Annotated in this window: 136 protein-coding genes, 1 tRNA gene and 1 pseudogene (1 of these 138 cut by a window edge); 58 read left to right on the top strand and 80 right to left on the bottom strand. The window is 47.6% G+C overall.

Translation table 11 applies throughout. The annotated features are described in order from the left end of the window. Positions 1 to 102 precede the first annotated feature (102 nt). The 7 genes from DW039_RS05250 to DW039_RS05220 form a co-directional block, all read right to left on the bottom strand. On the bottom strand, positions 103 to 1026 hold the full coding sequence (locus DW039_RS05250) for a relaxase/mobilization nuclease domain-containing protein (RefSeq protein ID WP_120381768.1): 924 nt from the start codon (positions 1024 to 1026) through the stop codon (positions 103 to 105). Then, positions 992 to 1375 carry a MobC family plasmid mobilization relaxosome protein gene (locus tag DW039_RS05245; RefSeq protein WP_004310825.1) on the bottom strand — a complete coding sequence of 128 codons (384 nt, stop codon included), beginning with the start codon at positions 1373 to 1375 and terminating at the stop codon, positions 992 to 994. Before DW039_RS05245 ends, DW039_RS05250 begins: the two co-directional genes overlap by 35 nt. A gap of 147 nt (positions 1376 to 1522) precedes the next feature. Then, positions 1523 to 2488, bottom strand: a complete 966-nt coding sequence (locus tag DW039_RS05240; protein ID WP_120381767.1) for a toprim domain-containing protein — start codon at positions 2486 to 2488, stop codon at positions 1523 to 1525. A gap of 163 nt (positions 2489 to 2651) precedes the next feature. Further along, the gene (locus DW039_RS05235) at positions 2652 to 3725 is read right to left on the bottom strand and encodes an AAA family ATPase (RefSeq protein WP_057098942.1); all 1074 of its coding nucleotides are present in this window, start codon (positions 3723 to 3725) and stop codon (positions 2652 to 2654) included. 5 nt (positions 3726 to 3730) lie between these two features. Beyond that, the gene (locus DW039_RS05230; protein ID WP_120381766.1) at positions 3731 to 4018 is read right to left on the bottom strand and encodes a helix-turn-helix domain-containing protein; all 288 of its coding nucleotides are present in this window, start codon (positions 4016 to 4018) and stop codon (positions 3731 to 3733) included. Positions 4019 to 4142: 124 nt separating this feature from the next. Beyond that, a complete protein-coding gene (locus DW039_RS05225) occupies positions 4143 to 5051 on the bottom strand; it encodes a hypothetical protein (RefSeq protein ID WP_120381765.1) in 909 nt (302 codons plus the stop codon). Positions 5052 to 5287: 236 nt separating this feature from the next. After that, positions 5288 to 5371: transfer RNA gene (locus tag DW039_RS05220), tRNA-Leu, on the bottom strand. Positions 5372 to 5528: 157 nt separating this feature from the next. Here DW039_RS05220 and DW039_RS05215 point away from each other — a divergent pair. Continuing rightward, positions 5529 to 6614 (top strand): mannose-1-phosphate guanylyltransferase, encoded by a 1086-nt coding sequence (locus DW039_RS05215; RefSeq protein ID WP_005824399.1) that lies wholly within the window; start codon positions 5529 to 5531, stop codon positions 6612 to 6614. A 100-nt stretch (positions 6615 to 6714) separates the two neighbouring features. On the opposite strand, the gene DW039_RS05210 is transcribed toward DW039_RS05215, so the two are convergent. The 3 genes from DW039_RS05210 to DW039_RS05200 form a co-directional block, all read right to left on the bottom strand. Beyond that, complete coding sequence (locus DW039_RS05210) at positions 6715 to 7107, bottom strand: HIT family protein (protein WP_005824396.1); 393 nt, start codon at positions 7105 to 7107, stop codon at positions 6715 to 6717. 49 nt (positions 7108 to 7156) lie between these two features. Beyond that, positions 7157 to 7621, bottom strand: a complete 465-nt coding sequence (gene greA, locus DW039_RS05205; RefSeq protein WP_005824394.1) for a transcription elongation factor GreA — start codon at positions 7619 to 7621, stop codon at positions 7157 to 7159. A gap of 190 nt (positions 7622 to 7811) precedes the next feature. Further along, positions 7812 to 8963 carry a thioredoxin-like domain-containing protein gene (locus DW039_RS05200; protein WP_044468761.1) on the bottom strand — a complete coding sequence of 384 codons (1152 nt, stop codon included), beginning with the start codon at positions 8961 to 8963 and terminating at the stop codon, positions 7812 to 7814. Positions 8964 to 9170: 207 nt separating this feature from the next. Between DW039_RS05200 and pnp the strand changes: the two genes are divergently transcribed. The 5 genes from pnp to DW039_RS05175 all read left to right on the top strand — a co-directional run bounded on the left by pnp (position 9171) and on the right by DW039_RS05175 (position 18219). Then, positions 9171 to 11315, top strand: a complete 2145-nt coding sequence (pnp, locus tag DW039_RS05195) for a polyribonucleotide nucleotidyltransferase (protein ID WP_008661979.1) — start codon at positions 9171 to 9173, stop codon at positions 11313 to 11315. A 172-nt stretch (positions 11316 to 11487) separates the two neighbouring features. Beyond that, positions 11488 to 12060 (top strand): RNA polymerase sigma-70 factor, encoded by a 573-nt coding sequence (locus DW039_RS05190; RefSeq protein WP_005833682.1) that lies wholly within the window; start codon positions 11488 to 11490, stop codon positions 12058 to 12060. 96 nt (positions 12061 to 12156) lie between these two features. Further along, positions 12157 to 13092 carry a FecR family protein gene (locus tag DW039_RS05185; RefSeq protein ID WP_005824380.1) on the top strand — a complete coding sequence of 312 codons (936 nt, stop codon included), beginning with the start codon at positions 12157 to 12159 and terminating at the stop codon, positions 13090 to 13092. Between the two features lie 165 nt (positions 13093 to 13257). Further along, positions 13258 to 16605, top strand: a complete 3348-nt coding sequence (locus tag DW039_RS05180) for a SusC/RagA family TonB-linked outer membrane protein (RefSeq protein WP_120381764.1) — start codon at positions 13258 to 13260, stop codon at positions 16603 to 16605. Between the two features lie 12 nt (positions 16606 to 16617). Beyond that, positions 16618 to 18219, top strand: a complete 1602-nt coding sequence (locus DW039_RS05175) for a SusD/RagB family nutrient-binding outer membrane lipoprotein (protein WP_087332883.1) — start codon at positions 16618 to 16620, stop codon at positions 18217 to 18219. Here the strand turns inward: DW039_RS05175 and DW039_RS05170 are convergent. After that, a complete protein-coding gene (locus DW039_RS05170; protein WP_044468114.1) occupies positions 18216 to 20420 on the bottom strand; it encodes a sodium-translocating pyrophosphatase in 2205 nt (734 codons plus the stop codon). The two genes, DW039_RS05175 and DW039_RS05170, sit on opposite strands and share 4 nt — an antisense overlap. A 66-nt stretch (positions 20421 to 20486) precedes the next feature. On the opposite strand from DW039_RS05170, the gene DW039_RS05165 reads away from it, so the two are divergent. Beyond that, positions 20487 to 22568 (top strand): LruC domain-containing protein, encoded by a 2082-nt coding sequence (locus tag DW039_RS05165; protein ID WP_016272032.1) that lies wholly within the window; start codon positions 20487 to 20489, stop codon positions 22566 to 22568. Positions 22569 to 22661: 93 nt separating this feature from the next. Here the strand turns inward: DW039_RS05165 and DW039_RS05160 are convergent, their stop codons facing one another. The 19 genes from DW039_RS05160 to DW039_RS05070 all read right to left on the bottom strand — a co-directional run bounded on the left by DW039_RS05160 (position 22662) and on the right by DW039_RS05070 (position 52414). Beyond that, on the bottom strand, positions 22662 to 22982 hold the full coding sequence (locus tag DW039_RS05160) for a heavy metal-binding domain-containing protein (protein ID WP_005824368.1): 321 nt from the start codon (positions 22980 to 22982) through the stop codon (positions 22662 to 22664). A 70-nt stretch (positions 22983 to 23052) separates the two neighbouring features. After that, positions 23053 to 24273 (bottom strand): cysteine desulfurase, encoded by a 1221-nt coding sequence (locus DW039_RS05155; protein WP_120381773.1) that lies wholly within the window; start codon positions 24271 to 24273, stop codon positions 23053 to 23055. Positions 24274 to 24340: 67 nt separating this feature from the next. Next, positions 24341 to 25684 (bottom strand): Fe-S cluster assembly protein SufD, encoded by a 1344-nt coding sequence (gene sufD, locus DW039_RS05150; protein WP_022401832.1) that lies wholly within the window; start codon positions 25682 to 25684, stop codon positions 24341 to 24343. Positions 25685 to 25701: 17 nt separating this feature from the next. Further along, a complete protein-coding gene (gene sufC, locus DW039_RS05145; protein WP_005824362.1) occupies positions 25702 to 26457 on the bottom strand; it encodes a Fe-S cluster assembly ATPase SufC in 756 nt (251 codons plus the stop codon). A 44-nt stretch (positions 26458 to 26501) separates the two neighbouring features. Then, entirely contained in the window at positions 26502 to 27956 is a 1455-nt protein-coding gene (gene sufB, locus DW039_RS05140) for a Fe-S cluster assembly protein SufB (protein ID WP_005824359.1), read from the bottom strand. A gap of 48 nt (positions 27957 to 28004) precedes the next feature. Next, positions 28005 to 28517, bottom strand: a complete 513-nt coding sequence (locus DW039_RS05135) for a CvpA family protein (RefSeq protein ID WP_008661989.1) — start codon at positions 28515 to 28517, stop codon at positions 28005 to 28007. A gap of 153 nt (positions 28518 to 28670) precedes the next feature. Then, on the bottom strand, positions 28671 to 31718 hold the full coding sequence (infB, locus tag DW039_RS05130) for a translation initiation factor IF-2 (protein ID WP_118930954.1): 3048 nt from the start codon (positions 31716 to 31718) through the stop codon (positions 28671 to 28673). 118 nt (positions 31719 to 31836) lie between these two features. Next, entirely contained in the window at positions 31837 to 33102 is a 1266-nt protein-coding gene (gene nusA, locus DW039_RS05125) for a transcription termination factor NusA (protein ID WP_005833693.1), read from the bottom strand. Between the two features lie 4 nt (positions 33103 to 33106). Further along, on the bottom strand, positions 33107 to 33574 hold the full coding sequence (rimP, locus tag DW039_RS05120) for a ribosome assembly cofactor RimP (protein ID WP_005824352.1): 468 nt from the start codon (positions 33572 to 33574) through the stop codon (positions 33107 to 33109). Between the two features lie 470 nt (positions 33575 to 34044). After that, positions 34045 to 36534: a glycoside hydrolase family 3 N-terminal domain-containing protein gene (locus DW039_RS05115; protein WP_118930955.1), complete on the bottom strand. Its 2490-nt coding sequence runs from the start codon at positions 36532 to 36534 to the stop codon at positions 34045 to 34047. Between the two features lie 136 nt (positions 36535 to 36670). Beyond that, a complete protein-coding gene (locus DW039_RS05110; protein ID WP_118930956.1) occupies positions 36671 to 38995 on the bottom strand; it encodes a glycoside hydrolase family 3 C-terminal domain-containing protein in 2325 nt (774 codons plus the stop codon). Positions 38996 to 38999: 4 nt separating this feature from the next. After that, the gene (locus DW039_RS05105; RefSeq protein ID WP_016272040.1) at positions 39000 to 40196 is read right to left on the bottom strand and encodes an esterase; all 1197 of its coding nucleotides are present in this window, start codon (positions 40194 to 40196) and stop codon (positions 39000 to 39002) included. An 89-nt stretch (positions 40197 to 40285) separates the two neighbouring features. Then, positions 40286 to 41488, bottom strand: a complete 1203-nt coding sequence (locus DW039_RS05100) for an esterase (protein WP_120381772.1) — start codon at positions 41486 to 41488, stop codon at positions 40286 to 40288. Between the two features lie 50 nt (positions 41489 to 41538). Next, the gene (locus DW039_RS05095) at positions 41539 to 42423 is read right to left on the bottom strand and encodes an esterase family protein (RefSeq protein ID WP_044468431.1); all 885 of its coding nucleotides are present in this window, start codon (positions 42421 to 42423) and stop codon (positions 41539 to 41541) included. Between the two features lie 95 nt (positions 42424 to 42518). Further along, positions 42519 to 44885: a glycoside hydrolase family 3 C-terminal domain-containing protein gene (locus tag DW039_RS05090; RefSeq protein ID WP_119957687.1), complete on the bottom strand. Its 2367-nt coding sequence runs from the start codon at positions 44883 to 44885 to the stop codon at positions 42519 to 42521. A gap of 12 nt (positions 44886 to 44897) precedes the next feature. Further along, positions 44898 to 46544 carry a RagB/SusD family nutrient uptake outer membrane protein gene (locus tag DW039_RS05085; RefSeq protein WP_044468430.1) on the bottom strand — a complete coding sequence of 549 codons (1647 nt, stop codon included), beginning with the start codon at positions 46542 to 46544 and terminating at the stop codon, positions 44898 to 44900. Positions 46545 to 46568: 24 nt separating this feature from the next. Continuing rightward, the gene (locus DW039_RS05080; RefSeq protein WP_117703786.1) at positions 46569 to 49649 is read right to left on the bottom strand and encodes a TonB-dependent receptor; all 3081 of its coding nucleotides are present in this window, start codon (positions 49647 to 49649) and stop codon (positions 46569 to 46571) included. Between the two features lie 147 nt (positions 49650 to 49796). Continuing rightward, entirely contained in the window at positions 49797 to 50651 is an 855-nt protein-coding gene (locus DW039_RS05075; RefSeq protein ID WP_052573186.1) for a DUF4469 domain-containing protein, read from the bottom strand. 101 nt (positions 50652 to 50752) lie between these two features. Beyond that, positions 50753 to 52414, bottom strand: a complete 1662-nt coding sequence (locus DW039_RS05070) for a carboxylesterase/lipase family protein (RefSeq protein ID WP_181979444.1) — start codon at positions 52412 to 52414, stop codon at positions 50753 to 50755. Positions 52415 to 52687: 273 nt separating this feature from the next. On the opposite strand from DW039_RS05070, the gene DW039_RS05065 reads away from it, so the two are divergent. Beyond that, entirely contained in the window at positions 52688 to 56770 is a 4083-nt protein-coding gene (locus tag DW039_RS05065; protein ID WP_044467446.1) for a two-component regulator propeller domain-containing protein, read from the top strand. Between the two features lie 157 nt (positions 56771 to 56927). Here DW039_RS05065 and DW039_RS05060 read toward each other — a convergent pair whose 3' ends face one another. From DW039_RS05060 to DW039_RS05050, 3 genes are read right to left on the bottom strand one after another with little or no spacing between them, the layout of a single operon-like run. Next, a complete protein-coding gene (locus DW039_RS05060; protein WP_005833720.1) occupies positions 56928 to 57755 on the bottom strand; it encodes an MBL fold metallo-hydrolase in 828 nt (275 codons plus the stop codon). Between the two features lie 50 nt (positions 57756 to 57805). After that, complete coding sequence (locus DW039_RS05055; RefSeq protein ID WP_005833721.1) at positions 57806 to 59467, bottom strand: RagB/SusD family nutrient uptake outer membrane protein; 1662 nt, start codon at positions 59465 to 59467, stop codon at positions 57806 to 57808. A gap of 18 nt (positions 59468 to 59485) precedes the next feature. Beyond that, the gene (locus DW039_RS05050) at positions 59486 to 62578 is read right to left on the bottom strand and encodes a TonB-dependent receptor (protein WP_120381763.1); all 3093 of its coding nucleotides are present in this window, start codon (positions 62576 to 62578) and stop codon (positions 59486 to 59488) included. A 307-nt stretch (positions 62579 to 62885) separates the two neighbouring features. Between DW039_RS05050 and DW039_RS05045 the strand changes: the two genes are divergently transcribed. Beyond that, on the top strand, positions 62886 to 66932 hold the full coding sequence (locus tag DW039_RS05045) for a hybrid sensor histidine kinase/response regulator transcription factor (RefSeq protein ID WP_120381762.1): 4047 nt from the start codon (positions 62886 to 62888) through the stop codon (positions 66930 to 66932). A gap of 99 nt (positions 66933 to 67031) precedes the next feature. On the opposite strand, the gene DW039_RS05040 is transcribed toward DW039_RS05045, so the two are convergent. Continuing rightward, positions 67032 to 68720 (bottom strand): PHB depolymerase family esterase, encoded by a 1689-nt coding sequence (locus DW039_RS05040; RefSeq protein ID WP_044468376.1) that lies wholly within the window; start codon positions 68718 to 68720, stop codon positions 67032 to 67034. Between the two features lie 138 nt (positions 68721 to 68858). On the opposite strand from DW039_RS05040, the gene DW039_RS05035 reads away from it, so the two are divergent. Further along, complete coding sequence (locus DW039_RS05035) at positions 68859 to 69257, top strand: hypothetical protein (RefSeq protein ID WP_005833728.1); 399 nt, start codon at positions 68859 to 68861, stop codon at positions 69255 to 69257. A 22-nt stretch (positions 69258 to 69279) separates the two neighbouring features. Here DW039_RS05035 and DW039_RS05030 read toward each other — a convergent pair whose 3' ends face one another. Further along, positions 69280 to 69717 (bottom strand): hypothetical protein, encoded by a 438-nt coding sequence (locus DW039_RS05030; RefSeq protein WP_008662017.1) that lies wholly within the window; start codon positions 69715 to 69717, stop codon positions 69280 to 69282. Positions 69718 to 69807: 90 nt separating this feature from the next. Next, positions 69808 to 70512, bottom strand: a complete 705-nt coding sequence (locus tag DW039_RS05025) for a SprT family zinc-dependent metalloprotease (RefSeq protein ID WP_034522882.1) — start codon at positions 70510 to 70512, stop codon at positions 69808 to 69810. 287 nt (positions 70513 to 70799) lie between these two features. Here DW039_RS05025 and DW039_RS05020 point away from each other — a divergent pair, with 287 nt between their 5' ends. Then, a complete protein-coding gene (locus DW039_RS05020) occupies positions 70800 to 71660 on the top strand; it encodes a head GIN domain-containing protein (RefSeq protein WP_120381761.1) in 861 nt (286 codons plus the stop codon). 149 nt (positions 71661 to 71809) lie between these two features. Here the strand turns inward: DW039_RS05020 and DW039_RS05015 are convergent, their stop codons facing one another. The 9 genes from DW039_RS05015 to DW039_RS04975 all read right to left on the bottom strand — a co-directional run bounded on the left by DW039_RS05015 (position 71810) and on the right by DW039_RS04975 (position 81711). Next, the gene (locus DW039_RS05015; protein ID WP_005833736.1) at positions 71810 to 74146 is read right to left on the bottom strand and encodes a TonB-dependent receptor; all 2337 of its coding nucleotides are present in this window, start codon (positions 74144 to 74146) and stop codon (positions 71810 to 71812) included. A 12-nt stretch (positions 74147 to 74158) separates the two neighbouring features. Beyond that, a complete protein-coding gene (locus DW039_RS05010) occupies positions 74159 to 74563 on the bottom strand; it encodes a hypothetical protein (RefSeq protein WP_057281895.1) in 405 nt (134 codons plus the stop codon). A gap of 154 nt (positions 74564 to 74717) precedes the next feature. Further along, complete coding sequence (locus tag DW039_RS05005) at positions 74718 to 76388, bottom strand: LuxR C-terminal-related transcriptional regulator (RefSeq protein WP_243635015.1); 1671 nt, start codon at positions 76386 to 76388, stop codon at positions 74718 to 74720. Between the two features lie 288 nt (positions 76389 to 76676). Next, entirely contained in the window at positions 76677 to 77159 is a 483-nt protein-coding gene (locus DW039_RS05000; RefSeq protein ID WP_005833742.1) for a hypothetical protein, read from the bottom strand. Next, positions 77149 to 77658: an RNA polymerase sigma factor gene (locus DW039_RS04995; protein ID WP_044468419.1), complete on the bottom strand. Its 510-nt coding sequence runs from the start codon at positions 77656 to 77658 to the stop codon at positions 77149 to 77151. Before DW039_RS04995 ends, DW039_RS05000 begins: the two co-directional genes overlap by 11 nt. A 60-nt stretch (positions 77659 to 77718) precedes the next feature. Beyond that, positions 77719 to 78489 (bottom strand): acetylglutamate kinase, encoded by a 771-nt coding sequence (argB, locus tag DW039_RS04990; RefSeq protein ID WP_044468418.1) that lies wholly within the window; start codon positions 78487 to 78489, stop codon positions 77719 to 77721. Position 78490: 1 nt separating this feature from the next. Further along, the gene (speA, locus tag DW039_RS04985; protein ID WP_005825878.1) at positions 78491 to 80383 is read right to left on the bottom strand and encodes a biosynthetic arginine decarboxylase; all 1893 of its coding nucleotides are present in this window, start codon (positions 80381 to 80383) and stop codon (positions 78491 to 78493) included. Between the two features lie 135 nt (positions 80384 to 80518). After that, complete coding sequence (locus tag DW039_RS04980; protein ID WP_005825881.1) at positions 80519 to 81046, bottom strand: shikimate kinase; 528 nt, start codon at positions 81044 to 81046, stop codon at positions 80519 to 80521. A gap of 62 nt (positions 81047 to 81108) precedes the next feature. Further along, positions 81109 to 81711 carry a nitroreductase family protein gene (locus tag DW039_RS04975; RefSeq protein ID WP_005833749.1) on the bottom strand — a complete coding sequence of 201 codons (603 nt, stop codon included), beginning with the start codon at positions 81709 to 81711 and terminating at the stop codon, positions 81109 to 81111. 117 nt (positions 81712 to 81828) lie between these two features. Here DW039_RS04975 and DW039_RS04970 point away from each other — a divergent pair, with 117 nt between their 5' ends. After that, positions 81829 to 82464 (top strand): viroplasmin family protein, encoded by a 636-nt coding sequence (locus DW039_RS04970; RefSeq protein WP_117866471.1) that lies wholly within the window; start codon positions 81829 to 81831, stop codon positions 82462 to 82464. A 93-nt stretch (positions 82465 to 82557) separates the two neighbouring features. Here the strand turns inward: DW039_RS04970 and DW039_RS04965 are convergent, their stop codons facing one another. From DW039_RS04965 to DW039_RS04945, 5 genes are all read right to left on the bottom strand, one after another. Then, the gene (locus DW039_RS04965; RefSeq protein ID WP_005833753.1) at positions 82558 to 83460 is read right to left on the bottom strand and encodes a sugar phosphate isomerase/epimerase; all 903 of its coding nucleotides are present in this window, start codon (positions 83458 to 83460) and stop codon (positions 82558 to 82560) included. Between the two features lie 22 nt (positions 83461 to 83482). After that, complete coding sequence (locus DW039_RS04960; protein WP_005825897.1) at positions 83483 to 84358, bottom strand: DUF1080 domain-containing protein; 876 nt, start codon at positions 84356 to 84358, stop codon at positions 83483 to 83485. Positions 84359 to 84429: 71 nt separating this feature from the next. Next, positions 84430 to 85917, bottom strand: a complete 1488-nt coding sequence (locus tag DW039_RS04955) for a Gfo/Idh/MocA family protein (protein WP_005825899.1) — start codon at positions 85915 to 85917, stop codon at positions 84430 to 84432. Between the two features lie 66 nt (positions 85918 to 85983). Next, positions 85984 to 87063, bottom strand: coding sequence for a Gfo/Idh/MocA family protein (locus DW039_RS04950; protein ID WP_120381759.1), 1080 nt, complete (start codon positions 87061 to 87063; stop codon positions 85984 to 85986). A 425-nt stretch (positions 87064 to 87488) separates the two neighbouring features. Next, positions 87489 to 89327 carry an ABC transporter ATP-binding protein gene (locus DW039_RS04945; RefSeq protein WP_005825904.1) on the bottom strand — a complete coding sequence of 613 codons (1839 nt, stop codon included), beginning with the start codon at positions 89325 to 89327 and terminating at the stop codon, positions 87489 to 87491. Between the two features lie 311 nt (positions 89328 to 89638). Between DW039_RS04945 and DW039_RS04940 the strand changes: the two genes are divergently transcribed. The 4 genes from DW039_RS04940 to DW039_RS21210 all read left to right on the top strand — a co-directional run bounded on the left by DW039_RS04940 (position 89639) and on the right by DW039_RS21210 (position 93390). Next, on the top strand, positions 89639 to 91219 hold the full coding sequence (locus DW039_RS04940; RefSeq protein ID WP_117703792.1) for a lipopolysaccharide assembly protein LapB: 1581 nt from the start codon (positions 89639 to 89641) through the stop codon (positions 91217 to 91219). A 182-nt stretch (positions 91220 to 91401) separates the two neighbouring features. Beyond that, positions 91402 to 91743, top strand: coding sequence for a DUF3244 domain-containing protein (locus DW039_RS04935; protein WP_225982637.1), 342 nt, complete (start codon positions 91402 to 91404; stop codon positions 91741 to 91743). Between the two features lie 121 nt (positions 91744 to 91864). Then, positions 91865 to 92389, top strand: coding sequence for a hypothetical protein (locus DW039_RS21215; protein ID WP_243635014.1), 525 nt, complete (start codon positions 91865 to 91867; stop codon positions 92387 to 92389). Positions 92390 to 92421: 32 nt separating this feature from the next. Next, positions 92422 to 93390 (top strand): MAC/perforin domain-containing protein, encoded by a 969-nt coding sequence (locus DW039_RS21210; RefSeq protein ID WP_243635013.1) that lies wholly within the window; start codon positions 92422 to 92424, stop codon positions 93388 to 93390. 223 nt (positions 93391 to 93613) lie between these two features. On the opposite strand, the gene DW039_RS04925 is transcribed toward DW039_RS21210, so the two are convergent. After that, positions 93614 to 94411: a DUF5672 family protein gene (locus DW039_RS04925; RefSeq protein WP_005833769.1), complete on the bottom strand. Its 798-nt coding sequence runs from the start codon at positions 94409 to 94411 to the stop codon at positions 93614 to 93616. A 118-nt stretch (positions 94412 to 94529) separates the two neighbouring features. On the opposite strand from DW039_RS04925, the gene DW039_RS04920 reads away from it, so the two are divergent. Then, positions 94530 to 95633 (top strand): glycosyltransferase family 1 protein, encoded by a 1104-nt coding sequence (locus DW039_RS04920; RefSeq protein WP_005833771.1) that lies wholly within the window; start codon positions 94530 to 94532, stop codon positions 95631 to 95633. Between the two features lie 4 nt (positions 95634 to 95637). On the opposite strand, the gene DW039_RS04915 is transcribed toward DW039_RS04920, so the two are convergent. From DW039_RS04915 to DW039_RS04895, 5 genes are all read right to left on the bottom strand, one after another. After that, the gene (locus DW039_RS04915) at positions 95638 to 96456 is read right to left on the bottom strand and encodes a glycosyltransferase family 2 protein (RefSeq protein WP_005833773.1); all 819 of its coding nucleotides are present in this window, start codon (positions 96454 to 96456) and stop codon (positions 95638 to 95640) included. After that, positions 96453 to 97289 (bottom strand): glycosyltransferase family A protein, encoded by an 837-nt coding sequence (locus DW039_RS04910; protein WP_005833775.1) that lies wholly within the window; start codon positions 97287 to 97289, stop codon positions 96453 to 96455. The genes DW039_RS04915 and DW039_RS04910 overlap by 4 nt, the downstream gene beginning before the upstream one ends. 59 nt (positions 97290 to 97348) lie before the next feature. After that, positions 97349 to 98233, bottom strand: a complete 885-nt coding sequence (locus tag DW039_RS04905) for a glycosyltransferase (RefSeq protein ID WP_005833777.1) — start codon at positions 98231 to 98233, stop codon at positions 97349 to 97351. A gap of 29 nt (positions 98234 to 98262) precedes the next feature. Further along, positions 98263 to 99228 (bottom strand): glycosyltransferase, encoded by a 966-nt coding sequence (locus tag DW039_RS04900; protein ID WP_016272069.1) that lies wholly within the window; start codon positions 99226 to 99228, stop codon positions 98263 to 98265. 62 nt (positions 99229 to 99290) lie between these two features. Beyond that, the gene (locus DW039_RS04895; RefSeq protein ID WP_117680846.1) at positions 99291 to 100355 is read right to left on the bottom strand and encodes a CDP-glycerol glycerophosphotransferase family protein; all 1065 of its coding nucleotides are present in this window, start codon (positions 100353 to 100355) and stop codon (positions 99291 to 99293) included. Between the two features lie 261 nt (positions 100356 to 100616). Between DW039_RS04895 and DW039_RS04890 the strand changes: the two genes are divergently transcribed. From DW039_RS04890 to hldE, 5 genes are all read left to right on the top strand, one after another. Then, positions 100617 to 102431, top strand: coding sequence for an LTA synthase family protein (locus DW039_RS04890; protein WP_120381758.1), 1815 nt, complete (start codon positions 100617 to 100619; stop codon positions 102429 to 102431). Between the two features lie 83 nt (positions 102432 to 102514). Continuing rightward, a complete protein-coding gene (locus DW039_RS04885; RefSeq protein ID WP_005825949.1) occupies positions 102515 to 103264 on the top strand; it encodes a lipopolysaccharide kinase InaA family protein in 750 nt (249 codons plus the stop codon). Between the two features lie 36 nt (positions 103265 to 103300). Continuing rightward, positions 103301 to 103882 carry a D-sedoheptulose 7-phosphate isomerase gene (gene gmhA / locus DW039_RS04880; protein ID WP_057281889.1) on the top strand — a complete coding sequence of 194 codons (582 nt, stop codon included), beginning with the start codon at positions 103301 to 103303 and terminating at the stop codon, positions 103880 to 103882. Further along, the gene (locus tag DW039_RS04875) at positions 103875 to 104363 is read left to right on the top strand and encodes a D-glycero-beta-D-manno-heptose 1,7-bisphosphate 7-phosphatase (protein WP_016272073.1); all 489 of its coding nucleotides are present in this window, start codon (positions 103875 to 103877) and stop codon (positions 104361 to 104363) included. Before gmhA ends, DW039_RS04875 begins: the two co-directional genes overlap by 8 nt. Continuing rightward, positions 104360 to 105790, top strand: coding sequence for a bifunctional D-glycero-beta-D-manno-heptose-7-phosphate kinase/D-glycero-beta-D-manno-heptose 1-phosphate adenylyltransferase HldE (hldE, locus tag DW039_RS04870; RefSeq protein ID WP_057087401.1), 1431 nt, complete (start codon positions 104360 to 104362; stop codon positions 105788 to 105790). Before DW039_RS04875 ends, hldE begins: the two co-directional genes overlap by 4 nt. Here hldE and DW039_RS04865 read toward each other — a convergent pair. Next, positions 105771 to 106769, bottom strand: coding sequence for a glycosyltransferase family 9 protein (locus DW039_RS04865; RefSeq protein WP_005833792.1), 999 nt, complete (start codon positions 106767 to 106769; stop codon positions 105771 to 105773). The genes hldE and DW039_RS04865 overlap by 20 nt on opposite strands. 308 nt (positions 106770 to 107077) lie before the next feature. Here DW039_RS04865 and DW039_RS04860 point away from each other — a divergent pair, with 308 nt between their 5' ends. Beyond that, positions 107078 to 107995 carry a glycosyltransferase family 2 protein gene (locus DW039_RS04860; protein ID WP_005825959.1) on the top strand — a complete coding sequence of 306 codons (918 nt, stop codon included), beginning with the start codon at positions 107078 to 107080 and terminating at the stop codon, positions 107993 to 107995. A 21-nt stretch (positions 107996 to 108016) separates the two neighbouring features. Here the strand turns inward: DW039_RS04860 and DW039_RS04855 are convergent, their stop codons facing one another. From DW039_RS04855 to DW039_RS04840, 4 genes are read right to left on the bottom strand one after another with little or no spacing between them, the layout of a single operon-like run. Further along, positions 108017 to 108844 carry a phosphorylcholine transferase LicD gene (locus DW039_RS04855; protein ID WP_120381757.1) on the bottom strand — a complete coding sequence of 276 codons (828 nt, stop codon included), beginning with the start codon at positions 108842 to 108844 and terminating at the stop codon, positions 108017 to 108019. Between the two features lie 17 nt (positions 108845 to 108861). Next, the gene (locus DW039_RS04850; RefSeq protein WP_005825963.1) at positions 108862 to 109593 is read right to left on the bottom strand and encodes an NTP transferase domain-containing protein; all 732 of its coding nucleotides are present in this window, start codon (positions 109591 to 109593) and stop codon (positions 108862 to 108864) included. Then, positions 109590 to 110627 (bottom strand): histidinol-phosphate transaminase, encoded by a 1038-nt coding sequence (locus tag DW039_RS04845; protein ID WP_022401857.1) that lies wholly within the window; start codon positions 110625 to 110627, stop codon positions 109590 to 109592. The genes DW039_RS04850 and DW039_RS04845 overlap by 4 nt, the downstream gene beginning before the upstream one ends. 3 nt (positions 110628 to 110630) lie before the next feature. Beyond that, positions 110631 to 111776, bottom strand: a complete 1146-nt coding sequence (locus DW039_RS04840) for a glycosyltransferase family 1 protein (RefSeq protein WP_098031934.1) — start codon at positions 111774 to 111776, stop codon at positions 110631 to 110633. Positions 111777 to 112143: 367 nt separating this feature from the next. On the opposite strand from DW039_RS04840, the gene DW039_RS04835 reads away from it, so the two are divergent. The 4 genes from DW039_RS04835 to DW039_RS21200 all read left to right on the top strand — a co-directional run bounded on the left by DW039_RS04835 (position 112144) and on the right by DW039_RS21200 (position 115418). Further along, positions 112144 to 112359: a hypothetical protein gene (locus tag DW039_RS04835; RefSeq protein WP_229075254.1), complete on the top strand. Its 216-nt coding sequence runs from the start codon at positions 112144 to 112146 to the stop codon at positions 112357 to 112359. A 46-nt stretch (positions 112360 to 112405) separates the two neighbouring features. Continuing rightward, entirely contained in the window at positions 112406 to 113449 is a 1044-nt protein-coding gene (pdxB, locus tag DW039_RS04830) for a 4-phosphoerythronate dehydrogenase PdxB (RefSeq protein ID WP_120381756.1), read from the top strand. A 116-nt stretch (positions 113450 to 113565) separates the two neighbouring features. After that, positions 113566 to 114444: a DUF3413 domain-containing protein gene (locus DW039_RS21205; protein WP_243635012.1), complete on the top strand. Its 879-nt coding sequence runs from the start codon at positions 113566 to 113568 to the stop codon at positions 114442 to 114444. A gap of 26 nt (positions 114445 to 114470) precedes the next feature. After that, the gene (locus DW039_RS21200; protein ID WP_371682745.1) at positions 114471 to 115418 is read left to right on the top strand and encodes a sulfatase-like hydrolase/transferase; all 948 of its coding nucleotides are present in this window, start codon (positions 114471 to 114473) and stop codon (positions 115416 to 115418) included. Here the strand turns inward: DW039_RS21200 and purN are convergent. Beyond that, positions 115409 to 115996, bottom strand: coding sequence for a phosphoribosylglycinamide formyltransferase (gene purN / locus DW039_RS04820; RefSeq protein ID WP_034529165.1), 588 nt, complete (start codon positions 115994 to 115996; stop codon positions 115409 to 115411). The genes DW039_RS21200 and purN overlap by 10 nt on opposite strands. 149 nt (positions 115997 to 116145) lie before the next feature. Here purN and DW039_RS04815 point away from each other — a divergent pair, with 149 nt between their 5' ends. Genes DW039_RS04815 through rnc form a run of 3 tightly spaced genes read left to right on the top strand, consistent with a single transcriptional unit; the run spans position 116146 to position 118555 of the window. Further along, positions 116146 to 116382 carry an acyl carrier protein gene (locus DW039_RS04815; protein WP_004291965.1) on the top strand — a complete coding sequence of 79 codons (237 nt, stop codon included), beginning with the start codon at positions 116146 to 116148 and terminating at the stop codon, positions 116380 to 116382. A gap of 21 nt (positions 116383 to 116403) precedes the next feature. Continuing rightward, positions 116404 to 117669: a beta-ketoacyl-ACP synthase II gene (gene fabF, locus DW039_RS04810; protein ID WP_005825984.1), complete on the top strand. Its 1266-nt coding sequence runs from the start codon at positions 116404 to 116406 to the stop codon at positions 117667 to 117669. 7 nt (positions 117670 to 117676) lie between these two features. After that, on the top strand, positions 117677 to 118555 hold the full coding sequence (gene rnc, locus DW039_RS04805) for a ribonuclease III (protein ID WP_172679983.1): 879 nt from the start codon (positions 117677 to 117679) through the stop codon (positions 118553 to 118555). Here rnc and DW039_RS04800 read toward each other — a convergent pair. Next, complete coding sequence (locus DW039_RS04800) at positions 118514 to 119524, bottom strand: ATP-dependent 6-phosphofructokinase (protein ID WP_035447667.1); 1011 nt, start codon at positions 119522 to 119524, stop codon at positions 118514 to 118516. The genes rnc and DW039_RS04800 overlap by 42 nt on opposite strands. A 122-nt stretch (positions 119525 to 119646) precedes the next feature. Here DW039_RS04800 and DW039_RS04795 point away from each other — a divergent pair, with 122 nt between their 5' ends. Further along, the gene (locus tag DW039_RS04795) at positions 119647 to 121158 is read left to right on the top strand and encodes a GH3 auxin-responsive promoter family protein (RefSeq protein WP_005833815.1); all 1512 of its coding nucleotides are present in this window, start codon (positions 119647 to 119649) and stop codon (positions 121156 to 121158) included. Positions 121159 to 121303: 145 nt separating this feature from the next. On the opposite strand, the gene DW039_RS04790 is transcribed toward DW039_RS04795, so the two are convergent. Then, positions 121304 to 122185, bottom strand: coding sequence for a DUF3078 domain-containing protein (locus tag DW039_RS04790; RefSeq protein WP_005825995.1), 882 nt, complete (start codon positions 122183 to 122185; stop codon positions 121304 to 121306). Between the two features lie 99 nt (positions 122186 to 122284). Continuing rightward, positions 122285 to 123337, bottom strand: coding sequence for a tRNA 2-thiouridine(34) synthase MnmA (mnmA, locus tag DW039_RS04785; protein ID WP_117588605.1), 1053 nt, complete (start codon positions 123335 to 123337; stop codon positions 122285 to 122287). 125 nt (positions 123338 to 123462) lie between these two features. Here mnmA and cysS point away from each other — a divergent pair, with 125 nt between their 5' ends. After that, positions 123463 to 124938, top strand: coding sequence for a cysteine--tRNA ligase (cysS, locus tag DW039_RS04780; RefSeq protein ID WP_120381755.1), 1476 nt, complete (start codon positions 123463 to 123465; stop codon positions 124936 to 124938). A gap of 158 nt (positions 124939 to 125096) precedes the next feature. Here cysS and DW039_RS04775 read toward each other — a convergent pair whose 3' ends face one another. From DW039_RS04775 to DW039_RS04765, 3 genes are all read right to left on the bottom strand, one after another. After that, positions 125097 to 127127: a patatin-like phospholipase family protein gene (locus DW039_RS04775; RefSeq protein ID WP_207810770.1), complete on the bottom strand. Its 2031-nt coding sequence runs from the start codon at positions 127125 to 127127 to the stop codon at positions 125097 to 125099. 145 nt (positions 127128 to 127272) lie between these two features. After that, a complete protein-coding gene (locus DW039_RS04770; RefSeq protein WP_120381753.1) occupies positions 127273 to 128817 on the bottom strand; it encodes a sulfatase in 1545 nt (514 codons plus the stop codon). After that, on the bottom strand, positions 128814 to 130013 hold the full coding sequence (locus tag DW039_RS04765) for a glycoside hydrolase family 88 protein (protein WP_035447660.1): 1200 nt from the start codon (positions 130011 to 130013) through the stop codon (positions 128814 to 128816). Before DW039_RS04765 ends, DW039_RS04770 begins: the two co-directional genes overlap by 4 nt. Before the next feature lie 178 nt (positions 130014 to 130191). On the opposite strand from DW039_RS04765, the gene DW039_RS04760 reads away from it, so the two are divergent. Beyond that, complete coding sequence (locus DW039_RS04760; RefSeq protein WP_005826009.1) at positions 130192 to 130635, top strand: PaaI family thioesterase; 444 nt, start codon at positions 130192 to 130194, stop codon at positions 130633 to 130635. On the opposite strand, the gene DW039_RS04755 is transcribed toward DW039_RS04760, so the two are convergent. Both DW039_RS04755 and DW039_RS04750 read right to left on the bottom strand, forming a co-directional pair. Then, on the bottom strand, positions 130580 to 131494 hold the full coding sequence (locus DW039_RS04755) for a DUF3108 domain-containing protein (RefSeq protein ID WP_080545834.1): 915 nt from the start codon (positions 131492 to 131494) through the stop codon (positions 130580 to 130582). The genes DW039_RS04760 and DW039_RS04755 overlap by 56 nt on opposite strands. Next, on the bottom strand, positions 131409 to 133391 hold the full coding sequence (locus DW039_RS04750) for an Ig-like domain-containing domain (protein ID WP_005826015.1): 1983 nt from the start codon (positions 133389 to 133391) through the stop codon (positions 131409 to 131411). Before DW039_RS04750 ends, DW039_RS04755 begins: the two co-directional genes overlap by 86 nt. A gap of 281 nt (positions 133392 to 133672) precedes the next feature. Here DW039_RS04750 and DW039_RS04745 point away from each other — a divergent pair, with 281 nt between their 5' ends. The 4 genes from DW039_RS04745 (at position 133673) to lpxA (ending at position 140594) form a co-directional block, all read left to right on the top strand. Further along, positions 133673 to 134848, top strand: a complete 1176-nt coding sequence (locus DW039_RS04745) for an efflux RND transporter periplasmic adaptor subunit (RefSeq protein ID WP_005833830.1) — start codon at positions 133673 to 133675, stop codon at positions 134846 to 134848. A gap of 54 nt (positions 134849 to 134902) precedes the next feature. Then, complete coding sequence (locus DW039_RS04740) at positions 134903 to 138322, top strand: efflux RND transporter permease subunit (protein WP_005833831.1); 3420 nt, start codon at positions 134903 to 134905, stop codon at positions 138320 to 138322. A 19-nt stretch (positions 138323 to 138341) separates the two neighbouring features. Beyond that, on the top strand, positions 138342 to 139727 hold the full coding sequence (locus tag DW039_RS04735; protein WP_057097415.1) for a TolC family protein: 1386 nt from the start codon (positions 138342 to 138344) through the stop codon (positions 139725 to 139727). A 99-nt stretch (positions 139728 to 139826) separates the two neighbouring features. After that, on the top strand, positions 139827 to 140594 hold the full coding sequence (gene lpxA / locus DW039_RS04730) for an acyl-ACP--UDP-N-acetylglucosamine O-acyltransferase (RefSeq protein ID WP_005833833.1): 768 nt from the start codon (positions 139827 to 139829) through the stop codon (positions 140592 to 140594). A gap of 563 nt (positions 140595 to 141157) precedes the next feature. Here lpxA and DW039_RS04715 read toward each other — a convergent pair. Then, positions 141158 to 141892 carry a carbohydrate-binding family 9-like protein gene (locus DW039_RS04715; protein ID WP_005826029.1) on the bottom strand — a complete coding sequence of 245 codons (735 nt, stop codon included), beginning with the start codon at positions 141890 to 141892 and terminating at the stop codon, positions 141158 to 141160. After that, positions 141883 to 142965 (bottom strand): phosphotransferase enzyme family protein, encoded by a 1083-nt coding sequence (locus DW039_RS04710; RefSeq protein ID WP_120381752.1) that lies wholly within the window; start codon positions 142963 to 142965, stop codon positions 141883 to 141885. The genes DW039_RS04715 and DW039_RS04710 overlap by 10 nt, the downstream gene beginning before the upstream one ends. A gap of 189 nt (positions 142966 to 143154) precedes the next feature. On the opposite strand from DW039_RS04710, the gene DW039_RS04705 reads away from it, so the two are divergent. The 6 genes from DW039_RS04705 to DW039_RS04680 all read left to right on the top strand — a co-directional run bounded on the left by DW039_RS04705 (position 143155) and on the right by DW039_RS04680 (position 158144). Then, on the top strand, positions 143155 to 147228 hold the full coding sequence (locus DW039_RS04705) for a hybrid sensor histidine kinase/response regulator transcription factor (RefSeq protein WP_120381751.1): 4074 nt from the start codon (positions 143155 to 143157) through the stop codon (positions 147226 to 147228). A 129-nt stretch (positions 147229 to 147357) separates the two neighbouring features. Further along, positions 147358 to 148902, top strand: a complete 1545-nt coding sequence (locus DW039_RS04700) for an arylsulfatase (RefSeq protein ID WP_120381750.1) — start codon at positions 147358 to 147360, stop codon at positions 148900 to 148902. Between the two features lie 264 nt (positions 148903 to 149166). Continuing rightward, positions 149167 to 152349 (top strand): TonB-dependent receptor, encoded by a 3183-nt coding sequence (locus tag DW039_RS04695; RefSeq protein WP_120381749.1) that lies wholly within the window; start codon positions 149167 to 149169, stop codon positions 152347 to 152349. Positions 152350 to 152376: 27 nt separating this feature from the next. Then, a complete protein-coding gene (locus DW039_RS04690; RefSeq protein WP_057281930.1) occupies positions 152377 to 153993 on the top strand; it encodes a RagB/SusD family nutrient uptake outer membrane protein in 1617 nt (538 codons plus the stop codon). A 220-nt stretch (positions 153994 to 154213) separates the two neighbouring features. Then, on the top strand, positions 154214 to 157096 hold the full coding sequence (locus tag DW039_RS04685) for a chondroitinase family polysaccharide lyase (protein ID WP_057281881.1): 2883 nt from the start codon (positions 154214 to 154216) through the stop codon (positions 157094 to 157096). Between the two features lie 97 nt (positions 157097 to 157193). Further along, on the top strand, positions 157194 to 158144 hold the full coding sequence (locus tag DW039_RS04680; protein WP_057281929.1) for a tRNA-dihydrouridine synthase family protein: 951 nt from the start codon (positions 157194 to 157196) through the stop codon (positions 158142 to 158144). Positions 158145 to 158209: 65 nt separating this feature from the next. Here the strand turns inward: DW039_RS04680 and DW039_RS04675 are convergent, their stop codons facing one another. From DW039_RS04675 to DW039_RS04655, 5 genes are all read right to left on the bottom strand, one after another. Then, entirely contained in the window at positions 158210 to 159562 is a 1353-nt protein-coding gene (locus DW039_RS04675; protein WP_371682743.1) for a sulfatase, read from the bottom strand. Between the two features lie 42 nt (positions 159563 to 159604). Continuing rightward, positions 159605 to 162691 carry a chondroitinase family polysaccharide lyase gene (locus tag DW039_RS04670; protein WP_120381747.1) on the bottom strand — a complete coding sequence of 1029 codons (3087 nt, stop codon included), beginning with the start codon at positions 162689 to 162691 and terminating at the stop codon, positions 159605 to 159607. 6 nt (positions 162692 to 162697) lie between these two features. Continuing rightward, positions 162698 to 163387, bottom strand: a complete 690-nt coding sequence (locus DW039_RS04665; RefSeq protein WP_005826049.1) for a DUF6250 domain-containing protein — start codon at positions 163385 to 163387, stop codon at positions 162698 to 162700. A 114-nt stretch (positions 163388 to 163501) separates the two neighbouring features. Further along, complete coding sequence (locus DW039_RS04660) at positions 163502 to 164014, bottom strand: hypothetical protein (protein WP_005826053.1); 513 nt, start codon at positions 164012 to 164014, stop codon at positions 163502 to 163504. 77 nt (positions 164015 to 164091) lie between these two features. After that, complete coding sequence (locus tag DW039_RS04655) at positions 164092 to 165366, bottom strand: DUF2851 family protein (RefSeq protein ID WP_005826054.1); 1275 nt, start codon at positions 165364 to 165366, stop codon at positions 164092 to 164094. 96 nt (positions 165367 to 165462) lie between these two features. On the opposite strand from DW039_RS04655, the gene dapB reads away from it, so the two are divergent. From dapB to DW039_RS04635, 4 genes are all read left to right on the top strand, one after another. Then, positions 165463 to 166227 carry a 4-hydroxy-tetrahydrodipicolinate reductase gene (gene dapB, locus DW039_RS04650; RefSeq protein WP_120381746.1) on the top strand — a complete coding sequence of 255 codons (765 nt, stop codon included), beginning with the start codon at positions 165463 to 165465 and terminating at the stop codon, positions 166225 to 166227. Between the two features lie 6 nt (positions 166228 to 166233). Continuing rightward, a complete protein-coding gene (lepB, locus tag DW039_RS04645; RefSeq protein WP_057281868.1) occupies positions 166234 to 167727 on the top strand; it encodes a signal peptidase I in 1494 nt (497 codons plus the stop codon). Next, positions 167724 to 168659, top strand: coding sequence for a signal peptidase I (gene lepB, locus DW039_RS04640; protein WP_005833856.1), 936 nt, complete (start codon positions 167724 to 167726; stop codon positions 168657 to 168659). The genes lepB (DW039_RS04645) and lepB (DW039_RS04640) overlap by 4 nt, the downstream gene beginning before the upstream one ends. Positions 168660 to 168748: 89 nt before the next feature. After that, a complete protein-coding gene (locus DW039_RS04635; protein ID WP_005833857.1) occupies positions 168749 to 169369 on the top strand; it encodes a WbqC family protein in 621 nt (206 codons plus the stop codon). Positions 169370 to 169800: 431 nt separating this feature from the next. On the opposite strand, the gene DW039_RS04630 is transcribed toward DW039_RS04635, so the two are convergent. Further along, positions 169801 to 172686 (bottom strand): transcriptional regulator, encoded by a 2886-nt coding sequence (locus DW039_RS04630; RefSeq protein WP_120381745.1) that lies wholly within the window; start codon positions 172684 to 172686, stop codon positions 169801 to 169803. Between the two features lie 285 nt (positions 172687 to 172971). Here DW039_RS04630 and DW039_RS04625 point away from each other — a divergent pair, with 285 nt between their 5' ends. The 11 genes from DW039_RS04625 (at position 172972) to uxuA (ending at position 194298) form a co-directional block, all read left to right on the top strand. Further along, the gene (locus tag DW039_RS04625) at positions 172972 to 174783 is read left to right on the top strand and encodes a glycoside hydrolase family 2 protein (RefSeq protein ID WP_016272112.1); all 1812 of its coding nucleotides are present in this window, start codon (positions 172972 to 172974) and stop codon (positions 174781 to 174783) included. 183 nt (positions 174784 to 174966) lie between these two features. Beyond that, positions 174967 to 178005 (top strand): TonB-dependent receptor, encoded by a 3039-nt coding sequence (locus DW039_RS04620; protein ID WP_016272113.1) that lies wholly within the window; start codon positions 174967 to 174969, stop codon positions 178003 to 178005. Between the two features lie 23 nt (positions 178006 to 178028). Beyond that, entirely contained in the window at positions 178029 to 179783 is a 1755-nt protein-coding gene (locus tag DW039_RS04615) for a RagB/SusD family nutrient uptake outer membrane protein (RefSeq protein ID WP_005833865.1), read from the top strand. Positions 179784 to 179822: 39 nt separating this feature from the next. Then, positions 179823 to 180215 (top strand): hypothetical protein, encoded by a 393-nt coding sequence (locus tag DW039_RS04610; protein WP_005833867.1) that lies wholly within the window; start codon positions 179823 to 179825, stop codon positions 180213 to 180215. A gap of 37 nt (positions 180216 to 180252) precedes the next feature. Further along, entirely contained in the window at positions 180253 to 181302 is a 1050-nt protein-coding gene (locus DW039_RS04605; RefSeq protein ID WP_009037427.1) for a DUF4466 family protein, read from the top strand. 18 nt (positions 181303 to 181320) lie between these two features. Then, the gene (locus DW039_RS04600; protein WP_120381744.1) at positions 181321 to 184296 is read left to right on the top strand and encodes a glycosyl hydrolase family 28-related protein; all 2976 of its coding nucleotides are present in this window, start codon (positions 181321 to 181323) and stop codon (positions 184294 to 184296) included. 193 nt (positions 184297 to 184489) lie between these two features. Continuing rightward, positions 184490 to 187150, top strand: a complete 2661-nt coding sequence (locus DW039_RS04595) for a glycoside hydrolase family 2 TIM barrel-domain containing protein (protein ID WP_016272116.1) — start codon at positions 184490 to 184492, stop codon at positions 187148 to 187150. Between the two features lie 18 nt (positions 187151 to 187168). Beyond that, entirely contained in the window at positions 187169 to 189532 is a 2364-nt protein-coding gene (locus DW039_RS04590) for an alginate lyase family protein (RefSeq protein ID WP_120381743.1), read from the top strand. A 208-nt stretch (positions 189533 to 189740) separates the two neighbouring features. Beyond that, complete coding sequence (locus DW039_RS04585; protein WP_016272117.1) at positions 189741 to 192185, top strand: glycoside hydrolase family 2 protein; 2445 nt, start codon at positions 189741 to 189743, stop codon at positions 192183 to 192185. Positions 192186 to 192278: 93 nt separating this feature from the next. Further along, entirely contained in the window at positions 192279 to 193091 is an 813-nt protein-coding gene (locus tag DW039_RS04580; protein ID WP_120381742.1) for an SDR family oxidoreductase, read from the top strand. A 34-nt stretch (positions 193092 to 193125) separates the two neighbouring features. After that, positions 193126 to 194298 (top strand): mannonate dehydratase, encoded by a 1173-nt coding sequence (gene uxuA, locus DW039_RS04575; RefSeq protein WP_120381741.1) that lies wholly within the window; start codon positions 193126 to 193128, stop codon positions 194296 to 194298. 134 nt (positions 194299 to 194432) lie between these two features. Here uxuA and DW039_RS04570 read toward each other — a convergent pair. Together DW039_RS04570 and DW039_RS04565 are read right to left on the bottom strand one after the other, a co-directional pair. Further along, positions 194433 to 195119, bottom strand: a pseudogene (locus DW039_RS04570) (MIP family channel protein). A 282-nt stretch (positions 195120 to 195401) separates the two neighbouring features. Then, positions 195402 to 195443 carry the 3' end of a glycoside hydrolase family 3 C-terminal domain-containing protein gene (locus DW039_RS04565; RefSeq protein WP_044468250.1) on the bottom strand. 2184 nt of this gene lie beyond the right edge of the window, so only the last 42 of its 2226 coding nucleotides appear in the window; its start codon lies off the right edge, out of view — the gene reads right to left on this strand; the stop codon is at positions 195402 to 195404.

The following is a 195443-nucleotide window of genomic DNA, read 5'->3' as shown; positions in this document are numbered from 1 at the left end:
GAGAGGACGTTTAGACGCAAGAAGGACGCTGAAGAGCTTAGTTGCGGATTTGAGGTAACCATTGAGAGAAGCCCCTCTAAAATCAAATTTTCCTCCATACGCTTATAACTTTAGTTGCTTTTTCTTTTTTTTCTTCTTTCTCAAAAAGGAATCATCGGGCATTTCATCAGCCGGGGCTGACAAACCGGAAAACAGACCGCCTAAACCTGTTATAAAAGAATTATCCGCTTTGTCGGGTGCTGATACTGGTTTCTGAACAGGTGCGGTAACCGTCTGTTTATTGCTTCCGACTGTCGTCTGCCCTACATCCCCAAAACATTTATCCAGTTTGGAGAAACTGAAACTGCGGTCTATCTCCGAGCCCTTGAACGTGTATTCACCTTTGGAAAAGGATATGCCCTGCACTTCGTTTGTCTGCCCCTTGTACTTGAACCGGATAGTAATACCCTTTTCCGCTAACCGCTCCTGTAACTGCTGCCAGTTCTTGGACTTCCCGATTTCATTCTTTACAGCGTTGTAAATCTCGTATTTCGATTTGTCCGGCTCTTTCAAGCGGTGCTGCTTTACCTGTTCTTTTCCACCAGCGAAATAAAGCCCGTGCTTGGCTTTCAGCTTCTTGCATACCTGCTCGTTACGGTACATATCGTTCCTGTCCGAAATGGTCTTGCCGTTATTGTCAATACGGTTGAATACGATATGCACATGTGGGTGTTCCCGGTCTTGATGGCGCACGATGATATACTGCGTATCGGTGATTTTCATCTCACGCATATACTCCTGCGCAAACTGTATCATCTTCTCGTCTGTCAATTTGGGTGCATCCACTGCCGAATAGCTTAATGCAATGTGTCCGACTGGCTTTTTTAAGTCGGGATTCATCCCGGTCTGCATACAGAAGCTACGGATTATATCTCCCCGGCTTTCTGTCAGTACCCCGTCCGCATAGAGCAAAGCCGCCTGTTCCTTGCCCAACACATAGTTCACGCAGCCCTTAAACCCGCTTCCCTTTTTTATTTTTCCAATCATCCGACAACTGGTTTATAATTTCGACAATCCTGTTTTTGAGTTTCACCAGTTCCACCGCCACCAGTGCGAAACCTCCAGCATTCGCTCGGTGCGCCAGTTGGTTGATGTTGTTGGCTTCCCCTGCCAGCTTGCGGATGGTGTCCGCATCCTGCCTGTTCAGCCGGGGTATGACCTCTGCCGAAACAACCGCCTGCCGGACATACTCACTGACACGCAACCCGGCTTCCCCGGCTCGCTTCCTGATGGCATAATACTGCAACTCGGTCAGCTTCGTACTGACTACCCGTTGCTGCTTCTCTATCCGTTTCTTTGCCGGACGTCCCCCCGGCTTATCCTTTATATTCGTCATAGGTTTTTACATTTAAATGGTATCTTAAAAATTGCGACCAACGGGAGAAATTTTCTTTGCTGTCAAGCAAAGCAAGGTAGTTTCGGTTTACCGAAACATAACCTTGCTCTCCAAATTAAACCGCCTGCCGCTGGTAATCCTGCCGGACTAAATGCCCCTGCCCCTTTTCTGTCTTGGGGTGGCACGTTGTCCGGTTTCCTGCTTTATCGCCTGCGCTTGGCTGGTACTGTTCTTCTGTTCCTGCTTCCTGCCGCACAGGTAATCGTTCAAGTCCGAATACCCCCTGTAATTGTCCGAGAAGTCACGCACACGATAGGTATATTCCAACGTAATAGCCTGTGTCGCCTTATACCCCGTCTCGTCATTGTCAAGCATACAGTGGATGCGTTCATACGGGTACAGCACGTCAATGGCTTTCGGCACATTGACAGTAGAGTTGAGTATGACATAATCCTGCCTGTCAAGGTCGGGCATGGTCGGGCAGTTCTTCATCCGGAGCGTGAGGAAAGAAAGATAGTCCATAAAACCCTCGAATACCAAACACTTCTCTCTCGGCTCTCCCTGCTGCCGTATATGGGTGATGTCTTTCGGGGCGATGCAGCCTTTGAAAAAGGAATTGCGAACCTCGTAACCTCCTGCCATGTTCGGGAAACCGATAGCAAAGAAGGGTCTGCTGTTATTGGTAAAGTGGAGTTCCTTACATTCTCTTTTTGCCAGTTCGACATTGATACCCCGTCCCTGCAAGTAACGGAGTAATGCCGGATGGGTAAGGTCACGGACTTCCAAATGTTGGAAACTCGGTTCTGTCCTACGCTGGGGAAAAGAAAAACTGACCGAGCGGACGTGCGGTGTCTGTTCCGCTATCCGGTTTAAAAGGTATGGCAGGCTGTCGGAGCAATAGAGTTCCTTTGCCAGTGCGATGATGTTGCCGCCTTTGCCTGCGCCAAAGTCATACCAAAGGTTGCGGTCAGTGTTCACCTTGAAAGACGGTTCGTGTTCCTCCCTTAACGGTGATTTGTACCATAAGCCGTTGCCCTGCTGCTTGACAGGAGAGTAGCCTAAACTGTGCAGATAGTCTGCGATGGGTATTTGTTTCACATCTTCGATGTTCATAATATTTTCTTTTTTAGGGATTAAGAAATAGTTGAAAAGTGCGCCAGTCCTGTTTAGTCCGTTATATATATACCCGTACCATACTAAACCTGCTTGTTCCGATACAGGGAAATAGTAAGTCCGTTCCTCTTATATATACCCCCGGACTAAACCAAACTGACTTTTAATAATGGAAATCGGGATTATAGCGGTAGCCCTTGCCCTCTTTCACAATCATGCGCTTGTTCACAAGGAACTTGTTAAGTGACACAAGGACATTGCGTCCACGCTCGTAGCCAATACTCGCATAACCCTGCTTCAATGCCGCTATGACATTGGAATAGCCTTGTACCACCTGCTTGCCGAAACCGTTCTCCAACGCTTCCCGGTGTTGCTGTTCAGTCAGTTCCGTAAGCGGAAAATTCCTGTCCTGCTTAGGTTGTTGGAATACATAATCATCCACGATTTCGGGTAAAGCGTTGTCATTGATACGGAATGCGAACGGGTCAAATTCCCGGTCACGTATGTGCATCGCCTTTACCTCGCTTATGTTGCCGTCCTGCTGGCTTTTCGTGATTTGCAGGACGGTTTCAGCCTTGTTGTTCAGTTCCGTACCGATATGTCCTCTTGTGTTGTCATCCCCCTTGTTCAAATGTAGAACAGTGTGGATATGCAGGTTATATCCGCTTGACCAGCGCATCAAGAGGTTGATTAGGTCGGTTGATTCGCTGGGGCTGTTGATGTCATACATCAAGTCACGGATTCCGTCAATGATGAGTAACCCCACATCGGGCATATTTTCAAGCATATAGCCGATAATCTGTTTCCGCTTATCGGGGGTCTGCTCCCTTAACACAATGAAAACAAAATCGTCCCTGTCCTTGTCGGTAGGCAGTCCGGCAAGGCGCAAAATACGCTCCATGACCTTATGGCAATGGTATTTGCTCTGCTCGGTATCTACATAGAGAATTTTCCGTTTGTTCGGTGGCAGGTATGCCGAATACTTCAGTACCTCGTCATTCTTCAACGCTGCCGCAACGATAGCGGAAATGTTGAATGTCTTTTTGCTTTTGGCTTTACCCGTGGATGCGCTGAAATTACCCAGCGTGCCAATGGTAGAGCCGTTCACCCAAAGTATTTCGGGCGGTACCTCGTAAGTGTCCGTCACCTTTAGATGAATGGTTTTCCAAAGGGCTGCGAAATCCTCTTTCTGCATGGTGATGTCCTGCCCAGCTTCTGTCGCTTTTCTATTTTCCATAGCCGTTATTTCTTTAGAGGACGGTTAAGGATATACTTCTGCGCTTCCTGCTCTATCTGCGCCTGCGTCCTGACCGGGTTCTGACGTAACCATACTTCCAATTCCGCTTTCTCAAAATAAAGCATTTTGCCCTGCGGCTTGTAATGGGGTATCAAGTTACCCGAAGTCAACTTGTACAGGTAACTTTTAGAAAGGTTCAAAAACTTGCTCGCTTCATCGAAGCTAAGCACGTTCTTTGAAAGGAACAACATTTTTTCGAGTTCGGAAACTCTTAACTCTAAATCTCTTTCCATATTGTTTAGGAATTTAGGTGAAACAATATGAAGGTGCGCACCCTCGTTTTTTTGTTAACGGGGGCAAAGTTAAGAGCTTGAAAATGAACTCTAATTGACCTTTGTTTGAGCGTTCAATCTATGCTCAACCTTTTTTCAGTTGTTTGATGTACTTGTCTATGATTTCATATCCTTTCGGATAGATGTTTTTTGCTTGGTCTGTCGCACTGGATAAGTCAGTACGTGTAAGTGGTTCTCCTTTTATCTTTCCTAATATCAGCTTGTTATTTGCTATGACAGACTGCCATTCATAAACAATGTAATTATAGCAGCCAAGCTGCATCATAAGATAGGCAAACAAACGTGTATTATTAACTTTTAGAACCCCGTCAAGTTTACAGTTGAAAAAATCGGTAAGTATTCTTGCATTTATAGTGGTAGTAAAAACATGAGCTTCATTGATACAGTCGGTAAGCAGACTGATTTCCTTTTGGGTAAGTACGGATTTAAAAGGATTACTTTTACCTACAATCTTAACTGGTTTATTTTCCGTACTCGCTTCTTTCTCTTTTGGCAAGGCTTGTTCTTGGATGGCAACCGCATCTGTATAGTAATTGCTTTCCTGTTCTTGAAGATGACACAAATACTTGGAAAGCACGACAAGATTAACGATAATGGACAAATAGGGAAGCCGCCCATCATAACAGGACGGTTCATGCAAATATGCGTCCATATCAAAATCAGAGCAACGGAAACCGATATACTTTTTTCTTTCATCAGAATTCAAGTCCTCAAAATAACCGCTTTCCCACAAAAAATCGGGAATATCCATATCCAATACAATGTTACGCACGACACGGTATTTTTGTTGGATGGCTACAATATTTTCAGTCACACGGAAAATTTCTTGCCGCAAATAATCCTTTAGCTGGGCTTGCGTCAAATACTCACGTTTTAAGAATAGTGCATCTACTTTAGTTTTATAGTCATGCGCTATACAACTATCTAATATCTTCTGTATTTCTCTGAAATTGGTTTCTATATGATTTTCCATAATCGTGTGCCTTTAAACGTTCTTACTACAAATATAAGGTAAGAATCTCACTTTTCCCGAAAACATCGGCAATAATAAGGAAGAAAAGATAAGGTAATAGTTAAGAAATTATAAAGAGACAGGGAGAAAAATTATAAAAGTACACCTTTTCTTTGTATTCGTCATTCAGTACACATTTAGTACGCCCTGTAAAAGCAGAAAACCCTGATAATCAGGTGATTATCAGGGTTTTTTCGTACCCAGACCCGGGGTCGAACCGGGATGGAAGTGAATCCACTGGTGTTTGAGACCAGCGCGTCTACCGATTCCGCCATCTGGGCATGTTTGACTTCTCAAATGCGGTGCAAAGATACAGCTTTTTTCTAAACCTGCAATACTTTTCCTAAAAAAAGGCGAAAAAAACGATAAAACCTGCTTGAATCATTCCTTGTTTGTAAAATATGCAGTACATTAGCAGAAACTTTTAAAATCAATAGCATGGTAACCAATAAGGATAATTTCTGTGTAATTATGGGCGGAGGAATCGGCAGCCGTTTCTGGCCATTCAGCCGCAAGACACTTCCAAAACAGTTTCTGGATTTCTTCGGTACAGGACGTTCCTTGCTGCAGCAAACCTTCGACCGCTTCAAGCAGGTAATCCCCATGGAAAATATACTTATCGTAACAAATGACTTGTATGCCGACCTTGTAAAAGAACAGCTTCCCGAACTTAAACCCGAACAGATTCTACTGGAGCCGACACGCAGGAATACAGCCCCCTGCATTGCGTGGGCTTCCTATCATATCCGCGCCTTGAATCCGAACGCCAATATAGTGGTAGCTCCTTCGGACCACTTAATCCTGAAGGAAGGCGAATTTCTGGCAGCTATCGAAAAAGGGCTGGACTTCGTTTCCCAATCGGACAATCTGCTGACACTCGGCATCAAGCCCAACCGTCCGGAAACCGGATATGGCTATATACAAATAGCCGAAGCCGCCGGTGATAATTTCTACAAGGTAAAAACCTTCACTGAAAAGCCCGAACTGGAACTGGCAAAAGTATTCGTGGAAAGTGGAGAATTCTATTGGAACTCTGGTCTGTTCATGTGGAACGTAAATACCATCATCAAGGCAAACGAAGCCCTGCTGCCCGAGCTGACTTCCAAACTGGCCCCCGGCAAAGATGTGTATGGAACAGTCCAAGAGAAACAATTCATTGATGAGAACTTCCCTGCTTGCCCCAATGTCTCCATAGACTTCGGCATCATGGAAAAGGCAGACAATGTATATGTGTCATTAGGCGATTTCGGCTGGTCTGATTTAGGAACCTGGGGGTCTTTGTATGATTTGTCTCCCAAAGATGAAGCAGGCAATGTAGCCTTAAAATGTAAATCCCTCATCTATAATAGCAAAGACAATATCGTGGTGCTGCCCGACAACAAACTTGCAGTTATCGACGGTTTGGAAGGTTATCTCATAGCCGAGTCGGACAATGTATTACTGATTTGCAAGAAAGATGAAGAACATACCATCCGCAAATATGTGAATGATGCCCAGATAAAACTGGGAGAGGAATACATTTAAATTAAAAATTAAAGGATAGGTGCCGAAGGCAAAAAAATAGCGGGAGCTGGATGAAGTCCAACTCCCGCTTCCGTTTATTTAGGGGAGGAAAATAAACCGATTAAAGCACTGCACGGATAGCTTCTGCCACAGCCTTGAATTCTTCGTCCGTCAGTTTCAGTTTGGGATTGGAGAAAAGCATATCTTTTTCGTTCTGCATAGGAATCAAATGTATGTGCGCATGAGGCACTTCCAGCCCCAATACCGCTTCTCCTACCTTTCTACACGGAAAGGCCTTGCCGATGGCAAGCGCCACTCTCTTGGCGAAAACATGCATCGCCGCCAAATCCTCATCGTTCAAATCGAAGATATAATCCACTTCCTGCTTGGGAATGACCAATGTATGACCTTTTACCAACGGATTGATGTCAAGGAACGCAAAGAATCTGTCATCCTCCGCCACCTTGTAGCAAGGTATTTCACCTGCGATAATTCTACTGAATATTGTTGCCATAGCTATAAATTATAAAATAAGGCAAGCCCGTATGCGGACCTGCCTTCCTTTAAAAGGATATGTTCACTACTTCCAGGTTAATCATGCCCTGCGGAACTTTAATTTCTGCGATGTCACCTACTTTCTTGCCAAGCAGACCTTGTGCAATCGGAGTATTGACGGAAATCTTTCCTTCCTTCAGATTGGCTTCACTTTCGGAAACGATAGTATAAACCATCTTCATGCCATTCTTCACGTTCTTAAGCTCTACCTTATTGAGAATCTGTACAGAATCGGTTTTCAACTTCGACTCATCAATAATCTTAGCGTCGGCAATGGTCAGCTTCAAGTTGTTAATTTTCATCTCAAGCATACCTTGAGCTTCCTTGGCAGCGTCATACTCTGCATTTTCCGACAAATCACCTTTGTCACGCGCTTCGGCAATGGCAGCCGATATTTTGGGACGTTCCACCGTCTCCAGGTGTTTCAATTCGGCCATCAATTTCTTGTAGCCGTCTTCTGACATATAAGCCATACTTTTTCCTCCTTAAATGTTATGTTAGTTTTTAATGGTACTATAAACAAAAAAGAATTCCAACATGGTCAGCATGCTGGAACCCTCTTTCCGATTTTCCTTTGCAAAGATAGCCTTTTATACAATGCGTGTCAAGCATAAAAGGCTGCTTTGTAACATATTTAAACGAAAACTTCTTATTTATAACATGTTACAGCAATGCTTTCACTGCCGCCTCCAGGTCTTTAATGCTCTCTCCACGGGCACTCAACTCATTGTTCTTGTTGACCAGGAACACAGAAGGCACATTCTTCACATTATAAGAAGCCGCTATAGACGAATAAATTCCATTGCCGTCGCGCACACAAATCCAAGGCAGATTGTCGGCAGTTGTTTTCCAATAGTGCTCGTCTGCATCCAGAGAAACCTGATAGATTTCCAATCCCTGGGCGGCATACTTGTCGTACAAGTCGCGCAACATATAATTATGTGTAGCAGAAACGGCACTCTGATAAACAGTGAAGTCCACAATAACAGCCTTGCCCTTCAGTTCGCTCAACTTACGTGTATTGCCCTTCATGTCACGCAGGTTAATGTCGATGATGCCGGTTTCGGAAATTGCCTCTTCGGGGATTTCCACCACCTTCTGCTGCGGAGTACGGGTATTCTTCATTCCCTTTATCACAATATTGTAGAGGTTCTTGGAGCGGTCGGCATCCGGATAATAATTGTTCAGGCTGGTTGCCACGGCTGCAAAACACTTAATGTCTTCCTTATTGTTCAGAGGGTCGAAAATCAAATAATTATTCAACTTCTGGAACAAGGCGAAATAGGCAGCAGCCGTATTGGGAGCGGCAAAAATATAGCTGATTTTCACTTCATCCTTATAGTTCTTCAATAAAGAGGCAAGACTGTCCTCAAAAACATCGGCACCTATCTTATGTGCCTGCACCGACTGCAGCAATGCATTCACATTATCCTGAAGCTTCATCAGCTTCAGCGTCAAGTCCTTTATCTTCGAGCTATTCGGAGAACCTTCCACTGTATAGGCAGTGGCGAAATCGGTATAAGGTGCCTTTACCAAAACCGTTTCCGTCGAATCTACCGAGAAATTAATAACCTTGTCGTCTACCCGCAGACGGTAAAATTCCGGAGACACCGGACGTACCTGCTTGAAGTGGAAAGAGCCATCCCCTTCCAGTTTTACAGAATCCAAAGGAACAATACCTTCCAATGCCGAGGCTTCCAAATAAAGCATCTTGCCGTCGGCACCAGACACTTCACCCTCTACTTTGAATTTCGGTTCGGAATTACATGCACCCAATGCTATTGCAGCAAGTGCCATAAAAAAGATTTTCTTCATATCGTATCTTCAGTTTTGTTTTGCAAACGTGCCTGCAAATATACTTCTTTTCAAGTTCAGTCAAAGCATTTTCCCTCGTTCTTCCATATAGAAAACTGCAAAAAACAACTAAATACAAACTTTTTATCTCATTCCCACCATTTTACATGAATAAATTATGTATCTTTGCACGAATTTTGAAAGAAAATTAGATATAAAACATTTTTTATGATTAACCCAATTGTTAAGACGATCGAGCTTCCTGATGGCAGAACCATCACGCTCGAAACGGGAAAGCTGGCAAAACAGGCAGACGGTTCTGTAATGCTTCGTATGGGCAACACCATGCTTTTAGCTACTGTTTGTGCCGCCAAGGACGCAGTTCCCGGAACAGATTTCATGCCATTACAGGTAGAGTACAAAGAAAAATTCTCCGCATTCGGACGTTTCCCCGGCGGTTTCACAAAGCGCGAAGGACGCGCTTCTGACTACGAAATCCTCACTTGCCGCCTCGTTGACCGTGCTCTCCGCCCCTTATTCCCTGATAATTTCCATGCAGAGGTATACGTAAACATCATTCTTTTCTCAGCAGACGGCGTAGATATGCCCGACGCTCTGGCCGGACTCGCAGCTTCTGCCGCACTTGCAGTTTCAGATATCCCCTTCAACGGACCTATTTCCGAAGTACGCGTAGCACGCATCAACGGACAATTCGTCATCAACCCTACCTTCGAACAACTAGAACAAGCCGATATGGACTTGATGGTGGGCGCCACTTATGAAAACATCATGATGGTGGAAGGCGAAATGGACGAGGTTTCCGAGCAGGACTTGCTGGAAGCGATGAAGGCCGCACACGAAGCCATTAAGATTCAGTGCAAGGCACAGATGGAACTGGCAGAAGAAGTAGGCTCTACCGTGAAACGCGAATATTGCCACGAAGTGAACGACGAAGAACTCCGTAAGGCCGTTCACAACGCTTGCTACGACAAGGCTTATGCCATTGCCGCTTCCGGAAACAAGAACAAGCACGAACGCATGGATGCTTTCGATGCCATCCGCGAAGAATTCAAGGCACAGTTCTCCGAAGAAGAACTGGAAGAAAAGGCAGCCCTCATCGACCGTTACTATCACGATGTGGAAAAAGAGGCGATGCGCCGTTCCATTCTGGACGAAGGCAAGCGCCTTGACGGACGTAAGACGACCGAAATCCGTCCTATCTGGTGTGAGACCAGCTACCTGCCCGGCCCTCACGGTTCCGCTATCTTTACACGTGGCGAAACACAGTCTTTGTCTACTGTGACTTTAGGCACCAAGTTGGACGAGAAGATTATCGACGACGTATTGGAACACGGAAAAGAACGTTTCCTTCTGCACTACAACTTCCCTCCGTTCTCTACGGGCGAAGCCAAGGCACAGCGCGGTGTAGGCCGTCGTGAAATCGGCCACGGCCATCTGGCATGGCGTGCATTGAAGGGTCAGATTCCTGCAAACTATCCGTATGTAGTACGCGTGGTATCCGATATCCTCGAATCAAACGGTTCTTCTTCCATGGCTACCGTATGTGCCGGAACTCTGGCATTGATGGATGCAGGTGTGAAAATAAAGAAACCGGTATCAGGTATCGCCATGGGATTGATTAAGAATGCAGGCGAAGACAAATATGCCGTATTGTCCGATATCCTCGGTGATGAGGACCACTTGGGCGACATGGACTTCAAGGTGACCGGAACAAAAGACGGTATCACCGCCACTCAGATGGACATCAAAGTGGACGGTCTGTCATACGAAATCCTCGAAAAGGCATTGCTGCAGGCTAAAGAAGGCCGCGAATATATCTTGGGCAAAATCACCGAGTGCATTGCCGAGCCTCGCGAAGACCTGAAACCTCACGCTCCGCGTATCGAGACAATGACCATTCCCAAGGAATTCATCGGTGCTGTCATCGGCCCTGGTGGAAAGATTATCCAAGGTATGCAGGAAGAAACCGGTGCTACCATTACTATTGAAGAAGTGGACAACATCGGTAGAATCGAAATCGCCGGTACCAACAAGAAGAGCATCGATGATGCTATGCGTATCATCAAAGGGATTGTAGCTGTCCCCGAAGTAGGCGAAGTCTACAAAGGCAAGGTACGCTCCATTATGCCTTACGGTGCATTCGTTGAATTCCTGCCGGGTAAGGACGGCTTGCTCCATATCTCCGAAATCGACTGGAAACGTCTGGAAACAGTAGAAGAAGCCGGTATCAAGGAAGGTGATGAAATTGACGTAAAACTTCTCGACATCGACCCGAAGACCGGAAAATTTAAGCTGTCACGCAAAGTATTGCTTCCGAGACCGGAAAGACAAGAAAGACCGGAAAAGAAATAAGAAATTTCTTATTCTTTAAGTATATAAAGCCTGGTGGAACCCCATCAGGCTTTCTTTTTGTCAATACTGCCAGAAATGGCTCTGAAAAAACAAGGCATAATGCTTGCATATTCCAAAAAGATTATGTTTTTTTGCTATGTAAAGCCTTATATTCCATAAAGAACCTCAATTAATGTCCGGTTTAAGGAGCCTACATACTATGAATCTTTTCTCACGCTTTTTCCAGGAAAACCAAGAAAAGTTTTTGGCTTTTGCTTATTCTTATCTCAGGGATAAAGCAGAAGCGGAAGACGTTGTGATGGAATCCATGATTGCCTTATGGGAAAACCGAGACCGCTGGGAAGAAAACAGTAACCTGCATGCCCTGCTGCTGACCATCATAAAGAACAAAGCCCTGCACGTACTCGAGCACAAGCAGGTGCGTCTGCGAGCGGAAGAAACCATCAGCAGCCACAACCTGCGCGAACTGGACTTACGCATCTCCACCTTGAAAGCCTGCGAACCGGACCAGATATTCAACACGGAAATACAGCATATCGTAAATAAGACCTTACAGGAAATGCCCGAGCAAAGCCGGAAGATATTCATGTTGAGCCGATACCAGAACCTGGCAAACAAGCAGATTGCCGATAGTCTGGACATATCACTTAAAACCGTAGAGGCACACATCACCAAAGTGCTGCGGATTCTCCGGCTGAGACTGAAAGATTATCTTGTTACCATACTCATAATATTAATATCCTAAAAAATGCTTCTACGGAATAGGGTTACCGCCCACTTTCCGGTTATATATACAAAAGGTAAAAAGAGCACGTTTTAGAAAAGAAATAAATTATTGACAATGAACCAAGAGCTATTATATAAATATTTCAAAGGTATTACTTCCGTTGAAGAAGAAAAGATGATACTCGACTGGATAGACGCCTCGGATGAAAACCGGGACATCTTCCTGAAAGAGCGCATGATATACGACATTTCCTTGTTCTCGGACAAGCAGGGAAACAATGAAAAGAAAACGGTGCACATCATGCCGATGCTCCGCTGGGCGGCCCGTATAGCCGCCGTCACCATTGTCGCCATTGCCGGTTATTTCATCACCTCCGACTTTTTATATAACAAGGAGGTGCAGTTGCAAACAGTCACTGTGCCTGCCGGACAACGGGCCCAAATTATCCTCGCCGATGGAACACGCGTATGGCTGAACTCCAAGTCCACCATGAAATATGCCGCCAACTTCGGACGCAACGAACGAAATGTGGAATTGGACGGAGAGGCCTACTTTGAAGTAGCCAAAAACAAGAATATCCCATTCTATGTACATACAGAAACGAACAAGGTAAAAGTTGTAGGAACGAGTTTCAACGTCTGTGCCTACAGTGGGAGCCATGAGTTCGGAACCACATTGGTGGAAGGTATCGTCGATATCTATCCGGCCAACAGCAGCCAGATAATCACCAGGTTGCAGAAAGACGAGGTATTTCTCAATGAAAACGGAAAATGTAGAAAGGCCGTCCTTCCTTCCTATGAATATCTACGCTGGAAAGAGGGACTATACTGTTTTGACGACGCTCCATTCAGCGGTATCCTCGGTAGACTGGAGAAATACTATAATGTAAAGATAACCGTTGCCAGTCCTCAACTGCTGAACTACGGCAGCTTTACCGGCAAGTTCAGAGAGCAGGACGGCATCGAACATATACTGCGGACCATCTCGAAAGACCATCCTTTCAAGTTCCGCATCAACGAAGAAAAGGATTCAATTGTTATATATGAGTAAGAAAAAAAGATCGGAAAGTACCCCCATACTTTCCGATCCGAAACAGTCAAAAATCGACCTTAATCAATTTATTAACTTAACACAGTGACAAAGATATGAGAAAAATTTTGTTGATGAGGCTTTTTTATCTAAAAAAATTAGATTTTAAGCAATTATTGCAAACCTATGAAAATCACATTATTCCTTCTCCTGCTTGTTATATTTCAGGTGTACAGCGGGAACTGCTACTCTCAGAATGCCAGGGTCAGCATTCAAAATGCCCGGCTGAGGGTAGGGCAAGTTCTCGAGCAAATTGAATCGCAAACAGAATACTTATTTGTATATAACAAACAGAACGTCGATGTACGCCGTACCGTCGACATCAATGCAAGCAACCAAACTGTTTCCGAAGTACTTGACCAAATGTTCAAAGGGACAGACATCAAGTATGTGATGGAAGGCAAAAACATCGTTTTAACCAAAAACAGCAGGAGTGCTGAGGATAAGACAGACACTCTGCAGGAAATGGCTATTGTAAGAGGAAAGGTGACGGACTCCAAAGGCGAACCGATTATCGGTGCCAACATTCTTGAAAAAGGGACCGCCAATGGTGTTATCACCAATACCGAAGGAGAATTTAGTATGAATATCCCTCCTTATGCCACTATTGTCGTATCCTACATCAGTTATGAGCCGCAAACCATTGCCCTGAACGGTAGAAATAATCTCCACATCCGGATGGAAGAAAAGAACCTCGCCCTGGAGCAAGTAGTGGTAACCGCCATGGGTATCCAGAAGAAAATGTCCTCATTGACCTATTCTACCCAACAGATAAGCAGCAATGAGCTGACCCGTGCCAAAGAGCCGAACATGATTAATACACTAGCAGGAAAGACGGCCGGAGTACAAATCAATAAAACCGCCAATTTAGGAGGTTCTGCCAAAGTCGTCATTCGCGGTGCACGCTCTGCATTTGCCAGCGGCAACAACCAGCCCTTGTACGTAATTGACGGTGTTCCTATGCTGAACAGCTCAACAGAATCCACCTCCACCGTAATCGGCGGTAACTACGATGGATTGAACCGTGATGCCGGTGACGGGATTTCCAACTTGAATCCGGACGACATAGAAAGCATCAACATCCTGAAAGGTTCTTCTGCCGCCGCGCTTTATGGTTCGCAGGCAGCTAATGGCGTCATTCTGATCACCACTAAAAAGGGAAAGGCCGGACTGCAGCGCGTTACATTCTCCTCCAACCTGACCGTAAGTCACGCCATCAGTACCCCCGAATTCCAAAATACATACGGCCGGAACGAAGATGGCGGTACGGCAAGCTGGGGTACAAAAGGCAATGTAACGGACTATGACAACATAGGCGAGTTCTTCAGCAATGGCATCACCACTTTCAATTCGCTGGCTATCACTACCGGAAATGAAAAGGTACAAACTTATTTCTCATACGCCAACACCACGGCTAAAGGAATTGTGGACAATAACAAACTACAGAAGAATAACCTGAACCTACACGAAACGGCCAGCCTCTTCAACAACAAGCTGAAACTGGACGGCATTGCAACACTAATGACCCAAACCGTCAAGAACTCCCCTGCTACCGGCGGCTATTATCTGAATCCGCTGGTCAGCTTGTACAGTTTCCCACGTGGCGTAGACATGAGCACTTACAGAGAAAACTTTGAAACGTGGAATGCCGACCGCAATATGATGACACAAAACTGGATTGAAAAGAATGGAGATGGTACCGTCAGTGAATGGGGACAGAATCCCTACTGGCTGAAAAACCGCGTGCTCAGTGGCTACAAGCGTTATCGCGCTGTGGCATCGGCCAGAGCCAATCTGCACATTACGGACTACTTCAGCCTGCAGGTACGGGGTAATGTGGATTATATCAGTGATAAATTCGACAATAAGATGTATGCCACTACAGCTCCCAACATCGCCGGCAAATACGAGGACAAGGAAAACGGACGTTACATCTGGTCGGACAGCCAGGAAATCCAAGTCTACGGTGACGCAATGGTCTTGTTCAACAAGGAATTTGATGACTTTTCCCTCAATACGGCACTGGGAGCCAGCATCAACATGAGTAAAGTCAATTCACTGACGATAGACTCAAGGCTTGCTTCCCTCTACAAACCGAATGTATTTACCGTCCCCAATGTAGTGATGGACTCCAAAGCAGCCGTAAATCAGAGCATCGACAGCAAACGCACGCTCCAATCAGTATTTGCCACCATGCAGTGGGGCTGGAAAGGACTACTATACTTGGACATTACCGCACGTAACGACTGGTCATCCACATTAGCCCACACAGACAGCAAGAATACCGGATTCTTCTATCCCTCCATAGGAGCTACCTGGATTCTTAACAAAACCTGCTCCCTGCCCAAATGGATAAGTTTTGCAAAAGTGCGCGCTTCATGGGCGGAAGTCGGTAATGACCTCCCGATAGGAATCACCAATCCGGTAGACATCATCATGGTAGGCGGCAGTATCAATGTAAATACCGTAGAACAGCGCGGTGACCTGAAACCGGAAATCAGCAGCTCCATCGAATTCGGTACAGAATGGCGCTTCTTCCATCACCGCTTCGGAATAGACTTCACTTGGTATCAGACCAATACCAAGAACCAGTTGTTGAGAATGGACAATCCTACGGGCTCCACCTATAAATACCGGTATGTCAATGCCGGAAAAATACGTAACCAGGGTTTTGAACTGACGGTAGACGCCACTCCGCTACTATACAGAAACTTTTCGTGGAAGAGTCTCATCAACATGTCCGCCAACAAGAACAAAGTAGTGACCCTGCATCCTGACTATCCAGAATTTTCCTACTACGAAGAAGGTTTCAACGCAGGCTATCAGATGCGCGTCAAAGAAGGAGGCAGCCTGGGGGATATTTATGGAAATGCTTTCCGCCGTAACGAGGATGGCAGCATCATGGTTGATGAAACCAGCAAAAGGCCTTTAGGAAATACCGGAAACAAGGATTTGCTTGGGAATGCCAATCCTGACTTCACCATGGGATGGAGCAACACACTTACCTACAAGAACCTGGAGCTCTATTTCCTGATAGATTTCCGCTTTGGCGGCGAAGTCATGTCACTGACACAGTCTGAGTTGGATGCCAACGGCGTGACCAAAGTCACCGAAGATGCCCGCACCCGGGGATATGTAGAATACCAGGGACAGAAGTTCAACGACCCGAGAGCATTTTACAGCGCAGTAGGCGGCAGAAATGCCATCTCCGAATATTATATGTACGACGCAACCTGCATCAGACTCCGTGAAGTATCACTGAGCTATTCTTTCCCGAAAACGATACTGGAAAACAGTAGATTCATAAAGGGAATCGACGTATCATTGGCAGCGCGCAACTTGTGTTTCTTAAAGAAGGAAGCACCGTTCGACCCCGATGCAGTAATGTCCGTAGGCAACAACAATCAAGGAGTAGACGTGTTTGGCATGCCTACTACCCGGAATATCGGCTTTAACCTAAGATTAACCTTTTAAAATGAATACCTTATGAAAAACAAGTGCATCATATTCCTTTTCTGCCATAGCATATTGCTGCTTGCAGCTTGCACCGGCGGTTTTGAGAACGACAACGAAATCAAGGGAGGTTTCTCGGACGACAAAAAGGAAATAGATTTCCAGAACCTAACTGCTCCATTCGAACCCATACAGTCGGGTATCTACTTCAATATAGGTTCTGTTGGCTTAAATTGGGTATGGCAGATGACACAATCCCTGAACCATGACATGTTCTCCGGCTACTTCATGGACCCTATTCCTAAATTCATGAAATCCAACGCCTGCTACAACCTGAACTCAGGCTGGACCAATGCCGCATGGCAATGTACTTACGGATATGTCTACACGGAGGTGCAGAAGGCAGAAAAGAACTTTTATGGCAATGACAACTTGAAAGGCTACCTCGGCATTACCGAAATTTTGAAAGTGGAACTGATGCACCGCATTGCCGATACATACGGTCCGCTGGTCTACCATCAACTGGGTGAGACACCCCGGGTTTACGGACTGCAAGAAGCCTATACACGCTTCTTTGCAGACCTGGACGAAGGGCAGCAATTGATAAGGGAATACCTGGACGAGGGCGGTGACAACAACAAATTCAAAGAGTATGATATGCTGACCAACGGCAAGACCTTGAAGGAGTGGTTAAAGTTTGCCAACTCACTACGTTTGCGCCTTGCCATGCGCATCTCCAATGTGGATGCAACACTTGCCAAAGACCAAGCAACCAAAGCACTGAATGACAATCAAGGTGTACTGGAAGGTGCAAGGGAAACCATCGCTGTAATGGGCAAGAACTATATCAATCCTTTGTGTGCCGTTGCCGGTTGGGGTGAAGTCTACATGAATGCCTCGATGGAATCCATTGTCAACGGTTATGAGGACCCGCGTGGCAAGAAATGGTATAACACCGCCCTTCTCGAAGGTTATCAAAAACAGTTGTTAGGCATTCCCATCGGCTTACCCATGAAAGACGGTGACGCCAACATTTACAGTTCTTGCTCTTCCCTCAACACAAGTACCATCGGCGAAAAGACCGGAGCCGTATTGATGAGTGCGGCGGAAGTCTGGCTGCTCAGGGCCGAAGCAGCCCTCCGCGGCTATACCAAAGAGAATCCCCGCACATGCTATGAATACGGGGTAAGTACTTCATTTACACAGTGGGACTGTGCTGGTGCCTCCGAATATCTGGAAAGCGACAAAACCCCTGCCGATTATAAAGATGTAGTCTCGGGCGGTAAGGTAGGCAAGGACATGAAAGCCTTGATTACCATATCCCCCAAATGGGAAGAAGATGCAGACATAGAGACGAAACTCGAAAAGATTATTACCCAGAAGTGGCTGGCATGCTGGCCCGAAAGTTATGAGGCATGGGCTGAGCAACGCCGTACCGGATACCCCAAACTTTTCAAGGTCCAAAACAACACCGGAAAAGTGATTGATACGGATATCATGATCCGCCGCCTTCCGTTCTCGACGGACGCCGCCACTGCCGACCCGGCACAATACGCCACCCTCACGGAAAAACTGGGTGGCGCAGATAACGGCGCCACCCGCCTTTGGTGGGATACGGGGAAAAACTCTTTCTAGAACAGACTCCACGCAACCGTAAGCCCTGCCATCACAATGGCTACCATGCTCATCAGCTTGATTAGGATATTCAAGCTCGGACCGGATGTGTCCTTGAACGGGTCTCCTACGGTGTCACCCACGACTGTAGCCTTGTGGACTTCACTGCCTTTGCCGCCAAAGTTGCCTTCTTCCACATACTTTTTGGCATTATCCCATGCACCACCGGCATTTGCCATGAAGATGGCAAGCACGAAACCACTGCTCAATCCGCCAATCAGCAGGCCGAGCACACCGGGAACACCGAAAATAAGTCCCGTAGCAATCGGAACAATGATAGCTATCAGTGACGGAACCACCATCTCGCGTTGCGCCCCTTTCGTCGAGATTGCCACACAACGCTCATAATCAGGTTCCGTCTCTCCCGTAAGGATTCCCTTGATTTCGCGGAACTGGCGGCGCACTTCGTCTACCATATGGGCCGCTGCACGCCCTACCGCATTCATCGTCAGTCCACAGAAAAGAAATGCCATCATCGAGCCCAGGAACATACCGGAAAGAACTTTCGGATTCATCAGCGTCACATCGTAGTGATGCATAAAGTCGAAGAAAGTGGCATCTTGAAGAGCCACGGCATCGCCATGAGGAAGCGACAGTTCGGTAGTCCCGAGGCGGGTCAGCCCGATACGGATTTCCTCGACATAAGAGGCCAGCAAAGCCAATCCCGTCAAAGCGGCGGAACCGATGGCAAAGCCTTTGCCCGTAGCGGCTGTAGTATTGCCCAAGGAGTCAAGCGCATCGGTACGCTTACGCACCTCTTCACCCAGACCGGACATTTCCGCATTGCCACCCGCGTTGTCAGCTATCGGTCCGTAAGCATCTGTAGCAAGCGTGATGCCCAATGTAGAAAGCATACCTACTGCGGCAATGCCAATACCATAGAGCCCCAGACCCACATTAGAGAAGTCGAAGCCCGAAGCAAAGAGATAAGAAGCAATGATACCTATCACCACGGCAATCACCGGAATAGCCGTAGAAAGCATTCCCAAGCCTATACCGGAAATTATGACTGTCGCCGGACCGGTCTTTCCGCTTTCACTCAGCTTTTGGGTAGGACGGTAGGATTGGGAAGTATAGTACTCCGTAGACCGCCCGATGATGATACCTACTATCAAACCCACTATCACGGAGCAGGAAATCCACAGCCAGTTGTCCAACTTCAGCAACCACAGGATAAAGAAAGTGGCGACAACTATCAAAATAGAGCTGAGATTAGTACCGAAAGCCAGTGAGTTCAGCAAGTCCTTCATCTTCGCATTCTCTTTGGTACGCACGGAGAAGATACCGATAATGGAAAGCAATATTCCGACGGCTGCAATCAGCATCGGAGCGATTACGGCCTTGAACTGCATCAGCGTATCACCCGAGTGGATAAAAGCCGCAGCACCGAGGGCAGCCGTAGCAAGGATAGAACCGCAATAACTTTCGTACAAATCAGCCCCCATACCTGCCACGTCGCCTACATTGTCGCCTACATTATCCGCAATCGTGGCAGGATTACGCGGGTCGTCTTCAGGAATACCGGCTTCCACCTTTCCCACAAGGTCGGCACCTACATCGGCAGCTTTTGTATAGATACCGCCACCTACGCGTGCAAACAATGCCTGCGTGGAAGCGCCCATACCGAAAGTCAGCATGGTAGTGGTAATGATGCAGAGTTTATGGGTGGGAGTCATTACATCTTCCGGAATTACAGCATTCAGCAACAGATACCAGAAAGATATATCAAGCAAGCCAAGGCCAACCACTACCAGTCCCATCACCGCACCGCTACGGAAAGCCACGCGTAGTCCGGCATTCAGCGATGTGCGTGCCGCATTGGCAGTGCGAGCCGATGCGTAGGTGGCCGTCTTCATACCCAAAAAGCCGGAAAGTCCGGAAAAGAATCCTCCGGTAAGGAAAGCAATCGGCACCCAGGAGTTCTGCACTCCGAAACCGTATGCCATAATGGAGAAAAGGATAACCAGCCCCAGAAATACCCAGCCCACAATCTTGTATTGTTGACGAAGGTAAGACATAGCACCTTTGCGCACAGCAGCGGCAATCTTAATCATCTGAGGCGTACCCTCACTCTCTTTCATCATCTGACGATGGAAATACCAGGCAAAACAAAGTGCCATAATAGAAGCGGCTGGAACCAGCCAGAATAGGATTTGGTCCATAGCATTTATTCGTATTAAAAGGTTGAACGAAAGCCTAAAAATATTGATTTGAAACGAAATAAGCAAATGAAAAAGAAAAGAAATCCAAGCAAGCATGTATTTATACTGGCGAATAAAACAACAAGCAGTACCCTTTTTTACCTATTTTTTGTATTTAATGAGAAGAATAGAGCACATATAGATATATATTACAACTTTTATAGTACCTTTGCAACAAGTAAACAAGCTAAAAACAAAGGCATTATGAAACCAATCTATTCTAACCTGACATGCAAGATGCTGGCTTTGACATTATGCAGCATTATGCTGGCATTCCTATCCATAGGATGCGAACATGACGTCTACAATCCCGATAATGGAAAAGACGATGAGAAGACTCCCAACTCTTTTGATTTTTCTACGACATCTTCCATCCAAGTAAACGTAAAGTATGATGTCCCCGAAGGCTATAAAGTACTTTTTGAAATCTATCTTGAAGACCCGTTCACGATTGACAAAGATGGCCAGATTATAAAACGCACAGACCTGGAACCGGTCATCAGACGCATGACAGACGGTAACGGTGCATATAGCGGCAAGGAAATCATCAATTCGGACCATGGGGACGAAGCATATATCTATACTTCTTATATAGGGGTCCCCACCCTCTTCAAAACAGTTATTGCAGGAGATGCCATTACTGCCGACATCAAATGGGATTCCACCGATGATAATCCGCAAACACGGGCGGAGGGATGGCAGGCACCCAAAGGATACCATGTATTAGGAACATGGAGCTCCAAAGGATATCCTCATTATTTAGACACAGACAACAAAATCACAATTCCCGGTGATGTATTGACAATCATCAATACGACCTTGAAGGAAGGAGGCACATGCCCTAAGCAATACCGACAAGCCATAGATTTTGAAATCAATGATCCGGAAGGGCGCAATGCGGAAGTATCCATCCGGATAATTGGAGGAACCAGCGGTGCAGCGAGCGCCTTTGGCTATTATTGCTATAGGGCAGACGCATCTTTAAGTGAAATTAAAAAAGCCCCCAAATGCATTGTTTTTCCAAACACTCTGATGGATAATTATTATAATAAAAAGGCTTCCGGACTACAAGGCGGTGAAAGTGTAAAGCTTCATTACATAGACCCCGACGGAGTGGACCAAGGCACCGTATTTCCCAATGGAGTAAAAATCGGATGGTTCCTATTGAATGACAGCTTCTATGGCGGAAACAATAAGCCTTTCTACTCTACTACAAAGCTGAATGGGGACGGCCGTACACATACAGCTGCATTCCGCATCGATGATTTTGTCGTATTGTCCTTTGAAGATTGGACAGACCAAGACTATAATGATATACAATTCAACGTATGGTCCAACCCCATCGAAGCCATCATCAATCCGGATATTCCTGATATCAAACCTGACGGTGGCAACGAGGATAAGAAATACAGTCTGGAATACAAAGGAATCATCGCTTTCGAAGATAATTGGCCCAGAAAGGGTGACTATGACTTGAATGATGTTATTGTAAAATACCAGTCCGTATTGAACTTCAATGATGCCAATCAGGTCCTTTCTACAGAAGACACCTATGAGTTGCTTTGGTCCGGTGCCACTTTCAAAAATGGTTTCGCTTACCAACTGAATACAGAACGCAGCAATATGTCAACTGAAATATTGGAAGCCCCCACAACTTTCAACGGACAAGGACTGGATACAGACCTTTCCAAAGCTACCGTCAATGTATTTCTAAGTGCGCTCGATGTAACAGAGAGAAATACAAAAACCGCTACATATAAGATAAAGAACACCTTCAAGACTCCACTATCACACGAAACGCTTGGAATTCCCCCTTATAATCCATTCATCATGGTACATGACGAATTGAAAGAATCACGCATCGAAGTGCATTTGGTCAACTATCCTCCTACTGAAAAGGCAGACATGGCTCTATTCCATACCGAAGAGGATTTGTCCTCTGTACCGACAAGCTATTATGTAGCCAATGGCAACTATCCTTTTGCCATTCATCTAAGTGGAGCCACAAACTTCAATACTCCTGAAACCCACCCGATAGACAAGAGCTTTGAACATTTTATGGATTGGGTCAATTCCAATGGAACAGATTATAAGGATTGGTACAAATAACCGATAAAAGATACTCCTTATAAAGAAAATGGCAACCATTCACAGGGTTGCCATTTCTTATATCTTCCTATGTTGTAATATAGTAGAGCGAACTTATTCCACCGTTACAGCCGTACCGCATGCCGTAACCATCAACATGCTGCCACTGCCTCCTACCGTTTCATAGTCCAAGTCTACACCAATCACGGCATTGGCACCCATAGCACGGGCATGTTCTTGCATCTCGCGCAAGGCTATATCTTTAGCTTCGCGCAGCACTTCTTCATAAGAGCCACTTCGCCCACCCACCACGTCGCGGATGCTGGCAAAGAAATCGCGGAATACATTGGCACCGATAATCGTTTCACCGGAAACGATGCCATAATAGCGGGTGATACGTCCACCCTCAATAGTCGGGGTTGTTGTTACTAACATAATTCATTTTTTTAGTTGTTGACATATTAGACGCAAGGAATGAAAGAAAGGTTGCAAAGCTTTGCTTTGGTCAGAACATCCGGCTGACACGAACTATACCTGCCACCAGCACATCTATCTCCTCCCGGGTATTGTAAAGCCCGAAAGATGCACGCACTGTTCCTTCGATGCCAAGACGCTGCATCAATGGTTGGGCACAGTGATGTCCCGTGCGTACGGCAATGCCAAGACGGTCGAGCAATGTACCCATATCAAAATGATGGATATCACCTACCAGAAACGATATGACACTACCCTTGTCTTCTGCCTCGCCGAAGATACGCATACCGGGAATCTCTTTCAGCCGTTGCATGGCATACTGGGTCAATTCGTGTTCATAGGCGGCAATCTTGTCCATCCCAACCAGCGAAACGTAGTCCAAAGCTTTGGCAAATCCGGTAGTACCGATATAATCCGGCGTACCGGCTTCAAACTTGAAGGGCAATTCATTGAAGGTAGTCTTTTCAAAAGATACATGCTGAATCATCTCTCCACCGCCCTGATAGGGAGGTATCCTATCCAGCCACTCCTCTTTACCATAAAGCACCCCTACCCCCGTAGGACCATACACCTTGTGCGCGGAGAAAACGAAGAAATCGGCATCCAGATCCTGCACATCTACCGGCATGTGGGGAATGGACTGGGCACCGTCCACAAGCACCGGAACACCCTGCTCATGGGCAAAAGCAATCATCTCCTTGACGGGATTGACCGTACCCAGCACATTGGAAACATGCGCCACACTGACAATCCTGGTACGTTCGGAGAACAACTGCCTATATTCGTCCAATAAGAGTTCGCCCTTGTCATTCATCGGAATCACCTTGATGGTAATTCCACGCTTGGCGGCAAGCAGCTGCCAGGGAACAATGTTGCTATGGTGTTCCATCACAGAAAGAATCACCTCATCCCCCTCCTGCATAAATTCCTCACCGAAGCTGGAGACAAGCAGGTTGATACTCTCCGTCGTACCACGGGTGAAGACAATCTCATTCGTGCTGCGGGCATTGATGAAACGTCTCACCGTCTCACGCGAGGCCTCGTGCAGCTCTGTAGCCTGCTGCGACAGGAAGTGCACTCCGCGATGCACATTGGCATTCACCGAATAATATTCGTCCGTAATGGCATTTACTACCTGGCGAGGTTTCTGCGTAGTCGCGCCGTTGTCCAGATAGACCAACGGCTTGCCATATACCTCACGGGAAAGGATAGGGAAATCAGCTCGAAGCCTCTCCCCCAGCCCCTCTCCCATAGGGAGGGGAGCCAAGATACTACTCTTATTTATATCGTTGTTCATAATGAATCGAAATTATAAGCTATCACTTGCAGATGGCGCACCCCTGGCATTTGTTCAGTTCCCCCCGGAAACGCTTCTCTACCAGCAGATGCAGACGGTCTTTCAAAGCATCCAAACGGATGGTGTCGATAACTTCGTTGACAAAAGCGAACATCAGCAGCAGGCGCGCCTCGCGCACCGGAATACCACGCTGCCGCATATAGAAGAGAGCGCTTTCATCGAGCTGCCCCACCGTAGCGCCGTGACTGCACTTCACGTCATCTGCATAAATCTCCAGCTGAGGCTGGGTGTACATATGTGCATCTCGGGTGGCACAAAGATTGCGGTTGGTCTGTTGCGAACTGGTGTGCTGTGCGTCAGGGCGCACTAAAACCAGACCGGCAAAGGCACCTACAGCCTGCTCGTCAAGGACATACTTATAAAGCTCATTGCTGGTACAGTTGGGCACGGCATGGTCGATTGTCGTATGATTGTCCACATGCTGATTCTTGTCTGCAATGGCCATACCGCACAGATTCAGCTCCGCATGTTCACCGGCAAGCGTCACACGGGTTGTATTCCGTGTAGTTCCGTTGTGCAAGGTCATACCATTCAGCAATACATTACTATTGGCTTCCTGCCTTACATACATATTGCTGATACGTACCGTACTGGTGTGTGTCTCTTCGAGTTCATAAAAATCGAAAATGGCATTCTCACCGGCAAAGATTTCTATCACCTGCGTTGCCAGGAAGTTCACGCCGTCCATCGCATGGTCACACACCAACAAGCGGGCTTGTGCACCCTCCTCCAGAATAATCAGCACACGGCGGTTCACCATAAAATTGACGTCACCACGCAGGATATTCACCAGCTGAATAGGTTTCTCTACCACCACGTTCTTAGGAACATAAAACAGAACGCCGTCTTGTGCAAAAGCGGTGTTGAACGCCGTCACCCCATCCTCTGCCGTATCAGCCAACTTGCCATAATATTTCTTCACCAAATCGGGATGTTTCTCGGCCACCTCCTTCAGGCTGCCGAAGATAACCCCTTCAGGCAGATGGGACTTAGGCAAAGCCCTGCCATAAAAAGCATCGTTCACCACAAAATAAAGAGCAGTGCTCATATTGGGAACATCGCACTTGAACACTTCATAAGGATTCACCGGAATTTCCAACCGGTTCAAGTTCAAGCCATAATCCGGCTCAAAGAACTTGCTGATATCCGTATATTTGTATTTCTCCTCCTTACGGGTGGGAAAGCCCAAGCGCTCAAAGTCAGCAAAAGCAGCGGCACGCGGCGCATTCAGCACCTCGGCACTATGCCGGCATATCATCGCCTCCGTTTGGGAGAAAAGGTCTATGTATTGTTGCTCTACACTCATGTTTTCAGATTATGAGTTTATAATTCACCTGCTTCTTTCCTTATCCAATCGAAGCCACGTGTTTCAATCTCCTTCGCCAATTCCGGTCCACCGGTCTTTACGATACGTCCACCCAGCAGTACATGTACCGTATCGGGTTTGATATAGTCCAACAACCGCTGGTAGTGGGTAATGACCATAGCACTGGTTTCCGCAGTCTTGAGTTTGTTGAAACCGTCGGCCACAATACGCAAAGCATCCACATCCAATCCGGAATCCGTCTCGTCCAAAATAGCAAAAGTCGGTTCCAACATCGCCATCTGGAATATCTCGTTACGCTTCTTTTCACCGCCGCTGAAACCTTCGTTCACGCTACGGTTGGCCAGCTTGTTGTCCAACTCCACAATGGCACGCTTCTCGCGCATCAGCTTCAGGAACTCACTGGCCGACAAAGCAGGCAGATGGCGGTACTTGCGTTGCTCATTCACAGCCGCACGCATGAAGTTCACCATCGACACGCCCGGAATCTCTACCGGAGCCTGGAAAGAAAGAAAGATTCCTTCATGTGCACGGTCCTCAGGACTCATGGCAAGCAAGTCCTTGCCATTAAAGGTAATTGAGCCGCGCGTCACTTCGTAAGCAGGATGGCCAACCAACACATTACTCAACGTACTTTTACCAGCACCGTTCTGTCCCATCAGTGCATGTACTTCTCCATCACGTATGGTCAAGTTGATGCCTTTCAATATTTCTTTGCCATTGATGCTGGCATGCAGGTCTTTTATCTCTAACATCTTTATATTTACTATTTGACTATTTACAATTTACTATTTATAAATCACCCCACGCTTCCTTCCAGCGAAATGGCAAGCAATTTCTGCGCTTCTACGGCAAACTCCATCGGAAGTTTATTCAAAACCTCTTTGGCATAACCGTTCACAATCAGCCCCACGGCATCTTCCGTAGAAATACCGCGCTGATTGCAGTAGAATATCTGGTCCTCACTGATTTTGCTGGTAGTGGCCTCATGCTCCACGATGGCCGTTTCATTGTGAATATCCATGTAGGGGAAAGTATGCGCGCCGCATTTGTCACCAAGTAGCAAGGAGTCGCACTGGCTGTAATTACGAGCATTGTCCGCTTTCTGTGCCACGCGCACCAAGCCGCGGTAAGAGTTTTCGCTCTTTCCGGCAGAAATGCCTTTGCTCACAATGGTGCTCCGGGTATTCTTGCCCAGATGAATCATCTTTGTTCCCGTGTCTGCCTGCTGATGGTTATTGGTTACTGCCACACTATAGAACTCCGCTGTCGAATTGTCGCCGGAAAGGATGCAAGACGGATACTTCCAGGTAATGGCCGAACCTGTTTCCACTTGTGTCCAAGACAGTTTACTGTCCACCCCTTTACAATGGCCACGCTTCGTCACAAAGTTATAGACACCACCCCGGCCCTCGGCATCACCGGGATACCAGTTCTGCACGGTGCTGTATTTCACTTCTGCACGGTCGTGCACCACAATTTCCACAATGGCCGCGTGCAACTGGTTCTCGTCACGCATCGGAGCCGTACACCCTTCCAGATAAGAAACGTACGAATCATCATCCGCCACAATCAAGGTTCTTTCGAACTGCCCCGTATTGCGGGCATTGATGCGGAAATAGGTGGACAACTCCATCGGACAACGTACCCCCTTCGGGATATAGACAAAAGAACCGTCGGAGAACACCGCCGAGTTCAGTGCCGCAAAGAAGTTGTCACGATAAGGCACCACCGAACCGAGATATTTCTGTACCAAGTCGGGATGCTCGCGTACAGCCTCGCTGAACGAGCAGAAGATGATTCCTTTCTCCATCAGCGTCTCCTTGAAGGTAGTCTTTACAGACACCGAGTCCATAACGGCATCCACAGCCATACCGCTTAACGCCATCTGCTCTTCCAGCGGAATGCCCAGCTTATTGAAAGTCTTTATCAACTCAGGGTCTACCTCATCCATGCTTTTCGGTCCTTCCTTCTTCTTCGTAGGGTCGGCATAGTAGGATATGGCCTGATAATCTATTTCGGGAATGCGGAGATGTGCCCATGTAGGCATCTCCAATGTCAGCCAGTGGCGATATGCCTTCAGGCGGAACTCCAGCAACCATTCCGGTTCTCCCTTCTTCTCAGAGATAAGCCGCACTACATCTTCATTCAGCCCGCGCTCAATGATGTCTGTATGCACGTCGGTCGTGAAACCGTACTTATACTTCTCCTGAGTGAGTTCCTTTACATATTTATTGGGTTCTTCTTGTTGCATCACTTCTATAATTACAAATTATGAATTACAAAATCACGGTTCACGGTATCAGTCAAAGTCTCCGTTTACAATCTGCTCCGTAACCGCCTTTGCTGCGGGAAAGAATATCCCGGCAAACTCTTCCATAGGATAATATAACACTGATTCTTTCTTTTTTGTTTTGCTAATCAGCGTATTGTCTCCGTCTATAAATTCGATGACACCAATCAGCAGGCTCGTCAGCAGGAGGTACTTCAAAGCCCCTAGACCAGCCCCCAACCAATGATTGAGCCAGCCCAGCGAGACGGCCTCCATTGCCCGGGTCAGCAGAGAAGCCACCAGGGAGAAGAGCAAAGGAACAGCCAGCCAGATGAAGACAAATGCCAGTACTTGCGCCACTGTCATAGAGTCTGTCAACATGGGGCACAGCTTCACTGCCAACGAGGCATACAAAGCCTTTGCCGCCAGCAGACCGACAATCAGCCCCAGCAGAGAGGCCAATTGCTTCACAAAACCTTTCATGAAGCCGATGATTGCGCCCAAGCCGAAAGCAGCCAATATGATGATATCTATAATTGCCATAAAATTAATGTACCAATGTGACAATATGCTAATGTGCCAATATGCTAATGGGTCAATGAGCAAATAACTAATATGCAAAATGTGCCAATTGCCCTGCGGCATTTTCTGTACGCGCAGCCAATTGGCACATTAGCATATTTGCACATTATTCAATTATAATGTTTGCTTCACTTCTATTTCTTCGTAAGATTCGATAATATCGCCCACCTTGATGTCGTTGCAGTTTGTCAGGCTGATACCGCACTCGAAATTGGTACCTACCTCCTTCACGTCGTCCTTGAAGCGCTTCAGGGCATTGATGGCACCCGTAAAGATTACGATACCGTCGCGTATCAAACGGGCCTTGTCGCTGCGTTTCACCTTTCCGGTCTTGACCATGGCACCTGCCACCAGTCCCACCTTCGTGATGTTGAACACTTCGCGCACCTCGATGGTTGCCGTTATCTGCTCCTTCAATGTCGGTGCCAGCATACCTTCCATGGCAGCCTTCACCTCTTCGATGGCATCGTAGATGACGGAGTACTTGCGGATATCCACACCCTCCTGCTCTGCCATCTTGGCGGCAGCACCCGAAGGACGTACCTGGAAACCGACGATAATCGCATCCGAAGCGGCAGCCAGCGAGACATCCGATTCGGAAATCTGACCGACACCCTTGTGGATTACGTTTACCTGCACCTGCTCCGTAGACAGCTTGATTAAAGAGTCGCTCAACGCTTCCACAGAACCGTCCACGTCACCCTTCACAATCACGTTCAGCTCATGGAAGTCACCCAGCGCCAGACGGCGGCCCACTTCGTCGAGCGTCAGCATCTTCTGCGTACGCAAACCTTGTTCACGCTGCAACTGTTCGCGTTTGTTGGCAATCTCGCGTGCTTCCTGCTCCGTTTCGATTACGTGGAACGTGTCGCCAGCAGCAGGTGCACCGTTCAAGCCCAATATCAGGGCAGGTGTAGAAGGACCAGCCTCCTGCATGCGTTGGTTACGCTCATTGAACATAGCCTTCACCTTACCGTAGCTGGTACCCGCCAGCACGATGTCGCCCATTTTCAAGGTACCGTTGGAAACGAGTACCGTAGCCACATAGCCACGACCCTTATCCAATGAGGACTCGATAATGGAACCGGTAGCACGGCGGTTCGGGTTTGCTTTCAGCTCCAGCATTTCTGCTTCGAGCAGCACTTTCTCCATCAACTCGGGTACACCGATACCCTTTTTGGCAGAGATATCTTGCGACTGATACTTACCGCCCCACTCTTCCACCAAGAAGTTCATGGCAGCCAGCTCTTCCTTAATCTTGTCGGGGTTGGCAGTCGGTTTATCAATCTTATTGATTGCAAATACAATAGGAACACCCGCAGCCATGGCATGGTTGATGGCTTCCTTTGTCTGCGGCATCACGTTGTCGTCAGCAGCCACAATGATGATGGCAATATCCGTAGCTTTGGCACCACGGGCACGCATGGCGGTAAACGCCTCGTGGCCCGGAGTATCGAGGAATGTAATCTTACGTCCGTCGTCCAGCGACACGTGGTAGGCACCGATGTGCTGTGTGATACCACCCGCTTCACCGGCAATCACATTCGCCTTACGGATATAGTCGAGCAATGAAGTCTTACCGTGGTCTACGTGACCCATCACCGTTACAATCGGAGCGCGAGGTTCCAAATCTTCCTCATCATCCTCTTCCTCTACGATGGCCTGCGCCACTTCTGCGCTTACATATTCTGTCTTGAAGCCGAATTCTTCAGCCACCAAGTTGATGGTCTCGGCATCCAGACGCTGGTTGATGGATACCATCATACCAATGCTCATACAAGTGGCGATGACCTGAGTAACAGAAACATCCATCATGCTTGCCAACTCGTTGGCCGTCACGAATTCCGTAATCTTCAGTACCTTGCTTTCTGCCATTTCCATGTCTTCCAATTCCTGCATACGGCTGGAAGCCATGTCACGTTTTTCCTTACGATACTTGGCACCTTTGTTCTTTCCTTTGGAAGTGAGGCGTGCCAAAGTTTCCTTTACCTGCTTTGCTACATCTTCCTCGCTAACCTCCTGCTTGATGACCGGCTTCTTGAAGCGGTCCTTATTGCGGTTGCGGTTATTATTGGCATTGTTTCCACCAGGCTGGTTTCCACCTTGCGGGCGGGCACCCTGACCTTGCTGGGCACCTGCGTGTCCACGGTCGTTGCCACCACGCTGGAAGTTGGAAGCATTGTTGATGTCCACTTTCTCCTTATTGATACGGACACGTTTCTTCTTGCCGTTGGCATCGCCGGCAGCGGTATCCTTCAACTTGCTGTCATCACGGCGGATTTCCTTGATGATAGCTTCCTTCATCTGCTTCTTCTGATCCTGACGAATCTTTTCCTTCTCTTCACGCTCCCTGCGTTTCTCCTCTTTCGATTTCTTCTTTGGGCGTGTGGATTGGTTCAGGGCCGCCAAGTCTATCTGTCCGATAACATTAATCTTCGAAACAAACTCAGGCTGATGTATCTTGAAGATTTCTTCTCCTTCTTCTTTCCCCTCTTTTTCAACCGGTGCTTCTTCAGCTGCCGGTGCGGGAGCAGGCGCTTCTATCATTTCTTCCTTTTTAGATTCTTGTTGAGCCTCTACAACCGGAGCAGGCTCTTCCTTGACAACGGGTTGTGGCTGCGGTTCCGAAACGGGCTGCGGCTCGGACTCAGATGCCGGCTGTACCTCCGGTTGCGGCTGTGGTTCCGGTTGGGGAGCAGGAGCAGGTTCCGGTTTCGGCGTTTCTACAACTGCCGGTTCCTCCACCTTCTTCTCCTCTACCGCTTTTTCCGCTTCTTTCTCTTTTTCCTGAGCAGGAGCAGGTCTACGGTTCAGTTTGTCCAAATCAATCTTGCCTACCGGCTTGAACTTCGGACGTGCGTCTTCCGGAACAACCGTCTTAATCTCCTCGGGCTTCGCTTTCTCCTGCGTTTCCCTATAGCCGTCAATAGACACGGACGCCTTGTTGCGGTCCTTGCTCTGACGTTCCTGGCTGAAACGCTCCGACTTTATCTTAAGGTCCTTATCTGTACTAAACTCCTTTTTGAGCAGTTCGAACTGTTCATCCGTAATTTTTGTGTTCGGATTTGCCTCAACGGTAAATCCCTTCTTTTGCAGGAACTCGACAGCCGTCGTAATCCCTACATTTAAATCTCTTGTTACTTTGTTTAACCTTATCGTCATCAATTTTTTCTATTTACGATTTAACCATTTACGATTTACGATTGATAATACTCGGAGCGGAACGACTTACATTTACAATCAAACTCTAATCGTAAATCGTAAATCGTAAAATCGTAAATCATTCATTCTCCTCTTCAAACTCCTGTTTCAAAATGCGCAATACCTCGTCCACCGTCTCTTCTTCGAGGTCCGTCTTCTCAATCAACATCTCACGGGGAGCGTTCAACACAGCCTTAGCCGTATCGATACCGATAGCCTTGATGGCATCGATAACCCAACCGTCTATTTCATCACGGAATTCGTCCAAGTAGATGTCTTCATCCTCTATGGCCTCATCCAACTCGCGGAACACGTCGATGGTGTACTCAGTCAACATACTGGCAAGCTTGATATTCAAACCTCCTTTACCGATAGCCAGCGACACCTCTTCGGGTTTCAAGAACACTTCAGCCTTGCGTTCTTCCTCGTTCAAGCGGATGGAAGAAATTTTGGCAGGGCTCAAGGCACGCTGTATAAACAACTGGATATTGGACGTATAGTTGATAACGTCGATATTCTCGTTGCGAAGCTCGCGGACAATACCATGAATACGGCTACCCTTCACACCCACGCAGGCACCTACCGGGTCGATACGGTCATCGTAGCTCTCAACGGCAATCTTGGCACGCTCGCCGGGGATGCGGGCAATCTTCTTGATGGTAATCAGTCCGTCATTGATTTCGGGTACTTCCATTTCGAACAGACGTTGCAGGAAGACGGGCGACGTACGGCTCAGGATAATCTTCGGATTATTATTCTTGTTGTCCACACGTGCCACTACGGCGCGGGCGGTCTCGCCCTTGCGGTAGAAGTCACTCGGTATCTGTTCGGTCTTGGGCAGCAACAGTTCGTTGCCTTCATCATCGAGCAGCAGCATCTCTTTCTTCCAAATCTGGTAGACTTCCGCATTGATGATGGTACCCACTTTATCAATGTATTTGTTGTAAATACTATCTTTCTCCAGTTCCAATATCTTGGAGGCCAGTGTCTGGCGCAAGTTCAAGATGGCACGGCGACCGAAGTTCGCGAAGATAACTTCATCCGTCACTTCCTCGCCCACTTCATAAGAAGCATCAATCTTTTGTGCTTCGGACAATGCAATCTGCAGGTTCGGGTTTTCCAAATCCTCGTCTGCCACTACCTCACGGTTACGCCATATTTCGAAGTCACCCTTGTCCGGGTTTACAATTACGTCGTAATTCTCATCGGTACCGAACATTTTCGCAATCACACTACGGAACGACTCCTCGAGTACGCTTACCATCGTGGTTCTGTCGATATTCTTCAGTTCCTTAAATTCCGAAAATGTATCTATCAAGCTGACAGTTTCTACTTTTTTGGCCATAGTCTTATTTAAAACTGATTAAGTATTTAGTGTATTTTATCTCTTCATACGTAAAGGTCAAGTCCTCGTCCACCAGCTTGGGACGCTTGGCACCTTCCTCTTTCACTTTCTTCTGAATGGTCACGACGAAATGCTGTTCGTCGGCTTCCTTCAACACGCCGCTGAGCTTGCGGCCGTCCTTTGCCAGCACTTCCACTTCCTTGCCGATGTGGTTAATGTACTGCTGCAGTACCTTGAAGGGCTGTCCGATGCCGGCCGAACCGACTTCCAACTCATAATCCTCATCCTCACGGTTCAACTTGGACTCGATGTAGCGGCTCAGCTCTACGCAGTCCTCAATCCAAACACCTTCTTTGTGGTCTATTTCCACCAAAATCTTGTCATCCGGGCTGATTGTCACCTCCACAAGGAAGTAGTCCTTTCCTGCCAGCCACTCGTCAACAATCTGACAAACAGTTTTCTTTTCTATCATAGATTAACCATTAGGAACAAAAAAGAGGAGCTTAATCGCCCCTCCACCTTTCATCCGTTTTCGGTTGCAAAGATATAAATAATCTGTTCGACTACAAAATATTAGAGAAAAAAAGATTGATTTAACGGTTCAAACGGGAATTATATTACAGACACGCCCTTTCAACACTTCAAGATAAGGGGTAAAACATATAATCTTATGAGACAGAAGCTTATACTTTATGAAATGAATTATCACGTTCCATACTGCATGAGATGCACATGTCAAGCACAACGAGATGCGCATCTCGGACAACATGAGATGTACATCTCATGCATACAATCTCTATTGTTTCAAGAAAAGAAGTAAGGAGGTACAAGCGGAAAGAAGATACTGTTGAAAGACAACGCGGAAAAATAAAAGGCCGATAGCTTGTTTCATGCTATCGGCCCTTTTACTATGGTTCTAAAGGTCTAAAAGACCTTGTCGTATCACTTATTCGGAGTCTCCCACTTCTTGGTATCCGTACAAACCACGTTCACTGTCTGGTCACCCGTCTGGATGCGGAAGTCACCTTTCTCCAGAATCCACTTGCCGTCATAGCCTACAAAAGCAAGGTCGGAGCCTTTCAGTTTCAGTGTCACGGTCTTTGTCTCGCCCGGTTTCAGTTCCACCTTTTCGAAAGCGCGAAGACGGCGGGTATCGGGAGTAAGGGAGGCAACGAGGTCGCTGCTGAAGAGCAGCACGCTTTCCTTACCAATGCGGTTGCCGGTATTCTTCACATCAACGGTGAAAGTAAGCACATCATCAGCGGTAAAGTCCGACTTATCCACCTTGAGGTTGCTGTATGCAAAAGTGGTATAGCTCAATCCATAACCGAACGCCCACTGTACGGACACTTGCGCATCGTAGTTATAAGCACCTTCCATCTGCTTGCCGATGTGTTCGCACGGTTTGTAGTCGTACGTAATCAGTGAGTTGATTTCTTTCGGATAAGTGAAAGGCATCTTTCCGCTGAAGTTGGCGTCGCCGGCAATGAGGTTTGCCAACGCATCGCCACCATAGTTACCCGGAAGCATAGTATTGACAACCGCTTTAGCCAGTGGCTCGATGTCGGCAATCAGACGGGGACGGCCTTCGTTCAGTATCAGGACGATGGGTTTGCCGGTCTTGGCAAGAGCTTTCACCAAGTCAAGCTGATTCTGGGAGAGGGTAAGGTTTGTCAAATTACCCGGAGTCTCGCAGTAAGAGTTCTCACCGATGCAAGCCACGATGTAGTCGGCAGCCGCAGCGGCAGCTACAGCTTTCTCTATCTCCGGAGTGTTTTCTTCCCACCAGTTGCCACCTTGCTTATAAGTGACGCCAGCTTCGTAGATGATATTCTCCGCACCGAATTTATTGGTGAAGGCCTCGAGGATGGTATTATATTGGCCTGCATGCTCATCGGCCTTGTCACCCTGCCAAGAGTAGGACCAGCCGCCGTTGAGGCAACGCATGGAGTTGGCATTCGGACCTGTAACCAGCAACTTCTTGCCTTTTGCCAGCGGCAATATACCGTCTGTATTCTTCAGGAGTACCAAAGATTCCTCGGCAGCCTGGAGGGCGGCGGCGGCATGTTCTGCACCACCGAACAAGGGGAAGTCTTTCAAATCGTAATAGGGCTTTTCAAACAGATTGAGACGGTACTTCAGGCGCAGTACACGGCGAACAGCATCGTCAATGCGGCTCATGGGGACTTCTCCTTCTTCCACCAGCTCCTTCAAGAGTGTACAGAACTTCCAGTCGTACGGGTCCATAGACATGTCGATACCGGCATTGATGGCAAGCTTGATGGCTTCCTTCTTATCCTTGGCTATGTGGTCGCGGCTATAAAGGTTGTTGATGTCCGCCCAGTCAGTCACAATCATACCGTCCCAGTTGAGGTCTTCTTTCAGCCACTTGGTCAGCAGCTCATAGTTGGCATGGAAAGGCAGACCGTTGTTCATGGCGGAGTTCACCATCACGGAGAGGGCACCTGCTTTCACCATTTCCAGATAAGGAGCGAAATGCTTCTCACGCATATCCTGCTCGGTGATGGAAGACGGCGTACGGTCCTTACCGGAAACGGGAACACCATAACCCATATAGTGCTTCATACAAGCGGCAACGTTGTTCTCGCCAATCAGGTTGGGGTTCTCGCCCTGGAAACCGATAACTGCTTCACGTCCCATTTCGGCATTGACGTAGGCGTCTTCACCATAGTTTTCCCACATACGCGGCCAGCGGGGGTCGCGTCCGAGGTCGGTCACCGGGGCATACGTCCAGGGAATGCTTCCCGCCTTTGTTTCATAAGCGGAGATGCGTGCACCTTCACGTGTCAGTTCACGGTTGAAGGTAGCTCCCATATTGACGCCTTGCGGGAAGAAAGTACCACCCAGCGTATAGGTAGTTCCGTGTATCTGGTCTACACCGTACACACAAGGAATACCCATCACCTCCATGGATTTCTCCTGAATGCGTTTGATGATTTCCTGCCACTTCTCCACGCTTTGTGCCACACCGTTAGGCACGTTCAAGATGGAGCCTACTTTGTATTTTCCGATGACAGAGTCGAGCATCGCCTCGTCCAACTGGAAGCCCTTGGCATTCTCAATACCCTGGATACGCATATAGAGCTGCATCATCACTTCTTGCGAAGGCATCTCCTTACCCAGCTTGAACTCTTTCTCTAACTTATACCTCTTGACGATTTTCTTCAAATCATCTACAGTTATATCTTTCGGATTGAGACCGGCGAAAGGATTGGCGCGTTTCTGCAGGAGGTCTATGGTGAGTTCGCACATCTGACCGACTTTCTCGTCAAGCGTCATCTTCTTCAGCAAAGTCTCAATCTGCTGTTCTATTTTCTCGTCTCTTGGAATGGCAGGCGCAACAGTGGTCTGCGCCGTAGAAGCAAGTACTAACCCTGATAGGGCTAAAGATAAGATTAACTTTTTACTCATGGTTGTGATATTGGTTTATAATAGTTGCACTATCTGTTTATACGAGGTACAAAGATAAGAACATCCTGCCATACCAAAGGGTACAACAGGATGTTTTTTAGGGTATGATTTGTTATTTTTTCAGACAATCCTACTCTCATCTCTTCAAGAGACTCATCGGTTCCTGAAGTTTCAGGATGTCGTTCGTCTTCTGCGTTGCGGCAGCTACTTCAGCCTCCAGCATAGCCTTGATGTCGCGTGAGGAAGCTCCGACGAGGAACTTGTAGTTTCCGGGAGTTACCACCCATGCCGATGCAGCCTCATCGTAGGAAGCCAGGTCATCAGCATTCACTTTCAGCGTCACCACAGTAGTTTCGCCCGGTTTCAGCTCCTTGGTCTTGGCAAAAGCCTTCAGTTCCTTTTCGGGCTTGTTGGCAGCAACATCGGGAGCGGATACATAAAGCTGAACCACTTCCTTGCCTGCTACCTTACCGGTGTTCTTCACTTCTACAGACACGGTATAGACACCGTTGTCTGCCTTGACAGCAGCCTTGTCGTAAGCAAAAGTGGTATAGGAAAGACCGTAACCGAAAGGATAGGAAACCTGCTTGCCAAAGGTGTCGAAGTAACGGTAACCCACGTAAATGTCCTCTTCGTAATTGGTATAGTCCACGTTCTTCACGTCGTTCTTCTTCCCGCCTTTGTTCATGAGGTCGGTGCTCACACGCATGTCTATCGGGAAGTTGTCGGAAGAAGCGGCATCTTCAAACTTCACCGGGAAAGTCATTGTCAGCTTGCCCGAAGGAGAAGCCTTGCCACTCAGCACGTCGGCCACACTGTTTCCTCCCTCCTGGCCTGCCTGCCATGCACAAAGGATGGCATCGGGAACAGATTTCCAAGAAGCGGTTTCAATCACCCCGCCGATGTTGAGTACCACCACTACCTTCTTTCCGGCAGCATGGAAAGCATCGGACACGGCTTTCAGCATGTCCTGCTCTTCTTTGGTAAGGTTGAAGTCAGCTACCATACGGTCGAGGAACTCACCAGAGGTACGTCCCAGCGTCACCAGTGCCACATCGGCCTTGGCAGCCTGCTCGCGGATGACCTGTGCGGACACAGCCATCTCAGCCGGACGGGTATCGGGCATGAACCACTCTTTCTTATCTTTGGACAGACGTTCTTTCTCGGCTTTCAGGTAAGCTTCATAGCTATTCTTCAGCGCTTCATCCACCACATAGCCGGCATTCTTCAAGCCGTCCAATAGCGAAACGGTATAAGCGCGGTTCACGTTGCCCGAACCTGTACCGCCTGCAATGAAATCGTAGGAAGTGCAACCGAAGAGTGCCACGTTCTTCACGTCGGCAGCCAGCGGCAGAGCACCGTTATCGTTCTTCAGCAATACCATGCCTTCCGTTGCCGACTGGCGAGTAACGGCAGCATGCGCCTTCAAATCAGGCTTGTTGGAGTATTTATATCCCTTGAAGTGGGGAGTCTGGAGAATCATCTCCAGAATACGCTTCACATTCTGATTGAGGATGGCTTCATCTAACGCTCCGTCCTGCACACCCTTCACGATGGCTTCGTACTGCTTGGGCAGACCGGGCTGCAACATGTCGTTGCCTGCCACCATCTGTGCCACGGCATCCTTGCCGCCAAACCAGTCGGTCATCACCATGCCCTTGAAGCCCCATTCGTCGCGCAACATGGTTGTCTGCAACTCCTTGTTTTCCGAAGTGTAGACACCGTTCAGGTAGTTGTATGAGGACATCACGGTCCAAGGAGCGGATTCCTTCACGGCAATCTCGAACCCTTTCAAGTAGATTTCGCGCAAGGCGCGTGGAGATACATGCGCATCCGTAGCCATACGGTTGGTTTCCTGGTTGTTCACAGCAAAGTGCTTGATACTGGTACCCACACCGTTGCTCTGCACACCACGTACGTAGGCGGCGGCAATCTTACCCGACACCAACGGGTCTTCAGAATAATACTCGAAGTTACGTCCGCAAAGCGGGTTACGGTGAATGTTCAGCGCCGGAGCCAACAGCACGTCCGCACCGTATTCCAGCACTTCGTTACCGATGGACTGACCTACACTTTCCACCAGTTCCTGGTCCCAGGTAGAGGCGAGCAAAGTTCCGATAGGGAAATGAGTACAATAGTACGTAGCCGAATCCCCCTCACGCTTGGGGTCGATACGCAGTCCGGCGGGACCATCAGCCAGCACCACAGCGGGAATGCCGAGGCGTTCAATCGGGTATGTGGTTCCTGCCGCACCCGGCACTAGCTTTCTCGTTGCACCGATTACGGCACTGTCACCCGAGAAACCTGCCATACCGGTACCCACTACCAGATGCGCCTTTTCTTCCAAGGTCATGGCGCCAATCACCTCATCCAGAGAGGACTTTCCAAGCTGCGGCACACCCGGTCCGCAAGCTGACAAAACAGCCATTGCTGCTGCCATGGATATGATATTCTTCTTCATAATCTTATTTAAATATCTTCGGTGCGAATTCTGTCAGGTAAATACGCCAGTTCTTCCAGATATGACCTTCTCCGGTTTCATAATATTCATATTTGTAACCCTTCTCGTCCAACATCTTGCGGTAGTCGTTATTGGCCTGGAACAAGAAGTCTTTATTACCGATAGCGATGTAATAGAGTGACGGTTTCTTGGCAAACTGGGTTTTCAGTTTGGCTTCAAGGTTGTCATAAATCGGAGACTTCACATCTTTGTTGGGCATGATGGCAGCCGAGAACAGCCCTACATAGTCGAACATGTCCGGATATTGCTTGGAGATGTGCATGGAGTGGAAACCTCCCATAGAGAGACCAGCAATGGCACGCCCCTTCTTGTTGGCCTGTGTACGGTAAGTCTTATCAATGAATTTCACCACGTCGGGGAAAGCCGTTTCGAAAGAGCCTTCCATCGTCTTGGGCAGATTCATGTTGGGAGCGGCAAAGCCCAGTGAAGATTCACCCGGAGCTGCTTCCAATGCGGCGTTGCCGTTGGTCATCACTACAATCATCGGCTTGGCCTTGCCTTGGGCGATGAGGTTATCCAGAATCTGTGCCGTACGTCCCAGTTCGCTCCATGCGTTCTCGTCGCCACCCATGCCGTGCAGCAGGTAGAAGACGGGGTAGCGCTTGCCGCTTGTCTCATATCCGGCAGGCGTATAGACAGTCAGGCGGCGGTCCATACCCAGCGTGGGGCTGTTGTACCATACCTTAGATACCGTTCCATGAGGAACCTTATTCACTTTGTAGAGATCGATGCGCTCGTCACCACCGATGATGAATACATTCGTCACGCTTGCCACGTCTCGAATCATATAGACGTTGGCAGGGTCGTTAATCTTCAGTCCGTCTACCAGGAAAGTGTAGCTGTAGAGTTCTGGTTTCAGCGGTTCGGGAGTAGTGAATTCCCACACACCGTCCTTGTTCTCTTTCAAATCTGCCACACCCGGACCATCAAACTCACCAAAAGGAGTCTTGATTTTCTGCGTAGGCAGGAAGTCGCCGGTTACTTGCACCTTTACGGCTTTCGGCGCCTTCAAGCGGAAAGTTACTGTATTGTTGTCGTGTATCTCAGGTGATACCACGGGGGCACCGCCCCAGAGAGCTTGTTGCGCGAAAGTCATCGCACACATCAGCAACAGAGCTGATAAAATAGAAATTCTTTTCATAATGAGTTTGTTATTTTGTTATTAAACAGATAGTCTATAATCCTGCACTTCGGATTGGCGAAGTGCAGGGTGAATCAATCGGCACGAAGTCACTTGAACAACTTCGGCGCGAACTCCGTCAGATAGATGCGCCAGTTCCTCCAGATATGTCCCTCGCCCGTTTCCAGATACTCGTACTTGCAACCGTTGTCATCGAGCAGTTTGCGGAAGTCCGTCACGCTCTTGAAGACAAAGTCACGGTTGCCGCAAGCGATGAAATAGAGTGCCGGTTTCTTGGCAAACTGCGTCTTCAGTTTACCCTCGAAGTCGGTATAGACCGGACAAGTGGACTTATCGTTCCTGGAAGCAGTACCCGAGAACAAGCCCACATAGTCGAACATATCCGGATAGTACTTCGAGATGCTGCAAGAGTGGAAGCCACCCATCGAGAGGCCTGCAATGGCACGGTGCTTCTTGTCCGGCAATGTGCGGAAGTTCTTCTCCACGAATTTCACGATTTCCGGGAAAGAAAGTTCGAAGCCTCCTTCCGGAGCGGAAGCACGTTCCTTCGGACTCATGGAAGGGACAGTGAAACCTTTGGGCGATTCACCGGGAGCGGCATCCTGCCAGGCATTGCCGTTGGTCATCACTACAATCATCGGTTCTGCCTTGCCCTGCGCTATCAGGTTATCCAGGATTTGTGAAGTACGGCCCAAGGCAATCCATGCCTCTTCGTCACCTCCGGCGCCATGCAGCAGGTAGAAGACGGGATAACGCTTCTTGCCGTTCTCGTAGCCGGCGGGTGTATAAACCGTCAGGCGGCGGTCCATACCCAGCGTGGGACTATTGTACCACATACGTCTCACTGTTCCGTGAGGCACTTTGTTCACCTTGTAGAGGTCGGCACGGTCACCGCTGATGATGAACACATTCGTCACAGTTGCCACATCACGAATCATATAGACGTTGCCGGGATCCATTATTTTCAGCCCGTCCACAAAGAAAGCATAGCCATAAAGTTCGGGTTTCAGCGGTTCGGCAGTGGTATATTCCCACACGCCGTCCTTGCCCTCCTTCATATCGACGATGCCCGGAGCGTCATACTCGCCCCTCGGTGTCTGGATGGTGTGCGGCGGCAGGAAGTCACCCGTCAACTGCACCTTCACGGCTTTCGGCGCCTTCAGGCGGAAAGTGACCGTATTGTCATCGTGAATCTCCGGCGAAACTACCGGAGCACCGCCCCACAAGGCTTGTTGCGCAAAGCTCATTGCACACATCAGCAACAAAGTAAATAAAAGTGTAAATTTCTTCATAATCATTTTAATTGTTTAAGGAGTTGGAGAAAGTTGAAGGGAATCAAATCTCATTTCTCAAAGCACCGGCTCACAAAAGGCAAACACATATACAATGCCGAATGCCAGTATTCACTGGTGTGCCCTCCGTCGCGCACGCGGAACTGGCAAGGAATGCCGGCATTGCGCATCGCCTGGAAGAACTCGATGTTACGGTCGAGCAGGAAATCATCGTCACCGCAATCCACAAACCACTGCACGGTGCGCAGAGCAGCTTTACGGGCCTCATCAGCCTCCAGCACATACTTGATGCAACTATGCTCCTGCACCGAACGGGTCAGCACAGCCATCTTGTTTGTGGGGTCGGGGTCTTTTCCCGCCGCCTCACCACTGACGGGGATGTTCATCAAGGCACTCATGGCGTATGCCGCACAATAGAGGTCGGGATAGCGCTGCGCGTAGCTCGTGGTTCCGCCTCCACCCATCGAAAGGCCCGCAACGGCACGATGCTGACGGTCGCCCACCACACGGTAGGTCTTCTCGATATAGGGCATGAACTCCTTGTAGAAGAAATCCTCGTAAGCCCATCCCGGCATGTTGAAGTAACCGTTCCAGCACGTGGCCGGATTGCCTCCGGCGTTGGGGCTGACGATAATCATCTCGCACGCCTCGCCCGATGCCGTCAACTGGTCCATCACGTCCTTCACACGCTGGTCCGTAAACCAGCTGGTATTCACCCCCGACATGCCGTGCAGCAGGTAGAGAATGGGATACTTCCTGTCTGCCTCCTTGTCATAGCTCTGAGGCAGATAGATGGTATAGGCGCGGTGCGTCTTCAGCACCGTGCTGTAGATGCTGTCGGTCACGACCTTGCTTTGTGGTCCCCATGCAGGATTCTGTGCATTTGCCATCCACAACGAGCAGACGGCAAAAAGAGAAAGTATCAATCTTTTCATGGCATAGATTTTAAAAATGTACTACAAAATAAGTGCTTTCCATTCTAAAACGGATTGATATATATCAGTTTTTTCAGGTGATGTATATGCACACCTCATCTCTTCACCATGGGATGCACAGCCACCGGCACTTGTGCCCGCATGGCATCGTGCACTTTCTGCTTGCGTGCCTTTGCCACCTTCTGCACCGTGGTGCAACGCACGTCGGCCGAAGAGGCGGCAGCCATCCATTGATATTCACCCTTGGCCAACTCCCAAGAGCTGCTTTTCTCGTTGAAGGAGGCCATGTCCATCACGTTCCACTCCAATGTCAGGGTCTGGCTCTCGCCGGGTTTCAGCAGGCGGGTCTTGCCGAAGGCTTTCAGTTCCTTGGCGGGCTTGTCCATGCCGCCCTCGGGAGCCTTGACATAGAGCTGCACGGCTTCACGGCCTGCCACCTTGCCGGTGTTCTTCACGCTCACTTTCATGCGGCAGCGGTCACCGTCGATGGCAGCCTCTTCCACCGCATATTCAAAGGTGGTATAGCTCAGTCCGTGGCCGAAGGGGTAAGACACCTCTTTACCAAAGGTATCGAAGTAACGGTAACCCACGTAGATGCCCTCCTCGTAGAGGGTGAAATCGACGTTGCGTTCCGGCTCTTTCGGCTTCTCCTCTTTCTTGTCGGACTTGAAGTTCATGCCGGTACCCATGGCGAACGACGGCATCTTGAACTCATAGTCGAAAGGGAAATTGGCATCCGACGGCGCGTCGCCATACTTCACGGCAAACGTCATAGGCAGCTTGCCGCTGGGGTTCACCTTACCCGTCAACACGTCGGCAATGCAGTTGCCCACTTCCTGCCCGGGCTGGAAAGCGCATACCAAGGCATCTGCCAGCTCTTTCCATGAAGCGGTCTCCACGGGGCTGCAGATGTTGAGAACCACCACCAGCTTCTTGCCTGCGGCACGATAGGCGGCAGACACTTGCTTTATCAGAGCCAGTTCGTTCTCCTTCAAGAGGAAATCTTCCACACGGCGGTCGCAGCCTTCACCACTGACACGTCCCAGCGTAAGCACGGCGATATCATTGGCTTTCACTTGTGCGGCCAGTTCCTCGGCAGTGGGCAGGAACTCTTCGGCACGAGGCAGCGGAGTGAACGAGAAAGGAGGACGACCGTGGGGGAAGAGACGTTTCTGCTCGTCGGCCATGTGCTTCTTGTAGCGGTTCAGCAAATCCTTATCTACCGTATAGCCCGCATTGCGCAAACCTTCTACCATAGACACCGTGTAGTAGCCGAAACCCGTACTGCCGAATCCCATACCGGCAGGAACCATGTCGTAGGAAGTAGTGCCGTAAAGGCCTACCTTCCTGATGCCGGCAGCCATAGGCAGCGCATTCTTGTTATCCAGCAGCACGATGCCCTCGGCACCTACCCGGCGGTCCACTTGCGCGTGGGCTTTGAGGTCGGTCTCGTTGGGATAATTGTAACCGGCAAAGGTGTGGCTCTTCACCACAAACTCCAGCACACGCTTCACGCTGAGGTTGAGGAGCGCCTCATCCAGCGTGCCGTTCTTCACGGCTTCCAGAATGGCGTTGTACTGGCGTTCCTGCCCCGGCTGCAACATGTCGTTGCCTGCCGCGATGGAAGTCACGGCATCTTTTCCGGCATTCCAGTCGGACATCACCAGTCCCTTGAATCCCCATTCGTCGCGGAGGATATCTTCGGTCAGTTCGCGGTCTTCGCAAGTGTATTTGCCGTTCACCTTGTTGTAGGCGGTCATCACGCTCCAGGGCTGAGCCTCCTTGACGGCTATCTCGAAGCATTTCAGATAAAGCTCGCGCAAGGGGCGCTGCGTCAGTCGGGAGTCGTTGTTGTTGCGGTTGGTTTCCTGGTTGTTCACGGCGAAGTGCTTCAGGCAGGTGCCGGTACCTTCGCTCTGGATGCCGTTGATGTAGGCGGCGGCTATCTTGCCCACCAGCACGGGGTCTTCGGCATAGTACTCGTGGTTTCGTCCGCAGAGGGCGTTACGCATCAGGTTGACACCGGGAGCGAGGAGCACGTCCATACCGTAGTCTTTCACTTCGGTGCCCAGAGCCCGGCCTACACGGTAAGCGGCATCAGGGTCGAACGTAGCTGCCACTGTGGTGCTCGAAGGGAATTCGGTGGCGTGATAGGTGCGGCTGTCGAACTCTCGTTTGGAAGCCATCGCCAGGCGGTGCGGTCCGTCAGCAAGGAAAGCCGATGGGATGCCCAGGCGTGGAATGTCATAGGTACGTCCGGCGGTACCGGGGAACTTGGAGTCACTGCCCATCGACATGCCGCAACCGATGACGAGGTGCACCTTCTCCTCAAGGGTCAGGGCGCTGACCACTTCGTCGATGTTGTCGGCACGCAGTACAGGCGAACCGGTGGCGGGCACCGGCTGTGCATTCACAGCCAGCGCCACGCAAAAGGTGAAAAGGGGAGTTAAGAATCTTTTCATGTTTTATTAGAATTACCAACCTGTATTTTGCTTGATATTGGGATTCACATTCAATTCTGTGTAAGGAATAGGCAACAGCATGTGTTTGTCTTGGAAGCCATATACAGAATTTTTGGTATTTTCCGGTTCCAATTTAAATTCAAATATCGGATTACCTTGAGCATCCTTCATCACTTCACCTGTGGAAGGATCAATTTTCGGGAAATATCCATAAGCCGGAATAAACTTACCTTGCTCACCCAACACAGCTTTTGCATCCCCCCAACGAACCAAATCTTGGAATCGGACACTCTCCAAACAGAGTTCCAGACGTTTCTCCTTCTTCACATCATCCAATGTCACGGAAGAAAGTGGGGCAAGCTTGGCACGAGTACGGATTTCATTAATATACTTCACAGCCTTGTCGGCAGAGCCACCACCCATTACATGAGCCTCAGCGGCCATGAGTAATACTTCGGCATAACGCATCACACGCAGGTTAGTATATTGAAGACTTTGGAACCAACTTTGGTCGATAATGTTGTCTGAGCCCAAAAGACGGGTTTTCCAAAAGAAATAACCTTCGTTACCAACTAAATAAAGACCCGGATTGATAGCCATTTCCACTTCATTCATTTGTTCGTAAGTACGCATCGTACTTTTCAGACGATAACCGTCCACGCCTTCTCTTTCAACAAAAGCGTCATACAATGACTTAGTAGGATTGAAAAATCCATAAGTACCCATTGCAATGCCTTCTTCAAACAATGCCTTGGGGCCGTATGACATGTGACTTGTACGCCAGCCCAACATGATATAGAATTGAACGAACTGATTCCAAGCTTGTTCGCTGTTTTTGCGACGTTGCACTTCAAGCATAGATTCACTACAATTGTTGGTCACAGCATGTCCCAACATGTCAAAGCTGCCTTGATATAACTCATATTTCTTAGAATCAATGACTTCGTCCAAAACAGTAGCAGCATCAGAATATTTACCTTGGAAAAGATAAGCTTTGCCAAGATAAGCTTTAGCAGTTTCAAGCGTAACACGTGAAGTAGCATCCGCATCGTCCACATTAGCTTTGGAAGGCAAAGCCCCTGAAGAAATAGCCTCTTCAAGATTCTGTTCCACAAAAGCCCACAAAGCTTCAGGCGTGCTGTTGCTTACATGATACTCAGACGGAGCCAATAAGTGATCCACCAAAGGCGCATTCCCCCACAAAGTCACCAACTCAAAATAAGCCCATGCACGATAGAATTTTGCCTCAGCTACGGCACGTCTCATGACCGATGAATCTCCTGTGACATTCTCTATAATCAGATTGGCTTTATAAACCACAGCATAAAGCCCGGAATACAAACCAGAAATCAAACCGTTATCCGTAAAGAACGTAAATTCATTCAACTGCTCCATCATAGCATTATCACCACGAGAGCCACCGCCCGTATAGGCATCGTCAGAAAGACAGTTTTTTACATAAAACCAGTTAGAATACATATCACGCCAAGAGATAAGCATAGAAGCCACGGCAGCCTCAGCTTCCTCGTCAGTTTGGTAGTAATTTTCAGGACCTCCCAAACTACCATGCTTTTCAATATTCAAGCGATCTTCACAACCGGCACATACCAAAGTGAACAAGGCTGCAAAAAGTACATATATATAATGTGTTGCTTTCATTGTTTTATACATTAAATTTAAAAGTTAGAATTCTATATTGAAGCCAAGCACCACTTTCTTGGAAGCAGGATAACCGCCCATATCAATACCCATGCCTGTAGTAGCGTTAGCTGAAGATTCTGGGTCGAAACCGGGATATTTAGTGAAAGTGATAAAATCATCGAGTGAACAATAAAGGCGCATGTTATTGATAAACACTTTCTTCAACAATGATTTCGGCAAAGTATAACCCAACTGAATCTGCTTGATACGGAAGAAAGAAGCATCATAAACCATGGCATCCGACTGAATGTATTGGTCTATATTGTTGGCATTTGCCAAAGGCTTCGTACCGGTTGGATTGTTGGCAGACCAATGATTATCATACCAAACCTCTTTCAGGCGGTTACTTGTCTTATAATCGGGACGATAGTAACAATGAAAAATATCGTTACCTTGTGAACCAGTACCGAATATTGTCAGGTCAAGTCCCTTGTAAGCTGCCGTCAAGGTTATACCATACGTGAAGTCAGGAATAGCATCGCCAATGTAAGTCAAGTCACCTTCGTTGAGGCCGCCACTGTTATCAAGGTCTTTGAAAGTAGGATTGCCTTGCTCGTCCAAACCATTGAACTGATAGCCACGGAAATAGTACACCGGATATCCCTTCTCAAAGAAACTGAGCTGGTAAGTATGGAAAGAAGCTCCATTCAGACGAGGTTGCGAAGGGTCAAGATAAGTTACTTCATTCTTCAACGTAGCCAGGTTAGCACGAATGCTGTAGCTGAAATCCTTGATATTATCGCGCCAGCCCAGTTCAAATTCCCAACCTTTATTGCTTACGTTACCGGCATTCATCGGAGAAGTCTTTCCACCGATACTGAGAGAAGGTTTTGTATCTAAAACCAACAAATCTTTCGTCTTCTTTTCATAATAGTCCACACTGAAGGTCAAGCGGTCACGCAAAAAGCGAGCATCCAAACCAAAGTCAATCTGTTCGGAAGTTTCCCACTTCAATTCATCGTTACCCAATGAAGCAGGATTTACTCCGGTAGTAAAGCCATTGCCGCCAGTCAACGGATAAATGCCGCTGGAAGCCATATCCGTGCTATAGGCATAACCGCTCAATGCGGAAAGGCTACCGTTCTGTCCCCAGCTGGCACGCAACTTCAAGCTATTGACACTTTCCTTTACAGGCTCAAAGAACTTTTCTTCTGAAACCGTCCATCCCAAAGAGACTGCGGGGAAGTAACCCCAACGGTTCGTAACAGGCAATTGCGACATATCGGCTGCATCGGCACGCAAGGAGAATTGCGCCATGTAGCGACCCATGTAGTCATAGCTTGCACGACCGAAGTAAGACATTTTGGCAGAACGGGTCTTTTCACCATTCAGACCTTTGACTGCTGAGGAAGCAGCGTAATTCAGATAAAAGAATAACGGATTGTTCTGAAGTACGGCATGTTCACCATCCGGATCGAGAGATCCCTTTACATAGTCGTAAGAAGATTCCTGGAACGACATACCCAACATGGCATTGATGGTATGACCGTTGAATGACTTCACATAATTGGCAAAGTTTTCCCACTGATAGTAAATGCTTGTAGCAGACTGACTATTGATACTTACATAGTCACGTCTTTGGGTCGAATTGCCATAGAAAGGCAGGCTTGTGTTGGCAGAGCGAGTGCCTCCCAAACGATAACCGAAACGAGAAGTAAAGGTAAAGCCTTTGATAGGTGTGAAATCCGCATAGATAGAACCATTGACATTGAATCCGCTGTTACGGCCAATGGTGCTCTTACGCATCACAGTAGGATGGTAGTTTTCACCTTCATAGAAAAGAGAAGAGGCATAATAATTGCCGTTCTCGTCCTGCAACAATGTGCTGCCCTGATTCAAAGCGTTCTGCATGTGGGCAGGCAATTTATCGGGTGCGTAAGTATCAGGAGTCAAGGGATCCATCATCAGAACGGATTGCAGGAAGCTACCATACGCATTCTGCGTAGATACGCCACGGGTGTTATACTTCTCAATCTGGTTTGTCGTACCTACCTTCAACCAAGGCTTTATGTTGTATTCGGCATTAATGGTAGCCGTCATACGTTGGTAAACATCGTCTTTCCCTTTTACAATACCGTCATTGTCCAGATAAGTCAGCGACAAATAATAATTGCCCTGCTCGCCACCTCCGGCAAAAGCCAAGTTATGCTTCATCATCAATGAATTTTCAAAGGCAATATCCAGCCAGTCCGTACTGGTCTTTCCATCCCAATTGGCTTTTATGAAATTGGGGTCGAAAGCACTGCTTTCCGACATGTAATCAACGTATTCTTCTGCATTAAGCAACTTGGGCATACGGGCAATGGATTGCGTGGAAAGCTGGAAGTCATACGTAATTTTTCCTTGTCCGGCTTTACCTTTCTTTGTTGATATAAGGATAACACCGTTACCGGCCTCAGCACCATAGATAGCAGCGGAAGCAGCATCTTTCAGCACTTCCATACTGGCAATGTCATTGGGGTCGATACCGGCAATGCTGCTCATGCGTACGCCATCCACCACATAAAGCGGACTGGAAGCCGCATTGGACGAATAACCGCGCACACGTACCGTAGGTGAGGAACCCGGAGCGGCAGAAGTCGTAATCAACTGCACACCGGCTGTCTTACCCTGCAAGGCTTGTGAAGCATCACTGATAGTACGGTTTTGCATGTCTTCGGCCTTCACCTGCGAAATGGCTCCTGTCACGGAGCTTTTCTTCTGCACACCGTAACCTACTACCACCACTTCGTCCAGCGTCTCGCTGTCTTCTTTCAAGACAATGTTCATCACACCGGCAACGGCTTGTTTCTCTTGGGTTACGTAGCCGATGTAAGAGAAAATGATTGTCGCTCCCTGATTCACATTCAATGTATAATTACCGTCAATATCGGTAATACAACCGTTGGTAGTACCTTTCTCTACGATACTTACACCAATCATCGGTTCATTCAGGTTGTCAGTCACCTTGCCGGTCACTTTCACGGTCTGGGCTTGTGCCAGAGAGAAAGGAAGGCAGATTAAGAGAAAGAGTGCCATAGCGGCAAGTCTCTTTCGGGCTGCTTGATTCATGATTCGTTTCATTTTAGTTAGTTTAAAATTAGATTTATAGTTACATTATTGGTTACAAGTCGATGGTTATTAATAGGGTTGACACCAACCGTATTACATTCCCACGTCAGCAAAGCAACGCCGCCCCCCGTCAGCGGGGCAACGTGCCCCCTCGTCAGGTTATCCCAAAGGATATTCGTTCTGGTCGCCGTCCTCACCGGAGCCGCTGTCCCCGCTTCCGCTGCCGGAACCGCTGTCCGGCACCTGATAGGCGGAGCCTACGCCCATAGGCTCGTCCAGCTCATAGACACGCGGTTTCACCACATTGTGACCGCCGCTGCCATACTGGGTACAAATCTTCACACGCCACAACCCGTCGGTAACCCCTGCGGGGAGGACGAAAATAAGCTGCTTCGGCTCGTTCACCGTCACATCTTCCAGGGGGACGAACACCTTCTTCGAAGGCGTTTCCACCGAGGTGAACGTTACGCCCACGGAAGCGTCCGCACCTGCCAGCTTGATGTTGCGACCGGTCAGGCGGATGTTCTTTCCTGCCTGCGGCGCACGGGTGGAAACCGTTCCATCGGCGGCACGGGTCTGCGCCACGGCACCGTTCAGCAACGGCCCTACCACGGCAGGCTGGGTGAAGAGTTCCACACGGCAGCCTTCCATCTCCGTGCGGAGCAGCGGCCCCATGCTGAGCGTGGCATACACCTTTACCTTCTTGCGGTCGATGGCCTGCGAAAGGTCGCTTTTCAGTACCGTGCCACCGGCGCAGGGGCGCATCAGGGCTGTGGGAGTGGAAACGATGTAGGAACTTGCCACGGCATCGGCCTTGACACGTTCGGCATCGTTGAGGACAGCGAAGATTTCGTCTTCGTTACGGTTCAGCCGCGTGGCCACCTCGGCTGCGATGTCGCGCAGGCTCACGGTGTCGGGCATGGTTTTGGCACGAAGATAGAAATCGTCTGTGCGCTCGGTCAGCGTGGCGTCGTATGCCACGAGGCTGACCAGTTTGGTAAATGTTTTTGCCATAATATTGAGTTGTTTTAATGTCGGTCCGATGAATGGGGAAACCGTTCACCGGACCGGCTCTATTATTTAAAGCCAACAATTCGGTTCTGCATCGGAAAGCCTCAGAATCCCCGTGTAGGGAACGCCCGTACCACCTCCAGCAGTTCCTTGTCGTGGTGGTGCTTCACCTCGCAACGGTTGTTGAAGAACATCGTGGCTCCTCCTTCTTCGGTATAGGCATCCCACTGGGGCAGGCCCTCTGCATTGGGATTGCCCGTGCGGGCGAAGTTCAGCCAGGCACCGCTCATCTTCTCGGCCAGGGCCTGCGCTTCGGCGCCACCGCCCGTCATGGAAGCATGAAGTACGGCATTGTTGAAGGCGAAAGGTATCTCCATGCAGTGCGTGCTGCGGAACATGCCATCGAGCACCGGAGATTCCCAGGCGAACATGTACATATAGACCGGAGCACCCTGCTGTGCAGCTTTCAGTCTGGCTTGCTCCACCGCACCGGGACGGAATACGAAATCCACATCCACCAAATCCTTGGGCCGGTAGCCGGGGTAAGCCTTCTCGAAGGCGGCGAGGAAGTCGTCCGTGCGGTCACCGTAGCGTTGTTTCAGGAATTCCACGGCTTTTTCTTTGGTGATGGTGCGGAAAGCGGGCACGTAGGTGCTCATGGTGAACTCGTGCAAGGTGGTTCCTATCATCACGGGCACGTCCTTGCTCTGTGCAGGCGCCTGCGGGTCGAAAGGTTGTGCGGGCAGCACGTCGCCATCCACAGTGGGCGCCCATCCGAAGATGAAGGTAGAGATGCCATTCTCTTTCTCAACCTCGGCCTTCACCTTGGCAACGGCTTTCTCACCGGCAGCAAGCAGCCGTTCGTAAGGCATCTTCTGCAGCTCGTCTATCTGCGAGGCTTTCAATCCCAACTCGTCCATCACGGCAGCGCCGATGCGACGTGAATACTTGGCATCCATCGTGCGAAGCATGGAGCCGCTCTGAACGATGGCCTTGTGGTAGAGCCCTTTTGCAGATGGAGTGGCAAGCAATGTGGAAACCTTTCCGCCGCCGCCCGACTGTCCGAAAATCGTTACGTTCTGTGCGTCGCCGCCAAACGCGGCTATATTCTTGTTTACCCATTGAAGTGCTGCCACGAGGTCGAGCAGGCCGGCATTGCCGGATTTGGCGTATTTGTCGCCGTAGGCGGAAAGGTCGAGGAAGCCGAGGACGTTGAGACGGTGGTTGAGCGTGACTACCACCGCATCACCTTTCTTGGCAAGGTTGAAACCGTCGTAGGAGGGAAGTTCCTGTCCGCTGCCTGCCGCATAGCCGCCGCCGTGAAGCCACACCATGACGGGACGCTTCTTGCCGTCGTTCAGGCCCGGAGTCCAGATGTTGACCCGCAGGCAGTCTTCGCCGGGATAGCCGTCGTCCCAGTGGAAGGCGAAAGCGTGCTCGTCGGCACCCCAGCCCATACGCACCGCCTGGGGGCAGGTGGGACCGAACATGCGGCTGCTGCGCACGCCTTCCCATTTGTCGGCAGGCTGGGGCGGCATGAAGCGCTCTGCCTTGGCGTAGGGAATACCTTTATATATATAGATACCGTCTTGCAGGAATCCTCCCACTTTGCCCGATTCGGTCTGGGCGACGGCGGTCTCGGAAGAGGCGATGATTTCGCCCGTGGCTTGTTGCGCGCCGGCGGTCTTCACGCCCGCTGTCTGTCCGCAAGAGGATAGAATCAGCAGGGAGGCCAACGCAAGCATGGATAAAGGTTGTCTTTTCATGGTTATATCTCGTTTTTTTAAGTTGATAATTTGTCTTTGACTTGCTTTCAGCGAACGAGTTGACAAGTTGTTCACTTGTTCACTTTTTCCGGTTGCAATATTACGCCGATTGCGCCGGAGAGGCTGGCCGGCATGTAAAAAGGATTTGCCCAGAGGTTTAAAAGCGCTTGCCCATAGGTTCAAATGTTTGCCTTTTTGTTCAAAACATGCTGCAAAGCAACTTATATTCAATTTTTTATCCTTATTTTCGCACATCATTCAAAACCTTTTAATATGACCTTGTCTAACCGGAAAATCCTCCGCACCCTGTTCCGCCTGCTGGCCGGAATTCTGTATGCCGTCTGCCTGTCGGCATGCGATGCCAAAGAGCCTTTACCCGAAAACCGGGATGCCGAAATCGAAAGCCCCGTCATAGCCAACGACCTCTCCAACCAGAAAGTCACCGCCATAGCCGAAGACACGCAAGGCCATATATGGATAGGCACGTTCCGCGGGCTGAACAAGAACAACGTGCACGACTACCACCAGTACTTCTGCACCGACGACTCGCTGGGACTGCCCGACAACCAGATTACCCACCTGCTGCGCGACTCGAAGAACCGCTTCTGGGTGGGCACCGTGAACGGCGTGTGCCTATACACCGACAAGGACAACTTCCGCATCATCCCCATCGAGGCCGACAACAAGAACGTGAGGCAGATTCTGGAAGACCGCAACGGGCGCATCTTCCTCAGCACCGGCTTCCAGCTCTACGCCTACCACCCCCGGGAGGAAAAGATTACCTGCGTGCTGCCCGAAATCTGCACCGGAAATACCTTCTACGCACAGTGCCACATCGCCCCCGACAACAACCTCTGGGTAATGACCTCCACCGGGCTCCGCTGCTACGACCTATCTACCCTGCAGCTGAAAGAGTCTGTCGCCCTCAGCGGCTATCCCTACTACTCGTACCTGCACAACAACGAGCTGTGGATAACCGGCAACCACACCCTCAGCATCTTCGACACCCGCACGCGCAGCTTCAAGCCGTTGCCGCAGCCCATCGCCCGAAACACCACGCTGTGCAACGCCGACATCGACTACATACACCCCTACGGCAACAACGGCCTGCTGCTGAACACCGCCAGACACGGCATGTTCTACTACAACCCGGGCACCGGCAGCGTGACCCGCCAGGGCGAGAACGGATTCCCCTTCGAGATGCCCCGCTTCCGAATCAGCCGGATGTTCACCGACTCGCAGCAGAACCTTTGGATAGGCTCCGTGGACCAGGGGTACACCGTGTGCTACCACTACAAGGAGCGGTTCAACAACGACAACTACCTGCGCTCCGAGCTGAACAACAAGTCCGTGGTGTCGCTAAGCGCCGGCAAGGACCACAAGCTGTGGATTTCCACCCTGATGGACGGCATCTACGTGTATGACACGAAGAGCAGCGAAATCAGGCACATCGACCCCGAAACGTTCTGGGGGCAAGAGAAACAGAAAGCCATCTACGTGAACCAGCTGATGGTGGACAGCGACAACAACCTCTGGATGACAAGCACCGACAGCGAAGTGCTGAAAGCCCGCTACACGCCCGACGGGCAGCTGAAGATAGAGGAACGGCACCGGATTTTCCTGCCCATGTCCATCGCCCAGTCGCCCGACGGAACCATCTGGATAGGCACCGCCACGGTCAACGTCTATGCCCTGCGCCCCGGCAAGAAGGAATTCGAGGCGATGAAGCTCTTCGAGGGGTTCACCTTCGTGCCCGGCCTGGCGATGATGGATAACCGCCGGCTGATGGTGACGGGCTTCTACCAACCCATCAAGCATATCGACATCGAAAACCTGGAGACGGGCACAGCGGACATCGCGGAAGAGGACCTGAAAGCCTGCATACGCCGCTCCGTATTCGTCCCCACGGCCTTGTACAAAGACACGTACGGCATTCTCTGGATAGGTACCGTAGGCAACGGGCTGATGTGCTACCATCCCGAAACGGGACGGATGACACCCATGCCCGGCACCTCCTGCCTCGACATATCGGGCATCGAGGAAGACCTGCAAGGCAACCTCTGGATAAGCACCCAATACGGACTGAGCAAATATGACCGGACAGCCGGACGCTTCACCAACTATTATGCCGCCGACGGCATAGGCGGAAACCAGTTCTACGACCGCGCCTCGTGCCGTCTGCCCGACGGGACGCTGGCATTCGGCGGCACGCACGGGCTCACGCTCTTCAACCCCATCGACGTGCCCATCAAGCGCAACATCCCGCTGCTGTTCAGCGACCTGAAGATACACAACAAGCTGATACGTCCGCAATTGCACGGAGGAACCATCGGCAAGCACCTCTCCTACTGCCCCGACATACACCTGGAGCACGACCAGAACAGTTTCAGCATCTCCTTCTCTGCCCTGAACTACAGCGAGTACGGACGAGTGCACTACCAATACCACCTGGAGGGTTTCGACAACTACTGGGTAGACGCCCGCAACAACCACGAGGCCTACTACGCCAACCTGCCTGCCGGAGAGTATGTGTTCCACGTGAAAATCACCAACAACGACCGGAGCATCGTGGAGGCCGAGAACTCCATCCGCATCCGCGTATATCCGGCCCCCTGGCGCACGTGGTGGGCCTACTGCATCTACTTCTTGTTGGCAACCGCCCTCGCCCTTCTCTTCCTGCGTGCCCTGCTCCGCGTCCGCGCCGAAAAGGAGGCCGCCCGCCGCGCCCGCCTGGAGAAAGAGCAGGAGCAACGGGTGAACCGGATGAACATGAGCTTCTTCGCCAACGTCTCGCACGAGTTCCGCACACCGCTCACCATGATTTCCGGTCCCGTGAACCAGCTCTGCGCCAATCCGCGGATAGAGGGTGCGGACAAGAACCTGCTGCACATCGTGCAACGCAGCGTGAACCGCATGCTGAGGCTCGTCAACCAGATGATGGACTTCAACAAGCTGGAGAACGACACCCTGCGCCTGCAAGTGAAGCGCGCCGACCTCATCGCCTGCCTGCAACGCCAGGTGGGCATCTTCCGGGTGAACGCCGACGACAAGGGCATCGACCTGAACACCTACGGACTGGAAGACACCTTCCTGATGTGGCTGGACGAGGACAAGGTGGAAAAGATATTCAACAACCTAATGTCCAATGCCCTGAAGTTCACGCCCCAAGGCGGTAAAATCAGTGTCGGCTTCGACGTAATAGACCGTGAGAAAGCCGCGCGGCTCTTCGGCCTGTCCGCCGACGGGCGCATCACGCAGTACGTCAAAGTGTCCGTGGCCAACACGGGACAGAGCATCCCCGAAGACAAGATAGAGAAGATATTCGAACGCTATTACCAGATAGGCAACCAAGCCGAAGGTACCTACAACTGGGGAACGGGCATCGGCCTGTACTACGCCCGCAGCCTGGCCGTACTGCACCACGGGCAACTGAAAGCCAGCCAGTCCGAAGAGGGAAGCGGCGCCGTGTTCACCTTCGTCCTGCCCGTGAACGACGCCGCGTATGCCGAAGACGAACGGGCAACGGAACAGAGCAACCAGTCGGAAGCCTTCCCGCTGGCCGCCGCCTCGCAGCCTGCCGAGAACAAGACCGGCACCGGCGAGAAGCAACCCACCCTGCTGGTGGTGGACGACGACACCGAAGTGGCACACTACCTGCGCACCCTCCTCTCCGCCCACTACAAGGTAATCTGCCGCTTCAATGCCGACGATGCGCTGAAGGCGCTGCATGAGGAGTCACCCGACCTGGTTCTGAGTGACGTGGTGATGCCCGGCAAGGACGGTTACCAGCTCTGCCGGGAGATAAAGGAGGACTTGCAACTCTGCCACCTGCCCGTGATTCTGGTTACGGCCAAAGCCACCGTGGAAAACCAGGTGGAAGGACTGGACACGGGAGCCGACGCCTACGTGACCAAGCCTTTCGACCCTGCCTACCTGCTGGCGCTCGTCAAGTCGCTGCTCAAGAACCGCGAGAAAGCGCGCAACATGCTGGGAAAGGCCACGCAGACGGACAAGATAGAAGAGAACATCCTCTCCCCGCAAGACAACGTCTTCATGACCGAACTCTACCACCTGATGGAGAGCGAGCTCTCCAACCCCGAACTGGATATTGCCCGCATGACCGAGCTGCTGAGAATATCACGCACCAAGTTCTACTATAAAGTAAAAGGACTGACCGGCGAAAGCCCCAGCACCTTCTTCAAGACATACAAGCTGAACCGTGCCGCCGAACTGATAACGGAAGGGAAACATACCGTCTCGGAAATTGCGGACATGACGGGATTCAGCACGCTGTCCCACTTCTCGAAGAGCTTCAAGAAGCAGTTCGGAGTGAGTCCGAGCGAATACGGCAAATAGAAGGACGGGCTACTTGGCTTGTTGTATGAGGGTTATGCCTTTCAGGAGTGAAGGTATAACCCTCATGCTTTTAACAGCCGGCCCTTGTATGCACGAGATGCACATCTCGTGCATACAAGGACTACGCCTTAAAGTGAGAGAGGAATAGCCATGTGTGTTACCGGGCTTCCGGAATATTAGTCGAATCATATACAATCATCGCCCGGCCTTCGGCCAACTTCCTCGCAGTGGGAGGCATCTTGATGAAATAGTTGGAATAAGGTTCCGAACCTTCCTGGTCTCCATTCATCAGCCTGTGGGAAATACGTATCATCGTCTGAATATAGGCCAGCGGCAAAGAAGATTTCAGATAAGGATAATGTCCGCACCAGATATCCTTGATGTGCCCTTCCTTCATGAGCTTTTCCATACGGCAACACGACTCATGGAAAGTGGCGATGGGAGACATCGGCACACACTGCAGCCATACTTCACCCGAGCCGAACGCATCACCCGAATAACAGTCTCCGTTTGCCTTGTCCAGGAGTACCACCGAGCCGGGCGTATGCCCGGGCATCCATGCCACTTCCAGCTTGCGTCCACCCAAGTCGAACACTTGTCCTTCTTCCATATAGAGGAATTCTCCTTGATAATCCGCCGCATGCTGGGGCACCAGCACCGTATCGGCCCGATGCATCCATACTTTATCGAAATACTTGATGCAGCCGGCATGGTCGGGGTGCATGTGGGTGACGATTACTTCCAGCGGTTTCCCGGTTATCTGTCCCACAATCTTATCCAAATCCGCACAACGCGTGCCGGTATCAATCAGCACGGCCTTGTCTTCGCCCTCTATCAGATACATGGTAGTATAGTCCCAAGTGGAAAATACCCAAGTCTTCTCTTTCAACAAGGAAACCTCTACCTCTTCATTCTTGAATACCGTTTGCGCCCCTATAGCCATACAAACAAACAGCAGGGCAAATATCACTAAGTTTCTTTTCATGTTTTTCTTCTTTATATAGTTAAACCGAATTGTGAATTTCTCAAGATAAATCAATAACCGGGATTCTGTTTCAGGTTGCTGTTCACCTCCAATTCATTTTCAGGAAACGGCAGCCACTCGTCGCGATTGGGAGTCCAACCCGCCAACGACTTTTCATTATCGACATAGGTGGTTTTGGTCGTATAACGGGCGTTGTAGATGCCTGCCGCCGTAGTGAGGTCATTATTCGGGTCAGGTACAATCTGGAAAGTCGGTAACTTTTTCCCTTTATCCGCCAATACCGCCGGAGCATCCCCCCAACGCTTCAGGTCCTGGAAGCGCATGCCTTCCATAGCAAGTTCCAAGCGGCGCTCCAGCTTTATATCGGAAAGCGTCACATGACTCTTTCTGGGAAGACGGGCCCTGTCGCGCACTCTGCCCAGATATTCGTCGGCACCGGCTTGGTCTCCCGCCTGGAGGCAAGCCTCGGCAGCCATCAGCAACACATCCGCATATCTGATGACCGGAGTATTGCTCTGGTTTCCACACCAATACCCTACAAATTCGTCATCGGTGCTTGCCAGCCATTTCAGACGGAAATAGCCTTCGCTGGCATATTTGTTGGTAGTCGTGTTCACCGCAATGTTCATGGCAATCACCTGCTCCCAGGTCCTGATCCAGGCATTCAAGCGATACCCGTCGGCACCCTCCTCAGCCACAAAGGCATCGTACAAAGACTTCGACGGATTGAAGTAGCTGTAACCGCTGGTAGTGTTGAACTTATAGTGCATGGACGCTTCCGGACCGGCTATAAAGCCATAGCCGAATCCCCAATTGGCCAAGATGCCGAACCAGCCCTCCTGAGAATACATGTTGGAAGGGTCGTAATGGCGCACACACTCCAGCACATACTCCTTGCAGCCTGCAGAGGCCGGATGATAGAATGTGCTGACATCGGCTATCAAATCATATTTGCCGGAAGAAATGACCTTCTCCAACTCACTTTTGGCATCGGCATATTTCTCCTGATACAGATAAATCTTTCCCAACAAGCAGCGGGCAGCCTCCAACGTGGCGCGGGTTCCCCCGTCCCTGTCTTCCAAACTCGTTTTCGAAGTGAGTTTCCCGGAAGTTATAGCTTCCGTAAGGTCTGTCTCCATGAATTTCCACAACTGTTCGGCAGTGGAGTTGGGCACCTTATACTCTTCCGAATTCTTCAATACCCTATCTACCAAAGGAGGAGTCCCCCACAAAGTGGTCAACTCGAAATAGCAGATGGCTCTGAAGAATTTGGCCTCGGCAATGTTTCTTGCCTTCACTTCACTTTCAGCGGCATCGAACCGCTCAATCACCAGATTGGCCAGATAAATCGTGGCATACAACCTCTTATAATAGTTTTCCACCCAACCGTTCGTGGCCACTATCGCACTTTCGTATATCTCCTGCGCATACACCTGGTCGGAGCGGGCACCACCCGAATTGAAATCGTCTGCCAAGAAATTTTTCAGGAAGAAACCGTTGGCATACTGCGAGGCTTTCTCACCACGCCCGGAATAAGCATTCCGCCAGGACGCATAGACAGCAGCGATGGCAGACTCACACTGTTCATCCGTCTGATAATAATTCTCTTCATTCTCTACACCTTTCTGGGGAATATCCAGCAAATCGACATCGCATGCGGAAAATGTAAGTGCACACGCCAACAGTCCGGACAAGATATATTTTCTTTTCATATTTCTTCTATTTATTATTTAAAATGTAACTGATAAACCGAACACCACCTTCTTCGTTGTGGGATAATTTCCGTAATCCACGCCCATACCGCTGGTAGCCGTGGAGGAAACCTCCGGGTCGAGTCCCGGATACTTGGTGAACAAGAAGAAATTATCCAACGAGGCATATACTCTCAGCTTGTCGACCAGGAACTTCTTCGTAACCGTCCGGGGCAACGTATATCCCAGCTGTATCTGCTTGATGCGGAAATAAGAGCCGTCAAAAATATAAGCATCGGACAAGCCATACTTGTCTGCATTCGTATTCTGCGGCCGTGCAAACTTACGGCTGGTAGTCCCGTCCGCCGTCCAGCGCTGGTCGTACATCTCCTTCAGCGTATAGGATATGGAGTTATAACTGTAGGACATGAATACGTCATTGCCCACGGAGCCGTTGCCGAAAATCAGAAAATCAAAATTCTTGTAGTTGGCGGTCAACGTGATTCCATATGTGAAGTCCGGCATCGGTTTACCAATCATCGCCTTGTCACTGGCATCAATGGTACCGTCACCCGTATTATCCCTGAATACGGGATTGCCCTTGTCATCCAGATGATCGACCTGATAGCCTCTGAAATACCACACCGGATAGCCTACCTCGAATGCGGAGAACGAACCGTTCGAAGCCATTGTAGTGGCGCCTTCTATGCGTCCGCCGCTGACATGCGGATCCAGATAAGTGACCTCGTTCTTCAAAGTGGCCAGATTGGCGGTCACAGAATAGTTGAAATCACCGGCTTTGTCTTTCCATCCGGCCTCAAACTCAAAACCCTTATTCGTCACATTACCGGCATTCATCGGAGCCGATGAGTTTCCCGCCTCATAAGGAATGACAATGTTGGAAACAATCAAGTCTTTTGTCTTCTTCTGATACCAGTCCATACCAAACGAGAAGCGGTCGTTGAAAGCGCGCAAATCCATACCCAAATCCAGCTGTTCGGAGGTTTCCCACTTCAAGTCAGGATTATAGAGCTGCGAAGGTTTGGCAGAAGTGACATATTTCATCGCCGTATTGCTGAAAGAGTACCCGGCAGCCGAAGTCACCAGGGAATTGGAATACTTGTAACCGCTCAGATTGCTTGTGCTGCCATTCTGCCCCCAGCTTGCACGCAACTTCAGGAATGTGAGAGGGGTATTGTTCTTTTCCGTGAAAAAGCGCTCGTTGGAAATGACCCAACCGGCTGATACCGACGGGAAATAGCCCCAGCGATTGGTACCCGGAAGCACGGAAGTATCGGCTGCATCGGCACGCATGGCCGCTTGCAGCATATAGCGGTTCTGGTAATCGTAAGCCAAACGGCCGAAATAGGACAGCTTACGATTAATCAGATTATAACCGGCGGTACTCTTCACGGCATCTCCGGCAGGATACGAAACGTCGGCATACAAAGGATCGTGCTTGGCAGTCTTGTCTACACCGGCAGAAACATAAGTGAAGTTATTCTCGCTGTAGGACATACCCAGCATGGCAGACACATGATGCTTGTCCCACAAATCCGTACTATAATTCACAAAGTTCTCCCACTGATAATAGGTAGTAGAGGAGTTGGAGCGGCTGGCCCCGTTCTTATCCTTATTATTGGCGGAAGCCGAACCGTAATAGAGATTGTTATACTGATAAGTGTTTGCGTTCAGTTCCCTGTAACCCAGCCGGGTAGTAAACACAAATCCTTTGAAAGGAGTCAGGTTGGCATAGAGCGTTCCCATCAGACTGTTGCCGAAGTTTTTCTTGTCGCTCATGCGGATGGCTACCATAGGATGTATCTGTTCCATAGAACCCAGACAGCTGTAATAATCGCCCTTGTCATTGCGCAGCAAAGTAAAGCCGTTGGCAATCAATGCCTCCATTTGTTTAGGAAGCGCATCGGCTGCATAAGTGTCCGCATAATAAGGAGCCATGGTCATCACGGTAGCAATCATACTGGAATATGAATTGCCCGCACTACCGTCATTGATGGATTTCTGCGTATATTTTGCATAATTGGCAGTAACACCTACCTTCAACCAAGGTTTAATGTTATAGTCGGCATTCAGCATGACGGAAAGCCGCTTGTAGGTATCCTTGTTTTCACGAAGAATACCATTGTCATACAGATTGTTTAATGACAGGAAGAAAGAGCCCTTGTCATTCGCTCCCTGAAAGTTGACCGTATGATGGGAGGATGGCGAAGCATTAAAAGCCACATCATACCAATCGGTAGTCGATACACCGTCCCATGTGCCGCTGGTAATAAGCTCCTGGATATTATCATCTGTAAAAGTAGGGTCTTGCTCCTTCTTTTGCAATAAAGCTTCTTGTGAATTAATCAGCTTGGGACGTTGCGCCAGGCTACTGATGGAATATTGAAAGTCGTAGGAAATGCTGCTGGTTCCTTTGCTTCCGCTCTTTGTGGTAATAAGCACTACGCCATTACCGGCCTGCGCACCATAAATGGCAGCGGATGCGGCATCTTTCAGGACTTCCATGCTTTTTATATTATTAGGATCCACAGCACTCAAGTCGGATACTATCAATCCGTCTACCACATAGAGGGGATCGGAAGTACCATTCGATGAAAAACCACGGACACGAATGGTAGGCGAAGCACCCGGTTGCGAAGTTGTGGATATCAGTTGTACACCGGCTGTCTTGCCCTGCAGGGCTTCTTCCACCCGGGTAATAGAGCGGTTCTGGATGTCTTCTGCCTTCACGGAAGAAATGGCGCCTGTCAGGTCGCTCTTCTTCTGTACACCATAGCCCACCACTACCACTTCATCCAGCGTCCGGGTGTCTTCTTCCATCGTTATATTCATTCTCTCTGATACGGCTTTCAGTTCTTGTGTCACATATCCGATGTACGAATAGACAATGACGGCACCTTGCTTTACCTTTAAGGAATAATTTCCCTCCATATTCGTAATCACTCCATTAGAGGTGCCCTTTTCAAGTACACTCACACCAATCATCGGTTCTCCCAAATCATCTGTAATCCGTCCCGATATCATCATCGGACTTTGCGCCAGCATAAAAGGTATTCCCACCCAAAGGAACAGCCAGAATGCCATCAGCTTTCTTTTAAAGTTGTTTTCCATAATGCTTAAATAATTAGATTTGTTAATAAAAAAGCTACATTCACTTATTGTAGGATTTCCGATACAATTTTATCAAAAGAGGAGATAAGAGGATATTGAGAAAATACAAAAACATTTCCTATATGTTCAGATATTGTTTCTTGTACGTTCAAAAGATTATCAATATGTTCAAAACATGCCATACAGCATATTCCAAGCGGAAAAATCACTGTTACAGCAAATATCACCTACTTATTTTCTTTCTACTTTTGTCTGCTCCATTGTAAAAAAACACTCTCCGCGGAACATACCTTAATACACTTCATATATGAAAAAAATCATTCTTTCCCTCATAGCTTTATCTGCAATAGCGGTGTCTTCGTGCCAACCGACAACCGCCAAAGCAGAAGCGGAAAAACAGGATGTTTATAGAATTTCGGCAACCATTTCCAACCAAAACATTACGGATTTCCAAGAAGACGCGCAAGGCTATATCTGGATAGGAACCACACGAGGACTGAACAGATTCAACGCACACGAATACCGGCAATATTACAGTTCCAACGACTCACTGCAACTGCCCGGAGATAGAATCCAGGATATTTTCATGGACTCACGCAAACGCTTATGGATAGCGACAACCAACGGAACATGCCGATATACCGACCAAGACAACTTCTGCCAGATACCCATAAACGTGCCCTATAACAATAGGAACGGACATCAGTTCATAGAAAGCAAGGATGGAAAAATCTTCCTAAACATGGTGGTACATCTCTGCGTCTATAACCCTGAAACAGACACTTTCAACCGTATTTTCATCAACTTTGACCCGGACAAGACCTATAAACAGACCTGCTACATAGATAACAACAACTGTCTGTGGGCCGTCAACCCCGTATCCATCCGATGCTACGACTCCCGAAACATGCAACTGACAGACTCCATACCCATGCCGCAGAAGATTACCTACTCTTACATGCACAACCATACCTCCCTATGGCTGGCAAGCAAGAACCGACTCTTCATATTCGATACCGAAAGCAAAAGATTCAAAACGACTCCCGAAGCAATAAGTAATCATCCCATCTTATCGAAAGCCGCCATCACCTATATACACCCGTACGACAAGAACAGGCTACTGATTTGCACGCAAAAGCATACGTTCCTTTACAACCACATAGAAAACACCGTCATACATGAAAAGGAAAACGGATTTCCATTTGAAGTCCCGCAACATGGCATCAAATGCATGTACACCGACTCGCACAAGAATCTGTGGATAGGCTCGCCGGACCAAGGCTATACCGTACGCTATCATTATAAGGAGCGTTTCAACAGCAACAATTATCTGCGTTCGTTCTTCCATCAAAAATCCATCATAGCCCTCGATGCCGACTCCTGCAACTTGTATATATCCACCCTGAAAGACGGAATGTATATCTACAACCTGAATACCAAGCATATAGAAGCTGTGAATATCAGTAGAATCCTACCTGCACAAAACACAGAAAATATAATTGTCAGACACATCTATCACGACAAAGACCGGCACATCTGGCTTGCCACCAATACCAATCAAGTCATAAAATGCGTGCTCGAGTCTAATCAATTAAAAGCAACGAGTATTTTTTCCGTCCCTTCCGTACTGTGCATAACGCAAGACCGTAACGGAACAATATGGGCAGGCAGCTTCAGCCAGGCAATATATGCCCTGAAAAAAGGTGAAAAGGTATTCACACCCGTATCACTTTATCCCCAGTCATTTTTCACCTTTACTCCTACCCTACGTCCCCTCTCCAATGGAGAAGTATGGATTGCCTCCTTTGCCAACAAGATTCGTTCAATAAATCCGGATACATGGAAAATCCGGATACCGGACATCTCGAGGGCAGACAGCCTGGCCTGCATACGCCGTTCTAAATTTATCCCTTCCGTATTATACGAAGACAGCCAAGGAGATATCTGGATTGGAACCTCCCATAACGGTCTTTTACGATATACTTCGCAGAATCATAAATTATCTCCCATATCCGGCATTGGCTGCACAGAGATTTGCAGCATCGAAGAAGATATACAAGGGAACCTATGGATATCCACATTATACGGATTAAGTAAATATGAGCGCCGGACCAATCAAATCAGCAACTACTATGCAAGCGACGGTATCGGCGGCAATCAATTCTACGACCGTGCATCCTGCCGACTTTCAAACGGAACCTTAGTATTCGGCGGCACTCACGGAATGACATTCTTCAATCCGGTGGAAACTCCTTTCAAATACGATGTTCCCCTGACGTTCGAGAATCTGAAGATTCATAACAAGCTTGTATATCCCGGAAAGAATGCAATCATCGACAAGGACCTCTCCTACCAACCGGACGTATATCTGAAACATAGCCAGACCAGCTTCAGCATATCATTTGCCGCATTGGATTATAGTGAATACGAACGAATACACTATCACTACCAATTGGAAGGCATTGACCGCTACTGGATAAATGCACACACCAACCGGGAAGCTTATTATGCCAACCTTCCCACAGGAACCTATATGTTCAAAGTAAAAATCACCAATGAAGACCAAAGCATAATCGGAGAAGAAAAACAGTTGCGCATCATCGTCAAACCTGCTCCTTGGAATACCTGGTGGGCAAGATGTGCATATGCTCTGGCAATCATCGGAATAGCCGGTACACTTATACACAGTTGGCGGCGCGTAAGAATCGAGAAAGAAACCGCCTGCCGTGCCGAACAAGAAAAAGCACAAGAGCAGAAAATGAATAAGACATACATGAGCTATTTTACCAACATATCCCACGAGTTCCGGACACCACTGACCACGATGTTGGGTTCCATCAGACAACTGTGTGCCGCCCCCACCAATACAGTGCCTAACCGGGAACTACTGAATGTTCTGCAAGACGGTATTCTGCGGATGCTCCAGTTAGTCAACCAATTGCTCGATTTCAACAAATTAGACAACGACAATCTGGGACTGGAGGTTCAACAGACCAACCTTACCTCCACCATCAAACGAATCATCAGTTTCTTCAACATCAATGCCCAAAGCAAGAATATAACCCTTAGCATTCAGGGATTACACCATGACATCCTCTATTGGGCCGATGAAGACAAAGTAGAGAAAATACTGAGCAATCTGCTTTCCAATGCCATGAAGTTTACTCCTACAGGAGGTGAAATAGAAATCTCGTTCGCCATCGTCACACGCCAAGAAGCCGAGGAGTTCTTCTGCCTGACAGAACAAGACAAAAGCGTCCGGTATATCCGGATTTCCGTAACCAACACCGGAGAAAACATTCCGGAAGAACAGTTGGAAAAAATCTTTGAGCGGTTCTATCAGATAAAAGACAACAAAGGGACTTATAATTGGGGAACCGGCATCGGGCTTTATTATGCTCGCAGCCTTGCCCGGTTGCACCACGGATACCTGAAAGCAGCAAACCGGAAAGAAGGGAACGGAGCCATGTTTATCCTGATTCTGCCCGCAGACGATTTCTCGTACACAAAAGAGGAACGGTTCTATGGCAAAAAAAAACTCATAGACAATACTTCCATAGAACCTGCGAAAACAGAACCGGATGCTACCCATGAAGGCAAAACAAGTCCAAAAACAATACTGATAATAGACGATGACCCGGCCATCATGCACTATCTGCAGATTCTGCTGACCCCGCATTATCACATCATCAGCCGACTCAATTCCACCAATATCTTCCAAACCATTACAGATGAAGCCCCAGATTTAATACTGAGCGATGTACTGATGCCGGACAAAGACGGTTACCAGCTTTGCAAGGAGATTAAAGCAAACCTACAATTCTGTCATATACCCGTCATTCTGGTAACCGCCAAATCCACCGTGGAAAACCAGATAGAAGGATTGCATACCGGAGCTGACGCATACGTGCCCAAACCTTTTGAACCGGCTTACTTGCTGGCCCTGATTGAATCACTATTGACGAACCGTGATAAAATGCGCAGTTTCCTGACGAACAATACCCGGACAAGCCGGATGAAAGAACTTGCCCTTGCCCCAAAAGACGAGGCTTTCATGGCAGAACTGTATAAACTAATGGAAAATGAACTGGATAACCCCGAACTGGACATCACGCGGATGGCCGAATTACTCAAAATCTCCCGTACCAAATTTTACTACAAGGTGAAGGGATTAACCGGCAAGAATCCAAGTGTCTTCTTCAGGACTTATAAACTGAACCGCGCAGCCGAACTAATCAAGGAAGGAACCTATACCATCTCCGAAATAGCGGACATGACCGGTTTCAATACCCTTCCCCACTTCTCTACCTGCTTTAAAAAGCAATTCGGCATAAATCCGAGTGAGTATCAATAAACCTTGTATGTCCCTTACCAGCACCCACGGCTCCCTCTAATTCCCTTAAAAGAAAGAGCCGTGGCCTGTATAGAGATTACTTCTGATAAAAGCCGCCAATCATCGCTTGCCATAAACCAGTTTCTTCGTCCGCGGGTCGCGGGAGAATTGTTTCATGAAATCCCACATCAACCGTGCATCAGGCTTGAAGTTCCAATGACCGTAGTCATTCACAGCCACAACTTTAATCAGCGGAATGTCTCCCTTGTAAAGTACTCCCGCTTCCATCGTGACGCGCTTGTTGGTGGAAATCACTTCCCTATCCTTTAGTGCTATGCCGAAGGTGGCATCTTTGGAAAAGTCAGGCCGGCTGCTCACCTCCATGCCGTTCATGGTCTGATAGGCAGTCCAGGCACAGAAGAAGGCATTGGTGCGCCAATTGTTTTCGTTTACAAAAGGCACGACTTCGTCGTCCGTACCCGTCACAGAGAAATAAGCGGTCTCCACACTGCCCCGTTTCTGCACCGCCTCGTTCATCAGGGCTTCGCCACTGTAACCGAACATATACCGGTCGGGGGTCAGCCCAGCCGATTGGGCACCCACAGCGGCAAATACGTGCGACTTGCGTATACCAAGTCCCGTAGCCGTGGCGGCTCCTGCCGAAAGCCCTTCGGCATATACCCGCGAAGGGTCTATCTGCGGATAGGTCTTCAACAGATGATACACCACCTGCTCGATGCCGTCCAACCCCATAGGAGCATAACCGTTGCCCTGCCACTCCAATTCGGCAACAATGAAGTTCTCCTCAACCGCCAACTCAATGAAGCCGGATGTCTCAGCCTGTGTACGCGGATCATTGTTGTTGCCATGCAGCAAAAGCAACAACGGCACAGAAGCCTTTTCTGCCTTCAAAGTAGCTTCCGGATGGAATTCATACCATAGGAAATCGCCTGTACCGATAAGGTCTTTCTTCATCACACGACGAGTGATTCCCCAATCTTCGGGCATGATATACGGCTCCAGCTCATACGTACCATATTGGTCGAATTGAGCTCCCGTGTACCAAGTATGTTCGTAATTGTTGAAACGGTAGTTCTTGCAAAGCAAAGTCTTCCAAGCTTCCGCAAAAGCTTCTTTCAGGGAAATGTACTTGTTTGCACTCACCACAACCTGCTGTAGAGGCTCCTGCCGGTTGGCATAACAAGCCAACCCGTCTTCTTTCCGCACCGGTTCCGCCTGATTCTGCAAGATATAGGCTGCCGCTACCTGCCGACTGTGTGTTCCGGCAATAAAAGCAGGAACGGGGGCGGCACCCTCAGCCGTCTTGGCCGGTCGGCCATTCAGCGATACGATACCGGCAACAGCACCCGCATGTCCGGCAATGGTTCTATTAACGAACGTCGCCCCCTTACCTATACCGATTATCTTCAGATTAGTAAAAACACGCATCTTGTTCAGGAAATTCTTATAAGCTTCCAAATCCTTCACCGCATCATACTCCTTTCCCAAGGGGTTCATCACACAGACCGTCCCCGAATAGGTGTGCGCATAGGACGCAATACCCAATTCATCCGTCAACGCCGCCGCTTCGGAAGCATCGCACGGCTTGTCCGGATAAATCACGAAAAAAGGGGAGAAGCCGGGAAAACGTCCCTCTACACTTTTGCACGTATCACGCGTAATGTAAACTTCCTGCTCCAACCCAGGAAAACGAACAAACGGAGGAAGCCCTTCAGGGGTTCCACCAGCCCCTTTCATCTGCAATGCAACTACAGAAAACAAGAGCCCAAAAATGAAATTCAGTTTCATAGTATCTTTAACAATTTGTTTTACGACCGCAATATTAGCGAATTGCCCTCAAAGCATTCTTTCCTATTTGTTCAAATGTTTATCCTCCGGTTCAATTTTATTCATTACATTTGCAGTGTTTCTTAAAACCAACCGTATATGGCACATCGTCTTAATACCAACAAACAGTTTATGGTAGGCAACGGCATCCTTGCCTTTGCCGTGATTTTCGTAGTCGTCATCTTTGTCTACATGAGCATGAGGCTGCAACAACAGAAAGCGGAAAACCGCAACTTCATCGAAACCTATACCATCACACTGACGAAAGGCTTTGCCGGAGACTCCACCTCCATCTTCATCAACGACAGCCTGCTGGTGAACCGCACCATGACGGAAGAACCTTTCATCCTCGAGGTGAAACGCTTTGCCGAACAAAGCGCACTGATGATTGTGAACAATGCAACCGAGAAGCTTTCCCTGTTTGAGCTTAGCGAAAAAGGAGGAGAATACCGGTTCGAGAAGGAAGGAGAAGAGGTAAAACAACTGGCGCAGGAATAAAAAAGCTCAGCAAGGAGTGTTGTCAGACGTTATCAACTTTCATTTTATTTTTTCTTACATCAATATAAAGCAAATCATCATGGTCTGTTATACTATACAGTTCCATAAAATCCTCTGTTACCAAGTAATATTCGTCAAGCCCCTCACAGTCGCCGATAAATATATGTATATCAGACATTCTTGCTTTATAAACGATAAAATCCCTGTTCCAATAATCAATAAAAAAATAGAAAACGATATTTTTGTCAATTATATCCAATAGATGAAAATAAGGATCTTCCATGTTACAATCTATACTATATGGCACATATTTAAATTTCAGCCATAATGCACGAAGATTTCCAATTACAAATGTGTCATATAACCGTTGTATTAAAATCTCTTTATCGACATCTCCTATTTCCTGAAATGGAAGATGGTTATCTTTGATTGTTCGTTCTATTTCTTTATAATCAAACATGACATTTTGCTTCTGTTAATAATCTCGCATTATCCATACCGGTATTAACTTTCTGAGATACCTTTCAAACGTGATAGAAGAGGCAGACCGCTATATCTCCGTTTTGTATTTCCGGAGTTCTGTTCTCAATGCCTGAGCCCTTCCATCAGTCATCCGGTCGAGCAAAGCCCAGAAACGTTTCCCGTGATTCATCTCGCGGGTATGCGCCAGTTCGTGCAGCAACACATAGTCTATCAGATGTTTGGGAAGAAGTACCAGGTAATAGGACAGATTGATATTGCCACGCGTGGAACAGCTTCCCCAACGCCCGCTACTGGAATTAATCTTCACACTCTTGTAAGGAAGGTTATGTTGCATGGAAAGCATATACAGGCGGGGAGGAAGAATAATCTTTGCATTCCGTCGCAAAGCCTCCTCAATCACCTTACGTAGCCAAGCCTGCAGATTCTCATCCGAGAAATCCGCATCCGGCGGACAGATTATCTGCATTTCTCCCAACTCGGAACGGGACAAGAACCGTTCCCGTTGTCCGCCGACCAACGTCAGCTTGAAGAACTCCGTATCAATGCGGTAATCCAAATCAATCAGCTTTCTGACCTGCTTCTGTCTGGCAGCCCTCAAACGCGAACGAAGCTGCTCGATGGCATTCTCTACCTCGGCAAGAGAAGTCCGGGGAGGCACGGTCACGTGAATTCCATCCTCCTTTGTACGGAAAGTGAGACGCCGTGCCCGGGCATTGACCCGGACAAACAAAGGACCTAGCTCTTTATCTTCTATAATGCGGTTTACTGTCATAAATCAAAGCCTCTCCCGTAGGAAGGGGCGGGGAAGAGGCTTTGCAAATGAACAAAGAATCGTCCAAAAAAGCAAGCAAACACCTGACAAAAGCGGACGGAGTGTCCGATAATGAACACTATGTAAAAGTTATTACACTTTAGTTATCAGCGACTTACACTTGTGGCACAATAATTGATTAAAGTATGATGACCGAGCGTCCTTTGAAAAAAGCATTTCTACATGCAACTTTTTCAAGGCAAATCACGTCTAACTAATAAATACTGAATCACAAAAAACAAAAAAATATGAAAGCTCTAACAACATTTATCGCAATCGCCTTATTGGCATTCAGTACAACCGCTTGTTCACAACAACACACATACCGTTCCGGAGGCTTCGGCAGCAAGACGGTCAAGGCAAGCAAGAACTATGTAACCAAAGACATAAAAGTGAACAACTTCACCAAGCTGAGTGTAGCCGGCAGCCCCGACGTGACCTACACGCAGAAGTCCGGCAAACCGACAGTGGAAGTATACACCTCGGACAACATTGTAGACTTACTGGATATCCGTGTCAAGGACAATACTCTCTACATCGGCTTCAAGAAGAATGTCAGCGTATCCTACAATAAACTGGAAGTACGTGTGTCCGCAGAAAAGTTGAACGGCATTGCCGTGGCAGGTTCGGGAGACGTGGAACTGAAAAACGGACTGAAGACGGACAACCTCAAAATTTCCGTAGCCGGTTCGGGTGACATCAGTGGAAACAACATCTCCTGCATAGACCTCGATATTTCCATCGCAGGCTCGGGAGACATCAACAGCAGCGACATCACTTGCAATGACCTCCAAGTATCCGTTGCAGGTTCAGGTGACATGAAGCTGAACAACGTAACGGCCAACTTCACCAAAGCATCCGTTGCCGGTTCGGGCACCGCTATCCTGAGTGGCAGCACCCAAGAAGCTGAATACAGTGTGGCAGGTTCGGGTGATTTGTTTGCTTCCGATTTCGTTGCCAAGAAAGCATCCGCCAGTGTTGCCGGTTCAGGCGACATCAAGTGCCATGCCACAGATTTCCTGAAAGTACGCACCAGCGGAAGTGGCTGTGTAGGCTACAAGGGCAATCCGGAACTGGATTATCCGAAGAAAGGACTGTATAAGCTCTAACATTGGAAAATATAGACTTTAAGATTAATAATTATAAGCCTAAACTAAATTCTCTCTCAAATAATCACCTATAAAGATGACGAAGGACTCCCGCGAGGAAGTCCTTCGTTTTTTGTACGCCCCACATCTCCGAAGCACGGGAACAACTATCATTTATCTACATTCAGAATACCCGACTCATTGTCGCTGTTATTGATGCGTCTGTCGGATGATTTGTAACGCTTGCCGAACTCGAAGTTATAACTCAGCTTGATAACCGCCATCTGTCCTATCTCTTTCGCATGGCTCCACGAGGTATAGGGTGCCACTTTGCTTACCCGTTCCTTACCCGTCTTGTAGTTGTTGGTGAACGGGAACATCATCCCTACCCCCAGCTGCAGGCGCTTGTGGGTATAAGTGGCCAGAATGGCAGTCTGATTCTCGCCCTTATAAATCGTTTCGCCCATCAGTTCGTTCGCCCTTTTACTGAATTGTCCCAACAGAGAGAACTGCTTATAATTGAACACGGCAACCAGATTGTAATAGAAGTCATTATACGTATGGGTATAGGTATTGCCGTTAGACCAGTAACGTGTAAATCCACCATCTATACTCAGCGTCAGGAAATTCTTCAGACTACCAATGTTCAGTCCGCGGAATGTGAAAGAAGGGCCAAAGCGCAGAAACTGTGCAGAACGCTGGTTCTCGCTCATCGAAACCAACTTGTCTCCCTCGGCAAACACACTCTCCATGATGATATTCTTGTGATAGCCATGTGTCACATTCAGCATGAAGACGAACTTCTGCTTCATATAGGAGTAGTTCAACGTATTGTTAAAGACACTGTAAGTCTCCAATGCCGGATTGCCGCGTACTATCTGGATGGTATCTATCGCCTGCTCCACATTGGTCAACGCACTGAGCGAAGGAATCTTGGGTTCGACATTGAACCGATAGTTGATGTTGCCGTTCTTGTGCGGCGAGAAGTTCAGACGGACAGTGGGGGTAAAGGTGTAATAGGTATGTTCCTCCCCTCCTTCCTTGAAATAAGAGCGGGTCAATCCGGCACTCACACCATAACTCACTTTCTTGATATTTCCCTGCACCTCGGCAAACGCCGCTGTCTTTGCCTGGTTCATTTCCGAAACGACGGGTGAGGAGCCTGCATACTCGTTCCTGGCATACATCCGGTAGTGCCGCAATCCGGAACTGAATACGAGGGACTTGAAACGCTTGTCGTAGATGGCTTCACCGATGATGGAACGCTTGTTTCCCGTCACATCGGTTTCAAGCATCGCCAGGTCTTCGGCTTGAGGAGTATATTCGTGGTAGAGCCTGTTATTGTCGGTGTGCATCAGCGTACCGGTCACGCTCATCGTAAGCATCTGATTCTTCGGTAATGTACGCTGGTAATAAAGGTCGAGCGAAGGAGTGTAGCCGGACTGCTTGTTCTTCAGTCCGGAGAAGATATAGTTATCGGCATCCGCAGCATCATACAGCTTGTTCGACTGGTTCAGAGAGGGAGCATCATAGATACTGTTGCGGAACACGACGTTGAATACGTACTTATCCTGCTCCGTCAGATTGTAAGAGAGGTCGATATTGTGGGTAAAGTGCTTGTTTTGGTCGTGAAGCCCCTCCTGCACACGATGTATCGTCTTATTTTCCAACACATATGTCTCATCTATATCCGTATACGTTTTCTTGAAGTTACGGGCAGACAAGTTATAGAACAATCCCCATTGTGACTTTTTATGATTGAACTTGGCCACCACATTGTCCTCGCTAAACAATATGTGGGGAGCATTAGTGGCTTGTATATTGACCAGTCCGCCCGTTTCGCGGCGGCGGACAATGATGTCTACCACAGCCCCCAGGCTGCTGTCGCCATAGCGCTCTCCCGGATTTTCAATGAATTCTATTCTTACAATCTCCTTGGGCAGGAGGGCTGCCACTTCGGTGGAGGTAGCCACAATACCGTTGATACGTGTCTGTACACTACCGCCATTGGCTTCCAGGCCTTTGCCAAGAGCATCCACCTTCAAGTGCGGAATGGCAAGGTTCAGCATCAGGTCGTAGGGATTGTAGGAATTCTTCATGGCAGTGGCGGTAGGTACTACAACCATGCGGTCTACTTTCTGCGTGATATTGCTGCCCGATATCACCACCTCGTCCAGCGCTACCGACTGTTCTTTCAAGATGATATCCCCCATCTCTACAGTGCCTTGGGGGTTCTTGATGACAATCTGCTCGTCGATATAACCGATGTAGGAGAATTTCAGCAGGAAATCTGAACCGGTGGCGGTTTTCAGAATGAATTTACCTTTTCCATTCGTAGTGCTTCCCGTAACGAATGAAGAGTCGGGTAAGGAAATCAGGGCTACATTGACAAATTCCACCGGCCGGTTCTGCTCGTCTATTACCGTACCGTTCACTTTCACTGTTTGCGCCGCTGCGGCAAAGCTACCCAATAGGTATATGATAGCTATAACAAGAATCTTTTTCATAAATGTCGGCGTTTAGAGTTTGTCTTTTAAAGCTGACTCGATGATTGCCTTTATCTCTTCTGACGAAAGAGATTCTTTATTGGTCCACTCCTTGTCTCTCTCCTCCGAGATATCCAATACGGAATCGCAATGTTCCGACATCAGCAGAAAGAGCATTTTCTCTGAAATTTCGCCCGACGCGTTTATTACCTCATAGTGCACTTCGGCATACTTGCAAAATTTGCCGTCTACGTTACGACCGCACTTACGCTCCAGGTATCCGTAACGGAATTTCTCACCTTCACCTAACTGCGACTTAACATATTCCTTAGTTGCCGACTTTATTTTATACTGGTCGCTTCCGGGGAAGTAACATGAAGTAAGAGATACAAGTGCAAAACACGCTACGATTGTCATTGTTCTGAATGTACTTTTCATAAGACTTTTTGTTTTTTGATTTGATGCAAAGTTAAGGCGAAAAGTCGCTTAACTCCTACTAAATCGCACTATTAAAAGTCTTAACACTCAATACTTAAAGTTCTGATTATCAACAACAATATATTATAAAAGTCTTAATCCGACTTCTTCCGGTCTAAATGACTCTTATGCACTCCACAATATCCTGCTTTTCGCCTGCATTTATCTTCTTTCGGATGGAAGTTTTACGCACGTAGATGGTCGCACTTGTCTGTTGGGTCACCACTCCGATTTCTTTGGTGGAGAAACCTGCACAGAGCAAGCAGCATATCTGCACTTCCTTATCGGATAAGAGTTGTCCGAATCTTTCCACCATGCGGGAGTAGAATCCGTCGTATAGTCTATCGATTACCGGATAAAGGTCCGCCCAGGCAAGCAGTCCTTCCACCGGAATCTCCTTATTGCTGATGCCCGAGATAAGTTTCAGCAATGCCTGGTTCTGTGAGGTAGGTGTATTGGCAACAAGCCGTATGATACCCAGCTGCTGCAGAAGCAACTTCTTGAAGAAAGCGTCGCTATTCTCCTCTTGGTTATCCGATGCCTTCTGGGCATCTTCCAGTAGACGGGTCAGTGTATCAATACGTTCTTCGGCTTCGGCAAGGCGTTTCCTTCTGTTGCGGATATAGAAACTCAAGGACAGCAGCACCCCGACAAGCAGAACGGCAACCAGTACAGAATACATCCGCGTCTTTTGCCGCTTGATTATCAGCTCGTAGTTCAACCGCTGAAGATTGTTCTTGGTCTCCAGCTGTTGCTCTATTACACTGTTCTGGTCCCTCATCTCAACTCTGACGGAGTCGGCAAACCTGCCGAAGGTGATAATATCCAAAGGTGTACCGGAAGTATAGTCCAGAACGGTTTTCAGCTGTACCAATGCACTGCGTACGGAGAAGCCTTCGGCTTTATCTCCTCCGTGATTCTGTTCATTGGCCCATGCCTGGTTCCAGTAGTAACGGGCAGAATCAAGCTGATGAAGGTTGAGAAAGTTTTCGGCAAAGGTAATTTGCAGCATCACATGGTTACCCACTGCCGGCATCAGACGTTTGACACGGCGCAGGAGGTCATTGGATTTGACGTATTCGCGGTTATTGGCAAGCGCTGTGGCATAGTTCCTCATATAGTGACAAGCCGAAGCCGTATCGGCTGCCGCCAATGCCATATCGATGCTCCGTTCAAAATAATCAGAAGAAGAAGGATGGTTAATCAACGCCATATTAAGTCCTAAGTTATAGAATACGGAACTACGTTCTCGGACAGACAGTTTATCAGCGTATTGCAATATCTTTTCCATCAGCTCTATCACCTGGGAGTGATCATTTCTCTGATAAGCCACCTCTGCCTTTCCCCGATAAAAAAGAAGAAGCCAGAAGGTGTCTTTCCGGGCTATGGCATAGTCCAAGCCATTCTCAATCGCTTCATCCATGCGCTCCTCCTGCTTCATCCATTTATAATAGGAGGCTTCAAGCAGGTAGCCATCAAGCATACGGGAAGAGTCTTTCCGCTCACGATAGTAGTGTATCGCTTCAGGAAGCAGCGAATCTTCCGCCAATGACATACCCATACGGTAGCGGGCCTGCGCACAGTTCCAAACGAACTGCATCCACTCCGCTTCTGAAAACCCGACATCCTTTTCTATGGAATTAAGCAACTTCAGCGCACTGTCCGGACGGCTCTGCAACAAAGAGTCGGTCTGCGCCAAAAGTTTTTTGTTGCCATGACAGTCATTACAGCCTACAAAGCACATAATGCCTAAAAGCATAATACAGATGTATAGTATGTTTCTCATCTTCTCCATTGTATATATTTGCAGTGAGTAAAGTTGAGAAAAAAAACGGCAGACTCCAAACTATATATACTGTAAATAATAACTCCCTTAAATAAAAAGCCTTGTAACCCACAGGCAAGAACAACAAAGGGACGCTGCATCACGCGGCGTCCCTTCTATTTTAGTTAGTTTTTATAAGATTTTGAGAGAATTGAAACTTCACAGCCTCAAGTTGTTTTAATAAAGCACACTAACTATTATTATGTTTAAAGCAAATGAAAATGTTATTTTAAAAGCAAATGAAAATATCTATTCCTTGATTTCCAGCTCCTTGTTCACCCGGCGCAGGCTGTCCATCACCTGCTTCTCATGAGACACGGGCACATCTCCCGAAAGAGCTACCGACGGTGCGGAAATCTGTTTACCGATAGTATCGGCTGCGGCCACCTCCTCTACATCCGAGAAAAATGAATGTTGCATCACATTCCCCATAGAAAGGACCACTGCCACTACTGCAGCGGCTTTGAACAACGGCATGAAACGTGCGGTCAATGTCATGCGCTTTGCCTTGACCACCGGAACTTCCACTTCGGCAAGCACCCGGGCATCAAAATCCTCACCCAAATGCACTTCCTGCTGAAGCTGCTGATATACGAACAAGTCCTTGTAGCGAAGCAAGTGTCCGGGAACATCGTTACCGCTAAAGAAAGCACGCAGGCATGCTTCCTCTTCCAAAGAAGTTTCGCACTGCCAGTAGCGTTCCAAGAGTTGTTCTATATATTTAGAGTCCATAACCTTCTATATCAATAAACGTTTGTTTTACTTTTTGCCGCGCCCTGAAGAGGTTCACTTTTACCTGCTCCTCGGTCAAGTTCAGGACCGCTGCTATTTCTTTATAGCTCTTACCTTCCACATCCCTAAGCTGCATAATCAACCGTTGTTTTTCGGGAAGCTTGTTCATCAGCCGGTGTATCAACGTCATTCGTTCCTTGTTCACCAGCTTTTCGTAAGGGCTCGATGCATCGGAGGCCTGCTCCATTTCAAGGGTCAACTCCACGGTGCGGGAGTCTTTTCGCTCGCTACGGTCTATTGCCAAATTCCTTGCCACTGTCAAGCAATAGGCCTCGATAGAACCAAACTGCGACCACTCGTCACGCTTGTTCCAAACCCTTATCAGCGTTTCCTGCACAACATCCTCTGCCTCTGCCCTATCGAACGTAATTCTTAGGGCTAACCGAAAGAGCTTATCCTTCAGCGGGAGAATGTCATTGCGAAAGCTGAGTTCTTGCATCTCTAATAAATTGACGGTTAAGTATTCAGAAAGTTACAGCCTATTGCCGTTTTTTTTGAATTATTTTCTAATACGGGTTCCACCGTTCCCGTTGATGGCTGATGCTAAAGTGATTACGACTTCGGATACACCGGCATCCAACGCCTCGAAAGAGTTCTCCAATTTTGGAATCATGCCACCTTGAATCACACCATCTGCCACATATTGCTTGAATTCCTCCGGCGTTATCTGTGGAATCACGCTATCATCGTCGTTCTCGTCACGCAGCACCCCCTTCTTCTCAAAGCAGAATACCAAAGTAACGTCGAACAAGCCCGCCAAAGCCTTGGCAGTCTCTCCGGCAATAGTGTCGGCATTCGTATTCAGCATGTGCCCGTCTCCATCGTGTGTCAACGGAGCCATCACGGGAACCACACCCTTATGAATGAGGTCTGCCAAGAAAGCATCATTCACCTGCTTCACATCGCCCACAAACCCATAATCCACCTCCTTCACGGGACGCTTTACCGAACGGATTACATCCATATCGGCTCCCGTCAAGCCCAGTGCATTGACACCATGCGCCTGCAAGCCGGCAACGATATTCTTATTCACCAGTCCGCCATACACCATGGTCACCACCTTCAGCGTTTCGGCATCAGTGATGCGGCGGCCATTCACCATTTTACTTTCAATACCCAGTTGGGCAGCGAGCTTCGTGGCCGAGCGTCCGCCTCCGTGTACCAAGACCTTGTAGCCTTCGATGGCTGCAAAGTCATCCAATAACTTATAGAGGGTGGCTTCCTCTTCTACAATCTTGCCACCCACCTTTATTACAGTCAGTTTCTCCATTTTATTCCAAATAAGTATATCCGTACAGTCCGGAACGGTAATTAGACAAGAATTCCTTCCCTTCTTCCACAGAGATACGCCCTTCCTTGACGGACTGCGTCACCCAAGTTTCCAGCGTACGTACCAGTTTTTTAGGATTATATTGCACGTAGTCCAACACCTCAGCCACCGTCTCGCCGTCAATCAGTTGGTCGATGGTGTAGCCTTTGGAATTGACAGACACATGCACGGCATTCGTATCACCAAACAGATTGTGCATATCTCCCAGAATCTCTTGATAAGCTCCGACCAGAAAAACCGCCAGATAGTAGTGTTCCTTGTCGCGCAACGAGTGCAGCGGCAGGGTGGTCGTATCGGCACGCGAGCTGACGAAATTGGCAATTTTGCCGTCCGAGTCGCAAGTCATATCCTGCAAGGTAGCCTCGCGGTCGGGTCTTTCATCCAGCCGTTGTATGGGCATGATGGGGAACATCTGGTCGATGGCCCAGGAATCGGGCAATGACTGGAACAGCGAGAAGTTACAGAAATACTTGTCGGCAAGCAGCTTGCTCAACTTGCGGAATTCCTCGGGGCAGTGCTTCATGCCGCTGGCAATGGAGTTGATTTCGCGGCAGATACTCCAGTAGAGTTTCTCTATTTGTGCACGCGTATTCAGGTCGACGATGCCATGGCTGAAAAGGTCGAGTGCCTCTTCGCGTATCTGCTGCGCATCGTGCCAAGGTTCCAGCATACTGCGCTGGCTCAGATTATCCCAGATGTCATACAGTTCCTTCACCAGTTCGTGAGCATCCTCTCCCGGTTCCCAGTCGTCGTCCATTTCGGGCAGGGAAGCCGTTTCCAGCACTTCGAAGATAAGCACGGAGTGATGGGCAGTCAGGCTGCGTCCCGTTTCGGTAATGATATTGGGATGAGGGAACCCGTGTTTGTCGGCAACATCGACGAAAGTCGACACCACATCGTTGACATATTCCTGGATGGAATAGTTGACGGAGCTTTCGCTACTTGAAGAGCGTGTACCGTCATAATCAACTCCCATACCGCCACCGGTATCCACGAATTCGATGTTGAAGCCCATCTTGTTCAGCTGCACAAAGAATTGCGAAGCTTCACGCAAAGCATTCTTGATGCGGCGTATCTTGGTTATCTGACTGCCGATATGGAAATGTATCAGCTTCAGACAGTCCTTCATATCTTTTTTCTCCAAGAAGTCCAGCGCTTCGAGCAGTTCACTGGATGTCAGTCCGAACTTGCTGGCATCTCCTCCGCTTTCTTCCCATTTGCCACTTCCACTGGAAGCCAATTTAATGCGAATGCCGATATTAGGTTTCACCTTCAATTGCTTCGCCATCTTGGCAATAAGATTCAACTCATTAAGTTTCTCTACAACAAGAAAAATGCGTTTGCCCATTTTCTGTGCCAACAGTGCCAGTTCAATGAAGCTCTCGTCCTTATATCCGTTACAAACCACGAGGGAACCCGGGTCTGTATTGACCCCTATCACAGCATGCAACTCCGGCTTTGAACCCGCTTCCAGCCCCAGATTGAACTTCTTCCCATGGTTAATCATCTCTTCTACCACGGGACGCATCTGATTCACTTTAATGGGATAGATAATAAAGTTCTCTCCTTTATACCCGTACTCGTCGGCTGCCTGTCTGAAGCAGCAGGACACCTTCTCGATGCGGTTGTCCAGAATATCGGGAAAACGCACCAATACCGGAGCCGCTACATCGCGCAACTGCAACTCGTCCACCAACTCTTTTAAATCGACGGCAACCCCATCCTTACGCGGTGTCACCACAACATGACCTTTGTCATTGATACCAAAGTACGAAGTGCCCCAACCAGTTACGTTGTACAGCTCTTCTGAATCTTCAATACGCCATTTTCTCATCAGTACATTTACTATTAGACTATTTACAATTTACTATTTTCCCACTATAGTGTGTCTTATAAAGGGGGCGACAAAAATACACATAAATCTAATATATCCAGCTCCTCGGACTGAAAAATACACATTTACAAGGGATTAAAGTCCTAAAAGTTGGCGTAACCGTTGCACGGATTCGCTAATCTGGCTGCGGCTTTCCAGATAACCGGCATCAAAGCGATAACGGGCCTGCGAGTAGAAAGGCTCACGCTTATCCAGCGCCTCCACAATGAAGGTGCGCAAATCTTCGTCCGTCTTGCCTTGCAGGATGGGGCGTTGCTGCTTCGCCACCCGGAGCCGGCGGAACAGAATATCGGGGTGTACATCCAGAAACACCGTCTGCCCGCAACCGTTCATATACTCCATATTGTCAAAAAAACAAGGAGTACCGCCACCGGTAGAGACCACGACATCCTCAAATTCCCCTACTTCATGCAGCATGTTTCGCTCCAATTCACGAAAAGAGGCTTCTCCCCGCTCGGTGAACAATTCACGGATTGATTTGTGAAAACGTTCTTCGATGTACCAGTCCAAATCAATGAACGGCACATTCATTTCGCGGGCAAAAGCCTTTCCTAAAGTAGTTTTACCGGCTCCCATGTAGCCGGTCAAGAAAATACGTATCATATCTGCTACGAGTTACAGGTTTCCTGCAAAGGTAGCAATTCCAAGCTGAAAACGCCTCTGTATCAGAGAAAAATTTTGATACGCTTGCTTAAATCTTCGAATTCCTTTTCTCCCGGTTCACCAGTGGGTGTACCGAAGGGCATCTGTGCAATCATCATCCAGTTGTCGGGCAGGTTCCAGGTGCGACGTACCTCGTCGTCAATCAAGGGGTTATAGTGTTGCAGGGAGGCGCCCAACCCCATATCTTCCAGCATAGTCCAGATGGCAAACTGGTGCATAGCGGAGGTGTGCTGTGACCAAGTGGGGAAATTATCCTTATAGGAAGGGAATGTTTCCTGCAGCTTCTTGACTACAGAAGTATCTTCAAAATAGAGCACAGTACCGTGTCCGCTGGCAAAACAGCCGTCAATCTTGGCTTCCGTCTTGGCAAAAGCCTCGGCAGAGATGCGTGCTTTCAGGGTTTCCTTCACGATGTTCCACAATTTTTTATGTTCGTCGCCCAGCAACAATACAATTCTTGTAGACTGTGAATTGAAAGCTGACGGCACATTCTTTACGGCTTCACGAATAATGTGTACTATTTCTTCATCCAGTACTGGCGAATCGCTGCCGATAGAGTAATAACTACGGCGATGCGCCATGGCTTCTGCAAATGTTCTCTTCATTTTTTGTCCTTTCTTTTTTTATTGAGACTTCTCTTCTTTATTTTATATCCGCCATACAAAGAAACAAATGAAAGAGTTAAGTTGTTCGGATTTTCTTTTTTACCTTTGTCCGCAGTTATGAAGAAAGAAAAATATTACGTCGTATGGGCGGGAGTCAGCCCGGGTATCTACACTTCCTGGACAGACTGCCAACTGCAGACCAAAGGCTACGAAGGAGCAAAATACAAGTCATTCGAATCACGCGAGGAAGCGGAAAAAGCCTTTGCCTCTTCGCCGTACACGTACATCAAGCGGTCGGCTCCCTCTCCTGCCAAGACTATTCCCGGCGCCGACGCTCCCCTTCCCACCGCCGTCGCGGAAAACAGCCTTGCCGTAGACGCAGCCTGCAGCGGAAATCCCGGTGCCATGGAGTACCGGGGAGTACACGTCGCCAGCCGTCAGGAAATCTTTCACTTCGGGCCGATGTATGGAACCAACAATATCGGCGAATTCCTCGCCATTGTCCACGGACTTGCCTTGTTGAAACAGAAAGGTTTCGACATGCCCATCTACAGTGACAGCGTGAACGCCATCAACTGGATAAAACAGAAAAAATGCAAAACCAAACTGCCGCGCGACGCCAAGACCGAAGAGCTTTTCTGCCTAATAGAACGTGCGGAGAAGTGGTTGCGCGAAAACACCTACACCACCCGCATCCTAAAATGGGAGACAAAGCAATGGGGGGAAATTCCGGCCGACTTCGGAAGGAAGTAAAAAAACGCGGGCACCCCGGATTCTTCATCCGGTTGTGCCCGCGTCAAGAAAATGATGCGGCCGAGCTTATGAATGAATAGCCGCCATCATGTTTTATTTGCTATACGATGCCTTCACGAAAGGAGCATCAAGCAAGTAGTCAAGACTCTGCTTCACACTCTCTTCTACGGGGCAGCTGTATTTCTCAATCTCAGCTACGATGTGGCGCACGCCAGCAGTATCCGTATTCTTGAAGATAGCATCATAACCTACCATACCACTCTGCCCAATCTCGCGGTGATCCTTGATATGGAGCATGGTGAAGCGTCCGGGATACTTGTTGAAGTAATCCACCGGGCTGTTCTGGCCGCGCACTACCCAGTAAACGTCCATCTGGAAGAATACATATTCGGGATTGGTGTGTTGCAGCATGTAGTCCAGCATCAGCTCCTTGTCTTCCACTTTCTGGAATTCATGGGCATGATTGTGGTAACCGTATTTCAAACCGGCAGCCTGGCAGTGCTTGCCCACTTCATTGTAATAGTCGCAGTAGGTCTGCAAGTCTTTCAATGTCTTGGGAACGGAGAGATACGGAGTCACGATATACTCCATACCGGCCTCCTTATGGGCAGCAATGCACTGATCCCACCATTTCAAGGCTTCCGTAAAGTCGCCCGAAGCCAGTTCCTCGTCCGACAACCCGTGGGTAGTGTGCGAAGAAAGCACGGTCATACCGCTCTTTTCCACCATCTGTTTGAACTCCTGGGGAGTCTTGCCGTAGAACTTACCGTCATTGTAGTTGGCGGCCTCCACACTGGTATAGCCCATATCAGCCAAATCCTTCAGAATCTGGTCGAGGTTACTGCCGTCCTTCACCAAGTCTCTTACAGAATAGAGCTGGATGGCTACTTCCTTTTTCGTCGTTTCCGGCGCCGTTTCCGTGCTGTGGCTGCTGCAGCTTGTGGCCATCATGGATAAGCACAGTGCTGACAAAATCATCATATGTTTGATTCTCATAGTACTATCTTTTTAGAAGGAATTAGTCGAGAACCTTTACACGGATGTTGCGGTACCAAACATCGTCGCCATGATCCTGCACACCGATAAAGCCTTCGTGGTTTTCGCCGCCACAGTTGTTCAACAGTTCGAAAGCCAAGGGCCACTTCTCTTCGCTGAACTTGCTTGCCTGCAACATTTCAGTCCATTGCTTAGTCCACAAGTGATATTCCAGTACGTTTTCATCGTTCTGTCCGTGAACTACAGTACCTTTGTATACCATAATCTTTGCCTTGTTCCATTCGCCGAAAGGTTTGGCGTTCTGCGGAACAGCCGGTATCATGTCGTACAAGGAAGCAGCCTGACGGTTGTTGTCCTTACCCAGTTTGGCATCCGGATGATTGGCGTTGTCCAGCACCTGGAACTCGGGAGCAGAGATATAGATGGGTTCCAACACTTCGTTGCCGTCCTTGTCCTTTGAAGTAACTTCCTGAGCCAGATAGAAGATACCGGAGTTACCACCTTTGGAAATCTTCCATTCCAGTTCCAGCTCAAAGTTCTTGAACTTATGGGCGAAAATCAAGTCACCGCCCTCACCGGTCTGTCCTTCGCCGGTACCGGTTCCACAGAATTTGAGGCAACCATCCTCAATAATCCATCTGGAAGGCACTTTGTCCTTACCGTATCCACGCCATCCGTCCAGGCTCTTTCCATCAAAGATAGTGATATAACCGTCCGCATCAATCGGCAGGTTCAAGCTGTCCGTTTCAGGCGCTTTCAGAGACTTGGAATAAGACACCGCAGTAGTAGTAGGAGCTGCAGCTTCCTCCGTAGCGTTCGATTTCTTTGCACCGCCACCGCAAGAGGCGAGCATACCTCCGATAAGGCAACAAGCCAAAGAATAATATATTTTCTTCATAATCTGAAAAATTAAATGATTAGTATTCGTTTATGAGCATCGGAACCTGGTTCCGATACTCTTTTTAATGTTTATCTGGGCATATCGGGCAACTTCCAGCCTTCACGGTAGTTATGCTTGATGAGCTCTTCTGCAAAAGCCTTGGCATTTACCGGATCTGTCCATGTCTTGTCGAAGCTCGGATGGCCGTTGTGTATCTTGAAGCCGTCCTTGATGACTGTACGCAATGTCTCGTCGTCGCCGATATTGGTGAAGCGCATGTTGGCTCCGTCCCATTCCAGTGTCTTGTTCAGGCCCTGCAGACGGATGGCCAATACACCCATTGCCACCATTTCGTTCATCGGTCCCGCTTCGGAGAAATCAGACTTAGGCATCACGCGGCTGGAAGGACTTTCCTTACAAGCACGTACCCAATCCATCTCATGACCGCCATTCATAGCCTTCGGCACACGGCGGCAAACCTTCGGTGCATTGGGCACGCGGCCAGAAAGTAACCACGGGTTCTGTCCGTAGCAACCGCAAATCAGCGTATCCTTCGTTCCGTGGAAGATAGTCAGACCGCCACCGCTCTGCATCAGTTGCTTTCCTTCGGGGAAGCCTTTCGGACGGTCGGGCATCATGCCACCATCATACCAGTGAACTTCCACTTCGGGCATAGCCACCTTCGGCATATTCTCACGTGCGGGGAAAGTCAGCTTCACATGCTGTGCTTGCGGAGCGCAGGCATTGAGCAACAATGTAGATGAACCTTCTACCTTGGTAGGATACAGCAACTTCAAAGCTCTGAACGGCTGGTGCAGGATGTGGCAAGCCATATCGCCCAAAGCACCCGTACCATAATCCCACCATCCGCGCCAGTTCCAGGGATGATAGATTTCGTTATATGGATTCATCTTGGCAGGACCGGTAAACAAATCCCAGTTCAGGGTTTTGGGAATGCGGTCTTCCTTTTCGGGAACATTCAATCCTTGCGGCCAGATGGGACGGTCGGTAGCACATTCCACCTTCGTCACGTCACCGATTTCGCCGTTCCATATCCACTCGCATACCAAGTCGGTACCCTCGTCCGAAGAACCCTGGTTACCCATCTGGGTAACTACTCCCGTAGAAGCGGCCAGGCGGGTAAGCAGACGGGACTCATATACGGAGTGCGTCAACGGTTTCTGGCAATATACATGTTTGCCCATCGTCATGGCATCAGCAGTAATGATGGCATGTGTATGGTCGGCAGTAGCGATGATAACGGCATCGATGTCCTTACCCATCTCATCGTACATCTTACGATAGTCCCAATACTTCTTCGCATTGGGAAGCTCATCGAACACACCTTTCGCGTAGCGCCAGTCTACGTCACAAAGCGCCACGATATTTTCCGTAGCCTTCACATGGTTGATGTTGGTGTGTCCCATACCGCCGATACCTACGGCAGCAATGTTCAAACGGTCACTGGGAGGCACGTGTCCGTGGCTCTTACCCAAAATGCTGCTTGGAGCAATGGTAAGACCCGCCAAAGCTAAACCTCCGGTCTTAAGAAATTCTCTTCTTGTAAATTTCGACATGGTTCTTTAGATTTTAAAATCGGTTAATATAATGAGTTTTAAAACAATCCTTAATTACAGTAGGCATCAGACTACCGTTTTCTTCGGACGGAGCAGTCCGTAACCTTCTTTCATATGCCTCCGGCGCTCCTTGATTTCCTCCAGCGTCTGCAAGTCGCCTATGCCGGGCAGGTCGTGGCGGCGCGCATCCTCCAGGAAGGTCCATCCGTATTGGGAAGCAATGGCCGAGTCTCGCATCTGCGGCAATCTCGGATCGCGTTTCCCGCTCTCGATGGAGTCTGCCATAATGTTGCAGAGCTTGTCCAGGTTCTTTCCGCCAAACGGTTTCTCCAGGCGAAGCGTACGGTTCACGCCGTGAAGTTCCACTACGGCAGTCCGGAAATCATGCGTCATGCGCACGATACCTTTTGTACCGATAATGTCCGTATATGCATTATGAGTCTGGTTTCTGGAGAGTTGTCCGTAGACGAAGCCTTGTGTGACATCGAAGGCGATGCCGTTCTCGAACGTACCGTGGCACTGTACCCACCAAGGGTCCTTGTAGTCCCACATCCGCATGCCTTGGGCATGCCAGGTCTTGTATTCACTGTCGGCATACCAGCGGGCAATGTCTATGTAGTGCATGCCGCAGTCGTGGTAGGCGGGACCCTCATATTCGTGTCCCTCGCCCGGCGCCAATCCCGGAGTCATGTGGCAGATGCGCAAGATAGCCAGTTCGCCAATCTCGCCTTCATCGATAAACTGCTTCATAGCCTGGTGATACCAGGAGTTCCGCAGATAAAGGTTGACAGCGGCAATGCGATCATACTTTTCAATCAGGTCCACAATTTCCCATTCCTTGTCAATGGTATCGGCAATGGGTTTCTCCGTCAGGATATGCTTATTGCTCCGGACAGCTTTCTCTATTTGTTCTTTTCTGGAATTTGCCAATGCAAAAAGACCAACAGCTTCTACACTCTGGTCATCAAAGATTTCTTGTTCATCGGATATGATTCTGGATGAAGGGGAAAGGTTTCTTGCCAATTCTCGGGAGGCCGGATCGGTATCGCAGATATATGCGATGTCCCATCGACCGCTTTTCCGCATTTCCTCCCAATACATTTGCCCCATTCTGCCGAACCCTATCAAACCAACTTTTATTTTCATGGTAGGCGAATATTAAATATTTACAGTTATAGTATTATCGGGGTCGATTGAATTACATGATTAAGAGTACTTGGACTGATAGTCATAGTAGTTGTCGTCGTAGACGTTGGATATAATTTTTTCATGATATTTGCAATGTTTATGTATGTGTTCTTTGCAAAAATAGGATAATTAGTGATAGAATGGAAGCAAGCAGATATTAAAAAAGCGTAAAAGGCAAAAGAACGCCCTTTATTCATCATTGCCTAACAAGCCGTGAAACACTCTGCCGGCAGCCATCAACACCCACCTACATTATAGATTCTGCGTAAGAAGTATAGAAGAGAAAGAAGAATTAATATGCTGTTTGCAGGAAATTAACTTCCTATTTTAGTCATAACAACATAGCACAAGCGGGTGGAAGCAAAGTACGCAGAATTTTATTTCTATGAGAGAGACTGCATATCATTCAGTCTCTTATAATAGCCGTTCTTCTCGAGAAGTTCCTCGTGCTTACCACGTTCCACGATTTCACCTTCATAGAGTACACAAATCTCATCCGCATTCTTGATGGTGGAAAGGCGGTGGGCGATGGCAATCGTGGTACGGGTCTTCATTAGCCGTTCCAGAGCCTCCTGCACCAGTCGTTCGCTTTCGGTATCGAGTGCTGAAGTGGCCTCATCGAGTATCAGGATAGGCGGATTCTTCAAGATGGCACGGGCAATACTGATACGCTGGCGCTGTCCGCCGGAAAGCTTGCCGCCACGGTCGCCAATGTTGGTCTGATAACCGAGTTCGGTCTCCATGATGAAGTCGTGGGCATTGGCAATCTTTGCCGCTTCGACCACCTGCTCCATAGTTGCATTTTCCACACCGAAGGCAATGTTGTTGAAGAAGGTGTCATTGAACAGAATGGCCTCTTGGTTCACGTTTCCTATCAACGCACGCAGGTCGTGGATGCGAAAATTCTTAATATTCACACCGTCAATTGTAATCTCACCTAACTGCACATCGTGATAGCGCGGCAGCAAATCCACCAATGTAGATTTGCCGGAGCCGGACTGGCCGACAAGTGCAATGGTTTGTCCTTTGGGCACCATCAGATTGACGTGCTTCAACACTTCGCGCTTGCCGTCGTAACTGAAGGAGAGGTCCTTAAATTCAATCCGGTCATTCATCCCGTGCAGCGGCAACGGGTTTACCGGTTCCTTAATGGGGTTCTCGGCTTTCAGTATTTTGTCCACACGTTCCATGGATGCCAGACCCTTTGGAATGTTGTATCCTGCCTTTGCAAAGTCTTTCAACGGATTGATGATACTGTACAGAATCACCATATAGAAGATGAACGTTGATGCTTCCATGGAAGTGCCGTCGCCCAGAATAAGCAGACCACCGAACCACAGTACCAATACAATGAGCAGCGTACCGAGGAATTCACTCATCGGATGTGCCAACGACTGACGGATGGCTACCTTGTTGGTTGCATCACGCAGCTCGTCGCTGCATTGCTTAAAACGGTCCACCATCTTGTCTTCTGCTATAAAAGCCTTGATTATACGCAGTCCGCCAAGTGTCTCTTCCAATTGCGACATGGTATCACTCCATTTTCCTTGGGCTTCCAACGACTTACGCTTCAGTTTCTTGCCGACTTTTCCCATCAGCCAGCCCATACCCGGCAATACCAGGACAGTAAACAGAGTCAGCTGCCAGCTGGTTACAATCAGAGTGGAAAAATAAAGCAGAATCAGGATAGGATTCTTGAGCAGCATATCCAGTGAGCTGGTAATGGAGTTTTCAATTTCGCCTACGTCACCGCTCATACGTGCAATGATGTCCCCTTTCCTTTCTTCAGAGAAAAAGCCGAGCGGCAAGTGCATCACTTTGGAATAGACCATCACGCGGATATCGCGTACCACTCCCGTACGAAGGGGAATCATAATGGCGGAAGAACCGAAATAGCAGGAAGTCTTCAGCATGGTCATGAAAGCAAGGAAGAGCCCCATGAACAGCAATGTCATCTGTGGCCCGTGTGTCTCAATCATCTGAGTGACGTAATAATAGAAATTGTTCACCGCCACTTCCTTCAAGCTACCGCTTCCCCACTCCATGAAGTGATACACTTGGGTGTTCTCCCCTGTCTTGAAAAGGATATTGAGAATAGGAATAAGCAGTGTGAATGAAAAGACATTGAATATAGCGGACAGCACATTGAGCACGATTGCCCAACCGATATATCTCTTGTAAGGCGACACAAAGCGCCGCATCAGTTGCAGGAATTCCTTCATTGCTTGTAGTTAAGTGAATTATGAGGTCACAAAGATACAAGAAAACGAGGGAATGGAAAAGGGTTTCAGGTTATTTCTGCCTAAATGCCCACATTCTCTACTTTCTTTTGTGTCCTTGCATACTTCTCCAGCACCATGTACACTCATACATTGTCATCTTATTAATAATAGCCGGCTCATTTATTTTCCATCTTTACTCCTAACTTCCACACAATTTTCTTCAAACTTCAATATGCCCAAGCAATTATATGAGTAAATAATGAAAAAGATGTACCTTTGCACCCGACTTAACTGAGAACTTTGTTCACCACATGAGAAAAGCTATTATCACAACCCTATCTGTCCTAATCGTACTTCTGTCCATTGCTTGCAATACCCGAGTGAACTATAATAAGTACCTGATTACAATTGACTCGCTCATCGTTCAGCAACCGGACACTGCCCTATCTATGCTCGAAGCATTCCCGACAAACAGCCTGCAGACCCAAGCTGACAGTGCTTATTATGGCCTATTAATGACAGAAGCAAGAGATAAGAACTACATTATCCAAACCAATGATTCCCTGATACAATCGGCCCTGACCTACTACAACGGCACAAACGACATAGAAAAGCGGGCAAGGGCCCATTACTATTCCGGCTGCGTCTACCGGGATTCACAGAGAAGAACAGAATCTATGACTCAATACCTCATAGCAGAGCCCTTGGCTGAAAAAGCAGGAGAAAGACGTCTATTAAGTCTTATCTACCTGAATATAGGTTATCTATACTATTCACAAAACCTAAATACACAAGCCGATTCCAGCTATCAATTGGCACAACAAATAGGTATTCAGCTAAAGGACTCTGTTCTTCAAGCAGAAGTTCTGTCACGACGAGGAGTCATCTGTATGGAAAAAGGAGAAGAATTCTATCCCGAAGCCGAAAAAATGATGTTGAAGGCACTCGCTATCGTCCAAAAACAGTCCAACATACAATTAAAAGAAAATGTGTTCTCCTCACTATGCCAACTATACAACTGGATGGAAAACGGAGAGAAAGCTATAGAATTCGCCAAACAGAATCTTGGCGTACAGAAAGACCGCACAACATGCTACAAAGCTTTCGAACTACTTGGAAGCGCATATTACCTAATATTGCAATATGATTCTGCCCGCTACTACCTACAAAAATCCCTTTTCACAACAGACTATGCCACCAAAGCCGGGGCTTACATGTATCTGGCAGACATAGCCAAAGAGCAAGGAGACTTAGCTACTTCCTTAGAGATGGAACGCAACTACTCTGCCTATTTGGACAGCATGCAGAAGTCCAGACAGCCCGATGCCATTGTCTGCGCAGAACAAGGGATGCCAAGCAACAAGCAAAACATAATCAGCAAACACACCCATTATCGTATCATAGGTATATCAATAATCATATTAACCCTCATTGTAGCTGTAATCATCCTATCCTATAAGAAAAGAAAACAAAAGCCCAATAACCAAACCGAAAAAGAAATGCTGCATAAGGCAGGACTTGTTCTATTCGAACAATCTGAGGTATACAACAAGATGACTCTAATCATCCGCTCTCATAAAGAAAAGGCAGAATCAGAAATAATGCATCAAGGTGACTGGCTACAACTAATTGCAGAAACCAACAAATGTTGGAATAATATTGCCCGGGAACTACAATCAAAATATCACCTGACAGAAGACGAAATCTACTTATGTTGTCTGTACCTGACAAACCTCCCGATAAGCCATTTTTGCCATATATTGAGCTGCGAACGGGATACTATTTACAAAAAGGCAGACCGCATATTAGAAAACAAAATGGGATTTGCACACAAAGAGATATCTCTTAAGGAAGCTTTAAAAAAGAATCTCCAATCATCTTGCCAATCATAACAATCATTAGCAAGTACAACAATTATACAATATTATACGCCATTATACACCGAAATTATACAATATTATACACTTATCCTGCCGTATTAAACCGACCTTTGCGGCATCAATAATCAAAAAAGTGTATAATGATGAAGAATCTATTGTCTATCTTAATTGCGACATTCTTTTTAAGCAATATTGTGACATACGCACAAAAAAAGAACAATCCTTTTACAGAAATCGCCCTAATCCAAGCAAAAAGAAAAAATCCGACTAGTAAAGGAGATACCCCTATATCTCGTAGTATCATTCAAACCGCCAACGCCTACCTATATAATAATACGGTATGTGTCGACTTCAACGAGGTATTACCCACCGTCACCATCCTCCTCATCAATGAATCAACCGGTGAAACCGTCTATTCAGAAACATACGATGCTCCAACAAATATCAGCATCAACCTAGATGAAGAATCATGCGGCAACTACTCCATTCAAATAGAGTCCGATGAAGCATTCCTATATGGCAGCTTCACGCTATAGAAACATCCAACTGACAAGGAAGTGATATATATCACCAATTTATAAAACGAACCGATTGAAAGGACTGAATACGCGTTAAACCAGTCCTTTCAAAAGGCAAACTAAATTAATTTCCAGAATTATGAAGAAAAAACATTTTCTTTTTATTCCCATCATTACAATGGGAATATTCGCCATTAGCTGCACCAACACTTTTGACGAGCAGTTTGTTCAAGAAGACCAACAAATGCCAACAACGAAGTCAATGGGAGATGGTCAATATCAAGTATTAGGCTACGGTTATGATATAACCGGAGAATATCTTGCCAGACAATCCATAAAAAACGAAGTATTAGATATTGCAGGTTTCTATGCGAAAAATCCCCAATTATACAAAGTGGAATATGTAGGTGAAATCAAAGACAACTTTTATGCTGGAGAAGACTACATGAACTATGTAAAAGACATCATCAATAAAACGAATTTTAGTGGTTCGGTTGCTGCAAAAATCAATCCTAAAAAAGATGGGGCAACCAGCACAGACACCTCCAATAAGGAAGTACCCTATAGCCTTTCAGCAAATGTCTCTTTTGACAAAGAATCAAGCAATAAGACTTCCATTACGACCAAAGAGACCTACATTCGGTCGACCAAATCAAGCAATTAGAACGCTACCAACTTTATGCTGACCCCACAGTTTTGGCCGACTACCTCACTCCATACTTTAAGAGCAGACTTTCTACAGCCTCTCCTGATGCCATTATTGAAGAATTCGGAACACATATTCTTATCGACTTCAATGTAGGTGGACGCCTTTCTATATTCTATAAGTCAACTATCACCGACAATCTAAAAGTAGAGTCTAAAACCAAAATTGCCAAAGGAGGCATCACTGGTGCCATTAAAACGGTTAACCTCTCCTTCTCCGGAAGTTCTACTACAACCGAAGTAGAACAATACCAAAGGAGAAATAGTAACTGGTCATGCAACGTCAACATGTATGGCGGCCAGCACGATGGTCATACAATCACAATAACATCCGACGGAGCAACCAACCACACATTCAATCTTAGCGGATGGCAGCAGTCTGTTGACAAAACGCATTGTGTATTGACAGAAATTAATTTCAATAAGACATACCCCATATACGAATTCATCAAAGACCCTATAAAAAAACAGCAAATTAAAGACGCTGCAGAAAAATACATCAAAAGCAAAATTCGTCCGATTATAGAGGTAAAACCAATGTTTCAAATAAAAAGTCCACACACAAAAGACAACTGGTGGGTTTTTTCACAAGATGACGTAAACTATATAAATCAAGTAAGCGGTGATTATTTAACTGACTTTTTAGGATTTGTATTAGTAGAACCTGCACCCAATACAAAACCAATGCATCGCCTGAAAAGCATACATACCAAAGACACGTGGTATGCTTTCAGTTACGCTGATGTTGAATATGCTAAAAAGAAATGGAATGAACAGTATTATGGAATAGATGGATATGTATATGCTGACGAGCAACCCAATACTGTACCACTGCATCATCTCAAGAGCACACACACAAAAGACACTTGGTACACCAACAGCTATGCGACCGTAGAGTATGCCAAAGCTAAATGGGGTGAACAATATTTCGGAATTGACGGATATATAATCAAACCCTAACCATTCTCCAAGACATAACAGAAACACTATATTAACGTGAATTCGATATGAATCAAAAGAGGTTTTGAACGAAGCTGATGGCTGTGATGGCTGATAGTACAGCTATATCGAATTCACGTATAGTTAATAATACTACTTTATTCATACTGTTTTCAAACCAAGCACCAAACAAGGTCCAAGGAAAGAGCAAACCACACCGGAAGAAATCATGCGGTCATGCTCCTTAACCGAGCTTTATGAATTGAGACCAAAAAGGGAGCATCTCAGGATGCGTCCAATTATGGCAGCCGAAAGGGAGCTGGCATCCATTTGCCCTATATGACCATGCCGGAATTTGCTCAATTGCAAATTTCATAGCCAATTTGTAAGAAGGACGTTTCAAATGAACTTCTTTATCATGAGTATTCAAAAGCAAAAAGACATCTTCGGGGAAAAAAGAATTACTGTCTGCCATGCACTTATCAATTATAGCTTTGTAATGCTCTGTAACTGCTATCATCTTACTGATTTTCCTTAAAGAAAAGCCACCATTACCAACATGAAACCAACAATACTTCATTCTGCGCAGATTCTTAGGATAGAAAATACTCCAGAAGCAACGCTGGACAAACCAGACGAAACGAGTAGGAAACCTCCAATATTTTCTTTGGTGCGGCATCCACGGCGCACCAATATAATCATACCCCAGTGAAGCCCAAAAGAACAATTCGTCTTTAAACGCATAAGCATCCAATTGATAAACAAGCATATAAGTATAGCTCGAAAAAGTTCTATAAAAAGCCACGTCAAGCATTAAACGATTATAAGCTTCAATACCTTGGAAACATCTGTCTGGGAAAGATATTACCTTAGGGAGTAAAAATTGAGATTGTATATTGGAAATATCCAGATTTTCAGGCTTAATAATCACTATGGAGTAATCAGACAAAATATCCAAGCACTGTTTCAGCGACACCGCTTCCATCTCTGATAGAGCAGGTAAATAAATAGGCACTACTACTACAATATCTTTTTTATCCATACACTATAACTTTGAAGGGCACAAAAATACACAATATAAAAGATATAAAAATCATTTCAATCACAGAACTTCAAAACTTTCCTTTACCTTTGCATCGTATTACAATATATAGACAAGCATGGAGCAGCCCTTTATAGTATATGATTCACAAATTTTCGACCAGCAGAAATTCGGCGGCATTTCTCGCTATTTCTGTGAAATCATGTCCAATTTACAGTTTAATTACGATATTGCAGTACGCTATACAGAAAATCATTATCTATTGAATAGTAAAATCAAGAGACACGGTATCTACATCCCCCATTTGTTCTTTAAGTATCATCAACAGAAACTGTATCAAAGCAACGCCAAACTAATCTTAAAGCTGATGCAGAAACACGCTCCATTTGTCTATCATCCGACATATTACAATCCCCTTTTTCTTAAGCAAATAGGCAATAATCCTTTTGTGATAACCGTACACGACATGACCTATGAAAAATATCCAGACTTGTTTCAAGACTCCATATCCATTATTCAACAGAAGAAAGAAATTATCACAAAAGCCAATCACATTATAGCCATTAGCGAACATACCAAGAAAGATATCATAGAAACATTAGGCATATCCCCTCAAAAAATAGACGTTATCTACCACGGTTGTAGTCTACAATCCACTATAAGCAAGCCTAATCTACATCTTCCCCAAAGATACATTTTGTTTGTTGGTGACCGGACATCCTACAAAAATTTCCAACGATTAGCAGAAGCTTTCAGTATAATCCATCAAACAGATGCACATCTACATCTAATATGTGCAGGCAAACCGTTTTCAAAGGCTGAATCAGAATTAATATCACGTATAGGCATCGCTCCGCATACACTGCAAATTTCGGTCAACGACCAGCATCTGAAAGAATTATACAACCGTGCTCTGCTATTTGTATATCCATCTTATTATGAAGGTTTCGGCATCCCTATTTTAGAAGCCTACACTTGCAACTGCCCCGTAGCCTTGAGCCAAGCCTCTTGCTTTCCTGAAATTGCCGAAAATGCAGCGGCATATTTCGACCCATTCTCTGTTTCTTCGATGGCAGAAGCTATCAAAAGTGTGATATACGACGAAGCTGAACGCACCAGACTTATACTTGCCGGCAAAGAAAGGATTAAACTTTACTCTTGGGAAAAGGCAACCCGCCAAACCGAACTTGTCTACCGGAAAGTAGCAAAAGCAGTCTTCTGACCATTCATTTCCGCATAGAGAAAGCGTTGTTCAATTTCAGCAAGAAGGTCAGGACAGGCTTTACCCTCTTCTGGAAACGGTGTGTCTTGCTCATCTCACGGAAAAGTTCAAACAAAGGCTGCTTTTTCAGGCAAGCAGCCAACTGCAAAGAGTCGAGTATCATGGGAGGAAATATTCCCTGCAGGATATATTTCTTTTCCTCCTCACAAAGACTTAAAGAGACAGAACTGATGCCTTGCATATTAAAGATACTTATCACCCTCTCGACATGTCTATAAGAACAGCTTTCAAGCACTATCTTCTTCACAAAGAATTCCCAATCAGAAACAATCTTAAGCGTCTCCGTATAAAGGCACCCCTCAAATAATGCTCTCTTTATAAAAGCAGCAGGATGTCCCAAAGAGCGTTCCAAAAAATATTCAAAGCTCAAGACATCCGGGTATACAAACAAATCCTCCTTTCCATCGCCGTGTACAAAAAGCAAATCCCCGTAAACAATGTCTTCGCCCGACAAAAAAGGATGAATGTCCTCCAATACAGCAAAGTCATGAAGAAAATCACCCGAATTCAAAAAAAGTAAATACTCTCCAGATGCCTCCCGGATGCCTTTATTCATGGCATTATATATGCCCGAATCTTTTTCAGAGCACCAATAAGCAATTTTATCCTGATTGTTCACAATCAAGTCCTTACTGCCATCAGTGCTGCCACCATCTATGACAATATATTCAAAGTCAGAAAAGCGCTGTCTGAAAACACTGTCCATTGTCTTGGCCAGTCCTTCAGCATTGTTATAGTTGATAGTTATGACAGATAGTTTCATTTGTGAAAAAGTCCTTTTATATATTGACGGAAAAATCTTCTATACCATTTATTTCTATGCGCCTCGCGCTTCTTGCGCAGATAAAGCAGTTCGCGAATGATGTGCAATGCACTGCCTCCAAAAAAGGAAGCATAAAGGGTTCTGTGTTTTGAATAGATATAAAACTCCGTTTCATTAAATACATCGGCCTGCTTTGCCGCAGTTATCATAGATTGCTCCTTGACACGGTAATAAAAGAGTGGAGAGGGTATCTGATACACAAGACTATTTTCATCTAACAACCTGATAAAGAACTCCCAATCCTCGTGTCCTTTCCGCATATTCTCATCATAGCCGCCAATGGCCATGCAATCACTGCGCCTAAAAAAAGCAGAACAAAAAATATGATTTCTCTGAAGCAACTCCTCATACCCTTCATAACGCAAATTCCAAACCTTATTTTTTACTCCGAAAAAAACTCCTCGACAAAATACCAGTTTCAGGAATGGATTGTCCTCGAATGCCTCCATCGCCTTTTCCATATACTCCGGATGTATAATGTCATCTGCATCCAACGGCAATATAAATTCTCCCTGAGCCAATTCTATACCTTTATTTCTCGCAGAAGACAATCCTCCGTTTTCCTTGAATACATATTTAATTCTTGAGTCTTTCCGCGTATACTCCAATGCCACTTTTTCTGTTTCATCAGGCGAACCGTCATTCACAACTATCGCTTCCCAGCACTGATAAGTCTGAGCCAATAAAGAGTTCAAGGCTTCGGGCAAATAAATGGCTTGATTATAACAAGGTACAATAACAGACACCATACCCTTTTCATTTAATGCGTCCATACAATATGTTTATATTTTATCTAAATTATTTAGCAGATGACAATAATCAATTTACAAAGTTAAGAATCTTTCCCTACTAAATATCTATATACTCCCGAAATACAATGCAACAAATGTTCTAAAGAAAAAGGATAAGACAAAAAAGCCATCAAAACTTCTTTCTTCTCAGGGAAATCAACTTTAAAAGATTTTTGCAAGAAACGATTAAAGCTCTTTTCTCTATATCTTTCCATCTCCCTTTTAGTAAGACAAAGGTCATCTATCTTTATCGGCAAAATAACATTCCATTTCCGATTATACATCCTGACCGTATCTTGGCACCAGTTGCGATTATAATTACCTTCCGAGAGATGTTCCACTTGAACTTCCGGTGAGCAACAAACATAATTCCTATATCGTTTGCTTACAGCTATCTGTAAAGAGAAATCAACATCATAGCAATGAAATCCAGTCAGCATCTTTTCATCGAAAGGATATGCCTTCCATACCTCTTTTCGGACAAACATTCCGAAACCGTCCACTGCTACAACTTCCGCAAACCACTCTCCTTGTACCACATTGAACCCAGTGAATGCCGTCACATTTCCTTTTTTTTGTAAATAAGAAGTACAAGCAAAACGACGATGCTGCATCCATCCCGAATAGCAGTCGAACATTATTTTAGTTCCTGCAAAACCTATTACTCCACAACTCGGTTCCGCCAACTTCTCAGCAACAACCGTCCCCCAATCCTGCGAATGGAATTTCACATCTTCATGGACGAAAAACAAATAAGGATAGCGAGCCTGCCGAGCACCTTCATTATAAGCGCGAGCTATAGACCAGCACTTCTCCCGATTATCTATAGCGATAATCTCATGTTCCACTCCAATAGTAGCATGTATATTTTGGCTGATTTCTTGCAATCGTTCCGGTGAAATAGAGCAAATGATAATTGACAGCATTCTTATATCCTCTTTTATATAATGTACCTTTATTTGAATTTATCTTTTCTATGAGTAGGAAGAAAAGGAATCACAAATGCTAATATCCTATTTATACGTTCCAGATAGTAATGTACTGGCAGAACCCCCATTTTCCCTCTTGCCTCAACATACAGACGGGCACGGATGTCCGGTGAAACCGGTAGTTTCGCTATAAGTCTATAACACTCTCCCCTCACCAAGCATTTTCTATACCAGCCAACGTCTGTACAAGAAAACATATACGACATCACATCTATCGTATTGAACATTCCTTCCCCTGTATATTTAGACCTGCTGGTTACTTTATTGGTATGTTGCCGGAAGTAATTCAATTTCCGGCGTACCTCTACAACTTTCCCCTCCTGTGCCACTTCTACCCAGAACTGCCAATCACCCGCACAGCGAAGTTGCTGAAAGGACTTATCTAGTTTATCGTAAACCTCCCTCTTGAAAAGCACCATACTGGCATTATACACATAATTCCTATATAACAGATTATGTTTTACATATTCTTTGCCATCGAATGTTTTCACTTCTCCGGTTTCTTTCCAACGGTCACGGCTCTTACGTTTCATCCTTTGTCCCTGTCCATCTATCAGAATGGAACCAGTAAGGCACATTATTGCACTTGGATTCAACTCCAATGCGGCAACTGTTGCCTCCAAAAAATGAATATCGGCAGTGTCATCACTTTCTGCAATCCAAACATACTTTCCTTTAGCAAGGCGAATGCCCCTATCCCATTGAAGAAAAGTATTGCCTGTATTCTTTTCATTCAACATTAATGCCGAAACTTTTGGATGTTCTTTATAGGCATTCAAAATATCACAACTATTGTCCGCAGAACAATCATCCAGCAGAATCAATTCAAAGTTCTGATAGGTTTGATTGAGGATGCTTTCAATCCTCTCTTTCAAATAAACAACATGATTATAATTGGGAAGTATTACACTCACCATAGGAGAATTATCCATAAAATTTATGCAGATTTCATACTTTATAAAACAAAAAAATAGGCCGACAGATTATCTATCGCCTACCATAACCGCAAAGTGGCCATCAACGGATAACCCACCCGCCATCGCAATTTAAACTTACGCACCAGATTCCAGGGCTTGGTTCTGGTCTTACCTTGAAAATACCAGATGTAGTTGTTTACGGCATCCAGTACCCGTGAAGAGGACTCACCGTCCAGATGGGCTTCATGCTTGTGCACATAAGCACGCATCCGTTCCATCAGTTCCGCCGGACGGGAAATGGCCTTTTCTATCGCTCCCTCTACAGCATCCGTGTCAGTGACATTCAGCAAATGAGCTCCCGGCATGGTGTTGCAATAGGTCACAACCGGTTTGTCCAACATCATTGCCTCGACAATCACAGACGAAGCATCGGACAACAGTACATCTGCACTGTTTAGCAGCTTGGCATCAACAAGTCCACTCTCGTGGAAAGTAATATTGGGGCAGGAAGCAGCCAGTTCCTTGTATTTCTTGAGGACTTCCATATCCGAGAATTTCGGATGGAACGAAATAATCCAATCCCAGTTCTTCTCGCGCACCAGTCTCTTGATGGTATCAAACAGATGAGGAGCAGAAGTTATATTTTTTGTAAACGTAGAAGAGTACAAAACTACCGGACGTGCATTATGAGGAGTGTGCGCACGTTCTTTCACGAAAGTATCCGCCTTGCACCAGCCCGTTTCGTATACCTTGAAGAAGCCGTATTTCCTCTCAAGTTCCTTGAAAGGAAGAGTGCTCGTTTCTCCTTGCGTGCAATAGACATCGAACCATCCACGAACAGAAAAATGGTCATCCTTTTCATCGCCACGCTTATTGATGGGGTAGCCATGGAAAAGGGAAACTTTCACTCCCGGGAAGAAATCATAAATATAATTACCCGGTGCAAAAACAGCAATAGGCTGATAATCCATCACTTCCTGAACAGATTGAAGCCACCTTTCATCTTGATTCAACAGAACCGGACAGTCTGGCTCGATAAACCATGCAACATCGTCTCCTCTACGCCTGATTTCGTCCTGAAGCGGGCGAAGTATAGGATAGGAATAGGCTACCGAAACGAAAAATAAATAATGCTTCTTCATACACTCAAAATATCACGGCAACGACACAATCGTCACCTCAAATTACCAATAGAACAATAAAATCCAGCCCTTAGTTTGTAACAGTTTTGCTTTCTTTGCTTTAAACGTCTGCAAAGTAAATACAAGAATTCTTTATATACTGCATCAATCCGGAAAAAAAAATGACTTTTATCAATTTTCCTCCAAAAGTTGCTGTTTATGAAGCTTTTTCTTCTCTAAAATATCTATCTTTGCACCCCAATATTTTAAAAATACTATTTTATGAGAAGAAACCTTTTTCATTGCTCCGACAGTCAACAAGGGGCAACAGATAAAGTGACTCTTTTGTTCGGAATCACCATTTTTTTCAAATTCCTGCTATTCGATTTCATCTGGAGCATCCCCACCACATTCGCTTCATTCTCTACCATCGAGTTCTATGCAACCAAGATAATAGCCACCCTCGTACTTCTCGCCCCCTATAAGTTCTTCCGGCTCTGGAAAACAGAAATAGTCATCATGCTTTTGCTGGATATACTACTGATTGTCAACCTAATGTATTTCCGCACCTACTATACTGCCATCCCACTTAACAGCTATGGACTTTCTGGAAACCTCGCCGATTTCACCGGAAGCGTTTACGACTCTTTCCGCTGGTACGACATCTTCTTCCCTCTATCTACCATTGCCAGTATCCCCCTTTATTGGCATTACAAAAGAAATACCGCCGGAAGAACATCATACAAGTATTACGGAGGAGCTTTGGGAATCGGTATTCTGCTGTTTACCATCACCACCCTGGCCAAAGGAGGATTCAAGGAAGCATACAACACCGTCCGCCAGAAAGCCTATCTGTGTGCAAGCACCACTTCCATGTATACCGTCTTCGGAAGCCTATGCTATGACCTCATCAACCAGAAGCAGGAGGCCACCCCACAGATACAGCAAGAGATAAAGGAGTGGCTGAGCCAGAAACCCGGACATCACCCTTTGGCCGGACGTATCGGAATCCGCAACAACTGCATCGTCATCCTGGCAGAATCTTTGGAAAGCTGGGTACTCGAAAGGGAAGTGGAAGGGCAAGAGATTACCCCATATCTCAACAAACTGCTGCAAGACTCCACCACCCTATACGCCCCCCACGTACTGACGCAAGTGAAAGGAGGACGTTCCATTGATGCACAGCTGTTGCTTTGCGCCGGTATGCTGCCTATCAACAGCGGCACATACAGCAGCCAATATCCTGACCACACCTACGGAACCCTGCAAAAAGCCATGCATCAGCAGAAGAACTCGCGCAACTACCTCCTGACCATTGATAAAGTATCGACCTGGAACCAAGGCGTCATAGCCTACAGTTTCGGGACCGACACCATCATTGCTTATCATGACTTTGAACTGACAGAAGCCTTTGGCACGCACAAACGTACCGGAGACGGCTCCTTCCTGGCGCAATGCAGCCAAAAAATAGAGAAGGGGGAAATCTGGAAGAAGGGGGAGAATGTTTACATGCAGCTGGTGACCTACTCCGGCCATGCTCCCTTCAAATTGCCTGAAGAATTGAAAGAGATTCATTTCTCTCCGGCCATTCCACAGAAAATGAATGACTATATGACCACTGCACGCTATACGGACAAGGCGATAGGAAAATTCGTGGAGTACTTGAAAACACTCCCACAATACGACGAGACCCTTATCGTCATCACCGGTGACCACGAAGGACTGGCTACCTACCGTGAAGAATTGTGTAACGCCCCCGGTGGCAAGGGTATCGTATCCGACAAGACATTCACCCCTTTCATCATAGTAAACTCTCCGGTAGGCATACGTTATGATAAAGTGATGGGACAAATCGATATGTACCCCACCTTACTGAACCTGCTCCAACTGGATGATTACTACTGGAGCGGATTGGGCCAAAGTATCCTCGACCCATGCAAGAAAGGATTCGCCATCAGCCCCCAAATGGAGGTGGTAGGTGAAGAGCCCACCCCGGCAGAAGCCGAGTTCGCCAAAAAAGCATACGATATTTCCGACCAGATGATACATTTTGATTATCTTTGCTCAAAAGCGAAGATAGGCGGCACCTCAAAATAAAAAATGAACAAGTTCATTTTGTTCTGCTTTCGGTTTGCACTATCTTTGCACCGTTCAAAAGAAGTAAAATGTAAATAAAAGCAATGAAGGTACATATTCATCCGCACTATGCCGCCTACGAGAGTTATATCCGAGCCATCCCATCGGAAGAATATGAACGGGAAGAGGTTTATTGTAACCGAAGGAACACAGTCGAAAGAGTGCGGTTCGGAGACAAGGACTTCGTAATCAAGAAATACAAAAGACCTGCCCTCATAAACTGCCTCATTTACACTTGGTTCCGCAAAAGCAAAGCGCAGCGCGCCTTTGAATATGCAGAACTTTTTCTGCAACGGGGAATAGAGACCGCCCCTCCGGTAGCTTATATAGAAATCAAAAAGAATGGTTTCTTCCACACCGGATACTTTATTTCCGAATACCTCCCCTACCCGCTTGTTACGGATATGTTCGGTACGGAAATGGAGGAAGAAGAGAAAAAACGGCTAAGACATGACCTCGTAGACTTCACTCTCCAATTACATCTGAACAAGGTCTTGCCACTGGACTATAATCCCAAGAATATATTTTACCGGAAGACAAACGGCAAATATCACTTCGCCCTCATTGACATCAACCGCCTGAAGCTCGGTAAAGTACCCGGTATCAGAATGTCCATGAATGCCTTCAGCCAACTGGGTATTCCCGCCGATGACTTCATGAAAATAATACCTCTATATGCCGAGCAAAGAGGATTCGATATTGAAGAATGCATATTCTTCACTCTCTTCAGCAGACTGAAATGGAGAAAGCAAAGACAATTTAAAAATTTCGTCAAAAGCAAGCTTCATTTCTGAAATGTCGTATCTTTGTACCAACGAGATTAGAAAACTATGCAAGATTATATCACCCAGTCCATCCAAGAAGGTATCAGGCTCAAAGAAAATATCCTGAACAACCGGCAAATGCTTACCGACATCGAAACCGTCGGCAATCTGATAGTACAAGCCCTTCGACAAGGGCACAAAGTCTTGCTTTGCGGTAACGGCGGCAGTGCAGCCGATGCCCAGCATATCGCTGCCGAACTCGTCGGACGTTTCGTGACCGAACGGGAAGGCCTGCCCGCCATCGCCATGACAACCGACACTTCCATCCTGACCGCAGTCAGCAATGATTATGGCTTCGACCGCGTCTTCGAACGGCAGACAGCAGCCTTGGGAACGAAAGGTGATATTCTGATAGGCCTTTCTACCAGCGGCAACTCTCCCAACGTAGAGCATGCCTTGCAGAAGGCACAATCTATGGGCATCACCACCATAGGGCTCCTGGGAAGGGATGGAGGAAGGTGCAAGGAACTTTGCAATTACCCGCTGATTATACAGCACGCCGAATCTGCCAGGATTCAAGAAGTGCACATTACCATCGGACATATCTTGTGCGGCATCGTTGACAATAAACTGTTCTCCCATGAATAAAGCGATTTTCCTTGATCGGGACGGTACCATCAATGTTGATTTCGGCTACGTTTATAAGACCCAAGAGCTTGAATTATTGCCCGGTGTAGCCGAAGCACTCCGTATTTTTCAAGAATTGGGTTATCTGCTGATTGTCATCACGAACCAATCCGGTATTGGACGTGGCTACTTTACACTGGAGGACGCCGAACAGTTCAACCGAGCACTCGCCCAAGAGCTGGAAAAACATGGAGTTATACTGAACGATTTCTATACTTGCCCTCACGCTCCGGAAGAACATTGCGAATGCCGTAAGCCTTCTCCTTTCATGGTGACGGAAGCGATGAAGAAATATGAAATCGACCCATCCCAATCCTATATGTTCGGAGATAAGAAATCGGATACGGAATGCGGCGAAAGAAGTGGTGTCAAGTCCTTCCGGGTCACCTCTGAGCATTCACTTCTATATTGGGCCAACCAATTAAAAAACAACCTATTATGAATACAGAATTAAACAGTATAAAGGGAAAGAAGGTACTCGTTATCGGAGACGTGATGCTGGATACTTACCATATAGGGGACGTGAAAAGGATTTCTCCCGAAGCCCCCGTACCAGTGGTCCGTGTCACCCGTACCTACAATGTATTGGGAGGAGCGGCCAATGTTGCAAGAAATCTGTTGGGACTGGGTTGCTCGCCGTATGTCGTCAGCCTGCTTGGCAACGACCACAACGGAAACACAATGCAGGAGATGTTCGCTGATTTGGGTATCAGAAACGAACTGTTTCATACAGAACACCCAACCATCACCAAAACCCGCGTAATAGGCAACAGCCAGCAAGTAGTACGGCTGGACTTTGAAACAGAAAATGAATGCCTGAACGAAGAGACTGAGCAGAAACTGCTGGATGCCGTGAAGCGTGCACTCCCCGAAGTGGACATTGTCGTGATTTCGGATTATGGCAAGGGAGTATGCAATGATACAGTATGCCAGCAGGTTATATCCGCCTCTGCCGGGCAAGGGAAGAAGGTCATTATAGACCCCAAAGGGACAAATTGGGAGAAATACCGTTCCGCAACCATCATCACCCCCAACCTGAAAGAGCTTTCGGCTGTTTCGGGAGTGGATGTGAGAAATGAGGATAAAGAAATCCATAGCGCAGCAGACCGGATACTGAAGGAGTATAACCTTACTTCTCTATTAGTGACACGTTCCGAAAAAGGCATGTCATACATAGCTCCCGATGCCTCGCAGGACATTCCTACCGAAGCAAGGGAAGTATATGACGTTTCAGGTGCAGGCGATACTGTCGTGGCAACTTTAGCAGCTGCGCTGGCAGCCGGTATCCCTATTGCAGATGCCATTTATCTTGCCAATAAAGCGGCTGGCATTGTAGTCGGGAAAATAGGCACCAGTCCCATTCTGTTCAAAGAGTTGCAGGACGAGTTACAAATCGGGAAACCGGCCAGCAAACTTATTCCTATTTCCCAACTTGCAGATACTATAAAACAACTGCGTGCGCAGGAGCGCAAAATCATATTCACAAACGGCTGCTTCGACATTCTGCACAAAGGACACGTGTGCTATCTGGAAAAGGCCAAAAGACTGGGGGACGTACTTATCGTAGGATTGAATTCGGACAGCTCAGTAAAACGTCTGAAAGGGGAATCGCGCCCTATCAATGATGAAAGCGCCCGCTCCACAGTCCTGGCAGCCTTGGAAGCAGTGGACTACGTAGTGATTTTTACGGAAGATACCCCTCTGAATCTCATCAAAACAGTTGCACCGGACGTGTTGGTAAAAGGTGGCGACTATGCCATAGAAAACATTGTAGGCAGGGAGTACGCCCAAGAAACAGTAACTATCCCTTTCGTAGACGGTTATTCCACTACAAAGACTATAGGCGCCATCAACCAAGAGAAGCAATAATCTTTTCAGCGACTTGTTGGGGGGTAATATCCACCATACACTTCTGATAAACAGCCAGCTTGCATTTACCCCGTCCGTCTTTGGTGCACGGACGGCAAGGCAGGGCTGTTTCGAGTATTTCCACCGTAGGTCCCGTAGGGAAACCGAAGGCCGTAGGTCCCATCAAGGCAAAAGCAGGAACACGGAACAAATCAGCGGCATGCATAAAACCCGTATCAGCGCTGATTACCAGATTGGAACGCAACACTATGTAAGAAGACTCCATCAATGAGGTTTGTCCCGCAAGGTTAACTACCCGTTCCGGTGCAGCACTTCTGATTTCCTCACAGAAAGTATCCTTCGGACCAGCCAGAATAACAAATTTATACTCAGGAAGAAGGGCAACCAATTCTTTCCAATAGGAAACGGGCCAGCGTTTCATTTCCCAGTTGGCAGACGGCACCAATGTAATCATATCTTTGGTTACAAAGTTCTCATACTTGCTACGTATTTCATCCGGGAAATGCCAGTCGTGATAGTTGTCCGGAAAATGCGTAATTCCCCATTTCTTCAATGGTTTCTGAAAAGACACCATCCCCCTGAAAGGCTTGTCGAAATGATTGATTCCCAGTTTAAACAACAAAAAGCGTTTGCCTCTCTCTTTGCTCCGCAAAGCAACGTAAGGTTTCACAAAAGGCAATGGAGACACTATCAGCTTCAATATGTTGGAACGGATATTACTATGAGCGTCATAAATGTAGTCGAAATGCTCTTTTCTCAAATCAGCCGCCATCTTCAACAATCCGGCAAGTCCGGTCTCCTTGTCAAACGCCCAGATTTTATCAATCCTGCCATCCATCGACAAGGTCCCCACCATATCTTTCCGGGTAATCCAATGAATTTCCACATCTGCAAACCGTTCACGTATTCCACCGATAATTCCCATACACTGGATAATATCCCCTATCGAACTGAAACGGATAATTAAGAATTTGGTCATAACAAATTTATTAGAATTGCTGATTCGGCACAAAAGTAATAACTTAATTCAAGTTTCGCAAATAGCGATATAGGCTAATCATACAATATAGAACATCAGCCTACACAAAACACAAACATAAAAATTCAATCCAAGTCCAAACTATTGTCTACAAGAAATCTAGAGGTATTATATATCACTCATAAAACAGTATATTTCACACCAATATTGTTTTTGCATATTATAAAATATAAATGTTTTCAAGTAATTATAATCAAAAACTCCATTTATATAAATATCTTTGTACTTATTTTCTCAATTAGCAAAAGATGACAGCTATAAAATCTCAAAACAGATTATTTTCAATCGTTATACCTACATGGAATAACCTTGCTTTCCTAAAACTATGCATACAAAGTATCCAAAGAAACTCTTACTACAATCACCAAATCATTGTACACGTAAACGATGGAAGTGACGGAACCTTAGAGTGGATAAAAAAAGCAGGTATTGATTACACACATTCTGAGCAGAATATCGGAGTATGTTTTGCTATGAATATGATGCGCACTAAAGTCAAAACTGATTATATTCTATTTTTGAATGATGATATGTATGTACTCCCTTTTTGGGACAAGGTTCTCTATGACGAAATAGAAAAACTGTCTGACAATTATTTCTTTCTTTCAGCTACATCAATACAACCACATACACAAAGCGCATCAACCATCTTAGCCAATTATGGAGACAGTATCGAAACTTTTCAAGAAGATAAATTACTGAAAGAATACATGAACTACAAAATAAACGACTGGATGGGAGCTACCATTCCTCCCAATATCGTACACCGGGACATTTGGGATTTAGTAGGCGGTTATAGTATAGAATACTCACCCGGAATGTACAGCGACCCAGATTTCACCGCAAAATTATATATGTGTGGAGTCAGATTCATGAAAGGGCTACAAGCCAGTCGCATCTATCATTTTGAAACAAAATCAACTACCCGCATACGCAAGAATTGTGGTCAAATGCAATTTCTATTAAAATGGGGCATGACTTCATCCACATTCCGCAAAGTTTTCACTTACAAAGGAAAAGATTTCAAATCCCAAAAGATAGGAACTTTCAAAACAGGAAATAGATTCAAAATAAGCCTAATACGCGGCCGCCTAAAAGCCATATTTTATTTATTAACCAAAGATTTCGGTCCCTTATGGAAATTTTGGAAAAAAACATTTGTCTAACATTTCCCTAAAAGAGCAAAATTATAAAATAGAATTGGAACTTTCTTGTGAAGAATAGGGCTTATCCAAATCCAAATAGTGGAAATTATGCTGTCTCTGCCCGCTTTGTTTCGGTATAACCATGTAGTCTCCATATTTTCGGGTCAGATAGGCGTCATAATCTTGTACTCCCCACACTGTTTCGCCCTCAAACGAAACGGGAGTCGGAGCTCCCAGCTCTGCCTTGGGCATGATGCCGCGCATACCGTCATCATAATCACAAACTAAAGAAGACTTGTCAAAGTCATAGGTGGTCATCACATTTCTGATACTCCTCTGTACGCCGGCAGTAGTAAAAAGTCTCCGGCACAGCAGCGGCAACCATGAGCCGAGACCCTTCCCATGCTTATAAGGGTCGCGGTAGATAAAATAGAGCACCCGCTTGTAAAATTCATACCGGGCAAAATGAATCCTCTGTTTCAGGTTGCTTTGCGGTACACCGTCCAATGGAAATACGTCCAAGTAGATACCTCCCAAGTATTTCAAATGCATACGCTCGATAAGAGTCGTATCCGCATCTTGTATCTTGGCAAAAGGTAATGGATAATTCGGATCATTTTCTGCGCAGACAGCCTCATAAGGCTGGGGAAGCCACTCCTTGGAATGAGACATCAACAAATCATAATCAGCCCTCGGCATACCGATATCCAAATCATCGTCCCAAGGGATAAATCCCTTATGACGGACTGCACCAAGCATAGTACCGGCCATTATATAATAGCGCAAACCATGTTCTTTACAAACTTTATCCACAGCAAGCAATATCTTCAAAATACGAAGCTGCAAAGGACGTATATCATAATCTGCCATAAAAATCAGCCCATTAATTAATAAAGTTGTGAAGGAATCAACCGCTGTGCTTGTTCAAAGTCATTCACCGTATCAAGCTCCACAGAAAAATATTCGGTAGTGTCAAGCGCATAGAAAGAGTGTCCTTGTGGTATGAGACGCTCAAAAGCACGTTCATAGAAGATATTATCCAAACCTTCTTTGGTAATCATAACCTCCAATTCCCGGAAAAGCGCTTCTGTATAAGCGGCAGACATCTTCTCGATGCCAATAGACTCGCCAATAGCTCGGGATATGGAGCACGTCTTACTGATTTCCAACACCTTGCCATCATTGTCCGCTATTACCTTGATTTCCTCTTCCCCCAATGTATGATGGTTCAGAGCCAACGCATCCGCTTGACCATATCCAAGCAACTTGGCTACAATCTGCGGGTCAAAAAGGATATCGCTGTCCAGCAACAGAATGTCCTCTTTATCTACATAAGGCCGTGTAAGCCATAAAGAGTAGATATTATTGGTAGAAGCATATTTCTCATTATAGATAAACGTAACCTCCAATGCCGGATAATGAGCTTCCAGAAAGTTCACAATCTGCTGCTGTCTATAACCGGTGACAATGACAAACTCCCGAAAGCCATTCTGCAGCAATGCATCAAAGGCTCTTTGCAGCAAACAACGCTCTCCAACTTTCAACAGACATTTTGGAGTGGTATCAGTCAACGGACGCAAACGCGAAGCTATCCCTGCAGCCAATATAACCGCTTTCATTGTAATGCAATTTTTTTAATGGTGTCAATGACAATACGGTTCTGTTCAGGACGCCCCAAGGTAATACGCAAATGGGTATTGATGTCTGGTTCATTCATGAACTTCACCTTATAATCCTCGTCGGCAAAAGCTTTCTGTAAGCGTTCTTTCAAGACAATCGGATATTTTATAAGGACAAAGTTCGCCACCGACTCATATACCTTGAAACCAGGCAACGTCCCTATCTCCGCTTCAAAGCAGGCGCGACTCTCATTCATCAGCCGTGCTATATTCCGGTAATGCGCATCCGATTTCAGTGCGGCAATAGCAATATCCTCAGAGATACGGTTATAACCCAGATATTTGTTGCTGTATTTGCCAAAGTTGGCCAACTCCTTACTCATAAACCCAAACCCCATGCGCAATCCGGGCAATCCGTAGAACTTGGAAAGCGTGCGTGAAATAATCAGGTTGGGATATTTATCAACCAGCATTTTAATATAGTCCGTATCAGTAGATACGAAAGAGGCATAGGCTTCGTCCACCAAAACGATGGTTGTTACGGGCAACTCAGCCAACAAAGCGTCCAATTCTGCAGGGGTCAGACCGTTACCGGTGGGATTATTGGGCGAAGCGATTAATAAGACCTTGGGATTCTCACGCTGTACCATCTCTTTCATGGCAGCGAAATCATATTTAAAGGTATTGCCATCCTCATACAATGGATACTGCAACGTATGCCCGTCCACTTCATCAGCAATGGATTTATAGTACCACCACGAGAATTTAGGAATGAGCATCGTCTTGTTCCCATCCTCTTGGGTCAGGAAATAGTGGACTGCTTGTTTCAATATATCTTCTCCACCATAACCCAACAGCACCTGCGGCTCATCGATTCCGTAAGTCTCGGACAGATAAACGGACAGAATGCTCTTCTTGCCTTCGTCGTAGATACGGGTATAGAAACAGAGTTTGTTTATATCAAAATTCTTCAGAGCCTCCACCACCTCTTGCGAAGGTGCGTAGTTAAACTCATTGCGGTCCAAATAATTCATATCTTAGGTTTCTTTTGTTAATACTTTCCGATAACACTCCATCGTCTCACGCGCCATCTGCTCCTCCGTGAAACGCTGTGCCCACTTCAGCCCCTCCTCAATCATGGTGGCACGCAAAGAAGGCTCTTGTGTACGGGCAATCGCTGCCGCCAATCCCTCCACATCATGGGGACGCACATACAATGAATGCTCCCCCCCCGCTTCTTCAAGACAAGAGCCGGTTGCTGCTACCACCGGAATGCCGGAATGCAAAGCCTCAAGAATAGGGATGCCAAAACCTTCGTAAACGGATGGGTATACAAAAGTCTCGGCCGACTGATAAATGGCAGGTAAATCGTCCGAAGGGATACCATGCAGAAAATGTACTCTGTCTTGCAATCCGGCTTTTGTCATAAACTCTTTCAGCTGATGGATATAGGCTGTGGGTCTCCCTACCAGAACAAAATGCAGTTCATCGGGCAGATACTCCAAAGCCTTCACAATGGCCAGCGCATTTTTACGCTCCTCAATGGTGCCCACCGACAAGATATAGCGTTCGGGCAACCGATAACTCCGCATCACCTCCTTGCGCTTATCCTTACCGACACGACAGGCATACAGAGAACTACACCCTTGGTAAATAACGGAAATTTTATCCGCAGGAATTCCATAATAATGTATGATGTCACGCTTGGTACACTCACTCACAGCAATGATGTGGTCTGCATGCTTGCATGCATAGCGGCATTTGTAGTTATAAATCAAGCGGTCGACCAACGAAAAACAATGTGAAAGTCTCAGGAAAATAAGGTCGTGAACAGTCACCACACTCTTTACTTCCCGTACCCGATGGATGGTCAAGGGAAGTTCGTTACTCAGTCCGTGGAACAGCTGTATGTTGTCCCGTTTCAAAGTCCTGCGTATGCCTCCCACACGCCACAACGAAGTCATTCCTCTCCAGAGCCAATAAGACGGATAATGTACCGATACCGTTCCCCGGCTTTCGGCCACCATCGACGAGAGTTGCTGATTTTCACGGTGTACCGGAGCATACAGCCAATACTCGTTTTCCGGAGCAAAGGCTGACAATGACTGCACCACATACCGGCTGTAATTGCCCAATCCCGTAAAATTCTGCACAGCCCGTTTTCCGTCGTATCCTATTCTCATCTCTAAAAAGTTTCAGCTGCAAATGTACAAGATAATCCTCATATAGCAGTCTATTTCGCTTTCCTTTTTTGACAAAAACACAAATTCACCTATAAAACATAAGATAGAGATGAGCAATCACTTGCTGTCTGTTACAAAAACCAAGTACGGAATCGGGCACATCCCCATTGTTCAATCCGTACTGGCCCATTGTTTTATCCTTCAAACACCTTATCTCCTTCCCGAAAACTACTTTATTCATCATCGGCCCACTGTTATGAACCAATTCAACCACACTAGTGAGCTATTTAGTTCACTCAAGTGAACATTACGGCTCACTAACGTGGGCTGCTGAAGAATCCAAAAGTAAAACGAAAGAATGAAAAGGATGCAACAGAAGAAAGAAGGATACGGAACGGAAGAAAACACGGGTGAGAGCAAAATTTACCCTCACCCTTTTCGATTGCTCTCACCCACCCCTGCAATGCCGATGAATAGGGAAGTTGAAGAAAAGAGTGAGAGCGGTGAGGGCAGAAATGCAAACTTAAAAACGGAAAGAGTCAAATTATTTTCCGGGCATTACTTAGCCACTTTGACGGATTAGTCGTATCTTCGCACGATGGAAAATCGTCGAAAAGAACAGCAGCATTATGAGAGTCATTGTTGACAACAAAATACCTTTCATTAAAGAAGCCATCGAAAAAATAGCCGACAGCGTGATTTATACTCCCGGCAGAGACTTCACTCCGGAGTTGGTAAAAGATGCCGATGCACTGATTATACGTACCCGCACCCGCTGCAACAAGGAATTGCTGGAAGGCAGTAAAGTCCGCTTCATTGCTACCGCCACCATAGGCTTCGACCATATAGATACGGAATATTGCCGTGAAGCAGGCATCGCTTGGACCAATGCCCCCGGATGCAATTCAGCATCCGTAGCCCAATACGTGCAATCAGCCTTACTATTATTGCAACAACTCAAAGGAGTACAACTGTCCGAATTGACATTAGGCATCATCGGCGTAGGCAATGTGGGTAGCAAAATAGCCCAAGTAGGGCAAGAACTAGGCATGCGTGTCCTGAAGAATGACCTGCCCCGGCAAGACAAGGAAGGAGAGAGCGATTTCAGTTCCTTGCAAGCACTCGCAGCAGAATGTGATATCCTCACCTTCCACGTACCTTTATATAAGGAAGGGCCATACAAAACATTCCATTTGGCAGACCATACTTTCTTCCGGTCATTAAAACGCTGTCCCGTCATTATCAATACCTCACGTGGAGAGGTGATTGAAACCAATGCGCTCCTGAATGCCTTAGAAGACGGACTGATTTCCGATGCCATCATTGATGTATGGGAGAATGAGCCTGATATCAATCTTACCTTATTAAAGAGAGTGTTCCTTGGAACTCCCCATATAGCCGGTTATTCAGCCGACGGAAAAGCCAATGCCACCCGTATGTCCCTGGATGCCCTTTGCCGTTTCTTTCACATCAAAGCCGACTACCGCATCGCTCCCCCCCAACCCCGGAACCCGATTATTACCGCCGACAGCCTGGCAGAAGCATATCTGCAAATGTATGACCCGAGAAGGGACAGCGAAGCACTGAAAACACATCCCGAACAATTTGAAAAATTGCGGGGAGACTACCCGCTACGAAGAGAAAAAGATGCTTACACTTATATCCCAAAGTAGCACATACATTTAGAAATACAGCCCGATAATACAAAAGACGTCACTATATAAGCTCCTCACGCCTTTACTATCAATGCCGAATCAGAGGAAACTATAGGCAAAACATTACAATATCAATGCAAAAAATACAGTTAGAGAAATCACTCAGTGAAGGATTTATTTTTTATGCAATTTCAACTCTGACGATTGCCATACAATTTCTGTTTTATCTGATTCACAGTCCCCGGCTCGCCATGATGGACGTGGGAGGCTGGATGTTTTATATAACGGCCGCTTGCTCACATGCCGCCTTGTGGGCACTTATTCCTTACATCATATCCTTAATCGTAGCCATTACCGTCCGGCGCCATCAAGCCGCCGCCATCACACACATTATTCTTGTATCATTACTCAATATACTTGCTTACATAGACGGCAGTGTGTACAGTCTTTACAAGTTCCATATCAATGGTTTTGTACTGAATCTCCTGGTTGGAGAGGGCAACAGTGAGATTTTCACATTCAGCTTCTGGCTTTATCTGAAGATTGCAGGAGTATTAGTGGGTATATTTGCCGCCAATACTTTGCTAAGAATACTTGCAGGCCATTGTTATACCCGCTTTCACCGCTGTGGCTTCCGTCCTGTACTTGCCACTCTGATTTTGTTTGCACTATTCTCTAACTTTTATCATGCCTATGCCGCTGTAGCGCAAAAGACTTCAGTGATTCGCAGCGCCCCCTGCCTGCCCTATTACTTCCCGCTTACGGCAACCCGCCTGATGATGAAGTTAGGAGTGGTCTCATCCAAGGATGTCATTAAAATGAACTTCAACAACAAAAAGCAGTCTGCTGACCTCAACTATCCGATAGATTCTTTGAAATACGAAGTCCATTCCAACCCCAAGAATGTAGTGCTGATAGCCATAGACTCATGGAACTACCGCGCCTTTAACCAGGACATTACACCTCATATCAGCCACTTTGCCGACAGTTCAGCAGATTCACCTCCCATCTAAGCAGCAGCAATGGCACACGTGGAAGTATCTTCGGGCTTTTCTTCAGTCTCTCATCCATCTACTGGACCGATTTTGAGGTGTCGGGCATACAGCCCCTGCTCATAGAAGAACTATTGAAGCAGAATTATCAGATAGGTATTTATCCCAGTGCTACAATCGTCAACCCGCCATTTGCCAAAATACTTTTCTCAAAGGTACCCGACTTGCGTACCCATACCGAAGGAAAAACCGTTTATGACCGCGACTGCCGTATTACAGCAGATTATCTGCAAGCACTCGATACGCTGGGCAGCGGTACAAAACCTTTCTTTTCCTTTCTCTTCTATGATTTGGCACACGGATATGAAGTGCCGAAGGACAAGCTTTATCGTTTCCAACCGTCCTGGGAGTTCGCCGACTATATGAAACTGAACAACGACATAGACCCTACTCCTTTCCTGAACCTCTACTACAACTGCGTGGCAGAAGCCGACTCACTGGTGGGATGCGTCCTCCACAAACTTGAGGAAAAGAAACTGCTAGACAATACCCTGGTCATCATTACCGGAGACCATGGACAAGAATTCAATGAGAATCATAAAAATTATTGGGGACACGGCAGTAATTATTCACCGGTACAAACACATATCCCTTTCCTATTATATGAACCGGGAGAACAGCCACATACCTACCATCACCGTACCACGCACTATGATTTTGCACCAACCCTAATGAATAAAGTGCTGGGTGTAACCAATCCGTCTTCCGATTACAGTATGGGGCATTTAATAACCGATACTTGTCCACGGAACTGGCATATCGTGGGCGACAATCTCAATCATGCCTTTATCGTAGAAAATCATACTATTCTGGAAAAACACCCTTCCGGACATATAGAAATCAGCGACAGTGCATTGAATCCCCTGGAAAACTACAAGATAGACAACCGTAAGCTGAACGAGGCCATCCTCTCCCTTAACCGATTCTATAAATAACTGGGAGAGAGGCCTTCCACCAACTCCTCTATCACCTTCGGATAGTATTCATACTCCAGCCGGTGGATGCGTTGCGCCAGCTCCTCCGGCGTATCGCCCGGCAATACGGGGCATTTCTGCTGGCAGATAATGCCGCCTTCGTCATAATGCTCATTCGTATAATGGATGGTAATACCGCTTTCCTTTTCGCCGGAAGCAATCACTGCCTCGTGCACACGGTCGCCGTACATTCCCTTTCCACCGAACTTGGGCAGCAACGAAGGATGTATATTTATCATTTTATTGGGATAAGCATGCAGAATATTGTCCGGCACACGTGCCAGGAATCCTGCCAATACCACAAAATCAATATCATGCTCTCGAAGCGTCGACAAAACAAGCTCTCCACTTTCCCAATCGCTCTTGGCGAACCAGGCACAAGGCACTCCCAGCCCCTTGGCACGCTCTAAAACGAACGCATTCTGCCGGTTAGTCAAAACCAGAGCCACACGTGCCGAACCTTTTTCCCGGAAATAACGGATGATATTCTCGGCATTCGTACCACTTCCCGACGCTAAAACTGCGATATTTTTTCCCATAATCCCTCCAATCACTGCACAAAACCGTGAAAAATGTGCAAAAAGGTGCATTTAATTCATCAAATATTTGCGAGGAATGATAAATATTCATTCCTTTGCACCGCAAATTTAAAGAAATAAAACTAATTATTAATTAAAAACTTAAAGTTATGTCTGAAATTGCATCAAGAGTGAAAGCGATTATCGTCGATAAATTAGGCGTAGAAGAATCAGAAGTTACTAACGAAGCTAGCTTCACTAACGACCTGGGAGCTGATTCTCTTGACACTGTAGAACTTATCATGGAATTCGAAAAGGAATTCGGTATCTCTATTCCCGATGACCAGGCTGAAAAGATTGGTACTGTAGGTGATGCTGTATCTTACATCGAAGAACACGCTAAGTAATCTTATCCATTCGTTTATAACATGGAATTAAAAAGAGTTGTAGTAACAGGTCTCGGCGCCATTACTCCCATTGGCAACAGTGTTCCCGAATTCTGGGAAAATCTTGTGAATGGGGTTAGTGGAGCAGGACCTATTACTCATTTCGATGCATCGCTTTTCAAGACTCAGTTTGCATGCGAAGTAAAAGGCTTCGATGCTACCAAATATATAGACCGCAAAGAGGCCCGCAAGATGGACTTGTACACACAATATGCCATTGCAGTAGCCAAAGAAGCGGTAGGTGACTCTGGGCTTGACGTCGAAAATGAGGATTTAAACAGAATCGGTGTCATCTTCGGCGCCGGTATCGGTGGCATCCGTACATTCGAAGAAGAGGCGGGCAACTATGCCCTGACCGGTAAGGAAAACGGCCCCAAATTCAATCCGTTCTTCATCCCCAAGATGATTTCGGACATTGCTGCCGGACAAATTTCCATCATGTATGGTTTCCATGGTCCCAACTACGCAACTTGTTCTGCATGTGCCACTTCCACAAATGCTATTGCCGATGCGTTTAACCTCATCCGTTTGGGTAAGGCAAATGTTATCGTGTCCGGTGGTTCGGAAGCTGCCATCGCCGCTTGCGGTGTAGGTGGTTTCAATGCCATGCATGCATTGTCAACCCGCAATGATTCTCCCGAAACTGCATCCCGTCCGTTCAGCGCAAGCCGTGACGGATTCATCATGGGTGAAGGTGGCGGTTGTCTCGTTCTCGAGGAACTGGAACACGCCAAGGCACGCGGTGCCAAAATCTATGCGGAAGTTGCCGGCGTAGGAATGTCTGCCGACGCTCATCACCTGACAGCCTCTCACCCCGAAGGTTTGGGAGCCAAGTTAGTGATGCTGAATGCGTTGGAAGATGCAGAAATGAAACCCGAAGAAGTAGATTATATCAATGTTCACGGTACATCTACTCCCGTAGGTGATATTTCGGAAGCAAAAGCAATCAAAGAGGTATTCGGACAGCATGCGTATGAGTTGAACATCAGTTCGACAAAATCCATGACCGGCCACTTGCTGGGCGCTGCCGGTGCGGTAGAATCCATTGCAAGCATCCTCGCCATCAAGAATGGCATTGTTCCTCCGACCATCAACCACGAAGAGGGTGATAACGACGAAAACATCGACTATGACCTGAACTTCACGTTCAACAAAGCACAAAAGCGCGAAGTGAACGTAGCTTTGTCCAATACTTTTGGATTCGGTGGTCATAATGCGTGTGTCATTTTCAAGAAATACGCAGAATAATAAGGTCGTGTTACGTAACCAAATAGATAAAATAAGGCTCTTGTTCCGCAAGGATAGAGAGTCTTATTTTTGTTTTTACAGAATTCTCGGCTTCTTTCCACGTGACATCAAGGTCTATCAGCAGGCTTTGCTGCATAAATCCATCTCCATGCGCTCCGAAAAAGGACGTCCCATCAACAACGAACGGCTGGAATTCTTGGGCGATGCTATCCTCGACGCCATTGTAGGAGATATTGTCTACCGCCATTTCGAAGGACGCCGCGAAGGTTTCCTTACCAATACCCGTTCCAAAATTGTACAGCGGGAAACACTCAACAAACTGGCCGTGGAAATCGGACTGGACAAACTGGTGAAATACTCCACCCGCTCCTCATCCCACAACAGCTACATGTACGGCAATGCATTCGAAGCCTTCATCGGCGCCATTTATCTGGACCAGGGCTACGACCGCTGCAAGCAGTTCATGGAAGAGAAGATTTTCAAAAACTATATCGACCTCGACAAGATGTCTCGCAAAGAGGTCAACTTCAAGTCAAAACTCATCGAATGGAGCCAGAAGAACAAAATGGAGGTGTCATTCGAGCTTATCGAGCAGTTTCTCGACGAAGAATACAATCCGATGTTCCACACCGAAGTCCGCATCGAAGGGATATCGGCAGGTACCGGCACCGGTTATTCCAAGAAGGAGTCGCAACAAAATGCGGCACAGATGGCATTGAAAAAAATTAAGGATGCCGCTTTCAAGGAGGAAGTCCAGGCAGCCAAGGAGCGAAACCATGCAACAGAAACCTCCACAGAAGAAAATCCCATGGCAGAAGCTGTTGAAGAATCCCCACAAGAAAAATTAGCCGAAACAGATTCCCATCCGACGTCCCTGGACAACTAAGTCATTGTCTTCCGTCACCAGCTTCAACTTGCCCGCAATCTCCTCCAGCGGTGCAGAAGCTATTTCATTCCCCTTCAAGGTAATCATCCGCCCGAACTGCCCGTTGGCAATCAGTTCCGTGGCATGTCCGCCCATACGTGTGGAAAGGTTACGGTCAAAAGGTGTGGGTGAGCCGCCCCGCTGAATATAACCCAACACAGTCTCACGGGTCTCGATACCCGTCTCATACTCTATCTCCTGAGCGATATACTCGGCGGCACGCTTCCGCCCGTCCGTCTGTATACCTTCGGCTACCACCACGATGGAGTAAGGCTTTCCTTTCTTCAGCCGATTCAGAATCGTTTCTCCGATACGGTGGATATTATAGGGAATCTCCGGAATCAGAATCACGTCACCACCGCCTGCCATACCGGAGTATAAGGCTATCCAACCTGCCTTGTGCCCCATCACCTCAATCACCATCACCCGCTTGTGCGAGCTGGCCGTGCTGTGCAGCCGGTCGATGGCATCCGTAGCAATACTGACGGCAGAATCGAATCCGAAGGAAAAATCGGTTCCCCAAATGTCATTGTCTATTGTTTTTGGCACGGATACGATGTTCAGCCCCATAGCGGAGAGTTTGGCGGCTGTCTTCTGCGTACCGTTTCCACCGATGCAGACCACACAATCAAGTCCCATCTCTTTGATATTCCGCACTATCAGTGCCGGTTTGTCCACGTCGGACATCACGCCGTTCTTCTTAAAGGGCTTCTCACGCGAAGTACCGAGCATCGTACCTCCCAAGTTCAGCAAACCAGATAAGGACTTTTCGGTAAACGACTCCACATCCTTGGTCAGCAGCCCCTGAAAACCGCTGTGAATGCCAATTACCTCCATTCCATAATGGTTGATAGCTGTTTTGCATACACCGCGAATGGTAGCGTTGATGCCGGGACAGTCGCCTCCTGAAGTCAAAATACCTATTCTCATGATATTTTTGTTTGAATTATTGTTCTATAGGTCCGTAAAGATAGAAAAAAAAGAGAAAAAAGATAGAGATGCCGATAAATAAGATTATTTTTGCGGTTTAAAATAAGATTTCACAAAGAACGATGAATATTACAAAGTTTCTGAATAAGGTATATTTTGCTCCCCGTCTGAAAGAAATCGAACAATACACCAGCCATGCCGGTGAATTGCAACAGCTTGTACTGCAGCGCCTCGTCCGGACAGCGGCAAACACGGAATGGGGAAAGAAGCATGACTATGCCTCTATCCGTACTTATGAAGATTTCAAGAAGCGCCTTCCCATACAAACTTACGAAGAAGTAAAGCCTTATGTAACCCGCCTGCGTGCCGGTGAGCAAAATCTGCTTTGGCCTTCGGAAATACGTTGGTTTGCCAAATCATCGGGTACCACCAACGACAAGAGTAAGTTCCTGCCCGTCAGCCGGGAGTCCTTGCACGACACGCATTACAAGGGAGGCCGGGATGCCGTTGCCATCTATCTGGGACAGAATCCCGAAAGTCGTTTCTTTTCCGGTAAAGGGCTTATCCTTGGAGGCAGCCACGCTCCCAACCTGAACACCAACCACAGTCTTGTAGGCGATCTCTCCGCCATCCTCATAGAAAATATCAACCCACTGGTAAACTTTGTCCGCGTACCCAGCAAGCAGACGGCCCTGATGGAGCACTTCGAGCCCAAAATGGAGGCCATCGCCCGCGAAACCATCCATGCAAATGTCAGCAACCTTTCCGGCGTACCGTCCTGGATGCTTGTACTCATCAAACATATATTGGAAAAGACGGGAAAGCAGAGCCTTGAGGAGATATGGCCCAACCTGGAGGTGTTCTTCCACGGCGGCGTTGCCTTCACTCCCTACCGAGAGCAATACAAAGACGTGATCCGCAGCAGCAAGATGCATTATGTAGAGACTTATAACGCCTCCGAAGGCTACTTCGGCACGCAGAACGACCCTGCCGACCCTGCCATGTTGTTGATGATTGACTACGGTATCTTCTACGAGTTCATCCCGCTTGAAGATGTAGGCAAGGAGAATCCGCGTACCTTCTGCCTCGAGGAGGTGGAGCTGAACAAAAACTACGCCATGGTAATCTCCACTTCTGCCGGTTTGTGGCGATATATGATTGGAGATACGGTGAAGTTCACATCGAAGAACCCCTATAAGTTCGTCATCACCGGACGTACCAAGCACTTTATCAACGCGTTCGGCGAAGAACTGATTGTGGATAACGCGGAAAGAGGACTTGCCAGGGCATGTGCCGAGACCGGTGCACAAGTAGTAGATTACTCTGCTGCTCCCGTGTTTATGGACAAGCATGCCAAATGCCGCCACCAGTGGCTGATAGAGTTTGCACAAATGCCGGACAGCCTGGAGAAGTTCGCCAAAGTATTGGACGATACCCTGAAAGAGGTGAACTCCGACTACGAGGCTAAAAGGCAGAATAATCTGGCGCTGCAACCGCTGGAAATCATCGTTGCCCGCCCCAACCTCTTCCACGACTGGCTGGATAGCAAGGGGAAACTCGGCGGACAGCATAAGGTGCCCCGGCTCAGCAACACGAGGGAGTATATAGAGGAAATGCTGGAACTGAACCGGTAAATTACTATATCATAAAAATCAAGCGCGGATTACGCAAATTACGCGGATAAATTAATAAATCCATGTAATCTGCGTAATCCGCGTTTTACAAATCAGTCAGTACGTTTTGACTTTACTTTTTCATTTCAACAATCAGCCTCAAGGATTAGAAATTATATGCCAGCCCAATTCCCAGCACTTCCTTAAACTGCACCTTGGCGCCCTTCTTCACTCCATTGTCATCAAACGTTTTCACATCATTGTCATACTTCAGAGTTGTATTGATGGTAGCCGACAATACTTTATTGATTTTCATGCTGATAAGCACATCCCAATTCACATCTATGTTTCCAAAATCTTTGCTGTAAGGAGTAAAGAAATCAGCCGTAGTAATCAGATTCACATTCTCCATCACGGGCAATTCAGCACGGGCTTTCACAAAAGCGCCACCCTCTATCTTGAAGTGGTCACCCGGGTCTACACCAAAAGCGCCCAAATCGGAAAGATAGTCATCAGTCACGAAAGTCATCTTGGTGGAAACGGGTGAAAGCAGTAGAGAATAGTTACTCTTAGGCCTCCATTCCATACCCAGGGCGATATTCGAATAGGCAGGAGCAAAGAAATTGGAAATCTGGTGCTCTTTGTCGGGATAGTCATATCCTTTGGCAAACTGGGTATTCAAATCACCCATCAGTGTATAGAACCAGACGTTGTCTGTAGAATATCCCAACTGAGTGGAAAGCCCTATTTTATCACTACTTTTCCTCATCCCCTGAGATTTGGTTTTCGACAAGCCATAGTCCAGCACCATGTTGGTGACCCAGAGCCAGTTTCCTTTCTTGTGTGTCAGTGATGCATTCAAGTAGGCATTTCCAGCAATGGAATTTTCACCTCCTGCCGACCAGTTGGCCATGGCAGTCTGTGACATATTAAGACCAGTCACTCCTTTCAATACCCAAGCTCCCTCCTGATAACCTTTATCATCCGTCTGAGCATAAGTTATGGTTGCTAAAGCAGCAAACAACATTACAATATATATCCTTTTCATATTACAGTTCGTTTTAAAAGTTTCTCATAAAAAGACGTCTCATAAAATTAACAACATTTACTATCTTTTGTTCGAGAAGCTATAAAACGAATGTAAGGTTCAGAGAATAATTCCACCGCCCAACAAGTATCCGTCCTTATCATAGAAAGCCGCTGCCTGCCCGGGTGCAATGGATTCCAGCGGCTCTATCAGACGGACACGTAACAGACCTTCCACCGTAAGAGTCACCCTGCACCGGTTTGCCTGCTTACGGTAGCGTATCTTCACAATAACCTCGTTTGCACCCAGCACACGACTATTCTCCACCAGGTTCCAGTCTCCCAGCCACATTTCCTGCCTGTAGAGGGAAGAGAGCGGAGCTAAAACGACTTCATTGCTTTCCACTCTTGTCTCTTTCACAAAAACAGCCTTGTTCAGATGGATACCCAAGCCCCTACGTTGCCCTACGGTATAAAACGGATAGCCCTCATGCCATCCTAAGAAATTCCCCTTTTCATCGACGAATCTACCTTTACCGGGTAATAGTGTTTCAGGAACCTCACGCTTTAAAAAGGAACGGTAATCCAAAGGGCAAAAGCACACACCTATACTGTCTTTCTTCGCAGCCACCTGCCCGAAACCACGCTCCGCCGCATACGAGCGCGCCTCATTTTTCGTAATATCTCCCATCGGAAGCAACATACGCTGCAGGATGTCCTGCTTCAATCCCCACAGAAAGAAAGTCTGGTCTTTGTCCTTATCTGCAGCAGGAGCTATATAATACTTTCCTCCGGACAAGACTTTACGCACATAATGTCCGGTAGAAATCCAATAAATCCCCTTTTCATCGGCTATTTTAGCCAACAGCGCCCACTTCAGCTCATTATTGCAGACCGTGCAAGGAACGGGAGTACGCCCCCTTAGATACTCTTCCACAAAATAGCAGATAATACGCGAACGGAAAAGCTCGCGTGCATCATAGGTAATGTGTTTCATCCCCAGCTTCAGGGCCAGAGCCCGTGCATCTTCCAAATACCCGGTCTCATCTCCTGCCTCATAGAAACGGAAAGTCACGCCAGTCACCTCATAACCGGCTTCCTGCAACCTCATGGCGGCCACGGAACTATCCGTGCCGCCACTCATGCCAAGCAATACACGTTTATCTGACTTCATGGATACAAAAGTAATAAACGAAGGTGAAATCCGTTGCATTTACTCTTATAAAACAGAATATCATTATAGATTTTCACAGATTTATTATACCTTTGTACTCCTAAAAGAACTAATAATCAACTGTTATGGAACATCAACTGACCATTTACAACACTTTAAATAGAAAAAAAGAGCTGTTCGTACCGCTGCATGCACCGCATGTAGGCATGTATGTCTGCGGACCGACCGTGTACGGTGACCCGCACTTGGGACATGCACGCCCTGCCATCACTTTCGACCTGCTGTTCCGCTACCTGACGCACATCGGCTACAAGGTGCGCTATGTCCGCAACATTACCGACGTGGGCCATCTGGAGCACGATGCCGACGAAGGTGAAGACAAGATTGCGAAAAAAGCCCGTCTGGAACAACTGGAACCAATGGAAGTGGCACAGTACTACATCAACCGCTATCATAAGGCGATGGATACATTGAATGTGCTGTCTCCCAGTATCGAGCCACATGCCAGCGGCCACATCATCGAACAGATAGAACTTGTAAAGGAGATATTGAAGAACGGATATGCCTACGAAAGTGAAGGTTCCGTTTATTTCGATGTAGAAAAATACAATAAGGACCATCACTACGGCAAGCTCTCCGGACGCAACCTGGATGATGTTCTCAACACCACCCGCGAACTGGACGGACAGAGCGAGAAGCACAACCCCGCAGACTTTGCCCTCTGGAAATGTGCGCAACCGGAACACATCATGCGTTGGCCTTCCCCGTGGAGCGACGGCTTCCCCGGCTGGCACGCCGAATGTACAGCCATGGGAAAGAAATACTTGGGCGAGCACTTCGACATTCATGGTGGCGGTATGGACCTTATCTTCCCGCATCACGAATGCGAGATTGCACAATCCGTAGCTTCCCAAGGAGAAGATATGGTACATTATTGGATGCACAACAACATGCTGACCGTGAACGGACAGAAAATGGGTAAGTCTTACGGTAACTTCATCACATTGGAAGAGCTCTTCAAAGGCACACACCCCATGCTGGAGCAAGCCTACAGCCCAATGACCATCCGCTTCTTCACCCTGCAAGCCCACTACCGCAGTACGGTAGACTTCAGCAACGAAGCTCTGCAAGCCGCCGAAAAGGGATTGGCAAGACTGATGGATGCTGTACATGGACTGGACAAGATTACCCCTGCTGCAACCTCCACCATAGACGTGAAATCCCTGCGTGCCAAGTGTTACGAAGCCATGAATGATGACTTGAACTCACCGATTGTCATCGCCCACCTCTTCGACGGCGCCAAGATGGTAAACAATATCCTAGCTGGAAACGATTCCATCACAGCCGAAGACCTGAAAGAATTGAAGGAAACCTTCCACCTCTTCTGCTTCGACATCTTAGGATTACAAGAAGACAACACCTCCAACGAAGAGCGTGAAGCTGCCTTCGGCAAGGTAGTGGACATGCTATTGGAAGAGCGTTCAAAGGCAAAAGCCAACAAAGATTGGGCTACATCCGACAAAATCCGTAATGAACTCACCGCACTCGGTTTCGAGATTAAGGACGGTAAGGACGGAAGCGAATGGAAGCTGAATAAATAACGAAGGTATCATAACTCACCACAGAATCATACAGATTGGGGTAAGTTTTAGACAGAAGAACAAAAGAACATATTTCTCTCTCTTGTTCTTCTGTTCTTTTAACTGAAAAATAAAATCTGTATAATCCTATGGTGATTGTGTATTTTGATACATCCCTGTTAGAATACGAATCCGAACCCGGCATACCACCCTACTTTCTTCGTCTGGTTGGACCAATTCAATTGTATCTCCACTGGTCCCAGAAAACTCTTGTACATATAGCCGATGCCTACCCCTGCCATATCAACCGATTCGGAAGAGTCAAGAATCTGATGAAACTTCCCGGAGTTTCGCCCATAACTGCCCATCACTGATATATACTGGTTTTTCAAGATACGCTGTCTGAGGTTCAGCCCTGCAACCAGCAATGCGGCTTGTGACAGTTCCGCACGGTTGATGCCCGTAAACGGTATCTGCTGTGGCATATAGCGCCCCGGTATGGTCCCCCCCACCATATTGATGATGGCAAAAGGATAATTATCGCTTCCGGACAATACGCGTCCATAAAACGAAGGAGTGACAGTGAGCTTACTCGACGGAGAGAAACATCCCTGCCAACGGGCATCGAAAACAGAAATAGGATTGTTGTCCTTATACTGGAAGAGGTTATCCGTATAGAGATGGTAGGATACCGCCCACGACATCCCTTTTGTAGGGGCGCTCCTCTCATTCAAGTTGTTGAACACAAGTCCGGCAAAGTAACTGAATAAGGACGAATTCTCAAACAGTGCCGAAGCCAACGGGTCGAGCGACAGCAAATCATGACAGTGGTAGTAATCAAAGTCAATGCCCAAACTGACCTGGATATTGTTCCAGTCCTTCGCCGCCCCCATACGGACCAGCTGATGTGTAAAAGTCAAATCCAGCGCCCGTTTGCCTTCATTATAAATATTCATATCTTTATAGTCGAACTGATAGGCAAGTCCTGCCTGCCATCCACCGTCCCATTGATAACCATATCCAAGTCGTGCCAGTGTACGCTTGCCCAGACGGGCGGTGAGGCTGACCAGCGACTCCCGCTGCCGGCCGAAATAGAAGTCCGTATTTGCCTGCAACGCCGCCAGTTCTTCCGTATCAAAACGAAAACCGACATTCAACTTGTTCTCCCGTACAGCAGGGACGGCTATTTGGGAATCAACGGGAATCTCCCTATCAACAGCCGCGCCAGGCAAGCGGAAAGGTCCCGGACGGCGAGGCTGATAATCTTCTGCAAGTCCCAGCTTCCGTTTCAGGGCAAGCAGTCCGTCCCAACTGTCCATGGCAGCACGCTCTCCCCGCACCATCAAAGTGTCGATGGCCTCTTTGGTGAAACTTGCAGCCGAATAGCCGGTGACATCCACCTTTATCAATACGTCGGTATTACGCAGATTCTCACGGTATTTCTTCTCTCCTTGCAGATTGATGATTTGCCCGAAGATGTCTTTCACCGATTTCAGCTCGGAAGCCTTAAGCAGCGGACTCTGCACATCCACCCCGATAATGTAGTCGGCCCCCATGGCAAGCGCCACATCTACCGGATAGTTATTCACCATTCCACCGTCCACCAACACCATTCCATCCAGGTCTACCGGAGCAAACACACCGGGAATGGACATGCTGGAACGCATGGCAGTAGCCAGTATTCCCTCATGGAACACTACTTCGCTGCCATTCACCAGATTTTCCGACACGCAGGCAAACGGAATAGGCAGACGGCTAAAATCCACAGAATCCTGGTAACCTTCTGTCAATGTGGAGAACAAACGTGCCAGGTTCTTCCCTTTTATGATACCCGCATCCGAAACAGCGGCAGATTTCAAAGAAAACGGAATGGAGAGTACATAGCGCTCCGACTTCAACCGGTCATCCAGCAACACATCCTTAGGATTGGGGGCATCCGAGAGCAAGAATTTCCAGTTCTGGGCATTCACCATACTGTCCAATTGCTGCGGGGTATATCCGATAGAATACAAACCGCCCACAATGGCCCCCATACTAGTGCCCACCACATAATCTATAGGGATACCCGCTTCTTCAATTACTTTCAGAGCACCGATATGCGCCGTCCCTTTGGCGCCACCCCCACTGAGTACGACAGCCACTTTCGGACGCCCGGACGCCCAAAGGACCATCGGCAAAAACAACAAACAAGCCCATAGTCTATACTTCATCTCCATCATTTACTTAATACGTATTGGTAATTTATTCCACTCTGAATCAAACAACCCGCTCCGACAAATAGTTCACTATCAGTCGAAGCGGGTCGCAAAAAACGTTCAAGCAATTTATGGAGGATTATCTATAACCCATTTCCAATCAATAAGGTATCATATCCTTCAAGATACCTTCCTTATACCAAGGATCATCAATCTCTTTCAACACTTTGCCCATCTCTGCGCAAAGGTCTTTTACGACTTCTTGGTTTTCTTCCAAAGAAAGGTTATTCATCTGATACGGATCCTTTTCATCGTCAAACAACAAACTTTTGACCAGCTTATGGTTTTCGCGGTCAATGTAGAGCGCCAGCGTGTAGCGCGCCGATTTAAAGCCGCGCGACGAAGGGAAGTAGGAACGGACCATGCCTTCCGCATCCTTCTCACCGTCCAGGTTCTGGATGTAGAGAGCGCCGGTAGGACGGACAATATCCGCCTTTTCATCGAAGAAAAGCGGTGCATAGTTGCGGCCCTGCACCTCGGTCGGGATGGAGTCGGCAAGACCGGCAAGACCCAACAAGGTAGGCATGATGTCCGGCGAGGAAAGCATCAAGTCGTCCACGCGGGGCTTAATCTTATCGGGAAAACGCACCAGGAAAGGAACGTTCATGGACTCGGAGTATGGGGAATTCTTCGGGTCTTCCGTATGCTGGCTGCACATGGTCTCTCCATGGTCGGAGGCAAACACGACAATGGTATTTTTGTCCAGTCCGAGTTCCTTCAAGGTATCGAGTATCTGACCGAAAGCACGGTCGACACCCGTCACAGAAGCAAAGTAGTAGCGTGCACTCTCTGCCTTGAGCATCTTGGAGTCGGCATTCGGACGGACGAGCAAGCTGTCCAGAGGCTGGTTTTTATAGAGATTGAAATCTTCCTCCATACAGTCGTCCAAAGAACGGTACGGACTATGGGGAGGATTCATACCTACCATAATGAAGAAAGGTTTCTTCGGGTCGCGTACATTCCCCTCGTTCTTCAGATAAGACACCACCTTGCCCGATTCGTGTAACGGTGACCACTCGCGCGGGTCGTGGCGACGGCCTTCCGTATCCCAGTAATGCGGATTCTTGTGTTCGTCAAAGGTACCGTAAGAATACCAGTAATTGAACCCATGACGACGTTCTTTCGGCGTATAGGCATCCCATGCAGGTACACGGTCTTCCACATACTGTCCGGGACGTTCGGGGTCATTGGGGGTAGGAAAGTCGGCATGCAGTTTGCCAAAGTAGGCGCAGTCATATCCGGCATTGCAGAAAACATCGCTCACACACACAGCATCCTCACGCAGGGAGCTGATGGGACGGCTCGAATTGCAATTCAATGGAATACCACTCTTATTAGGATACATTCCCGTCAACAGAGAACCACGGTGGGGACTGCTCAACGGGCAGTTGCTCATGGCAGATGTCAACACCACTGACTCCCGGGCAAAATCATTCAAGCGCGGGGTATGCACCGGGTCATTCCGAAAGTTCACTTTCTCGCGAAAACCTTCCTGGCCCCAGAACTCCATCGCCTGGTTACGGTATTGGTCGGGAAAAACGTAAATGACATTCGGCTGGACGGATTGTTCCGCCTGCGGGGCTTTACAGCCCTGCAAGGCGAACAAACCTAAACCACCTAACAAAATATTTAATTGAGTTTTCATTTTTCCAAGTCTCTTTTACGCATCAATCCTTCCAGGAAGTAATAGTCGGCATAGTTCAACGGTACATCAATCTCCGCACCGTGAGGAATACTGCCCACAGAGTGCATCAGGATGAAGTTGCCGTTGGTACCCACCTTGGCACGGTAGGAAGGAGAAGCGAGGCTTTCCATAATCCGGTCGGCGGTTTCCTTGTATCCCTTACCCGGCAGATAAGTACTCAGCTCGTAAAGGGCGGACGCCGTGCAGGCAGCTGCCGAAGCATCGCGAGGTTCATTCGGGATATTGGGGGCATCGAAATCCCAGTAGGGAACCAAGTCTTCCGGAAGATTCTTGTTGTTGAAGATAAAGTTGTAGACCTTTTCAGCCTGCTCCAGGTATTTGGCATCGTGTGTATAGCGATAGCACATGGTATAGCCGTACAAGGCCCACGCTTGTCCACGTGCCCAAGCAGACTCGTCGGCATAGCCTTGTGCAGTCTGTCTCTTACGGACTTCACCGGTTTCGGGGTCATAATCCACCACATGATAGCAGCTGTTGTCCTCACGGAAATGGTTAGCCATAGTCGTATCGGCATGCTTCCGGGCTATGTTATAGAAAGTGGAGTCGCCGGACAGCCTGGAAGCTTCGAACAGCAGTTCGAGGTTCATCATATTATCAATGATAACGGGACATTTCCAGCCACGTTCAGCCTGCCACCCCTTGTCTGCATCCCATGACTGAAGTACGCCTGCTGCAGGGCGGAAACGGGTAGACAATGATTTGGCTGTCTGTATGATGACCGGCTTGTACTCCTCCTTACCCGCAAAACGGTATCCGTTCAGGTAGCTGCTGCCAATCATAAAGCCCACATCATGGTGCCAGGTAAGGTATTGTACCGAATCCAAATCCTCGGTATACTTCTCTGCCAGCGGCAGCCACTTCTGGTCACCGGTCAACTCGTACATATGCCAGATATTACCGGGGAAGAAGCCGGAACACCAATCGTCGATAGGTACATAGACAATGTTCCCATCCTTATCAATGGTACGGGGATTAAGGATTTTACCGGATTTTTCGATAATGTCTGTCTGAATTGTCTCCTGAGCCACAGCATTATCAATGTTTTCTTGGATAAAGTTGCTTTCAGCCTGCTTTTGCCCTGCGCAACCTGCCAATACAAGGAGGGAGATTCCCAATGTAGTGAGGACTGTTTTCATAATAAGGGATTTATTTATTAAGAGTTTATGATTTTTCCTGCTGCAAAAGTAGAGCAAGTGTACAGATTTGACCCGCCTAAATAATTCAATTAATGGCTAAAATCGTTACTTTTGCGTCCGGAAGCACATATTTTCCACCCATTAATCATTAATCACTAAACATTAATCATTACTCCCCATGACCGCACAAGAGTTTTTTAAGAACGACCGCTTCGCCACGAATGCAGGTGTAGAACTGATAGAAATAAAGGAAGGATACAGCAAGGCACGCCTGGTTATCACGGCAGAGCATCTCAATGCAGGAGGCCGTACGCAAGGAGGGGCCATCTTCACCCTTGCCGACCTGGCACTGGCAGCAGCAGCCAACTCCCACGGAACATTGGCCTTCTCTCTTTCGTCCAATATCACCTTCCTGCGCAGCAGCGGACCGGGCGATGTACTGTATGCCGAAGCACGCGAACGCTACATCGGCCGCACCACCGGATATTACCAGATCGACGTCACCAACCAGGAGGGAAAACTGATTGCCACTTTCGAATCCAGTGTATTTAGAAAAGGGGATAACATCACTTTTTCCTTACCACAGACGTCATCGGATAGCGGTTGCCCCGGACACTCTTGAAGAATGCCTTGGCCGAACCGAAATTCAAATACATGTCCAAGCGAATGGGAAGGTGGTTCTTATCATCGGATACGAAGAAGGTGATGACCTCCTTCTCCTTACCTTTCTTGTACTCTACGAAAGAGAATACCAAGCAGCGGTAAACGGTGTCGTTATTCGCCTTGACCTCCTCCTTGCCGCGGTAAATCAACGTCTGCTCTTCCACCCTGCGTCCCGTGGCCATGGGAAAGAGTATCTTCTGCCCTACCTTGTAGTCTTTAGGGTCATAAGAGCGCGCCTGCGCCAAAATGCTCAACATATCGAAGATACAGCGACTATCACTGTATTCCATCTCCTGAGCCTCACGCACGGGATTGTGCCAGGTGCGTCTCTGCTTTACATTCGCCAGTCCGTCCGAGTAGGAGAACCAAGCCTCGTCCACCGTATGGCGGCTTCCCTCCTCCGCCGCTTTACGGAAGTAGAGCGGCTCCAACCTATCGCTGACATAACAAGTCAACGTATCACGCATCTTGAAGAAAAAATCGGTCTTTTTACTGCCTACACAAAGCAAGTTAAAGCGAAATGCAGGCTCGGAATGGTAAGTCGTGGCATTGGTAGTGAGGCTTGCCAGACCCACCTTCTTCCAAATGAACTTCCAATTGAAATATAAATCGTACATGACATGCTCGCCCGACTGGAAAGCTTCATTCTTTGCAGTACATTGGGCCTGAACAGACTGGGAGGTTCCCAAACAGACCGCTCCCACCATCAATAGAATGAACAATTGCTTCCGCCTAATAGCTATGGCCTCTACCACTGTTGCGGCTGCTATTGCCACTGCGGTTATTTTTGTTCCTGTTTTGCTTTTTCTTGTCTTCATCTGGTTTTTGTTTTTTTAGTTCGTCCGGCTTCTGCCTATCCAGGGACTTGGCCTTAATATCCCATTCCTGGGTCAAATCAAAGTTCGCTTTAAGCTCCAGAACCATCGGATAATAGTAAACCATTTCAGGCTGGCGCTTCTCGGCGTAGTTTCCCGTATCCCAGACGCCATTCCCATTCGTATCATTTATCAGCCGCGCTCCATATTTGCCCGGATTGAGGAAATAGAAATCGGCTTTCCCATCCACCACCGGCACCGTGCGCAGCACTTTGTCCTGACCGTCCAGTAGTTCCACAAAAGCCAGAGAGTCCGCTCCATGCACATTAAAGAATATCTGCCCGTACTCTTCCAGCTTCTTGGCCTTGAAGTCCTTCTTTATCTTGTCGGAGAACAACCCGTACAACCCGCGTATGGCAGCAGAATCCACTTCAAATGTATAGCTTTCGCCGGGTGCCCATTCGGCAAACAGATTATAACGCTTCAAGTCCAAAGAGTCGCGCATAAAGTCGAACGGGATATCCTGCCACAACGAGTCCACTTTCAGTTTCAGATGGAAAGCGGTGGTATCTATGCTTGCCACCGGCTCCGTAAACGACAGAGTAAGATAATCATATACATCGATTGCAGAAGGGGCATACACATCTACAGCCAGGAATTCCGTCGGCTCGGGCTCTTCCACCTCACCTTCCTTCAACTTCTTCTTTTTCTTCTCACGCTCTTTCTGTTCCTTTTCCTTCGCTTCCTGCTTCTGTTTCTGCTGCTTGTCGTATGTCAACTTCGCCAGCACATTCAAAGTATCGGTACGGGGTACCAATCGTTTCAGGCTATCCGTATACAAATAGGTGATACTCATTTTCAGGGAATCCTGCTTATAGAGCAGAGAATCCTTTATCCAATAATGAATCGTATCGTTCCGGCCGGTAGGCTGTTCTATAACAAACGCATCTTCCTCATTAAAGTTCAATCCTTTCAATAAAGGCAACGTGTCTGCCGGAGCAGTGAAATAGAGCGAAAACTTCTCCGGAGTCAACCGTTCGGCCTTCAAAAAACGTTGCGAGAAGGAAAGCTCCTTGAAAGCACGCAGCAGAACATCATCCGGAAGGTAGTGGGTATATTGACGTTCTACAATCGTATCTACTGTCAGCGAGTCTATCCAGGTCGTATCCTGGCGCATGCGCTCTTCCATGGAAGGAATGATGATAGAGTCATTAAAAGCTATCACTTCCGTCGGCTGGGAATAGGCAAAATTCTGGTCGGCATCCTGCAAGGCATAAATACGATACTTGCCGGGAGCCACTCCACGGATAGAGAAGCGTCCACGACTGTCCGTACGCCCCACCCGCTCAAAAGGAAGTTTGGTAAAAGCGGAGTCGGCCAGATTGGCATGCAGACCGACCAGCATTCCTTTCACCGGTTCAAGATTGGCCGCATTCAGTACTGTACCGGCCACAGCCATAGAGTCGAGACGGTCGCCCGTAGAGAAAGAATAGAAGAAATTCTCCAAGGGATTCCCCTCATTATTATCCTGGATGGCATCACCAAAATCGAATGTATAAGTAGTATTGGGTTTCAATGTATCCTGCAGAGTGATGACCACCTTCTTCCCATTAGACTTAATTTCGGGCTGCTGCACCTGCGGAGGGGATATTACAATCTTCTCATTCGGCTTGTCAAGCTTGATAAATTCATCGAACTCAATGGAAAGTTTATTTTTATTGTGATGGAGTGCGCCGGGCGTGGGAGTACCGGAAATAAAACGCGGAGGAGTCTCATCATAAGGTCCTCCTTCAATACGGCCCACACTGGCACAAGAATACAGTGCGGCAGCTATGGCAACACCCCCCAACAACCTGCGGAAAAGCGGCTTCATTTTAGTATGGCGTTTACGTTCTAACATGCTGCAAAAATAAAGGTTATCTGCCAATTAGCGGTATGCTTTACAGTATTTTAATCAAAAAATGTCCTTTCGTTCTCATCTATGTATGAAACATAGTTAAAAAAGGAAGTGTTTCACACCTTATATACTAAGAAAAGAATATTTTTGCAGACGAAAACTGAATAGGAGTATTCAGTTTTCTTTTTCCTGCCTTATTTCTAAATCATGAATTACACACAAAAACGCCTTTCAAGAATCGAAAAAAAGAAGAATATAAAATTATACAGAGAACAAAAAAGAGTATGAAGAGTAGATTAGTATTATTGGCATGTTGCCTGGCACTGCTCAGCAGTTGCGGACAAGGCGACAAAGGAACGGGTAAAGCTCCCGAATTTGCAGTGATTGAGGCAAAGACCACCACTGCCAACTTGACAAACAGCTACCCTGCTACTATCAAGGGTAAACAAGATGTAGAAATCCGCCCGATGGTGAGTGGGTTCATCACAAAATTGCACGTGGATGAAGGCGCAACAGTGCGCAAAGGACAAGTGTTGTTCAGTATCGACCCCGTACAGTATCAGGCAGCCGTAAATTCGGCCAAAGCTGCTGTTGAAACAGCCAAAGCTGCCGTAAACACACAAGAACTGACTGTAAACAACAAACGTGAACTGAACAAGAAAAACATCATCAGTGACTACGATTTGCAAATGGCCGAAAACCAGCTGGCACAGACAAAGGCACAACTGGCACAAGCCAATGCCCAATTGGTCAATGCCAAGAACAACTTGTCATACACCAGTGTAACCAGCCCCAGTGACGGTGTAGTAGGTAGCATTCCCTACCGCGTGGGTAGCTTGGTTAGTCCTTCCGTAGCCAGCCCGCTGACTACCGTTGCCGACATCTCCGAAATGTACGCCTACTTCTCCATGACCGAACGCCAACTCTTGTCACAGATTCGTGAAGGCGGTAGCACCAAGGAAATTCTGGAAAAGATGCCGAATGTACAGTTGCAGCTCATCGACGGAACCATGTATGCCGACAGTGGCCGCGTGGAGACAATCAGCGGAGTCATTGACCAGACTACCGGTTCGGTAACCATGCGTGCCCTCTTCCCCAACAAGCACAACGTGCTGCGTAGTGGAAGCACCGGCAATGTGGTATTCCCCAACCCGCTGCATGATGTCATCATGATTCCACAGTCTGCCACTACCGAAATCCAGGACAAGCAGTTCGTATTCGTACTGCAACCGGACAACACGCTGAAAAATACCGAAGTTAAAGTGTTCAGCTTAGACGACGGCAAGTATTATTACGTGACGGAAGGTTTGAAAGCAGGCGAAAAAATCGTTATCGAAGGGGTACAGAACCTGAAGGACGGACAGTCCATCACGCCCATCACGCCTGCTGAAAAGGAAGCCGAATACCAGAAGGCCCTAAAAGACCAGAAAGAAGGCAATATTCAGACTGCGTTTCAATGAAAGAATAAAAAATAAAAAAATTCTTCAATTTTTAATTCCTTAATTGTTCATGAAATGAAATTAGATAGATTTATTAACCGTCCGGTACTATCAACGGTAATTTCCATCCTGATAGTAATCTTAGGAGTTATTGGTCTGGCTACCTTGCCTATCACCCAATACCCGGACATTGCACCTCCCACCGTATCGGTAAGTGCGACTTACCAAGGTGCCAATGCCCAAACGGTGCTTAACTCCGTTATCGCTCCGCTGGAGGACCAGATTAACGGTGTGGAAAATATGATGTATATGAGTTCGAGCGCCACCAACAGCGGTTCGGGCGACATCTCCATCTACTTCAAGCAAGGTACCGACCCCGATATGGCAGCGGTGAACGTACAGAACCGCGTTTCCATGGCGCAAGGCTTGCTGCCTGCCGAAGTTACCAAAATCGGTGTAACCACCCGTAAACGCCAGACTTCCATGTTGATGGTATTCTCCATCTATGATGAAAAAGACCAGTACAACATCGAGTTCCTGGAAAACTACGCCAACATCAACCTTATCCCTGAGGTGAAACGTGTCAACGGTGTGGGCGATGCCATGGTATTGGGACAAGACTACTCCATGCGTATCTGGCTGAAACCTGATGTAATGGCCCAATACAAACTTATCCCCAACGATGTGGTTGCCGCCTTGAGCGAACAGAACATCGAAGCGGCTCCCGGCCAGTTGGGTGAGCGCGGTAACCAAACCTACCAGTATACCCTGCGCTACAAAGGACGTCTGCAACAGACTACGGAGTTCGAGAACATTGTCATCAAGGCCTTGGAGAACGGTGAAATACTCCGTCTGAAGGATGTAGCAAATGTGGAACTGGGCCGTCTGTCATACGGATTCAACAATATGGTAAACGGACATAAAGCCGTGAGTTGTATCATTTTCCAGATGGCAGGCAGTAATGCCACGCAGACCATCTCGGATATCGAGGCCCTACTGGACGACTATTCCAGCAAACTGCCCGCCGGCTTGAAGATAAACATTGCACAGAGTGCCAACGACTTCCTCTTCGCTTCCATACATGAGGTAATCAAGACATTGATCGAGGCCTTTATCCTGGTGTTCATCGTAGTGTATATCTTCCTGCAGGATATGCGCTCCACGTTGATTCCCGCCATCGCCATTCCCGTGGCGTTGATTGCCACCTTCTTTGTATTGAAACTGATTGGCTTCAGTATCAACTTGCTGACCCTTTCGGCCATGGTGCTTGCCATTGCGATTGTGGTCGATGATGCCATCGTCGTCGTCGAGGGCGTCCATGCCAAGCTGGACCAGGGCTACAAATCGGCCCGTACAGCTTCCATCGACGCCATGAGTGAACTGGGTGGTGCCATCGTCTCCATTACGTTGGTGATGATGTCCGTATTCGTTCCCGTGAGCTTCATGGGAGGTACGGCAGGTACTTTCTACCGTCAGTTCGGTTTGACCATGGCGATTGCCATCGGTTTCTCGGCTCTGAACGCCCTGACCTTGAGTCCTGCGCTGTGTGCCATCTTCTTGAAACCTCATAATGGAGGACACGAAAGTCTGAAAGAGCGTGTAGGCGTTGCCGCCAAGGAAGCGCGCAAGATTATGATTGCACGTTATGCCGACTCTATAGGCCGGTTGATGCGTCCCGGCATTACACTGCTCTTCGTGACGGTAGCTATCCTGGGCATGATTTTCGGTCTGTTCAGCTTCAGCGAACACCCCATTCTGTGTAGCTTGATGATTATCATCAGTGTGCTGGCGTTGGCAGGTATGACTACCGACAAGTTCAAACAATCCTTCAATGACTCATACAACGGTATCCTGGGCAAGTATAAGAAACAAGTGCTGTTCTTCATCCAGAAACGCTGGATATCGGCAGGACTGGTTATCGGCTCTATTGTACTGTTGGGCGTATTCATGCAGATAACCCCGACCGGTATGGTGCCCAACGAAGACACCGGTACCATCATGGGCGCTGTGACACTGCCTCCGGGCACTTCACAAGAACGCGCACAAGAGATTTTGAACCGTGTGGACAGCTTGGTTGCTGCAGACCCTGCCGTACAGTCACGTACCGTTATCTCAGGTTATAGCTTCTTGGGCGGTCAAGGCCCCTCCTACGGTTCACTCATCATCAAGCTGAAGAACTGGGAAGAACGTTCCACGATGCAGAACTCCACGATTGTGTACGCCACTTTGTACATGCGCGCCCAAAAGATTATCAAGGAAGCGCAGGTATTGTTCTTCGCGCCGCCTATGATTCCGGGTTACTCGGCTTCAAGCGACATCGAGTTGAACATGCAGGACAAGACGGGTGGTGATTTGAACCACTTCTTCGACGTGGTGAACAACTATAACGCAGCCCTGGAAGCACGCCCTGAAATCAACTCTGCCAAGACATCCTTCAACCCTCACTTCCCGCAATACCAGCTGGACATTGACGCTGCCGCTTGTAAGAAAGCAGGCATCAGCCCCAATGACATCTTGACTACCTTGCAGGGATATTACGGTGGTTTGTATGCTTCCAACTTCAACAGCTTCGGTAAGATGTACCGCGTAATGGTACAAGCCGAACCTGATGCTACCAAGAATATGGAAACACTGCAAAGCATCAAGGTGCGCAACGGCAACGAGATGGCACCTATCACGCAGTTCATCTCCATCAAGAAAGTATATGGTCCTGACGTCATCAGCCGTTTCAACCTCTACACCTCCATGAAGGTGATGGTGGCTCCCGCATCAGGCTACACTTCCGGTCAGGCTCTGCAAGCCATTGCCGAAGTGGCGCAGGAAAACCTGCCTGCCGGTTTCGGTTATGAGTTGGGAGGTATGGCGCGTGAAGAGGCCGAAACGAGTGGCAGCACTACGGGACTCATCTTCATATTGTGCTTCGTATTCGTTTATCTGTTGCTGAGTGCCCAGTACGAAAGCTACATCCTGCCTTTATCCGTATTGCTGTCCGTGCCGTTCGGTCTGCTGGGTAGCTTCCTCTTTGTAGGCGGTATAGGCGCATTGGGCAGCATCCCGGCACTGAAAATGATTCTGGGTACGATGTCCAATGACATCTATATGCAGATTGCCCTCATCATGTTGATGGGTCTGTTGGCCAAGAATGCCATCTTGATTGTAGAGTTTGCCCTCGAACGCCGCAGAATGGGTATGAGTATCACCTGGGCAGCCGTATTGGGTGCCGCAGCCCGTCTGCGTCCTATCTTGATGACGTCGTTGGCAATGATTGTCGGTCTGCTCCCGCTGATGTTTGCTTCCGGTGCGGGTGCCAACGGTAACCGTACGCTGGGTACGTCTGCCATCGGCGGTATGTTAATCGGTATGATTCTGCAAATCTTCATAGTGCCCGCACTGTTCGTGGCATTCCAGTACTTGCAGGAGAAATTCAAGCCGATGGAATGGGAAGATGTGGACAACTCGGATGCAGAACCGGAGATTGAACAATATACAAAATAGTGATTAACGATTAGCGATTATGAAGAAAATAATATGCCTGATGTGCGCAACTGCTTTATTGAGCAGTTGCCACATCTACAAATCATACGACAGACCCGAAGACATAACAACTGCCGGACTGTATCGCGACACGGCGTCCGTGAACGATACATTAGCCGCAGATACGGCCAACTTCGGTAATCTGCCTTGGAGAGAAGTGTTCACAGACCCGCAGCTGCAGACACTTATCGAGCAAGCACTCACCAACAACGGTGACCTGCGCAGTGCCGCCTTGAACGTGAAACAAGCACAAGCCGCACTGATGTCTGCCCGTCTTGCCTATGCTCCGATGCTTGCCTTGTCTCCGCAAGGAACCGTCAGCAGCTGGGACAAGGGAAAGGCTACACAAATCTACTCCCTGCCCGTCACCGCAAGCTGGCAAGTCGACCTCTTCGGTCAACTGCTGAACCCGAAGCGACAAGCAAAGGTTAGCTTGAAGCAGACGCAATTCTACGAACAAGCCGTTCAGACGCAAGTCATCGCCGGCGTAGCCAACATGTACTACACCCTGCTGATGCTGGACCGCCAACTGCAAATCACCGAAGGCACCGTCGAGATTCTGAAAAAGAACCTGGAGACCGTGCAAGCCATGAAAGATGCAGGCATCTACGGAACCACTTCTGCTGCCGTAGAGCAGAGCCGCACTGCCTACGCTCAAGTCATGGCATCACTGCCCGACATACGCCAGAGCATACGCGAAACCGAAAACGCCCTCTGCCTGATGTTGCACCAACCGGCACAGAGCATCGCACGCGGTGTGCTGGAAGAGCAACAGCTGCCTACGGAATTTTCAGTAGGTATCCCCTTGCAGTTGCTATCCAACCGTCCGGACGTGAAAGCTGCCGAGATGTCACTGGCTGCCAGCTACTATAATACCAACAGCGCCCGTGCCGCTTTCTACCCGCAGATTACATTGAGCGGTTCGGGAGGCTGGACCAATAACTCCGGTGCAGGTATCGTCAACCCGGGTAAACTGCTGGCTTCCGCCATCGGTTCGCTGACGCAACCCTTGTTCTATCGCGGTGCCAACATTGCCCGTCTGAAACAAGCCAAGGCACAAGAGGAGCAGGCTAAGATTCAGTTCCAAACCGCCCTGCTGAATGCCGGAAATGAAGTGAGCAACGCCCTGCACCTGTATCAAATGGAGAAGGACAAAGCCGTTTCACGCACTATTCAAGTAAATTCTGCCCGCCAAGCTGCCTCAGATACAAAAGAATTGTTTAACTTAGGCACGTCGACCTATCTGGAAGTCTTGTCTGCCGAGCAGTCTTACCTCAGCGCACAGCTTGCAGAAGTATCCGACACCTTCAGCAGCATGCAGGCAGTCATCAGTCTGTATCAAGCGCTTGGAGGAGGAAGAGAATAAAATGAGCGATAAGTGATTAGTGATTAGCGATTAATGAAATAGTAAATCCTAATCACTAACCATTTATCACTAATCATTAATCATTAATCGCTAATTACTATGATAAGTCCGTTAGCTTATGTAGATTCTGCCGCAAAAATCGGCAAGAATGTAACCATCCAGCCCTTTGCATTTATCGAAGGGAACGTGGAAATCGGTGATGACTGTATTATTATGTCGGGGGCAAAAATTCTGCACGGTACCCGCATGGGAAAAGGGAACAAGGTGCATCACAATGCCGTTCTGGGTGCCGAACCGCAAGACTTCCATTATACGGGAGAGAACAGCATGCTGATTATCGGTGATAATAACGACATCCGCGAGAACGTGGTTGTCAGCCGTGCTACCCATGCAGGAAGCGCCACCCGCATCGGCAATGAAAACTACCTGATGGATGGTGTACACCTCTGCCACGACGTGCAGATAGGCAACCATTGTGTACTGGGTATCAAGACTACCGTAGCCGGAGAATGTCAGATAGACGACTGCACCATTCTGAGCAGCAACGTCATTCTGCACCAATACTGCCACATTGGAAGTTGGGTACTGATTCAGGCAGGCTGCCGCATATCAAAGGATGTGCCGCCCTATATCATCATGAACGGTAATCCGGCAGAATACCACGGTATCAACGCTGCTGTGCTTCAACACAAACACCAGGTGACCGAACGTGTATTGCGCCATATCGTAAATGCCTACCGTCTGGTATACCAGGGAAACTTCAGCGTGCAGGATGCCTTGCAGAAGATTGAAGACCAAGTACCGATGAGTGACGAGATACACAATATCATCAACTTCATCAAGAATTCCAAAGGAATCGTGAAGTAAACACCCTTCTTCGGGCACGAATCACGCAGACAATACGGATGAATAAATTCTTTTCTGTAAGTCTGCGTAGTTCGTGCCTTTTTCTATATTCCTCTACAATAGTTCCTGCATTATCTTTTACTATTTTTTGATGCACATTCATTCCAGGCAGTATGCTAAGTAAAACAAACTGTTTCCTTTAACTAAACATTTTGTTTCCTTATAGAGAACACTTTGTTTCCCTTAACAAAACAGTTCGTTCCATTATATGAAAACAAAGTGTTTTTCTATACTGAAACAAAGTGTTCTCTAATGCTGGAACAAACTGTTCAGTGTTGTGAACTAACGGATTAAGTATATAAAGGGTATTTATTATACTGTTTCTGTAGACAATGGTCTGTCTTGTCCTATAAAAGACGGGGAAAGAAGCAGGAAGCAACCGGGTACGCTCGGAAGGGTGAGGGTAAAATTTGCCCTCACCCTTTTTATTTGCTCTCACTCACCCTTGAAAGGGCGATGAATAGGGAGTTTCAGAAAAGCGGTGATAGTGGTGAGGGCAGGTTGAGTAATTTTTTGTTCTACTACTACTCGAAATGCAGGGTACCGAAGAACTCCGGGCAATGGAAGTTCGGCTTCTCCAGACCTATCGGATTCCAGGAAAGGAAATGGGGAGTCTGGAGCTTGTCACCGCATTTATAAAAATTGGCACGGAGCGTCTTTCCATCCAACGAAGTGATGTCATGCAGGAAGAAAGCGGAATAAGGGATGACCAGGGCCACTTCCCAGGCACACTCACCTACTCTTTCGTCGAAAGCCTCACGTCCCAAAGAAGCCCAACGCTGTACTTTATCGAGCACCTCTTGCGGGGCATGCTGGCGGTTTCCACGTCCGGCACCTGCCCCAATAAGCAGAGTCCCGGCACAATTACACTCCATATTGTAGTACACTCCGTCATCGGCAGGCACAGAGAAGAACTCTACACACGCATCTTCCCAAACCGGACCGTTATCGTGGCCTGCAACTGCGCGTACACTCGCTTCCCTTACCTTGAAATGCAGCAGAATGGCATCTTCCGTATGCGCTATGCGGAATTCCACATCGGGAGTATAAGGAAAAGCAGCCCAATTCACTGTGTTTACGGGCTGAAACGCCACCTTCTCTTCATCCAGAAGAGCCGGAACCGACTCTACCGGTATATTGGCCGCACTTACTTTCTTTACATTCAATTCTTTCATTTTACTATTTTGGGGATTAATTGCAGATAGCGGCAACATGCAAAGAGCTGCCGCTATCGTCATTAAAAACTTTTTCAGATACATGAGTCAATGAATTTTTTCATCTCCGGTGTATGCTCCTCCACGCTCTGCAACAGTTTGAACTGAGCCTTGGTACGCACAAGATTGTGCTCCGGATACAGGATTTTATAATAAGTATCACCGTTGATATAATCTGCCAGGAAGCGTACGCACTGCATGTATGGGAACAAGGCAGCCGCATAAGGCAGATTCTCAATCTCTATCGGCAACAAGAAGGATTTGCCCGATTCCAGATAACCCTTGGTAAATGCCTGGAATATTTCCATATTGAAGTTCACATTATCCAGATTCTTGTCGTCTTCCAACCCCGTGTTGGCACCTGAGCGAAGGAAATCGCCATAATCGGAGAAGATGAAGCTGGGCATCACCGTATCCAGGTCAATGACACAAAGCACCGTACCGTCTTCGTCAAACATCATGTTGTTTACTTTCGTATCACAGTGGCATACCCGTTTGGGCAGTTTGCCTTCACGGTACAGACGTTCTGCCTTACACATTTCATCAGCGCGTTTTTCTATCTCATCCAGAAAATACCGCACCTCCTGCACACGTCCCGCAGCATCGGCAGCCACAGCGTCACGGAGTTGCTTCAGGCGGAACTCCATGTTGTGGAAATCGGGAATTGTCTCGCCCAATGTATCTGGAATGTCGGCAAGCATAGCCTGGAAATTACCGAAGGCAGCTCCCGCATAATAGGAATATTCGGGGTTCACCGTCTCGTAAGTCTTGGCACGGGGAATAAAAGTCATGATACGCCAGTAGTTCTCACCGTCATACCAATAGGTTTTCCCTTCGGCCGTGGGGATGAAATGAAGCACTTTACGCTCGACATCGGCTTCTCCTTTCTCTTCCAGTTTCTTACGGATATGCCCGGTCACAGCCTCGATATTAGACTGTAACATCTCTACATTCTGGAAAATGGCATGATTGATACGTTGCAGAACATAGTCCGGCGCATCGGCCTCAACGGTGGTCACTTTGTACGTATCGTTAATCAGGCCTGAGCCTAAAGGCTTGATTTCACGAACCGTACCCTGCATTTGAAAATGAGATACAATAGATAAAAGGTCTTTCATGATAATAAATGAATTAATTTGTTTACAAAGATACGCCGATTGCCATCTATCAAAAGACAAGTATCGTTCGGCGCGCTTCCAAAATTATACATTTATCCAAACATAACCGCAAAAACTGCCTAATAAATAAGAAGTCTTGTACAAAATATACCTATATTTGTAACTGAAACCTTAAAAACTACCCGAAAAGTGCGAACGTTTATCATCCGGCTGCTTCTTGTCTCAGTAAGCATGATTGCTGCAACCCTGCAGGCGCAGAACATCACCTTCAACCATCTGACAACCGACGACGGTCTGTCACAATTCTCCGTGAACAGCCTTTACATCGATGAAAACGGTGTATTATGGATTGGAACCCGAGAAGGCTTGAACCGTTATGACGGAGAAGACATACAAACTTACAAGCTGCAGAAGAACGACCCTTACAGCCTTTTCTGCAACACCGTGCTGCGCATGGCCGGCAACCGTAACGGAAAAATCTACCTGCTCTGTACGGAAGGAGTAGCCGAGTTCAATCTCGCCACCCAAAGATTCACCACCCTGCTGCAAGGAAATGTACACAGCATATATTACAAAGAGGCCCTTTTCATCGGAAAACAGAATGAAATCTACCGCTATAACGAGCAGACCGGGAACTTTGACCTCTATTACCAGCTTCCCGGAAAAAGTCTGGAAATCTGCTGTATGCATCTGGACAATGGACAAATGTGGATTGGAACGACCACCAACGGAGCATACCGCCTGCAACTGGACAAGAACGAGCTGACCCACCCCATCCTGAAAGGCAACATCACCAGCATATACCAAGACAGCGAAGGCGAGTTATGGATTGGCAGCTGGGAAGAAGGGCTGCACCATGTAAAGACCGACGGAACCATCGAAATCTTTGAATACGACGCAAAGAACCCTTACAGCATCTCTTCCAACTTCGTGCGAGCCTGCTGTGAAGACAATCTGGGAAACATCTGGATTGGGACATTCAACGGATTGAACCGGTATGACAAAAGTACGGGACTCTTCCAGAACCACACTGCCAGTGATGCCCAGAGCGACGGACTGACACACTCTTCCATCTGGTGCATCGTAAAGGACAACCAAGGAACGCTGTGGCTGGGGACCTACTTTGGCGGCGTCAACTACTTCAACCCCGAGTACGAGATATACAGCCGCTATATGTATTCGCCCATCGAAAAGAAGGGGCTGAGCAATCCGGTTGTAGGCCGCACCATCGAAGACAAGGACGGCAATCTGTGGATTGGCACCGAAGGGGGCGGACTGAACTATTACAACCGCCGTACCCGTGAGTTCAAATGGTTCCGCCCGGAAATCGGTCCCAACAGTATTTCCCATAACAACATCAAGGCTCTCTATTATGATGCCTCCAAAGACATCATCTGGATAGGAACCCATCTGGGCGGACTGAACAGACTGGACATACGCTCGGGGCGATTCACACACTACCGTATGGAAGCAGGTAATCCGGAGACCTTGCCTTCCGACATCATCCGCGATATCGCGCCTTACCAAGACCACCTGGTGATAGCCACCCAAAACGGAATCTGCCTCTTCGACCCTGCCAACGGGAAATGCCAACAACTGTTCCAGGACAGCAAAGAAGGCAAAAAAATCAAGATGGTGGCAGATGTCACTTTCGACAGCAACAGTACGCTCTGGATTGCAGCCACGGGCGAAGGTGTGTTCAGCTACCGTTTCGATACCGGCAAACTGACCAACTACCGCCATGATACTGCCGACCCACACAGCATCAGCAACAACAATGTAAACAACATTACCCAAGACAGCAAAGGCAATCTGTGGTTCGCCACTTCGGGCAGCGGACTGGACTTATACCGCCCTGCCAGCAACGACTTCGAGAACTTTGACCAAGCGAAGAACGGCCTTTCCAGCGACTGCATCTACGAGACGCAGGAATCCCCTACCAGCGGCAAACTGCTGCTCATCACCAACGAAGGCTTCTCCATCTTCGACTACCGGCAAAAGGCATTCCTGAACTACAGTGCCGAAAACGGTTTCCCAATGACTGCCGTCAATGAGAATGCCCTTTGCGTGACCCGTGACGGAGAAATATTCCTGGGAGGCACGCAGGGAATGATTTCTTTCCACGAAATGGAGTTGAACTTCACACCAAAACCCTACAAAATCATCCTCTCCCGCCTCATTGTGAACGGAACGGAAATACAAGTGGGAGATGAGACCGGTATCCTGCAGCAAGCCTTGTACTGCACCCCCGAGATTACGCTCAACGCTGACCAGTCCATGTTCAGCATAGAGTTTGCCACTTCAAACTATGTAGCCGCCAACAAAGACGACATCATCTATAAGCTGGAAGGCTTCTCCAACGACTGGAACAGTGCCCGTGGACTGCACAACATCACCTATACCAACCTAAACGCCGGAACCTATAACTTGATTATAAAGCCCAACGGAAAAGACGAGAGCCTTTGTCCGCAAGTCCACCTGACCATACACGTGTTGCCTCCCTACTACAAGACTCCCCTTGCCTATCTTATCTACCTGATAGTGACGGGAATCCTGCTCTGGTATCTGGTGCGTACCTACAAGTCCAGAATCAAGTTGCGTGAATCACTGAAGTACGAACAGAAGCACATCCGTGACGTAGAGGCCCTGAACCAGTCAAAGCTACGTTTCTTCACCAACATTTCCCATGAATTCCGCACCCCGCTGACACTCATCGTGGCCCAAGTGGAAACGCTGATGCAACTCCAGAACTTCACGCCTGCCATATATAACAAGGTACTGGGCATCTACAAGAACAGCATACAGCTACGGGAACTCATCACCGAGCTGCTCGACTTCCGCAAGCAGGAACAAGGGCACATGAAGATAAAGGTAAGTCCGCACAACATCGTGAACTTCCTATACGAAAACTATCTGCTTTTCCTGGAATATGCCAGCGCCAAACAAATCAGCCTCTACTTCGAGAAGGAAACAGACAGCCTCGAAGTATGGTATGACCAAAAACAGATGCAGAAAGTGATAAACAACCTGCTGTCCAACGCCGTCAAGCATACCAAGGCGGAAGACAGCATCACCCTCAGCATCAAGACCGAAGGCAGCAATGCCGTCATCCGCGTGACCGATACCGGCAGCGGCATAGATGCCCGGGAAGTGGACAAGATATTCGACCGCTTCTACCAGATAGACCAAATGGACTCTACGGATGCAAGCAAGACGGGTACGGGTATCGGCCTGGCATTGACGAAGGGTATCGTGGAGCTCCATCACGGCACCATCCGTGTGGAAAGCGAACTGGGCAAAGGTAGCAGCTTCATCGTAAACCTGCAATTGGGGAACGCACAGTTTGACGAAGAGCAAATAAACAAGAATGCAGACAGTGTGCAACAAATAGAAATTCCCAAACCGGAAAACGATGCCCTGCTCAAGGCGGAGCTGGAAGAGAGTGCTCCCATCAAACGACTCCCGGATGCAAAAATCCTGATAGTGGAAGACAACGACTCCATCCGCGACATGCTGGCAGGTATCTTCAAGCCCTTCTACGAAGTGCTGACTGCGGCCGACGGAGCGGAAGGACTCGCACTGGTGCGCAGCGAAATGCCCAATATCGTAGTCAGCGATGTAGTAATGCCCAACATGTCGGGAACGGAACTGTGCAAACAGATAAAAAGTGACTTCAACACCTGCCATATTCCCGTGGTGCTGCTCACTGCACGGACTGCCATCGAACAGAACATCGAGGGACTGCGCATCGGTGCGGACGACTATATCACCAAGCCGTTCAACACCAATCTATTGATTTCGCGCTGCAACAACCTCGTGAACTCGCGCATCCTCCTGCAGGAGAAGTTCAGCAAGCAGCCGCAAGCCTTTGTACAGATGCTTGCCACCAACCCCATAGACAAGGAGATTCTGGACCGTGCCATGGCAGTCATCGAGCAACATCTGGACGATACGGAGTTCAACGTCAACGTCTTTGCCCGTGAAATGGCAATGGCACGCACCAATCTGTTCACCAAGCTGAAGGCTATCACCGGACAAACTCCGAACGACTTTATCCTGACCATCCGCCTGAAGAAAGGCGCTCTAATGCTGCGCAACAATCCGGAGCTGAATATCACTGAAATTGCGGACCGGATCGGTTTCAGTTCTTCACGCTATTTCTCCAAATGCTTCAAGGACATTTACCATGTCAGCCCACTGGCCTACCGCAAAGGAGAGAATGGAGGAGAGGAAAGTACGGAAGACAGTGAAGAGACATCTTAATATTGTACATCAAGCCATCGCATGATACGGTTTGTACTTTTTCTCCCTTCCCTTGTACTTCCTTATACACCCGATTCCATAAAACCTCTTACCTTTGACCTCAGAATTACAATCTAAAGTCAAAGAACTATGAAGCATTTTTCCCCCTTGTGGTCTCTGATTCCCGGTGCAGCCCTGATAGCGGGATGCGGAAGCCAACCTAAAGACAAGACTTCGGAGCACTCGCCGCAGAAGCCCAATGTAGTATATCTGATTGCTGATGACCTGGGTATCGGCGACCTGAGCTGTTACGGTGCCACCAAAGTAAGCACTCCCAACATTGACCGCCTTGCCGGACAAGGCATGCAGTTTACCAACGCTTATGCCACTTCTTCCACCAGCACTCCTTCCCGTTTCGGCCTGCTGACGGGCATGTATCCCTGGCGACAGAAGAATACCGGCATCGCTCCGGGCAATTCCGAACTCATCATCGATACCGCCTGCGTCACTATGGCCGATATGTTCAAGGAAGAAGGCTACGCCACTGCAGCAGTGGGCAAGTGGCACCTCGGCCTGGGCCCTAAAGGCGGTACAGACTTCAACCACTCCATCAAACCGAACACCCAAGACATCGGCTTTGACTATGAATACATCATCCCCGCTACCGTCGACCGCGTTCCCTGCGTCTTTGTAGAGAACGGACATGTAGTGGGCCTCGACCCCAACGACCCTATCACTGTGAGCTACGACCACAAGGTCGGTGACTGGCCCACCGGTCTCGAAAACCCCGAACTCGTCAAGATGAAACCCAGCCAAGGGCACAATAACACCATCATCAACGGCATCCCCCGCATCGGCTGGATGACCGGCGGCAAATCCGCCCTTTGGACAGACGAAGACATTGCCGACGTGATTACAGACAAGGCCAAGAACTTCATCACAGCCCATAAAGACGAACCTTTCTTCCTTTATATGGGTACGCAAGATGTACATGTTCCCCGCGTGCCACATCCGCGTTTCGCCGGCAAGAGTGGTTTGGGCGTACGTGGCGACGTCATCCTCCAGCTGGACTGGACCGTGGGTGAAATCATGCACACTTTGGACAGCCTCGGCATTGCCGACAACACCATTTTCGTATTCTGTAGTGACAACGGTCCCGTCATAGACGACGGTTATCAGGACCGGGCACGCGAACTGCTGAACGGCCACACTCCCATGAAGCACTACCGCGGCGGGAAATACAGCGCCTTCGATGCCGGCACACGCATCCCTTTCATCGTACGCTGGCCCGGCGGCATCAAGCCCGGCAAACAACAAGCCCTTTTCTCCATGATTGACGTCTATGCCTCACTCGCCGCCCTGCTGGACCATCCACTGAAAGCAGGCACCGCTCCCGACAGCCGCGACCAGCTCAACAACTTTCTGGGAACCGACACCGCCGGATGTGACTATATCGTACAGCAAAATCTGGACAATACGCTCTCCATTATCGAGGGAGACTGGAAATACATAGAGCCCAGCGACAAACCCGCACTGGAGTATTGGACCCAAACGGAAATGGGAAACGCCCCGCAGCCCCAACTGTACAATCTTTCCGTCGATCCGTCTGAAAAAGACAATGTGGCAGATGCCCATCCGGAAAAGATAGAAGCGCTCTCCGCCCTGCTGGAAAAGGTTAAGGGCGCAAAGGACTAAAACGGAGGCACGGCCCTTTCATTTAAAGGAGTTAAAGGGCGATAACTCCTTCTAACTCCCTTAAATGAAAGAGCCGTGAAACGGAGGGAGATAAAAGTACAAGAGTGTTGCCGTCCGCGGGTTTTGTACGAATTCGTACTTTTTGCGAACTATTAACGGATATGTTTGTATATTCCATCCCCTACATTTGCGATGTGATTTCACCCCAAAGTGAGTACAAGACGAAGAAACAACCTTTATTATTAACTAATTAAATTAATATTTATGAAACAAAAATCCAGCTTCTTTAAAGCATTAGGTATTATGTTACTTGTCCTATTTGCCACGCAGGCCAATGCACAGGAACTGACCGTCTCCGGAACGGTGAATGATGACTTCGGTCCGATCATCGGTGCGTCAGTCCTCGTGAAGGGTACAAGCAATGGCAGTATCACCGATATGAACGGAGAGTTCACTTTGTCCGGTGTACCAGCCAAAGGAACTCTGGTTATCTCATTCATCGGCTATCAGACACAAGAAATTCAGGTAAACAATCAGCAGAAACTTTCCATCAATTTAAAAGAAGACTCACAACAACTGCAAGAAGTAGTGGTAGTGGCAGTGGGTTACGGCGATGTCCGCCGCAAAGACCTGACAGGTTCCATCGCGAAAGCAGACATCAAGGAATTAGTCAAAACTCCGGTAAACAATGTTGCTGAGTCTTTAGGAGGACGTATTGCAGGTGTGCAGGTTTCATCGACGGACGGCGGACTGGGTGACAACTTCAACATCGTGATTCGTGGTGCCGGTTCATTGACCCAAAGCACAGCGCCTCTATATGTTATCGACGGTTTCCCGCAAGAAACCTCTAACATGGGTTCTTTAAACCCGAATGACATCGAATCCATTGACGTTTTGAAAGATGCTTCCGCCACCGCCATCTATGGTTCGCGTGGTGCTAATGGTGTAGTTATCATCACTACGAAAAAAGGCAAATCTGGAAAACCGACCATCTCCTACAACGGAAGTTTCACGGTAGGACTGGTGAACAATACCCCCGAAATGATGGATGGATATGAATTTGTGAAACTCCAACAAGAAGTCATGGGTGCAGAGGATTTCAAGAACATGTATCTGAAAGATGGAAATACACTGGAGGATTACCGCAAATTCAAATCCTACGATTGGCAGAAAGAGATTTACCGCACAGCCATGAGCCATAACCATCACGTGCTTTTGAATGGCAATGCCGGCGACTTGAAATATTCTACTTCCGTATCTTACAATGACCAGGAAGGCGTCATCATCAATTCTGACTTAAACAGATACCAGGCACGTGTCAACCTCAGCCAGCAATTCAACAAGAGACTGAAGGTAGATGCCAACGCCAACTTTGCCAGTACAACACAGAACGGGCCCAATCCCTCGAACAACACCAGCGCCATGTCTACCGCATTCATGTACAGTGTATGGGCTTACCGTCCCGTATCTCCGTCAGGCGCCGACTTAAAAGACGAAATTTACGATACCGATATAGACATGGCAGAAGACTATCGCTTCAACCCTGTATTGTCGGCCAAGAACGAATATCGCAGGAACACTACCAACACATTGCAAGCCAACTTGAGTGCAGAGTATGAAATCATCAAGAACTTGAAGTTTAAAGTTGCAGCAGGCTATTCGAGCCGTGACATAAAGAAAGAAGAGTTTAATGGTCCTAATACCCGTACCGGTAATTCTCACCCTTCCAATACACAAAGTAAAGGTATCAATGCTAATTTGTACCAATATGAATTCAGAAGCTATCTGAACGAAAACACATTGACCTATCAGTTCAATAAAAAACTTCACAGCATGAATGTACTGGCAGGTTTAAGTTTACAGAAGAACAGCAATTACTCCCACTCCGTAGCAACCGAACATATCAGTAATGAGTCTTTCGGTATGGCAGGACTAGATAAAGGTACCAACCAAACCATAGAGAGCAACCAGGGAGAAAGCAAGATGATGTCCTATTTCGGTCGTATCAACTATAACTATGATTCAAGATACTACCTTAACGCCACCATGCGTGCCGACGGTTCTTCTAAATTCCCGAAAAACAACCGCTGGGGATATTTCCCTTCTGCATCTGTGGCATGGGCTTTCGGTCGCGAAGCTTTTGTATCGGAAAATGCTTCTTGGCTGTCTAATGGAAAACTACGCCTCAGCTACGGCCAGACAGGTAACAACCGTGTGGGCGACTTTGACTACATGGCCAAACTGATTACAAGCGACAACGTGTATAAATATCCTTGGAATGGTTCATTTACCCCAGGTTTCCATATTGCCAATAAAGCCAATTCACAACTCAAGTGGGAAACTACCGAACAAATAGACCTCGGTCTGGATTTAGGTTTCTTCGACGGACGTATCAACGTGACTGCCGATTATTATATAAAAACCACTAAGGATTTGTTACTCAGAGCTGATGTTCCAGGCAGTTCCGGTTTCTCCAGTGCAACGCTCAATGTCGGTAAACTCAAGAACAAAGGTTTCGAGCTTACTTTGGAAACTATCAACCTGAAGAATAAGAAGTTCTCATGGACTTCCAACTTCAATATAGCATTCAACTCCAACAAGATTACCGCATTGACGGAAGGAAAAGGTGAAATTACAAGTTATGTAAGCTGGGACAACAAGTACAAAACCATGCCCGCATACGTCAGCCGTATCGGCGAATCGGCCGGCAAGATGTATGGTTTCATTTATGAAGGTACCTACAAAGAATCGGACTTCAACATCACTACGGACGACAAAGGCAAGAAAGTGTACACCCTGAAAGAGGGTATCGCTTCTTACGTGAAAGGCTGCCAACCCGGTGACCCCAAATATAAAGACATGCCTACGATAGATACCAATGGCGACGGTATTCCTGATACAGGCGACGGTATCATCAATGACAAAGACCGTACCACCATCGGTAACGGCCTGCCCACATGCACCGGCGGTTTCACCAATAGCTTTACCTATAAGAATTGGGACCTCAGTATCTTCTTGCAATGGAGTTTAGGAAATGATATTCTGAACGCTAACCGAATGGTCTTTGAAAATCCCGCCAAGAAGAAGAACACTAACATGTTTGCATCCTATACCAACCGTTGGACTCCCGAAAACCCGTATAGCAACATGCCCCGTGCAAATGCCCTCGGCTCCAACGAGTATAGTTCTCTCTATGTGGAAGATGGTTCGTTCTTGAAACTGAAATCTATCTCTTTAGGTTACAATTTTCCGGCACAGATGCTGAGAAAAGCATTCATCAGCTCTGCCAGAGTATTTGTTTCCGCTGAAAACATCGCTACCATTACAGGCTATTCCGGCTCAGACCCAGAAGTATCTACACGTAATTCGGTATTGACTCCCGGATTCGACTGGTCTGCATATCCACGCTCTTTCAACGCATCTATCGGAGTGAACCTTACTTTCTAACAACAAACGTATAAAACAAAAACAATGATGAAAAAGTTCTATAATATATTCAAAAAAGCCCTTGTCCTCATAGGAGTAGTCTCTATGACTTCATGTGACTTCTTAGGAACCGAACCATACGATTTCGTTTCACCAACCACATTCTATAGAAACGAGTCTGAATGTACCATGGCACTTGCCGCAGTATATTACCCAATGGCAACCGCCAACTTATATGGTAATTTCTATTCCACAGAAATGACCAATATAGATGACCTGAGCTACTATACGCGCAACAGCAACTTTTCCGGTAAGCTATGGGCAAACGACTATACCAGCACCACTCAAGAAATATGGAATATCTGGGAAGCACTATACACCGGCATTAAAAACGCCAATGGTTTGCTTGAGAACATAGACAAGGCAGAAATGAGTCAAATCGCCAAAGATAGAATCAAAGGGGAAGCTAAGTTCCTCCGTGCTTACTATCACTTCTTACTTGTACAGGCTTTCTATGAGGTGCCTATCCGCAAACAATCTTTAGATGACATCAATGCCGCCAGTATGCCTGCCACCTCCAATGCGGAAGCATTAGACTGGATTATCAAAGAAATGGAAGATTGCATTCCCTTGGTTGACAAAAAAGAATATGACAAAAGCCCATCCCACGTGAAAGAAACTTCTGTATATGGCATCCTAGCACGCGTATGCTTATGGAGAGCAGGAAAACCTTCCGACGGTGGAGAAGCCTATTATAAAAAAGCGGCTCAATATGCCAATGAAGTCTACAAATCCAAGAAACATGACTTAAACCCTGATGTGTACGCCATGTGGAAGTGTATGGCAACAGATAAATATGACACTGAATATAACGAATCCATCTGGGAAGTAGAATTTATAGGTACTCGCCTTGACAATAATTATACCGAAAGCCGTATTGGTAATACCATCGGTAACGCCCAAAGAAATGGTAACGCCACGGGTAAAGGTTATACCTATGCTTTCTATGCAGGTACATTAGTCCTTTGGGATTTATTTGAAAAGAACAGTACAGACAAACGTCGTGACCTTTCCATGGCACCTTATTACTTGAATGCGAAAGATGTGCAAGTAAAATGGAAAGACCATGAAATCACCATGCGCCGTTGTGGCAAGTTCCGCCGTGAGTGGGAAACAGCCGAAAACAAGAACAAGAACTGGACTCCCGAGAATTATCCGATTCTGCGCTATGCCGACGTATTGCTAATGCTGGCCGAAGCCGAAAATGAAGTGAACAAGCAACCTACGGACCTGGCTTATACAGCAATAAATCTTGTACGCAAGCGCGCCGGCATTCCGGAACTCAAAAACTTGTCATACGACCAGTTCCAACAAGAATTACGTGATGAACGCGCCCGCGAACTTTGCTTCGAGTCCATACGTAAGTTCGATTTGGTACGTTGGGGAATTTACTTGGAAAGAATGCAGAATACACTGGGTACGGCAGCAGCCGACAAACGCTGGAACTCACAGAGTGAAAATGAAGCCAAGGCCGACAAGACCGGTGGCAAATATGACTTCGCCGCTACTGTAGCAGCCAAAACAGAAGAAAAACATCAGTTCTATCCCATTCCCAACAAAGAACTGTCCGTGAATACTAAACTAAAACAGAACAAATGGTGGTAATAAAACCGCAAGACTTCTAACCTTATTATCTCTATATCACAAATAATCAAATAGACCTTAATTAATTTTATTTGTGCAGAGGAGGGTAATCGAGAGATTACTCTCCTCATTTTAATGAATGATTTTACCACTTGTTTTGTACAATCCACACATCTTATGAAAACAATATTCCGTAATTTTGTAACACAATCAATTAATTACCTTATTTAACCTGATAGTTATGACACGAAAGTTTTTTCAGTTGCTATTTATTTTGACCTATCTTAGTTCATCCGCTTTTGCACAATTCGTAAGTTTCGAAGAAGAAATCCCCTGTAACTTCAAAAGTTCCGATAAACAAGAGTTGGCGTTATCATCATCATACTATAAAGAAGGAAGCAAGAGCCTGGAGTGGAAATTCTCTCCTAACAGCATATTGGACATTCCATCCGAATCTGTTTTTACCCTGGAGGGCGACAACGGAATCACTCTGTGGATATACAATGAAAAGCCTCAGCAAGACTCCCTGCGTTTTGAATTTTACTCTCCCAACGGACATGTTTCCCATCACTTCGGATTCCGACTATACGCTGCCGGATGGCGCGCCTGCTGGATAAGCTTCAAGCACATGCAAGGAGACAAACAAGATAAGAAAATTGCCGGTTACCGTATCATTGCCCCCAACCGCACCGGACGAGTCTTTATAGACCGACTGACCTTCCCGGTAAAAAAAATCAATGACCGTACTACTCCCGATTTGCAGATGCCGACCAATAACTCGCTGACCTATCGCGACCTGTGGCATTGGTGCCGCGTCTGGCAATGGGAACAATATCAATACGACCTACCTCTGAGCGAATCGTTAACCACCGACGAGAAACAAGAACTGGCCACTGTAGAAGCACGGCTGACCGCAATACTCGACACCCCAAAAGCACCTAAAAAAGGAATATCAAAAGCCTACAGCACATTCAAGGCGGCCAATATCCGTCCATCCAGTAACGGTTTCACCGGTGCTCCCGTTGTAGCACCCGATGAACTAAACCGTCGAAAAGGCGAACTCTCTTGGAACGATCTGGAAGATATGCTCTCGGGGTTTGCATACGATGCTTACTACAACCATTCTGCCCAATCGGCAAAGAATTACTTCCTCGTTTGGGACTACGCTATCAACCAAGGTTTCGCTTTTGGCAGTGGCATGGGCACCAACCATCACTACGGTTATCAGGTACGAAAAATATATACTACGGCATGGCTGATGCGCGACGCTATCTGGAAAGCTCCCAATAGGGATAATATTCTCTCAGCACTTATCTTCTGGTCAGCATTACAAGAAACAAGGATACCTTTCCAATACGGACGGGACGAATTACTGGATAGCTGGCACACCCTGCTGATGGCAAAAACCGTATCTGCACTCTTGTTTGTGGACGAAAGGGAAAGAGCACGGGCCCTTGCCGGACTCTCCAGATGGCTGAGTGGTTCCTTGCAATACAGTCCGGGAACCATTGGCGGTATCAAGGTAGACGGAACAACCTTCCACCACGGAGGATTCTATCCTGCCTATACCACCGGAGTGCTCGCCATGGTAGGGCAGTTCATAGCACTCACCAGCCATACCCGGTACGTGCCTACCATGGAAGCACGCCAGGTGCTGAAATCCGCATTCATATCTATGCGCAATTATTGCAACATCTATGAATGGGGTATCGGTATCAGCGGAAGACACCCTTTCGGAGGTTCCATGAAAGAAAATGACGTAGCTGCCTTTGCCTATCTTGCCCTTGCCGGAGATTTATCAGGAGAAAGCAATACCTTCGACCACCACTTAGCAGCAGACTATATGCGGCTTTGCAACAATGATACTCCCGAAGCCATCTATTTCAGAAAAGAAGGAATTACCCCCGCAAAAGCTCCGCAAGGCTTTTTTGTATACAATTATGGTTCGGCAGGCATTTTCCGCCGAAACGACTGGATGGTAACCTTGAAAGGCTATACTACCGATGTATGGGGATCCGAAATCTATAGGAAAGATAATCGTTACGGACGTTACCAAAGTTATGGTTCCGTCCAAATCATGGGTTATCCGTCGCGCAAAGCCAGCGGTTTCGATGAAAACGGATGGGACTGGAACCGTCTGCCCGGAACCACCACAATACATTTACCGTTCGACTTACTAGACAGTCCTCTGCCCGGTACCACCATGGCACATTCCAAAGAGAACTTCTCCGGCAGCAGTTCCCTTGAAGGTAAGAACGGTATGTTTGCCATGAAGCTGATGGAACGTAACTTGAAAAACTTCACACCCGATTTCGTTGCCCGCAAATCTGTGTTCTGTTTCAATAACCGTATGATATGTCTGGGTACGGGTATCAGCAATAGCAATGCTTCTTTCCCAACGGAAACAACGCTCTTTCAAAGTACCTTCCAAAAGGGGAAAAGCGACATCTATGTAGACGGCAAACTAAAGAACGTGCCTTTCCACCAAGAATTAAACGATGGCAAACGTCATTGCATCCAAGATGGATATAACAATTACTATCTGGTGAATGGAGATAACGTGCAGATACAGATTGCCCGGCAAGACTCCCACCATGAAAAAACCCGTGCCAAGACACAAGGAACTTTTGCTTCTGCCTATATCAATCATGGGGCAGCGCCACAAAATGCCGGATACGAATATATGGTATTGATACAGCCCAGTCCAAAAGAACTGGATGCCGCCCGACGGAAAGCACCTTACCAGATACTCCACAAAGACAGTATCGCCCATGTGGTTATCGATAAACAGACAGGTATCACTGCATACGCAGCTTTTGAAACTTATCTTCCCCAAAAAGACGAACTATTCCTTTCCATCCCTGCAGAAACGATGGTAATGCAAAAGCAATCTGGTTCCAACCTCTTGCTCAGCGTATGCGACCCCAATTTGAATATCTCTGAAAAGGCTTTTACCACCAAAGAGCCAAGCCGCCCCATTGAGAAGAAGTTGATACTGAAAGGTCAATGGAAATGTAAAACACTGCAGGAGGACGTAACCGTAGAAGTAGGACAAACAGAAACAGTACTCACCGTGACTTGCAGACACGGGCAGCCTATAGAATTTATCCTGCTGAACAAATAGTTAGCAAGCGATAAAAAGCCGGAGAAAGCAGTGGGGAAAATATAGAATTTCGGCAAAGCAAGTGCTGTTTCGCAAGAAAACATGTATCTTTGCCGATATGAACGAAAACAGATTACCCATCTACTTCGCCCCACTGCAAGGCTACACTGATTCGGCCTACCGCTTGGCACATGCCCGAATCTTCGGAGGTATCAACACCTACTATTCTCCGTTTGTACGTGTGGAACACGGCGAAATCCGTCGCAAGGACATACGCGAAATCCATCCCGACAACAACAGGGAAATGCACTTCATTCCGCAACTCATAGCCCCGACTCCCGATAAATTAGAGCAGATAATGGCCCTTTTCATCGAATACGGCTATCGGGAAGCCGACATCAACCTTGGCTGTCCGTTTCCCATGTTGGTCAAGCGGCACAACGGAGCAGGTATGTTGCCCCACCCCAAGGAGGTAGAGGCGCTGCTGAAAACCGCTGTAGAGAAGTTCCCGGAAATCCGCTTTTCAGTAAAACTGCGATTGGGATGGGAACATGCGGACGAGTGCCTCGCCCTGCTCCCTCTACTGAACGAACTGCCACTTTCACATGTCACTCTCCATCCGCGCTTAGGCATCCAGCAGTATAAAGGTACTGTTGACTGGAATGGCTTTGAAGCCTTCTACAAGGGATGTGACAAACCACTGTTGTACAACGGTGACATACACACGCCAGATGACATCGAAAGCATAGTCGCCCGCTTTCCCCGATTGGTTGGTGTTGTCATAGGACGTGGATTGCTCGCCAACCCTGCTTTGGCCTGGGAGTACCAGCAAGGACATCCTCTTTCTTCCGATGAAATGGCAAAAAAAGTGAGACTACTACACAACGAAGTGTTCAATGCCTACAAGGAACGCCTACAAGGTGGTGACCTACAACTGCTGACAAAAATGAAAAGTTTTTGGGAATACCTGCTTCCCAATGCCGACCGGAAAGCAAAGAAAATCATCCATAAGACAACGAAGCTAAGCAACTACGAAGTAGCCGTCGCTCGACTGTTTGCAGAACTTTGAGAAACCGATTTTGAGCTTACCGAAGTTTCACAAGCGATGCAAACAGTTACAAAATGGAAAGAACATTACTTCGGGATTAGATGTACCTCAGGCCGTATCTGCGCCACACGATGCCGTCTCATCCATTCGCCCAAATAGGCGCGATGCTGCTGCAACACTTCCCGATAATTCTTTTCAAGAGCCAAGTTACGCATCTCTCCGCGGTCGTCCTCCATGTTATAAAGCTGTTCACGATAGTTTCCTTTATCATACAACACATATTTATAACGCGGAGTACGCAAAGCCCAACCACGGGTAATACCTTTGTCGAAGGTGGTTTCTATGACCACATAAGGTTGGTGTGCCTGTTCTGGGTCGGCACTCTCAACCAAGGATTTAAAAGAAACGCCATACAAACCTCCGGGCAGAGGAATGTCTGCCCAGTCGCATACGGAAGCAAAGAAGTCAACACCTGCATTGACGAGCTGCGGCATCTCTTTTCCGGCATTCTTCTTTCCGGGTAGAGTCACTATCAGAGGGATGTTCACCACTTCTTCGTAAAGAGCAGACTTCTGATTCCATTGATGTGCTCCCACACCGTCACCGTGGTCGCTCGTGAAGATAATTACCGTGTTCTTCCATAGATTCCGCCGATCAATGATGTCGACAATCTTTCCGATTTCAGCATCCACTTTTTCTACCAAACGGAAATAAAGACTGCGATAGCGACGCCAGTCATCCGGGGAATAATGACGCGTGGGATAGGTCGAATAGTTCAGCGATTGTTCATAGGTTATCACATCGGCATCGTAAGGATGGCGGGAAAAGTTCAAGGGCAATCCAGGCCATTCGTCTTGAGAAAGTTCAGGCAAATTGCCGTATGGCAGATTCTGCCCACGTGCATATTCACAGATATTGTGGGGATTATCGAAGCCAACTACAAGAAAGAAGGGCCGGGTGTGTTCCCGTTCAAGAAAGGCAACGGAAGCCTCAGCCAATCCGTGGTCGGTGTGCGGATGAAGGACAGAAAAACCAAACTCCCGATCCGGTATGGAAGCGGTATGTACATGCCACTTTCCGGCATATGCGCATTCATATCCGGCATGCTGCATCAGAACTCCCAAGGTCGTTGCCCGCAAGGAATCGGGCATAGGCACATTGTTTCTCGCAAGACCTATTTCATGGGATGTGTGTCCCGTAAACATGGATGCCCTAGAAGGACCGCTCAAGGGAGCAGAGCAATAAGCATTGGTAAACAAGACACCCGCCTGCGCCAAACGGTCTATATTCGGGGTATGCACATCCGTATTTCCCACACAGCTCATAGCAGAAGCCGTTTGCTGATCGGTCACAATATAGATAATATTCGGCAACTCCTTGGCTCCCGACAAAACTGGAACAAAAGCTGTGGTACAAAATAGTACGTCTTTGAATTTCATCATGGTACAAATTTATCGGATTTAAAAATCGATTTCTAAGGTTCACCTTTTCAATTCCACGTCAAGGCTCACTGCATCGCGACAGGTAAAACGAAGTACTGTCTGCTTCCGGTCGGCCACCACCACTTGACAATATGGAGTTTCGGTCACTTTCCACAAACCTTTCAGCGTAATGGTCACGGGAATTTCACCACTGACATTTTTTATCCACGGGCGTGAATAGATACTGCGCTCAATACGTTTTCCGTCTTTATCGAAAGCCTCGTCACTCGGACCACGATACAAGGCCAGGTCGGGTTGGGAGACAGTCAGCAGAAGCTTGTCCTTATATTCGCGTATCATGACAAGGCACGATGTATCGGCTTTCTGCAACAATCCGCCGTCGGGCAGAGCTTGCGGAGTCTCAAACAAGACGTAAGAAGTAAGACCGTCTGCCGGAGAACGCACAATGTGGGCGTTGCGGTCTTGTTGGAGAATCTTGTAAGTGGGTTTCTTGGCGAATGCCTCCAAAGCGGCGGCATCCGTGTGGGGCAGCACGGCATATTCGTAGGAAGCGCCTTTCGGGGCTTTGCCATGCTGTAATGTCAAGGACACCCAGTCGCCGGAAGTGGGCTTGGTGCTACGCTCGCCCACGGTCACTTGCGGGAAGTTCTTCTCGTAGCGGGCATCAGGGCGGGAGGCTTTGGAAATGTAATAACCTACGCCGTTGGGATCTATATAAGTCTGCCCGTCACTCTGACAGGACTCCCAGTACCGGCGGGTTTCGGGAGTGGTGGCGGCAAGCTGGAACACGGTGGTTTCCGTTGGATATTCGGTATTTAGGTTTTCGATGTCCGTACCGAGGCATACAATGGTGCCGTCGAAGAAATGGAACGACTTGCGGGCACGGTGAGAACCGTTATACTTATCATGTTCATGCAGCACCATACCGAAGTTACCGTTCAGATGTGCTTGGGACAAACCGCCGGCAAAAGCTTCGTCGGAATAGAGCATCTCCTCCATGCCGGAGAAGGTATCGACATTCAATACCCGGGCACGCAGCTGGTCGAAAGGCAAATGAATGCTCGTGACACCCGGAATACGATTCCAGTCGAAACCGGCTTCCTGCCAGCCACTGGTGGCAAAAGTAACCATTTCATCGGGTTTTCCGGTAAGAATCTGCATGCTGCCATGTGCCAGATAACGGCCATAGAAGTTGGCGGGGAGATAGTGCTCGGCAGCCCAGAGATAACGGGAATGTCCGCGAACTACGGCAGCCCAGTTGTCACGACGCTGTACGGACACGCAGCCGTAACCCAAAGCCAGATTGCCTTGCGGGTCGGGTTCCGGACGGAAGCCTTGGGCTTCGAGCAACTTCTTCATCTCCAATTCGTGGCGGGTAGAAGCCTTCGGCAGATAGTCGGGCGCATTCTTGTCCGGAGCTTCTGTATAGGCAACCAGGCGCAGATAGGCAGCCGCCATTTCGGGGTCATATTTCAGCTTGCCATCCGGCGTACCGGCAATGGCCATCGTGGCATATTGGATAGGTATCAGGCTTCCTCCCCCGTTGGGATGGCGTCCGGACATGGAAAGCGACCATTGCTTCAGATTGCAATAGAAACGCATGGTGAGAAGCACTTTCTTCACCGTCTCGTGTGCCTGCTCGGACAGACGGAACTCGGTACCACTCAGCAAGTAAATCATATTAGTGGCACCGTCCAGACCGCCCACTGCATAGGCAGGATAATTGTTGCAATGATGGAAGCAAGCACCGTCCGGCTTGAAAGAACCGGCCAGTCCCGGCGCAGGAAGGCAGCCTTTGTCCAGCCAACGGGAGAAGGAACGCAGGTATTGCAGTTTCTCCGGGGTATCCTCCATAATCAGAATGCTGGCTATGCGGCCTTGCAACTTGGTGTTGAACGTATCTATATCAATACCGTTGACGGCAGGTTCGGGATATACCTCATTGGTGATGGCATACCAGTTGAGCGTACGTACCGCCTCTTCCAGCTTACCTGCCTCACGCAACACGTCCTTCATCAAGAAATAAGCCACAAACAGACCGCGCATACTATATCCGTAATGGTGGATATTCCCCCAGCAACTGCCATAGGCAATACCCTGGTCGGTGGCGTTATCGTACATGGCGATGAATTTCTGCTTCAACTCGTGTTTCAGCGCCGCATCCTCCGCATTGTTGTAGGCGATGGCAACGCGTTTCATCAGGTTGAAATAGTCGCTTATCTCTATCCCCAGTCTGGAGAACATATCTTTGTCCCAATCGGGTACCATACGTTCGTATGCCTCGGAGTGACGTACGAAATAGATAGGACGTCCTGCTACCTTGCCGTTCTTGTAGGTAATCCGATAAAAATCATACTTCTCACGGATGGACTGCATCTCCTTGTCCGAAAGCGCGGAAGGTGTGTAGAGCATGCCGCGGAAACGCTTCTCCATAATCCGTATATCCTGCTTCTGCGCCTCGGTCACGTCTGTCAGAGGGATGTCCGGTTTCCACAAGGAGTGTTCGTAGATAACCAGCCAGTGGTTGGTGGTTCCCTTATTTACAAACGGTACCTGCAAGTCGGCAGTCTGCTGGCGGGCATCTACCTTGCTGGCAGTAATCAGATGGTCGAAAAAGAGTTTCCCTTTCACGTCGGGGGCTACAATGCGGATTTCGTCCATCCCTTCTTCCGGGGTGCCTTGCATATCGCGTTCATAACATACCCATGCTCCGCGCCAACCGGTGAAGTTGATGCCAAAAGGAAAAGAGGTGCATACCTTGCCATCCTTCAGGAACTCGAACCGAATCTGCTTGTCCTGGGCCTGCTCATTGTACACCCATACGATGAAAGCCGAAAGATAGGTGTCTTTCCCCGTCGGGTCTTTCTTCTCAAACTTCAAGTCTTTTTTGATAGACAGTGCGGCACCCGGCTCGAAAGTCCAGCTCAAACTGTGGTCGCCATCCCTATAATGTTCGTCGCTAATGCCCAACTGCGAACCAGCTGCCGTAGTGACAAACGCCGGAACCTGCTTCTCCTCAAAAGAAAGCAAGCGCTCATTCTTCACGATTTGTGCATGTACACTGCCCGGCAGCAACATGCAAACGAGCGCTACCGCTCCTATTTTCCATTTACTGAATTGCATCATGTCTGTTTATTTAAGGTTATCGATATTTGCTACTTGGAAATCTGCAAAACGTACGTGGTTCTGCCACAACCGTAAGGCGAAATAGCCGTCTCCTTTGCCATCGGCAACCGGTAAGCTGAAAAGCTCTTCACCATCCATGGCATAAGTGGTGGCTCCATTCTCCACACGGATTTTAACTTCATACCAATGGTTGGGCTTCAAAAGGTGGGCGGCATCGGTATACTCTTTCAAGATGGGTTTAATCTTTGCATCGTCCACTCCATAATACTCTCCATGGTATTCACGGAAACGCGTAGTTCCATTATCATTACCGCCGTAGCCCACATAGTAAAGGTCCAGCGTATTGTAATTCTTGAACTCGCCGTTGCGCCATGCACTGCGGGCAAAGAAGTCATCCGGATGCCGGGGGTCATCGGCCCCCCAAAAACAATTCAAGTCGCTGAGACGGTCGTAGCTACCATTCTCAACCACCACTTGTACCCGGTAGGTAATCTCATAGTTTCCCGTCAACCGTTCCTTATACCAAAGGGACAGCCCGTCCGGCGATACAATATCCATCGTATCGCCGATACATGTAATTTCCACTTTTCCGGAAGAATCCTCCACGACCCAGGCGGTAAGCCGGCAGGAAGCGCCCATCTCCATACCGGGGAGGACACATAAGAGAAGTTGCATCAAAAGAAGTTGTAACCGCATATTTCAATGTATTAGTACGGTACAAAGAAACCCCTCTTTTTGGAAAAAGAGGGGCATAAATCGTACAGAAGAAGGATAAAATAATGATTGAGGCGGATTTCTGCCCCCACTTCATCAAGGATGAAGTTCTTCGAAAGCCTTGTTTTCCTCTTGTACCGCCTGAATAGTTTCTTCCAGTTCATTGATAGGGAGATCGAAGTTGTACCAGTCGTTATAGCAGTCGGTGACATACCACTTGCCATCCGTCAGTTCAAAGACCACACGAAGGGAAGGTTCTGATTCATCATAGCCTGCTTCGAACTCTTTATGGGCAGGCTCATTGACAGTGAAGTGAGAAATATAGGTACCTCCCTCCTCTTCGGTAGTACGTCCTTCCTTCAGCGTTTCTTCGTCTAGCAATGCCCACTTCTCGCGGGTGAAGGGAAAAGTCTGTTCCGTCTCACCGTCATCCTTCAAGAGGGCGATGGGAGACTTCAAAGGAAACTTGATTCGGGAATACTGGAATGAAGCACTGGACGTGAATTTCTGGAGAAATGTCTTGAAATCCTCCTCTTCGGCAGCCAGACCATTGAGAGTCGTCAGCATGAGTGCCGCAAACAGACAAAAAACAAAGCGGATAGCCTTCATATACTCGGATTATTTTTCAATGCGCAAAGATAATATAAAAGTAATAAAATGCTAAGGCTATGGGGCGATAATTATTATCATCTATGTTTCAGATACTCGTAACCAAACCGGCAACGCAAGCAGTCTTTCTTGTCACAATATTCCTTTTGAAGTTGAAGCAGAGCCTGCGAATCGGCAGCGGTAGATACCGGCAAACCGGCACCATCCCAAAGTCGGGTTACGTGATTGTTTTCGGCCTTCAAGGATTCAAGGAAACGGGTGGCACGGTCACACAAAACGTCATCGGCCTTGTGCAGGCCATAAGCATAAAGAAACGGGATGACCGTATTGATGGCAATCAGATTCAAGGCACCGTCCCCTACCCGCTTTTCCCTCCGGGGTGAAACCTTTCTGAAATTGAAGTGCTCCTCCCAATACGCGGAAGTCTTGGCAGCCAGTATCTTCTTCACCGCCTCCAGCGTTTCAGCCTCCATAACACGCGAGAAGAGCGACTGCTCCTTGTGATACAGACAGGCAAGCTGGGCGAGGCGTACATGTGGAAAGTTATCGGGACGAAGACGCAGAAACCGCCACTGCTCAACAGACATGGGAGCTGGCAGCTCGAACTTGTGTTGCAGGTAGCGGAACTCTTTCTGAAGTATCAAATAATAATCATCTGCCTCTGCCGAGACCTCCTCCAGCAGGCCTGCCTGCCCCAGGAAGAAAGCCTCCACTTGAAACAGACTGTCCCGATGCTTGTCTACGGCGCGGAATGGAAGGCGGTTTGCCCATGCCTCGAAAGCATCCCCATTCAGCCCGAAGCCGAAGTTACGAGCAAGAGTAATGAAGAAAACATCTTCCCAATGATGATTGCAGCGTTCGAGCCGCTGGGATATGACGCATGCTTTCTGCTCAAAACGCTCTACCTGCAAAGCGGACAGCCAGGAATGGACGGTCAGCTTTGGGAGGGAGGCAAGGATGGAATAGCAGGGAGGATAAATCTCTGTCTGCCGAAGCTCTTCATAGCGCAAGCGGACAGTGTCGGGGCAAGTGAGCACCATCTGGGGAACCAGCTCACCGTTCGTGCGGTACACATCACAATTCGATTCGCCCACCACGTGCAGGATGACGGTATCATACGCCTTGTCACGGTCGTGCCTATGGAGCAGCCAGTCTGATGCCTGCGTATGCACTTCGACGTTGCCCACCCAGAGCGTACCGTCTATTTTCAGTTTGGCATTAAAAAAATCGGGGCCTGCATTCATGTTCGGCAAACCGGGATCTATCACTTCTACCGGCCGGCCGGAGGTTGTCTGGAGCAATGACAAAGGAAATATTTTGTGCTTCCAAACATAATGCAGTAGTTGTTCCATGTTAACAAGACGTTAATGTTGAGCACAAATGTAAGAAAAAGATTATCTTTGCGACCTATAGTTTGTTGATAAACTAAATAAAAACAGATAGAAACAATGAAAATCGCATTAATCGGCTACGGAAAAATGGGCAAGGAAATCGAGAAAATAGCCCTTGGCCGTGGACACGAAATTGTAAGCATCATCGATGTCGACAATCAGGAAGACTTTGAATCGGCAGCCTTCAAGAGCGCCGACGTTGCCATAGAGTTCACCAACCCCATGGTTGCATACAATAACTATATGAAGGCATTCCGCGCCGGGGTCAAACTGGTATCCGGCAGTACGGGCTGGATGGCGGAACATGGAGACGAAGTGAAGAGACTTTGTACCGAAGGCGGCAAGACACTGTTCTGGTCGTCCAACTTCAGTCTGGGAGTAAGCATATTCTCTGCCGTCAACAAGTACCTCGCAAAGATAATGAACCAATTCCCTGCCTATGATGTGACAATGAGCGAAACGCACCACATCCACAAGATGGACGCTCCGAGCGGAACGGCCATCACGCTTGCCGAAGGTATTCTGGAGAATCTCGACCGTAAGGACAAATGGATAGAAGGAACTTTCCAGGCTCCCGACGGAACCGTTTCGGGCTCTACGGAATGTGCAGCCAATGAGCTGTCCATAAGTTCTATCCGCGAAGGAGAAGTACCGGGCATCCACAGCATCCGCTACGACTCCGAAGCCGACAGCATCACTATCACCCACGATGCCAAGAATCGCAGGGGATTTGCCTTGGGAGCTGTCCTTGCTGCCGAATATACCGCCAAGCACGAAGGTGCTTTGGGAATGAGTGACTTGTTTCCATTTTTAAAAGACTAAAACATCATGAGAAAAGCAACACGCACCCAATGGATTAAATTCAGTATAGTCACCCTGCTCTACCTTGCCTTTCTGGTTTGGGTAAAAAGCTGGCTGGGACTGATTGTACTACCCTTCATTTTTGACATCTACATCAGTAAGAAGATACCCTGGGGGTTCTGGAAGAAATCGGAGAATCCTGCCGTACGCAGCATCATGAGTTGGGTGGATGCCATCGTATTTGCGCTGGTAGCCGTCTACTTCGTAAATATCTATGTGTTCCAGAATTACCAGATACCGTCTTCCTCACTGGAGAAATCCTTGTTGGTAGGCGATTTCCTTTATGTCAGCAAGATGAGCTATGGCCCGCGCGTACCGAATACGCCGCTTTCCATGCCGCTGGCACAACATACACTACCGGTATTCAACACCAAGTCGTACATCGAATGGCCTCAATGGGAATACAAACGTGTGCCGGGCTTCGGCAAAGTGAAACTGAACGATATTGTGGTGTTCAACTTCCCGGCAGGCGACACGGTAGCCACCAACTTCCAGCAGACAGACTTCTATACCCTTGCTTACGAAGAAGGAAAACGCGTGTATCCCAACAAAGTGAATATGGACAGTTTGACACGCAAACAACAACGTACCGTCTATGATTTGTACTACAATGCCGGACGTAATCTTATCCGTTCCAATCCTAGAATGTACGGTGACATTGTCATACGCCCCGTTGACCGTCGTGAAAACTATGTAAAACGTTGCGTAGGCCTGCCCGGCGATACGTTGCAAATCAAGAAAGGACAGGTATACATCGACGGCAAGGCCATCGAGAACCCTGCAGAAATGCAGTTCAACTACTTTGTACAGACTACAGGTCCTTATATCACCGATGATATGTTCCGTGAACTGGGCATCAGCAAAGAGGACCAGACACTGATGACCGACGGCCTGGGCTGGGAAGAGAATCTGATTGAGATGGGACTGGACCGCCGGGATGCCCAAGGAAGACTGGCGCCGGTCTATCATCTTCCGCTTACCAAAAAGATGTACGAGACCCTTTCGGGCAACAAGAAACTCATCAGTAATATTATCATCGAACCGGGAGAGTTCTCGGGACAGATGTATCCGCTGAACCTTTACACCAAATGGGACCGCAATAACTACGGTCCAATCTGGATTCCCGCCAAAGGTGCCACCATCAAGCTGACCGAGGATAACCTGCCCATCTACGAACGCTGCATCGTTGCCTATGAAGGCAACAAACTGGAAGTCAAGGAAGACGGCATCTACATCAACGGTGAAAAGACCGACTCCTATACCTTCAATATGGACTACTACTGGATGATGGGCGACAACCGCGACAAGTCCGCCGACTCCCGTTACTGGGGCTTTGTGCCGGAAGACCATGTCGTAGGAAAGCCTATCGTAGTATGGTTGTCACTGGACAAAGACCGAGGCTGGTTTGACGGTAAGATACGCTGGAACCGGATATTCAAGTGGGTGGACGGCATTAAATGAAAAAAGGATGGAAGATAGCAATTACAATAGTTGGAGTGGCACTCGTCGTGGTGCTGCTTCGGGGTTGTGTGGCAACTTCCTATCTTATCCCCTCTTCCGGCATGGAAAATTCACTGTACCAAGGTGAGCGTATTCTTGTGGACAAGTGGAGCTATGGCCTGCGACTACCTTTCATGAAGTTATGGGGGTATCATCGTTGGGCAGACAGTCCCGTACCTAAAGAGGATATTCTAGTATTCAACAATCCTGCCAATCTTTCAGAACCTACGATTGACCGGCGGGAGGTCTTTATCAGCCGTTGCATCGGTACTCCCGGAGATACCTTGTTGATAGATTCACTCTTTTCTGTGATTCCTTCCGAGAAGAATGCACCCGACCAGAAGTTCCTTTATTCCTATCCCAGGCAACGGGAACGGCAGCTGGATTCATTACTGTCCATCCTTTCCATCGCTCCCAACAAACTATTGGGGCAGGATTCAACAAAGAATATACGCAGTTTCAGCCGTTATGAACACTACTTGCTGGAACAAGCCATGAACGGAAAGTGCTGGATAGAACCTATTGTCAAGGAAGATTCTATGGAGATGCTGAAACCTCTGATAATCCCCAGCAAAGGCAAAGCCGTGCGCGTATATCCGTGGAACAAGACTTTGTTGCGAAATACCCTGGTACTTCACGAAAAGAAACAAGCCGAAATCAAAAACGACACCCTTTATGTGGAAGGCAAACCCGTGCAACACTGCCATTTTACCAAAGACTACTACTGGGTAAGTGCCAACAATACCATCAATCTTTCGGACTCCCGTCTTTTCGGTTTCGTCCCCGAAGACCACATCATAGGCAAGGCATCTATCATCTGGTTCTCCAAAGAAAAGGGAACAGGACCTTTCAGCGGTTACCGATGGGGCAGGATATGGAAAAGAGTGGAATGACAAACAAATGAAAGAATAAAAATGAAAATACAAACAATGAACAGTAGCTTCAATCGTAAATCGCAAATCATCTAATCGTAAATATACTGATGAAAACAGTTTTTCTTTCTTCCGCCTATTTGGCTCCCATAGAATATTATACCAAATTGCTGGCATACGATAAAGTATTCATCGAACAGCATGACCACTATATGAAGCAGACTTACCGCAACCGCTGCACCATTGCCGCACCGGACGGCGAGTTGGCACTTTCCATCCCTACCGTAAAGCCGGATAGCCTAAAATGCCCGATGCGCGATATCCGTATCTCCGACCACGGTAACTGGCGGCATCTGCACTGGAATGCGCTTGAATCTGCCTACAACCACACTCCTTTCTTTGAATATTATAAAGACGACTTCCGCCCTTTCTATGAAAAGAAGTATGAGTTTTTAGTCGATTTCAACGAAGAACTTTGCCATCTTATCTGTTCTCTGATAGACATACAGCCCGATATGGCACGCACCACCGAATACCGGACTGAATTCACTCCGAATGAAGCGGATTTCCGCGAACGCATCCATCCGAAGAAAGACTTCCGACTGAAAGACCCGGAGTTCTCTCCCAAACCCTATTACCAGGTCTTTCAGGAGAAGCACGGCTTTCTGCCTAACCTGAGCATTGTAGATTTGCTGTTCAATATGGGGCCGGAGAGTTTGTTGATGTTGTAGGTTACTTATGGGAATTAGGGAGTTCATTTCTAAACGGGTTTGAGATAAATGTTAGTATCACGAGGGGACAAGTTGACAAGGCAACAAGCGCCTTGCGGTATATCATTTACTTCATTTCTGCCCCGTTATGAACCGGGAAAAGAGCCGAATAGCAATCTGCATTATTTACAAACAACACAGATTCAAGAAACAGTAGCATACTGAACCTAATTCAGTCGTATAGTGAATAGGGCTCAGTCGTATAGTGAATGCAGCACACCAGAATAATGCTGATAATCAAGAAGTTGCAAAAACACAGTCAGAACCTTGATAAATTACAACAAATTATCAAAATATCATTGTGCTCATTTCGTAGCGGGATTGAACACAGAGGTACGAAGTATCCACCTCCCCTTTAGGGGATTCGGGGAGTATTCAACCCCTGCTTCGCATCACTTATTGAACCTCTGCAAGAACTCCGCCAGGTTCTCCCCTTCTTCCAGGCCCAGCTTTTTCCGAAGGCGATAACGGCTGATTTCCACTCCGCGCAGAGAGATGTTCAGCAAGGGAGCTATCTCTTTGGAGAGCAGGTTCATCTTGATATATGCACAGAGCAGTTTATCCTTGTTGTTCAATTCGGGATATGCCTCTTCGAGTTTTCTGAAGAAGTCGTGGTAGACAGAGTCAAAGGTGCTTTGGAAAGCCTGCAAGTCGTCATCGTGCTCAATATTCGTTTCAATCTGTCCCAGTAGCCGAAGTGTTTTACGCCGGAGGGAAACCAAGTTTTCTTCACTGATGGAATGGGAAATGCCTAATACTTCTTTCTTGATACCCATCAGCATCTCATTCTTGCGCACAATATTCAAGGTAGTACGGATTAGTTCTTCTGATTTATGGCTTAACTCCGCCTGCAAGTTCTCCTCTTTCAGTGAGTCAATCTTCTGGTCTTTCAATTCACTCTCTTTCTTGAATTCTTGTTTCTGCCTGTAGAGCTCCAGCTCTTTTTGCATCAACAGATGCTTCCGGCTGACAGCTATGCGATAGGCTATATAATATAGTAGTAAACCCACAGTGACTGCATATATCAGGTAGCTCCACCAGGTGCGATACCAAGGAGGCAAGATTTCAAATGAGAACGAAGTCATTACCAACTCCTGGTCTTTATCGGTCATCAATTTTACGCTAAACACATACTTACCTTCATGCAGACCCGTAAATTCTTTAATAGTATTCTCACTGTACTCGCTCCATTCTCCCCTTTCGCTCCCCTCGCTCAAGCGATAGGAAAAAAGAGCCGATTGGGATGCATCGTTACTGTTCACATTATACTCTATGCGGAGGGAGTTGTGTTTATAGGGAATAGTGACAAGAGAATCTGTGTAATGATAGCTACGCCCGTAAATCAATGAGTCGCGTCGTCCTGTGAGATATACACGGCGTATCTGTAGAGATAGCTTTTCCTTACCCACAGTCGTCGATGAAAAGCGTACCAGGGAAAAACCTTCTTCCGTTCCCACCACAGCTTGCCCGTCATATACATTTACATGCTCATAGTTCTCTATCAAAGAGCCCTTCAAGAATGTGTCATGAGGCAATTTTGAATAGGTATTCTTCACAGCATCGTAGCGCAACAACTTGAGAGCTTCACCTGAAACGTACCATATATTATGGGCCATATCCATGGTGAGATAACTGTAAGCGGCTTTCCCGTCCAACATATTTTCCAACTCATGATATTCTTCCAGACTATCCGTGGCTTGATTGTAGCGCCATAACCCGTAATGTGACACTGCAACTGTTTCACTGTTTACCTGCGTCAGAAATATATCATAACCGGAAGGGAAAGCGCTATGGTTATACTTTTTCAAACTTACCACTTCCTGCAAATCATCCGACAGAATCAAGCGGCAGACACCTCTGTCCTTATTTGTCACCCATAACGCATTACCCGAGCTTTCAGCCATTAGGCTTTTTGCAGCATAAGTGAAATTCTTAAGCCGGAAAGCAGGCTGCCAACGCCCGGCCACTTTTTTCAGTAAATGCAACCCACTATATTTACCATAAGTACCCGCAATCAGCACATCCGGGTGACCGTTCAAAGGGACAAGGCTCCTGACACCTTTTATACCATCCAAATGCTCCATCTTATCGCCGTCTATCACAAAGACACCGTTGTCCGAAGCACAGAACAGCTTACCGTCATAGTTTAGGAAAGACCACATCTGTCCACCGGTTCCGGGAACAAAAGTCATCGGTATCTCTTTGTTCAGTTCTGTGGATGGTAGTGTTGTATAAAGGCCCTGATTGGAAGCCAGATACAACTTACCCTGATAAACGATAGAAGAATATCCGGACCCAATGACCGGTTTATTACCATATAGAGAAGAAACGGGCGAACTCAAATGTACACAGTCAATGCCATTATCCAGCCCCAACCAAAGGTTGTTCAGCGCATCGAAAGACATACTGAGCACTGTTTTGTTCTGCAATCCACTATTAATGGAAATCACATTCATTTCATCCTTTTCCAAATCAAGCAAACAAACCCCATCCTGCACAGAGCCAAGTGCCAGCAAAGACTGGTTAAGAGCAGCACAAAACACACGATTGTGCTGCATAAAGCTATCTGCAACACTATTGAACTTCTGCACCGTCTCGCCATCATAGATAAAAAGGCCGTTGTAACGGGTGGCTATCAGAATCTTGCCACTATAGGGTAATAGTCCCGATACCCTGCCCAGCATCTCCGAACCCGGCACCAAACTGAACTTCTTTCCATCCATCACCAGAACTCCCTCGGCCGCACCGATATAGAACTTATTATATAAAATGGCCGAAGTATAAATCTCACCCGGATACTCCAAGTATTCCAACTTATTATTTTCCCAGTAGAACAAACTACGGTCTGATTGGAAATAGATTCTCTCTTTATCCTGCAATATGTTCCATATCACGCCAACTATTGAATTCGGGGGCAAATTATCCGAAAGGCATGTATAGTCCAATCCGCCCAGCCTGTTTGGAGTGAAATAACCGAACCGCCCGATTCCACCGATATAAATCCGTCCGTCATTCCCTATTCTCATGGCCCGCGCCTTTGCATTACGTATAGGGTAAAGATTCCAGCTTGCACCGTCAAATTCGAGTAAACCGTTACTATTGGCCACATACATCCAACCGTTATCGTGTTGCTGTAACATCCAGTTTTGATTACCTGCCTTATAAGTATGGCGGGTATAGTTCGTTACCGGACGTTGCCATCCTGCATTCAACTGCACCGACAGCAATAACAAAAGGGTAAGTATAAAATAGGACTTGCTTTTCATAGCGGTCAACATTTGCGTTTATGAAGCAAAGATAACTCCTTTACTCTAAAGTAGTATTCCACCACATCATCTTTAACAGATTTATTCAGAAGAAGCATACTTGAAAGAAAACGTACTTATAACCAACACCTTACAACATTCGTGAGAAAGTAATGATGTAGTCAAAACCGGCATTTGATGTAATTATGATGTAGCCGACTTCGGAATACGAATGCCTCATACCTGTATATTTGCCATCACTCTACAGAAGAATGCATGGAAATCGTTCTTCTTAATTTTAAATCAAAATATAGTAGTATGAAAACACTCTTGAAGAACAGTCTGACTTTTCTTTTGATGCTGATGCCGGTATTGGCTTTCGCCCAGCAAGCACCTCAGATAATGAATGTCAGCGCACGCCAGACGACATCCCTCGACGGGCAGTGGAAAACAATTGTAGATCCTTTTGAAAACGGCTACTACGATTACCGTCTGAAACCCTATGACGGAGGTTATGCCCAGGACAAGACTTATTCCGACAAGACCAAGTTGCAGGAATACGACTTTGAAACGGATAAACTGCTGTTTGTTCCCGGAGACTGGAACACACAGCGTCCGCAATTGTATTATTATGAAGGAACCGTATGGTACCGCAAACATTTTGAATACTCCTTGCAGCCGGGCAAGCGCCTTTTCCTGAACTTCGGAGCTGTTAATTACGAGGCTATCGTGTGGCTGAACGGCAAACGTCTGGGAAGGCACATCGGCGGGTTTACTCCTTTCAACTTTGAAATTACCAACCTCCTGAAAGAAGGCACGAACAGCCTCGTGGTCAAGGTGGACAACAAACGCCTGCCCGAAGCTGTGCCCACGGTCAATGCAGATTGGTGGAACTTCGGTGGAATAACCCGTCCCGTCACTCTGATAGAAATGCCTGCAACCTATATACGCGACTATTACGTACAGTTGGCAAAGGATGACAAGAACATGATTGAGGGCTGGGTGCAACTGGAAGGTTCTGACAAGGAACAGAAGATAACACTGGATATTCCCGAACTGAAAGTAAAGAAAGAAGTCACGACCGATGCCAACGGGTATGCTTCATTCCTAATAAAAAGCAAACCTATACTCTGGACCCCGGAGAATCCGAAATTATATGCCGTGAACCTGGCTTCCGAAACGGATAAGGTTTCTGATGAGATAGGTTTCCGCACGATTCGCACGGAGGGCATCAAGATATTGCTGAATGACAAGGAAATCTTCTGCAGGGGTATCAGCATCCACGAAGAAACTCCCTATTACAGTGGTCGTGCTTACTCAAAAGACCATGCCCACACATTGCTGAGTTGGGCAAAGGAACTGGGATGCAACTTTGTTCGCCTGGCCCATTATCCCCATAATGAAGAGATGGTGCGCGAGGCCGAACGTATGGGCTTCCTTGTATGGTCCGAAATTCCCGTGTATTGGACGATTCACTGGGAGAACAAGGATACTTACCAAAATGCGGAGCAACAATTGTGCGACATGATTGCCCGCGACAAGAACCGTTGTAACATCATCATCTGGTCTATTGCCAACGAAACTCCGCACAGCGAGACGCGTCTCACGTTCCTCTCTAATCTGGCAAACAAAGCAAGAAGCCTCGATAGCGTCCGCCTGATTGGCGCAGCTATGGAGAAGGAAGAAGTACAGCCGGGTGTTCTGACGGTAAACGACCCGTTGGGAGAGCTATTGGATATCATCAGCTTCAACGAGTATGTGGGCTGGTACGATGGCGACTCTGAGAAATGTGACCGCGTGAACTGGACATTCGATACTCAGAAACCGGTATTCATCAGTGAACTCGGAGGCGGTGCTTTGTACGGGCGCCACGGCTCACCCAAAGAACGCTTCACGGAGGAGTATCAGGAAGATTTGTATATCCGCCACGTGAACATGTTAAAACGTATTCCGGGACTTGCCGGCACTACTCCGTGGATATTGAAAGATTTCCGCTCACCGCGCCGCCATGTACCCGAGATTCAGGACGACTTCAACCGTAAAGGACTGGTTTCTGATAAAGGACAGAAAAAGAAAGCATTCTTTGTTTTGCAGAAATGGTATAAAGAATTAACCGAAGCATATAAATAGCTCACAACAAGACCTCATTAATAACTTTAAAAAAGAAAGGACGCCTATGAAGTAACACCTATGAGAATACACTTTCTTTATAGGAAGCAGCTCAACTGTTTTCTGTAGAGAGAAAGAAGATGAAGGTTATCATCTTCATATGAAAATTAACCTTTAATTTATTCATTCAAAATTAAGTCTAATATGAAACATTTTTTGGTATTCCTATTACTCTTTATTGGTATCGGAAGTGTCACGGCACAAAATGCCAGAATTACCGGTACAGTAAAAGATAACACAGGAGAGGCGGTTATCGGTGCTAATATAAAAGTAAAAGACAGCACCGGCGGCACAATCACAGACATCGACGGACATTTTAACATTGAAGCCTCATCTAATGCAACTCTTGTAGTATCTTTCATCGGATACATTACTCAAGAAGTACCCTTGAAAGGTAGAACCAATGTAGTAGTAACCCTCTCGGAAGACTCTCAAACACTGGATGAGGTCGTTGTAGTGGGTTATGGAACTCAGAAGAAAGTAAACCTGACCGGTTCTGTTGCAGCAGTAAAAGTCGATGAAAAGATTGCCAGCCGTTCCATCACAAACGTATCTTCCAGTCTCTCGGGTTTGGTGCCGGGATTGGTAGTGAGCCAAACAACCGGTTTTGCAGGTGGAGACGGTGCTTCGCTGAAAGTACGCGGTTTGGGTTCCATCAACAATTCTGACCCATTGATTGTAGTGGACGGGATGCCGGATGTAGATATCAATCGTATTAATATGAACGATATTGAAAGCATCTCAGTCTTAAAAGATGCAGCTTCGTCAGCCGTTTACGGTTCGCGTGCAGCCAACGGTGTTATCTTGATTACCACCAAAGGCGGTTCTAAAGAAGCCAAATCCAAAGTGACTTATAATGGTTCTTATGCCTTATCAAGCCCCGTAGAGTTTTACGACTATTTAGCCGACTATAGCCGTGCACTGACCATGCAGATGCGCTCTGCTGCCACAGGTAACAAATCGACCAGTTTCCAGCAGGGTACGGTAGAGCAATGGATGGCCATGGGCTTGGTAGATCCTATTCTTTTTCCGAACACCGACCAATATGACGAAATGTTCCGTACCGGTGCCATCATGAACCATACGGTTTCAGCCTCCGGGGGCAACGATAAGATAAATTTCTATACTTCACTCGGCATCATGGACCAGGAAGGTCTGCAAATCCATAATGACTACAGCCGTTATAACATGCGTTTGAACGTGGATTATAAGGTTCGTGATAACGTAAAAATAGGTATCAGAACAGATGGTAGCTGGTCAGAGCGCCAGACACCTCGCGGCGCAGGTTTGGAAACTGCAGGTTTAAAATATGTCATCTCCGGTATTTTGAACAAGCATCCTGAAACAGGTGAATACGGCGGTGCCATGGCTTATGGAGAATCTGCTTCTGCCGGTAATGCTGTTGCCGAATACGAAGCTTATCGCACAAATACTTCCCGCAAAGAATTTAATGGAAACGCTTACTTGGAATGGGAACCGCTTAAGGATTTGAAGTTGAACGTCAGTTACGCTTTGCGCTATTATAACCAGTTCAGCAAAAGCATCCAGAATGTGGTGAACCAGATGAACTTCCAGACCAACAGTATAGCCCGCACCATGCCGGATACAGGTGATATCATCAGCAATTCCAATAACGAAGGTCATAAGACTTTGTTCCAAGGACGTATCACTTATGAAAAGGAAATCTTCAAAGGGCATCATATTTCCGCCATGTTCAATGCAGCCGAAGAATACTGGTTCCAACGCAACATGGGTGCAGGACGTAAGAACCGTTTGCACAACAGCCTTGAAGAACTGGATGCAGCTTCCAAGGAAGTACAGACCAACGACGGTAAATCCGAATCCGAAGGTTTGCGTTCTTTCATAGGGCGCGTCAACTATACATTATTTGATAAATACTTGTTTGAATTCAACTTCCGTTCCGACGGTTCTTCCCGCTTTGCCAAAGGACACCAATGGGGTTTCTTCCCATCAGCTGCTGTAGGCTGGCGTGTTTCGGAAGAAGCCTTCTTCGCCCCGTTGAAGAAAGCAATCAGTAATGCCAAGTTCCGTGCTTCTTACGGTTCTCTGGGTAATAACTCCGGAGTAGGACGTTACGAACAGAAAGAGACAATGGGAACTACCAATTATATTGTTGGAAACAACGGTCTTGCAACCGGATTCAGCGCCAATAAGATGATTAACCAAGACCTGTCCTGGGAGGAAACCCGTGTCATCAATATAGGTTTGGACTTAGGGTTCTTCAACAACCGGCTGACTGCCGAACTCGACTGGTACGACCGTTTCACCACCGGTATGATTCGTGGTTCCAGCATATCTTCGTTATTAACCGGTTATTCGGCACCGAATATCAATGTGGCCGACCTGCGTAACCGCGGTGTTGAAGTGAATCTGAACTGGCAGTCCAGTATTCGCAAATTCGAATACAGCGTCAATGTAAACGCTTCTTATAACGTAAATAAGCTGGAGAAATGGGGTGACTATCTGAACCGTGGGTGGATTATGCTCGACATGCCTTACCACTTCCTCTATATATATGAAGCTTATCCGGGTTTGGTGCAAAGCTGGAATCAACTCTACAATGCACCCTATCAAGGAGATGCCTACAACGCACCGGGTGACATTATCCTCAAAGACTTGAATGGTGACGGTAAAATCAGTGACCTTGATAAGAAAGCATACACCGACAAATACCGCGATACCCCGATGGGACAATTCGGTATTACTTTGACCGGAGCCTACCAGGGTTTTGATATCCAGGCTTTGTTCCAGGGTAACTACGGGCGTTCCGATGTATGGTTGGATGATTTGAACAATACCAAGATACCGGATAACCGTTATGCATTCCAGCAATTCCATTGGAGTGATTCTTGGTCGTTAGACAATCGTGGTGCCTCCCTACCCCGTCTGCTGAATGGTAGCGGTGGTAACAAGAACCGTGAAGAAAGTACGTATTGGGCTTATAATACCAACTATTTCCGTTTGAAGAACTTACAGGTTGGTTATACCGTTCCCGAACGTTATATGCAGAGAATCGGTTTCAACCGTGCACGTATCTACTTATCCGGTGAGAACCTCTTTACTTTAACTCCCTGGAAAGGTATCGACCCTGAAAAGCCTCATGGGAACGACCTATACCCATTGGTTAAAACCTACTCAATCGGTTTGAATATAGAATTCTGATAACTCAACAAATAAGAAAGAATATGAAATATATTAAGTATATAGCATTAGCCGGACTGGTCGGTTTAACATCTTCTTGTATAGATGACCTGCTGAACCGTCCTGCTACAACAGAAGTATCTTCGGACCTCTTTTGGACAAGTACAGATGATGCCTTGTCCTCTACCTACGGTGTTTACAACGCAGTGCGGACTTTGTTTGCAACTGATTACTACTACGACGGGCATGGCGAATTCCAAAATACTCGCGGTAAGAGTATCGGTGATATTTCTTCATGGGGACCCGGAACGCCGGGCAGCGGATTTTCCAGTATGTGGAACAATGCATACCGGGTTATCAACCGTGCCAACTACACCATTCAGTATGTAGAGCAAATGATTCAAGCAGAACAGAATGCCGCAACCAAAGCATCTTTGGAGGCTATCAATGCCGAGAATTACTTCCTGCGTGCATTGGCCTATTTCCGTTTGGTTCAAAACTGGGGTGATGTTCCTTACTATCGCCACGTACTCAGCGGCAATGATGAAGCATGCTCATTGGTACGCACCCCTATTGCTACCATCATTCCTGAACTAATCACCGATTTACAGAATGCATCCGAAAAGCTTCCCGTAAGCTATGGTGATAAGTACGGACGTGCCACGCAAGTTGCCGCACTGGGCTTTAAAGCAAAAATAGAATTGTACTATGCTTGTTGGAACAAGAACGGATGGCCCGAACTGGAAGGCTTCGAGCCGAGCAGCAGTGTAGCCCAAACCTATTATGCCGCCGCTGCTTCAGACTTCAGCAAAGTAATCAACAATTATGGCCTGACAATCTTTGGTGATGGTAATCCCGGCACTGAAGACAAACCCAACTATAGAGAGCTGTTCCAATATTATAATGAAAATTGTTCGGAAATCATCTTCTCCATTACTTATGGCGGTCCTTCTCTCGGCCAGGGTGAAAGTTTGTTGCGCGACTTCGGTACCCGTACCACCGGTAATGCACAATGCTGGATTATGCCTACTGTCCGCTTGGCAAACCGTTACCAATCAACTGTCACCGGTGATTTCTGTGATGAGCTTATCTTGTCTAAAGATGCTGCACTCCCTAATGGAGCACGTAACCGTGCCAGCTATGAGAATCGTGACTGGCGTATGAAATCGACCATCATGTGGGATGGTGAGTCTTACAAGAAAATTACAACGGACGGCCTGACAATGGGTGACGAATATACCTGGATGTTCGGTGAAAGAAATGAGGCCAACGGTTTCATCAATAATGATGCCAGCAATCAAACCGGTTATATCTTCCGTAAATGGATACGCCAGGAAGCCGGTTGGGAGCGTACAGATGGTCCGCAGGATTTCTATCTGATGCGTTTGGCCGATGTGTATCTGATGTATGCCGAAGCTGTCAACGAAACGTCCGGTCCTACCAGCGAATGTGTAGCCTTGCTGAATAAGATTCGCAGCCGTGGCAACCTGCCGGCTTTAACACCCGACAAGTATGCCAATTCCGAAGCATTCTTCAATGCCATTGAGCAAGAACGTATTGTGGAACTGGCCACTGAAGGTATGCGTCCATTCGATATTCGCCGCTGGAGAAAAATCCATGACATATGGGGAGAGGCAAACAGTGACGGTTTAACCTTGTATGATACAAATGGCACACGCATACGTGATGAATTCAAGAATGCACCCGAACTCAATTTCCAAAAGAATTATATCTACCAGATTCCAGAAAACGAAAGAAACCGCAATCCGAATCTGACTCAGAATACTCCGTGGAGATAAGCAATTACCATAAAGTTCATTAAATACAAAAAGAATCGTATGAAAAACCTATATAAAATATTGACTCTTGTCATAGTATGTCTTTTGTCCCAATCATGCAATGATTATCCGGTAGATGATAATGGTTTGCTGGTTACTGACAGTGAAGAATGTTACATCTCTTCCCTCATATTGAGAGGACCGGATGATAGGGACGTATTGATAAGCGGTGTTACCATCGATGACGAAAACAACACCATTACGGGGATAGCTAAATTTGGTACCAACATCAAGAAACTGAAGCCAGAATGTGGTACTGCCAAAGATTGTATCGTAACTCCGACTATGGGAGTGTGGACTGATTTCAGCCAACCCCGCCAGTACACTGTAATTTCCGGTAATCGTCAAGTGAAAAAGACCTATACGGTCACTATCACTTTGCAAGGAGAATAATCAATCAGTATAAACTTCTAAGAAACAGAATATTGTTATGAAACTATTGAAATATGCAATGCTGCCCTTCATCGCTCTCTCTTGCTTCGCATGTAGCGATGACGATGAATCTGCCATTAAAAATGACATGATAAAGAAGACGGTTTCTCCTGCCATAGCCGGAGAAAAAATAGAGTTTGCCTATGCCATGGGAACCACTAATGGAAGAATAAATAAGGCTGAAGCAGTTGCCTCCATTACCGGAGCAACCGGTACGGGATTTGAGCTGCACTCCTGGTTCACAGCACAGACCGGAATGGATGTTAACGGTGTACATTATGGTGCCGGTGAAGATGTGCCTATCCAAACCGTTAAAGACGCATCTACCGACGGTAGCATTTCTACAGCCAACCTGATGGAGAAAGTCGATGCGCATTACATCAACCCGACCATTGCCATTGGAACCACCCAGACAGACCTCATTGCCGCCACACTACGCTATAACTTCGTAGTGCCCGAAGATGCAAAAGGCAAAACATTCAGCATTACCTTTACTGCCGTTTCCAGTACAGGCGACCGAGTGTCTTACAAAACCCCTAATTACAAAATCTCCAAGATGGACATGAAACGTCTTATCGAATTGGAGAACGAAGGTGCCTGCTACTTCTCTATCGAAGACATGAAGGCTTATACCAAAGAGGAAGTAAACGCTCTGAACTTGTCCGGCAAGATTGATTTCATCTATAACTACCAGGCCAAACTGAATGATTTTGACTATGCACACTCTTTCGTATCTCCTGCAACGGACCCGAAATTCATCGCCATCAGTGGTATTGTCCCCTCGGGTGCCACCAACAGCACCCCCATGGAACAACGTGCCAATGTGCATGATGCCCAGTTGAAAGGAAGCAATCCGGCTGTTTACGTGGACGATATAGACTTCGAGACGCTGGATTTAGGCGGAGCCATGAACTATGTACTGAACCTGAAAAAGGACGATAGTGCATTTATGAAGACTGCCGACGGTAAATGGGCTGCATACATCTACGTGAACAGCGTTGACGGTAGCGGTAAGATGACAGTAAGTATCAAACGTTATCCTTTGTAATCTAACCCCTTACACAACATGAACCGAATAAAAACATTGACTCTTCTTCTCATGATTATCCTCTCAGTAGGAATATCTGCTCAAAATCCCCGGTCGGCCTTTACCGACCGACCGGTGGATGAGGCAGCTATATATTTCACTCCCGAGAATTTTAAAGTGAAGACTGACGGGCGTATGGATGTTTCCGAAGCCTTGCAAGAAGCATTGAACCGAACCAAACAGAAAGAAAATGGTTGCGGTATCCTCTTTATCCCCGAAGGAGTGTATAAACTCAGCAAGACGATTTACATCCCCTCAGGTGTTCGTATCATTGGTTATGGTGGCAAACGCCCGGTTTTTGTCCTTGCCAAGCAAGCACCCGGTTTTCAGGAAGTTACCCGGGAAACAGCAAAAGGGAAATACCTTTTTTGGTTTATCGGCGGCGGCTACCGCCCGGGAGGCCGTATAGGCGATGCCAATGCAGGGACTTTTTATAGTTCAATGATGAACGTAGATATTCGCATTGAAGGCGGAAATCCCAATGCCTCTGCCATTCGCGCACATTTTGCACAGCACTGCTCTATTTCCAATGTAACCATTCATGTGGGAAAAGGCCGTGCGGGTATTGTCGATGCCGGAAACCATTTGGAGAATATAGCCATTTACGGAGGAGAGTATGGAATTGACACAGACAAGTCAGCTCCCGGATGGCCTATTATGCTACTTAACTCCTATTTTGAAGGACAACGTAAGAGTGCCATCCTTACTAATGAAGGAGGATTGACCATCGTTCGTATGCGGGCAAAGAATGTACCCGTAGCCGTAGAGATTAAAGAGAATGCTCCCGACAGGCTATTTATGGAAGATTGCATTTTCGAGAATGTACACCGCACCGGGGTTATTCTGACAGATGCAGGAAATGCAGCAACACAAATCAACCTTAGAAATATTCAATGTAAAAACGTTCCTATGTTTGCGTTGGAGCGCTTTACAAACCAACAAATACCCGGTAAAGAAAAAACATACCGGGTAACCCGTTTCACTTTCGGTTTTAATGCCGACAGTCTGGAAGACACTCCTCAAATAGTGCGCCGGACAGAAACAGAACCTATTAAGAGCATTACTCCTTTGGATACCGGTGACACCCCGATGCTTCCTGCTACGGAACAATGGATAAACATCCGCAACTTGGGTGCCAAAGGAGACGGTTTCAGTGATGATACACACATTTTCCAGGAAGCAGTACAAAAGTATGCCAATATCTATATTCCCCAAGGATGGTACGTTGTAAAAGAGCCGTTGACTCTGAAACAAAACACGAATCTGATAGGCCTGCACCCCGGCACTACTATCCTATTAAGCTTGGGCGGCAATCCCGCATTCAGCGGCTTCGGTGCCCCGCAAGCACAGTTGACTACTCCCCAAGGTGGAAAGAACATCGTATGCGGTATCTTCCTGAATGCCGATGCCTACAATTACCGGGCTGTCAATTGCAAATGGATGGCAGGCGAAGGCTCTTATATGTATGATGTCAAATTCAGCGGGCACGATAAAGCCCGTTTCTTCCACAACGGACAAAGTGCTGCCAACCCTTTGGAGAAACCTATGTCCATCACTCCGGAAACTCACGACCTCATTACCCGTGCTTGGGACAACCAGCATTGGAGCCTATGGATTACAAACGGAGGAGGAGGCTCATTCCGGGATATATGGACAGCCAACGAATATAGTTCGGCAGGACTGTACATCAGTCATACAGATACCCCGGGACGTATTTACGGAATGTCTTTAGAGCATCATTTACGCAATGAAGCCATCTTCCGCAATGTTGCCAACTGGAAAATCTACGACTTCCAGTTTGAAGTGGAAGCAGAAGGCATCGATACGCAACCTTTGGACCTGATAGACTGCAAGAACCTGACTTTTGCCAATTTCTATTCCTATCGCGTATCGCGCATGTTGAAATCCTATCCGTCGGCTATACGCACCTGGAATTGCAAGGATATTGAGTTTCTGAATGTTCACAACTATGCACATGCCCGCGTAAAGTTCACTTCCAATGCGAGCCTTTACGATGTCAATACCCACCGGGAAGCACGCCGTTGGGAACTGGCACGCCTTTCATTGACCGGCAAGGAAAGCCGTAAATACCCATTGAGCCAGGAAAAAGGAAAAGCCGAACTTGTAGTCACCGGATTTGAGTTCATTGACGGACTGGCACAAGACAGCCGGGGAAATATATATTTCTGCGAGCATCGCATGCGCCGCATCTATAAATTGGATGCCCGAAGCGGGCAGGTAACTTCTATTGCCGATTTCCCCTGGAACGCAGTAGCACTGGCATGCGATACACAAGACAACTTGATTGTCGTTACCAAATACATCTCCCAACCCGGCTATAATAATGACGATACCCGTAACGGCAACCGTCCTCTATTCGGCTGGAAAGGTTCGGGAGGGCTGTGGGGCTTCAATTATGTTCCTAAGCTTTACGCAATACGTCCCGATAATCCGGATGAAAGTTTCCAAGTTTTACCGTTAGTGGATATGAAGCAATTTGCTGCACCGCAACAAATTTATTATCCGGGTAATAGAACCATCACTCAAAGCGAGTATTACAACGGAAGAAAGCCGGAACAATGTTTTGTTGCTCCCGACGGTGTAACCATCATTCCGAATTACGAAGATTTATTCCGTTGTTCATCTCTGGTTAAGGCAGTACCGGGCAAAACAGTCTATACATTGGATGAATATCACCAACGCGTAATCCATGCGGATGTAGATGCCCAAGGCTTCTTGCAAAACTGTCGCATATTTGCCGACGGAGGCGACCGGAGCGTAGTTACGGACTCTAAAGGCAACGTATATGTAGCCAACGGAGACATTTCCATATTCTCCCCGTCAGGTGAATCCATAGGTACGTTAGAGGTGCCGGAACGTCCCACGTCTCTACTGATATCAGGAAACAAGCTCTATATCACAGCTCTTTCTTCGCTCTATCAAATAGAGCTTTAACAATAGGATTATCATAATAAGAGATTAGGATTATAAATCATGACAAAGTGATATTTTCATAGGTTAGATTTTTAAGTTTGTAACTAAGGTTGCGATTCAGGTTTAAGTTAAAGAGGCGGATAACTACTTGTTTTTTTTACATCCGTCTCTTTTTTAGTAGTTTTGGCAGTAATATCATTTATAACATATCACCATGGAAAGAGAGAAAAATACACTCCCGCAAAAGGCCTGCCATTGGATGGCTGCCGTTATTATATCCTTATTTGTCCTGCCCCCTGTCCACGCCCAACGCCAAACCCAAACCATCAACGACAGCTGGAAGTTCCTCAAAGGAGAATGCACCGCAGCAGCCGACAGTGCCTTTGACGACAGCAAATGGACATCCATCCATCTGCCCCATACCTGGAATACCGATGCTTATACCGAAAAGGATTACTACCGCGGCACGGGCTGGTATCGCCGGCAACTGACCTTGCCGCAGGGCTGGAAGGAGAAACAGATTATCCTGAGACTGGATGCTGCCGGCAAATCAGCCACTATCTATATCAATGGCAAAAACGTAGGTGAGCATGCCGGAGGATATACCGCCTGTTCATTCAACATCACGCCGTTCCTCTCTTTCGACACACCCAACACGCTGGCCGTATGCGTGGATAATGCCCGCCAGGATATTGCTCCCATCTCCGGAGACTTCACTTTCTTTGGCGGCATCTACCGGGATGTTTGGCTTACGGCGGTTCCCAACCAGCACTTCAACCTAACGAACCACGGCTCGGACGGTCTGTTCATCAGCACCCCGCAGGTTTCCGAGGAGCAGGCAACCCTCTCCATACGCGGTGAAGTAAAGAACGATGCACCGGAAAAAGCGACGTTGGAACTGACGCACACCATCTACCGCCCGGATGGTACCCTGCTACAAACACTCAAGAAGAATATACAGCTAAAAGCCGGAGAAACCTACGCTTTCAGCAACGAGACAACCCCGGTGTTGAAACCTGAATTGTGGACTCCTGAAACGCCCCGCCTCTACCGCGTAGAAACAACCCTGCGCAACCGTAAGACCAAAACCTTGCTGGACCAAAGCAATCATTACACCGCTTTCCGCTGGTTCCGGTTCGACGGAGATGAGGGTTTCTTCCTCAACGGAAAGCCCTATAAACTGCGCGGCATCTGTCGCCATCAAGACCAGAAACCCATAGGTCCCGCGCTGACAGACGAGATGCACCGGAGAGACTTCCTGCTGATGAAAGAGATGGGGGCCAATTTTATCCGTATCTCCCACTATCCGCAAGACGATGCCCTGCTGGAGATGTGCGACAAGCTGGGTATGCTGGCATGGGAAGAGATTCCCATTATAGACATTGTGCCCGATACGCCGGGTTATGGAGATAACTGCGAACGAAACTTGCGGGAAATGATTCGCCAGCACTACAACCACCCTTCTATCATCACCTGGGGATATATGAACGAAATATTGCTCGTAACCCAACGGAAGTACAAAACCGAAGCGGAACTGAAGCCGGTACTGGAACGCACACTGGCACTGGCCAACAGGCTGGAACGGGTACTGAAAGAAGAAGATAGCACCCGCATAAGCACCATGGCATTCCACGGCAGCAACAGCTACAACGAAACCGGATTAAGCAAAATCACCGATATTGTAGGCTGGAACTTATACCAGGGATGGTATGGGGGTGACCTCACGGGCTTTGAGAAGTTCCTGGCACAACAACACCAAAACCATCCCACTCACCCGATGATTGTAAGCGAATATGGTGCAGGTTCGGACAAGCGATTACATTCGCTGCATCCGCGTGCTTTTGACTTCAGCATCGAATACCAGCAGAAGTACCTCGAACACTATTTGCCGGTATTGGAAGATACACCTTATATCTGCGGCGGCACGCACTGGAACTTTATCGACTTCTCTTCTGCCCTGCGAGACGAATCCATGCCACGCATCAACAATAAAGGGTTGGTTTATGCCGACCGTACCCCGAAAGATGTATATCACTACTATCAGGCAGCTTGGCGCAAGGACATTCCGGTGCTGCATATTGCCAGCCGCGACTGGACAGACCGTGCCGGCGTGCAGCAAGGCAATGCTCCCGTATATCTGCCGGTCAAGATATACACCAACCTTTCTGAAGTAGAGCTGTTTATCGACGGTATTTCATTGGGAAAGCAGAAAACAGAGAACTACACGGGCACCTTCGAAGTTCCATTTTCTAACAGAAATCCTTTCCTATTCGCACAAGGAAACTATCAAGGAAAGACAGTGCAAGACGGGCTGAGAATAAACTTCACTCCCATACCGGCATGCCTGGATGCAAACAACCTGAAAGGGTTGGAACTGGCCGTTAATGTAGGAAGCCAATGCTTCTTCACCTCGGACGAAAGCCAACTGACCTGGCTACCCGACCAGCCTTATGCCGCAGGCAGTTGGGGATACATCGGCGGTAAGGAGGGAACTGCACAAACCGAAATCCAAAACACGGCAGACGACCCCTTGTTCCAAACCCTCCGGAATGAGATAGAAGGTTATCGCTTCGATGCTCCCCAAGGTGTATATGAAATAGAGCTTCTCTTTACCGATATCTTCCGCCGGAATGCGGGCATTGCCTACCAACTGGACCGGAACGGGCAACAAGAGAACCGGGAAAACACATTCGGCATTTCCATAAACGGGGAAGTGGTGGAAGAGAGCCTCTCTCCCTGCAAAGAAAGCGGGTACTTCCGTGCTTTGCGAAAGAAGTACTACATTACGAATGACAAAGAATACATCGATATACGCTTCCATTCAACAAGCGGTACTTGCTTCCTGAACGGTATTAAACTCAGAAACATTTATTAATCAATAAAATAGAAAACCATGAAACTAAAAGTAGTACAATGGGTGCTTGCTTTATTGCTTCTGGCGCCTTGCACACAAGCACAATCCATCTGGGATGCCACGCACCTTGCCAACGTAAAACAGTCCATCCATGAACCTTTCTACGCAACCGCCTACCAAGCATTGCAAGCGGAGGCCGATAAACTATTGGATGTACAGCCTCTTTCCGTGATGATGAAAGAGAAGGTGCCTGCCAGTGGCAACAAGCACGACTACATGAGCCAGGCCCGCTATTATTGGCCGGACCCCACAAAGCCCGACGGACTGCCTTACGTGAGCCGCGACGGCGAATCGAACCCCGAATTGAACAAGCTCGACCGCAACCGCCTGGGAGCAACCGCCAGCCGCGTCACCACGCTGGCATTGGCCTGGTACTTCAGCGGAGAAGAGAAGTATGCCCAAAAGGCAACGGAGCTTATCCGCGTATGGTTCTTCGACAAGGATACACGCATGAATCCCAACCTGGAGTATGCGCAGATGATACCCGGACACAACGGCGGCAAAGGCCGTTGCTACGGCGTGCTGGATAGTTACTCCTTTGTAGAGATGCTGGATGCCGTGAAGTTGTTGGAGCAATCGAAGTCTTTTACGGCCAAAGATTCCAAGCAGCTGCAAGCATGGTTCGGCAAGTTGCTGAACTGGATATTGACCAGCCCGCAGGGACAAGAAGAATCCCGCCAGGCCAACAACCACAGTACGGCCTACGATGCGCAGGTGATAGCCATTGCCCTCTACACCGGCAACCTTAAAGTAGCCCGGGAAGTTATCAACGCCGTTCCTGCCAAGCGCATCTTCACCCAGATAGAACCGGACGGACGGCAGCCGCATGAATTGCGCCGCACGCTTGCCTTCGGTTATTCCCAATACAATCTGACCCATCTACTCGACATCTTCTGCATGGCAGAGAAAATAGGAATCAGGATTGATAACGCCACCTCTCCCGACGGACGCAACTTCTACCGGGCAATGGATTTCCTGGCGCAATATGCAGGAAAGGGTACAGAGGAATGGCCTTACCAACAGATTAGCGAATGGGACTACAAACAACAGGAATTCTGTAAAGACCTATACCGTGCCGGCTTGCTCAACCCTGCACGCAAAGACTATCTGAGACTATCCAAAGCCCACAGAGTCATTCAGTGGAAAGACCGCTTCAACTTGCTCTATGTGCAACCCTCCGAAGTGGATAACGCCTATGCCTTTGCCTGCAAACAACTGGAATTTGCCATGCAGTGCGCCGACAAAGCAAAGAAAGAGGAGAAGAATGCTGCCCGGCGTCGCGTCATGCCGCGCAGCATCCATAAAGACGGTTCGCTGGCTATGATACATCCCCACGATTGGTGCTCGGGTTTCTTCCCCGGCTCGTTGTGGCAGGTATATGCCTATACGCATGATGATTACTGGCGCCGGGCTGCCATCTCGTGGACCTGGCCTATTGAAGAAGCCAAGTGGCACAAGGGCACGCACGACCTCGGCTTTATGATGTACGACAGCTTTGGAAAGGCGTATGAACTGACGGGTGAACGCTCTTACAAGGATGTGGTGCTGCAAAGTGCCAAGACTTTGATTACCCGCTACAGCCCGAAGGTGAAAAGCATCCGCTCATGGGACCACAATCGCGACCGATGGAAATATCCGGTCATCATCGACAATATGATGAACCTAGAAATGCTGTTCCGCGCCACGCAGTTGACGGGCGATTCCATTTACTGGAATGTCGCCGTGAACCATGCCAACACTACACTGAAGAATCATTTCCGTCCGGACTACTCCTCTTATCACGTAGTGGACTACCATCCGGAAACAGGTGAAGTCCGCCTGAAGTGTACACACCAGGGAAACTCGGACGACTCCTTCTGGAGCCGCGGACAAGCCTGGGGGATGTACGGCTTTGCCATGTGTTACCGCTTCACCAAAGACCCCGCCTATCTGAAACAATCGGAAGGCATTGCCGACTTCTTCCTCAACCTGCCCAACATGCCGGCAGACGGCGTGCCCTACTGGGATATGAAGATGGATGTCATTAAGGACTGCACCCCCGATAACATCAACCCCGACGTACCACGCGATGCTTCTGCCGCCGCACTCATCGCTTCGGGTTTATATGAACTCTGCACCTACGTAGCTCCGGAGAAGGGTAAACAGTATCGCGCCGTTGCCGACAAGATTGTCGATAGCCTCAACAAGCATTACCGGGCAGAACCGGGCACTCACTACGGCTTCCTGCTGCTGCATTCCACGGGACATCATCCGGGAGGAAGCGAAATAGATGTGCCGCTGAACTATGCCGATTACTTCTATCTGGAAGCGTTGGCAAGGAAAGAGGTGCTGGACATGAAATAAAGTTTATTCGCAAGCTGCGGATATGTATCCGGGGCTTGCGAACGCTTATCCGCGCACTGCGAATGTTTATCCGCAAGCTGCGAACAGAGAATTGTCTTAAGAGAAAAGAACTTTTCTCCCTATACCTCAGAACTTTGTCCTTAATACCTAACAACTTTTATATATATACCCCGCAGGACGTATATATGTATCATTTTTATAACATACCATGAAAGCACCCCGAATCCTACTTAGTCTATTGTTCAGCAGCCTGTTGTTGCAGGCACACGCACTGATTCCTACCGACCGCAAGCAACGTCTTACGGAGCATTGGGAGTTTATCCGCCAGGATATGGGAAGCATTTGGGAAGTGATGCGCCCTATCACCGGAGCAGGAAAGCCCGAAACCGTTCCCCTCTGGCAGAAAGTCACCCTGCCCCACTGCTTCAATGCGGAAGACGCCGTTGACCCTGATGTGAACTATTATCAAGGCCCCGGCTGGTATCGCACCATGCTCAACATAGAGAATCCCTATACCAACGGACGTACCTGCCTGGAGTTTGAAGGCGCGGGACAGAAGACAGAGGTATATGTCTATACCACCCGAATCGCTTCGCACGTGGGTGGTTACGACGAGTGGAAGGCAGACATCACCGAAGCCGTGGAAGCATTCCGTCGCACGCCGCTCTGCCGGGAGCGTTTCGGCGGAAAGATTCCTATTGCCATTCGCTGCGACAACAGCCGCGACACGGAGCTTATTCCTTCCGATATGTCCGACTTCAACCTCTACGGCGGACTCTACCGATATGTCAACCTCGTCTATACGCCTGCCGTCCATTTTGAGCAGATACGGATAGAAGCAACAACCGATGAGAAAGGGAAGCAAGGCAGTATCTCGATAGACATTGCTTTCGGCGGACTATCCGGCAAGGAGAAGAAGGCAAAAGAGTTCTCTCTCCGCGTCTTCTCACCCGAAGGCAAGGAGGTTAATTCCATATCATCCGAGCTTACGGAAATATCCTCGTACCAGATCTCCCTGAAACGCCCGCAGCTGTGGAGCCCCCACTCTCCCGCTCTCTACACCTGCGTGGCAGAACTTATCGACAACGGAGATACCCTGCGCACCACCCAGCACTTCGGCTTCCGCCATTTCCGCTTCGAAGAGAAAGGGCCTTTCTACCTGAACGGCGAACGGCTGCTGCTGCGCGGCACCCACCGCCATGAAGACCATGCCGGAGTAGGCGCTGCCTTGACCGAAGAGATGATGCGCACCGAAATGCAACAAATAAAAGAGATGGGTGCCAACTTTATCCGCCTGGGGCACTATCAGCAGTCCGGCATCATTCTGCGGCTCTGCGACGAGCTGGGACTTCTCGTCTGGGAAGAAATACCCTGGTGCCGCGGCGGTCTGGGCGGAGAGAGCTACAAGAACCAGGCGCGCCGGATGCTCACCAATATGATTGAGCAACATCGCAACCATCCTTCCGTCATCCTGTGGGGGCTGGGCAATGAGAACGACTGGCCGGGCGATTTCCAAACGTTCGAAAAAGACAGCATACGCGCCTTTATGGGCGAGCTGCACGACCTTGCCCATCGCCTCGACCCGACGCGCTCCACAGCCATTCGCCGCTGCGAGTTCTGCAAAGACATTGTGGACGTTTACTCCCCCACCATCTGGGCGGGCTGGTATGGCCGCCGCTTCCGCAACTACCGCGAGATGGAGACGGCCGGAATAAACGCCACCACCCGTTTCCTCCATGCCGAATGGGGAGGCGACAGCCATGCCGGGCGCCATATGGAAGTGAACAAGGAGACGGGCGGAAAAGGAATAGATAACTTCGACATCGAAGCCGCAGACCGCAACGGCGACTGGAGCGAAAGTTATATCATCCGCCTCTTCGACTGGCACCTGAAAGAACAAGAGACCATGCCCCGGCTTACGGGAAGCCTCTTCTGGACTTTCAAGGACTTTTCCACTCCGCTGCGCCCGGACAATCCCATCCCTTACGTCAATCAGAAGGGGGTGGTGCAACGCGACGGCACCCCGAAAGAGAGCTATTACGTCTTTCAATCCTATTGGAGCAGCAAACCGATGCTGCACATCTATGGACACTCCTGGCCGGTGCGCTGGGGTAAGCCGGGCGAGCCCAAGGAAATTCTGGTCTATTCCAACTGCCCCGAAGTGGAGCTGTTTGTCAACGGTGTGTCGCAAGGACGGAAGAAGCGCAACAGCCAGGACTTTCCGGCAGCAGGGCTGCGCTGGAATGTGCCATTACGAGAAGGAAACAACAAGATTACCGCCACGGGCTATGACGGCAAGCTGCGCCTCGACGATGAAATTCAGCAGGAGTATCAAACCCGAACCTGGGGCAAACCGTCAAGAATACTTCTGACGCAGACCGCCCAGGATGCGGAAACCATACTTGTGCAGGCTGAACTGATAGACGAAAACGGCATACGCTGCCTGGATGCCTGCCAGTTCATAGAATTCGGCTGCACGGACAGTGAAGCGTTGCTCCGCAACCAAGGCACCGCGCAAGGCTCACTCCGCATACAAGCTGCTAACGGGCGGGCAAGTATCCGCGTAAACAAGCAGCACGCACCCGTCGTGGTGAGTGCATCTGATAGCAAACGAATCTTAAAAACCGCACTAATTTCCGTTTCCGGCCAGTAAGATAAGTATTTTAGCACTCTATTTAAGCACTGAAAATGATTTAATCCCTAACTTTGCGAAAAAGATTCATTTTATAAACTAATACATAACATTATGAAGAACTTATTCAACATCAAAGACAAAGTAGTAGTAATAACCGGCGGAACAGGAGTATTAGGAAAGGCTATCGCTCTTCATCTGGCGGAAGAAGGAGCGAAAGTAGTAATCTTAGGTCGCAAAGCAGAGGTAGGAAACGCCATCGTCAACGAAATAAAGACAAATGGCGGAGAGGCCTTGTTCCTTACTACAGACGTGATGAACCGGGAGATACTGGAACAGAACCTGGCAGATATACTGAAAGCCTATGGCCGCATAGATGCCCTGCTGAATGCAGCCGGCGGAAATATGCCGGGTGCCACCATCGCGCCCACGGGCACTTTCTTCGATTTGAAGATAGAAGAGTTCCAACGGGTGCTTGAATTAAACCTGACGGGTACCGTACTGCCTACACAAGTCTTCCTCAAACCGATGGTGGAACAGAAGACAGGCGCTATTGTCAACTTCTCCAGCATGGCTGCTTTCCGCCCCATGACGCGTGTAGCCGGATATGCTGCCGCAAAAGCCGGTATCTCCAATTTCACAGCCTTCATGGCTACGGAACTTGCCAAGAAGTTTGGTGAAGGTATTCGTGTAAATGCCATCGCACCCGGATTTTTCCTCACAGAGCAGAACCGTGCCCTGCTGACGAACCCGGATGGAAGCTACACGGAACGTGGGCAAGATGTGATTCGCCAAACTCCCTTCGGACGTATGGGCCGTGCAGAAGAGCTTTGCGGAACCATCCAATACCTCATCAGCGATGCTTCCAGCTTTGTCACCGGTACGGTGGCTGTAGTGGACGGAGGGTTCAACGCATTCGCCATGTAAATAGTAAATTGCAAATCATCAAACAATAAATAACATGATTCTTTGTGAACAAACCTGGCGCTGGTACGGTCCCAACGACCCGGTAAGCCTTTGGGACATCAAACAAGCCGGGGCTACCGGCATTGTAAACGCCTTGCATCATATTCCAAACGGGGAAATATGGACAGTAGAGGAAATCAAGAAACGGAAAGAAATGATTGAAGCCGTCGGTCTGCGCTGGTCTGTAGTAGAAAGTGTACCCGTACACGAACATATCAAGACCCAAACCGGAGACTTCCAGAAGTATATCGACAACTATAAAGAGAGCTTGCGTAACCTGGGCAAATGCGGCATTCACATTGTCACCTACAACTTTATGCCCGTACTGGACTGGACACGTACCGACCTCGCCTACGAACTACCCGACGGCAGTCGTGCCCTCCGCTTTGAACGTGCCGCCTTCATCGCCTTCGACCTCTTCCTGCTACGTCGTCCCGGTGCAGAAGGCGAATACACCGATGAAGAAAAGGCCAAAGCCCGTGCCCGCTTCGAACAGATGACAGAGGCAGACAAACAACTGCTTGTACGCAACATGATTGCCGGACTTCCCGGTTCAGAAGAAAGCTTCACCCTGGAACAGTTCCAGCAGGAACTGGACCGCTACAAAGGCATCACTCCGGAACGCCTGCGTGCCAACCTGATTTATTTCCTACAAGAAATCGCTCCGGTAGCTGACGAAGCAGGTGTTATGCTTGTCATCCATCCGGACGACCCACCTTGCTCCATCCTTGGCCTGCCACGTATCATGAGTTGCGCTGCCGACTTTCAGACACTGATTGACGCTGTCCCCAACAAGAGCAATGGCCTTTGCCTCTGCACCGGCTCACTCGGTGTAAGCAGTGCCAACGACTGTGCAGCCATCATGCAGCAGTTTGCCGACCGCATCAACTTCGTCCACCTGCGCAGTACACAACGCGACGCCGAAGGCAATTTCTACGAAGCCAACCACCTGGAAGGAGACGTGGACATGTATCACGTGATGAAAGCCTTCCTTGAACTGCAACAACGCCGTGGTGTCTCTATCCCGATGCGACCCGACCACGGACACCAGATGGTAGACGACTTGAAGAAGAAAACCAATCCCGGCTATTCCTGTATCGGCCGTCTGCGCGGACTGGCAGAGCTTCGTGGACTGGAAATGGGTATAGCCAAATCGCTGTACGAATAAGGCACAAGATATAGCAAGCATAAGGAAAGAACAGGAAGCCCTCCGTCCGAAACTTTGAAGTTTCGGACGGAGGGCTTCCCTTTATAAGTTTTCTGCCATCAGCCGCCTCTTCTTAAGGCACTGTCTGCCGACATTTATTTACCTTCTTTTGCAGCAAGCACTTTCCATACAACGGCACTCAGCGCAGCACCCACAAACGGAGCTACAATGAACAGCCACAACTGAGAGAGAGCCTCGCCACCCTGGAACAGTGCCGGACCGATGCTACGGGCAGGATTGACAGAAGTTCCCGTAACAGGAATACAAACAATGTGCACTAATACCAACGTAAGACCAATGGCCAATCCTGCAAGATTACCCGCCCCCTTCTCGGAATCAGTAGAACCTAACACAACCAGCACAAAGATAAACGTGAACACAGCCTCTGCAATGAATGCCTGCAACATCATTCCGTCAGCAAACCCATTGGAACCGGTAGCCGTAGGACCACCATGAGCGCCCGTAGACACCAATGCATAAAGAATGGCAGAACCGATAACCGCCCCGATAACCTAAAACACCATATACATGGCTGCATCTTTCCCGCTCATCCTGCCGGACAACAGAACGCCCAGGGTAATGGCAGGATTAATATGACAGCCCGAGATTCCTCCGATAGCGTATGCCATCGCCACAACGGACAAGCCGAAAGCAAAAGCCACTCCCAGCGTTCCGACACCTGCACTAACCGCCCCCGCCGCACTTCCGGCAAAGACAGCACTACCACATCCCATCAGGACAAGAACCATTGTCCCGATCATTTCTGCTAAATACTTCTTCATGATAGTTTTTATTAAACATTGATTTCTGCAAAAATAAATATAAAAGATGAAGATCTGCCCAAACACGGCGGTAAAAACTCACCCATTACTACAAAACATCACTGCTTTGACTCTAAACATCCAGCATATCTGCATCTTCCTTAGCCAACCCGAAGAAACTCAGAAATATAAGAAAACATATTGGCTTGTAAAGAGTACAAAGAAAGGGTGCAACCTCACGGCCACACCCTCCATCTACACTATCTTTGATAATAACCTAAAAGGAAACTTTATTTTCCTACATCATTTCAATTCAAAAGGAACCGTTCCCTTCACATCGGCTGC

Source organism: Bacteroides sp. AF39-16AC, from assembly GCF_003602735.1.
Taxonomy (GTDB): Bacteria; Bacteroidota; Bacteroidia; order Bacteroidales; family Bacteroidaceae; genus Bacteroides; species Bacteroides uniformis.
The sequence above is the reverse complement of the archived record's forward strand: the minus strand, read 5'-3'. Positions and strand labels throughout refer to the sequence as shown.

Coding starts and splice junctions, on each gene's coding strand:
- DW039_RS05060 (WP_005833720.1), bottom strand. CDS start 57,755: ATGAAAAGAAACTTAGTGATATTTGCCCTGCTGTTTGTTTGTATGGCT.
- DW039_RS04940 (WP_117703792.1), top strand. CDS start 89,639: ATGAGAAAAGCTATTATCACAACCCTATCTGTCCTAATCGTACTTCTG.
- DW039_RS04995 (WP_044468419.1), bottom strand. CDS start 77,658: ATGCAAGAACTCAGCTTTCGCAATGACATTCTCCCGCTGAAGGATAAG.
- DW039_RS04965 (WP_005833753.1), bottom strand. CDS start 83,460: ATGAGAATCAAACATATGATGATTTTGTCAGCACTGTGCTTATCCATG.
- DW039_RS05095 (WP_044468431.1), bottom strand. CDS start 42,423: ATGAAAAGATTGATACTTTCTCTTTTTGCCGTCTGCTCGTTGTGGATG.
- DW039_RS04700 (WP_120381750.1), top strand. CDS start 147,358: ATGAAGCATTTTTCCCCCTTGTGGTCTCTGATTCCCGGTGCAGCCCTG.
- DW039_RS05235 (WP_057098942.1), bottom strand. CDS start 3,725: ATGGAAAATAGAAAAGCGACAGAAGCTGGGCAGGACATCACCATGCAG.
- cysS (WP_120381755.1), top strand. CDS start 123,463: ATGGAACATCAACTGACCATTTACAACACTTTAAATAGAAAAAAAGAG.
- DW039_RS04580 (WP_120381742.1), top strand. CDS start 192,279: ATGAAGAACTTATTCAACATCAAAGACAAAGTAGTAGTAATAACCGGC.
- DW039_RS04765 (WP_035447660.1), bottom strand. CDS start 130,013: ATGAAAACAGTCCTCACTACATTGGGAATCTCCCTCCTTGTATTGGCA.
- DW039_RS04690 (WP_057281930.1), top strand. CDS start 152,377: ATGAAAAAGTTCTATAATATATTCAAAAAAGCCCTTGTCCTCATAGGA.
- DW039_RS05050 (WP_120381763.1), bottom strand. CDS start 62,578: ATGGAAAACAACTTTAAAAGAAAGCTGATGGCATTCTGGCTGTTCCTT.
- DW039_RS04715 (WP_005826029.1), bottom strand. CDS start 141,892: ATGTATCTGAAAAAGTTTTTAATGACGATAGCGGCAGCTCTTTGCATG.
- DW039_RS04835 (WP_229075254.1), top strand. CDS start 112,144: ATGCAACAGAAGAAAGAAGGATACGGAACGGAAGAAAACACGGGTGAG.
- DW039_RS04635 (WP_005833857.1), top strand. CDS start 168,749: ATGAAAACAGTTTTTCTTTCTTCCGCCTATTTGGCTCCCATAGAATAT.
- DW039_RS04980 (WP_005825881.1), bottom strand. CDS start 81,046: ATGATACGTATTTTCTTGACCGGCTACATGGGAGCCGGTAAAACTACT.
- DW039_RS04605 (WP_009037427.1), top strand. CDS start 180,253: ATGAAACTATTGAAATATGCAATGCTGCCCTTCATCGCTCTCTCTTGC.
- DW039_RS04975 (WP_005833749.1), bottom strand. CDS start 81,711: ATGAAGAGAACATTTGCAGAAGCCATGGCGCATCGCCGTAGTTATTAC.
- dapB (WP_120381746.1), top strand. CDS start 165,463: ATGAAAATCGCATTAATCGGCTACGGAAAAATGGGCAAGGAAATCGAG.
- DW039_RS04860 (WP_005825959.1), top strand. CDS start 107,078: ATGACAGCTATAAAATCTCAAAACAGATTATTTTCAATCGTTATACCT.
- DW039_RS04850 (WP_005825963.1), bottom strand. CDS start 109,593: ATGAAAGCGGTTATATTGGCTGCAGGGATAGCTTCGCGTTTGCGTCCG.
- DW039_RS04760 (WP_005826009.1), top strand. CDS start 130,192: ATGACCGCACAAGAGTTTTTTAAGAACGACCGCTTCGCCACGAATGCA.
- DW039_RS05185 (WP_005824380.1), top strand. CDS start 12,157: ATGAACCAAGAGCTATTATATAAATATTTCAAAGGTATTACTTCCGTT.
- DW039_RS04900 (WP_016272069.1), bottom strand. CDS start 99,228: ATGGATAATTCTCCTATGGTGAGTGTAATACTTCCCAATTATAATCAT.
- DW039_RS04945 (WP_005825904.1), bottom strand. CDS start 89,327: ATGAAGGAATTCCTGCAACTGATGCGGCGCTTTGTGTCGCCTTACAAG.
- DW039_RS05180 (WP_120381764.1), top strand. CDS start 13,258: ATGAAAATCACATTATTCCTTCTCCTGCTTGTTATATTTCAGGTGTAC.
- DW039_RS04680 (WP_057281929.1), top strand. CDS start 157,194: ATGAACGAAAACAGATTACCCATCTACTTCGCCCCACTGCAAGGCTAC.
- pdxB (WP_120381756.1), top strand. CDS start 112,406: ATGAGAGTCATTGTTGACAACAAAATACCTTTCATTAAAGAAGCCATC.
- DW039_RS05015 (WP_005833736.1), bottom strand. CDS start 74,146: ATGAAAAAGATTCTTGTTATAGCTATCATATACCTATTGGGTAGCTTT.
- DW039_RS04750 (WP_005826015.1), bottom strand. CDS start 133,391: ATGTTAGAACGTAAACGCCATACTAAAATGAAGCCGCTTTTCCGCAGG.
- fabF (WP_005825984.1), top strand. CDS start 116,404: ATGGAATTAAAAAGAGTTGTAGTAACAGGTCTCGGCGCCATTACTCCC.
- pnp (WP_008661979.1), top strand. CDS start 9,171: ATGATTAACCCAATTGTTAAGACGATCGAGCTTCCTGATGGCAGAACC.
- DW039_RS04670 (WP_120381747.1), bottom strand. CDS start 162,691: ATGATGCAATTCAGTAAATGGAAAATAGGAGCGGTAGCGCTCGTTTGC.
- DW039_RS05210 (WP_005824396.1), bottom strand. CDS start 7,107: ATGGCAACAATATTCAGTAGAATTATCGCAGGTGAAATACCTTGCTAC.
- DW039_RS05160 (WP_005824368.1), bottom strand. CDS start 22,982: ATGTTAGTAACAACAACCCCGACTATTGAGGGTGGACGTATCACCCGC.
- DW039_RS04865 (WP_005833792.1), bottom strand. CDS start 106,769: ATGACCAAATTCTTAATTATCCGTTTCAGTTCGATAGGGGATATTATC.
- DW039_RS04920 (WP_005833771.1), top strand. CDS start 94,530: ATGGAGCAGCCCTTTATAGTATATGATTCACAAATTTTCGACCAGCAG.
- DW039_RS05230 (WP_120381766.1), bottom strand. CDS start 4,018: ATGGAAAGAGATTTAGAGTTAAGAGTTTCCGAACTCGAAAAAATGTTG.
- DW039_RS05020 (WP_120381761.1), top strand. CDS start 70,800: ATGAAAGCTCTAACAACATTTATCGCAATCGCCTTATTGGCATTCAGT.
- lpxA (WP_005833833.1), top strand. CDS start 139,827: ATGATAAGTCCGTTAGCTTATGTAGATTCTGCCGCAAAAATCGGCAAG.
- rimP (WP_005824352.1), bottom strand. CDS start 33,574: ATGATAGAAAAGAAAACTGTTTGTCAGATTGTTGACGAGTGGCTGGCA.
- speA (WP_005825878.1), bottom strand. CDS start 80,383: ATGAGAAAATGGCGTATTGAAGATTCAGAAGAGCTGTACAACGTAACT.
- DW039_RS04775 (WP_207810770.1), bottom strand. CDS start 127,127: ATGAAGTATAGACTATGGGCTTGTTTGTTGTTTTTGCCGATGGTCCTT.
- DW039_RS04610 (WP_005833867.1), top strand. CDS start 179,823: ATGAAAAACCTATATAAAATATTGACTCTTGTCATAGTATGTCTTTTG.
- DW039_RS05070 (WP_181979444.1), bottom strand. CDS start 52,414: ATGAAAAGACAACCTTTATCCATGCTTGCGTTGGCCTCCCTGCTGATT.
- DW039_RS04800 (WP_035447667.1), bottom strand. CDS start 119,524: ATGAGAATAGGTATTTTGACTTCAGGAGGCGACTGTCCCGGCATCAAC.
- DW039_RS04630 (WP_120381745.1), bottom strand. CDS start 172,686: ATGTTGACCGCTATGAAAAGCAAGTCCTATTTTATACTTACCCTTTTG.
- DW039_RS05105 (WP_016272040.1), bottom strand. CDS start 40,196: ATGAAAAGAATTTCTATTTTATCAGCTCTGTTGCTGATGTGTGCGATG.
- DW039_RS04755 (WP_080545834.1), bottom strand. CDS start 131,494: ATGAAGACAAGAAAAAGCAAAACAGGAACAAAAATAACCGCAGTGGCA.
- DW039_RS05245 (WP_004310825.1), bottom strand. CDS start 1,375: ATGACGAATATAAAGGATAAGCCGGGGGGACGTCCGGCAAAGAAACGG.
- DW039_RS04595 (WP_016272116.1), top strand. CDS start 184,490: ATGGAAAGAGAGAAAAATACACTCCCGCAAAAGGCCTGCCATTGGATG.
- DW039_RS05055 (WP_005833721.1), bottom strand. CDS start 59,467: ATGAAAAGAAAATATATCTTGTCCGGACTGTTGGCGTGTGCACTTACA.
- DW039_RS05005 (WP_243635015.1), bottom strand. CDS start 76,388: ATGAGAAACATACTATACATCTGTATTATGCTTTTAGGCATTATGTGC.
- uxuA (WP_120381741.1), top strand. CDS start 193,126: ATGATTCTTTGTGAACAAACCTGGCGCTGGTACGGTCCCAACGACCCG.
- sufB (WP_005824359.1), bottom strand. CDS start 27,956: ATGCAACAAGAAGAACCCAATAAATATGTAAAGGAACTCACTCAGGAG.
- DW039_RS04585 (WP_016272117.1), top strand. CDS start 189,741: ATGAAAGCACCCCGAATCCTACTTAGTCTATTGTTCAGCAGCCTGTTG.
- DW039_RS05175 (WP_087332883.1), top strand. CDS start 16,618: ATGAAAAACAAGTGCATCATATTCCTTTTCTGCCATAGCATATTGCTG.
- DW039_RS04660 (WP_005826053.1), bottom strand. CDS start 164,014: ATGAAGGCTATCCGCTTTGTTTTTTGTCTGTTTGCGGCACTCATGCTG.
- DW039_RS05065 (WP_044467446.1), top strand. CDS start 52,688: ATGACCTTGTCTAACCGGAAAATCCTCCGCACCCTGTTCCGCCTGCTG.
- DW039_RS04795 (WP_005833815.1), top strand. CDS start 119,647: ATGAATATTACAAAGTTTCTGAATAAGGTATATTTTGCTCCCCGTCTG.
- DW039_RS04875 (WP_016272073.1), top strand. CDS start 103,875: ATGAATAAAGCGATTTTCCTTGATCGGGACGGTACCATCAATGTTGAT.
- DW039_RS04665 (WP_005826049.1), bottom strand. CDS start 163,387: ATGCGGTTACAACTTCTTTTGATGCAACTTCTCTTATGTGTCCTCCCC.
- mnmA (WP_117588605.1), bottom strand. CDS start 123,337: ATGAAGTCAGATAAACGTGTATTGCTTGGCATGAGTGGCGGCACGGAT.
- DW039_RS04815 (WP_004291965.1), top strand. CDS start 116,146: ATGTCTGAAATTGCATCAAGAGTGAAAGCGATTATCGTCGATAAATTA.
- DW039_RS05240 (WP_120381767.1), bottom strand. CDS start 2,488: ATGAACATCGAAGATGTGAAACAAATACCCATCGCAGACTATCTGCAC.
- lepB (WP_005833856.1), top strand. CDS start 167,724: ATGAAAAAAGGATGGAAGATAGCAATTACAATAGTTGGAGTGGCACTC.
- DW039_RS21215 (WP_243635014.1), top strand. CDS start 91,865: ATGAAGAAAAAACATTTTCTTTTTATTCCCATCATTACAATGGGAATA.
- gmhA (WP_057281889.1), top strand. CDS start 103,301: ATGCAAGATTATATCACCCAGTCCATCCAAGAAGGTATCAGGCTCAAA.
- DW039_RS05215 (WP_005824399.1), top strand. CDS start 5,529: ATGGTAACCAATAAGGATAATTTCTGTGTAATTATGGGCGGAGGAATC.
- DW039_RS04840 (WP_098031934.1), bottom strand. CDS start 111,776: ATGAGAATAGGATACGACGGAAAACGGGCTGTGCAGAATTTTACGGGA.
- DW039_RS04615 (WP_005833865.1), top strand. CDS start 178,029: ATGAAATATATTAAGTATATAGCATTAGCCGGACTGGTCGGTTTAACA.
- DW039_RS04925 (WP_005833769.1), bottom strand. CDS start 94,411: ATGGATAAAAAAGATATTGTAGTAGTAGTGCCTATTTATTTACCTGCT.
- purN (WP_034529165.1), bottom strand. CDS start 115,996: ATGGGAAAAAATATCGCAGTTTTAGCGTCGGGAAGTGGTACGAATGCC.
- DW039_RS04855 (WP_120381757.1), bottom strand. CDS start 108,844: ATGGCAGATTATGATATACGTCCTTTGCAGCTTCGTATTTTGAAGATA.
- DW039_RS05110 (WP_118930956.1), bottom strand. CDS start 38,995: ATGAAGAAGAATATCATATCCATGGCAGCAGCAATGGCTGTTTTGTCA.
- infB (WP_118930954.1), bottom strand. CDS start 31,718: ATGACGATAAGGTTAAACAAAGTAACAAGAGATTTAAATGTAGGGATT.
- DW039_RS05250 (WP_120381768.1), bottom strand. CDS start 1,026: ATGATTGGAAAAATAAAAAAGGGAAGCGGGTTTAAGGGCTGCGTGAAC.
- DW039_RS05085 (WP_044468430.1), bottom strand. CDS start 46,544: ATGAAAGCAACACATTATATATATGTACTTTTTGCAGCCTTGTTCACT.
- DW039_RS05080 (WP_117703786.1), bottom strand. CDS start 49,649: ATGAAACGAATCATGAATCAAGCAGCCCGAAAGAGACTTGCCGCTATG.
- DW039_RS04885 (WP_005825949.1), top strand. CDS start 102,515: ATGAAGGTACATATTCATCCGCACTATGCCGCCTACGAGAGTTATATC.
- DW039_RS04890 (WP_120381758.1), top strand. CDS start 100,617: ATGAGAAGAAACCTTTTTCATTGCTCCGACAGTCAACAAGGGGCAACA.
- DW039_RS05075 (WP_052573186.1), bottom strand. CDS start 50,651: ATGGCAAAAACATTTACCAAACTGGTCAGCCTCGTGGCATACGACGCC.
- DW039_RS05115 (WP_118930955.1), bottom strand. CDS start 36,534: ATGAGTAAAAAGTTAATCTTATCTTTAGCCCTATCAGGGTTAGTACTT.
- DW039_RS04685 (WP_057281881.1), top strand. CDS start 154,214: ATGACACGAAAGTTTTTTCAGTTGCTATTTATTTTGACCTATCTTAGT.
- DW039_RS04625 (WP_016272112.1), top strand. CDS start 172,972: ATGAAAACACTCTTGAAGAACAGTCTGACTTTTCTTTTGATGCTGATG.
- DW039_RS05090 (WP_119957687.1), bottom strand. CDS start 44,885: ATGAAAAGATTCTTAACTCCCCTTTTCACCTTTTGCGTGGCGCTGGCT.
- DW039_RS05010 (WP_057281895.1), bottom strand. CDS start 74,563: ATGAAAAGTACATTCAGAACAATGACAATCGTAGCGTGTTTTGCACTT.
- DW039_RS04675 (WP_371682743.1), bottom strand. CDS start 159,562: ATGAAATTCAAAGACGTACTATTTTGTACCACAGCTTTTGTTCCAGTT.
- DW039_RS05190 (WP_005833682.1), top strand. CDS start 11,488: ATGTCCGGTTTAAGGAGCCTACATACTATGAATCTTTTCTCACGCTTT.
- DW039_RS05170 (WP_044468114.1), bottom strand. CDS start 20,420: ATGGACCAAATCCTATTCTGGCTGGTTCCAGCCGCTTCTATTATGGCA.
- DW039_RS04895 (WP_117680846.1), bottom strand. CDS start 100,355: ATGAAGAAGCATTATTTATTTTTCGTTTCGGTAGCCTATTCCTATCCT.
- DW039_RS04770 (WP_120381753.1), bottom strand. CDS start 128,817: ATGAAAACTCAATTAAATATTTTGTTAGGTGGTTTAGGTTTGTTCGCC.
- DW039_RS04600 (WP_120381744.1), top strand. CDS start 181,321: ATGAACCGAATAAAAACATTGACTCTTCTTCTCATGATTATCCTCTCA.
- DW039_RS05035 (WP_005833728.1), top strand. CDS start 68,859: ATGGCACATCGTCTTAATACCAACAAACAGTTTATGGTAGGCAACGGC.
- DW039_RS04590 (WP_120381743.1), top strand. CDS start 187,169: ATGAAACTAAAAGTAGTACAATGGGTGCTTGCTTTATTGCTTCTGGCG.
- DW039_RS04620 (WP_016272113.1), top strand. CDS start 174,967: ATGAAACATTTTTTGGTATTCCTATTACTCTTTATTGGTATCGGAAGT.
- DW039_RS04790 (WP_005825995.1), bottom strand. CDS start 122,185: ATGAAAAGGATATATATTGTAATGTTGTTTGCTGCTTTAGCAACCATA.
- hldE (WP_057087401.1), top strand. CDS start 104,360: ATGAATACAGAATTAAACAGTATAAAGGGAAAGAAGGTACTCGTTATC.
- DW039_RS05165 (WP_016272032.1), top strand. CDS start 20,487: ATGAAAAAGAAAAGAAATCCAAGCAAGCATGTATTTATACTGGCGAAT.
- DW039_RS04915 (WP_005833773.1), bottom strand. CDS start 96,456: ATGAAACTATCTGTCATAACTATCAACTATAACAATGCTGAAGGACTG.
- DW039_RS04955 (WP_005825899.1), bottom strand. CDS start 85,917: ATGTCGAAATTTACAAGAAGAGAATTTCTTAAGACCGGAGGTTTAGCT.
- DW039_RS05100 (WP_120381772.1), bottom strand. CDS start 41,488: ATGAAGAAATTTACACTTTTATTTACTTTGTTGCTGATGTGTGCAATG.
- DW039_RS05155 (WP_120381773.1), bottom strand. CDS start 24,273: ATGGGAGAGGGGCTGGGGGAGAGGCTTCGAGCTGATTTCCCTATCCTT.
- DW039_RS04655 (WP_005826054.1), bottom strand. CDS start 165,366: ATGGAACAACTACTGCATTATGTTTGGAAGCACAAAATATTTCCTTTG.
- DW039_RS04710 (WP_120381752.1), bottom strand. CDS start 142,965: ATGAAAGACCTTTTATCTATTGTATCTCATTTTCAAATGCAGGGTACG.
- DW039_RS04905 (WP_005833777.1), bottom strand. CDS start 98,233: ATGCTGTCAATTATCATTTGCTCTATTTCACCGGAACGATTGCAAGAA.
- DW039_RS05225 (WP_120381765.1), bottom strand. CDS start 5,051: ATGGAAAATCATATAGAAACCAATTTCAGAGAAATACAGAAGATATTA.
- nusA (WP_005833693.1), bottom strand. CDS start 33,102: ATGGCCAAAAAAGTAGAAACTGTCAGCTTGATAGATACATTTTCGGAA.
- DW039_RS05200 (WP_044468761.1), bottom strand. CDS start 8,963: ATGAAGAAAATCTTTTTTATGGCACTTGCTGCAATAGCATTGGGTGCA.
- DW039_RS05045 (WP_120381762.1), top strand. CDS start 62,886: ATGAAAAAAATCATTCTTTCCCTCATAGCTTTATCTGCAATAGCGGTG.
- DW039_RS05030 (WP_008662017.1), bottom strand. CDS start 69,717: ATGTTTGATTATAAAGAAATAGAACGAACAATCAAAGATAACCATCTT.
- DW039_RS04740 (WP_005833831.1), top strand. CDS start 134,903: ATGAAATTAGATAGATTTATTAACCGTCCGGTACTATCAACGGTAATT.
- DW039_RS04960 (WP_005825897.1), bottom strand. CDS start 84,358: ATGAAGAAAATATATTATTCTTTGGCTTGTTGCCTTATCGGAGGTATG.
- DW039_RS04845 (WP_022401857.1), bottom strand. CDS start 110,627: ATGAATTATTTGGACCGCAATGAGTTTAACTACGCACCTTCGCAAGAG.
- DW039_RS04910 (WP_005833775.1), bottom strand. CDS start 97,289: ATGGACGCATTAAATGAAAAGGGTATGGTGTCTGTTATTGTACCTTGT.
- DW039_RS04735 (WP_057097415.1), top strand. CDS start 138,342: ATGAAGAAAATAATATGCCTGATGTGCGCAACTGCTTTATTGAGCAGT.
- DW039_RS05135 (WP_008661989.1), bottom strand. CDS start 28,517: ATGGCAATTATAGATATCATCATATTGGCTGCTTTCGGCTTGGGCGCA.
- DW039_RS05000 (WP_005833742.1), bottom strand. CDS start 77,159: ATGGACTCTAAATATATAGAACAACTCTTGGAACGCTACTGGCAGTGC.
- sufD (WP_022401832.1), bottom strand. CDS start 25,684: ATGAGTGTAGAGCAACAATACATAGACCTTTTCTCCCAAACGGAGGCG.
- greA (WP_005824394.1), bottom strand. CDS start 7,621: ATGGCTTATATGTCAGAAGACGGCTACAAGAAATTGATGGCCGAATTG.
- sufC (WP_005824362.1), bottom strand. CDS start 26,457: ATGTTAGAGATAAAAGACCTGCATGCCAGCATCAATGGCAAAGAAATA.
- DW039_RS05025 (WP_034522882.1), bottom strand. CDS start 70,512: ATGACAGTAAACCGCATTATAGAAGATAAAGAGCTAGGTCCTTTGTTT.
- argB (WP_044468418.1), bottom strand. CDS start 78,489: ATGGAGAAACTGACTGTAATAAAGGTGGGTGGCAAGATTGTAGAAGAG.
- DW039_RS04745 (WP_005833830.1), top strand. CDS start 133,673: ATGAAGAGTAGATTAGTATTATTGGCATGTTGCCTGGCACTGCTCAGC.
- DW039_RS21205 (WP_243635012.1), top strand. CDS start 113,566: ATGCAAAAAATACAGTTAGAGAAATCACTCAGTGAAGGATTTATTTTT.
- lepB (WP_057281868.1), top strand. CDS start 166,234: ATGAGAAAAGCAACACGCACCCAATGGATTAAATTCAGTATAGTCACC.
- DW039_RS04950 (WP_120381759.1), bottom strand. CDS start 87,063: ATGAAAATAAAAGTTGGTTTGATAGGGTTCGGCAGAATGGGGCAAATG.
- DW039_RS05040 (WP_044468376.1), bottom strand. CDS start 68,720: ATGAAACTGAATTTCATTTTTGGGCTCTTGTTTTCTGTAGTTGCATTG.
- DW039_RS04695 (WP_120381749.1), top strand. CDS start 149,167: ATGAAACAAAAATCCAGCTTCTTTAAAGCATTAGGTATTATGTTACTT.
- DW039_RS04970 (WP_117866471.1), top strand. CDS start 81,829: ATGAAGAAAGAAAAATATTACGTCGTATGGGCGGGAGTCAGCCCGGGT.